General features: G+C 57.1%; 196 protein-coding genes, 1 tRNA gene and 2 pseudogenes (1 of these 199 cut by a window edge). 97 read left to right on the plus strand and 102 right to left on the minus strand.

Annotated features, from left to right (window positions below; all coding sequences use genetic code 11):
• Both Q1A51_RS19010 and Q1A51_RS19015 read left to right on the plus strand, forming a co-directional pair.
• The coding region (locus tag Q1A51_RS19010) for a Calx-beta domain-containing protein (RefSeq protein ID WP_299601179.1) at positions 1 to 1,671 on the plus strand (1,671 nt) is incomplete at its 5' end.
• 867 nt (positions 1,672 to 2,538) lie between these two features.
• Complete coding sequence (locus Q1A51_RS19015) at positions 2,539 to 6,702, plus strand: calcium-binding protein (protein WP_299601182.1); 4,164 nt, start codon at positions 2,539 to 2,541, stop codon at positions 6,700 to 6,702.
• Positions 6,703 to 7,127: 425 nt separating this feature from the next.
• Here the strand turns inward: Q1A51_RS19015 and Q1A51_RS19020 are convergent, their stop codons facing one another.
• Genes Q1A51_RS19020 through Q1A51_RS19060 form a run of 9 tightly spaced genes read right to left on the minus strand, consistent with a single transcriptional unit; the run spans position 7,128 to position 14,158 of the window.
• Positions 7,128 to 7,796 carry an NnrU family protein gene (locus Q1A51_RS19020; RefSeq protein WP_299601187.1) on the minus strand — a complete coding sequence of 223 codons (669 nt, stop codon included), beginning with the start codon at positions 7,794 to 7,796 and terminating at the stop codon, positions 7,128 to 7,130.
• Positions 7,793 to 8,962, minus strand: coding sequence for an NnrS family protein (locus Q1A51_RS19025; protein WP_299601190.1), 1,170 nt, complete (start codon positions 8,960 to 8,962; stop codon positions 7,793 to 7,795). The genes Q1A51_RS19020 and Q1A51_RS19025 overlap by 4 nt, the downstream gene beginning before the upstream one ends.
• 23 nt (positions 8,963 to 8,985) lie before the next feature.
• The gene (locus Q1A51_RS19030; RefSeq protein WP_299601193.1) at positions 8,986 to 9,240 is read right to left on the minus strand and encodes a DUF6522 family protein; all 255 of its coding nucleotides are present in this window, start codon (positions 9,238 to 9,240) and stop codon (positions 8,986 to 8,988) included.
• Positions 9,237 to 9,476, minus strand: coding sequence for an NnrT protein (locus tag Q1A51_RS19035; protein ID WP_299602794.1), 240 nt, complete (start codon positions 9,474 to 9,476; stop codon positions 9,237 to 9,239). Before Q1A51_RS19035 ends, Q1A51_RS19030 begins: the two co-directional genes overlap by 4 nt.
• Positions 9,473 to 9,655 carry a protein NnrT gene (locus Q1A51_RS19040; protein WP_299601196.1) on the minus strand — a complete coding sequence of 61 codons (183 nt, stop codon included), beginning with the start codon at positions 9,653 to 9,655 and terminating at the stop codon, positions 9,473 to 9,475. Before Q1A51_RS19040 ends, Q1A51_RS19035 begins: the two co-directional genes overlap by 4 nt.
• 1 nt (position 9,656) lies before the next feature.
• On the minus strand, positions 9,657 to 11,540 hold the full coding sequence (locus Q1A51_RS19045) for a VWA domain-containing protein (RefSeq protein WP_299601199.1): 1,884 nt from the start codon (positions 11,538 to 11,540) through the stop codon (positions 9,657 to 9,659).
• Between the two features lie 4 nt (positions 11,541 to 11,544).
• Positions 11,545 to 12,339 (minus strand): CbbQ/NirQ/NorQ/GpvN family protein, encoded by a 795-nt coding sequence (locus Q1A51_RS19050; protein ID WP_299601202.1) that lies wholly within the window; start codon positions 12,337 to 12,339, stop codon positions 11,545 to 11,547.
• 3 nt (positions 12,340 to 12,342) lie between these two features.
• Positions 12,343 to 13,692 carry a cbb3-type cytochrome c oxidase subunit I gene (locus Q1A51_RS19055; protein ID WP_299601205.1) on the minus strand — a complete coding sequence of 450 codons (1,350 nt, stop codon included), beginning with the start codon at positions 13,690 to 13,692 and terminating at the stop codon, positions 12,343 to 12,345.
• Positions 13,693 to 13,705: 13 nt separating this feature from the next.
• Positions 13,706 to 14,158, minus strand: a complete 453-nt coding sequence (locus Q1A51_RS19060) for a cytochrome c (protein ID WP_299601212.1) — start codon at positions 14,156 to 14,158, stop codon at positions 13,706 to 13,708.
• Between the two features lie 122 nt (positions 14,159 to 14,280).
• Between Q1A51_RS19060 and Q1A51_RS19065 the strand changes: the two genes are divergently transcribed.
• Positions 14,281 to 14,493, plus strand: a complete 213-nt coding sequence (locus tag Q1A51_RS19065) for a DUF1858 domain-containing protein (protein ID WP_299601215.1) — start codon at positions 14,281 to 14,283, stop codon at positions 14,491 to 14,493.
• Here the strand turns inward: Q1A51_RS19065 and Q1A51_RS19070 are convergent.
• A complete protein-coding gene (locus tag Q1A51_RS19070) occupies positions 14,480 to 15,193 on the minus strand; it encodes a Crp/Fnr family transcriptional regulator (RefSeq protein ID WP_299601217.1) in 714 nt (237 codons plus the stop codon). The two genes, Q1A51_RS19065 and Q1A51_RS19070, sit on opposite strands and share 14 nt — an antisense overlap.
• Positions 15,194 to 15,354: 161 nt before the next feature.
• Between Q1A51_RS19070 and Q1A51_RS19075 the strand changes: the two genes are divergently transcribed.
• The 3 genes from Q1A51_RS19075 to Q1A51_RS19085 all read left to right on the plus strand — a co-directional run bounded on the left by Q1A51_RS19075 (position 15,355) and on the right by Q1A51_RS19085 (position 17,822).
• Complete coding sequence (locus Q1A51_RS19075) at positions 15,355 to 15,786, plus strand: pseudoazurin (protein WP_299601223.1); 432 nt, start codon at positions 15,355 to 15,357, stop codon at positions 15,784 to 15,786.
• Positions 15,787 to 15,847: 61 nt separating this feature from the next.
• Positions 15,848 to 17,065, plus strand: coding sequence for a copper-containing nitrite reductase (gene nirK / locus Q1A51_RS19080; protein WP_299601231.1), 1,218 nt, complete (start codon positions 15,848 to 15,850; stop codon positions 17,063 to 17,065).
• A gap of 25 nt (positions 17,066 to 17,090) precedes the next feature.
• Positions 17,091 to 17,822, plus strand: coding sequence for an SUMF1/EgtB/PvdO family nonheme iron enzyme (locus tag Q1A51_RS19085; protein ID WP_299601235.1), 732 nt, complete (start codon positions 17,091 to 17,093; stop codon positions 17,820 to 17,822).
• A gap of 472 nt (positions 17,823 to 18,294) precedes the next feature.
• Here the strand turns inward: Q1A51_RS19085 and Q1A51_RS19090 are convergent, their stop codons facing one another.
• Entirely contained in the window at positions 18,295 to 18,849 is a 555-nt protein-coding gene (locus tag Q1A51_RS19090) for a hypothetical protein (protein ID WP_299601242.1), read from the minus strand.
• Between the two features lie 378 nt (positions 18,850 to 19,227).
• A complete protein-coding gene (locus Q1A51_RS24380; protein ID WP_366141813.1) occupies positions 19,228 to 19,758 on the minus strand; it encodes a DUF6428 family protein in 531 nt (176 codons plus the stop codon).
• Between the two features lie 74 nt (positions 19,759 to 19,832).
• On the opposite strand from Q1A51_RS24380, the gene Q1A51_RS19095 reads away from it, so the two are divergent.
• The 5 genes from Q1A51_RS19095 to Q1A51_RS19115 all read left to right on the plus strand — a co-directional run bounded on the left by Q1A51_RS19095 (position 19,833) and on the right by Q1A51_RS19115 (position 26,923).
• On the plus strand, positions 19,833 to 20,150 hold the full coding sequence (locus tag Q1A51_RS19095; protein WP_299601244.1) for a helix-turn-helix transcriptional regulator: 318 nt from the start codon (positions 19,833 to 19,835) through the stop codon (positions 20,148 to 20,150).
• Between the two features lie 560 nt (positions 20,151 to 20,710).
• Positions 20,711 to 21,322 carry a DUF5624 domain-containing protein gene (locus Q1A51_RS19100; RefSeq protein WP_299601248.1) on the plus strand — a complete coding sequence of 204 codons (612 nt, stop codon included), beginning with the start codon at positions 20,711 to 20,713 and terminating at the stop codon, positions 21,320 to 21,322.
• Positions 21,323 to 21,576: 254 nt separating this feature from the next.
• A complete protein-coding gene (locus Q1A51_RS19105) occupies positions 21,577 to 21,846 on the plus strand; it encodes a hypothetical protein (RefSeq protein WP_299601259.1) in 270 nt (89 codons plus the stop codon).
• A 1,065-nt stretch (positions 21,847 to 22,911) separates the two neighbouring features.
• A complete protein-coding gene (locus tag Q1A51_RS19110; RefSeq protein WP_299601262.1) occupies positions 22,912 to 26,433 on the plus strand; it encodes a M10 family metallopeptidase C-terminal domain-containing protein in 3,522 nt (1,173 codons plus the stop codon).
• Between the two features lie 88 nt (positions 26,434 to 26,521).
• Entirely contained in the window at positions 26,522 to 26,923 is a 402-nt protein-coding gene (locus tag Q1A51_RS19115) for a hypothetical protein (RefSeq protein ID WP_299601265.1), read from the plus strand.
• A gap of 409 nt (positions 26,924 to 27,332) precedes the next feature.
• Here Q1A51_RS19115 and Q1A51_RS19120 read toward each other — a convergent pair whose 3' ends face one another.
• The 3 genes from Q1A51_RS19120 to pncA all read right to left on the minus strand — a co-directional run bounded on the left by Q1A51_RS19120 (position 27,333) and on the right by pncA (position 32,526).
• A complete protein-coding gene (locus Q1A51_RS19120) occupies positions 27,333 to 30,182 on the minus strand; it encodes a calcium-binding protein (RefSeq protein WP_299601267.1) in 2,850 nt (949 codons plus the stop codon).
• A 395-nt stretch (positions 30,183 to 30,577) separates the two neighbouring features.
• The gene (pncB, locus tag Q1A51_RS19125) at positions 30,578 to 31,870 is read right to left on the minus strand and encodes a nicotinate phosphoribosyltransferase (protein ID WP_299601270.1); all 1,293 of its coding nucleotides are present in this window, start codon (positions 31,868 to 31,870) and stop codon (positions 30,578 to 30,580) included.
• Positions 31,871 to 31,929: 59 nt separating this feature from the next.
• The gene (pncA, locus tag Q1A51_RS19130; protein WP_299601273.1) at positions 31,930 to 32,526 is read right to left on the minus strand and encodes a bifunctional nicotinamidase/pyrazinamidase; all 597 of its coding nucleotides are present in this window, start codon (positions 32,524 to 32,526) and stop codon (positions 31,930 to 31,932) included.
• Positions 32,527 to 32,613: 87 nt separating this feature from the next.
• On the opposite strand from pncA, the gene Q1A51_RS19135 reads away from it, so the two are divergent.
• A complete protein-coding gene (locus tag Q1A51_RS19135) occupies positions 32,614 to 33,537 on the plus strand; it encodes a rhodanese-related sulfurtransferase (protein ID WP_299601276.1) in 924 nt (307 codons plus the stop codon).
• Positions 33,538 to 33,621: 84 nt separating this feature from the next.
• Here Q1A51_RS19135 and Q1A51_RS19140 read toward each other — a convergent pair whose 3' ends face one another.
• Complete coding sequence (locus tag Q1A51_RS19140; RefSeq protein ID WP_299601279.1) at positions 33,622 to 34,836, minus strand: MFS transporter; 1,215 nt, start codon at positions 34,834 to 34,836, stop codon at positions 33,622 to 33,624.
• Between the two features lie 131 nt (positions 34,837 to 34,967).
• On the opposite strand from Q1A51_RS19140, the gene Q1A51_RS19145 reads away from it, so the two are divergent.
• The 5 genes from Q1A51_RS19145 to Q1A51_RS19165 all read left to right on the plus strand — a co-directional run bounded on the left by Q1A51_RS19145 (position 34,968) and on the right by Q1A51_RS19165 (position 40,808).
• Positions 34,968 to 35,807, plus strand: a complete 840-nt coding sequence (locus Q1A51_RS19145; RefSeq protein WP_299601282.1) for a flagellar motor protein MotB — start codon at positions 34,968 to 34,970, stop codon at positions 35,805 to 35,807.
• Between the two features lie 98 nt (positions 35,808 to 35,905).
• On the plus strand, positions 35,906 to 37,207 hold the full coding sequence (locus tag Q1A51_RS19150; protein WP_299204343.1) for a flagellar hook protein FlgE: 1,302 nt from the start codon (positions 35,906 to 35,908) through the stop codon (positions 37,205 to 37,207).
• Positions 37,208 to 37,246: 39 nt separating this feature from the next.
• Positions 37,247 to 38,701: a flagellar hook-associated protein FlgK gene (gene flgK, locus Q1A51_RS19155; RefSeq protein ID WP_299601286.1), complete on the plus strand. Its 1,455-nt coding sequence runs from the start codon at positions 37,247 to 37,249 to the stop codon at positions 38,699 to 38,701.
• Between the two features lie 2 nt (positions 38,702 to 38,703).
• Positions 38,704 to 39,711, plus strand: a complete 1,008-nt coding sequence (locus Q1A51_RS19160; protein WP_299601289.1) for a flagellin — start codon at positions 38,704 to 38,706, stop codon at positions 39,709 to 39,711.
• Positions 39,708 to 40,808 carry a flagellar basal body P-ring protein FlgI gene (locus tag Q1A51_RS19165; RefSeq protein WP_299601292.1) on the plus strand — a complete coding sequence of 367 codons (1,101 nt, stop codon included), beginning with the start codon at positions 39,708 to 39,710 and terminating at the stop codon, positions 40,806 to 40,808. Before Q1A51_RS19160 ends, Q1A51_RS19165 begins: the two co-directional genes overlap by 4 nt.
• Positions 40,809 to 40,941: 133 nt before the next feature.
• Here the strand turns inward: Q1A51_RS19165 and Q1A51_RS19170 are convergent.
• The 4 genes and pseudogenes from Q1A51_RS19170 to Q1A51_RS19185 form a co-directional block, all read right to left on the minus strand.
• Positions 40,942 to 41,094, minus strand: a pseudogene (locus tag Q1A51_RS19170) (transposase); the annotation flags it as partial.
• 688 nt (positions 41,095 to 41,782) lie between these two features.
• The gene (locus Q1A51_RS19175) at positions 41,783 to 42,565 is read right to left on the minus strand and encodes a YdcF family protein (protein WP_299601294.1); all 783 of its coding nucleotides are present in this window, start codon (positions 42,563 to 42,565) and stop codon (positions 41,783 to 41,785) included.
• A 133-nt stretch (positions 42,566 to 42,698) separates the two neighbouring features.
• Positions 42,699 to 44,258, minus strand: a complete 1,560-nt coding sequence (gene xrtD, locus Q1A51_RS19180) for a VPLPA-CTERM-specific exosortase XrtD (RefSeq protein WP_299671479.1) — start codon at positions 44,256 to 44,258, stop codon at positions 42,699 to 42,701.
• A gap of 200 nt (positions 44,259 to 44,458) precedes the next feature.
• Positions 44,459 to 45,295, minus strand: coding sequence for a 2OG-Fe(II) oxygenase (locus tag Q1A51_RS19185; RefSeq protein ID WP_299601303.1), 837 nt, complete (start codon positions 45,293 to 45,295; stop codon positions 44,459 to 44,461).
• A 208-nt stretch (positions 45,296 to 45,503) separates the two neighbouring features.
• Between Q1A51_RS19185 and Q1A51_RS19190 the strand changes: the two genes are divergently transcribed.
• A complete protein-coding gene (locus Q1A51_RS19190; protein WP_299601306.1) occupies positions 45,504 to 46,427 on the plus strand; it encodes a glycosyltransferase family A protein in 924 nt (307 codons plus the stop codon).
• 216 nt (positions 46,428 to 46,643) lie between these two features.
• Here Q1A51_RS19190 and Q1A51_RS19195 read toward each other — a convergent pair whose 3' ends face one another.
• Both Q1A51_RS19195 and Q1A51_RS19200 read right to left on the minus strand, forming a co-directional pair.
• The gene (locus tag Q1A51_RS19195) at positions 46,644 to 47,615 is read right to left on the minus strand and encodes a glycosyltransferase family A protein (RefSeq protein ID WP_299601308.1); all 972 of its coding nucleotides are present in this window, start codon (positions 47,613 to 47,615) and stop codon (positions 46,644 to 46,646) included.
• The gene (locus Q1A51_RS19200; RefSeq protein ID WP_299601310.1) at positions 47,612 to 48,847 is read right to left on the minus strand and encodes a hypothetical protein; all 1,236 of its coding nucleotides are present in this window, start codon (positions 48,845 to 48,847) and stop codon (positions 47,612 to 47,614) included. The genes Q1A51_RS19195 and Q1A51_RS19200 overlap by 4 nt, the downstream gene beginning before the upstream one ends.
• Positions 48,848 to 49,452: 605 nt before the next feature.
• Here Q1A51_RS19200 and Q1A51_RS19205 point away from each other — a divergent pair.
• From Q1A51_RS19205 to Q1A51_RS19235, 7 genes are all read left to right on the plus strand, one after another.
• The gene (locus Q1A51_RS19205; protein ID WP_299601312.1) at positions 49,453 to 51,174 is read left to right on the plus strand and encodes a hypothetical protein; all 1,722 of its coding nucleotides are present in this window, start codon (positions 49,453 to 49,455) and stop codon (positions 51,172 to 51,174) included.
• A gap of 87 nt (positions 51,175 to 51,261) precedes the next feature.
• Complete coding sequence (locus tag Q1A51_RS19210; RefSeq protein ID WP_299601314.1) at positions 51,262 to 53,304, plus strand: hypothetical protein; 2,043 nt, start codon at positions 51,262 to 51,264, stop codon at positions 53,302 to 53,304.
• 240 nt (positions 53,305 to 53,544) lie between these two features.
• Entirely contained in the window at positions 53,545 to 59,988 is a 6,444-nt protein-coding gene (locus Q1A51_RS19215; protein WP_299601316.1) for a type I polyketide synthase, read from the plus strand.
• Positions 59,985 to 60,992 (plus strand): glycosyltransferase family 2 protein, encoded by a 1,008-nt coding sequence (locus Q1A51_RS19220; RefSeq protein WP_299601318.1) that lies wholly within the window; start codon positions 59,985 to 59,987, stop codon positions 60,990 to 60,992. The genes Q1A51_RS19215 and Q1A51_RS19220 overlap by 4 nt, the downstream gene beginning before the upstream one ends.
• Positions 60,993 to 61,006: 14 nt before the next feature.
• A complete protein-coding gene (locus tag Q1A51_RS19225) occupies positions 61,007 to 65,668 on the plus strand; it encodes a MupA/Atu3671 family FMN-dependent luciferase-like monooxygenase (RefSeq protein WP_299601320.1) in 4,662 nt (1,553 codons plus the stop codon).
• Positions 65,665 to 66,306, plus strand: a complete 642-nt coding sequence (locus Q1A51_RS19230) for a 4'-phosphopantetheinyl transferase superfamily protein (protein WP_299601322.1) — start codon at positions 65,665 to 65,667, stop codon at positions 66,304 to 66,306. Before Q1A51_RS19225 ends, Q1A51_RS19230 begins: the two co-directional genes overlap by 4 nt.
• Before the next feature lie 26 nt (positions 66,307 to 66,332).
• A complete protein-coding gene (locus Q1A51_RS19235; RefSeq protein ID WP_299601324.1) occupies positions 66,333 to 67,259 on the plus strand; it encodes a hypothetical protein in 927 nt (308 codons plus the stop codon).
• 1 nt (position 67,260) lies between these two features.
• Here the strand turns inward: Q1A51_RS19235 and Q1A51_RS19240 are convergent, their stop codons facing one another.
• Together Q1A51_RS19240 and Q1A51_RS19245 are read right to left on the minus strand one after the other, a co-directional pair.
• Positions 67,261 to 69,705: a tetratricopeptide repeat protein gene (locus Q1A51_RS19240; protein ID WP_299601326.1), complete on the minus strand. Its 2,445-nt coding sequence runs from the start codon at positions 69,703 to 69,705 to the stop codon at positions 67,261 to 67,263.
• A 140-nt stretch (positions 69,706 to 69,845) separates the two neighbouring features.
• Positions 69,846 to 70,631 carry a sugar transferase gene (locus tag Q1A51_RS19245; RefSeq protein WP_299204292.1) on the minus strand — a complete coding sequence of 262 codons (786 nt, stop codon included), beginning with the start codon at positions 70,629 to 70,631 and terminating at the stop codon, positions 69,846 to 69,848.
• A gap of 380 nt (positions 70,632 to 71,011) precedes the next feature.
• Here Q1A51_RS19245 and Q1A51_RS19250 point away from each other — a divergent pair, with 380 nt between their 5' ends.
• Together Q1A51_RS19250 and Q1A51_RS19255 are read left to right on the plus strand one after the other, a co-directional pair.
• The gene (locus tag Q1A51_RS19250; protein ID WP_299601329.1) at positions 71,012 to 72,085 is read left to right on the plus strand and encodes a glycosyltransferase family 2 protein; all 1,074 of its coding nucleotides are present in this window, start codon (positions 71,012 to 71,014) and stop codon (positions 72,083 to 72,085) included.
• Positions 72,082 to 73,173 (plus strand): hypothetical protein, encoded by a 1,092-nt coding sequence (locus Q1A51_RS19255; protein ID WP_299601331.1) that lies wholly within the window; start codon positions 72,082 to 72,084, stop codon positions 73,171 to 73,173. Before Q1A51_RS19250 ends, Q1A51_RS19255 begins: the two co-directional genes overlap by 4 nt.
• Here the strand turns inward: Q1A51_RS19255 and Q1A51_RS19260 are convergent.
• The 6 genes from Q1A51_RS19260 to Q1A51_RS19285 all read right to left on the minus strand — a co-directional run bounded on the left by Q1A51_RS19260 (position 73,170) and on the right by Q1A51_RS19285 (position 81,304).
• A complete protein-coding gene (locus Q1A51_RS19260; RefSeq protein ID WP_299204283.1) occupies positions 73,170 to 74,522 on the minus strand; it encodes an oligosaccharide flippase family protein in 1,353 nt (450 codons plus the stop codon). The genes Q1A51_RS19255 and Q1A51_RS19260 overlap by 4 nt on opposite strands.
• Positions 74,523 to 74,537: 15 nt before the next feature.
• A complete protein-coding gene (gene asnB, locus Q1A51_RS19265; protein WP_299601334.1) occupies positions 74,538 to 76,490 on the minus strand; it encodes an asparagine synthase (glutamine-hydrolyzing) in 1,953 nt (650 codons plus the stop codon).
• A gap of 64 nt (positions 76,491 to 76,554) precedes the next feature.
• Positions 76,555 to 77,388, minus strand: coding sequence for a CpsD/CapB family tyrosine-protein kinase (locus Q1A51_RS19270; RefSeq protein WP_299204277.1), 834 nt, complete (start codon positions 77,386 to 77,388; stop codon positions 76,555 to 76,557).
• 26 nt (positions 77,389 to 77,414) lie between these two features.
• Entirely contained in the window at positions 77,415 to 78,953 is a 1,539-nt protein-coding gene (locus Q1A51_RS19275; protein ID WP_299601337.1) for a hypothetical protein, read from the minus strand.
• Entirely contained in the window at positions 78,950 to 79,849 is a 900-nt protein-coding gene (locus Q1A51_RS19280; RefSeq protein ID WP_299601339.1) for an AAA family ATPase, read from the minus strand. Before Q1A51_RS19280 ends, Q1A51_RS19275 begins: the two co-directional genes overlap by 4 nt.
• A 159-nt stretch (positions 79,850 to 80,008) precedes the next feature.
• A complete protein-coding gene (locus Q1A51_RS19285; RefSeq protein WP_299601341.1) occupies positions 80,009 to 81,304 on the minus strand; it encodes a glycosyltransferase family 4 protein in 1,296 nt (431 codons plus the stop codon).
• A gap of 566 nt (positions 81,305 to 81,870) precedes the next feature.
• Between Q1A51_RS19285 and Q1A51_RS19290 the strand changes: the two genes are divergently transcribed.
• Positions 81,871 to 82,530, plus strand: a complete 660-nt coding sequence (locus tag Q1A51_RS19290; RefSeq protein WP_299601343.1) for a VPLPA-CTERM sorting domain-containing protein — start codon at positions 81,871 to 81,873, stop codon at positions 82,528 to 82,530.
• A 173-nt stretch (positions 82,531 to 82,703) separates the two neighbouring features.
• Here Q1A51_RS19290 and Q1A51_RS19295 read toward each other — a convergent pair whose 3' ends face one another.
• The 8 genes from Q1A51_RS19295 to Q1A51_RS19330 all read right to left on the minus strand — a co-directional run bounded on the left by Q1A51_RS19295 (position 82,704) and on the right by Q1A51_RS19330 (position 91,755).
• Entirely contained in the window at positions 82,704 to 83,582 is an 879-nt protein-coding gene (locus Q1A51_RS19295) for a glycosyltransferase (RefSeq protein ID WP_299601345.1), read from the minus strand.
• Positions 83,583 to 83,905: 323 nt separating this feature from the next.
• Positions 83,906 to 84,970 (minus strand): glycosyltransferase family 61 protein, encoded by a 1,065-nt coding sequence (locus Q1A51_RS19300; protein ID WP_299601347.1) that lies wholly within the window; start codon positions 84,968 to 84,970, stop codon positions 83,906 to 83,908.
• A complete protein-coding gene (locus Q1A51_RS19305; RefSeq protein ID WP_299601350.1) occupies positions 84,961 to 86,076 on the minus strand; it encodes a DegT/DnrJ/EryC1/StrS family aminotransferase in 1,116 nt (371 codons plus the stop codon). The genes Q1A51_RS19300 and Q1A51_RS19305 overlap by 10 nt, the downstream gene beginning before the upstream one ends.
• A gap of 503 nt (positions 86,077 to 86,579) precedes the next feature.
• Complete coding sequence (locus tag Q1A51_RS19310; protein WP_299601353.1) at positions 86,580 to 87,995, minus strand: mannose-1-phosphate guanylyltransferase/mannose-6-phosphate isomerase; 1,416 nt, start codon at positions 87,993 to 87,995, stop codon at positions 86,580 to 86,582.
• 70 nt (positions 87,996 to 88,065) lie between these two features.
• Complete coding sequence (locus Q1A51_RS19315; protein ID WP_299204251.1) at positions 88,066 to 88,938, minus strand: hypothetical protein; 873 nt, start codon at positions 88,936 to 88,938, stop codon at positions 88,066 to 88,068.
• A 51-nt stretch (positions 88,939 to 88,989) separates the two neighbouring features.
• Positions 88,990 to 89,772, minus strand: a complete 783-nt coding sequence (locus Q1A51_RS19320) for a WecB/TagA/CpsF family glycosyltransferase (protein ID WP_299601355.1) — start codon at positions 89,770 to 89,772, stop codon at positions 88,990 to 88,992.
• Between the two features lie 17 nt (positions 89,773 to 89,789).
• Entirely contained in the window at positions 89,790 to 90,659 is an 870-nt protein-coding gene (locus Q1A51_RS19325) for a hypothetical protein (RefSeq protein WP_299204245.1), read from the minus strand.
• Between the two features lie 4 nt (positions 90,660 to 90,663).
• Positions 90,664 to 91,755 carry a Gfo/Idh/MocA family oxidoreductase gene (locus Q1A51_RS19330; protein WP_299601358.1) on the minus strand — a complete coding sequence of 364 codons (1,092 nt, stop codon included), beginning with the start codon at positions 91,753 to 91,755 and terminating at the stop codon, positions 90,664 to 90,666.
• Positions 91,756 to 92,218: 463 nt separating this feature from the next.
• On the opposite strand from Q1A51_RS19330, the gene Q1A51_RS19335 reads away from it, so the two are divergent.
• The 4 genes from Q1A51_RS19335 to Q1A51_RS19350 all read left to right on the plus strand — a co-directional run bounded on the left by Q1A51_RS19335 (position 92,219) and on the right by Q1A51_RS19350 (position 98,754).
• Positions 92,219 to 92,824, plus strand: a complete 606-nt coding sequence (locus Q1A51_RS19335) for a polysaccharide biosynthesis/export family protein (RefSeq protein ID WP_299204239.1) — start codon at positions 92,219 to 92,221, stop codon at positions 92,822 to 92,824.
• The gene (locus tag Q1A51_RS19340) at positions 92,787 to 94,208 is read left to right on the plus strand and encodes a hypothetical protein (RefSeq protein WP_299601360.1); all 1,422 of its coding nucleotides are present in this window, start codon (positions 92,787 to 92,789) and stop codon (positions 94,206 to 94,208) included. The genes Q1A51_RS19335 and Q1A51_RS19340 overlap by 38 nt, the downstream gene beginning before the upstream one ends.
• 33 nt (positions 94,209 to 94,241) lie before the next feature.
• Complete coding sequence (locus Q1A51_RS19345) at positions 94,242 to 95,507, plus strand: glycosyltransferase family 4 protein (RefSeq protein ID WP_299601362.1); 1,266 nt, start codon at positions 94,242 to 94,244, stop codon at positions 95,505 to 95,507.
• A gap of 313 nt (positions 95,508 to 95,820) precedes the next feature.
• Complete coding sequence (locus tag Q1A51_RS19350) at positions 95,821 to 98,754, plus strand: hypothetical protein (protein WP_299601364.1); 2,934 nt, start codon at positions 95,821 to 95,823, stop codon at positions 98,752 to 98,754.
• 247 nt (positions 98,755 to 99,001) lie between these two features.
• Here the strand turns inward: Q1A51_RS19350 and Q1A51_RS19355 are convergent.
• The 5 genes and pseudogenes from Q1A51_RS19355 to fliF all read right to left on the minus strand — a co-directional run bounded on the left by Q1A51_RS19355 (position 99,002) and on the right by fliF (position 103,105).
• Positions 99,002 to 99,746 (minus strand): annotated as a pseudogene (locus tag Q1A51_RS19355) (IS5 family transposase).
• A gap of 127 nt (positions 99,747 to 99,873) precedes the next feature.
• A complete protein-coding gene (fliP, locus tag Q1A51_RS19360; protein WP_299601367.1) occupies positions 99,874 to 100,599 on the minus strand; it encodes a flagellar type III secretion system pore protein FliP in 726 nt (241 codons plus the stop codon).
• A gap of 4 nt (positions 100,600 to 100,603) precedes the next feature.
• Complete coding sequence (locus Q1A51_RS19365; RefSeq protein WP_299601369.1) at positions 100,604 to 100,897, minus strand: FliM/FliN family flagellar motor C-terminal domain-containing protein; 294 nt, start codon at positions 100,895 to 100,897, stop codon at positions 100,604 to 100,606.
• Positions 100,890 to 101,489, minus strand: a complete 600-nt coding sequence (locus Q1A51_RS19370) for a hypothetical protein (RefSeq protein WP_299601371.1) — start codon at positions 101,487 to 101,489, stop codon at positions 100,890 to 100,892. Before Q1A51_RS19370 ends, Q1A51_RS19365 begins: the two co-directional genes overlap by 8 nt.
• Positions 101,489 to 103,105, minus strand: a complete 1,617-nt coding sequence (gene fliF, locus Q1A51_RS19375; RefSeq protein WP_299601373.1) for a flagellar basal-body MS-ring/collar protein FliF — start codon at positions 103,103 to 103,105, stop codon at positions 101,489 to 101,491. Before fliF ends, Q1A51_RS19370 begins: the two co-directional genes overlap by 1 nt.
• A gap of 122 nt (positions 103,106 to 103,227) precedes the next feature.
• Here fliF and Q1A51_RS19380 point away from each other — a divergent pair, with 122 nt between their 5' ends.
• The 9 genes from Q1A51_RS19380 to Q1A51_RS19420 all read left to right on the plus strand — a co-directional run bounded on the left by Q1A51_RS19380 (position 103,228) and on the right by Q1A51_RS19420 (position 112,559).
• Entirely contained in the window at positions 103,228 to 103,716 is a 489-nt protein-coding gene (locus tag Q1A51_RS19380) for a flagellar basal body-associated FliL family protein (RefSeq protein ID WP_299601375.1), read from the plus strand.
• A gap of 10 nt (positions 103,717 to 103,726) precedes the next feature.
• Positions 103,727 to 104,098: a hypothetical protein gene (locus Q1A51_RS19385; RefSeq protein WP_299601377.1), complete on the plus strand. Its 372-nt coding sequence runs from the start codon at positions 103,727 to 103,729 to the stop codon at positions 104,096 to 104,098.
• A complete protein-coding gene (locus tag Q1A51_RS19390; RefSeq protein WP_299601380.1) occupies positions 104,095 to 104,697 on the plus strand; it encodes a hypothetical protein in 603 nt (200 codons plus the stop codon). Before Q1A51_RS19385 ends, Q1A51_RS19390 begins: the two co-directional genes overlap by 4 nt.
• 68 nt (positions 104,698 to 104,765) lie before the next feature.
• Positions 104,766 to 105,635, plus strand: a complete 870-nt coding sequence (motA, locus tag Q1A51_RS19395) for a flagellar motor stator protein MotA (protein ID WP_299204207.1) — start codon at positions 104,766 to 104,768, stop codon at positions 105,633 to 105,635.
• A complete protein-coding gene (locus Q1A51_RS19400; protein ID WP_299601383.1) occupies positions 105,632 to 107,902 on the plus strand; it encodes a hypothetical protein in 2,271 nt (756 codons plus the stop codon). The genes motA and Q1A51_RS19400 overlap by 4 nt, the downstream gene beginning before the upstream one ends.
• 286 nt (positions 107,903 to 108,188) lie before the next feature.
• A complete protein-coding gene (gene flhA / locus Q1A51_RS19405) occupies positions 108,189 to 110,270 on the plus strand; it encodes a flagellar biosynthesis protein FlhA (RefSeq protein WP_299601385.1) in 2,082 nt (693 codons plus the stop codon).
• Entirely contained in the window at positions 110,267 to 111,037 is a 771-nt protein-coding gene (locus tag Q1A51_RS19410) for a flagellar biosynthetic protein FliR (RefSeq protein WP_299204198.1), read from the plus strand. Before flhA ends, Q1A51_RS19410 begins: the two co-directional genes overlap by 4 nt.
• Complete coding sequence (locus tag Q1A51_RS19415) at positions 111,034 to 112,119, plus strand: flagellar type III secretion system protein FlhB (RefSeq protein WP_299601387.1); 1,086 nt, start codon at positions 111,034 to 111,036, stop codon at positions 112,117 to 112,119. Before Q1A51_RS19410 ends, Q1A51_RS19415 begins: the two co-directional genes overlap by 4 nt.
• Before the next feature lie 2 nt (positions 112,120 to 112,121).
• On the plus strand, positions 112,122 to 112,559 hold the full coding sequence (locus tag Q1A51_RS19420; protein ID WP_299601391.1) for a hypothetical protein: 438 nt from the start codon (positions 112,122 to 112,124) through the stop codon (positions 112,557 to 112,559).
• Here the strand turns inward: Q1A51_RS19420 and Q1A51_RS19425 are convergent.
• From Q1A51_RS19425 to Q1A51_RS19465, 9 genes are read right to left on the minus strand one after another with little or no spacing between them, the layout of a single operon-like run.
• Positions 112,528 to 113,010: a flagellar basal body-associated FliL family protein gene (locus tag Q1A51_RS19425; RefSeq protein WP_299601394.1), complete on the minus strand. Its 483-nt coding sequence runs from the start codon at positions 113,008 to 113,010 to the stop codon at positions 112,528 to 112,530. The genes Q1A51_RS19420 and Q1A51_RS19425 overlap by 32 nt on opposite strands.
• An 11-nt stretch (positions 113,011 to 113,021) precedes the next feature.
• Positions 113,022 to 113,732: a flagellar basal body L-ring protein FlgH gene (gene flgH / locus Q1A51_RS19430; RefSeq protein WP_299601396.1), complete on the minus strand. Its 711-nt coding sequence runs from the start codon at positions 113,730 to 113,732 to the stop codon at positions 113,022 to 113,024.
• Positions 113,733 to 113,770: 38 nt separating this feature from the next.
• Positions 113,771 to 114,187: a flagellar basal body P-ring formation chaperone FlgA gene (gene flgA / locus Q1A51_RS19435; RefSeq protein WP_299601398.1), complete on the minus strand. Its 417-nt coding sequence runs from the start codon at positions 114,185 to 114,187 to the stop codon at positions 113,771 to 113,773.
• Positions 114,184 to 114,969 carry a flagellar basal-body rod protein FlgG gene (flgG, locus tag Q1A51_RS19440; RefSeq protein ID WP_299204180.1) on the minus strand — a complete coding sequence of 262 codons (786 nt, stop codon included), beginning with the start codon at positions 114,967 to 114,969 and terminating at the stop codon, positions 114,184 to 114,186. The genes flgA and flgG overlap by 4 nt, the downstream gene beginning before the upstream one ends.
• A gap of 10 nt (positions 114,970 to 114,979) precedes the next feature.
• Positions 114,980 to 115,699 (minus strand): flagellar hook-basal body complex protein, encoded by a 720-nt coding sequence (locus Q1A51_RS19445; protein ID WP_299601401.1) that lies wholly within the window; start codon positions 115,697 to 115,699, stop codon positions 114,980 to 114,982.
• Between the two features lies 1 nt (position 115,700).
• On the minus strand, positions 115,701 to 115,970 hold the full coding sequence (locus tag Q1A51_RS19450) for a flagellar biosynthetic protein FliQ (RefSeq protein ID WP_299204174.1): 270 nt from the start codon (positions 115,968 to 115,970) through the stop codon (positions 115,701 to 115,703).
• Between the two features lies 1 nt (position 115,971).
• Positions 115,972 to 116,256 carry a flagellar hook-basal body complex protein FliE gene (gene fliE / locus Q1A51_RS19455; protein WP_299204171.1) on the minus strand — a complete coding sequence of 95 codons (285 nt, stop codon included), beginning with the start codon at positions 116,254 to 116,256 and terminating at the stop codon, positions 115,972 to 115,974.
• Positions 116,257 to 116,283: 27 nt separating this feature from the next.
• The gene (gene flgC / locus Q1A51_RS19460; RefSeq protein ID WP_299601404.1) at positions 116,284 to 116,676 is read right to left on the minus strand and encodes a flagellar basal body rod protein FlgC; all 393 of its coding nucleotides are present in this window, start codon (positions 116,674 to 116,676) and stop codon (positions 116,284 to 116,286) included.
• Positions 116,677 to 116,686: 10 nt separating this feature from the next.
• Complete coding sequence (locus Q1A51_RS19465; protein ID WP_299204165.1) at positions 116,687 to 117,079, minus strand: FlgB family protein; 393 nt, start codon at positions 117,077 to 117,079, stop codon at positions 116,687 to 116,689.
• A gap of 106 nt (positions 117,080 to 117,185) precedes the next feature.
• Here Q1A51_RS19465 and Q1A51_RS19470 point away from each other — a divergent pair, with 106 nt between their 5' ends.
• Positions 117,186 to 118,514, plus strand: a complete 1,329-nt coding sequence (locus Q1A51_RS19470) for a FliI/YscN family ATPase (RefSeq protein ID WP_366870288.1) — start codon at positions 117,186 to 117,188, stop codon at positions 118,512 to 118,514.
• A gap of 100 nt (positions 118,515 to 118,614) precedes the next feature.
• On the opposite strand, the gene Q1A51_RS19475 is transcribed toward Q1A51_RS19470, so the two are convergent.
• The 6 genes from Q1A51_RS19475 to Q1A51_RS19500 all read right to left on the minus strand — a co-directional run bounded on the left by Q1A51_RS19475 (position 118,615) and on the right by Q1A51_RS19500 (position 121,934).
• Complete coding sequence (locus tag Q1A51_RS19475) at positions 118,615 to 119,403, minus strand: DUF1217 domain-containing protein (RefSeq protein WP_299601407.1); 789 nt, start codon at positions 119,401 to 119,403, stop codon at positions 118,615 to 118,617.
• Between the two features lie 2 nt (positions 119,404 to 119,405).
• Complete coding sequence (flbT, locus tag Q1A51_RS19480; RefSeq protein ID WP_299204157.1) at positions 119,406 to 119,807, minus strand: flagellar biosynthesis repressor FlbT; 402 nt, start codon at positions 119,805 to 119,807, stop codon at positions 119,406 to 119,408.
• Positions 119,804 to 120,160, minus strand: coding sequence for a flagellar biosynthesis regulator FlaF (flaF, locus tag Q1A51_RS19485; RefSeq protein ID WP_299601409.1), 357 nt, complete (start codon positions 120,158 to 120,160; stop codon positions 119,804 to 119,806). Before flaF ends, flbT begins: the two co-directional genes overlap by 4 nt.
• Before the next feature lie 92 nt (positions 120,161 to 120,252).
• Entirely contained in the window at positions 120,253 to 121,095 is an 843-nt protein-coding gene (locus Q1A51_RS19490) for a flagellin (protein ID WP_299204379.1), read from the minus strand.
• Positions 121,096 to 121,303: 208 nt separating this feature from the next.
• Positions 121,304 to 121,663 (minus strand): flagellar biosynthesis protein FlgN, encoded by a 360-nt coding sequence (locus Q1A51_RS19495; protein WP_299601411.1) that lies wholly within the window; start codon positions 121,661 to 121,663, stop codon positions 121,304 to 121,306.
• The gene (locus Q1A51_RS19500; RefSeq protein WP_299204148.1) at positions 121,650 to 121,934 is read right to left on the minus strand and encodes a rod-binding protein; all 285 of its coding nucleotides are present in this window, start codon (positions 121,932 to 121,934) and stop codon (positions 121,650 to 121,652) included. Before Q1A51_RS19500 ends, Q1A51_RS19495 begins: the two co-directional genes overlap by 14 nt.
• A 114-nt stretch (positions 121,935 to 122,048) precedes the next feature.
• On the opposite strand from Q1A51_RS19500, the gene Q1A51_RS19505 reads away from it, so the two are divergent.
• Complete coding sequence (locus tag Q1A51_RS19505) at positions 122,049 to 123,587, plus strand: flagellar hook-length control protein FliK (RefSeq protein WP_299601413.1); 1,539 nt, start codon at positions 122,049 to 122,051, stop codon at positions 123,585 to 123,587.
• A gap of 2 nt (positions 123,588 to 123,589) precedes the next feature.
• Complete coding sequence (locus tag Q1A51_RS19510) at positions 123,590 to 124,255, plus strand: flagellar hook capping FlgD N-terminal domain-containing protein (protein WP_299601416.1); 666 nt, start codon at positions 123,590 to 123,592, stop codon at positions 124,253 to 124,255.
• Here the strand turns inward: Q1A51_RS19510 and Q1A51_RS19515 are convergent.
• From Q1A51_RS19515 to Q1A51_RS19535, 5 genes are read right to left on the minus strand one after another with little or no spacing between them, the layout of a single operon-like run.
• Positions 124,252 to 125,571 carry an FAD-binding oxidoreductase gene (locus Q1A51_RS19515; protein WP_299601419.1) on the minus strand — a complete coding sequence of 440 codons (1,320 nt, stop codon included), beginning with the start codon at positions 125,569 to 125,571 and terminating at the stop codon, positions 124,252 to 124,254. The two genes, Q1A51_RS19510 and Q1A51_RS19515, sit on opposite strands and share 4 nt — an antisense overlap.
• Positions 125,568 to 126,386, minus strand: a complete 819-nt coding sequence (locus Q1A51_RS19520) for an ABC transporter permease subunit (RefSeq protein ID WP_299601422.1) — start codon at positions 126,384 to 126,386, stop codon at positions 125,568 to 125,570. Before Q1A51_RS19520 ends, Q1A51_RS19515 begins: the two co-directional genes overlap by 4 nt.
• Complete coding sequence (locus tag Q1A51_RS19525; RefSeq protein WP_299204134.1) at positions 126,383 to 127,258, minus strand: ABC transporter permease subunit; 876 nt, start codon at positions 127,256 to 127,258, stop codon at positions 126,383 to 126,385. Before Q1A51_RS19525 ends, Q1A51_RS19520 begins: the two co-directional genes overlap by 4 nt.
• Positions 127,255 to 128,379 carry an ABC transporter ATP-binding protein gene (locus Q1A51_RS19530; protein WP_299601426.1) on the minus strand — a complete coding sequence of 375 codons (1,125 nt, stop codon included), beginning with the start codon at positions 128,377 to 128,379 and terminating at the stop codon, positions 127,255 to 127,257. The genes Q1A51_RS19525 and Q1A51_RS19530 overlap by 4 nt, the downstream gene beginning before the upstream one ends.
• A gap of 60 nt (positions 128,380 to 128,439) precedes the next feature.
• Positions 128,440 to 129,522: a polyamine ABC transporter substrate-binding protein gene (locus tag Q1A51_RS19535; protein WP_299601429.1), complete on the minus strand. Its 1,083-nt coding sequence runs from the start codon at positions 129,520 to 129,522 to the stop codon at positions 128,440 to 128,442.
• A gap of 150 nt (positions 129,523 to 129,672) precedes the next feature.
• Here Q1A51_RS19535 and Q1A51_RS19540 point away from each other — a divergent pair, with 150 nt between their 5' ends.
• The gene (locus tag Q1A51_RS19540; protein ID WP_299601432.1) at positions 129,673 to 131,070 is read left to right on the plus strand and encodes an aspartate aminotransferase family protein; all 1,398 of its coding nucleotides are present in this window, start codon (positions 129,673 to 129,675) and stop codon (positions 131,068 to 131,070) included.
• On the opposite strand, the gene Q1A51_RS19545 is transcribed toward Q1A51_RS19540, so the two are convergent.
• Positions 131,067 to 132,218, minus strand: coding sequence for a M24 family metallopeptidase (locus Q1A51_RS19545; RefSeq protein ID WP_299601434.1), 1,152 nt, complete (start codon positions 132,216 to 132,218; stop codon positions 131,067 to 131,069). The two genes, Q1A51_RS19540 and Q1A51_RS19545, sit on opposite strands and share 4 nt — an antisense overlap.
• Positions 132,219 to 132,409: 191 nt before the next feature.
• Between Q1A51_RS19545 and Q1A51_RS19550 the strand changes: the two genes are divergently transcribed.
• The 5 genes from Q1A51_RS19550 to Q1A51_RS19570 all read left to right on the plus strand — a co-directional run bounded on the left by Q1A51_RS19550 (position 132,410) and on the right by Q1A51_RS19570 (position 137,612).
• A complete protein-coding gene (locus Q1A51_RS19550) occupies positions 132,410 to 133,510 on the plus strand; it encodes an ABC transporter ATP-binding protein (RefSeq protein WP_299204119.1) in 1,101 nt (366 codons plus the stop codon).
• Between the two features lie 81 nt (positions 133,511 to 133,591).
• On the plus strand, positions 133,592 to 134,701 hold the full coding sequence (locus tag Q1A51_RS19555; RefSeq protein WP_299204116.1) for an extracellular solute-binding protein: 1,110 nt from the start codon (positions 133,592 to 133,594) through the stop codon (positions 134,699 to 134,701).
• Positions 134,702 to 134,792: 91 nt separating this feature from the next.
• Positions 134,793 to 135,080, plus strand: a complete 288-nt coding sequence (locus Q1A51_RS19560) for a DUF1330 domain-containing protein (RefSeq protein WP_299601437.1) — start codon at positions 134,793 to 134,795, stop codon at positions 135,078 to 135,080.
• Between the two features lie 3 nt (positions 135,081 to 135,083).
• Complete coding sequence (locus Q1A51_RS19565) at positions 135,084 to 136,721, plus strand: ABC transporter permease (protein ID WP_299601439.1); 1,638 nt, start codon at positions 135,084 to 135,086, stop codon at positions 136,719 to 136,721.
• Between the two features lie 6 nt (positions 136,722 to 136,727).
• Positions 136,728 to 137,612, plus strand: a complete 885-nt coding sequence (locus tag Q1A51_RS19570) for an ABC transporter permease (RefSeq protein ID WP_299204107.1) — start codon at positions 136,728 to 136,730, stop codon at positions 137,610 to 137,612.
• Between the two features lie 92 nt (positions 137,613 to 137,704).
• Here the strand turns inward: Q1A51_RS19570 and Q1A51_RS19575 are convergent, their stop codons facing one another.
• Both Q1A51_RS19575 and Q1A51_RS19580 read right to left on the minus strand, forming a co-directional pair.
• Positions 137,705 to 139,060 carry a lytic murein transglycosylase gene (locus tag Q1A51_RS19575; RefSeq protein WP_299601442.1) on the minus strand — a complete coding sequence of 452 codons (1,356 nt, stop codon included), beginning with the start codon at positions 139,058 to 139,060 and terminating at the stop codon, positions 137,705 to 137,707.
• Positions 139,061 to 139,128: 68 nt separating this feature from the next.
• Complete coding sequence (locus Q1A51_RS19580; RefSeq protein WP_299204102.1) at positions 139,129 to 139,848, minus strand: YafY family protein; 720 nt, start codon at positions 139,846 to 139,848, stop codon at positions 139,129 to 139,131.
• Positions 139,849 to 139,932: 84 nt separating this feature from the next.
• On the opposite strand from Q1A51_RS19580, the gene Q1A51_RS19585 reads away from it, so the two are divergent.
• Positions 139,933 to 140,625, plus strand: coding sequence for a glutathione S-transferase family protein (locus tag Q1A51_RS19585; RefSeq protein WP_299601445.1), 693 nt, complete (start codon positions 139,933 to 139,935; stop codon positions 140,623 to 140,625).
• Here the strand turns inward: Q1A51_RS19585 and rnr are convergent.
• From rnr to dapE, 4 genes are read right to left on the minus strand one after another with little or no spacing between them, the layout of a single operon-like run.
• Complete coding sequence (gene rnr, locus Q1A51_RS19590; RefSeq protein ID WP_299601448.1) at positions 140,622 to 142,877, minus strand: ribonuclease R; 2,256 nt, start codon at positions 142,875 to 142,877, stop codon at positions 140,622 to 140,624. The two genes, Q1A51_RS19585 and rnr, sit on opposite strands and share 4 nt — an antisense overlap.
• 31 nt (positions 142,878 to 142,908) lie before the next feature.
• A complete protein-coding gene (locus Q1A51_RS19595) occupies positions 142,909 to 143,478 on the minus strand; it encodes a TIGR04282 family arsenosugar biosynthesis glycosyltransferase (RefSeq protein WP_299601450.1) in 570 nt (189 codons plus the stop codon).
• Positions 143,475 to 143,897 (minus strand): GNAT family N-acetyltransferase, encoded by a 423-nt coding sequence (locus tag Q1A51_RS19600; protein WP_299601453.1) that lies wholly within the window; start codon positions 143,895 to 143,897, stop codon positions 143,475 to 143,477. Before Q1A51_RS19600 ends, Q1A51_RS19595 begins: the two co-directional genes overlap by 4 nt.
• On the minus strand, positions 143,894 to 145,039 hold the full coding sequence (gene dapE, locus Q1A51_RS19605) for a succinyl-diaminopimelate desuccinylase (RefSeq protein ID WP_299601455.1): 1,146 nt from the start codon (positions 145,037 to 145,039) through the stop codon (positions 143,894 to 143,896). Before dapE ends, Q1A51_RS19600 begins: the two co-directional genes overlap by 4 nt.
• A gap of 244 nt (positions 145,040 to 145,283) precedes the next feature.
• On the opposite strand from dapE, the gene Q1A51_RS19610 reads away from it, so the two are divergent.
• On the plus strand, positions 145,284 to 146,882 hold the full coding sequence (locus Q1A51_RS19610; protein ID WP_299601457.1) for a Hint domain-containing protein: 1,599 nt from the start codon (positions 145,284 to 145,286) through the stop codon (positions 146,880 to 146,882).
• On the plus strand, positions 146,879 to 147,958 hold the full coding sequence (locus Q1A51_RS19615; RefSeq protein ID WP_299601459.1) for a Hint domain-containing protein: 1,080 nt from the start codon (positions 146,879 to 146,881) through the stop codon (positions 147,956 to 147,958). The genes Q1A51_RS19610 and Q1A51_RS19615 overlap by 4 nt, the downstream gene beginning before the upstream one ends.
• Before the next feature lie 12 nt (positions 147,959 to 147,970).
• On the opposite strand, the gene Q1A51_RS19620 is transcribed toward Q1A51_RS19615, so the two are convergent.
• Positions 147,971 to 148,726: a class II aldolase and adducin N-terminal domain-containing protein gene (locus Q1A51_RS19620; protein ID WP_299601461.1), complete on the minus strand. Its 756-nt coding sequence runs from the start codon at positions 148,724 to 148,726 to the stop codon at positions 147,971 to 147,973.
• Positions 148,727 to 148,899: 173 nt separating this feature from the next.
• Here Q1A51_RS19620 and ade point away from each other — a divergent pair, with 173 nt between their 5' ends.
• The 3 genes from ade to Q1A51_RS19635 all read left to right on the plus strand — a co-directional run bounded on the left by ade (position 148,900) and on the right by Q1A51_RS19635 (position 152,577).
• Complete coding sequence (gene ade, locus Q1A51_RS19625) at positions 148,900 to 150,702, plus strand: adenine deaminase (protein WP_299601463.1); 1,803 nt, start codon at positions 148,900 to 148,902, stop codon at positions 150,700 to 150,702.
• On the plus strand, positions 150,699 to 152,159 hold the full coding sequence (locus Q1A51_RS19630) for an AMP nucleosidase (RefSeq protein WP_299204072.1): 1,461 nt from the start codon (positions 150,699 to 150,701) through the stop codon (positions 152,157 to 152,159). The genes ade and Q1A51_RS19630 overlap by 4 nt, the downstream gene beginning before the upstream one ends.
• 130 nt (positions 152,160 to 152,289) lie before the next feature.
• Entirely contained in the window at positions 152,290 to 152,577 is a 288-nt protein-coding gene (locus Q1A51_RS19635) for an HU family DNA-binding protein (RefSeq protein WP_039684873.1), read from the plus strand.
• Positions 152,578 to 152,624: 47 nt separating this feature from the next.
• On the opposite strand, the gene Q1A51_RS19640 is transcribed toward Q1A51_RS19635, so the two are convergent.
• Positions 152,625 to 153,992, minus strand: a complete 1,368-nt coding sequence (locus Q1A51_RS19640) for a DUF3179 domain-containing protein (protein ID WP_299601465.1) — start codon at positions 153,990 to 153,992, stop codon at positions 152,625 to 152,627.
• Positions 153,993 to 154,123: 131 nt separating this feature from the next.
• Between Q1A51_RS19640 and Q1A51_RS19645 the strand changes: the two genes are divergently transcribed.
• The 8 genes from Q1A51_RS19645 to Q1A51_RS19680 all read left to right on the plus strand — a co-directional run bounded on the left by Q1A51_RS19645 (position 154,124) and on the right by Q1A51_RS19680 (position 162,570).
• A complete protein-coding gene (locus Q1A51_RS19645) occupies positions 154,124 to 154,993 on the plus strand; it encodes a DMT family transporter (RefSeq protein ID WP_299601467.1) in 870 nt (289 codons plus the stop codon).
• Positions 154,994 to 155,063: 70 nt separating this feature from the next.
• The gene (locus Q1A51_RS19650; protein WP_299601469.1) at positions 155,064 to 155,462 is read left to right on the plus strand and encodes a thioredoxin family protein; all 399 of its coding nucleotides are present in this window, start codon (positions 155,064 to 155,066) and stop codon (positions 155,460 to 155,462) included.
• Positions 155,452 to 156,438 (plus strand): GlxA family transcriptional regulator, encoded by a 987-nt coding sequence (locus Q1A51_RS19655; protein ID WP_299601472.1) that lies wholly within the window; start codon positions 155,452 to 155,454, stop codon positions 156,436 to 156,438. Before Q1A51_RS19650 ends, Q1A51_RS19655 begins: the two co-directional genes overlap by 11 nt.
• Before the next feature lie 52 nt (positions 156,439 to 156,490).
• On the plus strand, positions 156,491 to 157,738 hold the full coding sequence (locus Q1A51_RS19660; protein ID WP_299601475.1) for a glycosyltransferase family 4 protein: 1,248 nt from the start codon (positions 156,491 to 156,493) through the stop codon (positions 157,736 to 157,738).
• Positions 157,739 to 157,741: 3 nt separating this feature from the next.
• Positions 157,742 to 158,512 carry an NAD(P)-dependent oxidoreductase gene (locus Q1A51_RS19665; RefSeq protein ID WP_299601477.1) on the plus strand — a complete coding sequence of 257 codons (771 nt, stop codon included), beginning with the start codon at positions 157,742 to 157,744 and terminating at the stop codon, positions 158,510 to 158,512.
• A complete protein-coding gene (locus tag Q1A51_RS19670; RefSeq protein WP_299601479.1) occupies positions 158,509 to 159,126 on the plus strand; it encodes a sugar transferase in 618 nt (205 codons plus the stop codon). Before Q1A51_RS19665 ends, Q1A51_RS19670 begins: the two co-directional genes overlap by 4 nt.
• A 194-nt stretch (positions 159,127 to 159,320) precedes the next feature.
• Positions 159,321 to 161,228: a nucleoside-diphosphate sugar epimerase/dehydratase gene (locus tag Q1A51_RS19675; protein ID WP_299204053.1), complete on the plus strand. Its 1,908-nt coding sequence runs from the start codon at positions 159,321 to 159,323 to the stop codon at positions 161,226 to 161,228.
• Between the two features lie 151 nt (positions 161,229 to 161,379).
• On the plus strand, positions 161,380 to 162,570 hold the full coding sequence (locus Q1A51_RS19680) for a capsule assembly Wzi family protein (protein WP_299671485.1): 1,191 nt from the start codon (positions 161,380 to 161,382) through the stop codon (positions 162,568 to 162,570).
• On the opposite strand, the gene Q1A51_RS19685 is transcribed toward Q1A51_RS19680, so the two are convergent.
• Positions 162,567 to 163,097 (minus strand): glutathione peroxidase, encoded by a 531-nt coding sequence (locus Q1A51_RS19685; protein WP_299601483.1) that lies wholly within the window; start codon positions 163,095 to 163,097, stop codon positions 162,567 to 162,569. The two genes, Q1A51_RS19680 and Q1A51_RS19685, sit on opposite strands and share 4 nt — an antisense overlap.
• Before the next feature lie 119 nt (positions 163,098 to 163,216).
• Here Q1A51_RS19685 and msrB point away from each other — a divergent pair, with 119 nt between their 5' ends.
• The gene (msrB, locus tag Q1A51_RS19690; protein ID WP_299601486.1) at positions 163,217 to 163,660 is read left to right on the plus strand and encodes a peptide-methionine (R)-S-oxide reductase MsrB; all 444 of its coding nucleotides are present in this window, start codon (positions 163,217 to 163,219) and stop codon (positions 163,658 to 163,660) included.
• The gene (gene msrA / locus Q1A51_RS19695) at positions 163,657 to 164,163 is read left to right on the plus strand and encodes a peptide-methionine (S)-S-oxide reductase MsrA (protein WP_299592215.1); all 507 of its coding nucleotides are present in this window, start codon (positions 163,657 to 163,659) and stop codon (positions 164,161 to 164,163) included. The genes msrB and msrA overlap by 4 nt, the downstream gene beginning before the upstream one ends.
• A 30-nt stretch (positions 164,164 to 164,193) precedes the next feature.
• Here msrA and Q1A51_RS19700 read toward each other — a convergent pair whose 3' ends face one another.
• From Q1A51_RS19700 to Q1A51_RS19720, 5 genes are read right to left on the minus strand one after another with little or no spacing between them, the layout of a single operon-like run.
• Entirely contained in the window at positions 164,194 to 166,182 is a 1,989-nt protein-coding gene (locus tag Q1A51_RS19700; RefSeq protein WP_299601489.1) for a hydantoinase/oxoprolinase family protein, read from the minus strand.
• Between the two features lie 26 nt (positions 166,183 to 166,208).
• A complete protein-coding gene (queG, locus tag Q1A51_RS19705; RefSeq protein WP_299601492.1) occupies positions 166,209 to 167,252 on the minus strand; it encodes a tRNA epoxyqueuosine(34) reductase QueG in 1,044 nt (347 codons plus the stop codon).
• A gap of 60 nt (positions 167,253 to 167,312) precedes the next feature.
• Positions 167,313 to 167,978 carry a glutathione S-transferase family protein gene (locus Q1A51_RS19710; protein ID WP_299601494.1) on the minus strand — a complete coding sequence of 222 codons (666 nt, stop codon included), beginning with the start codon at positions 167,976 to 167,978 and terminating at the stop codon, positions 167,313 to 167,315.
• A gap of 55 nt (positions 167,979 to 168,033) precedes the next feature.
• A complete protein-coding gene (gene mtgA, locus Q1A51_RS19715) occupies positions 168,034 to 168,759 on the minus strand; it encodes a monofunctional biosynthetic peptidoglycan transglycosylase (protein WP_299601497.1) in 726 nt (241 codons plus the stop codon).
• A gap of 36 nt (positions 168,760 to 168,795) precedes the next feature.
• Positions 168,796 to 169,446 carry an SGNH/GDSL hydrolase family protein gene (locus tag Q1A51_RS19720; RefSeq protein ID WP_299601499.1) on the minus strand — a complete coding sequence of 217 codons (651 nt, stop codon included), beginning with the start codon at positions 169,444 to 169,446 and terminating at the stop codon, positions 168,796 to 168,798.
• Between the two features lie 165 nt (positions 169,447 to 169,611).
• On the opposite strand from Q1A51_RS19720, the gene Q1A51_RS19725 reads away from it, so the two are divergent.
• The gene (locus Q1A51_RS19725) at positions 169,612 to 169,845 is read left to right on the plus strand and encodes a hypothetical protein (RefSeq protein ID WP_299601501.1); all 234 of its coding nucleotides are present in this window, start codon (positions 169,612 to 169,614) and stop codon (positions 169,843 to 169,845) included.
• Here Q1A51_RS19725 and gltB read toward each other — a convergent pair whose 3' ends face one another.
• The 4 genes from gltB to Q1A51_RS19745 form a co-directional block, all read right to left on the minus strand.
• On the minus strand, positions 169,846 to 174,375 hold the full coding sequence (gltB, locus tag Q1A51_RS19730; RefSeq protein WP_299601503.1) for a glutamate synthase large subunit: 4,530 nt from the start codon (positions 174,373 to 174,375) through the stop codon (positions 169,846 to 169,848).
• Positions 174,372 to 175,085 (minus strand): hypothetical protein, encoded by a 714-nt coding sequence (locus Q1A51_RS19735; protein ID WP_299203999.1) that lies wholly within the window; start codon positions 175,083 to 175,085, stop codon positions 174,372 to 174,374. The genes gltB and Q1A51_RS19735 overlap by 4 nt, the downstream gene beginning before the upstream one ends.
• Positions 175,082 to 175,534, minus strand: coding sequence for a GFA family protein (locus Q1A51_RS19740; RefSeq protein WP_299601505.1), 453 nt, complete (start codon positions 175,532 to 175,534; stop codon positions 175,082 to 175,084). The genes Q1A51_RS19735 and Q1A51_RS19740 overlap by 4 nt, the downstream gene beginning before the upstream one ends.
• A 195-nt stretch (positions 175,535 to 175,729) precedes the next feature.
• Positions 175,730 to 177,172 (minus strand): NAD(P)-dependent oxidoreductase, encoded by a 1,443-nt coding sequence (locus Q1A51_RS19745; RefSeq protein ID WP_299601507.1) that lies wholly within the window; start codon positions 177,170 to 177,172, stop codon positions 175,730 to 175,732.
• Between the two features lie 212 nt (positions 177,173 to 177,384).
• On the opposite strand from Q1A51_RS19745, the gene Q1A51_RS19750 reads away from it, so the two are divergent.
• The gene (locus Q1A51_RS19750) at positions 177,385 to 178,188 is read left to right on the plus strand and encodes an undecaprenyl-diphosphate phosphatase (protein WP_299601509.1); all 804 of its coding nucleotides are present in this window, start codon (positions 177,385 to 177,387) and stop codon (positions 178,186 to 178,188) included.
• On the opposite strand, the gene Q1A51_RS19755 is transcribed toward Q1A51_RS19750, so the two are convergent.
• Positions 178,185 to 179,165, minus strand: a complete 981-nt coding sequence (locus Q1A51_RS19755) for a complex I NDUFA9 subunit family protein (RefSeq protein ID WP_299601511.1) — start codon at positions 179,163 to 179,165, stop codon at positions 178,185 to 178,187. The two genes, Q1A51_RS19750 and Q1A51_RS19755, sit on opposite strands and share 4 nt — an antisense overlap.
• 202 nt (positions 179,166 to 179,367) lie before the next feature.
• On the opposite strand from Q1A51_RS19755, the gene Q1A51_RS19760 reads away from it, so the two are divergent.
• A tRNA-Leu gene (locus Q1A51_RS19760) sits at positions 179,368 to 179,454 on the plus strand.
• A 169-nt stretch (positions 179,455 to 179,623) separates the two neighbouring features.
• Here the strand turns inward: Q1A51_RS19760 and Q1A51_RS19765 are convergent.
• From Q1A51_RS19765 to Q1A51_RS19795, 7 genes are all read right to left on the minus strand, one after another.
• Positions 179,624 to 180,844, minus strand: coding sequence for a hypothetical protein (locus Q1A51_RS19765; protein ID WP_299601513.1), 1,221 nt, complete (start codon positions 180,842 to 180,844; stop codon positions 179,624 to 179,626).
• A 710-nt stretch (positions 180,845 to 181,554) separates the two neighbouring features.
• Entirely contained in the window at positions 181,555 to 182,076 is a 522-nt protein-coding gene (locus Q1A51_RS19770) for a hypothetical protein (RefSeq protein ID WP_299601515.1), read from the minus strand.
• Between the two features lie 71 nt (positions 182,077 to 182,147).
• Complete coding sequence (locus Q1A51_RS19775; protein ID WP_299601518.1) at positions 182,148 to 182,633, minus strand: hypothetical protein; 486 nt, start codon at positions 182,631 to 182,633, stop codon at positions 182,148 to 182,150.
• Between the two features lie 127 nt (positions 182,634 to 182,760).
• Positions 182,761 to 183,066: a hypothetical protein gene (locus Q1A51_RS19780; protein WP_299601521.1), complete on the minus strand. Its 306-nt coding sequence runs from the start codon at positions 183,064 to 183,066 to the stop codon at positions 182,761 to 182,763.
• Between the two features lie 112 nt (positions 183,067 to 183,178).
• A complete protein-coding gene (locus Q1A51_RS19785; protein ID WP_299601525.1) occupies positions 183,179 to 183,349 on the minus strand; it encodes a helix-turn-helix domain-containing protein in 171 nt (56 codons plus the stop codon).
• A gap of 96 nt (positions 183,350 to 183,445) precedes the next feature.
• On the minus strand, positions 183,446 to 184,288 hold the full coding sequence (locus tag Q1A51_RS19790) for a hypothetical protein (RefSeq protein WP_299601528.1): 843 nt from the start codon (positions 184,286 to 184,288) through the stop codon (positions 183,446 to 183,448).
• A complete protein-coding gene (locus Q1A51_RS19795; protein WP_299601532.1) occupies positions 184,285 to 185,475 on the minus strand; it encodes an integrase arm-type DNA-binding domain-containing protein in 1,191 nt (396 codons plus the stop codon). The genes Q1A51_RS19790 and Q1A51_RS19795 overlap by 4 nt, the downstream gene beginning before the upstream one ends.
• Positions 185,476 to 185,793: 318 nt before the next feature.
• On the opposite strand from Q1A51_RS19795, the gene Q1A51_RS19800 reads away from it, so the two are divergent.
• The 11 genes from Q1A51_RS19800 (at position 185,794) to Q1A51_RS19850 (ending at position 198,635) form a co-directional block, all read left to right on the plus strand.
• On the plus strand, positions 185,794 to 185,988 hold the full coding sequence (locus tag Q1A51_RS19800) for a hypothetical protein (protein ID WP_299601535.1): 195 nt from the start codon (positions 185,794 to 185,796) through the stop codon (positions 185,986 to 185,988).
• A 902-nt stretch (positions 185,989 to 186,890) separates the two neighbouring features.
• Complete coding sequence (locus Q1A51_RS19805) at positions 186,891 to 188,255, plus strand: arylsulfotransferase family protein (protein ID WP_299601538.1); 1,365 nt, start codon at positions 186,891 to 186,893, stop codon at positions 188,253 to 188,255.
• Positions 188,243 to 188,470, plus strand: coding sequence for a hypothetical protein (locus tag Q1A51_RS19810; protein ID WP_299601541.1), 228 nt, complete (start codon positions 188,243 to 188,245; stop codon positions 188,468 to 188,470). The genes Q1A51_RS19805 and Q1A51_RS19810 overlap by 13 nt, the downstream gene beginning before the upstream one ends.
• A complete protein-coding gene (locus tag Q1A51_RS19815; protein WP_299601545.1) occupies positions 188,467 to 188,850 on the plus strand; it encodes a hypothetical protein in 384 nt (127 codons plus the stop codon). The genes Q1A51_RS19810 and Q1A51_RS19815 overlap by 4 nt, the downstream gene beginning before the upstream one ends.
• Positions 188,851 to 188,863: 13 nt before the next feature.
• Positions 188,864 to 189,850 (plus strand): sulfotransferase, encoded by a 987-nt coding sequence (locus Q1A51_RS19820; RefSeq protein WP_299601548.1) that lies wholly within the window; start codon positions 188,864 to 188,866, stop codon positions 189,848 to 189,850.
• 1,230 nt (positions 189,851 to 191,080) lie between these two features.
• Positions 191,081 to 191,452 carry a hypothetical protein gene (locus Q1A51_RS19825; protein WP_299601551.1) on the plus strand — a complete coding sequence of 124 codons (372 nt, stop codon included), beginning with the start codon at positions 191,081 to 191,083 and terminating at the stop codon, positions 191,450 to 191,452.
• Between the two features lie 123 nt (positions 191,453 to 191,575).
• Positions 191,576 to 192,919, plus strand: coding sequence for a radical SAM protein (locus tag Q1A51_RS19830; RefSeq protein ID WP_299601554.1), 1,344 nt, complete (start codon positions 191,576 to 191,578; stop codon positions 192,917 to 192,919).
• Positions 192,909 to 194,096, plus strand: a complete 1,188-nt coding sequence (locus Q1A51_RS19835) for a TOMM precursor leader peptide-binding protein (RefSeq protein ID WP_299601557.1) — start codon at positions 192,909 to 192,911, stop codon at positions 194,094 to 194,096. Before Q1A51_RS19830 ends, Q1A51_RS19835 begins: the two co-directional genes overlap by 11 nt.
• Position 194,097: 1 nt before the next feature.
• Positions 194,098 to 195,423: a YcaO-like family protein gene (locus tag Q1A51_RS19840; protein WP_299601559.1), complete on the plus strand. Its 1,326-nt coding sequence runs from the start codon at positions 194,098 to 194,100 to the stop codon at positions 195,421 to 195,423.
• Positions 195,424 to 195,437: 14 nt separating this feature from the next.
• The gene (locus tag Q1A51_RS19845) at positions 195,438 to 196,286 is read left to right on the plus strand and encodes a SagB family peptide dehydrogenase (protein ID WP_299601562.1); all 849 of its coding nucleotides are present in this window, start codon (positions 195,438 to 195,440) and stop codon (positions 196,284 to 196,286) included.
• 15 nt (positions 196,287 to 196,301) lie between these two features.
• Positions 196,302 to 198,635, plus strand: a complete 2,334-nt coding sequence (locus Q1A51_RS19850) for a hypothetical protein (RefSeq protein ID WP_299601565.1) — start codon at positions 196,302 to 196,304, stop codon at positions 198,633 to 198,635.
• A gap of 401 nt (positions 198,636 to 199,036) precedes the next feature.
• On the opposite strand, the gene uraH is transcribed toward Q1A51_RS19850, so the two are convergent.
• Positions 199,037 to 199,396, minus strand: coding sequence for a hydroxyisourate hydrolase (gene uraH, locus Q1A51_RS19855; RefSeq protein ID WP_299203949.1), 360 nt, complete (start codon positions 199,394 to 199,396; stop codon positions 199,037 to 199,039).
• 62 nt (positions 199,397 to 199,458) lie between these two features.
• On the opposite strand from uraH, the gene puuE reads away from it, so the two are divergent.
• From puuE to Q1A51_RS19870, 3 genes are read left to right on the plus strand one after another with little or no spacing between them, the layout of a single operon-like run.
• A complete protein-coding gene (gene puuE / locus Q1A51_RS19860; RefSeq protein WP_299601567.1) occupies positions 199,459 to 200,880 on the plus strand; it encodes an allantoinase PuuE in 1,422 nt (473 codons plus the stop codon).
• Entirely contained in the window at positions 200,877 to 201,686 is an 810-nt protein-coding gene (locus Q1A51_RS19865; RefSeq protein WP_299601570.1) for a bifunctional allantoicase/(S)-ureidoglycine aminohydrolase, read from the plus strand. Before puuE ends, Q1A51_RS19865 begins: the two co-directional genes overlap by 4 nt.
• Positions 201,673 to 202,164, plus strand: coding sequence for an ureidoglycolate lyase (locus tag Q1A51_RS19870; protein ID WP_299601573.1), 492 nt, complete (start codon positions 201,673 to 201,675; stop codon positions 202,162 to 202,164). Before Q1A51_RS19865 ends, Q1A51_RS19870 begins: the two co-directional genes overlap by 14 nt.
• Positions 202,165 to 202,239: 75 nt before the next feature.
• Here Q1A51_RS19870 and Q1A51_RS19875 read toward each other — a convergent pair whose 3' ends face one another.
• Genes Q1A51_RS19875 through Q1A51_RS19885 form a run of 3 tightly spaced genes read right to left on the minus strand, consistent with a single transcriptional unit; the run spans position 202,240 to position 204,807 of the window.
• Positions 202,240 to 203,001, minus strand: a complete 762-nt coding sequence (locus Q1A51_RS19875) for an ABC transporter permease (RefSeq protein WP_299203937.1) — start codon at positions 202,999 to 203,001, stop codon at positions 202,240 to 202,242.
• A complete protein-coding gene (locus Q1A51_RS19880; RefSeq protein ID WP_299601575.1) occupies positions 202,998 to 203,780 on the minus strand; it encodes an ABC transporter ATP-binding protein in 783 nt (260 codons plus the stop codon). Before Q1A51_RS19880 ends, Q1A51_RS19875 begins: the two co-directional genes overlap by 4 nt.
• Positions 203,781 to 203,799: 19 nt before the next feature.
• Positions 203,800 to 204,807 carry an ABC transporter substrate-binding protein gene (locus tag Q1A51_RS19885; RefSeq protein ID WP_299601578.1) on the minus strand — a complete coding sequence of 336 codons (1,008 nt, stop codon included), beginning with the start codon at positions 204,805 to 204,807 and terminating at the stop codon, positions 203,800 to 203,802.
• 195 nt (positions 204,808 to 205,002) lie between these two features.
• On the opposite strand from Q1A51_RS19885, the gene Q1A51_RS19890 reads away from it, so the two are divergent.
• Positions 205,003 to 206,352 carry an aminotransferase class III-fold pyridoxal phosphate-dependent enzyme gene (locus Q1A51_RS19890; RefSeq protein WP_299601581.1) on the plus strand — a complete coding sequence of 450 codons (1,350 nt, stop codon included), beginning with the start codon at positions 205,003 to 205,005 and terminating at the stop codon, positions 206,350 to 206,352.
• 239 nt (positions 206,353 to 206,591) lie between these two features.
• On the opposite strand, the gene Q1A51_RS19895 is transcribed toward Q1A51_RS19890, so the two are convergent.
• Positions 206,592 to 207,482 carry a LysR substrate-binding domain-containing protein gene (locus Q1A51_RS19895; protein ID WP_299601583.1) on the minus strand — a complete coding sequence of 297 codons (891 nt, stop codon included), beginning with the start codon at positions 207,480 to 207,482 and terminating at the stop codon, positions 206,592 to 206,594.
• Positions 207,483 to 207,952: 470 nt separating this feature from the next.
• Between Q1A51_RS19895 and ectA the strand changes: the two genes are divergently transcribed.
• The 7 genes from ectA (at position 207,953) to Q1A51_RS19930 (ending at position 215,406) form a co-directional block, all read left to right on the plus strand.
• On the plus strand, positions 207,953 to 208,507 hold the full coding sequence (gene ectA, locus Q1A51_RS19900) for a diaminobutyrate acetyltransferase (RefSeq protein WP_299203925.1): 555 nt from the start codon (positions 207,953 to 207,955) through the stop codon (positions 208,505 to 208,507).
• Positions 208,504 to 210,231, plus strand: coding sequence for a hypothetical protein (locus Q1A51_RS19905; RefSeq protein WP_299601587.1), 1,728 nt, complete (start codon positions 208,504 to 208,506; stop codon positions 210,229 to 210,231). Before ectA ends, Q1A51_RS19905 begins: the two co-directional genes overlap by 4 nt.
• On the plus strand, positions 210,228 to 211,754 hold the full coding sequence (locus Q1A51_RS19910) for a class I adenylate-forming enzyme family protein (protein ID WP_299601589.1): 1,527 nt from the start codon (positions 210,228 to 210,230) through the stop codon (positions 211,752 to 211,754). The genes Q1A51_RS19905 and Q1A51_RS19910 overlap by 4 nt, the downstream gene beginning before the upstream one ends.
• The gene (locus tag Q1A51_RS19915) at positions 211,747 to 212,016 is read left to right on the plus strand and encodes an acyl carrier protein (RefSeq protein WP_299601591.1); all 270 of its coding nucleotides are present in this window, start codon (positions 211,747 to 211,749) and stop codon (positions 212,014 to 212,016) included. Before Q1A51_RS19910 ends, Q1A51_RS19915 begins: the two co-directional genes overlap by 8 nt.
• Positions 212,017 to 212,056: 40 nt before the next feature.
• Positions 212,057 to 212,461: an ectoine synthase gene (locus Q1A51_RS19920; protein WP_299203914.1), complete on the plus strand. Its 405-nt coding sequence runs from the start codon at positions 212,057 to 212,059 to the stop codon at positions 212,459 to 212,461.
• Between the two features lie 184 nt (positions 212,462 to 212,645).
• Positions 212,646 to 213,929 carry a diaminobutyrate--2-oxoglutarate transaminase gene (gene ectB, locus Q1A51_RS19925; protein ID WP_299601593.1) on the plus strand — a complete coding sequence of 428 codons (1,284 nt, stop codon included), beginning with the start codon at positions 212,646 to 212,648 and terminating at the stop codon, positions 213,927 to 213,929.
• A 58-nt stretch (positions 213,930 to 213,987) separates the two neighbouring features.
• Positions 213,988 to 215,406 (plus strand): aspartate kinase, encoded by a 1,419-nt coding sequence (locus Q1A51_RS19930; protein WP_299601595.1) that lies wholly within the window; start codon positions 213,988 to 213,990, stop codon positions 215,404 to 215,406.
• A 327-nt stretch (positions 215,407 to 215,733) separates the two neighbouring features.
• Here the strand turns inward: Q1A51_RS19930 and Q1A51_RS19935 are convergent, their stop codons facing one another.
• Positions 215,734 to 216,492 carry an ectoine utilization protein EutA gene (locus Q1A51_RS19935; protein WP_299601597.1) on the minus strand — a complete coding sequence of 253 codons (759 nt, stop codon included), beginning with the start codon at positions 216,490 to 216,492 and terminating at the stop codon, positions 215,734 to 215,736.
• Positions 216,493 to 216,594: 102 nt separating this feature from the next.
• On the minus strand, positions 216,595 to 217,836 hold the full coding sequence (locus Q1A51_RS19940) for an MFS transporter (protein WP_299601599.1): 1,242 nt from the start codon (positions 217,834 to 217,836) through the stop codon (positions 216,595 to 216,597).
• A gap of 223 nt (positions 217,837 to 218,059) precedes the next feature.
• Here Q1A51_RS19940 and Q1A51_RS19945 point away from each other — a divergent pair, with 223 nt between their 5' ends.
• The 4 genes from Q1A51_RS19945 (at position 218,060) to Q1A51_RS19960 (ending at position 223,308) form a co-directional block, all read left to right on the plus strand.
• A complete protein-coding gene (locus tag Q1A51_RS19945) occupies positions 218,060 to 218,938 on the plus strand; it encodes a LysR family transcriptional regulator (RefSeq protein ID WP_299601601.1) in 879 nt (292 codons plus the stop codon).
• A gap of 635 nt (positions 218,939 to 219,573) precedes the next feature.
• The gene (locus tag Q1A51_RS19950) at positions 219,574 to 220,962 is read left to right on the plus strand and encodes a cytochrome ubiquinol oxidase subunit I (protein ID WP_299601603.1); all 1,389 of its coding nucleotides are present in this window, start codon (positions 219,574 to 219,576) and stop codon (positions 220,960 to 220,962) included.
• 5 nt (positions 220,963 to 220,967) lie between these two features.
• Positions 220,968 to 221,978, plus strand: coding sequence for a cytochrome d ubiquinol oxidase subunit II (locus Q1A51_RS19955; RefSeq protein ID WP_299601604.1), 1,011 nt, complete (start codon positions 220,968 to 220,970; stop codon positions 221,976 to 221,978).
• A gap of 121 nt (positions 221,979 to 222,099) precedes the next feature.
• Entirely contained in the window at positions 222,100 to 223,308 is a 1,209-nt protein-coding gene (locus tag Q1A51_RS19960) for a urate hydroxylase PuuD (RefSeq protein WP_299601606.1), read from the plus strand.
• A 38-nt stretch (positions 223,309 to 223,346) separates the two neighbouring features.
• Here the strand turns inward: Q1A51_RS19960 and Q1A51_RS19965 are convergent, their stop codons facing one another.
• The 5 genes from Q1A51_RS19965 to Q1A51_RS19985 form a co-directional block, all read right to left on the minus strand.
• Positions 223,347 to 224,615, minus strand: a complete 1,269-nt coding sequence (locus Q1A51_RS19965; RefSeq protein WP_299601607.1) for an adenylate/guanylate cyclase domain-containing protein — start codon at positions 224,613 to 224,615, stop codon at positions 223,347 to 223,349.
• Positions 224,612 to 225,850: a DNA recombination protein RmuC gene (gene rmuC, locus Q1A51_RS19970; protein WP_299552075.1), complete on the minus strand. Its 1,239-nt coding sequence runs from the start codon at positions 225,848 to 225,850 to the stop codon at positions 224,612 to 224,614. Before rmuC ends, Q1A51_RS19965 begins: the two co-directional genes overlap by 4 nt.
• Positions 225,847 to 227,661, minus strand: a complete 1,815-nt coding sequence (gene mutL, locus Q1A51_RS19975; RefSeq protein WP_299601610.1) for a DNA mismatch repair endonuclease MutL — start codon at positions 227,659 to 227,661, stop codon at positions 225,847 to 225,849. Before mutL ends, rmuC begins: the two co-directional genes overlap by 4 nt.
• A gap of 121 nt (positions 227,662 to 227,782) precedes the next feature.
• The gene (locus Q1A51_RS19980) at positions 227,783 to 228,439 is read right to left on the minus strand and encodes a ChrR family anti-sigma-E factor (protein WP_299601612.1); all 657 of its coding nucleotides are present in this window, start codon (positions 228,437 to 228,439) and stop codon (positions 227,783 to 227,785) included.
• 5 nt (positions 228,440 to 228,444) lie between these two features.
• On the minus strand, positions 228,445 to 228,993 hold the full coding sequence (locus tag Q1A51_RS19985) for a sigma-70 family RNA polymerase sigma factor (protein ID WP_299203878.1): 549 nt from the start codon (positions 228,991 to 228,993) through the stop codon (positions 228,445 to 228,447).
• A gap of 206 nt (positions 228,994 to 229,199) precedes the next feature.
• On the opposite strand from Q1A51_RS19985, the gene Q1A51_RS19990 reads away from it, so the two are divergent.
• Positions 229,200 to 230,501 carry an FAD-dependent oxidoreductase gene (locus Q1A51_RS19990; RefSeq protein WP_299601616.1) on the plus strand — a complete coding sequence of 434 codons (1,302 nt, stop codon included), beginning with the start codon at positions 229,200 to 229,202 and terminating at the stop codon, positions 230,499 to 230,501.
• Positions 230,498 to 230,686: the 5' portion of a DUF1365 domain-containing protein gene (locus tag Q1A51_RS19995; RefSeq protein WP_299601619.1), read on the plus strand. Its footprint extends 573 nt past the window's final position; only the first 189 of its 762 coding nucleotides appear in the window; it begins with the start codon at positions 230,498 to 230,500; its stop codon lies beyond the right edge, outside the window. The genes Q1A51_RS19990 and Q1A51_RS19995 overlap by 4 nt, the downstream gene beginning before the upstream one ends.

Below are 230,686 nucleotides of genomic sequence, written 5' to 3' on the forward strand. Positions count from 1 at the left end.
CTGTCGGGCGGTGAACCGGTGCTGACGGCGACGGGTGTGATCCTCGACAGCGATGGCGGCCAGAACCTGGCCCTCTTCGTCTCCGACCCGCTGGTGTTCGAGACCGATACCGGCGGCCAGCAGGCCGTGTTCGAGATCCGCCTCTCCCAACCCTTCGACCAGAGCATCACGCTGAACTACAGCACCGCCGACGGCACCGCACTGGCTGGCGAAGACTATGTGGCCAACTCAGGCTCCGTCACCTTCGCCCCGGGCCAAACCGTCGCCTCCGTCGCCGTCGATATCCTCGGGGATCGCATCGATGAAGTCCTGGAAACCTTTTCACTGGTTTTTGACGACCTGCCGATCTTTCTTGCTGGCGAGGATCGAGCCGGCACCGGCACAATTCAAGATCGCCCGACAATAAATGGAAACGATGACAACAACACGTTGCTCGGAACAGAGATTTCCGAAGTAATCAACGGGTTCGCAGGAGATGACAGCCTGAGCGGGCTGGATGGAAACGATTTGCTGTTCGGCGACGATGGCAACGACACCCTGATCGGCGGCGACGGGAACGATACGCTGATCGGCGGAGCGGGCAATGACACGTTAGATCCGGATGCCGGTGATGACAGTATCGAAGGTGGCGGTGGGTTCGATCGGTTGGAAATCGATGCCAATGAGGCGGACTTGACTTTGGAAGCGCTCGACAACGAGCGAATTCAAATTACTGCCGATGGGATCGATACGATCTCGGGCATCGAGGAAATCGATCTTTTGGATACCGTTTTGACCTTCGAAGACTTGGTAGAAGATCTGGGCATAGTCGGGGTGAGCATAGGAGGCGCCGGCGCTTCCGCCATGCTTGACGGCACATTAACTGGCGACACAATCGCGGGCGGCGCCGGGAATGACACTGTCAACGGTGGAGCGGGCAACGACGTTCTAAATGGTGGCATTGGAGCCGACGAACTCAATGGTGGAACGGGCAATGACACTCTGTTGGGTTTAAACGGCTTTGACGTAATCAACGGCGGCGATGGCAATGACAGTCTGAACTCCGGTTTTGGCAACGACACGCTTGATGGCGGCGCGGGCGATGACACCCTAAATGGCGGGCTCGGCTTTGACAGTTTAGAAGGTGGAAGCGGGAATGACCTCCTGCTCGGTCTTAACGGTCGTGACACCCTGAGCGGTGGTTTAGGTAATGACAATCTAAACGGTGGGAACGGCAATGACCTGCTTGAGGGCGGCGCCGGTAACGACACGCTAAGCGGCGGTCTTGCCTTCGATACTTTAAATGGCGGCGATGGTGACGATCTGATCCGTGGGCTTAACGGCTTTGATGTTCTCAATGGCGATGCGGGCAACGATGATCTCGAGGGCAACGCCGGCAATGATACGCTTGATGGCGGCTCAGGTGACGACCTCTTACGCGGTGGTCAGGGGGCTGATGTCTTTGTGTTCGCGGACGGTGACGATGTCATCCGAGATTATTCACTGATAGTGGACAGCTTGCAAATTGATGCGGATCTTCTGGATGAGGTTATGCCCGTGGGCTCTGATCTGGCCAACTACGCGTCAGTTTTGGACGGGAATTTGGTGCTGGATTTCGGCGACGGCAACACCCTGACCTTGAACAATGTGACTAACGTCAACTTTCTTTTTGATGACGTGACATTCTTTTAGACCTTGGAGAGTAACGGTACGCGGCGGCGTATTCAGCACAACAATGCGCCGCGTTCATCAACGGTGAGTGTCCTAATAAGTGCTGTGGTCGAGTGTGATCCGGTCCAATTGGAGTTGCCGAATGCGATGTGCGGGTTACACGAGTATTTTTTGATCGGGGTTGCGTTTTGTTCAGTACCCTTTCCAGAGTGTTGGCTTGCTAGGTCGCGCAACGCGCCGGAAAATTTTATTTTTGGGAACGCGCAAGCGCAGCTTCAATAGGATGTGCATCAGGATTGGTTGTGCAGAGTTTGCGTTTGACCTGACGCCCGCCACTCAATTCCGCGTCGCCGGGGTTTTTCGTATACGTGCATGGCGTGGGCAGCGGGCTGGGAACCGTTTACTATGAATTGTATGCCAAGCTCGCACGCAAAGAGGCAAAGCCAGAATGGCGGCCATTGTTTGCGTCAACCGACACCCGCACTCAAGCAATGGGGTGTGAACTCTTTGCCGCCTGTCCAGCTCCCTTGCTGCGCCTCTGTTACGCTCGCGACTGAGAATCGCACAGGCTTATCTTCGATGGGAACAGGTAATTGGCGCCCATCAACGCGTCCCTTCCACCTTAAGAGGAACCAACGTCGTGCCGCAGAAATATTCCAATTTAAGTTGTTGAATTTAAATAAAATTTTTAATATATATCCGTTTCCTACAACCCAGTTGCTCTGTCTCAATTATTGACGATCTCGATCTCACCTCCAACCTGAACGTGAATAATTTTCAGGCTAGTCAAAAAAACTTTTTTTTGAAGTTTTGTTTTCCTACGATATCGCCAGTTTCGATAGCACATGATTTCAGTGCAAAAGCATATTAGATTTTGGGGAATTAAAAATGCCATTAACTCAGGAACAACTCGACGCTTTGTTTGCCGGTGATACGGTTGATTTTGGACTGCCTGCAGATCCTGGACCAGCAAGTGCCAATGGTATTTTCTTCCAGAACGTATCGTTCCAGACCGCTACGGGTGATGCGGACTCAACGGCGCAAGGGTTGGGATCACTGACCGTGCTCAACGACATTGGCAATTTTCAGCGTGACGACACAAGCTTTATCGCCCGTAACGCGACAGTTACAGTAGGCGACGATTTTGGAACGACGTCCGGCACCGACAGCATCCTGTCGATTTCGGGGCCAGCGACCACGCTGACGATGACCGGTCAGGCTGGCAACTCAACACGGTTCCGCATGGCAACTGAGCTTGGCGCAAGCACGTCCGCCACGGCCTTCATCAGTGATGGCGCGCAGGTTGTCATTGATAACCCGGATGCAACTTCGGGCCGCGGGTTACAGATTGGTGTGAACTTTGGGCCTTTCGATCTGGACGGATCACCGACCGCGGGTGGTCAAAGCGTGGACGCCACACTGGTGATAGAAGGCACCGACACCGAAGTATCAGTCCTCAATTCGGCAGGTGGTGATCGTGGATCGTTGGAAATTGGCACGATATCCCCCCCCGATGACGGGTTGACGGATACTACGACCAATCGCTCGGCCGAGGGGCTTGTGATTGTGCGAGATGGAGCCGAGGTGAACATCCGCCAATTCGTGGGTATCGCGGATACCGATGGTGTTGCGGGCGCTACAGCCGAGGGCGCGCTGATTGTTGAAGGGGCTGGAACAGTCTTCAACATTGGCACCGAGGCACGCACGGGTCAAAACGCGTTCATGCGCGTCGCGGAAGAAGGCGGAACAGGTTACTTTGTGCTCCGCGACGGAGCTGCATTCACCATGTTCCGCGGCGACGAGGACGAGTTTGGCGCAAACATCCAGTTCTCCGGCGGATCAGATCGCCCGGGCGGTAGTGCAACTGGCTTAATAACCGGTGCCGGTACCACACTTGTTGTCGAAAATGGCACGTTAGATATCGGCCAAAACACCGGTACGGCCAGCGTGACCATTTCGGATGGTGCTGATGTTGATGCGCGACGGATTGCAGTGGCACGAGGTGGCACCGCCGACTTGACTATCGAAGGTGCGGACACCGAGGTAGATTTGTCCAATGGGACCGAGGGCAACCTGGAAGTCGGCCACATAACCGACCAGGATCCTTCGGTGACCTCAGCCACGGGAACAATTACCATCCGCGATGGCGCCCAGGTGCGAGTCCGAGACTTCGTTGGTGTCGGTGATCTGGACGGTAGAGCCGGCGCTACTGCGGATGGGACGCTGATCGTGGAAGGTGTTGGCACTTCCGTCACGGTAGGGAGTGCGGATCGCACCGGCTTAAACGGCTTCATGCGGGTCGCAGAAGAAGGGGCAACAGGCAGCTTCGTGCTTCGCGATGGAGCTTCATTCACCTTGTTCCGTGGCGACGAGAATGAATTTGGTGCCGGAATCCAGTTCTCTGGGGCATCAGATCGCGCCGGTGGCGACGCGATGGGATTGATAACCGGCGCTGGTACGACACTTGTTGTCGAAAATGGCAGCATCGATGTCGGTCAAAATACAGGCACGGCAAGTGTAACCATCTCGGACGGGGCAGATGTTGATGCACGTAGGATTTCGGTGGGGCAAGGCGGAACGGCTGACCTGACCATCGAAGGCACAAACACTCGGGTAGATTTGTCCAACGGGACCGAGGGCAACCTGGAAGTGGGGCGCATCACCGACCAGGACATGTCGGTGACGTCGGCCTCAGGCACAGTCACAATCCGCGATGGCGCACAGGTGCAAGTACGCGAGTTTGTTGGTGTTGGTGACCTGAACGGCCGGACCGATGCAACCGCGGATGGGACGCTGATCGTTGAAGGTGCTGGCACTTCCGTGACAGTAGGCAGCGCAGATCGCACTGGTTCCAACGGCTTCATGCGTATCGGTGAAGGAGGGGCAGACGGTTCGTTCATTCTGCGGGACGGAGCGCAATTTCAGTTGTTTGCCGGAGACGAATTCGGCGGTGGCTTGCAGTTGTCAGGGAGCAGTTCAACGTCAAACGATGGAGGCATGGCAACGGCGCTTGTCACGGGTGCCGGGACCCGATTGGTGGCTGAACAAGATGCAATTTTTGTAGGCCGAAACGGCGGAACGTCGACGTTCACAATTTCTGATGGTGCCGTGGTAGATACGTTGTTCTTTATCTCGGGTCGACAAGGCGAGGGTCACACTATTGTCGAAGGTGAGGGAACGCAGCTCAACTTGTTCGGCGAACAAGTGGTAAATCCCGAGTTCGGTGCATTTCTGACAGTCGGTCGAGATACAGTCGGGACATTCACAGTGCGTGACGGAGCGGACGTTACGATTACCGGCGACGGCGGCGACTTTCCCGGATTTCAGGCCGGACGCAATGAAGGCTCAAACGGTGTCATCACGGTGACCGGAGCAGGCACCACCCTAACCATCGACGGAGCCGACAACGTGAACGTTGACGGCGGAGAAACTGGCTTCATGCGTGCCGGTCGTGATGCAGGTTCCGACGGTACGATCAATGTTCTGGACGGCGCCGTGGTTACAAATGATGCAGAAGGGCTGCTGATTGTTGCCGAGAACGACGGTGCAACGGGTCGTGTGACCGTCGATGGCGCGGGTAGTATCTTGGACTTTGGCGCAACCGCCAATTTCTCCCAAGATGCACCGCTTGCCCGGGGCAATGCCATCGTAACGGTTAGCAACGGCGGTGTGTTGCGCGGTGGCGTGGTCAACAACAACGGCATCCTTGATATCACAAGTGGTGGCATGTTCGAGGCGGACCTGGTTCAGGACAACATCCTGCGCAGCTCCACCGGGATCGAAGACATCACCATCAACGGAGATCTGACCGTTGCGACCGGCGGCTTCGATTTTGACTTTGATCTGTCAGGCGGGAGCCTCGTCCACGATACGTATACAGTGACGGGAACAGTTGACCTTCAGGGCCGCGTATTTGTTCTCGGCACCTCACTCGAGGCTCTGGCTGGCCTAAGCGCCGAACTTATCACCGGCACCAGCTTGACCGCAGACATTGGCTTCACGGTCCAGTTCATTGAATTTTCTGCCGCGGATATCACCGAAGTCGATCTGCCTGAATTAATTGCGGCCTCTGACGAAGCCGTTGACCTCGATTTCTCGACCACCGCAACCAGCCTGATTGTCGAATTTGGCGACATCGAGATTGTAGGCGACACAACCTCGACATCCGATGACATTACCGGTTCATTTGCGGGCGACTCGATCCTTTCCTTGGGTGGTAACGACCTTGTCGATGCAGGCCTGGGAGACGACACGCTGTCCGGCGGCGCTGGCAACGATACAGTGATCGGCGGCGGAGGCGACGACAGCGTGAATGGGGGTATTGGCGCGGACAGTCTGGATGGTGGGACCGGAAATGATACGCTTCTGGGCCTGAACGGCTTTGATGTCATCAATGGCGGTTTTGGCGACGACAGCCTGAACGCCGGCTTCGGCAATGACACCCTTGATGGCGGTGCAGGCAATGACACTTTGAACGGTGGTCTCGGCTTTGACAGTTTGAATGGTGGTGACGGCAACGACACCGTTCTGGGCCTGAATGGGCGCGATGTACTGGACGGGGGCGACGGCGATGACAGTCTGAATGGCGGCAACGGCAACGACACCCTGTTTGGCGGCACGGGTAATGATACGCTCAACGGCGGTTTGGCCTTTGACGAGTTGAACGGCGGAGAGGGCGATGACCTGCTTCGTGGTCTAAACGGTTTTGACGTGTTGAACGGGGATGCCGGAAACGATAACCTGGAAGGCAACGCGGGCAATGATACGCTTGACGGCGGACTTGGGGACGACCTGATGCGTGGTGGTCAAGGTGCGGATGTCTTCGTGTTCACAGATGGCAACGATGTGATCCGTGACTACTCGCTGATCGTCGACCGCCTGCAGATCGAGGCGGACCTTCTGGACGAAGAGACGCCGGTGGGCAGTGACCTCGCCAACTACGCGTCTGTTGTGGAGGGCAACCTTGTGCTCGACTTCGGCGAGGGCAACACGCTGACGTTCAACAACGTGACCAACGTAAATCTGCTATTTGACGATGTGACGTTCATATAAGGTGGATTGCAGTGCGTGGCCGAAGTGCACGCTCTGCACTCTGATGCTGGCAATGCGACGCTAATGTGTGAAGCTGGTCCCAAATTGCTTCTAGCAAGCCTTTTGCCGTCTTTCCGCGGGTTTCACCTTAAACTCAAAGCAAGTTTGCTATGATGAGTGCAAAATACAGGGTCAACGCAGAGAAATGGCAGCTCAACGTCAATGAGCTTATTTCATATGCCTTTTCAAAGCTGTGGCGATGGGCTGAGCACAACTCATTTTGCGCAATGCAACGCAACATTCAATCTACAATCTTGGGTCAACTGGCTCACCGGGACCACAATCCGCTGATTAAGCTGCCGTTTGTCTGAGTTATCCGCTAGTCGGGCATCTTGATCACGATTACTGGATAGAGCCGCACGACCACCAAGTGTGGCTCTACGTGGTCAGAATGCCGAAACGCCAATCACTACAGGATGCAAGCTCAGTAGCGTCACAAACGCAGCCAAACCTGCTGCAACCCGCAGCACCATGCCTGCCCAAGACACAGGTGCTTGGCAAATTGGAGCCGTCACGACCGCAGTGTTCAGAGCATCCCACTGATTTGCCCCCATCTCGCGCCGTTTGCGCCCATTGATTAGCGCGCGTCCTGCAACAGCAAAACTCCCCGACACACCAAACAAGAGCACATGTGCCAAATCGCCATTCGGTAGCATATGGAGTACGGCCCAAAGCGCCAGCGCCAGCAAGATGGGATGGCGGGTGATGCGAACGATGCCGGGCCGTGCGGGATCGAAACCGTTGTGCCGCGCGCCACCGAAGGAGAATGGATTGGGTCGCCCGATAGTGAACGCCAGGATCAGGCACACGGCCAACATGCCCAGATGCACCACATGGCGTTGCCAACCCATCTGTGGCCAAAGCTGGATGTAGGGCGCTTGCCCCGCGGACCAGATCAGCAAAGACAACACCGCAAGGGACAGAATTGAATAGGCGATGCCGAAGCCACGCAGTCCGATACGCGCAATGATCCGCGATTTGATGGCAGGCCGCACCGGAACGGAATGCGTCGCGAAAAACAGTGCGAAAACACCCGCATATACGGCCCAGCTCATCGTGCCTTCTCCGGTGTCCGGCGCAACAGTGACGGGCCATAGACGATGGCAAAGCCCACAAACGCAGCCAGCCACAAGACACCCGATGCATAGTTTAACTCAACTACTAACGACGTCAGAAAGCGTGTTAGGGCAGCGCCGAACACGCATAGATAGATCACGACCGTCGCACGTGACGCGGTCAGGCTCTGCCCTGTGTGACCCAGTGTAGCGCGGGTCATCACGGCAAGCGTCATGGATCCAATCGCCCCGGTCATCCACAGATGCTGCGCGCCCGCAGTGCTGGGATTGCCAAGGATTTGATCCATCCCAAGGGCAAAGGCCCCCAACGGGATGAACGCATATGACAGGTGAAGAACCCATACCAATGGCTCACCCAGCGTGTGATGCGGCTGCCAACGGGTTTGACGTGGCAGATGTAGCCCGCTCATGATCAAGAGCGCAATGCCTGTATGAAACTCAAATGGGTGCACAACCCACAAGACCAAGATGGGCAAGCTGGACAGCAAGACCAGTTTGTCAAACCTCTGCATTGGTGGTGCGGGTCGCGCAGGGTCTTCCCGATGGGCCAGCCAATTGCGGGTGAAGGACGGTATGATCCGCCCCCCGATAACGCCGATCATCATCACGGCCGTTGCGACGCCCAATCGCAGGCCCGTCCCTTGTGCCGCATAGACACCCTCCAGCGCCTCTAGGTGGAAGAGCGCATTGGCCATCGTAAACACGGCCAGCAGGGCTAAGACGATCAGGTTGCGCCAGTTTTTGCCTGCAATGATCTCTCGCAAGATCAACGCACCCAGCACCACCGGGAAAGCCAGATCGATGACAGGCGCGACCGCCGCCGGCAGAGCAGCGGAAAAAAGGATCGCGATCCGCCCTGCACCCCAGAGCGCAAAGAGCGCCGCCAGTGGCCTGCCGACCATCGGCAAGCGGCCCGTCCAATTTGGTACGGCCGTCAGCAGAAAGCCGGCCAGAATTGCACCAAGATAACCGAAGAGAAATTCGTGCGCATGCCAGCTGACCGGGTCGAAGCGTGTCGGCACGTCAATCATCCCGGACAAAGAAAAGAGCCACAGCACCATGGAGACGGCGACCCAAACCGCTCCGAAAAGAAAGAAGGGCCGGAAACCGAAACTGAACAACGCTGGCCCTCGCCATGCACGCATTTGTTCTGATGACGATTGTACCATCAATTGGTCTCCGTATTCGTACGGATCGTGCTGAGGACCGTGCCATCGTCGGCACAGGTCAACCGAACCCGCCTGCCGCCACAGTAGAACGTCAGGCGAAACCGGCCTGCATCTTCATCCTGCCCGATCTCGTACTTGCTTGTAATCTCACCCGCGCGCATCTTTTCCTGCACGTCCGCCGGCGCGATTTCTAACAGCTTGCCAAGGTCACGGGCGTCGATCACAGGTTGACCGTCGGTGATGTCGATCTTCATGTTGCCTCCGTCTTGTCAGCCACGTCCATCAGGTGGCGGATATGTCGCGCAAAGTACCAGGTTGCAGGACCGCCGACGACGCATCCAAGCATAATGGACCAACCGGTTGAGGCCACTGGCCCGCCAATCCAACTGAGGATCAACGACGCAAAGAACACGTTGACCCCGGCGGCCCCCGCTCCGAACGGATAGAGAGCCAATGCGATACGCAGCGTGGACCAGCGTTGCCGGGTCATCTGCGCGAAACGAGCCATTGAACCGCGACCATGGCCGCCAACAAGGTCACGCAGGCCAAAGCGTACCAGAATTCGGCGGTTGCCGACTGCGCCTGCGGGATCGGGCGATCAAATTCTTTGGCAATGCCGGTGGTGGCCAGGCTGCAGAACAGGGTGGTGAAGCCGATGAGGTGGCGCATGTCAGATCTCCTGTGTCAGTGTGCGATAGATATCGGGTAAGGCTCGGGGCAGGCGATTTGCATCCGGCAACAGCGTGAACCCCCCGCGCCCGAAGATGCGGGTGAACCAGTCCTGCCCGTCCTCGTCGATGATGATGCCGTACAGGCTCATGCCCGCGTTGCGGACCTCGCGCACCGCCATATGGCTGTCCTCAATCCCGTGTTGGCCTTCGTAATGGTCCAGATCGTTGGGCTTGCCATCGGTCAAAACGATCAGCAGCTTGCGTGCAGAGACCTCTTCAGCCAATTGCGCGGACACATGACGGATCGCGGCGCCAAGGCGCGTGTAGTGGTCGGGCTTCAACGCGCCGATATTGGCGGTGATCTCGGGCGACATGGCGTCGTCGAACCCCTTGCAGCGGTTCAGGAAAACACGATCACGGCGCAGCGATGAAAAACCCCAGATCCCCAGTCGGTCGCCCGCCGCGTCGATGCCGGTGGCCAGCGCGGCCATCGTGTGGCGTGCGACTTCGATCACGCTGGTGTCGCCAATGGCGGCCTCGGTGGATCTAGAATTGTCGATGAGGAAGGCGACGGACAAGTCGCGCTCAACTTTTCGCGCGGATTGCCAGATGCGATCCGATCCGCGCCCGGTGGCGCGCAGATCGGTTTGTGCGGTCAACAACGCGTCAAGATCCAGTTCCGAGCCGTCCACCTGGCGTGGTTGCAGGATGCGACGCGGGCGCATCGCCTCGAACTGGCGGCGCACATCACGCACCCGGCGCGCGTTGGGCATAAAGGCCGTGCCATTGGGTTGCGCCGGTGCATCCAGGACACGGCAGTGATTGGCCATGTAACTGCGAGAGCGGTGGTTCCATTCGGGATAGGTATGAATGCCAGACAGCGCCTCGTGATCCGCATCAGCAGGCGACAGATCGAGATGCAGGCGCAGACGGGTCGCGGCCTTGCGGTCGTGTTTGGTCAGGACAATCTCGTCCTGATCATCGGCTGCCTTTTGCGCGTTTTCGTCATTGTCGTCATCCACGCTGCGGTTGATGTTCATCGACTCGACCCATGACAGGATCGACTCGAACCGGTGCATGATAAAACTGTCGCTGCGGTTGTTTTGTTCATGCTCCTTGCGCGCGCCCAACTTGCGGCTGGTGTGTGCGGCAGTCGGTGGCGGTGCCACGGGATCTGCGCTGTCTTCGCTTGCGGGAACACCAGCACCAGGATGCGTAAAATGCAGCCAGATCGGAACCGGTGCAAAGGTCTGATATCCACGCAAAGCCAGGTCGACCTCAAGGGCGTGGGCGCTTGCACAGAGGTGATGGCAAATGGCGGTCTCAATCGCCTCCTCTTGCGCGGGGCGGATCACCTTCGGACGCAGCGCGAGACAGATTGTCGACATGCCGCGGTACGCCTCACGCAGACCCGGACAGGCAGCAAAAGCGGCACCAGCCGCAGCTGTGTTGGCTGTGATCTGTGCGCAATCATGCGCCGGGCCATCAACAGGCAATATCAAGTTTGTCGGATCGCTGTGTGCGGCCAGAGCGGTCAGCCAGAAATAGGTGGCGCGGTTGAGGTCCGCGTCAGGAAATACGGCGATCACGGGCGGCAAATTCAACCGCTCGCCGTCAAAGCTGGGCTTCCATTCGCGGTCCCGATCCGCGCCCAGCTTGCGACGCAACGGGCGGCGGTGTTGCATCAGTGTCGCGGGCGCTTCGCGCAGCTCTACCCCGGGCGCGCCGCCAAGCGCCCGGAACAGCACTGACAGGCTCGGCCGGACCGAGGCGAGCGTGACTGCCGCCTCGGGAAAGGTAACATCCGCGCCGATCCCCTTTGCCATATCGTGCCACAGGTTGCCGACCGTCTCTTCTGGCTCCATGAGGTCAAGAAGACGCATAGCGTTATCCGTAGATCGTACTGACAAGGTCACGCAGCGATTGCTGCACGTCGGGCTCATCGCTGAGTGGCTCAATCACTGCGGCTTCAAGCGCCTGATCCACCCCCATACCGCCCGCCATCAAGGTAGCCGCATAGATCAGCAAGCGGGTCGAGACACCTTCTTCCAGATCCATGCCCGACAGATTTCGGATGTGCCCCGCCAACCGAACGAGCGGTGCAACGCGCCCCGGTTCCAGCCGGCTTTCGCTGGCAACCACGGCGATTTCCGTTTCAGCCTTTGGGAAGTCGAAGCTAATCGACAAAAACCGTTGCCTTGTCGAGGGCTTCAATCGTTTCAGGACGTTCTGATAGCCCGGATTGTAGCTGGCCACGAGCATGAACCCCGCCGGTGCCACAAGCTCCTCGCCTGTACGGTCGATCATCAGGGTCCGTCGTGTGTCCGTCAGCGGGTGCAGCACCACGGTGACGTCCTTGCGCGCCTCCACCACCTCATCAAGGTAGCAAATGCCGCCCTCGCGCACCGCGCGGGTTAGCGGGCCGTCAACCCAGACGGTTTCCCCGCCCTTGAGCAAATACCGACCGATCAGGTCCGCCGCTGACAGATCATCATGGCAGGCGACGGTATAGAGCGGCCTACTCAGTTTCGCGGTCATGTGTTCTACAAATCGGGTTTTGCCGCAGCCGGTCGGCCCCTTCAGAAGAAGGGGCAAACCATTGTCATAGGCCGTCTCGAACAGGTCGCATTCGCGGCCCGTGGGCTGGTAGAACGGCAGGGTTGGTGTGGTTGCGATGTTCATGGCTCAATCTCCCGGAACAGGGTTGGCGGGGCCTGGCGTGATGATCTCGTCCTTCCGCACCACAAGCATCGAGTAGATGAAGAGCAGTGCACCCAGCACGACAGCTGCACCAGCACCGAACCGCGTCAGGTAGAAGATCGCGAGATCGTCCTGGACGGTCATGTAGTAATCGCCGATCACCCGCTGCATGTGCGTCTGGATTGTGCCTGCGAAGGTCAGCACGAAGGTCATGAAAGCCATGCCTCCGGTCATCAGCCAGAAGCTGCCCATATTGAGCACCTGGTTGTAGGGCTCCCGTCCCCGCAGCAGCGGCATCGCGTAGGTGAAAACCGCGAGGTTCAGCGCGACATAGGCCCCGTAGAAGGCGAGGTGCCCGTGCGCTGCGGTGATCTGCGTGCCGTGGCTGTAGAAGTTAACGCCGTGCAGAGTGTGCAGGAAACCCCAGACGCCCGCGCCGAAGAAGGCGACGGTGGACGACCCAAGCGACCACAGGAGAGCCGCCTTGTTAGGGTGGTTCTTCCGCCCCTTCCAGACCATCACAAACGCGAAGCTCATCATCAGAAAGAAGGGGATCACCTCAAAGGTTGAGAAGATGGAGCCGACCCACTGCCAGTACCCGGGCAGACCGATCCAGTAGAAGTGGTGCCCAGTGCCAAGGATACCGGAGAAGAGCGCAGTGGCGACGATGACGTATAGCCATTTTTCCACCACCTCGCGGTCGACACCCGTCAGCTTCAGCAGCAGGAATGCGAGGATTGCCGCCATGACCAATTCCCAGGTCGCCTCGACCCAGAGGTGCACGACGAACCACCAGTACATCTTGTCCAATGACAGATTGTCAGGATTGATAAAGGCAAAGATCCAAAGCAGCGACAGCAGCCACAACCCCATGAGCAGCACATTGGTGATCGCGGTCTTTTTGCCCGCAAGCACTGTCATCGAGATGTTCAACAGGAAGATCAATGCGGCGATGAGAATGCCGAACTTGACCCAAAGGGGCTGTTCGAGAAACTCGCGCCCGCCATGGATACCGACGAGATAGCTGCCGACAGCGCCAAGCGTTCCGACCAGCAAGATGATCAGCTGGATGTAAGCGAGTTTTGGAGACCAGATTTCACGCTCTGACTCCTCAGGGATCAGGAAGTAAGCCGCACCGAAGAAGCCCAGCAGCAGCCATACGATCAGCGCATTGGTATGAATCATGCGGATCACGTTGAAGGGCAGCACCTCGGACAAGAAGTTGGGCGAGACATAGATCCAACCCGCCAGCAGACCGCCCAGCACCTGGATGCCGAACAAAGCCATCGCAGCGAGGAAGTACCAGTACGCGACTTTTTGTGTTTCGTATTTCATGGTTTTCGCCTCCTTAACCGGCGTCGTTGGGCGGCCAGCCCTGCGTGTCTGTCTGGTCTGCCCAACGCAGAAATTCCGCGAGGCCGCGAATGTCTTTATCCGACAATTCGTAGCGCGGCATCTGACGGCGGCCTTCAATGCCGCTGGGCTGACCTTCGATCCAACCTTTGAGCGTTTCGAAGGCATCTTCAGGACTGTCTTGGACGCCCCAACGGGTCATCACATTGCCCACTTCAGGGGCAAAGTAGGCACCTTCGCCATGCAAGCTGTGACAGTTGATGCAGGAGTGTCTCTCCCAGACGTGCTTGCCGTGGATCACCTCTTCGCTCAGCTCCATACCGGCGGTCGAGACATCGACGACGTATTTATGGGAGTGGACGGTCATCCCCACGAACACCACGACGAAGAAGATCGAGCCCCCGTAGAAGATGTTGCGCGCCCGCGATTTGGTTAGAAATTCAGCCATGCGAAAGACCTCCTCAAGTTGGGATGCCTTTTGTCTAGCCAGTGTGAAGCCCGTGAAGTTTGCGCCAGCGCAACGTTTCGCGAAGTTTCAGTTCTACGGTCGCTTTATGAAAGGAGGACCGTATGCGCACGTCGAGGATAGACGACCCGGACTTGCCACTCGCCGACATCATGACACATTGGCCTCAGACAATCGCGGTTTTTACAAAGTACAAGATGCTCTGCGTCGGGTGTCTAGTCAGCCCATTCCATACATTGATTGACGCCTGCGCCGAGTATCATCTCGAAGAGGATGCATTCATGGCAGAGTTGAAAGCGGCCATTATGCCTGACTGAGTACCACCAGCGCATGAGAATCGCGCACCATGATCCGTTTGCGCTTGCTTTGCACAAGGCCCTCTTTCTCCCATCTGCTGAGCAAACGGCTCACGGTGTGTAACGTGGTGGCTGTCAACTCGGACAGATCTTGTCGTGTGATGGGAAAGTCGATCTCGATCCCTTCGGGTACTTTGCGGCCGGTTTGATGGATCAGTCTAAGAAGCGCATTCGCCACCCGCTGTTCGACCTGTTGCGTTGCCATTTCAACGATGCGGTTGTTCATCTCGCCTACGCGTTGCCCGAGGATCCTGTAGGTCTCGGTCGCAAATCCGTCATATTCAGATACGAACGTGTCCCACAGCCGTGTTGGCCAACTCAGAGCCAGTGACTCCGTCGCCGTCAACGCCGTCGCCGGATACGTGTCGCGCCCGATCGCCTTAGCAATTCCTATCAATTGACCTGCAGGGATATGGAGTGTTGTCACCTGTTCGCCGGTGGCCGTGATCCGCACCACGCGGACATACCCATCGAGAAGCATGTAGAAGCGTTCCGCCGGTCCGCCCTCTTCAAAGACCGCAATTCCGGTTTCATACCGTTGCGATGACGCTTGATCCAGAATTATACGGATCTGCCGCTTGTCCAGCTTTGAAAACGGCGGAAGGTGCGTCAGCAGGCTTTCATCCATCCGCGGCAGAGTTTTACGAGGTTGACCGTCCATCTTGATAGTCGTGCCACAATGGGCAAGTGGATGCCATGCACCCAAGTGAAAAGGTGTGGGTCGTTGTCTTCCGCGTCGTTCTTTGTGCCAGCGCAAAGTTCGGTCCGCGGCATCCGATAATATTCAGATCAACACAAAGGCTGATCTGAAAGGAAATGAAGATGATCCGCAAACTGACAATCGGTTTGGCACTTGCCGCACTGATGAGTGGCGCAGCATTCGCCGAAACAATCGAAGTACAGATGCTGAACAAGGGCTCCGAGGGTGAGCGCATGCTTTTCGAACCTGCTTTCGTTCAAGCGCAGCCGGGTGACACAATCAAATTCCTTGCCGCGGACAAGGGCCACAACGCCGAAGTCAACAAGGGCATGCTGCCCGACGGGGCCGAAGCCTTCAAAGGCAAGATCAACGAAGAGATCGAAGTCACGCTGGATGTCGAAGGTGTCTACGGCGTGATCTGCAAGCCGCATTTCGCCATGGGCATGGTGATGACCATCGCTGTTGGTGACGTGGACGCACCCGAGGATTTCCTCGAAGGCCGCGTGCCGCGCAAGGCCAAGGAACGCTTCGAAGCGCAGCTTGCAAATCTCTGAATACTGACGGCACCCCGGCGAGCCGCCTTAGCGCCTAAATCCAGCCCCCATGGAGGGAACCATGACCAAATTCATCAATCCAGGCCTTTTAAAGACCAGCCGTCGCAACGTCTTGCGCGGCAGTATGCTCGCAGGAGCTGCTGCCGTGACGGGGGCAGGTGCGATGGCAGCGACACACGCGCCAAAGATCAACAAGATCAACGCGACTTCGTCCATGATTTACAAAGCGGCGGGTGAGCAAGCGGCAGACAGCACAGCAGAGCCTGCAGACCTGTCCGGCTATACCCGCGTCAAGCAAGAGTTGGTCGCTCCACCCTTTGCGCCCGAACATGAACAGGTGGCAACAGGCGGCCCCAAGATCATCGAGATCACAATGGAGACCACCGAACGCTTGATGGTCGTTGATGAAGACACCGGGGCCGAGGTTTGGGCGCTGACCTACAATGGGTCGGTCCCCGGTCCGCTCATCATCTGCCATGAAGGCGATATGATCGAGCTGACCCTCCGCAATCCGGTCAACAGCATGATGGAGCATAACATCGACTTTCACGCCTCAACAGGCGCGCTTGGAGGCGGCGGTCTGACCCACGTCTATCCCGGCGAAGAGACCGTGCTGCGTTGGAAAGCGACCAAGCCTGGCTGCTTTACCTATCACTGCGCCCCCGGCGGCGCGATGATCCCCTATCACGTGACCCATGGCATGAATGGCGCCGTGATGGTGCTGCCGCGCGATGGCCTCAAGGACAAGGATGGCAATCCGCTCCAATATGACAAGATCGCGTATATCGGTGAGCAGGACTACTATTTGCCGATGGATGAAAATGGCGAGTATCGCAAATACGAGGCGGCAGGCGACGACTATGCCGACAGCCTTGAAGCGATGCGCGGCTTGATCCCGACGCATTCTGTGTTCAACGGCGCTGTTGGCGCCCTGACGGGCGAACATGCACTGACCGCAAATGTTGGTGAAACCGTCCTGATGATCCACAATCAGGCCAATCGGGACTCGCGTCCCCACCTGATCGGCGGCCATGGCACCTACGTCTGGGAAAGTTCGTTCACCGATGCGCCATTGCGAGACATGGAAACCTGGTTTGTGCGTGGCGGCAGTGCAGTGGCCGCGATGTACACTTTCGAACAACCAGGCGTGTATGCCTACTTGAACCACAACCTGATCGAAGGCGTCATGCTGGGTGCCACCGCACACTTTGTTGTGCAAGGCGAATGGGACAACAACTTGATGGAGCAAGTCGTGGCCCCACGGGAATTTACAACCTGAAAAGGCAGGAGAAAGGACCTGTGAGATGTTTGCCGTCATCACCCATAACAAAATGTCCCTTGGTTTGGTTGGCTTGGGTTTCGTGGCGGCCATCGCTTTTACCGGGGTCGCGCTCATGCAGCGCGACCTCGACCCTTCACTGCAGCCCGTCATGGCAAAGGGCGCAGTTGAGCTGCCGGATGGAGCAACCATTTTGGTGCAACAACACGAAGTAACCGTTGCAGAATGGAACGCTTGTACAGCGGACAACGGATGTTCTTTGACGCTACGCGTGCGCTCTGGCATGGACCCCGCCATAACCCCGGCTACCGGGCTGAGCTATGTCGACGTTCAGGAATACATTGCTTGGATCAACGCCCGTACCAGCCAAGACTACCGCCTGCCAACCGCTGACGAATGGAGCCTTATGGCTGCTCCCGTTCTGCCGGAAGAACCAGACCCGATCTTTACTGATCCCTCCCTTACCTGGGCCTCAACTTACCTGACCGACGGCACAACGCCGCGCGCACTCAAGACACAAGGCAGCTTTTCAATCTCACCCGAAGGCATCGCAGATCTTGATGGAAGCGTCTGGGAATGGACCAGTGACTGCTACGCCGACAGTGTTACCACAGACCGCTGCCCTGCCTTCTACGTCGGAGGCGAGCACGTTGCCGCCATGTCCTACCTCATCCGAGACCCGGCACGCGGCGGATGCGCCGCCGGCTCCCCGCCCGCGCATCTTGGGTTGCGATTGGTAACCAATGACCGCTTGTAAGACGTCGCAGGCCGTCTTGTTTTTGTCGAACGATCTTGGGCTTTTGACACCCTCGATCATCAAGGCAAGGGTTCGTTATGTAGCGTTAGCTGGATTTGTTTGGTTTTGCGCTCGGAGTCCGCGCAACATATGAGGATCGATTATCATCGAGAAGGCCCTATAGCCGACACTCGACAACCTCGAACCAGGTTATCCAAAGCGGTCGTTGAACCGAGATGCATCGCTCTGACTGAATAAAGATCAGCAACATAATATAGGGTTGGAAAATCAACTAGATCGTGTCCGGCTGGAACCCAAGTCGATGCAAATGGCCAGAATTGGACATTCCGAAGGCTCCTACCTTACCGCTGGTTTGCCGTGCCGCCTGAACACCTACATTCCGCAGACCGGATCGTGAGCCACGGAGCCACATCCATAGAACCGTTCTCGTCCCAAACCTCAAAATGGCCATTGGGCTACTATGGCCCTGCTCTCACCGAGGCCACAGTTCGAAGCGCAGCGCCTCTGGCGTGCTTTGGCCGCTGCCAATGATCCAGCGGCGGTTCGGGTCCAGGCCGGTGGGGAAGGACATCCGCGACAGCAGGTCGCCGACCCCAGTGCCTAGGCTGTCGCGGATCCGTTCCGCCGCCTGACTGGTGGAGGCTGCCCCGCCGGGGATCGGCTCGATCCCATCGACCGACGCGAGCTTCATGATCAGTGCCCCGCCCTCCACGCGCCACCAGCCCATCGGTACCGACCCGAAGAACCGAATGTCGGGCGGCGGATAGCCCCCCGTCGCCGGGTCGAAGAACCGCGCCTGCCCCTCGATGCCCAGGCCCGCGACATGGCGGAACCGCAGTGCCTCAAAGCGGGTCTTCTCCGGGAAATCGACCTCTCGGCTCTGGGCCAGCGTCGTTGCCAGAGCGGCGTCCAATTCCGCCCGCGTGACCTCGACGGATGGTCCCGGCGCATTTGATTGGCCGACGCAGCTCAGGATTACCGACAGACCGATCAGCGCAAGGACCGCCCCGATGATCTTCATTCGCATATTTCGGTCTCCCCCTGCCAGGCCTCCTGGCGCGCCGGCCCCGTCATCACAGGTTCCAAGATACGCATTCGCCGCCGAGCAGCCAAGTCGGCGGCCGAGGCGGGGTGCGGCCCACGGGCCCCAAGGGCGCGCTGCATCCCCCCCACCCATAAAAGGCCGTCATGGAGAGGCTTTGGGAGGTGTCAGAACAGGCGACTGGGTTCACTTGTGCGTTTTGAGCAACTATGGCTGGGCCCAACTTCAGGCCTGGCCCATTCCAGACATCCGCTGCAGAAGCGAAGTTCATCAGCGCCTATCAGCACCTGGAGGTCGGAAGCCGGGACTTTGCCGTCATTCTCCTGCTGGTCGCGAACGTCAGCTTTCGGCGAAATCAAGTCCCTATGCGCAACACGAACTCGCGTCCTCGCGCGGCTTCGTTGTAGAGCAACAGGAGGATGTTTTGGCTGAGGTCCCCTTGCTGTCGCAACACTGATCTGCGCCACCTTCTTGACGTCCGAATTTTTCAGCCGGCTTGCACACGGCGCGCGTATTGCCCAGCCTTATCAAGACACGGCTGCCACGACACTCGGGGCTACTCAGCGACATAAGCCGCAGGTCTGTGTTGTCGTGTCCAAACTCGACTTTCAGTGAAGCGTGCGCCAACTCTGGCATGGCTGAGAGACTTTTGGAGACAATTCCGTTGAACTTGCCAACGCTCATGTGTGTCTCACCTCGCCCGTCAAGAAGCTGCAATTTCGCTTCCTGCCAAGCCTCCTTGTTTCCACTGCAGTCGATCCCTTTCGAGGTGGAATGTCTGAGTTCGGTGACATGGTAACCGGGCGAAATTTCACCCTCTTGGGTTTCGAAAATCAGAGGATGCGAGGGGTCTTGAAGTTGAAGATCGTGCAAGAGACCTGACAGTGTTTTCATCCCAGCACCTTTTATTTCAATGATTCTTGAAATAATATACAGACTAACAATGATACTTCAAGAGGTATTGAAATATGATCGCAGAAGATGCGGCGACGCTGTTTGGAGTTCTCTCAAATTCGGACCGTCTGGATGTTATCCGGGCTTTGGTTGAGGCGGGACCAGACGGCATGAGCGCCGGTAACATCGCTCTCAAAATTGGGGCAAGCCCGTCGAGGACATCTTTCCACCTCAATGCATTGTCGGAGTCGGGCATTTTGCAGAAAGAGCGGCGGTCCCGGAACCTGAACTACCGCATCAACTTCAAGACAATTGGTGCCCTTATTAACTTCTTGATGGAGGACTGCTGTAAGGGAAGCGCTGAGCTACGGGACTGCTGCACAATGAGATGAGGGGCTGCCCAATGGCCCACGAAGTTCTCAACGCAGCCATTCGTGCAGCCCGCAGCACTTGGTGCTCTGGGCTCGGAGCCGTCATCGGAGGTCCTGCAGAATCTGTCCAGATTGTCAGCCTGGGATTGGCGTGAACGTCCCATGCCGGAGGTCTGTCGATGCCACGGCCTCTTCATCACCCAACGGTCCTGAAGCCTCATCGGCTGCTTGGATCTGCATAAAGCGCGGCGAAGAAGGTCGGACCAACTTTTGTTTCGTTCGAGCAGGGTCGAGAGTGTACTTTGACAACTACACCATGGTGCTCAGGAGCATATCGATGTGGAAATTCTCCCTGTTTGGATTGGTCACGGCAGTGTCCTTGGTGTTGACTCAGGCAATTGCGCGTGCGCAGTCCAGTGACCCGTGCCAAGCGGCACGATCCGTCGATACCAGCTTTGCGTGCCTGTTCAACATCTTCCTCCGCAGCAAGGGCAGCGCGGAAAATCCGAACATCGGGTGGGCCCTCAGTCAGGGGGGGCGACGCAGAACGGGCAGCGCCGATCTCGTCCACGGGCCCGTTGGTGACTGTCAACGGATTCGGTGTGTTCGCCTATGATGGATCGCCGGACACGGCGGGCAAGACGCTGGATTACGTGCTGACACGCAGCGATGCCGAAAGCGGTTTCGTGCAAATGACGGCGTTGTCCCATGTGGGCCCTGCAGCAGCCTACCTGGCTGCCCTCGGCGACTGGACCGATCCGGAAAATCCCAAGATCACCACCCAGACGCTGTTTCAGGCACTGATCGACAGGGTCGCAGTGGCCCGCGACGCACTTGCGGCAGACCCCGACTGGATCGATGCGATGGACGCGGTGAGTGGGCGGGACCACAAGGACGACATCAACCGCATGATGGATTACGGTCTGTGGATGTCGGAGGACTTCCTGACACGGGCCCAGAGCGGTGCATTCAATGGCTACACCAGCCAGACGGTCGCCGACGTTTTCTATGACGGCAATGATGCGGCCTATGCAATTCCGTTCAATAACGTCATGATCAGGACCTTCATGTTGGCGGCAATGAACAGCGTCGATCAGTTCCGCAAGATGGTCGCTGACAACCCGCAGATCGACTGGAAGAACGCCCGGGTTCTGGTTCAAATGCCGATTGGCACCAATTCCGCGGCGGCCTGACCATTCCAACAAACCAACTGGCGGCGGCCCTGCCCATCCTTTCCGACGGCGCGATCAAGGAAGAAAACATTCTGGTTACGCCCTACGCCAACGCACCATGCGCTGGTTTCGCTCTGATCGGTGGTTGTCCGGTCGATACCTTTACCGGCGATCAGCTCGACACCGAACTTTATACATATTACTCGCAGACGGCTTGGCTGGGCATTTACAATCGAACCCGCGTTGCTGCAGCGGCGTTTCCCAATGTGCCGGGTATGTGCGCGATTGTACCCGACACGATCACCTGCCAGACGCTGAAATACGACCGCCCGGGCGACTATCCCTTTACCGACGCCAGTGACATTGATGGCTTCATGATCCGGCTGAAAAACTCACTTCTCGAAGATACCGAGCTTTTGTCGAATGCGGTCGGCTTCTGGGTGCGTGGCGCGCTTGCGGCCAACGCGTGGGACACCAAGACGTTCAAGATCCCCGGTGTGAACACCGGCTTTCCAAAGGACGTGAGTGAGTATCCGAAAAGGTAACGCTATCTGTTACGCCTGATCTATTTTTTCGATGCTGCACTGGGCCGACGGCATCGAGGACCAATGTCCATTTTGGGGCTCTGAGCCGACCTCGGAGACAGCGCGGCATCATCCCTAACTAGAGATGATAAGGCAGAAGCTCGCGGCCCGTTTCAGCCATTCGTCATAGGTGCTTCATGCAGCAGCGCGACCCGTCATAAGAGACATTCGCTGCACAGAAACATCTGCTGTCCTGCGGCATAACCGCGAGGAGCCTCCGCTCGTGCGCTTCACAAGGCCAGCCCGGTTTTGGCATTAAAGATGGGACGGCAATTCTGTTCATACGCTCCAGTTGCCAAGCCAAATTTCGCCGATAGTGCGGCGATCCAGATTTCCAGTTGAACTCAATGCCCAAATCTCGAAAATACAAGCGTAGGTAGATTTTTCTCTACGCCAGAAACGCCGCATCAACTTTTGATGAAGGTGTCACGTTTTTCAGACAGCCCCTTTGCCATCGAAGTCAGCACACGCGAAGCCCGTTGATAACTGGCTTTGTCGAACCTGGACGGCCGTAACAGCTTTCGGTTGTTCTTCAAGGAGTCACTGAAGTTGCAATCTCCGAACCAAACGAGCGACCAGTGGCGGAGGAACGACCGGACGCCGGTCAATCCTTTTGACAAAGACCAAGACTGCGATGACCAAAATTTCGGTCGAGACCATCCCAGCTTTGACAGTGCTGCGTTTCGTCCAGGGACTGTAACGCGGCGATCCTTCCGGAATGAGATGTTGGGGGTCACCGGTCGCAAGAGAGGAAAGTGGACTATCGCAGCCTGGCGCGAAGTCAGTGGTCTTCTCTGAATCCACGCGCTGCTTCGATCGGCTGCCCTAAACGCAAGGAGTCTAACCATTTTGACGTGATCAACAAAGCATCTGAACGTCACTCTTTCTCCCCGGCGACCTGAACACACGACATGGGCGTCTTTACAAAAGGATAATCTGAAAATGTGCATGATGTGCGAACTGGGGTACGGCCCCGAACAAGAATCTTCTTTTGGAAAGATCGGTCTTCAAAAGACTGGGCTCCAGGTGAACTTGGGTGAAGCGGTCGCTCTTACAGCGATGATGCCCGATCTTGCGGCACTCGACGAAAACGCCGCGGCTCCTGTCGAGTCGGGCGACTCTACCGAATCCACAAACGCCGCCAACACGTCCGAGGCGCCAGGTTCGCCCGCCGATGAAGGGTCAGGCCAAACGTCGACCAACGTGCAAATCAACACCGACGATGCCAGTGAACCATGGTGGGTCAACGATCAGACACCAGACAACCCTTTTGGAAAAAGTGAAGATTACGAAGCCTATCTCGATTACCTCGGCGCACTGCCGCGCAGCCTGACACCAGAGATCGCCGCAGAACCGCTCCGGATCAACGTTTCCGAGCTCAGCAACCATCCCGATTATCAAGAAGCCGCCGTTGGCGCGCTCGAGATGTGGGCGTCGGTCACGCCATTCGAATTCGAAATCGTCTATGACACACCATACGACGAAGACACGGACTGGATGGAGATCGTCAGCCCGGAGATTGGCGAGCAAAGTGATGGCAGCGCCTTTTCTAGCAACCGGTACATCAGCGTCGGGCAGCGGTTCCACGACACCGAGCCCAATCTGACCGATATTGGCGGCTATGTCTTTGACACCTTCATTCACGAATTTGGCCATGAGTTCGGCCTGAACCACCCCGGCCTTTACAACTACAGCGGCCCCGGCGGCGTGCAGATCAACTATCTCAATAACGCCACCTGGACTTATGACCGGCAGCAATACAGCGTCATGTCCTATTTCGACGGGATCGATGTGGGCGAAGACACGCGCTGGTCCGCAGCGACCCCGCTGATGGGTGATATCGAAGCGGTCATCCGCAACTATTTCTCGACCGTCGACGAAGAAGGCGTGCGGACTTATCAGACAATCAATCTGAACACCGGCGATGATGTCTATGGGTTCAACAGCACGAAATACGGCTACGAACTCACCTCGTCGGGGATGCAGCGCGATATCGGCTTTGTCATCCACGACACCGGCGGCACCGATACGATGGACTTTTCCGGCTCGATCGCTGGCACGATCCTGGACATGCGCGCCGGGCAGTTTTCCAGCGTGAACGGCCATAACAACAACGTATCCATCTTTGCGGGCCACAATGAGGACGAGACCGAATACTACATCGAAAATGGGATCGGCAGCCAATATGACGACATTCTGATCGGGAATGACGGCGACAACGTGCTGGATGGCCGCGGTGGCGGTGACCGGATGGCCGGGGGCGGCGGTGACGACGTCTATTTCGTGGATTCCCTCGGCGACGTGGTGCGCGAAGAGTCGGATGGCGGCAACGACACCGTCATTGTGATGTCCAGAGATCTGGAAATCGGAAATATCGCAAATGTCGAAAACATCATCTACGTCGACGGCTCAATCGCCGAATTGGAAGAGGATGATGGTGACACACCTCCCACATCTGGCGACAACACGCTGACCAGCATCATATTCGGTGACGATACCGATGAGATGATCGACGGAGGTGCAGGCGACAATACTATCTTTGGGCTTGGCGGCGATGACATCATAATTGGCGGCACAGATTCTCTTGCCAGCCGCGACATCAACAACACCATCGACATTGAAGATCTCGAGGACCAGACCGAGAGCGATGACGGCAACGACGCCCTCTATGGCGGCGATGGCAACGACACCATTCTGGGTGGGCAGGGCGACGACCTTCTAGATGGTGGTGATGGTGACGACATGATGAGCGGCCAGGCCGGCGTCGATATCTTCAGGGGGGGCGCGGGCAGCGACACCGTTGATTACAGTCGCGAAAGCCCATTTCAGCTTATCGTCAATCTTGAAACCAACTTTGCAAATGGCGGCACCGCATCGGGCGACACGTTCTACAGCATTGAGGGCCTGATTGGATCCGATGATCGCATCGACCGCTTTATCGGGACGTCCGCGGCGAACCACTTCATCGGTCAGGGCGGCGGAGACGTTTTCAACGGCCGTGATGGCAACGACACGTTGGACGGCGGAAGAGACGGTGACATTCTGTACGGCGAAGGTGGCGATGACGTGATTATCGGCGGCGCCGGTCAGGACTATCTGGACGGTGGCGAAGGCATCGACACTGTCGTCTACAGAAACAGCTCAAGCGGCGTAACCGTCGACCTCGTCAATGGCATGGCAATGGGCGGCGATGCCACTGGACCTGTTCAGATCGTAGGCCGCGGTACAGCGATCGAGCACGACATCCTCGTCGGCTTTGAAAATGTGCAGGGCTCGTTTCACGATGACTGGCTAATTGGCGACGACCAGGTGAACGGGCTGTCTGCTGGCGCAGGCGACGACACGTTGACTGGTGGCGGCGGCGGCGATTTGCTGGATGGCGGTTCAGGCAGTGATACGGCAGACTATTCCGCTGCGACCAGCGGGGTCATGCTCAATCTGCGCCATGAAACATCCGAAGGAGATACCTATGTCTCAATCGAAAATCTGGCCGGGTCAGGCTTCGATGATCGACTTGTGGGGGACGCAGCCGCCAACGTTCTGACTGGACAGGGGGGAGATGACACGTTGCGTGGTGGTAATGGAGATGACACCTTGCTCGGCGATTTCGCATATCAGGGCGACGCGCTACCGACACCCGGAATGGGCACCGGCTACACCACGCTTGGACCGGATGCGACGAACAATTCAATAGCCACTGCATTCGACATTTCAGACAACTTTTCGCTGGTCGAAGACCCAAACATCTTCGACTCGACAACCGTGCTTCACACGACCGTCGAAGCCACGGGGAATGGCCAGGGCGGATACTACAGCATCGAACTTGCAGCCGGCACAATCCTGTCGATCGACGTCGATGGAATCGCCGATCCAAACGTGCACGACAGTTGGATTCGGCTCCTGGACAGCAATGGGGATATCGTTACCGAGAATGACGATGGCGGTGGCGACCCCGGCTCCACCTCTATCCGGGACTCAAGCACGGTTTACGTCGTTGAAGAAACCGGCACCTACTACATCCTGCAAGGCAGCTGGACGGCAGAGTCCACGGAAGGTGGCTGGACGGAAGCCGTCCCCGAAGGCTCGACATATACGCTCAACGTCTCGGTCGACTTCCCGCCAGCGCCTGCTGAACCAGGTGAGGCCGGTGCCGATGTACTGCTCGGAGGTCGAGGCAGCGACCTGCTGGATGGTGGGTTGGGGGCTGATACGCTCACTGGTGGAATGGGAGAGGATTCATTCCGCTTTTCCACAGAACTCGGGGAGGGCAATGTCGACCAGGTCAGGGACTTCGAAGCCAATGAGGATCTAATCCTTCTGGACAGTCTTATCTTCGAGGAATTGGGCGACGACGGCGCGCTGTCATTCAGAGCGTTCCACAGCAGTGCAATGGGTGTTGCCCGCGACAGCGATGACCGTATCATCTATAACACCGACAACGGTGCGTTGTCTTATGACGGTGATGGCTCGGGCGATGGTGACGCAATCCAGTTTGCGCAACTGAGTAGAAATCTGGACCTGTCGGCAGACAACTTCATTATCATCTGACGCGCTGTGGAAAGGGCGCTTTCAATGCGCCCTTTTCGGTTCCAGCACGCTCTGTGCAATCGAATTATCAGCTAAGGGAGATGCCGCAATGACACCCCAGATCAATCGCCGTACCTTGTCTGTCGGGATAGTGTTAACGGGTGTTGCCGTGGTTGCCGGAACAGTGGGAGCTCAATCTAGAGATATGCAGGGCGGCGTGACATATGAGGGTGGCAAGGTTATCCCAGAAGGCCAAATTGAGATCTTTCTGGAGGACCCTGCCAATCAGGCCAAGAAGCGGCTTGGGGACCAACAAATACGGGTCGAAAGCAACGGTAAGTCACGGCAGATCGTATTTTCCCTGACAAGGCCCGTAAGCTCTTCCGCTTCGCCAACCCTACGGGTCGTTGCGCATTTGGAGCGCGAAGACGGCTGGCTGCTTGCGCGCGGCAGTGCACAGGTCGAAGGTGGTGAACCCGTTACCATTACGCTGAACACGGTGATGTATTGAGTGACCGGGTTCCAGTGACACCGCTGTGCGAAGGTCAACATCTCGTCCATTCGTTGCGGCTTGTGACGCCTTGTAGCTGCGTGTACGCACGGAAAGTTCGTGACGGAAGAAACACACTTGAGTTCAGCAACTCTGCAGCTTGGAGATCCGTTTGCCCGAAAACGCGAGCGTTACCTTAGCAGTACATAACTCCCTTCGGATGATCCATAACCAAGCGATAAATGAGAGAGAATCCGCATTTTCATTGAAGCGGAAGGGTTGGCGATAGTGTACCCGATACCGATTGGCCTCGGTCAAAGCCATAATCAGTCTACCCCAAAGCAACTTTGCCATGGAGCATGCAGGACACCCGGTGAAGCCTGCGGTAGACGCAAACTCTCCACTCAGTACTTACGACCTGCAAGTCGCATTAGATAAACGTGACATCATCGAACAGTTGGACGACGTTTGTTACGTTGTTGATTGTCAGGGTGTTACCGTCGCCAAAATCGAACACGAGGTTTCCATTCACGACGCTGGAGTAGTTAGCCAGGTCACTTCCTTGCGGCGTCGCCTCATCTAGTAAGTTCGCTTCGATTTGGAGTGCATCAACAATCAAAGAGTAGTCGCGAACAATGTCGTTTCCGCTCTCAAATACGAAGACGTCAGCCCCCTGACCACCTCGAAGCCTGTCGTTCCCTTCACCACCGCTCAGAGTGTCATTGCCTGAATTACCGGACAAGTCATCGTTGCCAGTGCCTCCGAACAGAAGATCAAATCCATTCAGACCAGCGAGTGTATCGGCACCACTGCCACCGCTTAGCGTGTCGGCTCCGATGCCACCATTCAGCGCATCGTTGCCGTCGTCACCTTCGAGAAGGTCGTTACCGGCACCACCGACCAATGAGTCATTGTTTGCACCGCCGAACAGTGAATCAAAGCCCTCTTGACCAGACAATGTGTCATCACCTGCACCACCTGAAATACTGTCAAAGCCTAGGCCGCCGGTCAGGTTGTCATTCCCAGTTCCGCCCAGCAGAGTGTCATTGCCAGCGCCCGCGTTCAAAGTGTCATTGCCATTGCCACCAGAGAGCATGTCCGAACCGCTCTGACCAAACAGCACATCATTCCCATCGCCACCGCGCAACTCATCAGCGCCAACACCTCCGTCCATGTTGTCGAAGCCGTCGCCACCCTCCAAAATATCATCGCCGTCTCCGCCAATGAGAGTATCGTCTCCCAAATCACCCAAGAGTCGGTCGGCAAAGATTCCGTTTCCTCCGACGATATAGTCGTTTCCTGAACCGCCGTTCAGAATGTCAGCGCCCTCTCCGCCGTAGATTGCGTCGTCGCCGTCACCACCGTGGACAAAGTCGCGGCCATTTCCTGATCGAACCCAATCATTGCCACCGTTGGCAAATATCATGTCGTCCGTGGCTGCTTCCGCAATCAAGTTTTCAGAGGTCGCCGTGCCGTCGATGCGGGTTTCGTACATATCGAACTCCAGCCTTGCAATTTCGTAACTGGCGAGCACGACATCGGACAGAATGCCTAATGAATAATCTACTGTGGTGCTTGTTTGGGTTCTTGTGAGCGTGCCTGTTGGATTGAGAAAGTAGGGCACATTGTAAAGTTCGACATCCGTTCTGATCAAATCCTCCACGCCCTGATCTTCAACCCCGATAATCGACATCTCGACCGTGTCCGGGATCGCCATCAGAGCAAACAGGTCCAAGTCCAATGTCTGGTTGGCTTGCTGCAGAGAAGACAAGAAAAAGCGTGCGCTTGTGCCGCCATTTTCTTCGACAACGAACATGTGTGCGTCATGGCTCTCTTCGTGCCCTGCACCGCCACTTCCAAGTTCGACATATCGATGCCCTTGCAGCTCGGTGAGTTCACTTCCAAAGAATTGTCCAAAAACAGTAAGGCCAAGACCGTTTTCGAGCTGGGCTGCTCCAGGGTTCAATGCGAGCGAGGTCGAGCGATAGAGCGCAGACCAGAGCTGCGCCGAGTCTGCATCCACCGACAGAATGGAGGAGAAAATCTCTAACGCCGGCGCGATTTGCTTTAGGCCATACGCCACCTGCTGATTGTCGTTGCCTCCAAGATCCGTTACGTCAGACAAAGTTCGAGATAGGACATTCCACTCAGTGAAATGCAGCTCAATGTTCTGGCTCCCGGCAGCGTTCTGCCACACCGCCCGCAAGTCGTCATAAAATTCGATTCTATCGCCAATCGTGCCGAAGCTGTGGGAGACATCGCCGTACGCGCGACCAGGTTGAAAGTAGAAGTGACCTGCGACGCCGTCGATCAACTCCAACCCGCCAGCGTTCGAGAACGCGTCCAAAGCATTCGCGTTTCTCTCCAGCAATCCTGCTGTACCGCCAACACTGGAGCCGTCGATTGCATCACCCCGGATTTGGATCAATACATCTGGGACACCAAATCCATCGAACAGGTCAAAGCTGTTTAACACTGTGTCCAACGTACTGGCGACAGAGGCAGCTGCTTCTCCGTATTGTCGGGCGTTTGCAAAGAGCGTTCCCCAGTATTCGTTGCCAATTTCAAAGGAGGAAATGCGTACGCCATCCCCGTTTGCAATGCTGATTGCCATCGTCAGGTAGGCTTCGAGGTCCGCAAGCGCAGCCTCGAGCGCTGGGCCCGTCTTTAGAAGCCCGGCCTCATCAACAAGCGGATTGGTCGGGACAATAAATGCAATGTCGCGTCCTGACGAAGCTGCAAATTCCACCGCTTCCGCGAAGGATGTTTCGTTGGGCACATTTGTTTCTTGCAGATAGGTTTGCGCCGATTGTGATCCAGTGCCCATGTAGGATGTAAGCGGCTCACGCTCTTCCGGCGAAATAACTCTCAATTCTGCATTCTCGCCACCTGGCCACCGGATTGTGCCAGCATTCGTTGCTTCGGCAACTTCGTCAAAGACCTGCCAGTGGAAATTGTCTTCGGTCGATTCGAACTGTGACACGAGGTTCAGCCCAAAGTGATCGGCACGAATTTCAACTGAGATTTCGGCGTTTTGAAAATCAAAAGATAACATGGGTTGCTCTTCCATAACGATGATCTCAACCATCGCATTAGTGTTCCGTGGGTGGAGGAAAAACAAGGGCCGCGTGAAATTATTTAACCGCCAAGCAGATAGTACAACTGAGTTCGCCCCGAAGTTGGATGTTGGAGACGGTTTCAACGGTTTGAAAAATAACGAATAGTATTGTCTGATAAAGGTAGCGCTGAATAAGCTTAGCCCATTCCTGCTATTCCACATGCAGCAGGTTAATTTGCTGCTATTATGTAGGTCAACTCTCCAATATCATATATCTGAATTAAGGAATTTTCTGAAAGAGGCTAAGGCTGTGGGAAGTGGTTCAGAATATCTGTGGCGAGTATTAATTTCGCCATCCTAAATTTCTTTATAATAATGCGAGTTTCAGTAGTTTCTGCCGAACGTAGCGGTTCTGTTAGGCTTTTCCATTTGGTACTCGACTGGACTTCATGCCTTTTCAGGGGGCACGACTATGCCCAACCGGAGCGAAATGCCGGTAACACTCATTAGCACTGACGCAGCCGCGCAAGTCTGGCCGTTTTCCATCGTCGTGGCGAGTTGTGAAACGGTCATTGCGCGCTTGTCACAGTTCTCGGATTGGCGCGTTCGCGGCGCTCTTAAACCACAACCTCTACAGCCCGCTGCTCTCCTACCCCGAACACTCTCTTGTACCGTTCGATCTCGGCCTCTGGACCCATCGCCTTGTTGGGGTTGTCCGATAGCTTGACCGTCGGCCTGCCATTGGCCGACACCGCTTTGCACACCAGCGAAAAGGGCGCGAGGCGATCGTCCCGCGTCAGCCCCTTGAAATCGTTCGTCAGCATTGTGCCCCAGCCGAAGGACACTTTGACCCGGCCCGCGAATTGCTGGTGCAATTCGATGATCTTGTCTGCATCCAGCCCGTCCGAGAAAATGACCAGCTTTTCGCGGGGGTCTTCGCCCCGGTCCTGCCACCATTTGATCGCCACTTCGGCCCCCGTTGCGGGATCGCCGCTGTCGATGCGGATGCCCGTCCAGCCTGCGAGCCAGTCGGGGGCGTGGGCCAGAAACCCCTCGGTCCCATAGGTGTCGGGCAGGATGATCCGCAGGTTGCCGTCATGTTCGTCGTGCCAGTCGCTTAGAACGTCATAGGGGGCCTGCGCCAACTCCTCGTCGGTTTGTGCCAATGCGGAATAGACCATGGGCAGCTCGTGCGCGTTGGTGCCGATGGCCTCCAGATCGCGGTTCTTGGCGATCAGGCAGTTCGATGTGCCTGCGAATTGCGCGCCCAGCCCCTCGCCCATGGCCTGCACGCACCAGTCCTGCCATAGGAAGGAGTGCCGCCGTCGCGTGCCAAAATCGGCCACGCGCAACCCGTTATGGCCGCGCAAGCGTTCGATCTTTTCCCAGAGCTTGGTCATGGCGCGGGCATAGAGGACCTCGAGCTCGAACTTGCCCATTTCGTTCAGGACGGCCCGCCCGCGCAGCTCCATCAGAACCGCAAGCGCGGGGATTTCCCACAGCATGACCTCGGGCCAGGACCCTTCGAAGGTCAGCTCGTACTGATCCTCGCGCCGTTCGAGGTGGTAGGCGGGCAGGCGCAGTGCCTCGAACCAGTCCATGAATTCGGGCGTGAACATCTGGCGTTTGCCGTAGAACGTGTTGCCGCGCATCCACGTGCTTTCCCCGCGGCGCAGGGACAGCGACCGGATGTGGTCGAGTTGTTCGCGCAGCTCGCCCTCGTCGATCAGCTTGGCGAGGGGGACGTGTTTTGATCGGTTGATGAGGGAGAATGTCACTTGTGTATCCGGCTTGTTCCGGAACACCGACTGGCACATGAGCAGCTTGTAGAAATCCGTGTCGATGAGCGACCGCACGATCGGGTCGATCTTCCATTTGTGATTCCAAACACGGGTGGCGATGTCGACCATGGGCGCGCTTCCTTGGCTTTGGTGGCCTGTTGTGCCCCATTCCGGCGCACGGGGGCAAGTCAGGCGAGCGTGACGCCAGCCCCTGTCATGCCGGATTGTGCCGATGCCAGTGATCCATCCAGATCGATGGCGCGGCAGAGATCCGTCCGGACGGTCACATTGAACCCCAGTTTAGCCGCATCCACCGCCGAGAAGTTCACACAGAAGTCCGTGGCCAACCCCACCATGGTCAGGTCGGTGATCCCGCGTGTGCGCAGGTATCCTTCCAGCCCCGTCGGCGTTTCGTGGTCGTTTTCAAAGAAGGCCGAGTAGCTGTCAATGGCCGGGCGGTATCCCTTGCGCACGATCATGCTGGCACGGCCCGTGTTCAGGTCAGCGTGAAAGGCGGCACCCTCCGTTCCTTGAACACAGTGATCTGGCCACAGGACCTGCGGGCCGTAAGGCATGTCGATCATCTCGTACGGGGCTTTGCCATTATGGGATGATGCAAAGGAAGAATGTCCAGTCGGGTGCCAATCCTGTGTCAGAACAACCGCGTCATAGTCGGCCATCAGCGCATTGATACCCGCCACGATGTCATCTCCGCCGGGCACGGCCAGTGCGCCACCGGGGCAAAAGTCGTTCTGCACGTCAATCACGATCAGGGCGCGGGTCATGGATCAGCCTCCTTGCGTTGTCTGGCGACGTTGTGACACCCGCCCGCCCCCTTGCGCAAGGGCACACCCATCGCCTATTTCGCGGCCATGTACATCATTGCCGCCCTTTACCACTTCACCCGCTTCGATGATCCTGCCGCGATCAAGGGGCCGCTGGCCGCGCTGTGTTGCGGACAGGATGTGAAGGGCACGTTGCTGCTGGCGCCAGAGGGGATCAATGGCACCATTGCAGGACCGCGTGCGGGAATTGAAGCGGTTCTGGCCCACATCCGCGCCCTGCCTGGTTGCGCCGATCTGGAGTGGAAGGAAAGCACAAGCAAGACGCCCCCTTTCGGCAAGATGAAGGTGCGCCTGAAGCGCGAGATCGTGACTATGGGGCAACCCGATGTCGATCCGGCAGCCCGCGTCGGTCACTATGTCGATCCGGCTGACTGGAACGACCTGATCGGGCGCGAGGATGTGGCCGTCATCGACACCCGTAATGACTACGAGGTGGCCATTGGCACCTTTGACGGCGCTGTTGACCCGCATACCCGCAGCTTTGGTGAATTCCCTGCGTGGTGGGAAGAAAACAAGTATCGCTTTCACAACAAGAAGGTGGCGATGTTCTGCACAGGGGGCATTCGGTGCGAGAAATCGACCAACTACCTGCTGGGTCAGGGTGTGGAAGATGTGTTTCACCTCAAGGGTGGCATTCTGAAGTACCTCGAAGAGGTGCCCGCGCAGGACAGCACGTGGCAGGGCGAATGCTTTGTCTTTGATGGGCGCGTAAGCGTAGGGCACGGGCTTGAGGTGGGGCCGCATCAGCTGTGCCACGCCTGCCGCCGGCCCATTCTGCCCGCTGATCAAGCCCGTCCGGAATACGAGGCGGGCGTCAGCTGCCACCACTGCGTGGATGAGACCAGCGACGAGGACAAAGCCCGCTTTCGCGAACGCCAGAAACAGATCGAACTGGCCCGCATTCGGGGAGAGGATCACCTCAGCGGTCCCATGGTGCCTGACAAGGGCTGACGCGGGCGGACGACACGTCCGCCTTACCGGGTTAGCAGCCGAAGCGCAGCTGTGGCAGCGTAAGCGCCCCTATCGCACCGTAGGTCATGCTGTGCGCAGCATCCCTTGGGATCTGCTGCGGCTGAGCAGCCAGAGCATGATGACAATATTCAACCCGTTCCAGGCGATCCCGTTCCAGAATGCCATTTGGTAGCTGCCTGTCACATCGTAGACCCAGCCTGACATCCAACCGCCCAGAGCCATGCCAAGGATCGTTGCCATCATGACAAACCCGACCCGCGCGCCGGCCTCTCGCGCGGGCATGTATTCCCGCACGATCACCGCGTAACTGGGCACGATCCCACCCTGGCTGAGCCCGAAGATCAGGCTGACGACGTAGAGCGAGATAAGGGCATCCGACGGCAAGTACAAAAGCAATGCAATGCATTGCAGGACAGACCCTAGAAGCAGTGTTTTAACACCTCCCAACTGGTCTGCCAGCAAACCTGATACCAAGCGTGATCCAACCCCGCCCAACAGCATCAACGCCAGCATTTCAGCCCCCACCGCAGGCCCGTAGCCAAGATCAACGCAATAGCTGACGATGTGCACCTGCGGCATCGACATCGCGACGCAGCACCCCACTCCAGCAAGGCCGAGAAGCAAGCTTAGTGCCCGCGGCGACAGGCCGGATGAGACCGCATTCGCGCTCGATGCGGCTTCAGCCAATTGGTGGGCGCTGTCGGGGACCTGGCGGCGCAATGCAAAGGCCAGCGGGATGACAACGGCGAGCGTGGACATGGCCAGCACTCCATAGGCCGCGCGCCATCCCTGATCCTCAAGAATGTCCGCAAGCAGGATCGGCCAGATGGCGCCAGACAGGTAATTCCCGCTAGCCGCAATCGCCACGGCAATGCCGCGCCGTTTGAGGAACCAGTGCGAGATGTCGGCAATCAACGGACCAAACCCAACAGACGTTCCGAACCCGATCAGCAATTGCGCCATAGAAAGGCTCAGGATGGAGCCGCTGAGCGTCGCCAGCCCATACCCGCTCGCGATGGCGATGGCGCAGACAATAAGGACACGCGATACACCCCAGGTATCGACGGCCCGTCCGACAACAAAGTTGCCCACGGCAAATCCGATCATTGTCAGTGTATATGGAAGGCTTGCCGACGCCCGGCTGACGCCAAACTCGGCTTCGACGGCAGGCATGATGACGATTATGGCCCACATGCCCACATTGGCGACCATCGCAATCGCAAGGGTCAGCGCAAGGCGCAGCCATGCATACCGGCTATCATGCAAGGAAGAGGTCATGTCGCATCTGCGCACTGCCTGAGCGCCGGCACAAGACCATGGGCCGCAAATTGTCGACAATTCTATGTGTTAAGCCAGCCGTAACATGCTGCGTGATACGCCTCGGATCGGGTGAAAATGAGGTGTGGGAAATGAGCGCGCAAGCCAATGCGCGGCCAATCATCATCAAGAAAAAGAAGGTGTCAGGCGGCGGTGGTCACCATGGTGGCGCCTGGAAAGTGGCCTATGCGGACTTTGTGACCGCTATGATGGCCTTCTTCATGTTGATGTGGCTGCTGAATGCAACAACCGAAAAGCAACGCAAGGGGATCGCGGACTACTTTTCGCCGACGATTCCAATCAACCGCATTTCCGGCGGTGGGGATGGTGCGTTTGGCGGCGACAGCGTGTTTTCCGAGGTAACGCTGCCTCAGAACGGTACGGGCGCATCATCGAAGCGTCCAACTGAGTCCAAGCAGGCACGTGGCGACACCGGATCAGGTGATCAGGGTGACCTCACAGCGGCACAGGATGAAGCATTCGAGTCACTTGAGGCTCAACTGCTGGGCAAAGGCGGCGAAACGAAGGTCATGGACAATGACCTCAGACACATCGTGACTCGTCTGACCGATGAGGGCCTGGTGGTCGAGATATTCGCGCTTGAGGACACCCCGCTGTTCGAAGAAGGAACCGATATCCCAACGCCTTTGTTGCGGGATCTGTCCAGACTGATCACAGAAGCCGCCCGAGCGGTCGAAAACGATATTGCAGTTGAAGGGCATGTGCAGGCGCAACCTATTGTCATTGCAGAACGATCCACCTGGAAGATGTCCGTGGCGCGGGCGGATGCCATGCGTAGGCTTTTGAAACAAACAGGGGTGCCAGGCGAACGGATCGAACGAGTCACCGGGCACGCGGACCGCGAAGCCGCCGTCAAGAACCCGATGGCCGTTCGCAACAACCGGCTGGAGGTGATTTTCCTGAGGGAGTGATTGGCAGGAATAGCTTGGATTTTATCTGTTAGCCCTGCGTTAAGGCGGCCCGCCTATCTGTTGTCCAAATTCGGTCGGTACAGCAGAAAGGCGTGTCCATGACAATCTCTTCCTCGCTCAATGCAGGTGTTGCAGGGCTACAGGCAAACGCGACGCGGCTTGCGTCCATTTCAGACAATATCGCGAACTCTTCGACCTACGGGTACAAACGTGTTCAGACTGATTTTCAGTCGCTTGTCGTTTCGTCCAGCGGTGGAAGCTACTCCGCCGGGGGAGTTCGTGCCTCGACTTCGCGGCTGATCGATCAACGCGGGTCTCTGGTATCGACGTCGAATGCAACAGACCTTGCCGTGCGCGGACGGGGTATGCTGCCTGTCGCGCAAAGCAGCGATGTGAACGTGTCGAACGGCAATAGCCAGATGTTGCTGACCACAACCGGCTCGTTCCGCACTGATGCGCAGGGCTATCTGCGGTCTGATTCAGGGCTTGTTCTGCTTGGCTGGCCCGCTCTCGCCGATGGGACAGTGCCAACGTTCCCACGGGATACATCGGATGGGCTTCAGCCTGTGCAAATCAATGTGAACCAGTTTTCGGGCGAACCGACAACAGCGATGTCGCTTGGGGTAAATCTGCCTGCCACCGATACAGATGCAGGCTCGGTGGGGGAAGCACAGTACCTGTCCATCGAGTATTTCGACAACCTGGGCACTTCTGAAACCATCAACGTGAGTTTCACACCGACGGTTCCAGGCACGGGCACATCAAATGAATGGACGATGCAATTGACCGACTCAGCCCTGGGCGGGGCAGTGGTCGGAGAATACGTTCTGACGTTTGATGACAGCCGGACTGCTGGCGGCACATTGGCGTCAGTCACAACGACAAGCGGCGGAGCCTATGATCCGGCCACCGGCAATATCGTCATCAATGCCGAGGGTGGCCCCCTGGAAATCAATATTGGGCAATTGGGCGAAAGTGATGGCCTCACACAGCTGTCAGACAGCTTTGCACCGCTGTCGATCTCAAAGGACGGGTCTCCGGTGGGCAATATGACAAGTGTGGAAGTAGATGCGAACGGCTTTGTGACAGCCTTCTTTGACACCGGAATCAGCAGGACAATCTTTCAAATCCCGCTGGTCGACCTACCCAATCCGAACGGCATGGTGGCCCTGGATCAGCAGACATATCTGCCCTCCCCCGACAGCGGGAGCTTTTTCCTATGGGATGCAGGTGACGGGCCGACCGGGGATATCGTCTCTTATGCGCGCGAGGAATCCGCCGTTGATGTTGCTGGCGAGTTGACCGCCATGATCCAGACACAGCGGGCGTATTCGTCAAATGCCAAGGTCATCCAGACCGTGGACGAGATGTTGCAGGAAACCACCAATATCAAACGGTAATTTCGACAACCTAAGTGAACGAAGGCGGGAGTTGGCAACATGTCACTGACCAGTGCACTTTCCTCGGCCATGTCGGGCATCCGGGCGGTAAGCCGCGGCTCGGAAGTCGTATCGGGGAACATTGCGAACGCAAACACTGCGGGATATGTGCGTCGAACGCTCTCGGTTTCATCCGACAGCGGTGGCGGTGCTGTTGGCGTGCGGATCAACGGCATCACGCGGCATGTCGATCAGCAAATCATCAACGACCGACGGCTCGCCGAAGCGGAGACCGGCTATCGCATTGAGACGGCGGCGGCACTGACGCGGATCGAAGACTTGGTTGGAACACCGGACAATCCGGCGTCGCTCGCTGCGCGCATTTCTGATTTCGAACAAAGCTTGATCACGGCGAGCAGCAGGCCAGATGCCGCAGAACGTCTCACGGCGGCGGCTTTCGCGGCCAAGGACCTCGCCCAATCGATCAATTCGGTGGCGCAAGGCATTCAAGATGCACGCACCCAAGCCGATCACAGCATCAACACACAGGTCAAAAGACTGAATGACGCCCTCAAAGGCGTTGAGACGTTGAATGCCCGCATTGTGGCAAGCAATGTAAATGACATCGATCTGCCAGCCCTCGAGGATCAGCGCCAGCAATTCATTGATGAGATAAGCGAAATGGTCCCGGTTCGGACAATCCCGCGAGACCGAGGCGCAGTGTCACTATATTCTGTCGGCGGCGCGATACTGCTCGAAGGTCAGGCCGTTGAAGTTGGTTTTGAACCAGCCAAACTTGTCACACCATACGAGTCCATAGACGATGGAACGCTGTCGGGCCTGACACTCAACGGGATCTCAGTAAACACGTCTTCAGCAAATGGTCGTTTGCATGGTGGAACGTTGGGCGCACAATTCGAAATACGGGACGAAATTGCCCCGAAAGCCCAATTGCAGATCGATGCAGTTGCCCGCGATCTGATCGAACGCTTCGAAGACAGCACCGTTGATCCCACGCTCGGGGTCGGTGATGCGGGGCTGTTCACAGACGCGAACAACCCGATGGATCCAGCGGCCGACGTTGGTTTGGCCAGCCGCCTTTCTCTCAATGCGCTGGTCGATCCCGACCAGGGCGGCGAAACCTGGCGCATGCGCGACGGTTTGGGTGCAGCCACACCAGGCGAGGCCGGTGATGCGACACTCTTGATCGCACTAACCGATGCTCTGGAGACGACACGACCGCAAGCGTCCACTCAGTTTGGGTCGGCTCCGCTCAGTTTGAAGGACATCGTGGTCAGCATGTCATCCCAAATCGGGACTGAACGGCTCAGAGCAGATCGACAGATGTCATTCGCCTCTGCTCAATTCGCCGAGTTGCAGCAAGTTGAGCTGGCGGCAGGCGTCGACACAGATGTGGAGATTCAAAATCTGATGATCCTAGAGCAAGCCTATGCCGCAAACGCACGGGTCATCTCAACGGTCGACGAAATGTTCGACATGATTCTGAGGATTTGACAATGAACAGCTACGGATTGGGCGACCTCGCGCAGACATTTCTGTTGCAACGACGTGGTGCATCCATCAAGGCGGATATGGCCCGCTTGACTGAGGAACTGGCAAGTGGCCAAGTCAGCGACACCAAGTCGGTCCTTGCTGGAAATGTTGCCTACTTGTCGGATATAGAAAGCGATTTGCGCGGTCTTGCGGCTTACAAGGTGGCGGGAACAGAAGCCGCACAATTTGCGTCGTCAGTGCAAAGCGCGCTTGATCGCGTGGATTTTGGGGTTGGCCAGCTCAGCACAGCGCTTCTTGCAGTCGGAGCCAGCGCCAATGGACCGATATTGGAGCAAATGTCGACTGATGCAGAAAACGAGTTCAGAAGTCTCGTGTCGGTTCTTAACACATCCAGCGCAGGACGATCGATCTTTGCGGGCGCGGCAACGGATCAGTCGGCGCTGAACAGTGCTGACGTGATCCTTGCCGATCTACGGACCGCTATCGCAGGCAACACAACCGTGTCCGACATCGAAACAGCTGTTGACCAATGGTTTGATGATCCAGCCGGTTTTCGCGCCTCGGCATATACCGGCTCCGACGCCTCAATCGCGCCATTTCAATTGGCAGAAGATGAACAAATTTCGGTTGATTTGAAAGCGGATAACCAAGTGTTTCGCGACCTGTTCAAGGGGGTCGCTTTGGCAGCTGTGGCAGCTGATAGCGGCTTGGGGCTATCAGCCGGAAACCAGCGTGACCTGCTGGTAAGAGCTGGCATAAGCCTTTTGGAGGCGAAAGAGGCACTGACAGGGACCCAAAGCGGCGTTGGGGCTGCCGAAGCACGCATTGATACGGTCACGGCTCGGAATGCAGCCCGCGATACGTCACTGCAGCTCGCCAAAGGCGCACTTCTGGAAGCCGATCCCTACGAAACCGCAACCCAATTGGAGGCAGTCCAATTCCAGCTTCAAAGCTTGTACACGATCACCGCTCGTACATCCGACCTGTCACTGGTCAACTTCATCAGATGATACGGCCCCTTATCTGCATAATCGCATTGCTCGTCGGAGGCGTTGCAGCAGCAAGCCCTGTTCGGATCAAGGATTTGGTCGATTTCGATGGGGTGCGTGGCAATGATCTTGTGGGATACGGCCTTGTTGTTGGGCTGGACGGAACCGGAGACGGTCTCAGAAACGCGCCGTTTACCGAAGATATTATGACGAACATCCTTGAGCGTCTGGGCGTTAATGTCACTGGCGAGCAGTTTCGCCCCAAGAATGTTGCGGCGGTCATCGTGACTGGAACTTTGCCACCATTTGCGCGCAGCGGCAGCCAGATCGACATTACAGTATCGGCGATTGGCGACGCAAAAAGCCTGCTGGGTGGAACGTTGGTCATGACCCCGATGAACGCCGCAGATGGCGAGATTTACGCCGTTGCCCAGGGCACAATCATTGCGGGAGGCGCCGTTGCCGAAGGGGATGGCGCGCGTGTTACTCAAGGTGTGCCAACATCAGGCACCATTCCATCCGGAGCGCGTATTGAGCGGGAAATTGAATTTGAACTCAGAAACTTAACAGACATGCGGCTCGCCCTCCGCAACCCTGACTTCACAACAGCAGCGAGGATCGAGGATGCTATCAATGCCGTCTTCAGTCGACCTGTTGCAACCATGCTGGATTCGGGCACTGTTGCCTTGGACGTTCGTCAGACCCGCGCGAGGTCAGTCGCGCATGCACTTGGGCGAATTGAAAACATAGCGGTTGAACCGGAGCGCAGAGCTCGGGTCGTGGTCGACCAGCGCTCCGGAACAATCGTGATGGGTGACGAGGTGCGTATCTCCCGTGTTGCGGTGTCGCAGGGCAACCTGACATTGCGCGTTCAGGAACAGCCACTGGCCGTACAGCCGAACCCGTTTGCAGAAGGCGAAACTGTCGTCGTCCCCAGGACGACCGTGGATCTACAAGAAGAAGATGGCCCCGGCCTTGCCGAAGTTCCGGGGGGCACGTCCTTGTCAGAGGTGATAGCGGGCCTAAACGCACTTGGCGTTGCTCCTCGAGACATGATCGATATCCTAAAGAGCATAAAGGCGGCTGGAGCACTTCACGCTGAGTTTGTTGTCAGATAGTCCGTCGTGAAAATTATTAGCATTGTGGGATACAGAATGGCAGGAACGTGATGCAGATGGATTCGGCACTGACCTGGAGCTAGAGTCTCTCCCTGGTCGGCGTTACCGCCTGCATGGTTCTTAAATTCGGGCCTCACATCCAACGGATGATGGCAGCCGCGAGGGCGATTTTGGAGAGGAAGGCCTTGGGACAGCGGTTGTATCGAGTTGCAACCCGCCGCCAGTCTTTCAATCGGCCAAACATGATCTCGATACGATTGCGCCGCTTATACCTGCGCTTTGGGAAATAGAGCTCCAAATGCGTCATCTGCCCATCGATCAGCCAGACAAAGGCGTCCATATCACTGCCTGTTTTTTGACCGGTGGATCATGCCACAATGCCAAAATCAATGGAGCCTGACCCAATCAGTGGTGCTTTGAAAATGACAATGACATCAGAAAGGCTGCCAGTCCGCGGACATCGGTGTAAAGCCACACAAGAAAGCTAGATGCTGGGGCGGAGATCAAGATAAGTACTCTGATCCTTGATTAGTGAGCTGTCCTGCAGGCTTGCCCAGAAACTCTGTCGTGAGGGCGGAACCTGGGCAGTCTAATCCCGGACTGGTGGGATTTTTTTCGCGCTGCAGACATATTGTGACCAATGATCGTCATTTCAGAACGTGTTTGGATAGCGGTCAAGGACAGGTTGAGCAAATCAACTGCAGCAGCTGCGATGGCACTCGTGTTTGAGAAAGTACGTGCCGGAAAAGTCATATGCCCCTGCGTTTGTCTAAGCGTTATGGTTGAAAAGTCCGAAGCAGTAAAACCGTATATCAGACGCAGTTTCGTTGGACGGTTGGAGGGACTGGCTGCATGTGTCTGCGTCACAGCCAACGACAACAAAAGGCACTAGAACAGGAATACGGTGCTGAGATGATTTCGGCGAACCACTTCGGTAGGCAGAAGTTACTTTTGTCGCAAAAGATAGATGATGCTCAGGGTGATGGAAAAAAGGTATCGGTGTGCCCTTGATACCAGTAGAGAGCGAGGCCTCTCCATTCCTTGGACGCCAAGTCTGTCATCCGCAGCCCATCCGTCAAATGGTAAGTATAGAGCGGGTCAAATGGCGGGATCCAACGGAAGTCAACGGGGTAAGGTACAGGCTCCATGCCCATGTTTCGAAAGACGCCGATTACCCTGGGCATACGGTGGGCAGATGTTATGACCCACCACGTTTTCTTCCTATCTTCGCCGATCAAGGCTATGGCATTGCGCACCCTTTCAACCGTGTTGGTCGATGTGGCGTCGATGATGATCCTATCTTTGGTGACACCGAATTCTTGAAGAATACGTTGGATGCCGTAGGCGGGTCCCAATGGGGGAGGGAGAGGACTGCCCGAGGTGACAACGATACGCGCCTGCGGGTAGCGTTGTGCAAGCAATCCCACGATCGGGACAGCGTCCCCGTCTTCCTTCAATTCCAACAAAGCGCCGGTATGCTGGGCATGAACTTCGTTGATGCCGCTGCCTACAACCACGATGCCATCGGGGGCAGGGACCGTTTCGAGTGAAACAGGCGGAAAACGCGTCACTAGGGGCGCCATCAGCACTTCCCCGGCGGAACTGTAACCAAATATCAAAAGCCCGATCGTACCAAACGCGCCGCTTACCAAACCCAACCGTCGCCAGCGCATGACGATCAGGCACAGACCCAAAACAATGAACAGGATCAGGAAATTCGAAGGTGTCGTAACATAATCAACAATAGATCTAAGCATTGTGAGGCCTCAAAAAACTTCACGGCAACTTGAATCCTGCAAGAATGCACCGGTTGGATCAACCGGGGATCAGGTGCCGGTCGTTATGCCACGGAATGGTGCGCATAAGGTCTGTGAGACACGTGCGCAGGGACTATTCAACCGGCAGGAACCGCGGTAGGGCCGGGGTGAGATCGGCAACCAAGTCGTTCAATCGTGCAGCAGCGGTTGCGTCGCTTTCACCAGGATTGATCGGAGTTGTCAGCCTGACCAAGGCCCCGTCCGTGCGGCCGGTACGAATCCCATCCACCATCAACAAGTATTTTGCTTCGAAATCCCAAGCGATGCGCCGCCCCTTTTGTTCGAACCAGTAGTAGGCCATCATTCTGATTTCGCCCTTCTGGATGATTGCCTTGTTCAGCTCAAAAGGGGTGGGACTATTGAGTTCGGCGGCAATATCGGTGCGCTCCAGCCAAGCAATTTCCCAGCCGCCACCGGGTAGACAAATCTCGGGGCTGTGTACGCCACCTTTGGACTGATCGTTGTACCAGGCCATGAAAAGACCAATCCTGGGACCGGAGGAAGACCCTTTGTGAGCCAGATCAACCTGCAGATAGTCGTCTGCACGCAAAACCGCCTCAACGTCCGGTGTGAGAAACTGCTGTGGACCAACTTGCTGCCACTTCCCCAGGCTGCGGGGGAACAAGACAAAGCTGTCACGAGACACAGTGTAATCGCCGCGTTGGGGAAGCACCTGGAAGACAGCTATTGTCATCAATACTGCCAAAGAGGAGGCAATCAGCGCCGCAGATGGTTGCACCAACCGCAATCGCATTGCTTGGGTCAGCAGTCCGTCTGTGTCCAGATCCAATGCCTGAGGCAGGCTCATTTTTTGCCTTTGGAACATTAGCATCATCTTGGCGAGCAGGAAGAGCAGGACAATGCAGATTGCAAAAATAACCCACCCTTCGAAGAAGTGGGTAAATCCGTCCAACCAATCTGGCCCGTAAACGTTCACGACCACGCCGGCTAAGGCTATGCGCACCGAATTCATCAGCACTGTAATCGGTGCCGCAGAAATCAGGAGCACTGCCTTGTGCCACATCGGTCCGCGGTAAAGCACGGCGAAGATGTAGGAGAAGCTGAGGATTGGGAACAGGTAGTTCAAGCCTGAACAGGCCTCGGCCACGTGTAGTTTCATAATGCCAAGATCGATAATATTGCCATCGAGAAACACTGGCACGGACAACAGCTTGAGAAACCAAACCCCCAGCTCAGAAGAGATGAACTGCAACCAAGTGGTCATCTTGTAATAGAGCACGCCCGGCAGTGGGAGCATGTAGACCAAGTGCACAACAGGGGGCCAGAAATGTTTGCCCGTTGTCCAGCCAAAGCTGATCAGAAGGACACCACCAACCCACAGAATCAGGGCGTAAGCTACAATGTCATCGATATTGGCCAGCTTTCCCAAGCTGCCGAGGGCTACGGCAGCGAGGATGACCACCACACCGGGCCAACGGATACGCACCGCACCCGAGTTTTCTGGAACCGCCTTTAGTTGGCGCAAGAAAAGCAGGCCAGACAGTATCGGGATCAGTGGTCCGTGGCTGTATTCAGGCAGTTGCCACGCCGCCAGCAGCGCGCGCGTTCCGTCCCAAAAGAAGGCCATCGCCCCCAGGATTGTGACCAACAGCCAAAAAGTGCCCCAATGCATGAATCCGGTGCTTGGGTGCCTAGACGAAATGGTATCCGAGGAATGCATGCGCGTTCAAATCCAATCAAGACCCATCATATTCCCAACTGTCAATTGGGGGCGACCGTGCCTGCTCAACAGAGGTTTTGTCCCAACTTTGGGGTCATCTTACACAGTTTCTTCAAAGCCCAAGGTCTTCTGCCTGCGGGCAAGGAAGAGATTTAGAATCCAATGCGGCTCAGCGGTCCGGCCAGTTTGCGATACACGATAGGTGGCAGGATATCCTGCATCAGTGCTCGGCGCGCAACAAGCCTGTCCGCCTTGTCTTTGGAGCCGGGGCGAGGCTTGAAGAGCGTGGTGTGCTCCTTGCGTGTCGCATCCCATGTGGCGGTGTAGTAGTACAACGCAATGGATTGGCGCGCTTCGCCCTCGGGGTGGTTCACGGGTTCGGGATTGCCGTGGAATGTGTCGGACCCGGTCGAGAAACAGACCATCCGATTGAATTTCGGCACAAAGCTATTCATTTTGCGGGTCATTTCCTTGTCCCACACTTCGAACGAGCCGCCGTATTCCTCTTTCCAGTCCCTGTTGAGGTAGATCAGCACATTCAGTCGTCGCTCTACCTGCATCGGTCCGTGGAGGTTGAAATCGGCATGGATGTCCAGATGCCCACCATTGAGTGTTTTGTGAATACCTGCACCCATGAAATACGGGTCTGGGATAAGCCCCTTGATACCAGTCATCTGTTCCAGAAACAGGATGAATGGGCGCGAGTTGAACGCATAGAACAGGTTCTTTGTGTAAGCTGGCAGGCGCTCAGGAATATATGAGAACTTCAGGTTCTCCTGTGCGCGGCTGTACCCTTCTTCTGGTGCCGGGAGAGTTTCGAGCTCGTTGAGCACGTTCTCAAGAAGTGCTTCCGGCAAGAAGTTGTCGATGCAGGCGTGGTGATAGGGTTCTGCAGCCTGATAAATCTCTGCCTTAGCGGCGCCGGCGGCCTTGGCCGCATCGTTGTCGATCAAAAGTGTGTCGGGGTCGATGTTGTAGTAAGCGGTCATCGGTCCTGAGTTCCTTGGAAAAGCTATTCTGTTAAAAAATGGACGTTATCAGTCCCACCTATATCTTAGTGCGCTATCATTGTTGAGACATTTCGCAGGACACATTGGCGAAAAAGAGCCCCCGTTGCCAGTCAGCAACCCTTGCAGGGACAGGTATGAACGGGCAAGAACGCAGCCATAGATTAAATGATTTTGGGACCGATGAACCATGGTTGATCCTCGCGCTTACGTGTTGATTTCCCCATGTCGAAATGAGGCCGAGTATATGTGCCGCACGCTGGACAGCGTGGTGGCGCAGACTGTCAGGCCAACCTTGTGGGTGATTGTGGACGACGGATCTTCTGATGCGACGCCGCAGATTCTCGCAGATTATGCTGCGCGTCATGACTGGATTCGAGTGGTGCCAAAGCCCGATCGTGGCCAGCGTGCGGTCGGCCCAGGGGTAATAGAAGCATTTTACTACGGCTACGAAACGATCAATCCGCCTGACTTCTCTTACCTGTGCAAGCTGGATTTGGATCTGGATTTACCCCAAGGGTATTTCGAAGGTCTCATGGAGCGAATGGAAGCAGATCCGCGTATCGCCTCCTGTTCCGGCAAGGCCTATTTCGAGGATGAAAAGGGTAATATGGTGTCCGAGAACATATCGGATGACATGTCCCTTGGAATGACCAAGTTTTATCGCGTTTCTGCATTCGAGGCCCTTGGCGGTTTTGTGCGTGAGGTGATGTGGGACGGGATCGACTGCCACAAGGCGCGGATGATGGGCTGGAAAGCGGTCAGTTGGGATGTGCCCGAATTGCGCTTTAACCACCTGCGCCCCATGGGTTCGAGCCAGGCAGGCATTTTTACCGGTCGACGCCGACATGGGTTCGGGCAGTATTACATGGGTACGGGCCCCCTGTTTCTAACCGCGTCAGCCGTGAACAAGATGCGCCAAAAGCCCTATGTTCTTGGGGGGCTTGCAATTATCCAAGGTTATCTGGCTGCGTTGCTGCGCGGGGCGGAGCGCCACGGCGATCAAGAATTGCGTGCCTTCATCCGACGCTATCAGATGCGCGCTTTGATGATCGGCAAGACACGTGCAGTGGCCGAGATAGAAAAGGAACGTGCGGCGCTTTGGCCGGGGTAGGTTCGCGTTCTGCTCAGTCTGTAAGTCGGCTCTGACCTTTTGCGAGACGAAGATGCGTTTGGATCCGCCTCTACGCCGGCGGAGACATAGCGGTCATTTTCTTGACGCCTCGTTTGGAAATCATGCAGCTCTGATCATCGTAGTGAGGGGGCCAAGGCGTTGTTGGGTTCAATCGCAATGTTGGATCAGTGACTATTGACCGACCGCCGTTGAGCCTCATTTGTACTCGATCAAGCCTCGAGGGCGGCGGATCAAGCGTCGGGTGTGGTATTCCAGCACGCCCAATGCTTCGGGAAATTTCCCTGAGCTTAGCAGAAAGGCGCGCTCCCATGCCTCGGTTGTCCCGCCTTCGCGCAGCCCGAAGCGGATGGCGCGCGCGGGATAGACGCAAAAAAACAACAGGCCAGTTGGACCGATCACGAGGGCCAGAGCAAAGATCGACAGCGGTATACCAAATCCCCAGATCAAAGCCTTACGCGTTTCCGGGACGCAATGCCGCTCGGGGCGCGCACCGTGCAAGGCTGCGCCCTCGGCCCAAGCATGGCCAGCCCGTCGTGCGCGTGACCAGAACTGGCCAAACCGCGTCATTGCCGCATCATGTAACGTCATTTCGTGATCAATGCGTTGTATTGTCCAACCAGCGGCCCGAAGACGGACGCACATTTCCGGCTCTTCACCGGCTATGAGGCCAGGATTGTAGCCCTCAACGGCATCGAGGGCATCCATGCGCATCAGCGCATCGCCGCCGCAAGACCGCACCTGTCCCACGGGTACATCCCATTCCCAGTCGCAGAACCGGTTGTACATCGTCGCGTCGGGAAAGCGTTCGCGGCGGCGGCCGAAAACCACGCCAAGGCTTGGATCCTCATTGAGTGCAGCGGTGGCGGATGCGAGCCATCCTGGCTGCAACTCGCAATCGCCGTCCATGAATTGAACGAAGGTCGGTCGCGATCCACTGTTGCGTACACGGTCTAGTCCGGCGTTGCGTGCACGCGCGGCCGTGAAGGGGCGCGACATGTCGAGTGAGACCACTTCGGCGCCAACCGTGCTGGCAGCCTCTTGAGATCCGTCCGTCGAGCCGCTGTCGACATAGATCACGCGCTCGACCCCTTGCACCGAAGCCAAACCTCGGACCAGCCGTTCGCCTTCATTGCGCCCAATGATGATGGCAGCGATCGTTTGGGTCATGTGCGCCGCTCCACCCGTTTGCGCTGACGGGTGTAGATGCTGGCGGGGCCTGCAGGTTGTCCCGGGTCAGCTTGCGTTGCCGGGCGCCGCATCCCAAAACGCAAGGGCGGAGCCTCGCTTGTTTGTTCCTCTGTATCGCTGATACGCCCCATTTCCAGGCGTCCCCAAAGCGCGCCAGCCAATAGCCATTTGTCGGGTGTCATGCCAGAATTGGGAATGAGATCGATCATCCCGGCGGTCAACGCCAGCGCTATGAAGGCACTTTCCATCCCGATGCCATCACGGCGTGCGCGGAACCAGATTAAAAGAGCAGGTAGGCCCAGCAGGCCAAACTTAGAAAGATACCCGATCCAGCCACTTTCACCCATGACGATGATCCACTCACCGTCTGCTACGGTATCCTGGTCGGTCAACATCCAGCGTCCATAACCACCCCAACCAAAGAGCCGCCGTTCTTCGACCCGTTGCAGCAGCAATTCCTCGAAGTGGAAACGGAACCCAAGCGATGCAGCCCGTTCCGGATCAATAGCGGTGGCCTGAGCCAGCAGCCAATCCACCGGAACGATATGGGCGCCGCGTGCAATGGGATAGCTGAGCGCGATCAACCCGATCACTGCCGCGGCTAGTAGTTGTAGCCGCATTGGTAAGAAAAGCACGAGCGGAACAAGTAGAACTGCAATGACCAGAGCCCCGAGAGACTTGCTGAAAACCAAGATCACAAAGAGCATACATCCGGCCGCCAGAAACTTGGCGCGCGCCGCCCCCGTGTTGAGACGGGCGAGCCCGAACGTGGCGATCACCGCGACCACAAGAAAGATGCTGAGGTAAAGCCCGTGATGCATGAAAACCACCGGGCGATATCCGTCGCCACGCAGGTGTTGCAGCCAGGAATGCGGAAAGAAGCCGTAAACCATGTTGTTGAGCTGTGGCGACATGCGGAGCTCGAACAGAATCAGCGGAGTATAAATCAGGCCGGCAATGCAAAATCCCAAGAGCAGCATTCGATGCATTCTCGGGTGGGCGAGGAACTTGCGCGCGAGCAACAAGGGCAGGATTGTGTAAATCGCCCCTAGAATGATGGCCCCAGCATCGTAAATACGCAGACCTGGGCGAAACTGCCCATTGGAAAAGAAGGCGTCGGGATTCGTTAGAACCGTGAGAATGGATCCGATGATAAAGACACTGATCAGACCGATCACCAGCATTTGTTTTGGAAACCAGCCGGTCAGCATAGTGATGTCCTGCGGCTGACGGGATTGACTCAAGGCGCAAAACAGCAAAGCGCACAAAACCGGTATTGTAAGTTTGTCCAATGCACCGGCAGCTGGCAGGTCGATCCCGCCTTGTTCCGGTAAAAACAGATAGCCGCCGAGCACGCAGAAAATCAGGACAAATGCAGGTCCTCGTCCGCGCGTGGCTGCCCAAACGACCAGAGGCCAGCCGAGCAAGGCTACGACCGGAGGTATCACGATTTGTTATCCATTGGTTTTCAATTTCATGTCTGCCTCTGGCAGTCGCGAGTCTAATGATCGCATTGTATGCCACGTTTCTCTTTGAAAATTAAGCACAAACCACGGCGATAAAATGGCGCCGGTTATCAGGCCACACGCGGTGTTCGCAGGCAACGAACGCTGCCTTTACTGGCTTGAAAAGTGTTGGAGCAATTCTCTGGTTTGACGCGAATTTCGCTGTGCCTGTGGCCCCTGTTGGATTGGTCTCAGGCCGGTGGCGCGATGTTTTAAGCTCATGAGGAATCTTTGCCCATGCCTGACATTTTGACATTTGATTGGAACGCGCTTGAACGTGCGATGTCCCACCCGTTGAAGGCAATGTTCGGATGAGTGCTGGGGCAAATACATCCGGCCTGCGTGCCACCGCCAATGGCCAGATGGTACAGGATTTGGCCATCAGGTCCGAGATCGACAATATGGTTCCATTGCCGGTCAACATGGCTCGGATGACCATACAGGTGGAGGCACCCGCGCAATACGCTGGTCAGTACACAACTCAATCCAACGTGTTGGATACCCGCCCCACGCGTCTTGTGCGTCCGCAAATTGCCTATGACGAGGAAGCGGGTGCGCTTCATATGGTGGCACCTGGGCTTTGGGCTCACGATGATAGAATTGCTCCTCCCAACCTCACCTACCGGTGGCGACGAGACGGGAAGGGCATCAGCGGTGCTGTGGATACAACCTACGTCTTGCAGCCCGAGGATTATGGCCGCCCCATTCAATTGCGTGAGCGTGGCACAGACGCCAACGGTCGTCGCGCCCACCTGTCACTGGCAATCACCGTGCCCCCACCGTCCCCGTTCGAGGTTGTGCTTGAAGCCGATGGCACGTTGCGCATTGACGGCAATGACGGTCGTGCCTTTGAGGTGGAGCAGGCGAGCGACTATGCAGGGCGCTACAGCGTTTCTCCGGCAGCACTTGTAGCAGGCCCGGTTGTGTTGGTGCCGCCACAGCTTGCGGTGCCTGCGACTGCGGCGCCAGGCGAAGCATTGGCCATTACGCCTGCACTGTTTGCTTACGACCCGGAGCTGGGAGAGCCGGTGATCCGATATTCGGCTGGAGTGGATGCAAGTGACCCGGCCAACCCGGTCTATGTTGTGCAAACTGGGGATCAGGGCGAAGCTGTCACGATCACTGCGACGGCGGTTCAAGGGACCTTTGCCGCGGGCAGTGTGTCGAATGGTGTGAGCATTCCCGCTGCGCCGCCCCCGCCGGATCGGTTCGAGGTTGTGCTTGAAGCCGATGGTACGTTGCGCATTGACGGCAATGACGGTCGTGCCTTTGAGGTGGAGCAGGCGAGCGATGCCTATGTGGGGAGCTACAGGGTGTTGCCCAGTGAGCTTGAGGCTGGCCCCGTTGCGCTGGTGCCCCCGCAGCTAATTGTGTCTGACAGTGCTGTGCCGGGTGATGCCTTGGCCATCACGCCAGCGTTGTTTGCTTATGACCCAGACCTGGGAGAACCGGTGATCCGGTATTCAGCCGGGGTGGATGCAAGCGACCCAATCAGCCCATTCTACGTTATACAAGCTGGCGATCAGGGCGCAGCCGTCGTGATCACTGCGACGGCGGTTCAAGGTGCCCTTGCTACGAACAGTGTTTCGAACAGTGTGAACATCCCTGCCGCACCACCCGCTCCGGATTTGTTCGAAATTGTGCTTGAAGCCGACGGCACGTTGCGCATCGACGGCAATGACGGTCGCACCTTTCAAGTAGAGCAAGCCAGCGAAGCTTACGCCGGGACCTACAGGGTCTCTCCGGCGGAGCTGGAGGCAGGCCCTGTCGCGCTTGTACCGCCGCAGCTGGAGGTTCCCGCTGCTGCTGTGCCGGGTGATGTTTTAAACATCACGCCAGCATTGTTTGCCTACGACCCTGACCTGGGAGTGCCGGTGATCCGGTATTCAGCCGGGGTGGATGCAAGTGACCCAGACGTCCCCGTCTATGTCATCCAGTCGGGTGAGCAGGGCACAAACTTCAGCGTTGCCGTAACGGCTTCGCAGAGGGGGCTCGATACCGCAAGTCGCTCAAACGAGATCACGGTGCCCTAAGCGGGACCGAACCCTTTGGCTTTCTTGCACAATCCAAAAACAGATAGGAGTATTCCAATGCCATCCGTATGCTTTAAAGGATTTCCGATGGGCAGTGTCGTGTCCATTGATGGCGTGATGACAACATCATGGGGCCGAATGTCAGAAGGTGATTCAGTTTGGGACTTGGAGCCAACGCCGGGCGTTTCCGTGGAGATCAACGCTCGCCGCAGTAACCTGCAGGCAGCGCCCGAGGCTTTCCAGTTCGATCTGACGCTTTCCGGTTTCGACACAAATACGCTGAGCGATGATGCGGCCTATGATCCAAGTTATCATGACAAGTGTGTGTTTTGGGATTATGGCGACAGTTATCAATTCACGGCGCCCGAGCAGGTACAGCGCGGCAATCTTGACAGCCGTTGGAGTCGTGGGCCGCTGGGCGCGCACACATATCGCGATGCGGGTGAGTTCGTTGTACGAGTTGCTGTTATTGAACCGTCGTCGGGCAATGTAGGTTTTGGCATTTTTCGGATTGGCGGCACGTCGTCCGACACACCGCGCATTCGATCTGCGTCCGAGGTGTTTGAGGGCGCAGCCACGATGTTCGTCGACACCAATGGTGCGGCCGGTGGTTATCCCAATGCGCCCGCAGGAGCGGTGCGTTACGATAATGTCCAAGCGGCGATTGAGCAGATGCCCGGCGGCGCAGGCCCACGCCGTGTGATTTTGGAGCGTGGGCAGAACCACGTCATTACCGCGGCCCGCAACTTGGCGCTTTATAGCACCCCAAATGGCCCGACCAGCTTCCGCATTGAGGCCAACGCCGGTTCTGGAGCCAAGCCGATCCTATCGCTGGACAGCGGCCGCTTTGGAAACGGTTCCTTGTTGTTCAACGATGCATTGCGTGCTGGAACGGCGCGCAATGCGGAAGCTGACATTGTTTTTTCCGGTCTCGATTGCCGCGGATTGTGGGACAGCACCAGAGAGTCGGGCGCAGCGGTGACGTTTGCGTTGGCCGCAGGGGCGGGTTCCAGCTACACACTTTATGATGGTTGTGAGTTCTCGGGCTGGGCGATTGCCTATCAATCGGCCAACAGCGACCGGGAAACGATGTACACGATCAACGACACTGCGATTTCCGATTGGCAGGAATACGCGGTCTTTGACAGTTCCACACAAGTCTCAAGCGCCTATACCGGCGCGCGGCTGATGCAGCATGTCGATGCTTTGGGCGGTGGACCAAGAGTCTCGCCCCCGCGGCACAATACACAAGGTCCTGTCCGTTTCGGCGGTCCGAAGCGTGCTCATATTTGGGCAAGCGACGTGTTCTCGCGCAATGGGTGGTTCAGCCAAGGTTCTGTTTATGGTGTACAGCCGTGCATTCGGTTTGCAGACAGCGCATCGCGCGCCGGTGCACGACTTAACCTCGGGGCCAGCGTGTTGGAAAGTGCTGGACCGGTTGTGACCATGGCCAATGGCGATGGAAACAATCCGGATACTCATGTGAACGCCATGATCGACGGAAACATTCTGCTGGGCGGTTTCATGTCCACAGATTTGGCTGTCGTTTCATATGGTGGCAGTACCTGGCGCAACAACTTCCTGATCCAACCGGATGTGCAGCGTAACAACAGATCCATCGGTGGTTTCGGGATCAATGCCAACGTTATGTTTGTATTCCGTGATTCCGGGGCAGGGATTGCCGCGGGCAACCTGACAACGCCCAGCCTCGTCTACAACAATACGATGGTGAATTTACTGTCTGGTGGCAATCTGTTTGGAGGCACCGGGGAAACCCGAGCGCTGATCAACGAGAACGGTTTCACGATCACCTACGAAAACAATCTCTTGCACGAGCCGAACAGGAATGTGCCGCGGACCCTTTATGGTGCGGTCAATGTTTCGCCTCCGGATGGCACAATGACACCCGTCTTTGCATTCACACCCCGTTACAATGGATATCGCGACTTCGACAGCGTTACGACTTTGGACACGACATTTGCAACGCCAGCAGATAGTGGGCGCATCTGGGTTCCACAGGTCGGATCTCCAGCGCTTGGAGCGGCCATGGCTGAACCTAACTCAATGATTTCTTTTGCTGGGACACGCCGTCCCGAACTGCCATCGATTGGTGCGGCGGAAATCGAATAGGGCAGAACATTCCTGCCTAGGTAGAAAACTCAGAGGGCTCGCAAGAAACGGCGGGCCCTTCGGCTTTCAGAAACGCTCAGATTAGACATTTTTCCAACATCTGCCACACTCGTGCCGCATATCCAGTATTATTGGCTGGCTTCACCGCTTACCCTACTGGTATACCGATATTTATTTACGGCCCAGGGCGTTCTATGCTGGGCAAGGCATTTTGAATTTTTGTTAGGCAGGTGGATTTCAATGAGCCGTGCTGCACCGGATATCTCTGAAACGGATATTGCCATCGTGGGGCTTGCCGCGCATTTGCCGGGAGCAGACGGGGCAGAAGCCTATTGGGAAAACCTGCGCCAGGGCATTGAGTCGATCCGTCGCTATACGCGAGACGAGCTCGTGGATGCAGGCGAGGCGCCGCATCTGATCGAACGGCCCGACTACGTGCCCGCTGCAGCTCCTCTCGACAACTTCGAAACCTTTGACGCGGATTTCTTTGGTTTGTCCCCCAAGGAAGCGGCGATCATGGATCCCCAGCACCGCCAATTTCTCGAGGTTGCATGGGAGGCACTTGAGAATGCGGGACACCCGCCGTCTAAGGCCAAGGGGCCCATCGGGGTATACGCTGGCTGCGGCATGGGTAGCTATTTCTATTTCAACATCTGTTCCAACCGCGATCTGGTGGACGACGTGGGCATGTTCCTTTTGCGTCATACCGGCAACGACAAGGATTTTCTGGCCACTCGCGTCAGCCACATCTTCGACATGACCGGTCCCAGCGTGAATGTGCAGACTGCCTGTTCGACATCTTTGGTGGCGACGCATTACGCAACGCAGGCGTTGCTGAACGATGATTGCGACATGGCCATCGCGGGTGGTGTCACGATCGAACTGCCGCAGCATCGCGGTTACCTTTACAAGGAAGGCGAAGTCCTATCCCCCGACGGTCATTGCCACGCCTTTGATCATCGCGCGCAAGGGACGGTTTTTGGGTCAGGCGCTGGGGCAGTGGTGTTGCGGCGACTGAGCGATGCGATACGAGACGGTGATCACATTTACGCGGTGATCAAAGGGTCGGCCATTAACAATGATGGCGCCGCTAAGGCCGGTTACCTGGCCCCTTCGGTGGATGGTCAGGCCGAAGCCATCGCCGAGGCGCACCTGATGTCTGGTGTGACCGCGGACACGATTGACTACGTGGAATGCCATGGAACCGGCACTTATCTGGGCGATCCGATCGAAGTAGCCGCCCTGTCGCAAGCCTTCGAAGAGACAACGGACGAAAAAGGCTACTGTCGCATTGGATCGGTCAAGACGAATATCGGGCACCTCGATACAGCGGCAGGTGTGGCTAGCCTGATCAAGGCGTCGCTGTCGCTGCATCACAAACAGATTCCGCCGTCGCTCGGATATGAAAAGCCGAACCCTGCTATTGATTTTGAACACTCCCCCTTCCGGATCAATGACACGTTAAGCGATTGGGTCAGTCACAAGGGCCCGCGTCGAGCCGGGGTCAACTCTCTGGGTGTCGGTGGCACCAATGCGCATGTCGTGCTTGAGGAAGCGCCCAAGCGTGCGGCGTCTGAACCGTCGGACTGGCCGTTCCAGATGCTGCTTTTGTCGGCGCGGTCGAAGGCTGCACTAGATGGCAATGCGGCCAACCTCGCGGCACATTTGCGGTCCCATCCAGAGCAGAATCTGGCTGACGTTGCCTGGACTTTGAAAGAAGGGCGCCACGCCTTCGAACGCCGCCGCGTCGTGGTGGCTGAGACTCGTGAGGAGGCGGCGGAAACGTTGTTGGATGGAGACCCACGCAAGGTCTTTACCCATACGGCGTTGGATCGACCCGACACCGTGTTCATGTTCCCTGGCGGTGGCGCGCAATATGCCGGTATGGCCCGTGATCTTTACGAGACCGAACCTGTCTTTGCCGAATGGATGGACAAGGGCCTCGAAATCCTCGCGCCGAAGTTGGACTATGATATTCGCGCGCTCTGGTTGCCGGAAAAGGGACAGGAAGCCGACGCAGACGCAAGGCTGACGCAACCCTCGGTTCAGCTTCCATTGATCATGATCTGCGAATATGCGCTGGCCCAACTGTGGATGAGTTGGGGTGTTCAGCCAGCGGCCCTGGTCGGGCACTCCATGGGTGAAAATACTGCTGCGTGCGTGGCAGGTGTCATGCGTTTTGAGGACTGCATCGGTCTTGTGCACCTGCGTGGACGGTTGTTCGACACCGTGCCCGCTGGTGGCATGCTGTCGGTGGCATTGCCTGCCGATGCGCTACGTCCGCTTTTGGGAGACGATCTGGATCTTGGCGCTGTGAATGCGCCGAACCTGTCGGTGGCTACCGGACCCCAAGCAGCGCTGGACGTGTTGCAAGAGGCGTTGACTGCGCGCGACGTGGATTGTCAGCGAATCCCGATCGACATCGCTGCGCATTCGCGCATGCTCGAGCCCATTTTGAAGGAGTTTGGCGATTATCTGCGGTCCATTCCACTGAGTGTGCCGCAGATTCCCTTTACCTCGAACCGCTCGGGCCAGATGATCACTGATGCAGAAGCAACCGATCCCGAATACTGGGTGGGGCATCTGCGCGGGACTGTGCACTTTGCCGATTGCGTTGGCACTTTAGCCGAAAAGAACCGCATCTTTATTGAGGTGGGTCCGGGCAAAGCGCTGTCGTCGCTGGCTGGACAACACCCGAGTGTCGACGTCAATCAGGTGATTGGTTCGTTGCGCCACTCTGCCGACACCACATCCGATGACGCCTACTTCATGGCGATGCTGGGCCGGGTCTGGGCGCTTGGCGGTGACATTGACTGGGCGCAGGTTTGGGGAGAGGCCCGGCGTGTCAAACTGCCCTTGCCAACCTACGCTTTCCAGCGCGCGCCCTATTACATCGAACCCGCGCTGCCACAGACCGAAACCGTCAATACCTGGTTGATGCGCAACGACGACCCGGACAGCTGGGGGTGGAAACCGTCTTGGCGTCCCGACTACGCCCCTTGCGATGTGGACGTGACGGGCGACTTGTCCGACGTTCCGCCGCAGCGATGGCTGGTGTTTGCGGATGAGGCCGGGTTGTGCGACCGGGTCACGGATCGGTTGCGGACGGCAGGCCACGAGATCGTCACGGTGCGCGCAGGCGACACTTTCGCGCGGGTGGGTGAAGACGGATACATCCTGTCGCCGGAACGCGGGCGCGACAGCTATGACGCTTTGGTCCGGGATCTTGTTGCTCGGACGTTCCTGCCTGATCGGGTGCTGCATGGTTGGCTGGCAACCACCCGAGAGACCTTTCGACCGGGGTCGAGTTTTTTCCATCGTAATCTGGAGCAAGGCTTCTTCAGTCTGCTGTTTCTTGCGCAGGCTATGGGCGACGAGGGGTGGAGCCAGCCCCTACATATGGATGTGTTGAGCTCAGGTGCTGTGCAAGTGGCGAGTGAAGCGCTGAGCTACCCTGAAAAGGCAACGCTCAGCGGCCCGGCACGGGTCATGCCACGCGAATTCCCGCAAATCTCAGTGGCCTCGCTGGATCTGGACTTGCCGCAGGTCAAGGGACGTGCGCAAGCGGACATTGAGGCCTTTGTTCAACCTGTTCTCGAAGAAATCCTGTCACCGGCTGACAACCGCATGGCTGCGGTGCGCAGTGCCAAACGCTACTCCATGTCTTGGCGGCCACAAGCTCTGGCCACATGTGACGCGGGTTTGGATCGACTGACCAAAGGTGGCGTGGTTCTGGTAACTGGCGGTTTTGGCGGGATCGGTCTTACGCTGGCGCAGGAGCTGATCGAAACCGTGGGCGCACGCATCGTTCTGGTGTCGCGAGGCGGCCTGCCGCCGCGCGAGGACTGGGAAAAGGTGCTGGCCAACACTGCGCCGGGTGATGCATTGCCCCGCCGCATCCGTGCCGTTCAGGATCTTGAGGCGACCGGTGGCGACGTTCTGTGTCTTGCCTCCGATGTCTCCAATGTCGAGGACATGACCGCGTTACGCGCCGAAGTCGAAGCGAAGATGGGTCCGGTCTCTGGCATCATCCATGCCGCAGGTGTGATTGAGGATGGGCTGATCCAGACCAAGACCATGACCGAGGTCGAAGATGTCTTTGCACCCAAGTTGCACGGCACACGGGTGATCGAAGAGGTTTTCCCCGACGGTGATGTCGACTGGATGGTCCTGTTTTCCTCAAGCTCCACCGCGACAGCGCCGGCTGGTCAGGTCGATTACGTCGCCGCCAACGAATATCTTAATGCTTATGCCAAGGCCCGTGCGGGTGGCAAAACGCGGGTTCAAGCTATCGGTTGGGGTATCTGGGCCGACACCGGCATGGCTGCTGATGCGATGGCGGCCCGCACCGGTGCAGGGACCGAGGCACCCGTGCTGCCTGCGGACGTGCCACTTCTGGATCAAAAGACATTTGATCGGGCCGGTCACCGGATATTCACCGCTGAATACAGTGTGCATGATCGCTGGGTATTGGGTGATCACCGGACTGGGGCAGGGGATGCCTTGATGCCCGGCACGGGCTATCTTGATCTGGCAGCACAAGCCCTGCGGGCCCAAGGTGAAACCACCGCTTTCGAAATTCGGGACCTCTATTTCCTGCGCCCACTTGCTGTTGGGGATGCGGAGACTCGCGCGGTCACCCTGCGCCTGCCGCGCAGTGACACAGGCTATGACATGACCGTGGAAAGCGGTTCCGAAGGTGCTTCGGAGATGAACGCACAAGCGCATTTGTCCCTTTTGCCAATGCGGGCTCCAGCTCCGCTTGACGTAGCTGCCATTGCCGCCCGCTGTGCGACCCCGGTGCGTGCGCCCGAAGGCGGCGCGCTCAAGGGTGCCCAAGAGGCGCATCTGCAATTCGGCGATCGCTGGCGTGTTTTGCAATCCACGGCCTTGGGAACAGGAGAAGGGCTCGCAGAGCTGTCTTTGCCAACAGTCGCACAAGACGATCCTGCAGCTGGTTACCGTTTACATCCGGGCCTAATGGATCTGGCCACCGGTTGGGCCATGGATCTGATCGAGGGATACGATCCGATGGCCTATCTGTGGGTCCCGGTTTCCTATCGTTCGGTCAAGGTGTTCCGAGACTTGCCTGACCGTATCCTGTCCTGGGTGCGCAACGCAGGTGACAACAAGGCCACGGGTGAGATTGCCAACTTTGACGTGACTCTGGTCACGCCCGAAGGCGAGGTCTGTGTAGAGATCCAGGGCTTTTCCATCCGGCGGATGGAGACAAGTGTGGGTTTCGCCGCCACCGAGGATACACCTGCAACAACGGCTGGAGCGGAGGTGGTTCAACCTCTCTCACCCGCCGAGGAGCGTCTGCGCCACAACCTCGGACAGGGGATCCGCGCGGAGGAGGGGGCAATGTTGTTCCTGCGGGCTTTGGCCCTCAAAACGCCGCAAGTTGTCCTGTCATCGCTCGACATACCGGGCTTGATCGAACAAGCGGGTCAAGCTGACGACAGCAGCGCGGGCGGCGGACAAACCTTTGAACGACCCCAACTCGACAGTGAATACGTTGAACCAGAGGGGGCCATCGAAACCACTCTTGCCGGTTTCTGGGCCGAACTCTTGGGGGTTGATCAGATCGGGGCTGAGGACAGTTTCTTTGATCTTGGCGGCCACTCGCTGATTGCTGTCAGGCTGTTCGCCAAGATCCGCAAGACGTATTCCGTGGACTTTCCAATATCGGTCCTGTTCGAAGCACCGACTATCCGAAAGGTCGCGGCCCTAATCGCCGAGCGTGGGGGCGTCTCAGAAGACACCGCGTCCAGTGACGACAAGGCGACAGATGCCGAGGCACGGCCCGAGCGCCGCTTTACTCACCTCGTGCCGATGCATGCAGGCGAAGGGGGACCACGCACGCCGTTTTTCCTCGTTGCTGGCATGTTCGGCAATGTTCTTAACCTGCGCCACCTGGCGCATTTGCTAGGCTCGGACAGACCATTTTATGGCCTGCAGGCGCGTGGACTTTACGGCGACGAGGAACCCCACCGCACAATCGAAGCAGCAGCGGCAGACTACATTGCTGAGATGCGGCAAGTTCAGGAAAAGGGCCCTTACATGTTGGGCGGTTTCTCTGGTGGCGGCATTACTGCCTTCGAAATCGCGCGCCAATTGGAGGCGCAGGGCGAAGAGATCATTTCGGTGATCCTGCTCGATACACCGCTGCCTGTACGTCCACCCTTGTCACGGCGCGATAGGATCATGCTGAACTGGTTGAATCTGAAGGATGAAGGCGTGTCCTATGTCTCGACCTGGGCCAAGAACCGTATTGCTTGGGAGTTGCAAAAGCGCCGTGGCCAAGCGGAAGAAGCGACCGAAGAGGGTCAGCAGTTCCATGACGCGGCCATCGAAGCAGCGTTCCTTGAAAGTGTAGGCAAGTATCAAGTGACGTCGTGGGACGGCCCGCTAACGCTGTTCCGTCCTCCCCTTATGGCGCGGTGGGAGGTGGCACCGGGGCGGCTGGTGGATAAGGACCGGCACTATATGTTCCCCGACAACGACTGGACGCGTTATGTGCCAGGCGTGACGGTTCACGAGGTGCCCGGGGATCATGATTCCATGGTTCTGGAGCCAAACGTGCGTGTTCTCGCGGCGCGTATGAAAAAGGTATTGGAGGCGGCCGAGACCGATTGGGCCACCGCGCCGACACCACCAAATTTCCGGGAGGCAGCGGAATGAATGCGTCCGGGCCTACGGTTCTAACCGTTCTTTTGAACTACAAGACTCCCGACATGACGATAAAGGCGGCAAACTCCGCTCTTGCCGCCATGGACGGTATGGCGGGTGGTCTGGTCATTGTCGATAACGACAGTCAGGACGGGTCATTCGAAAAATTATCGGCGCATATCGCAAGTCAAGGCTGGGATGCTGAGGGCCGGGTCCGCGTGCTTCAGTCGGGCCGCAATGGAGGTTTTGGCGCAGGCAATAACGTGGGTATCCGCGCGCACCTCGCAGACGGGTCTGCTCCTGACTACGTCTATATTCTTAATTCCGACGCCTTCCCGGCCCCTGATGCTATTCGTGTCCTCCTGAACCACTTGGAATCCACACCCAAAGCGGGTTTTGCAGGCAGCTATATTCACGGACCAGAGGGCGATACGCATCTGACCAGCTTCCGCTTTCCATCCGTCGCCAGCGAATTCGAAGGGTCGATCCGTTTTGGCCCTGTGTCGCGGCTTTTGAAGAACTATAAGGTACCAGTCGAAACCCCGACCCAGACGCAAACCGTTGATTGGTTGGCTGGTGCGTCGATGATGATGCGGCAATCGGTGCTGGATCAGATCGGGCTTTTTGACGAAACCTTCTTTCTTTATTTTGAGGAAACAGACCTGTGTCTGCGGGCAGCGCGTGCGGGATACGCCACCGACTATGTGCCAGCCAGCATGGTTGCGCATATAGGATCAGCCTCTACCGGTATGAAGACATGGCAACGCGTGCCAGACTATTGGTTTGACAGCAGGTGGTACTATTTCTCCAAAAGCCATGGGCGGGCCTATGCGGTTCTGGCGACGCTTTTGCATGTGCTGGGTGGTGCGCTGCATACACTGCGCTGTGCAGTGACAGGCAAGGCGCGCTCTACGGCACCCGGTTTCCTGACGACGATGCTGCGCCATGATCTACGCGCGCTTTTTGCCGCCCCAACACCGGCACGCATTCCAACCAAGTCACAGTCTCAAGCATAGGGTTTGGTCCAATAATGTCTCAGTTTTCAGCAGTCCTGATTGGTCACGAAAGCCTTGTCATTCAATGCGGCGAGCTTTTGCGTGCAGATGGACACTCTATTGTAGCGATTGTCACACGTAATGCTGATGTGAAGGCTTGGGCTGCCGATGCAAATGTGCCGGTGCTGGCGCCCGGTGCCGACTTGGCAACACGGCTTGAGGGGCAGACCTTTGATTGGCTGTTGTCCATTGCCAATCTCGACATCATTCCCGATGCGGTCCTGTCCTTACCAAAGCGCGGGGCTGTGAACTTCCATGACGGTCCGCTGCCAAAATATGCAGGCCTTAACGCGCCGGTCTGGGCGGCACTGGCCGGAGAAACGAGCCATGGCATTTCCTGGCATCTGATCGAAGGTGGCGTGGATGAGGGTGACGTGCTGGCCAGTGCGTCGATCACGATCACGCCCGAAGATACAGCGCTGACGCTGAACACCAAATGCTACGGCGCAGCGATCGAAAGTTTTCCGTCGTTGATGGCTGAGCTGTCGAAACCCGAACCAGTTCGGCAGCCACAAGATCTGAGCCAGCGCAGTTATTTCGCGCGGGACGCACGCCCAATACCGACCTTGGATTTCACCCAACCTGCCGAGAATCTGGTGCGTTTTATTCGCGCGTTGGATCACGGCGACTATTGGAACCCGCTGACGTTGCCCTGTTTCGACGCGGGCGGACAGCGCCTGCTGGCCCGTACTGCGGTCGTTTCAGACGACCCGTCAGGTGCCGCGTCAGGAACGATCATTACTGCGGATGCCGACCAGCTTGTCGTCGCAACTGGACAGGGTGATCTGGTGTTGACCCGGGTCACCGATGTGCAAGGCAAGGTTGTTGCGCCAAGCGCGGTGACAAGCGCCGGTGCCCTGCTGCACAGCCCAACAGATGCGGAAAAGAGCAGTCTTGAGAAAGACTTGGCCGCATTGGCCAAGGCCGATCCAGCGTGGCGCAAGACGCTTGAGGATATCGCCTCTCTGGACCTTCCATTGATTGCCAAAGCCACTGGACCTGCGCAGGTGGTGACCCGACCGGTTGTGGTGCCAACCGGGATGACGCCGAAAGAGGTGCGCGCCGCCTTTGCCATCATGATGACTCGGATGACCGAAAATGCCTGCGTGGATTTGGCAGTGGCTATTTCGGGTCCTTCTCATGCGGCGGGATGGGTGCCAGTGTGGGTGACGTTGGACGACAGCATTGGCCGGATGACAGACAAGTTGGCCACGGATATCGAAGCGGCAAACGCGCGCGGTCCCTTTGCCGCTGACCTCGTTGCGCGCCTTCCGGGCAGTGACCCGGCCTTGCCCGCATTGGCCCTGTCTGATGATGTTGAGGCCGGACTTGTTGGTCCTGCGGCACTGACACTTGCAACCACGTCTGAAGGGGCCACTCTTCTGGCTGACGGAAATCGAGTTCAGGCCGCTGCAGTTGATCTGTATGCCGCGCGTCTGACCCATTTGTTGGAAAACCTAAGCGGCAGCGACAATGCCCGCACTCTATCGATCCTGCCGCCTGCCGAACGCGAGCTGACGGTTGAGACGTGGAACGCAACGGCCACGGATTTTGACCGTACCCAATGCGTACACCAGATTTTTGAGGCACAAGTTGTCCGTACGCCCACCGCAGAGGCACTCGCTTTTGAGGGCCACAGCCTCATCTATGAGGCGCTCAACACAGCAGCCAACCAGCTGGCGCACAAGCTGATCGCCATGGGCGTCCAGCCCGGAGTGATCGTGGGGTTGCACCTGCCACGATCAGCCGAATTGGTGATCGCGGCCCTCTCGATCATGAAGGCGGGAGGGGCGTATCTGCCCATGGACCCGGCCTTTCCTGCCGATCGCACAGCGCTTTATATCGAAGACAGTCAGGCCGGCGTGGTGATCACCAATGCCGAATTGGCGGCGGCGCTTCCAGACAGTGCCACTCAAGTCCTCGACATTGCCACGGACGTCGCAGATCAACCCGTAGCGAACCCTTCAAGCGGTGTCGCAAGTACCGACCTTGCCTACATGATCTACACTTCCGGTTCGACCGGTCGGCCCAAGGGCGTGATGGTCGAACATCGCAACGTGGCCAACTTCTTTGTTGGTATGGATGACCGGATCGACCACGCCACTGGGGGCGTGTGGCTGGCGGTTACGTCGTTGTCCTTTGACATCTCGGTGCTTGAGCTGTTCTGGACGCTTGGGCGCGGTTTCAAACTTGTGCTGTCGGGTGATGAAAGCCGCGCGCTCGTGGCCGGGGACGAAGCTGGCCCAGGTGGCGTGCCCGGCGGTATGGAATTCAGTCTGTATTATTGGGGCAACGACGACGGAAAGGGGCGCGACAAGTATCGATCGCTTCTGGAAGGCGCGAAGTTTGCTGATGAAAACGGTTTTGTAGCGGTCTGGACACCCGAGCGGCATTTCCATGCTTTTGGTGGGCCCTATCCCAACCCGTCGGTGACCGGCGCCGCAGTGGCCGGCATGACGCGCAATATCGGTGTGCGGGCGGGGTCTTGTGTCGCACCGTTGCATCATACCGCCCGGATTGCCGAGGAATGGGCGGTGATCGACAACCTAACCAACGGGCGTGCCGGACTGGCCATTGCCAGCGGCTGGCAACCGGATGACTTCGTGCTGCGTCCGGAAAATACGCCCCCTGAAAACAAGCCTGCCATGTTCCGCCAGATCGAGGACTTGCGCAAACTCTGGGCCGGCACGCCTGTGTCCTTCCCGCGCAAAGACGGCCAGATGCACGAAGTTGTCACCCAACCGCGCCCAATCTCGGATACGCCGGACCTGTGGGTTACGACTGCTGGCAATCCCGAGACATGGAAAGAAGCCGGGCGCAACGGGTGCCATGTGTTAACCCACCTCTTGGGGCAATCGGTGGACGAGGTTGGCGACAAGATCAAACTCTACCACGCGGCCTTGCGCGAGGCGGGTTATGATCCCGCGCAGTTCAAGGTGACGCTGATGCTACACAGCTTCCTTGCCGCCACCCGGGATCAAGCCCGCGAGATCGCGCGCGAACCGATGAAGGACTACCTGCGTTCGGCTGCAGGGTTGATCAAGCAATATGCCTGGGCCTTTCCAGCGTTTAAGAAACCCGAAGGGGTCGACAGTGCATTCCAATTGGACCTCGGTTCGCTGACCGACGAAGAGTTGGAAGGTATTCTCGATTTCGCTTTTGAACGGTATTTCAACGACAGCGGCCTGTTCGGCACTGTCGAAGATGCGCTTGCCCGGGTTGAACAGGTCAAAGGCATCGGTGTCACCGAAGTTGCTTGTCTTATTGACTACGGGATCGAAGTGGACACGCTTCTGGACGGGCTGACGCCGCTGGCGGAGGTGGTGCGCCGGGCAAATGCGGAGACCGCGCCGGCTGCTGACGATTTTTCGATTGCCGCGCAGATTGCGCGCCACAAGGTTACCCATCTGCAATGCACACCTTCAATGGCGCGCATGCTGGTAATGAACGACGCGGCAAGTGCCGCATTGCGCCCGGTCAAACACCTCATGCTCGGCGGCGAAGCCTTGCCCGGGGCGTTGGTGCGCGATTTGAATGCGCTGACCGAAGCGCATATTGAAAACATGTACGGGCCCACCGAAACCACGATCTGGTCGACCACGGGCCATGCATCCGCGGATGCAGGAGTAGCGGGCATCGGCACACCGATTGCCAACACGCAGGTCTATGTCCTTGATGACGCGATGGAACCACAGCCCATTGGCGTTGCCGGTGAGCTTTACATTGGTGGCGATGGCGTGACACGCGGCTACTGGCAACGTCCCGAACTCACGGCGGAACGCTTTGTCTCCGATCCGTTCCAAACCGATCCGGAAGCCCGGCTTTACCGTACCGGTGATCTCGCCCGTTGGCTGCCAGATGGAGAGCTAGATTTCCTGGGACGGGCCGATTTTCAGGTCAAACTACGCGGATACCGGATTGAGTTGGGCGAAATCGAGTCCGCTATCGACACATTGAATGGCGTGCGTCAGTCCGTTGCGCTGGTGCGCGAGGATATCCCTGGTGCGCAGCAGCTGGTGGCGTATCTGTTGGCTGATGGGTCGGTGAGCGAGGCGGGGCTTAAATCGGCGCTTTCAGACGTGCTGCCTGCCCACATGATCCCAAACCGTTTTGTTGTATTGGATGCTTTCCCACTCACACCCAACAAGAAGGTTGATCGAAAGGCGTTGCCTGTACCGGGTGCACCAGCGCGCCCCAAACCTGCTTCCGTTCCGCCCACTCAAACCAGCTCGCAAGCTGACGCACCTGCCGCGACCGCTGGATTTGATGGGGATATCACGATGGCGATCTCTGGAATCTGGAGCGCAATCCTTGGGGTTGGCGACATCACCGCGCGCGACAACTTCTTTGATCTTGGTGGTCACTCGATTCTGGCAGTACAGGCGCATCGGGAAATCAAGGCACAACTGGGCGTGGCGAGACTGTCCATAACCGACATCTTCCGTTTCCCGGTTCTCGGAGACCTCGCTCAAGCGGTCGAAGCCAAGATGAGCGCCACGCCAACTGCCCGGGCTGCGACCGCTGCAGAAGTCAGCGCACCTGCTACGGCCCCTGAAGTGGAAGCTGTGCCATCTGGGCGCGCAGATGCCATGGCTCAACGTCGGGCCATGCGCGCCCGGCGGCGTCGGGCGAGATGAGTGCGCTTGATGCACTATGTCAGCAAGTACAGGGATATGTTGGCCCGAACGTCGGCGTAGGTGTGGCGGATCCCAAGGGGTTGCCAGTTGGTTTTGACCCCGTTGAAGCCGTCGCGACCACACGCATGATCGACAAACGCCTGCGCGAGTTTTCAGCCGGGCGCTCAGCCGTGCGGCGCGCAATGCGGGCCATCGACTTGGCGCCCATGCCCGTACCCATGGCGCCGGACAGGTCACCTTGTTGGCCTGCGGGTGTTATTGGTTCCATCAGTCATTGCAGCAATGCCGCGATGGCCATGGTCGCAAGGAGTGGAAACATACGCGCGCTGGGCGTGGATATGGAAGAAGCCGAGCCGCTCGATACAGACCTGTGGGATACGGTCCTGACCCCGGCCGAACGGGACCGGACCGACAACGGGCTCACTGCCAAGCGCATCTTTTGCGCCAAGGAAGCTGTCTATAAGGCACAGTTTCCGATAACCAGGCAACTACTGGGCTTTGAGGACGTTGTTGTTACCCTGAAAGGCACTCAATTCACCGCTCGCATCAAGAGTGGAGGCGACGACTGGTCCGGGATCATCGTTGGTTCCAAGCTCCTGCCCAAAGAGTTGATCATTGGCATTGTGACTTTGCACTAAGGATTTTTCTTATGCTCAGAAGGATATTGCGCAAATCGACGGCCTCCTTGTTCCTGTTGCTGTCCGCCTGCGGGCTGGCTAGTCGCTGTGGCGCCCCCGATCCAGTGGATGAGGCGACGTTCAACGCGCTTTATGCCAGTCCGAACGATGTGCCCGATGCGCCGCTCAAGGTCTATCATCTGGGCCACAGTCTGGTTGGCCCTTACATGCCAGTTATGCTGCAGCAACTGGTAGGCACGGGCCATGACTATAACAGTCAATTGGGATGGGGATCTCCGCTGCAGCAGCACTGGGAGCCAGACGTTCCGATCAATGGCTTTGAAGAATCCAATGGCCCACCCGCCTATCGCGACGCGAAAGAGGCGATGGCATCAGGGGAGTATGACGCAGTTGTTCTGACGGAGGCGGTCGAAATTCGCGATACCATCAAGTACCATGACCCGCATGACTACCTGCGTAAGTGGGCGGTTGCGGCCTGGGACGGTAACCCTGATACCCGCGTGTATCTCTATGAAACCTGGCACACCCTTGATGACGCCGAAGGCTGGCTGGAGCGGCTTGACCTCGATCTTGAGCGCTATTGGGTAGGCAAAATCCTACGACCTGCCTTGGCCTACGAGGAGGTTAATAACCCCATTTACATCATCCCAGCGGGGCAAGTGATGGCGTCCTTTGTACGCAAGGTCGAAGCCGCGGGTGGTATCGGGGCCATCCGGGACCGCACTGATCTCTTTGATGACGACATTCACTTCAGTCACTTCGGTGGGTATCTGGTGGCGCTGACCCACTATGCGGTGCTTTACGGGCGGTCGCCTGTGGGTTTGCCACACAAGATGCGATTGCCCGACGGCAGCACTGCGGATGACCCGGGGCCAGAGGCTGCGAGGGTCATGCAGGAAACGGTTTGGGAGGTTGTGACGTCCTACCCGCCCAGTGGTGTAAGGCAGAACTAAGTTAGTCGCTCAGCGCTGGCAGTTGTTCAAGGCGCGCTGCTTCGTCCCTGGCTATTTTGAACTGCGGGCGTGGATCATTGTCATCGGCAAGCTCAAGCATTTGTTGATATTGCGCGATGGCGTCGGCCCGTCGATCCAACGCGCCGTAGACTTGCCCCAAGTGAAACTGCACGATTGGGTCTGATGGCAGAGCGGACGCCGCCAACTCCAAATAGGGTAGGGATTCTTCGAAGTTTCCTCGTCTGAAGGCAACCCAACCGTAGGTGTCTTGCATTGCTGGCACGTTCGTGTCGCGGAAACGCCGCGCCACGATCCACGCACGTTCAAAGCTGTCTTCATCGGTCTTGTGGGTTGCCAGGAGGCTTGCCAGATTGTTGGCCGCGATCAGATCGCCAGAGTTCCGCTCATAGATCCGTTCGTAATTTGTAATAGCACGGTCAATATCACCGGAAGCCTCAAACTCTGCCGCTTGAAACCAGAGAAGATCCCGATTGTCCGGATCAATCGCGAGCCCTTCCCGCAAGGTTTGGCTGGCTTCCGCATCTTTTTGTTGAAGGCGCTGGAAACGGTAAAGCTGGCTCCAGACCCGCATGCGGTTGGGATCTTCTTGTACGAGCGTGTTAAGCAGTGTTTCGGCAACATCCAGATTTCCGTTGGCTGCATGGGACGTTGCCAAGATGAACTGGAGTGACGGATTCTCGGGGTGTTTGGCGACCAGCTCCTTGGCTTGTTCCAACGCCTTTTCTGTCTGGTCCGAACTAAGCCGTGCTCGCAACAGAGTCATTTGAGTATTGAGAGCTGAATCCTCCCGGGTTGCCAACTCCTCCAAAAATCCAAGTGCTTGTTCCAGTCCTTCTCGGCTGCCCAAAAGCCGCGCCTGAAGCGCGTTGGCAACAACCAAAGTGCGTTCAGTTCCAATGCTGCGCAGTCGTTTGATCACTTGATCTGCGCGAGAGTAATCCTCGGACGCCAAATAGACTTCGCCCAAGAGGACCAGAAGATCTGCATTTGACCGATCGCGACGAAGAGCGGCGATCAACACTTCTTCCGCGGCCAGATAGCGCTCATCTGCGGCAAGCACGCGCGCATAGCGCAAAGTTGGCGCCGGGGCATTTTTGGAGGCATCCACCGCCAGAGCCAGAAAATCCCATGACAAATCACGATTACCTGCGCGGGCATAGGCCTCCGACATCAAGGTAAGTGCGGCCACGTCGTTCGGAGCTTTGTCCAGGGCCAGACGAAGGTCGGCGATCGCGGCATCGGTTGCATCGTTACCGATCAGCCAGGTTGCGCGCATCTTGAGCCCTTCAACATGGCGGCTATCGGATTCCAACACTTCATCGACCAAGCGTTTCGCATCCACCACATTACCCGTTTGGATCATCATTTGCGCTAGGGTGATCTTGATGTCGTTCGGTTGCGCGGATGGCGTGGCCTGATCAAGTAGAGCTTGCAGGTCGGCGATTGCCTTATCGTGCGCGCCCGCTTCAAAATCGAGCATTGCCAGTAGCATCTTTAATTTGCCGGGCTGGGGCGAAACTTCCAGCGCCGCGATCAGTTCCGCGTGGGCCGTTTCGGGGTCGCGCATGTCGCGCAAGAACCGCACAAGGCCAATAAACAGCGCTGGATCCTCTGCAGCAGGATCCGCAATTTCGCGAAAGAATGCCTCCGCCTTGTTGACCTGATTGCGCCTCACGTAGAAGCGGATCAGGTCTTTCTTGGGTCCATCATCATCGGCAAAGAGGGCTACCATGTTCCGCAGCTGGTCTTCTACCGCCGCATAGTCCTGTAGTTCGTTCAGCAGTCCAAGGCGTTGGGTGTAAAGTGTCCGGTTGTCCGGCTTACTCGCGATCATGCGATCCAACTGACCCAAGGCCCGATCCAGCTTCCTGTCGCGCATGTAGGCGTCAAAAAGGACCTGCTGTAGCACGTCGCTGTCAGGATTGTCTGCGGCAAGGCGTTCTGCTTTGTCTCGCAATGCATCCCGGGCCGGCCCATCGCGTGCCTGTAACGCCTCTTGGTAACTTAGGGCGAGGTCAATGATCTGGCTACGTGGAGCATCGGGGGCAAGGGCCACTGCTTGTGCAGCATGGCGCACGAATTCTTGCCAGTTGCGCGCCTCAAAAGCGATTTCGGCCAGAATGGTTCGCCCCTCGACATGGTCGGGCACCTGTTCGACCAGTCGCAGATAGTGGCCATAAGCAGCGCTCTTGTCGTTTTTGTCGAGCATGAGCTGCGCCATGGTTTCGCGCGCTTCAACATGGTTGGCCATCAGTTCGAACACGTTGCGCAGTTCTATAGCGGCCCGATCCAAGTCGCCTTGGTCGATCAATTCAAGCGCAGAGGCCAGATACTTTTCTGCGCGCTCCTCAGCAGTGTCGCAGGCCGCGAGAGACAGACACAGGCTTATGGCCAGAACAAAGTTGCGCGCGAGCAGAGGCCACATGGTGAAATCCCGAAACAACAGAAAAAAACTGGCCCGTCAGGCGGGCCATACTTGAACCAAGTATCGTTCTAATCGTTCGATCTGCCGTAGGCAATTCACACCTACGGCAGCACTTCGACGCAAATCATAGTCTGATCAGATCAATGGCCTGTTGCTTTGAGCACTACCGACACTGTCTTGGCCAGAACGTTCATATCGGTGCCGAATGACACTGCTCGTGCATACTTGTCATCGTACAGGGCACGGTCTGCAAAGTCACAGTCGTTGCGATCCGAAATCTGCCAGAAACCAGTAATGCCAGGCCGTAGCCAGTAGTAGGCAACACCAGGATACTGTGCCTTTTGGCATACCATCATTGGGCGGGGTCCAATGAGCGACATTGACCCGACGAAAACGTTCAATAGCTGCGGCAGCTCATCAAGAGATGTCTTGCGCAGGATGCGCCCCACCTTGGTAATCCGGGGGTCTTCCTTCAGCTTTTGCGTGCTTTCCCATTCTGCGCGAGCATCAGGGTTGGCAGCAAGATAGCTTTCCAGGCGTGCATCGGCGTCGATGGTCATGGTGCGGATCTTCCAGATGCGAAAGGTACGCCCATTCCGCCCAATACGCAGCTGTGAATAGAATGGTTTGCCACCGTCCATAGCCACCAAAGCAGCCATAACCAAAATGATTGGGACAACGATAGGAGCTGTAAGGACAACAAGGAAAAGGTCCAGGGAGCGCTTCGCATAGGAGTGGTAGAAACCACCGAGGCGAGACTTGTAGCGCCCCCTGAAGAAAACAGAGATTTCGTTCTGAAAATCGTGTGATTGAATGGTCATAAACAAGAGCCTTCCGGCTTGGTTAAAAACAGTCAGCCCAGTAAAAAAAGTCAGGCCTTTTTGAAAATTCGATGTTGTTTGTGACGGGAGCAGATGTGCCGACACGTAATGTGTTTACCATTTGTTAACCTGCCGCCAAAGTGAAATTAGCGTGAATCCGCCCAATAACGTGGTAAACGCTGAAAAGGTTTGTTGCTCGATCAGAAACCCTCAACTGATGATAGAATGGCTTCATCTTTTCCGGGTGAATTTCATAAAAATTTCAGAAATTTCCAATGTGGCAAGAGAATCAGTAGCGAATCAGTCCGCAAAGCGACACAGGAAAATCCTATGTAAGCAGCCGTACCGAAGCGTGTCTGAGATGTTCGGATATGCACCACTCAGTGAAATTTTGGCGATCAAACCAACATGCCGGTTGTGACGGCGCTATCTTGCTTATAGGCCTACGGGCATATTTCGAACATGTATCAAGGTGGATACGCATCTTGCCTTTTGTAAGCCGTGTAATTGACAAGCTGCGCTACGTTTATGCGCAACAAGCGAAAAAAGCACGGATCAAGCGAGCCTCCAAACTCCTTTCGGGTCCGCCATCGATCGTCTTGGGCGAGGCTGACGTGGCGATGGTCTGCTTGATCAGGAACGGTATGTATTATCTGGACACGCTGTTGTCCCACCATCGAAAGATAGGGGTTAAAAAGTTCCTGTTTATTGACAACGGTTCCGATGACGGCACCCGGGAAAGGTTAGCACAGGAACCTGGTGTTACCGTGATTTCAAACTTGCTACCGGTCGCGACATATGAATGTGACATGCGCGCCGAGATTGCACGAGAGGTCATCAGTGGCGGCTGGTTTCTTTTTCTGGACAGCGACGAACTGTTGGACCTTTCGCACGGAGAGGGACGCGACATCACTGAGTATACGGCTTACTGCAATGCGCACGACACGACATGTGTTATCGCACAGCGGTTGGACATGTATGCACCGGACCCATTGGCGGAAACCGAGTCCTGGAGTTATGAGGACTCTGTACGTCGCTTTGATCAGTTCAGCGAGTACGGGATTACCGAGTTTGAATACCACGACCGTGAAAACGTCGATGTCTGGTGGTTCCTAAGTTCGAATGATGTGACCAACCCAGCCATCAAGCTCAAGTTCGGGGGCATTCGGGGTGAGATATTTGGCGAAGACTGTGGCTTGACCATTCATCCATTGGTCAAGAACCTGCCAGGGATTGATCTGCGTCCGCATCCACACTTTGCCAGTCGTGTAACCTGCGCGGACTTTGCCGTTCTTGTACGCCACTACAAGTTTGCTGGACCTTTCCTAAGTCGAGAACGGCAGCAGGTTGCGCTTGGCACGTGGCAACATGGCGAAGGTGAGAAGCGCTTGAATGTCATTCAAGATTCCGACTTTTCCATCCGAAGCGTGGAAGATCAGCAGTATTCTGGTACGACAGACTTGGTTGCGAGCGGGTTTCTTGCCTGCTCGAAACGTTTCTTGTCACAGTTTCCGGCACCGGAGCCCGAGGCGCGAGACAAAGGTCAGGAACATAATTGAAAGTTCTGCTTTTTCTGATTTACGGCGATCAACGCGTCTATCATCTGGAATTGACGTACAGCATTCTTTCAGCCTGGCAGTACCTCAAGGACGACCCTGAAGACATCCGCATTGTATTGGCGGCAGATGAGGCGAACCAAAGGCCAGATCTACCGGTCGATGCCTTACTCTTGTCGCCTCAGATGATGGCGGACTGGAGTATGCGAGGCACCTATCACCATGCGATCAAGCTTCATGTGATGCACCATGCCTTGCAAAAGTATGCTGCCCCCGTCGCAATGATTGATAGCGATACCGTGTTCATGGGGCATCCCAAGCATTTGTTTGAACGCTTTGGACCTGAACGGGCCCTTATGCATGCTTGCGAAGGGCCGCTTGAAAACAGTGCCGAGTGGCCAGAATGGAAAGCCCTGATCCAAAACTGTGGGGGCTGCGTTACCGGACGACCCATATCGTCAAAAACGATAATGCATAACGCTGGGGTTTACGGACTGATGCCGGAACATGCCTCGTTGATGCAAACTGCGGTCGCGATTCTTGAAGACCTGCGCAAACATGGGTCGGTCTTTACAGCGGAACAACTGGCGGGTTCCGTTGCCCTCCATGACGTGTTGGAGATTGCTGAATGCAGGGATTTGATTGAACATTATTGGCACGGCCCGCGTGCTTACTTTCACTACCAGATGGGCCAGATGTTTCACGGTGTAAGGGAAGGGGGCGGTGTTGCTGATATGAACATGCGGCTCCCAACCTTGCAGCGGCACATCCCGAGTAGGCCTGCACATCAAGTTGGCGCGCGCCTGAAGCGATTGCAGCGCCGCGCACCGTCAGAGTACGAGTTCGCCTATCGTGCCTATCTTGGCGCGCGTTCGACCCGGTTGTCGGATCCGGAATTAGCGAATGTCTGGGCTTTGACCGCTTTGAACATGCTGACATGGGGCATGCCGGACGGGAAACTGTTGCTAAATACCATCGAAACGGACTTTGCCTTGTTCTCCCCGGCCCGACTACACGAACAGAACTGGATGACTGTGCCCTTGCAGAAACGGTGGGCGGCCTTTTGGGTGGAAGCTGAAAAAGGCCTTTAGAAAGCCCAGAGCACCTCGAGCCCGTCGCGATGGAACCACAGCATGAAGCTGGTTAGCCCAGCAGCGACCAACGCAAAAAACAGATCGTGCCAAGGGTCCCAAGCGCCGTGTTTGTAGGCAAGGCGCACCACCAGCGGATGCACAAGGATTTGGGACATCCACAAACCAATCAATGCACCTGGCAGTCCATAGTACTCCATCCCCAGGATGAACAACGCGACTTGGGTCGACGCCTTCGCCAACAGCAGAAAAAAGACACCGCGGGAGTCTCCGCGCCCCAGCGCGGCGAAGTCATAAGTCATCCCGATGAGGTAAGGCACGCCCATGCAAGCGATCGCAACCACTACACCACCTGCGGCCAAGAACCGATCATCATACAGGAAATCCACTACCCAGATGCCTAAGAATGCTGCCGTGAACTGCATTGAGAATACCGCTGCGGTCATCATGAAACGCATCTTGCGTACCTTGTTGAAGTTCTCGCGGGTCTCATGGGGCGGGCACTCACGATGGAGCGGGATCATCACTCGACTCATCACCATTGCCGCAAGCGCTTGGGGGAAGCTGGCGAGGAAGTATCCGATGTTGTAGATACCGAGGCTTTCCAAGGTCATGTATTTGCCGAGGATTGCCTTGTCTCCTTGCGTTAACAAGAAGCCGCAGAGCGTGCTTAGGAAAATCCACTTCCCGAAATGTATCAGGTCCCAAGCGGCTTCGGAATCCCAGCGCAACCGATTTGGTGCACCCGGTAGAAAGAGATGCATAATGCAAAGGCGAATGATCGCACCCGTGACACTGCCGATCACCAACGCCCAGATCGAACGCAGCGTCCACGCCAACAGTAGCATCACCAAGAGACTGAAAAACTGCGAGATGATGTCGAGAATCGTCATACGCCCGACCATCAGGTGGCGACTGGCGCTGTCGATCCGTGTCGGATTGAACCCAGCGATCAACAGGCTCAACCCGGCCACAGGCAGCATCATTGATAATCGGTCGTCTTCGTAGAACCATGCAGCCAACGGCCCCAATCCACAGCACACCAGCCACAGGATCCCCCCCCGGATCGCCTGAACCGTCCATGCGGTGTTCAGGAAATCTGGGTCGTCACCCTTGGGACTTTGTTGAATGGATGGTGCGATTCCAATGTCTGACAACATTGTCAGACCCACCAGGAAAACGGTGATGATCGCCATGAGCCCAAAGGCTTCGGGAAATAGAAGTCTTGTCAGAACGAGGTTTGACGCCAAGCGCAGAATTTGCGCGGAGCTGAAACCGATGAACGTCCAGCCAGTGCTGCGCAACAGCCGAGCGCGCAACCCGTCGCCTCCTAACACACGTTGAAACATTGCCCGCTGCCCCACCTAGTTGCCTGAAAGGCTGAACTCTTCAAGCCACGCTTGAAACATAAGTACGTTCCATAGCTGCAGACCCCAATTGTGACTGCCCTTTTGATGCTGGTCCCACATCTGACGGATCAATGCCGGTTGCAGAAAACCCTCGCGTTTCAGTCGGTCAGGCGTGATCAACGCTTCGGCCCAGTCGCGCAAACCACCGCGAAGCCAGAGGCCGATTGGCACTTCGAACCCCATCTTGGGCCGTTCAATCAAATCTTTGGGCACATGGCGATAAAGCACCTGACGCAAAAGCCACTTGGATTTGCCGTCGCGGATTTTCATATTCAATGGCAGCGGCCAGATGAACTCGGCCACCCGGTGATCCAGAAGAGGAGCCCGGCTTTCCAACGCCACCGACATTGTCGCGCGATCCACCTTGGTCAGGATGTCGTCCGGCATGTAGGCCAGCATGTCCAGCTGCATCATGCGTTCGATGTCGGTAAGATCCCCCCGCGGCGGCAGGTGGTCAGCCAAGATCGACGGAGGGTTATTACCATTGATCACGGCAGCTTCAGGGAAGCGCCAGACCGACACCATCTTGCGATGTAACTCATCGACATTCCGGCTGCGCGCATAGTTTGCAATGCGGTGCATGCGCTGGCCATTGGGTTCCTTGCCTTGCGGTGTAGGCCGGATCGGCTCCATCACTGTGTTCAGCAAACTGGCGGGCAGCGAACGGATGGTTGCAGCGCCGAGGCTGCGCAATGGCTGGGGCAGGGCTCGCAGAATTTTGAGAAATCCCGCGCCTTGGCGATAACGATCATAGCCGCCAAAAAGCTCATCCCCTCCATCCCCCGACAAAGCGACCGTTACATGTTCGCGGGCCAGTTTGGCCACCAAATGGGTGGGGATTTGTGAGCTGTCGGCGAAAGGTTCGTCATACATCGCAGGCAATGCCGGGATCACGTCGCGCAGATCGGTGTCGGCTACGTAAAGCTCGGTGTGGTGAGTGCCAAGGTGCTGGGCAATTGCCTTGGCAAACTCTGCCTCATTGTAGCGCGCTTCATGAAATCCGATGGAAAAGGTGTGCACGGGACGGTCTGATAAGTGCTGCATCAGGCCCACTATGGTCGAACTATCAATGCCACCCGACAGGAAGGCACCAAGCGGCACGTCAGACATCATCTGGTTGCCCACCGCGTCCAAGAGCAGGGCCTCAAGTTGGTCAATCGCCTCCTTGTCCGTCGGTACAGGCTCCTTGGGCATGGAGGCCGCTGAACCCCCGTCCCAATAAAACCAGCGCCGCGGATCCGGTTGCGCATTTGACAATGTCGCCATCTCGCCCGGCCGCAGCTTCTGCACTCCAGAATAGATGGTGAGATCTTCGGGAACATGGCCATGGCGCAGCATTGCCGTGAGTGCATCGCGGCGCACCTCGCCATGGAAAGCTGGATGGGCGCGCAGGGCCTTGAGTTCGGAGCCAAAGAGGAAAACACCCCCCTGCCAGCCGTAATACAGCGGTTTTTCCCCAAGCCGATCTCGGGCCAACGTCAAAGAGCGATCCTTGCGATCCCAAAGTGCGATGGCGAACATGCCTTCGGCGCGGGCCAACGTATCTTCGAGGCCCCATGCCGTGATACCTGCAAGCAATACCTCGGTATCTGAAGTGCCGCGCCAAGACGGAGCATGGCCCGCCTGTTCCAAGTCTCGCCTCAGGGCCGCGTGGTTGTAGATTTCACCATTGTAAACAATTTGGTATCGGTCACATGCAGATGCCATGGGCTGGTGTCCCGCCGGCGAAAGATCGACGATGGCCAATCGCAAATGACCAAGGCCAACGCCGGCTTCGGGGTCGATCCAAAGCCCTTGACTGTCCGGACCACGGTGGGAGATAGCGTCCATCATCGCCCGCAGGTGCGGTTCAGATCGCGCTTTGACTTCTGCCTGTCCGGAGAACAAAAACCCGGTAATGCCACACATAACGAATTTGAAACCTTAAAAATCTAAAAATGCTTGAGACCCGCGTAGACGGTCGCAGGACCCATTAATTGATGTCATTGGCAGACAGAGCGCTGCGGCGGCAACCATTCAATGCAACACCTAGAACATTGGTGTTGGCGGCAACCTCCATTTCACAACGATCCAAGTTACGAAAGCGGGTTTGCTCGGCACGGGCGACGATCAAGGCGCAATCAACATGCTGCAAAAAGGCCAAAGCCTTGTCCGATGACAGAGCAGAAGGCAGGTCAAAGACCATGATGTCGGGGGCGTATTCGCGTTGCACCTCATCGAGAAGATCAACGGTTCGATCCATCATCAGAAAGCGTGTGGGGTCTCGTTCGGGATGAGGCGATACGGAAACCGCCACATTCTCGGTCACGCGGACAGCCTGTTTGGCAAAATCCACATTCCTAATAATCACCTCTGGCAGGCCATATCGCATCTTGAGATCAAAGAATGAATGAACCTCGGGCGATCCGAGGTCGAAGTCAAAGAGCATTGAGCGCATGCTTGATTGTCGTCCCAACCCGAGCGCCAGATTGCATGCCAAAGTCGTCTTGCCGCTGTTAGGTTCCGGCGATGTAATGGCCAGCCGGGTCCAACCGTTCTGTTCCATCTGTAGGACGATCTTAGTTCGTAGAATATCAAAAGGTGTGGCATCGGATGTTGCTTCACGCGAAACGATGCGATGGCGACGCAGCACAGCGGGGGCCAAGTCCACGCGCTGCAGTTCCTCCCACGCCGGAGTGGGATCATCTGCGGAAGAGCCCTTGGGCACTTGCTGCCGCCGCGATGTGACGGGGGCTGCAGTGGCTGGGCCACCGGTCTTTTGACGGGCGGTGCGGGCCTTTGAGAGGGCTGCCTGAAGCTTTTCCATGTGATGCTACCCTCTACACTCTCTGCTCATGCCAGCCCCAACTGGGCCAGAACCCGGTTTGCAATGATTTCCAGAGGCACAAGTTCGGTATGCACGTAATACAGAGCGGCTGGTACGCCCACGATGACGGCCGCCAACACTGCCAACTGCACGCTGCGGCGACGCCAACGTTCCGCCCTGCTATCCAAATATGGAATGACTCCAATCGGCATGATCTGAAACCGCGCCTGTAGTTCTGCCGGGTGGCGCACCTTTTGATTGAGAATTTCAAGGAGCACGAAATACGCCAGTGCCAGCCCCATGCCAATGGCGGCACCCATAGCTGCAATCCGCTTGCGCGGAGGTCCAGAGGGTTCCTGCGGCACGCTCGCGCCCTCAATCAGGCTGATCCGTTGACCTTGGGCGTTAATCTCGATCCGTTCTGCCATGCGCGCCTGGTTCAGGTTTTCAAGAACAGTGTTGTATCGGGCACGTGCGCTTTGCAGATCCCGGTCCAGCCGTTCCAGGGTTATGGAATTGGTGGCAGTGGCCGCAATCGCGAGGGACAGCCGCTCAAGCTCGTCGTTGACCCGTGTGATTTCCAGGTCGATCTGTTCTATGCGCTGATCCATCTCGGCTAGGGTGATATCCAGAAAAGACAGCTCGGTGTCCTCAGCCTCTTCACCTTCTCGGGGCTGGGCCCCTGCGATGCTACGCTCAAGCTGTTCAATTTGCCCGCGCAGCTGGATAACTCTTGGGTTTGACTCTGAATAAATTGTCAGCGCCTCTGCCAACTGCACGTCCAATTCTTGCACGCGTAGTTCTTCGGGCGAAAGTGTTCGACGGGTATCATTGCCAAGCCGACCTGTAGCCTCGAATACAGCGATCATTTCGCTACGCTGTCCGACAATTGCAGCGCGGTCTTGCTCCAATCGGCCCACACGCTCTTGCAACGTGGATTGACGATCCTGCCGATAGAGCAGGTCGTCCGGCAACGCATTCACGTTCTGGTTCTTGAATTCGATGATGCGGTTGGATTGCGTGTCTATCTCGGCCGCAAGCCGTTCCGACTCTTGTTCAAAGAAGGACAACGTGTTTTCCGCGCGCTCGCGCCGGAACGAGCTGTTGGCCTCGAGAACCAATGTCACGTAGTCGTTTACAACGTTGGCAGCAGTTTGCCCGTCTGAGGCCTCGAACGTCAGCGACATCAGCGTGGCCTGACCCCGCCCGCCGCTGCGAAAGATACGAGTGCTGTCCCGCATGCCTTGCACAACTCTGTCGGGGGTCAACGCGCTCATGTTGTCAAACACCTGATACTTTTGCGCGATCTCGACTAGGTTGGCGCGGGTCATCAGCTGTTCTTGAATAAGCTGCAACTGTTCAGCTGCTTCGGTCTGAACCATCGAGACCACCATCTCATCCGGGATTTGCGGCGGATCAACTTGCAGGCGGGCGGTCGATTCAAAGGTAGGCGGCAACTGAAATGCCGTTACAACAGCAAGGCATGAGCAGACCAGAAACAGGGCCATCATAGCCGGCATCCGGCGCATCAACAGTGACCAATAAAAGCGCAGCGGAAGGTTCATTCCGCGGCCTCCCCCGGGAGACCATCAGGCACCACGGCGTATCTACTGCTGGACAAAAAAAACGGACGTCCCGGCGCCGTAAGGATAACACCGTCTGCCAAAAGTTCGTCTACCAAGCGCTCATCCACGACAGTCGTTTCCGCGCTAACGGCGTAAACAAGGGAAAGATCGCATATCTTGTTGATTTCTCTAGGTATTCCGCCGCTGACGCGATGTATCGCTGTCATAGCTGCGTCAGTAAACTCTTCGCCCGTGCCGCCGACATGCTGCAAACGCGAGCGTATGTAGCTGCAACTGGTGTCATGATCCATCGGCTCCAGATGATAGCTGACCGACACACGTTGTGCGAATTGACGCAACTCGGGCTGTGCAATGACCTCCCGCAACTCGGGTTGTCCCAGAAGAACTAGCTGTAAAAGCTCATCCTTGCCCGAGTTGATGTTTGTGAGCATTCGCAACTCTTCGAGTGTCTCTGGCGACAGGTTCTGAGCCTCATCAATGATGAGCAGAACCGATAATCCCGCCGCGTACTGAGCCAGCACAAAATCCACAAATTGTTGGAACAGCGCGACATAGTCAGCTTGCGGTTCTGCAGGCTGATCGAACGCGTTCAGCACCCAACGCAGCAGCTCGCCTCTGCCCCCTTGGGCGTTGGAAATCAAACCAACAACTACATCGCTATGAACTTGCGAGATAAGCGCTTGTAACAAAGTGGTTTTTCCCGCGCCCACTTCTCCGGTCAACACGGTGATCGGCGCTTGGGTCATCAGCCCATATTCCAAGACGGAAAAGGCACGTGTATGCCCCCGCGACCAGAAAATAAAATCGGGGTCGGGCAACAGCGTGAATGGACGCTCCCGAAACTGGAAATGTTTGAGGTACAAATCCGTTTTCAATGGTCTACCTAAATAAATCAGCCTTATGCGACCAGGAAATCATCTCGCGCAGGAGCGTCTTTGTATCACTTGGTCCGCTAGAATTACAGTGTCATGCGGTACATTTACGACAAGTGTGGCATAGAACTACGGCAAAACCGGGGCTTTGTCATGCAGGCATCACACGCTTTCCCGCGCGGCGAGTGGATCGGGCTTGTTTTTACGGTGGCCCAGTACCCAATCATAAACTTCGATGATCTGCTTGGCCTTGGCTGGCCAAGTAAAGTGCGTCAGGACCCGATCTTGCGCGGCTTGCCCCAATTTGGGCAGTACGGTCGGGTCAGCCGCAATGGCTTCAAGTTGATTTTGAAGCGCCGCAATCACAACGGGCCGGTCATCGATCGCCACCTTGAAACCTGTCCCCGTGATAACCAACTCGCCGGGCCCGCCATAGTCGATAACAACGGGAACAACACCCAGTGCCATGGCTTCCAGCACGACGCCACCACCAAATTCACGGATACTTGGGAAGGTTAGAAGATGGGCCTTGGCCGCAATATCCTGAACCGTTTTGTGGTCAATCCAGCCATGAAAGGTAACTGCATCAGCAACACCCAATCGATCCACCAGTGCACGCACCTCTGGCATCATTGGTCCATCGCCAATCATATCGAGTGTCATGCGCCCATCTTTCAATAGCGGCGCGGCCGCTTCGACAAGCATGTCGGTCCCTTTGCAAGGGTCCATGCGGGCAATGAAACAGGCCCGCAACGGCAGTGTTCCCGGTTGCTCTGCTGTCTGGTTGAAACGTGCCGGATCAATCGCATTTTCCGGCAGATGCACACATTTATGGTGATGGGTTGTCGGGATCTCCCTCAAGGTGGATTGAGAGCCGGTGATGATCGCCGAGGCACTCTTCAGCATTGCTCGGCGTCCTGGGACAAGCCGGTATGTCCAGCGAATATAAGACAACCAGTCCCGTTCGCGCCGTCGTTCACGCTGAAATCCCTTTGGCCAAGGGACGCCACCATTCAACGGACCTACGACAAAGGGCACGCCCGCCTTTGCACATTTTGGTGCCAGCGAACTGTTGGCTGATTGAGACAAGGGCGTGACACGGTGAACCACATCATACTTGCCCGCCATTATATCTTGCCCAAACTTCTGCCAAACCAAACGCTCAAAGTAAGGATATGTCACCGCTGCGATCGCCGTCGTTCCAGACCAGCCCAGCTTAATTTTTTCGGACAAGGCATACATCGGGCGCGCCAAAGCTTCGGTATCAATCGCGGTGAAATCGATACCTTCTTCCCAACCTGCGCGCACAATTGCATCCCGGTTGCGCACCTGGGTCACAAGATGAGCATCAACGGCGTCACGCAAAGCCGATGCAAGCGACCAGCCAACCAAAGGCACACTCGTCCATTCTGGATTGGCCGCTTCGGCAATCACTAAAACTCTGTGTTTGCGTTCCATCTCATACCCACCTTTTGAATGCTTGGGGAACGCACGGGCAGTGCAAGTCAAAAAACTCAATCCAAATACTTGGTTTTGGTGGCACAAATCGGATTGTACGACAAGAGGGCTGCGCAGATAGGCGAGCACGGGGGGGCGGAGGTGCAGGGCATGTGTTCGTCAATCGTGCATATCCTTCCAACGGAAGACGGTCTCAATCAGCGCATTTTCAGGGCTGCTCAGCTTCGTATCACCAACGGAGTAAACTGATTCGATTGGCCGAGGGCGTTCACAGAAGCTCTCAGAAACTCAATGCTTCGCTCACAACCGCGCGTAGCATTTAACAATCTCAGGTAGGAAATGCCGACGCTTCCCACACTTTTCGCCTCCGATGATTCAACCAAAAAGAGAAAAGTCACGCTTAATCAGCTATTTGTAAGATTGCGCATTAGATGCAAAGCATGTTAAGCATCGGTTAATAAGTCGGTTTGGACGACGTTAGAAGCGTCCAGTTTTTATGAAGTGGTACAGAAGTTATGATTTTTGACCTGAGTAACAGATTGAGCGCGTGTGTGTTTTCAGTCGCTTTGGCATTTGTTGGTTCCACCGCCGGTGCGACGACAATTAATTTCGACGTTAATGAGTATTACACGAGCGGAACCAATACCTACACAAGCACAGACGGCTCGGTCGACGTGGCGGTTGACGGCGTTCGCGTGAACCGATTTGGCACGATCACGAATACCGAAAACTACTGGACGTCCAGCTGGGATGGTCCCGGCGATAATGGCGGTCTCGGTGTTTATGATTGCCGCTGGGCGAACTCGTGTCTGGACAACAGCCAAATCGATGGCGCGGGCCCCGACGAATTCGCACTCCTCGATTTTGGTGACCTGATAGTCCAGATCACGTCCATCACGTTCTCGTTTTGGGACAACGACGATACGTTCGCTTACGGCGTATACGAAGACACGGCTGTCCCTTCGACACCTGTAGTGTACGAAGACAATCTGGGTGGAGGCGCTAACAACCCTTACACTTTCGCGTTCGGCGAAGGTGAGTTGGTAGGATCCATCATCGGCTTTGGCGTCGACAGCTGGAATGATAACTTCCGCCTGCAGAACATAACGTTTGATCTGGTATCGGCTGTGCCGTTGCCCGCTGGCGGTCTATTGATCCTGACCGGTTTGGGTGGTTTGGCACTTATGCGTCGGCGGCGCACCATCACGGCGATAGCCACGACCTGAACTGGGTAAAATTCGAAAGACTTTGGGCCAGCCTCCACGCTGGCCCTTTTCTTTTGTGTGCCAGTCTTTTTTGATGCTGTGACGCGCAGTGCCGACTCTGAGAATGCAAACTGTGTTTTCCTAGGTTTGCCACAATCTCTGCATTCGAGTGATGAACGCCTCTGTGAAGTTGGTCAGGATTTGGAAACGGTTTGCATCTCAGGTAAGGCGATTTGCATCAAGTGTCTGACGCGTTGAACTTCCGTTCTCTCAAAACAGTGTTCCAAAGCAAAATCACGAGAGAGCACTGCCATCTGCGCAACTTCATCCCGCGCTACGTGCAGCTCAGCAACCTTTTTGGCCAAGGCATCGCTGTCTTGCAGAGGAACGCTCCAACCTGCACCTGACTTGCGCAAAACACCTGCCCAGGCTTCATTGTCATAGCCGACGATGGGTGTGCCGCAGGACATGACCTCTGGGTAAGTGCTGGATGGATCCCCTTGCGGGTGGCAGCAAATGAACAAATCTGCTTCCTCGCGCAGGAATGGAACCCAACCCGTCCTGAAATCCATGGCGGGCCGTAGTCGTATGCTCGGATCACCCATGGCGGAGACTTCGTTTTGCAATGACTCTTGCAAAGGCCCGCTACCCACAATGTCCAGCGTGAAGGGGATGTTCAATTCGCGTAACGCACGGGCCACCTTGGGAAGGTCCTGGACACCTTTCATCGCGACAAGGCGTCCGCCGAACACCAGGCGCAAGGGATTACCCTCTTTAACCCGCTTCGCTTTGGCGGCCAGATCGTCCTCTGATATGACGTGGGCATTGCGCACACGGTTATCAAAGAAAAGATGGGCGTCTGGAACCAATGCTTTGTAGTGATCATAGGTGGGCGTTCCACTGCATTGCAGTCCCGCAGCGTAGTTGCGAAGTATGTGAACGCGCGTTTTTTCAGCCTGCCGAATCCATAGCTTGCGTCGCACCCGCAACACTGGGTTGGTTGTGGTTGCATCCACGATCTGCGCTTCTGTTTTGGGTGTGTATTCACTGGTGAAAACGATCGGCACCTGCATTTGGTGGCACAGTTCGGCGGTTTCAGCCTCCTGCGGCGCCAGGTGCGCCAACACAGCCGTTACGTTCTGTAGTCGGCGGACCAAATCCCCGGCCGCCGTCGGCCGTCGTTCCAGTGTTGGGGGCGAGACATTCAGATCAACTTCAACCAAATCCATCTCGGCATTCGGCGTTTTGTCCACGGTGATCAACGATGTTACTTTGCCGGGCCAGAGTTTTTCAAACTCTGCAACACCGTCCAGGTACTTTTGGGTGAGGAAGAGCGATCCATTCTCGTCCTCATGTGCGGCGAGGCTGGGCAGTAAGATCAATTCTGGTTGCGGGATCACGCGCATGGCACCAAGTCCAAAATGCGTTTCATCTCGTCAAGATTGACGGTGAATCCATCTTCTGCCGGATGTCCAACCACGAAGGCAAACCCAAGTTCCAGCCGGTCGGCAAACTCCTTGTAAGGCAGCGCAAATCGATCCGGTGGCTGGATAACCACAAGTGTTCCACTGTCTGCCAACGTATACATGGTATGGGCCAGATGACTTCCTTCAACGCCGATGATGACAGGCGCATTAAGCAAACGCTGCGCAATCTCTTCAGCAGTCAGTTTTACTGGTTCGACAATGTCAAAGCCCAACTTAGTGAGGAGCTGTTCCAAGGCGGCCTCATTCGCCACCACGCGCTGCTCTCCAGTTGCCCCACGCTTGAGATAGACCCCTGTGGGTGTGCTTCGGTCTGATCCCTTGAAATAGTCCTGCACCCTTCGGCGCAGTTCCCTATAGCGCGCTTCCTTTGAACTGTTCTGGGAAAAGTCCGAATATACTGTCAGTTCGCTGATCCGAGCTGCAGCTGTAAGAGGTGGTCTGGGTAGAGATAAAATCTTGCGGTAACCGGCCTCATGCTCATACGCGTTGGTGTTAACTGTAATGCCTGACGCGCCTTCGGGTGGCAAAAGGCCCAGGGGCAGTTCATCGCGTATGTAGCTGCCAAAATAGTGACTGCCGGCCCATTGCGACATCATGTGGGCCGACTTGAGTTTTTGGGCGTGACCAGCTTCGTTGGCAAACAGACGCTCTTCCCCAAACCCCGGTTGAGCCTTGGCTGCTCCGCAATAAAGAAAGGCACCGCGCAGGTCTACATCCTCGATCATGTATGCACGCGTTGCTGCATGTTCCGCTTGTCCGCCTTTGACGAGAAACCACTGTCTTTCCCAATCGCACCAGGGCGAGATCCCTGTGACCCGGTCCATTGACCCGTCAAGGTAAATGGCAGGCGGAACTTCTGCCGTTTCTGCCGGGCAGATTTCCCAGCTACGACTGGCTTGTGACAGCAAATCTTTCGCTTGGCGCGCCATTAGTCGCCTGATGCCCCATTTCAGATAGGGCGTATTCAGCCGCATGTGTTGCAAATGCAGGCAATGATCCTGTCCTGATCTGTCGGCGCCAAGTCAGGGTATAGCGGCAGGCACAGCACTTGTTCTGAAGCCTGTCGAGCGTTCTCCAACCCGTCGAGCGACACGTCAGAATACATCGGTAGATCTGCCAGTAAGGGATAAAAGTAGCGCCGTGCTTGGACGCCGATGTCTTGCAGTTTCTGATACAGGATATCCCGCGACATCGGGTACTGCTGCCCCACAAGGATGGGAAAGGAGTAGTAGTTTAGGCCGGCGCGATTGGGCGGACAAACGCAGGTAACGCCCGGAATCCCTGACATCTGATCCCAATACCTCTGCGAAACTCCTGCTCTTTTCTCAATGTCACTGGCCACGTAGGGCAATTGCGCCAAGCCGAGAGCGGCATGGAGCTCGCTCATTTTGGCATTGAGCCCCAATGCTTCAATTTGCGTTTCATCTACGATGCCATAGTTGCACAGTCGGTCGATCAACTGCTTGGTTTTGGCATCATGCGAGATGATGGCGCCACCTTCAAAGGTGCTGAAGACCTTGGTGGCATGAAAGCTGACGACTGAAAGATCGCCATGACGTAGCAAGCTACCGCCTTCGTCAACAGCGCCGAAGCAGTGCGCCCCGTCATACATCACGGGGATATTGTGGCGTGCCCCAATCTCGGCCAACGCTTCGACATCACAAGGGTTTGCATAGCAATGCACCGGGAAAATGGCGCGGGTGCGCGGGGTGATACGCCGTTCGACATCTTTGGGATCCAGATTCAGCGTTACAGGATCGATGTCGGCAAAGACCAGGTCGAAGCCGACCCAGCGGGCCGCATGTGCCGTTGCCACAAATGAAAAGGCCGGGGTAATAACCTCGCCTTGATCAATGCCCAAGCTACGCAGCGCAACCATGCAACCCAATGTGGCATTCGCCACAATGGAGACATGCGGCACATCCAGATAACGTTCGAGTTCGGTTTCAAAACGCTGCAGTAGGGGGCCGCGATTGGTCAAAAAGCGGCTGTCCCAAATCTCCTTCAAAAGATCCTCAATATCATCGCGCGGCGGTAAGGTTGGACGCGTGACATACAACGGGTCGTGAGGCACAATCATTCCTAATCACTACAACTTTAATCAATGCTCATAATAGTATAACTTTCCGAATTCGCGGGCGAGACAAATTTTTGTACCCGGACGGTTTGGGAGGTGCAGTTCATCAAATGTCATTCCGTGGCTCATTTTATCTGACTAGATGTGGCGCCACGCTTGCCGAGAATTGATCGCATGACGCCGCGGACTGTTGTTTTCAGGTGTGCCGCAGCCCAATTGAAACCTTCACATTCTGAGAAGCCTTCATTGTCGACGAAGCTCTACTGGACTTCCCGATGGTTTCCCACACTGAAGCCAAGGCCTTGAAACATATGTTGGGTGCTTGGTAGTGCGATTTATTGCACATCTACGCGCGTTCGTAGCCTACGACAGCCCCATTTATTGGATGTCGTACTGTACAAATAGCAAATTAGATTTGGCGCGGGAAGGTCCGCTTAGCTGAGCCTCGTAAGATTTGGATTATGCTATTCATGCGGCTTACGTCAGACGGCAAGCGCGTGGACGGCTCACCCACGCGCATAAACGTCTTCGTAACGGATGATATCGTCTTCCCCCAAGTAACTGCCTGTTTGCACCTCAATCAGCACCATAGGTACTTTGCCTGGGTTTTCCATACGGTGCTTGGCGCCAAGGGGAATGTAAACAGACTGGTTCTCGCTCACCAACTTGACGTCGTCATTGATTGTCACCTTGGCGGTTCCTTCGACGACAATCCAATGTTCGGACCGGTGATGGTGGCTTTGCAGGCTCAAGGCGGCGCCGGGATGGACATGGATGCGTTTGACTTGAAAGCGCTGGCCGATGACAAGGCTTTCGAACCAGCCCCAAGGGCGGTGGTCTTTTGGGAAAGTTGTCGCCTGTAAGGCTTGTTTCGCCTTCAAGGCAACCACGGCCTCCTTCACATCTTGGGCCCGGGATTTGTCGGCAACAAGTACCGCATCCGGCATTGCCACCGCGACGATGTTGTCGAGGCCGATGCCCACAAGTTCGAGCGTTTCGACTTCGGAGCGCAAAAGCGTGTCGCGGCATTCGATGGCGGTGGCGCCAGCCGATACGGCCACGCCGTCCGCATCAGGGCCGGTTTCGCGCCAGACAGCGTCCCAACCACCCAGGTCGGACCAACCAGCTTGAAACGGGACAACACTCAGATTGTCAGCGCGTTCCATGACGGCATAGTCGATCGAGATCTCCTCGGCCTTCGCCCAAGGCTCGGGTGCGAGGCGCAAAAAACCAAGATCAGGCAGCGCCATTTCACAGGCTGCGCGCACAGGCGCAATGAGCGAGGGTGCATGCGCTTCGAATGCGGCAATGATATCGGAGGCGCGAAACAGAAAAATCCCGCTGTTCCAAAGGTGCCGGCCGTCCGCCACCATTGCAGTCGCACGTTCGGTGTCAGGCTTTTCGACAAATCGGGTGAGCGACACCGGCGCGTCCCCCTCTGGAATTGAGGCCAACTCCAGATACCCGTACCCGGTCTCTGGATGTGTCGGAGTAATGCCAAAGGTCACCAGTTGCCCATTTTGCGCAGGACCTGAACCGATTTCTACAGCCTTGCGAAATGCATCCGCATCCGGAACAACATGGTCCGAAGGCGCCACCAACATCAACGCAGCTGGATCGTTTGCCGCCACATGGAAGGCCGCAGCCAGAATGGCGGGCGCGGTGTTGCGACCCTCGGGCTCAATTAAGATCGCGCCGGGGTCAATACCGATTTCGTGCAACTGCTCGGTCACGATAAAGCGAAAATCCGAGGCCGTGACCGCGATGGGTGCTGCAAATTTCGGGCCAGAAAGACGCCGAGCAGAGGCCTGAAACAAGGTCTCCTCACCCAGAATTGCAGCAAACTGCTTGGGATAAGACTTGCGGCTCAGCGGCCAAAGGCGCGTACCGGAGCCGCCGCAGAGTAATACAGGGGTAATCATGCTCTGTCCTCTGGAGTTGAGTACACTGGAAAAGACATCATGCAATTCCTTTCGCCAAAGCAGCTTTCCCTTAACCCGCCGCTTTCAACTTGAGCAGATCCTGCAGGTGTTCCTGCCGCTCGCCACCCACATAAGTATTGTAAGCGGGATGCTCGAACAGGTGTGCGTAGTAAATCTGGAACCGATAGGCCAAGTGATCAAAGCTCAGCAGGTTCTGGTTCCGATGAATTTTCACCGCATCCTGTTGCGCGTTGAATTCGTTGATCGCAAGGATCTGACCGTTGTGGGGCCCATACATCTCGGTTTCGGAGCCAAGCACGTCGTCAAAATACATGAACTGGCGCGGCAAAAAGGCGTCAGGATGTGACTTGATCTTGTCATACAGGCGGAAGCTCTCCCGGGTCGACGACCAGTAGTCGGTATCGTTGAAGATCGCACCGATCGGTGCTGGGTTATATTCCTCTATGAACCCGTCGATGCTGTCTCGGATGTTGCCCAACACCAGCTTTGCTTGCGGGACCCGCGCCTTGAGCGCTGGCACATCCATCCGGTACTGCGCGGCTGCGAACCAATAGGGCAAGTCGGCCTCGCCTTCGGGGTCTGGCATGCCTTCGCCAGTATCAAACCCATAGCAGTCGACCGTAACCCCGGTCATTTTTTTCACTTCTTCGGCGAATGCGCACATGTAGACCAAGCCGTTGCCGCCCGCGACGCCAAATTCGATCGCCGAAATTCGGTCGTGTCCCAGTCGCACGGCCAGCTCCGCCGCCTTGAGCATGCAGTAAGAATAGTGCGGCCGCTCCACGATCTGCATATCCATCTTGAACGCGGTCGAATACTTCATGAAACCGTCTGTTGCGCGCACCATGGCGCGGACCGGTAACGCCAGCAGGGAACGCTGGAATTCCGGAGATACCAAAAAGCTGCCAATAAGTTTCTTCATTACACTGTCCCAATGCTTTTCTTTAATGTGATGTGACCGGGTCTGTCGCTTCTATGTATTCTTGAACGGATCCCGGTAGCGTCCCAGCTTTTGCTTCAGGACCGCCCACAAGAAGGGCGGCTCGTGCACCACGTAGCGGTGAAAGCGGGCGCGGGGTTCCTTTAACAAGCGGTATAGCCATTCAAACCCCCATTCCGTGATCCAGACGGGCGGGCGGGCGAATGTGCCGCTTTCATAATCGATCGTGCCGCCAAGCGGCAGCCACAGTTTCACGCCGGGCATGCGATCACGATACTTCATTATGAATTTCTCCTGCCGCGCCCCAGCCAGACCCACCAAGCACACCGTGGCACCGCTGTCATTGATGGCGGCGATCATGCGGTCGATCTCTGCCGGATCCTCGTCAAAGGCAAAGGACGGGCTGTCAGTGCCCACGATCATCTCGCGTCCCACCTTTTCATTGACGTTCTTGGCGGCCAGCTCGGCAATGCCCGGTTTGCCGCCGCAGAGGAACACGGTCATCGACGGGTCATCGGCGTAGCGCGTGTAAAATTTCGGAAAATAGTCCGAGCCAGACACCCGCTCGCCAACGGGTGTGCCCAGCCATTTCGTTGCAAAATACATGATCTGACTGTCGCACGTAATCACGTCGAACTGATCCAGCAGATCATAGAATTCACGATCTTGCTGTAGCTTCATGATCATGTCCACATGCAAGGTCAGCATGACCCCCTCGCGAAACTGCTTGACCAGATCGTCCATGGAAACATCATGCACCCACGCATTCAGCATCGGTACGCGTTTCATCTGTCCAAGGCCCTGGTTTGTATCCATGCTGCGCCCGTCCGCCATCACACTGCCTCGCCCATGTACCGATCCACCAATTCTTTCGTGCCACGGATGTTACCAGCGGAAGATGCGCCAAAGACAATGCTTTCGACGCCAGGCAGTTCGGAAATCCAGTGGATCGCTTCATCTGCAGGGATTGCGCCAGACGCATAGACAGACATGGCCACCGCGCGCACCCGTCCCGATTTCAGAGCGTCGAGATAGGCGTCAAATCCCCCCGACATGCGAAAACCGATCTTGTTGATGTTGGAACATATGATCGGTTGTTCGATCCCTTCCTTTTCCAACGCATCCAAAAGGGCGGGCATGTTCATGGTGATGTAAGCCGGTTCCACCCCCCAGCTTTCCCGCACATGATCATCAAAAATCTTGAAGGCCCGGGTGAACCCCATTCCAAGCAGCAGATCGGTAAAAACGTTCTGGATAAAGACCACAGGAGCTTTCGTGCCCTCGAACATCTTCATTTCCATGTCGATCAGCACCTTCGAGATACCGTCAACCTCTTTCGTGGCGAGCGCCTTGCCACCTGCCAGTGCCGTGGACAGAAGACCGTCCTTGGGCATGAACTCTCGCAGGGCACCTACCATTCCATGCTCGGTCACTGCATTGGCGTATTTATGAGCGTAAGGCATGCAGGGATAGAACTGGAACTTGTCGTACTTCACCGGGTCCGCTTTGACCCGTGCTGCAACTTCTGCAATGCGGTCGTGGGTCGTGCACATGAACGTGTGGATGCCGGATTCATAGGCAGTGTCCAGCACTTCCATGATCGCGTCGGTCTTTTGAAACCGCATGGCCTGGGCACGGGCCTTTTCTTCGGACATGTGGTTGATGCCGAAAAACTGGTTGTCGCCAAACAAAAGCTTATCCATTGCGCTACCTCCCGAACCAGCTGCGTTTCTTCACCGCCTGAGGCGCAGCTGCGCGCGCTTCGCCCACGGGCATGCCGGTCTCGGAGTTTTCAATGATCATCGCCATGGTTTTGTCTGTTTGTGTGGCCGAAGCAAAATCATTTTCGCGCGCCACCGTTTCACCTGCCTGTATGGCGCCGACGAATTCATCAATCTGGGCAGAGTATTCTTCTCCGCGCAAATAGAACCAACGATCTTCAGTCAACTCGGTGGTGTATTTCACAGTCCAACCCGCGCCGTAGCCTTCCAGCCCATCTACGGGTTTACGCAGATAGGTCTGGCATTCCTGCCGATCCGCATACAGGCGCCCATTCGTGCCGATCAGACTGATCTTGGTGGACATTTTGCGATGACTTTCATCGGACCAATTCACCGACAGCTGTGCCGTCGGTCCGTCGTTCCAGCGCAGAGTTGAAAAGACCTCGTCGTCCGTTCCTTCTGAAAAAACCTGCCCAAGATGGGATCCGATCACCTGATCCGGTGTGCCGAAAAACCAGTTCAAAAGGTTCAGTGGATGAGCAGCGTAATCATAAAGGCACCCGCCACCTTCCGCTTTCTCGGTCCGCCATGTTGCCTTCTTCGAACGCAGGACAACCGGGCCATAGGCCTCTGCCAACACGTGGGTGATGCGACCGATGGCGCCCGCCTCGATCAAGCGCTTCATCTCGCCAAAGGCACCGACGTAGCGATAATGATAGCCCACTTGGGCAACGCGCCCCTTGTCCCTTGCCAAGTCTGTCAGGCGCTGGCTGTCCGCCCAATTCAGACAAAATGGTTTTTCACAGAAAACATGCAGACCCGTGTCCAATGCTGCCTTGGCCATAGGCGCGTGCAGGCGCGACGGCGTAGCAATCACCACCGCGTCCAGCGGCTCTTGCGCCAGCATGGCGTCAAAGTCCTTGTAGATGGGTGTTTGGATGTTCTTGCCAAGCACATCAACCATGAAGCCCGCCCCATCACAGGCAACCGACTCCACGTCCGGGTGTGCATTGACCATGGAAAAATGGCTCAGACCCATCTTACCCAGTCCAACAACGGCAACCTTGAGTTTTTTCAAAACCTTGCCTTATCTCTTTGTTCAAAATTCAAATAAAATATACGCATAAAATGGAGCGCTGTTGACTTAGTATACGTATCTGCCATTCGCACGGCCATGCAACTGTTATTGGTCAGTTTTATGGCCACAACATGAGCTTTGCGGGGCACCGCGCCGCGAAACCAGTCACCTTGTACGTTAAGTTCTTCCCTGAGAAGGGCGCCCCAGACAAGAACGATCCAGCAAGAGAAACCCTCGGACATGCGATATAGCATGTGTCGCGCGACTATCGCGTTGCAGCTTAAGACACCCGTTTCTGACCCCACAGCACTTTACAAAGCACCGGTTCAGGCCTGATCCAGCGTGTTAAATAGAGAACATATATCCAAGAAACTCCATTATTGAGAGCAAACATGCTTTTCAGAATGAGAATCTGGCCCTACGACATTGGGTAACGAGCATGGTCCGAACCGGGAACCAACCTGTGACGCGCATCATTTTATTCATTTCGCTGGCGCTGGCCATCGTATTTAGCACTTTGTCCGCGGCCGACGCGCAAAGCAACTATCGTGTGCGTACGGGCGATACGCTGGAAATTCAGGTGCTCGAGGATCCGAGCCTGGACAGATCAGTTCGGGTGCTGCCGGATGGCCGCTTCACATTCCCCTTTGCAGGAACCCTGCGCGCAGCGGGGCTGACCATCGCTCAGATTGAGCGCAATATTCGCATCGCTATCTCCAGTAACTTTGCGACCGAACCAAACGTTTTCGTATTTGTGGTACCGGAAGAGCGCGAGCCGCTCGAGCCACAGACGATCAACGTCTATCTACTGGGTGAGTTCAATACGCCGGGTTTGGCCGAAATGCCTCCCGGAACCACCATTTTGCAAGCGCTGTCCATGGGTGGCGGTATGACACGGTTCGCTGCTGTCAAACGCCTTCAATTGCGCCGCACAGATCATAAAACGGGCATCCAAACGGTCCGGAAAATCAACTACAAGGCCCTGGCCGAAGGGGCTGCATTGAGCAACGATATCGTGCTGAAGGACGGGGATGTTATTCTTGTACCAGAAAGGCGCTTGTTCGAATAACGCCCGCGAACAGGCTGACAGAGGCAAGGCACGATATTGGGCGCGCCTTGTAGGGACGGGTTCCATTGGTGTTTGTGCGCTGGCGTTTGCCGGCCAGGCCCAGGAGCTGCCTGAGAGCGCTCAACGTATTTTCCTCGATCTCCGCACTGGCTTGGAATGGTCCGACAATCCTGACCTGGGTGTCACCGGCGACAGCCGTCTGATCAACCGTACGCGTTTGGACTTCTCACTCGAGCGGCGCACATCAATCGATACGTTGACCTTGGGAGTCGGCGGCGATCTGGTTTTTGGCGACGACACGGACGAAACGTTGGAGAACTCGGACGCGCGGCTTCGTTGGGACCGGGATGTCGGACGGTCACGCATCGGGCTTGGCGTGACTTTGGAAAATGCGGAACTGGACAGCACAAGCTTTGCCACGGGCGAGAGCGCGGACAGCGTGGATTTTGACACTTTCGACGGCGGCAACCGCCGCAGTACCCGGTTCGACCTGGAAGGTGCATTTGGGATTGAGAGCCCGCTGGGCGCATCTTACCGTCTGTCGCAGACCAGCATAACCTATGAGGATACCGACGACCCCTCTCTTTTGGATGCAGATGTGACCGACCTTAGTTTCTCGGTTACGGCCGCCGTGGATCAGACGACAACTGTCGGTCTCATTGGCAGCTTTTCTGATTTTGATGAGAAAGGGGCAGGGGCCCTTGACACACAGTCTGTTCGATTGGGCGGTGAACTGCTCTCGGATATCACATCAACCCTTGCAGGACGCTTCGCGCTGGGATGGCAAGAGACTGAAGAATCCGGCACCACGACAACCCGTACTGACGGTGTCTTCGCCGAAGGGGAACTCACCTGGACCCGTCCCAATGGCACGGTCGGATTGGTTTTAGACAGCCCCATTGACGTCAATGGTCGACGCACGACTGTGCAATTTCAACGTACGCTCGAGCTGCCGCGCGGCGGCTTCGGCTATTCGATTGGCCTGTCTCGTGCCGACGAACTTGGCACCCGGCCTCTTTTTGGTTTGAACTGGGAATACCAGATGCCGCGCGCCACATTCACGGCCGACCTCTCTCAGACACCTACAACGACGCGAGACAACGTGGAAACGATCAACTCGGTGCTCAGTCTCAACCTGAACCAGCAGCTCACATCCCGAAGCAGTCTGGATGTGTTGTTTTCCCTCCGCGATGCTGATGAAGAAGGTGTCGGGGCAAGCGACACGCGCCGCGTCGGGCTTGATCTGACTTATCGACACGACTTGGCTCAGGACTGGGATTTAGTGGGGCAGTTTTCTACCGTTCGCATCATTGAGACAGGCAGTGCCGATCGCGACGCCAATACGCTCTTCCTGGGATTGGAAAAGCGGTTTGGTTGGAACTAGGCAGAGCGCATCGTGCCATTGAAGGATCACGCCATGGCATCGAAGGCCCTTGTCCTGCCCCGTATTGCATATCTGACCGGGCTTTATCCGCTCGTTTCACTAACTTTCATCGAGCGGGAAATCGCAGCCTTGCGGGACTTGGGCGCTGAAATTCATACGGTGTCCGTGCGCGAAACCGCGGAAAGCCAGCATAGCGGCGCAGAGGGGCGCGCAGCAGCAGCCTCGACTCACTACCTGCTGCGCGAGGCCAAGAACCCGTTGAAGCTTTTCCAAGCGCAACTGCGGCTCTTTAAAGAACCGGCGCGTTACTTTACTGCTTTGCGCACCGCGTGGCGCCTGCGCAATCCTGGCCTGAAGTCGATGCTCTACCAGGTGATCTATTTTCTGGAAGCAACGCTTATGGCTGATTTCGTTGACCGGAAGGGCATCGGCCATATCCACAGCCACTTTGCCACCAACGGCACCATGGTCGCCCTGCTGACCAAAGAGCTGACCGGCGTGCCCTACTCGTTCACCCTGCATGGTCCTGTTGACCTCTTTGAACCCGAAGGACTTAAGTTGGGTGCAAAGGCCGAGAATGCTGCGTTTGTCGCCGTGATCAGTCACTTTGCACGTTCGCAACTGATGCTGTTTGTTGATCAGACCCACTGGGACCGGTTCCGCATCATCCATTGCGGTGTGGATCCCACCCTCTATGCCGATGCTCCTGCCTTGCCACAGAACGCAGATGGGTGTCGTCTGCTTTTTGTTGGACGCCTTGATCCCGAAAAAGGGGTCCACGTGCTGTTCGAGGCGTTGGACGATCTGATGCCTACCCATACGGGTGTAACACTGACAATGGTGGGTGACGGTCAGGATCGGGCCAAACTGGAAGTCGCCGCAGCACGGTTCGGTGATCGTGTTCGCTTTACCGGTTATCTGGATCAGGCTGGCGTCGCACAGGCGCTTGCAGATCATGATGTACTGGTCTTGCCCAGTTTCTCCGAAGGTCTGCCCGTGATCCTGATGGAGGCCCTTGCAAGCGCACGCCCGGTGGTGACCACTCAAGTGGCCGGAGTTGGCGAGCTGGTCCGGCACGGGGAAACTGGACTTATCGCCCCTCCGGGAGACGTCCAGACCCTTCGCCGCCATTTAGAAACCATCATTGTCGACAGCGCTCTGCGCGCGCGTATGGGTGCAGCTGGCCCTTCCGTGATCGCTGCCGACTTCGACGTAGCACAAGAAGCAGCGCAGCTCGCCAACCTGATCGCAGGAAAGTTGGGCGAAAATCCGCGCCATACGGATACGGATTCGACCTGAATTGCGGCAGAATTCGGCCTTGAGGCCCACTAACTAGCAAAACCTCGCCGAAACTGTGCGACTTCATCCGTCGTGAGGCAACGTCGACTTGCCCGGACCATTCAGTGCCGTATTACAGCCACAATCTCGAACTAAAAAAAGCACGTTTGAGTAGTAACGGTTAACGTAGGGTCAGAGCAGTATCTGACAGAAAACAGCGCATCGCCGGCTGATGCCGACGCGGTGTGCAGGAAATCGGGGTTTGCCTTTGCAAGCCCCCGGGACACTTTTGCCGGTCGCTAAGGCACTGGCTTGGATACGAAAAGAGGCACCGATGCCGCTGACAGTTACAACGCAAACGACCGCTGAAATCTCTGGCGGCCGCACTACAACATTGCAACCAGAGAACTTCGACACAGCACAGTCGATTTCAATCATTGATAGTCCCGACCACGGTCGGCTGACGGTCAATCCAGACAATTCTCTGGCGCTGGTGATGACCGAAACGGATTACACCGGTTCCCTCGACTTTACTATCGAGGTGACCGATGCAAGTGGTGCAACCTCGCAGCAGACGATTTCGATGAATGTTGTGCAGGGCAGTCAAGCCGCCGGTTGGGCAACCGGCGCCAACCACTACATGCTGGAAACCGATGATGACAGTGAATTGGTCATCGAAACAGGCGACAACCACCGCGAAGTTTATGTCACCGGGTCATCCGACGCTCTGAGTATTGCCGACATTGCTTCTGCAGAAGGGCTGCAGACATGGCAGATCAACGCACAATGGCTGGCAGACAACCCTCAATACGGGTCGAGCGCGGATACGGCGTTGGACATGGATGCCGCCATGATGCTTTGGGGGGAACTGGTCGGCACAGGGTCCGAGCCATCGTCCAACTGGCTGCGTTTCGAGGCCGGGTATACCTATCAATCGCGCGGTGAAGACATCTCTACCCGCGGCATGCAGGGCGAAAGCCCGCTGCACCCTATCGTTATCACTTCCTATGGCGAAGGCGCGCAGCCGGTCATAGAGGGCGACATTTACTTTATCGCCAATGATTTCAGCAACATAGTCGTCCACGATCTGCACTTCGTGGATACTGTTCTGGTGGCTGGTCCTGGCGATCAAAGCAACAACGTGATCTTCGATTCCGTCACCGGCACCGAGGAAGGCGCGCTTGTTGTGCAGAATGTTGACAGCTTTACTCTGCGCGACTCCAACTTCTATAACCTGAACCCTGACGAACCGGTGCACGGTGGTACCTGGCACGCATTCGATGACCGGGTTCAAGGCATCTATGCCCAAGGTGGCGTCGGCCTTTTGATCGAAGGCACGCGCTTTACCGAGATTGGCTGGGAAGACGGCTACGCATACGACCGCAGTGCGGACTCTCCGCAAGCGCCCGGCATGTTCAGCCACGCCGTGTACGTTCAGAATGACAACCTTGATGTGACGTTCCGTGACAACATCATGGGTCAGGCCGCATCCTTTGGCGCTCAAATTCGAACCGGTGGCTTCGTCGAAGACAACCTGTTCTTTGACAACAATGCTATGCTCAATGTGCTCGGTGGGGGCGACGGTGGACCAATCGGGCACTACTCGCTCGTCCAAGGCAACGTGGTGACGGATGCAGGGTATCGCGACGCGGTAACGGCGGGTGCCTTGTCATTGGGGATCGACAATCAAGGATATCAAACGGCCCTGATCGGAAACATCGTGGCCCATTTGACCGATCCTGAAGCCCCTTGGGAACTCGACAGTCACTTCTACAACAACGGTGGGCTGAACAATCAGCGGGCTGCGTTCTTTGACGACACCGTCGTCTACAATTGGTTCAGTGGCGAAGACGTCCTGTATGACCGCGAAGAGTCTCATGAGCGAAACGTGGATGGCCTTGATCGAGATGTTCTGGATCAGACTACCATGAATAACTTGGCTCGCATGCTCCTCAACGACCCCAATGCGACCACCGATGACCTAGTACAATGGATCCAGGTCAACGAAGTCACCGCAGACGAACTCAATGCCTTTTTCCAGGCGGCCTTTGGTATTCTTCCGGACAACCGCGCCGACGCCCGCGAGGTGCGTTTTATCCCTGATGAACGAGGCGATGGTGTGCGTTGGGACAACCGCCTTAATTGGGACAGCGGCGACATCGCGGGAAGCGTTGCGGGCGACAGTGTAGATCTTGGCGGTAATCTCGTGATCTATGGCGGCACTCAAACCGTTTCTGCGCTCGACATGGGTGACAATGGTCGTCTTGAGGTTTCAAGCGGTCGGCTGACGGTCACCGGGCAGGCCACATCCGGTGCATCGGGTGCCGAGATTGACATTACCGCCGCCGGTCAAGTCTGGCTGGGAGGTTATTCAAGCCAAGGCGTCCTGAGCGTCACACAAGATGGCGGGCGATTTGCCAATACGGGTTTGGTTAGCGGCAATGTCGACCTTGTTATCGAAAGTGGCCAGGCAATCCTGAGTGCTGACGGCGGAATTTACACGGTTGGCGGGAGCGGTGAACTTGTGATCGATGGTGCGGACGCGTTGGTCGGCTTTGACGACGACGATGGCGATCTGGGTGTGATCCGCTTTGATGCGGGGGCTGATTTGACGATTGCCAGTGACGCATCGGGTCTGGGCCGTATCGCTGAATTCCGATCTGGCGCGTTTGGAGACAACCCAAATGTGACTTCCCGCATCGAATTGGGCGACCTGGACCTGACCGTGGATCTGACTCAAGCTTATATTGACAATGGCACGTACATGCTGATGAGCGCGGATGAGATTGTAGGCAGCTTGGGCAGCTTCGATGTGACAGGTCTGGGCGGACGCAGCGCCACTATCACGGTGGACTACAACACAGATGAAGTTTGGCTTGAGCTTGGTGCCGGGTCTGGCACGTCAATTAGAACAATCGGGCAAGACGATGCCCCCAACATTGTGATTGGTCTGGACAGCGACGGAGCTGATGAGAGCAATGGTGGTCGAGGCCTCGACACACGAGGCGAGGATGGTGGAGCAGACAGGTTTGTCTTCTTGCAAGAAGCAGGTGAAAAGGTCTCTGACGTCGAGATCAGCGACGAAAGATCCGTTATGGATGCCACAGAGACTGGCCTTGCGCCCGCCGGGGAAATGATTTTCTCAAGCGACAATGCGCCTGACGCGATTTCAGGCTCCTACAAGCAGGCTGTTTTTTCCGACATGTCTATGATCGAGATGCAGAAACAAGCGGGTGCGACTTGGGAGTGTCACGACGATTGGCATTGAACCCAAAGACGCTCCAAGCGTCTTGATAAAAGCCATGGGGCCGCGACACGAGAGTGTGCGGCCCGCCCCTTGCACTTGATACAGGCTACTTGGAGGCAGGCCGCCTTTCTTTGAAGTCCAACACACCCCCACGGCCCCTTGCAGTATTTGGTGCGCCGGTTTGCTAGAAGAATATGACGTCAAGAGTCCAACGAGCTAACTCTTCCAAAACGCATCAGGCTTGCAAAAAACCCCTTAAATTCGGGCCTCACACCCAACGGATGATGGTAGCCGCGAGGGTGATTTTGGAGAGGAAGGCCTTGGGACAGTGGTTGTATCGAGTTGAAACCCGCCGCCAGTCTTTCAATCGGCCAAACATGATCTCGATACGATTGCGTCGCTTATACCTTCGCTTGTCATATCGCGCAGTTTTGGCCCGAGAGTGTCGACCGGGGATGCAGGGACGTATGCCTTTGTCGTGCAGGGCCTCACGGAACCAGTCGGTGTCGCGGCCACGATCCCCAAGTAGCCAGTCTCGCTCGGTAAGCTGCTCAGCAATGCTCACGCACTGGTGTAGTCGCTGACCTGTCACGCCGTGACGAAGACGCTGATCCGGTGGCCATGACTGTCACAGACGGCATGGAGCTTCGTGTTCTTGCAGCCCTTGGTGCGCCCAATCAGGTGCCCACGCGCCCCTTTTGACGCCCATACTGGTCGCGGTGCGGTGTGTCGCAAGATAGGGTGCATCAATCATGATCGTTTTTTCCTCGCCGTGCTTGGCGGCCAAGCCTATCACGATCTGGGCAAAGACACCTTTCTCGCTCCAGCGCTTGTATAGGGTCTTGTGGCCCCACAGTCTTTAGGTGCATAGCGCAAACGTAAGCCATTGCGATCGTAAAGGATAATGCCGTTCAAGACAGGCTTGCCATCTACACGTGGTCTGCCATGGGCTTCGGGAAATAGAGTTCCAAACGCGCCATCTGCTTATCGATCAGCCAGAAAAGGTTGCCCATATCACCGCCCGCTTTTGGCCGGTGGATCATGCCGTAATGCCAAAATCAATGAAGTCTGATCATATTATTCAGTCAGGCTGAATGCCTATTTCACGTAAATGTTTTGAAGCAGCAATGGGGTTGGAAACTAGAAGTAGCTCCGGACTAGACTGCCAGCGATGAGCTCCCAACCATCTGCAATGACAAAAAACGCTAACTTGAAGGGCAAAGAGACAATCGCAGGAGGAACCATCATCATCCCCATACTCATCAGGACAGCTGCAGCAACGAGATCAATAATCAAAAATGGCAGGAAGATCAAAAAACCAATCTGAAATGCACGGGATATCTCCGACAGCAAAAAGCTCGGGATCAATACTGATAAAGGCGCGTCCGGTTCGAGGGCGACACCTTGCGTATCAGGTCGCAGATCGGACATTGCAGCAAACGTATCGGCATCAAGTCGAGCTGCCATAAATGCACGAAATGGTTCAAGCGTGCGCACAAATGCGACGCCAGGATCAATTTGTTCGTTCACCAGCGGTCCCAAACCATTTGCCCACGCTTCGGAAAAGACTGGCTCCATAATGAAATACGTCAGGAAGAGGGCCAGACTGACAATCAGCATATTTGGAGGGGATTGTTGCAGTCCAATCGCTTGGCGAAGGATGGATAAAACTGTCACCAGAAATGGAAAGCAGGTAACCATGATTGCGAGGCCCGGAGCAAGGCTCAAGACTGTGATCAAGGCAATCAGCTGCAGTGTCCTTGCACTCAGAGATGTATCGTCTCCAAGCGAGATGGAAACATCCTGCGCACCTGCAGCGACTGGAAAAAAAAGCAAAAGTAGGATGAGGAGGGCGCGCCCAACCATTCGTCTACAGGCCCGCACCAAGATCAAGTATTTCCGTCAGCCGTACAACCAACTGGCCTTCGTCGTCGCCGTCTGCTTCCTCCAGCGTGCCTCTCGCGATTAACTTGCTCCCGACAAATAAATCGACGGGGTCATCAACGCGCTTGTCAAGTGTGAGAACAGCGTTGGAGCCAAGCATCACCAAGTCGCGAACCAATGGGCGAGCCTGCCCGACAGATACTGTTATTTCAATCGGGACCGCTGTGAAGGGATTGTGCGTATCGGATGCAAGAGCTTTCTTTGAAGGAGTTTCAGCCATCTTTCACCTCGTTCGGATTGTTTTCAAAAAACGATGCAACTGCTGCAGAAATATCCGCGATGGCACGGTCCAAGTGCAGCTCTGCCTCGCTACGGTCCAGCCTCAAGATCACTTGGGTCGGTGCCAGCAACTTGTCCGTTGTCAGGACAAACGGCGTGGGAAGATCTTCCTGGAGTGCAGCACGGACAGCAGGCTCAGTTTCTGGCGCGACCGCAATCTCGATATTTCGATCCAAGCTTTTTCGTGCCAATGCCGACACTTCTTCGCGCACATGCGCGCCGAGGCTTGCATGTGCGATTTGAGGCAGCACAATGCCAACAACGCTACCCATAATTGCCTCAACTGACGCGTTAAACGTCGCGCGCAACTCGTGATATTCAAACGAAGCGTTCTGCAGGCTGTTAGCCAAACCGCTCGAAACGAATGAGCGTGTTTCAGTCTGGGCTGCTACTGCGTCCTCCCAACCCGCTTGGTAACCTTTTTCAAAGGCTTCAAGCTTTTGGTCCTCGATGTCTTCAATCGGGATGTCTTGCCGAGAATGCTGCGAGGACTGGATGTCCCCAAAGTCTTGGAACAGGTGCGACGCGGTCATTATGCGCGCTCCTCTTCGAGCCAGCTTCTCAGTATTTCGACTGTTTCTTCTTGGCGTTCACCAATCATCGATCGAAGGCGATCAACCGGATCTGCCTGTACATGCTCCACTGTTGTAGCGGCCGGTGCATGATCAAGTGAAGACAGATCTGGCAACTTGTCCGAAGCGCGGTCGATGCTGATGTCCCCGATAGAAGAGGCATCCAAAGAATTGGCGATCACCGGTGTATCCATGGTGTCTTCCGGCAAAGGTGCCGGCAAACTATCCGGCAGCGACGATGGCGCACGTGATAGAACGGGTCTGACGACAAAAAGCCCAAGTATTAGGGCTACAATGGCCAAGATTGTCATCTGAATTCCGGACATCACATCAATGTGGAAGTCGTCGAAAACTGATGTTTCCGCGACAGTACCTTGGGGCACAACTGATTGTAGTTCCATTGCCTTAATTGTGATGACATCGCCGCGGTCCTCATTAAAACCGACGGCGGAAGCGACTAGTTCGCGCAGCGCATTCAATTCATCTGCCGATCGCTGAGTTGTTTGAGTGCCGCCCTCTGCATCAGCAACTGTCTCGTTGACGAGCACGGCGACCGTGACACGCCGAATTGCACCGGCAGCTTTAACAATAGCTCGCTCGGTTTCGGAAACTTCGTAGTTGATGCGCTCGCGAGTTTCTGAGTTCTGTGATGACGCGCTGTCTCCTCCAGCGCCATCTCCATCCGGTAGATTGGAGGCAACAGTCACATCTCCTCCAGCGGCTTCGCTGGAGGTACTTGAACGTTCTTCAGTGTCCGTGCTGATCACCACACGTTCCTGCGGATCAAACCGGCGTTCCCGAATCTCTTCCGTTTCTGTGACGGTTTCGACACTGACCTCAACCACCGCGTTTCCCGGGCCAACGCGCGCCTCTAGCAACCGCTCCACACGCTCGCGAAGCATTTTTTCCTTGTCTTCTGAACCTGCAGCAGGTGCGGAATCGTCGCTTGCGCCAATCAAAGCACCGTTTGCATCAATCACGGCGACATCTTCCGCGGACAGCCCGGCCACGGCAGATGCAACCAGGAACCGAATTGCTTTGGCTTGCTGTGTCGTGAGCTGCCCACCGTTGGAGGTGATTGCGACGGAAGCTGTAGGCGTGACGCTGCGTTGAAACGGGTTGGATCCTGTTGAGGCGATATGAACACGCGCCATTCCCACGTGAGGGCTCGAGACAATTGTGCGCGCCAGCTCGCCTTCTTTCGCGCGCCAATATGCTGCATCAAACATTTGCGAGGTGGTGCCAAAGCCGGACAGATTATCCAGCAATTCATATCCACGGCTGTTGTTTGCCGGTAATCCTTCACTTGCCAGAGTGAGCCGAAGTTGATCCCGATCTTGCGCATCAACAAAAATGGATCCGCCGCGCACTTCAAATGGAATACCGCGTTGTTCAAGCGATCTCACCACTTCACCAGCTGCCCCATTCTCCAATCCGGCATACAGCAGAGTCATTGTAGGCGCCGTCACGATTCGTGACATCGCAAGTATTGCAAGGAACATTGCAACCGTCGCTGCGACGACAGTGATTTGGCGCTTGATATCCAGGCCCATCCAGACATTCAGTAACTGCTGCACGTTTGTCTCCGTCATGTCGCGCGTTCTGCTCGACTTTGAGACAGCAATGGCTGAACAGCCTTAACAATCGGTTAGTTGATCTGTGGCAAATCTGTTTTCGATCATTTTTGAGTAGGATCCAGATGACAGATGCAGCCGTCGATACTGATGAGGAAGTCAAGAAACCTTCGAAGATGCCTTTGATTATGGGTGTTGTTGCGCTGCTTCTCGGCGCTGGCGGCGGCTTCTTTGCAACATTCTCGGGTCTGATTTTAGCGCCCGAATCAAGTGTTCAGCCCGAATTGGACAAGTCATCGCCAGCAGATCTGCCTGACGTAGCGTTTGTCCCGGTTGAACCGATGGTAATATCACTGGCGCCCAACTCTCACAGCCGTCATCTGCGCTTCAGGGCGCAGTTGGAGGTACCATCACAATATGCGTCCGATGTCGAATCTCTGCTTCCGCGCGTTGTTGACGTTTTGAACGGCTATCTACGCGCGATTGAAACCGCGGACATAGAAAGCCCTGCGGCGCTAACCAGATTGCGTGCTCAAATGTTGCGACGCGTGCAGATTGTCGCCGGACCAGGGCGGGTCAACGACCTGCTCATAATGGAATTCGTATTAAGCTAATGGTGAATGAATGGATCTCGTAGCTGATATCTTGCTAGTAGCGGGCGCATTGGGTGCCGGGTTTTATTGCTTCGTTCTGGGCCGCCGACTTAAGCGGTTCAACGATCTTGAAAAAGGAGTGGGCGGCGCTGTAGCCGTCCTTTCCGCGCAGGTCGACGATCTGACAAGGACACTTGAGGCCGCACAAAAAACGGCCGCAGAATCCGCCGAAGCTCTGAGCGATACAACGCAGCGCGCTGCAGAAATAGCGCGGCGGCTCGAATTACAAATGGCTGCTCTGCACGACGTTCCCGGAACACAAGAACCCGAAAAAGTATCCAGTGCCCCGGTCGAGCCAAGTGAGCCAATCTTTACCCGCCGAACCGTGGGAGGAGGAAAATGAAAACCAAGAAAAAGTCTTACTTCTCCAACCGTGGTTCAATCACGCTGTTGGCTGCCTTGCTTGCAGGATCGGCCGTGATACGCATCGGCATAGGCGCCAATTCAGCGCTTGCCGAGGTAGACCCGGAAGATGGTTTCTCTCTTCCATTGGCCGCTCAACCCATGACCTCAGAACCGCTCGAAGGACGGGAAACGGACATCAAATCCCTGCTGGATGCATTGCGCGCGCGCGAGGCCAGAGTGAATGAACTTGAAGGTGAACTTGCGGCGCGTTCTAAGGCGTTGGATGTCGCACAAGTTGAGATCGAAAGGCGCCTTTTTGCATTGGAAAATGCGGAGCAACGGTTGCGTCAAACATTGTCTATCGCACAAACCGCCGCAGAAGATGATCTGTCAAAATTGACTGTAGTTTATGAAAATATGAAACCAAAAGAGGCAGCCGCATTGTTTGGAGCAATGGAACCAGCGTTTGCAGCCGGGTTTCTTGGACGCATGCGACCAGAGATAGCGGCAAAAGTAATGGCTGGGCTAACGCCAGAGTCCGCTTATTCGATTAGCGCAATCCTGGCGGGGCGAAATGCGCGTGCACCCAAAAACTGACTCTGCGTGAAGCTTTATTAACCGCAGTCTGCAATCGTCATGATCAAACGCATTGAGGGAATCGTGAAGTGATCGGGATTATTGGCATTGTAACCATCTTTGTGATGGTATTCGGTGGCTACTTGGCTGCCGGTGGGAAGATGGGAATTATTCTCAAGTCATTGCCGTTCGAGATGACAATGATCATCGGCGCGGCAGTAGGGGCCTTCCTAATCAGCAATTCTATGTCCGAGATCAAACACACTGTCAAAGACTTGGGAAAAGTATTCAAAGGTCCGAAATGGGCGCACGAGGACTACAAGGAATTACTCTGCCTGTTGTTTGAGTTGATCAGATTGGCACGCCAAAATCCGGTCGCAATCGAAGAGCACATTGAAGATCCAGAGGGTTCGTCCATCTTCTCTCGCTATCCCAAGATAGTAGCGGATGGGGAAGCGACGGCACTCATATGCGATACAATGCGCTCGGCATCCATGAACTACGATGACCCTCATCAGGTGGAAGAGGTACTTGAAAAGCGAATGGAGACAAACATGCACCATGCGCTCCATTCAAGCCACGCGTTGCAAACAGTGGCGGATGGTTTGCCTGCTCTCGGGATTGTTGCGGCGGTTCTCGGTGTGATCAAGACGATGGCATCTATTGATCAACCACCGGAAATACTGGGCAAGCTGATCGGTGGGGCGCTTGTTGGTACCTTCCTTGGTGTTTTTCTAGCATACGGTCTCGTGGGGCCGTTTGCAGCAAAAGTAAAAGCTGTTGTTGAAGAGGACAGCCATTTCTATCAGCTTATCCGCGAAGTGCTTGTGGCGAATCTACACAATCACGCAACCAACATCTGTATTGAGGTTGGGCGTCAGAATACGCCGTCGCACTGCCGACCCTCGTTTTCGGATCTGGAAGACGCATTGAAATCTGTAAAACAGAACGCGGCATGACGTTGACCTTCAGACTGTTTGTCTTGTTCACCTTAGTGGCTGGGACTGCCTACAGCGCGGAAATTCCAGTTCGCTCAGGTGCGCATGATACATTTGCCAGGCTTGTTCTGGACGTTCCCAAAGAAAAGAAGTGGTCGCTTGAAAAGACGGCTACGGGCATCACTGTCACAATTACTGGCCATACCGACGGTTTTGATATCTCTCGCGTATTTGATCGCATCGATCAGACTTACGTCAGCGCCGTTGATGGAGATGCAACGTCGCTTGACATAAAGTACGGATGCGAGTGTCAGGCAGAAGTCTTCCGCTCTGGCTCAATGCTCGTGGTTGATGTCAGCGCGCTTACAACTGGATCAACTGACAAAAACCAGAACATTGGGTTGTCCTCGTTGCAGTTCGTAGGTTCAACACAACTGCGGTTTACACCAGATCAACCTGGAAATGAGTTACCTGTCAGCAATCCACCTTCCGGTTTAGACGCACCCGTAGCTGAGGAAGCGCCAAACTTCCTGCTGAGTGAAGCACCTAGCACGATGGAGGTGAGCAGCCTCAAAAAAGCGCAGGAACAGCTCGCTAACAGGATTGGTTTTGCCGCGACCACGGGCATTCTGCGACCGAGCGATCTGAGTGTAACCGTGCCCCAACGACAACAACGTCCGCAGATCGACACAAGTATATTCAATTCGTCAATACAGGCGTTTGAAGAAGAACAAACTGGGCCGCCAAGCGGTAATCTACGCATAACATCGAGCAGCGATGTGCCAAATACAGAAGTCCGGGATACATCCACAACACTCGGCATGCAGTGCATCGACCCCGTAGAAGTGCGTGTTCAGGATTGGGGAGGCACGACTAGCTTTGCGACATCAATTTCCTTACTAAGAGGCGCCCTATTTTCCGAGTTTGACAAGATTGACAAGAAAGTTGCCGTTGAACTGGCGCGACTTTATCTTCATTTCGGTTTCGGTGCTGAGGCGAAGCAAGTGTTGTTAATGGACGCCGATTTGGCACCTGCAAACAGAGCACTCATCGATATTGCTGATGTCATGGAGTTTGGATCGGCGCAGGCGGAAAACTATCTTGGGAACTTCACCGATTGCGACTCGGACGTTGCACTATGGGCTATCCTGTCAGCCCAGAACTTGCGACCATCTTCATCCGTTGACAGCAGTGCTGCGCTTCTGGCGTTGAGCAGTTTACCAATACATTTGCGCAACTTCCTCGCGCCTGCGCTAAGCAGGAAGCTGCTGAAGTATGGCGATGAAGTTGCAGCGGCTGCGGCATTGCGCGGACTGGAGCGCACCTTGGAACCATTGCCCAGTGCCGCTGAACTGGCCAAGGCAGACATAGAACTAACCAGGGGGGACGTTGAAGCGGCACAAGGCAGGCTCGAAGCCATTGTTGCGTCTAATGATCAACAGTCCGCCGAAGCACTCATCCGATACGTGAACACTCAGCTAGACGCAGAAATTGAGATCAACGAAGACATCGCCACCTTGGTCGAAGCTTATGCAATCGAGATGCGCAATGACCCTCTCGGCGAGCAGTTACAAAGCACCCATGTATTGGCATTGGCAAAGTCTAACCAGTTTGATTCAGCCTTCGATGTTTTTCAGCTTATGCGGCCAAGTGGAAGCGTTTCAGATGCTGAAACGCTTTACTCCACACTACTTTTTCTTCTCGCCCAAAATGCCAACGATGCAACTTTTCTGAAGCACGCATTTCCCGCGATTGCCGAGCGAGGCAACGTCATGTCTACGAAAACCACAGATGCACTGGCTCAACGGTTGGCAAATCTTGGGTTTTTTGCAGAAGCTAACAAATTTCTTTCAACACAGACCGGCACACCTGTGACACGACAAAGAAAAGTATTGCTCGCCCAAATATCCCTGGGCCTGTCTCAGCCGCGTGCGGCCCTCGCACACCTCGGTGGGGTAGCGGGCGATTCCGCCGACAGCTTAAGAGCACAGGCGAACATCAATGCGGGTTATCACGACGCTGCATACAAGCTGTTCTCAGGTTTGGGAGACGAAGACGGGCGCACACGCGCTGCATGGCTTTCTGAGAACTGGCAACAATTTCTTGGATCAGATGACCCAGTCCTCGGCCCAATGGCTGAAGCAACCTCATCAAGGCTGGACATCTCAAATACTTCGACTGGTATGTTGAATCGGATGCAGGGGGCGCTGGAGGAAAGCGCAACCGCACGCCGCGCAATAGAGCAGTTGTTGGAGGCACACCCTACTCACGGCAGGTTGCAAAACTAGAAAACTTACAGAGTTTTTTAGTTACTAAATCTAAACGTGAATGGATTTAACTGAATCCGCTAGAGAATTGACAGAGGCGTATCACGGATGCAAGAAACTGCCTGCCGCGTCGTATCCACTGGCGAGTGTTGAGGACAAACATTGGCGTTAGACGAAACACTTCACTCACTTTCCTTTTAGTGAAGCTTTTGAGCTCATCTAGAGTAATAGCAATTCTTTTTCGTACCGTAATATCTTGGAAGCGAAATGATGACAAAAAATAGAAAAACAGAGAGTTTTTGATAGGATGAAGACTTCAGTATCGTCTGCTTTCAACCCAACTGTTTTGCTAGCGGTTGCACTTATGGCAATCATTGTCATGATGATCTTACCCATGCCAGCTTGGGTTCTGGATATCGGTTTGGCCACCTCTTTCGCACTCGCAATTCTGATTTTTACGATCACGCTTTTTATTGAGCGCCCATTGGATTTCTCATCTTTTCCCACAATCCTTTTGGCGTCCCTTATGCTTCGGCTATCCCTGAATGTTTCATCAACCAAGTTGATAATCGGTCAAGGACACACAGGCACACATGCTGCAGGCGAAGTTATCGAAGGCTTTGCGCAATTCATTATGGGCGGAAGTGTTTTTCTTGGTCTGGTTGTTTTCTGCGTTTTGCTAATCGTCAACTTCATGGTGATAACCAAGGGCGCAACCCGCATGGCGGAAGTTGGAGCGCGTTTCGCACTGGATGGTATGCCCGGCAAGCAGCTTGCCATCGACAGCGATATGTCGGCGGGGGCCATCGACCACCAGGAAGCAAAAGCACGGCGCGAACTTGAACAGGCAGAGACCACCTTCTTTGGATCTCTAGATGGTGCCTCCAAATTTGTTAAAGGCGATGCCGTTGCAGGTTTGTTGATCACACTTCTGAACTTGGTCGCTGGACTTGTGATGGGTGTCGCGGTGCATGGAATGCCACTTGGCCATGCATTTGAGACCTATGCCATTCTGACTGTTGGGGATGGCCTTGTTTCCCAGATTCCTGCCGTCGTGATTTCGATTGCGTCCGCGCTACTATTGGCCAGAGGAGGAGCAAAAGGTGCAACCGACCTGGCCGTCTTTGGCCAGCTAGGCCGACATCCCGCCGCATTGACGACCGTCGCTGTGCTGATGGCTTTGCTCGGTCTTGTGCCCGGCTTGCCAATCCTGCCATTTGTTGCCGGGGCAGGAGCCCTCGCTGCCGCTGCATTCTTGATCAAACGCAAAACAAGAGCAGCCGAGCTAATCACACCGGAGCCGGAAGACTCCGCAAACCCAATTCCTGAAAGAACCCTGGGCGACGTATTGGAACTGGACGACATTCACGTCGAGTTTGCCCCGGATCTTGTCAACATGGTGCTTGATCCAGGCACGGGATTGGATGCCCGAATTGCGAACATGCGCGTGCATGTTGCAACTGTATTTGGAGTCATTCTTCCCGAAATCCGGCTGACAGATAACGCGGGACTCCCGGCGGGCGGATATGTCCTCAGGATTCAGGGTGTCGAACAAGCGAGCGGCACAATTAAGCCAACAAAAGTCTTGGCGTTGGCTCTCGAAACATCCCACGATGTTCCGCAAGGGGAAGACACCACAGAACCAGTATATGGGGCTCCTGCCCGCTGGATCGCGACTGAGGACCAGGAAGTTGCTGCCATAGCTGGTGTTACTCTGGTCACACCGACCGAAATCCTGGCAACGCATCTTCTTGAGGTTATCAAACAAAACTTCAGCCGTTTGCTGACTCTGAAGTCCATACGGCGCTTGCTGGAAGAGATGAAAGCTGTGTCGGACCCGGCCAGAGCAGAAGCCAATCGCAAGATGCTCGACGCTCTGATTCCAGACAAAGTGCCTATGGACATCTTGCACGCCGTATTGCGACTTCTGCTGGACGAACAAGTATCGATCCGAAACCTGCCTTTGATCTTAGAAGCCGTTTCTGAAGCGCGCGCGCTCAATGCCCAGCCGGAGGCGATTTGTGAGCACGTTCGCCAACGCCTGGGCTTTCAGATTGTATCGGGCATTCGGCGGGATGACGGAACCCTTCCACTTGTTCAACTAGCTCCAGAATGGGAGGATACATTCTCCAACTACCAAGTAGATGCAGATCGAGGGCTGGACATTGCGCTGCCGCCTGAACTTTTTAATCGACTGGCGGAAAACGTATCTGAAAAACTGCAAGATGCCGGCGACCAAGGCATCTTCCCCGCGGTTGTGACAAACACCCGTCGGCGCCGGTTCTTGAAGACGATGATGCGCGCCAAGGGTATCAACAACCCCGTTCTGTCGTTCGAAGAAATAGGATTGGATGCGCGCCCAGCACTTGTTGGTGTTGTTGCCGCATGATCGCTGCAGCCGAAGCTATCTCACTGCTACAGACTCAGCTTTGGGTCGGCTTTGTAGTGCTGCTAAGAGTGGGTGCTACAGTTGCTTTGCTGCCAGGGTTTGGCGAACAGTCGGTTCCTGCCCGCATTAAGCTAGTCCTCGTCGTTGCGTTCACGTTGATCATCGCACCCGCTGTTCCGCAAGAGCCGCCAGCGTTTACGATCGAGAACCTTATGCTTCTATCCATGACCGAGACATTGTCCGGGGGAATCATTGGGCTTGGTGTTCGCCTCTTCATACTGGCCCTGCAAACCGCTGGCGCAATCGCGGCCCAATCTACGTCCCTATCCCAAATCATGGGCGGCGCCGCGATTGAACCGCTGCCGGCCATGGGACACGTACTCACAATTGGAGCCGTCGCGCTTGCCGTGATGGCTGGCCTACACGTCAAGGCGGCGCAGTTGCTCATTCATTCTTACGTTTTCCTGCCGATGGGGCTGTTTCTATCGCCGAATGATGTTGCGGATTGGGGGCTGTCACAGATCGCATACGCGTTCGAACTTGCCTTCTTGCTGGCAACGCCTTTCGTCATAATGTCTGTTTTGTATAACCTCGCGCTTGGCGTAATCAACAAGGCCATGCCGCAACTCATGGTTGCTTTTGTCGGCGCACCGCTCATTACACTGGGTGGTCTGTTCCTGCTCTTTCTGGCAGCACCCATAATGCTGTCTGTTTGGCTATCGGCTCTTGATCAATTCATGGCATCTCCGTTGGAGGTACGCAGATGAGCAATCAAGATGATGACAACGACAAGCCGTTCGACCCGACGCCGCAGAAATTGCTCGAAGCGCGAAAGAAAGGTGAGGTTGCGAAATCAACTGACTTGCAAACCGCGGCAGCATATGCCGGGCTCACATTGGCTCTTGTTGCGGTCGGCGCACAGAGTGTGACGTCTTTCGGTAGCAGCATGCAGGTCATATTGGATCAATCCGAAGACTTCGCCACCGTTCTGTTCAGCGGTGGGCAATCTGCGGTGATCGGGGGCATTCTGTTAAGTGCATCCGTCGCGCTTATGCCTATCTTTGTTGTGCCGGGACTCGCGGTCTTGGGTGCAATACTTGCCCAACGTGCATTTGTTGTCGCACCAACGAAACTGCAACCAAAGCTGTCTCGGATATCATTGATACAGAACGCTAAACAAAAATTCGGTCGAAGCGGGTTCTTTGAATTTGGCAAGAGCTTTGTAAAGCTACTCCTCTATTCAGGGTGCCTGGCCATGTTTCTCAACGCGCGGTTGCCAGACATGGTGAGTGCAATACAAACTTCGCCCGGCTTGGTCGTGTCTCTTCTAGCAGAAGTCTGCGTGGCTTTTTTGTTCCTGGTTGTTCTTATTTCAACGGCTTTGGGTGGGATTGATGCCGTTTGGCAGCACCATGAGCATATTCGCAAAAATCGGATGTCGAGAAAGGAGATCATGGATGAAACCAAGAACTCTGAGGGCGATCCGCATTTGAAACAAGAGCGGCGCACACGTGCCCAAGCCATTGCAACGCAGCAAATGATGGCAGATGTGCCACAGGCCGATGTGGTTATCGTCAACCCGACACACTACGCAGTCGTATTGAAGTGGTCGCGCGAAAGCGGAACGGCGCCCGTCTGTGTTGCAAAGGGTGTTGACGAGATTGCATTCCGCATTCGGGAAATTGCTCAAAGCAATGGCGTTCCAATACATAGTGACCCACCAACAGCGCGCACCTTGCATGCGGTTACATCTATTGGAGATGAAATTCATCCAGACCACTATGTAGCTGTCGCCGCAGCAATACGCTTCGCCGACAAGATGCGCCAGCACGTGCGCGACGGTCTGTGACAATGAACTGGTTCCGCCTCAAACAGATATCAGATTTAAAGTTTCAGCACAGCGAGCAGGCTGTTTCAAAACTCAGGGCGCGGGAGGCATCTCTGCGGTCGGAACTGGCAAGACTTCAAGGTCTCGCACACGAGACCCACTGCCAGCCTGCTTCAGATTCAGAACTGCGTGCCATAGGTGCAGATATCATTTGGCTGAAATGGTTAGAAAACAGCCGGCGAAGGTTGAACATTGAACTGGCCCAGGTGCTCGCACAAAAGGAAGAGCTTGTCGCGCAACACCGGAAGGCAAATGGGAAAAAGTTGGTCACTGACGCGCTGTCAGAGAAACAACAGCTCGATAGGCAGCGGCTGCGCAAAGCCCATGCATTGAACGAAGCCATAGAGACATCGTTAACTAGGTCAGTTTTCAGTAATCCTGACGAGCAATCTCAACAATGAGTACATCTGAGACCTGATCACCGATGTCTTTAATTGCGACTTCACGCAATGCACCGCGTATGACTGCCAAGTTGTTGGCGTCCGTGAAAGCGCCGTCAAATCCGCCAACATTCGCATGATCAAACAAAACTTGAAGGAAGGAATCTCTTAGCTTTGGCTCATGGGAATAGATTGCATCCTTTTGCCCGGCAGGTACTTCAAGACTAAGTGACATCACCACCAAAGCATGCACCGCGCCATCTCGCAGAACCGGCACAACAAATTGGTTGTTCATCTTGACGTATTCACGATCCGTCAAATCTCCGGCCTTATGAGCAGAATCTGACGACTTGGCAGGCTTTTCCATATCCACGGTTTCAGCAGGTTCAGGAACCGGTCTCAAAAAGACACCGGCACCCACACCGGCACCCGCTCCAACTGCAAGAAAAATCAATGGGAGTAGCTTTTTCACGCTGATCACTCCTAAAATGGCAGAACTGCGTCGAGGACCTGCTGACCAATCCTGGGTTGCTGGACATCAGTGATCTGACCGCGGCCACCATAGGACACACGTGCTTGCGCGATCTTGTCATAGGTGATTTCATTTTTGCGCGAGATGTCTTCCGGGCGAACGTAACCGGATACAAGAAGTTCACGCATCTCGAAATTGACACGCAATTCCTGGGAACCTGAAATTGACAAGACTCCGTTCGGCAGAACATCAACGACAGTCGCTGCCACGCGCAACGTCAACTTCTCCTTGCGTTTGACGGACCCATCACCGCTCGATCCGGACTTGGAGGTGATCGAGACAAGATCAGAAGACGACGCCCCTTCTGGCAACTTTTCGTCCAACCTCTGAGGCAGTCCGCCCAACTGCGGCACTTGCAGGCTTTCAGTACCGCTGCGAGACCGATCCGTCTCATTTGAGATTTCAGCTCGCTCGTCAATTTCAATCACAACTGTCATGATGTCGCCCTGCTGAACAGCGCGTCGGTCACCCAACAACGAAGATCGTTGTCCGCTCCAAAGTGAAGCGCGATCCGTGGGGCCAACCTCATCCACCGTAAGCGGCAGGCTGGCCGATACCATTGCCGAGTGCTCTCGTGTTTCCAACGGGTTCGAGAAGCTTGGGGGCTTGCCAAGGTGGTCACCGCGGCCACACGCAGACGCCAGACCACACAGAGCAACCATGGCGCATGTTTGTTTTATGTTTCTGATGGGTAACAAGTTCATCGAGTCACTTTCACTGAGCCGTCTTTTTGAACAAAACCGAACAACGTGGAACGGGAGGTCAAGTTCATAACGCGCACGCGATCACCGACGCCGCCACGCTCCAAAGCGCGTCCCTCGGTTGCAATCGACAAGCCGCCGGCATTGAAAAACAACGGCACAATTTGATTTCGGTCTACTACAGCCGGCGCACCGATTGCTTCGAACGGAATTGGTCGACCGGCATAGAGCGCTGTTCTTGCTTCTTGTCCGATGACATCAGCCATGTACTCGAACATCCCAGCTTGCACCTCGTCGCGAATTGTTAGATCCGCTGCGGTGATCAATGTTCCGGGCCGCAAGGTTCTGGTCGGTACAACTGTGTCGGCCGAAACTGAGGTAGCAATCAGGCAAGTTATGATCAGCGCTTGCTTCATCGGATTTGCGTCATCGCACCCATCATTTGATCGGCGGCTGAGATTACTTTTGAGTTCATCTCGTATCCGCGTTGCGCAGCAATCAAATCTGTAATCTCGCGAACCGCATCCACTGAGCTTTCTTCGAGATAGCCCTGGCGCAATGTCCCGAGACCATCAAGGCCCGGCGTCGTGACAACTGGCGGACCAGAGGCATCCGTTTCGGCAAACAGGTTGCTGCCAAGGGCCTCCAATCCTTTTGGATTGGAAAACCCAGTCAAATCAAATTGGCCAATTAGCTGCCCTGCGGCCGCATCCGCGAAATAGGCATAGACTTCGCCATCACCGTTGATCGAGATGCTGCGCGCATCCTCAGGAACCACAATTTCAGGCGCTACGGCATAGCCATCAGACGTTACGATAAGTCCTTCGCCAGTTCGTTTGAGTGCGCCGTCGCGAGTGTACGCTGTTTGTCCGGAGGGCAATGTAACTTCGAAATAACCATTACCATCGATGGCCAAATCAAGATCACCGCCGGTTGCAGCAAGCGAACCCTGTGCCAAATGCACTGACACTGCAGCTGGGCGAACCCCCAATCCCAGCTGGACACCCGTTGGCAAGACCGTTCCATCTGATGCGTTGATTGCACCCGGCCGTGTCATCTGTTGATAGTGCAAATCGGCAAATTCAGCGCGTCGCGCATTGTACCCCGTTGTGCTCATGTTCGCGAGGTTGTTGGATATTGTTTCCACCCGCATTTGCTGGGCCAACATACCCGTCGCAGCGATTTTGAGAGCGCGCATTGAAGTCTCCTTAGTTGGATTTCAACATGGCATCCATCGCACGACGGACCCGTTCATCTTCAGAATTGAGAAAGTCTTGACCCATCTCATAAGCCCGCTGGATTTCGATCATCCTTGCAAGTTGACCTATCGGATCGACGTTGGATTCTTCGACAAAACCTTGCAAAATTCGCGCGGTATCTGATGGTTCGAACCCCGCGTCAGAGCTGAACATAACCCCCCCCTCGCGGATGAGCGTTGTCCGATCTACGGGCTCAACAAGGCCGATCTGGCCCACGAATGCTCCATCTGCGCTGATCGATCCATCGGGAGACACCGAAAGCGCCCTTACCCCCGGAGGAACAAATACTGGGGCGCCGCCAGCGTCCAGAACCGCGTGACCATCAGGCGTAACCAAATCGCCTTGTCCATTCGGAGAGAAACTACCAGCCCGCGTAACGCGCTCACCTTCGGGTGTCTGGATCAGAAAGAAACCATCGCCCTCAATCGCGAAATCGTAAGTTCCACCAGTTTGGGTCAATGTACCCTGAACGAAAGATGTTTCTCGGACATTGCCGTGGCCCATCGATAGGGATGGTCCGCCTCGCATGCCTTGCACATACTCTGAAAAGACCAAACCTTCTTGGCGGTATCCGGTGGTTGCACTGTTTGCGATGTTGTTTGCAACGATCTGCATTTCACGCATCAACCCGGACTGGCGTGTAAGCGTTATGTAACCGGTGTTGTCCATATCAACCTCCGACAATCAGCGGGATAATCCGACTTTGAAAAAAGGAAACTAGGGTGTGGGTCATGAAACCCATCGACAACCAAAAGACGACAACAATTGCTGCGAGCTTGGGTACAAATGTGAGTGTCATTTCCTGAATGGATGTGAGTGCCTGCACCAAACCAATGGATACCCCGGCCACCAACGCGACCGTTAGTATCGGCATAGAAACCAAAACGGCAATCCACAGACCCTGACGCAATGTGTCGAAGAAGATGACTTCATTCAACATGTCAGACAGGCATCCTCAGGATTTCTTGATAGGCCTCGACAACCTTGTTTCGTACGGTGACAGCTGTTTCAACAGCAAGCTCGGTTTGGGCAAGGGCCTGCACCAGCGCATGTGGATCTGCCTGGCCGATCATTGCGTTCTTTGCGACCTGCTCGCCTTGTGCAAGTGTCTGCGCAAAGTCCATGGCCACCTTGCCGAAAACACTGCCGCCGGTGCCTTGACCAGGCTGCGTCGCCGGTCGAAGTGCCGTATAGTTCTGAGCTGCCGATAGTGCTGCGATTTCCATTCTGGATCTCCTTCAAGCTGCGCGCATTCAGCGGCGCAGTAGTTGCATCAAGCTGGACGACATTTGCCGCGTTTGTTCGAATATCTTCAGATTTGCCTCGTAGCTGCGCTGTGCTTCGCGCGCGTCGGCCAACTCGATCAACAGGTCTACATTCGACCCTTCATAGTGGCCCGTTTCATCTGCCATCGGATGTCCCGGATCATAAATACGCGCAAGCGGACGATCATCGAGCGACATACGCCCTACCTCGACATTGGCAACGCCTTGGTCGGCATCGAACTCTGTCCGAAACGGTATGGTCTTGCGCCTATAGCCTGGTGTGTCCGAGTTCGAGATATTTTCAGACAAGTGACGCAAACGAGATGCCTGAGCCTTTAGACCGCTGGCGGACACCGAGAGAGATTTTGCAAATTCGCTCATTGGAAGTTCCTTATTGGCGTCCCAAGCTAGAACGCAGAATGTTGAGAGCCGATTTGTAGATAGCCAGAGATCTGTCATGTTGCCGCTTTGCTTCGGTCGCGCGCAGCATTTCAGTTTCTAGCGAAACGGTGTTTCCATCTGGTGAGGCGAACGACTTATCTTGTTCTGTCGTTGCTTCGGCAGTGTTTGATGGACTGCCGTTCATATGAGAATGCCGCGTGGCGCGCTGCGAAAAAGCAGAACCTTCGCCCGGTCCATAGATATCCGTGAAACTTGGAAGGTCACGTGCAACGTAGCCAGGCGTATCGGCGTTTGCGACATTTTGCGCAATCACCGCCTGCCTTTGACCGGCATGTATCGCCATCGCTTGTGCCGACTCAAAAACGGCCAGATTTTGAAACATCGGGGCTTCTCCCTCGTGCAATTTCAATCAACGCTTAACTCTGATTCCCTAAGAAACTGTGTGCAAACATCAGGAGGATCCGATGCGCCAAGCCGTGCGATTGCAAATGTTGAAAGCCCAACTCGCAGACATTCAGGTCATGTATCCAATTGGCCGGATCAGTGCGGCACACGGAAGTGTCCTTACCGTGTCAGGCTTGAATGAACGTGCAAAGATTGGGGATCGCGTGTTGGTCTCGCGTCAGTCGGATGAACCCCTTTCGGCGGAGGTCGTGCAACTATCACAAGCAGCTGTAACTGTTATGCCAGACGGTCCCTTTGAGGGCATCGCACTCGGCGACCGTGTGACTATCGATACCCAAAGCAAGATTGCACCAAATGAAAGTTGGCTCGGTCGCATTCTTGATCCGGACGGCAACCCGCTTGATGGAAAACCTGTTAGCCGAGGATTGGCACCGCGTGCGCTAAAGAATGAGCCCCCAGCTGCAGCATCTCGGCGTGCGCTTGGACCCCGATTGGAAACGGGACATGTTGTATTCGACACAATGCTGCCGATTGTTCGCGGGCAGCGTATAGGTTTGTTTGCCGGTTCCGGTGTAGGAAAGTCGAGCCTGATGGGGCGATTGGCCCAACGCATGTCGGCAGATGTTGTCGTAATCGCAATGATCGGTGAGAGGGGCCGCGAAGTACGCCAGTTTGTTGATGATGTCCTTGGGCCTGAGGGATTGGCGCGCTCAGTTGTAGTTGCAGCGACATCCGATCAGTCCCCTTTGCTCAGACGCCGATGCGCTTGGACTGCTATGGCTGTTGCGGAGCATTTCCGCGATGAGGGAAAATCCGTTCTATTGCTCGCTGATTCGGTCACTCGTTTTGCAGAGGCACATCGCGAGGTTGCGGTTGCTGCGGGTGAAGCGCCAGTGTTGCGCGGTTTCCCTGCCTCCACCTCGCATCTAATCATGTCACTGTGCGAACGTGCTGGCCCAGGCGGACCAGATCAGGGCGACATAACTGCGGTGTTCAGCGTACTGGTTGCTGGTTCTGATATGGATGAACCAATAGCTGATATTCTGCGCGGCGTACTGGATGGGCATGTGGTATTGGATCGAGGAATTGCAGAGCGGGGGCACTTTCCAGCTATCGACGTTCTGCAATCTGTTTCGCGAAGCCTACCAGCGGCAGCTTCAAGAGCGGAGAACGAGACAATCGCACAGGTCCGAAAGCTCATGAGCGTCTACACGCAAAACCAAATGATGATCAGCGCCGGGCTCTACACACAGGGAGCGGATGCCGAAATAGATGGAGCACTGCAGGCATGGCCCCATCTAGACAAGGCGATGACATTGGTTCACAGCGAAGGATGTGCACATAGTTTCGATCAACTGAAGCTGGCGTTGCGCCGCGGCGGTAGCACCAACAACCGCAGTGCGTCCCGTTAATTGCTGCGCTTGACCATTGTATGACTGACGACCTTCACAAGTTCGACTGCCGCATCAATAATTCCAAAAGTACGTGCACGCAGCGAATGATCGAATCGGCTCAGGAGCTCAATAGAGTAAGGGCAATTGACGCGCCAGACGCTCCGCTTCCGATTTGGCCCAACTGCGAACGTGCTAGATATGTTGTGACCAAGCGATCGAGTGTTTCCGGGTCGGCAAAATCTGCAGGATCACTGACACCCAACACTCGTTCGGACCTGTCTTGAAACACAGATAATTGCTGGTCGATATCAATTTGCCCAAAAGCTTGGGGCAATCCTAAAGCGGTCTCAAAAAGAGTTCTTAGAGGCGGTTGTCCCATGATGCTGAACCACTTCGCTGCATCGGTTCCAGAGCCCTGAACTACGTCTGGAAGCGTCCGCTCAGCATAAAGCGCGATACGCATCGACTCATCTTGGTTGCCGGTTTCGACTTCGAAACTATTGGCCTGGAACTTCGCAATTATGTCATCAACAAAGCCTGGCTTTAACGCGCCCCTGATCTCTCCGGGGCCAAAGCCAAAAGCCTCCGAAAAGTCTCTGTAGCGACTATCCGAAAAGCGATTTGCCAATGCGTCATCTGCAGTGGTGCCATCGCTCAACATTTTTTGAATAAAGAAAGTATTGTTTATGTCGTCTGACAAGCCAAAGGCACCCATTGCCACGGTCAACAACTGACGATCTGATACCAATTCTTCTGCCGTACCGACGGATGCGATTTTTTCCGCAAAGTGATCAGTATCTCGTTTCAGCTCCGTTGACTGGCTGAATACAGAAAGCTGCTGATCATACGTTCGTTGTAGAAACTGCCACCCGGCCAAACCGGAAGAAATCAAAACTGGCTGGTACATGGTTAGTGGTTCGCTGCCAACAGACGCTCTTCACGGGGTAGAAGGGCGCGCAGTGCCTTAAGGCACTTGTAGTGATCATCGTGTACAAGAGCGTGCGACGCGATATCGAGATGTTTGCGGCTGTCAGAGTCGATAAATATCTGGCTCAACTCCTCGATGCTGCGCAACAACCATTGACGCGAGTCGGTCTTGTCACTGTCACCTGATAAAACGAGCTGAACAGCGTAGCACACACGCCGAACTGGAGTTGTCGCGTCTTGCGGGTGGATCGCGTCACGCAAACGCAAAATGTTCGCATCAGAAGAAACAATTGCCAACCGGCTTCTACGATCGCCATTTTCAATGACCGCTCCATTGATCAGTATGCGCTCTTTCGGACCAAGCTTTAGAATGAGACCACTCATTTTGAAGGTCCTTCCACTTTTAGACCACGCAAAACAGCCATATTTATTTCGAGTAAAGGCAACACTGATGCCTTTTTGCGCAATACTTTCTTGGTGTGATGGCGTGTAAATTCGGCCAAGTAGATGATCCGCGCTTTTAGATCTTCTGGCAGCGGATTTTCTTTATCCACAACATCAACGACAAGTGCCGTCCACAGCCTTTGATTGTCGTGCAATGCATGCGCGTAACTGGGGAAGTCTGATTTGGCCTTAATGGCCGTGTCGCGCAAACCTTGGGTTACACGGGCTATGATTTCATATTCCGCCCGTCGTCCGTTTTTGGTTGATACTGCATGTTCAGTATAGCCACGCATGGCCTGGAGGGTTGCATTCACACCATCGCCTTTCAGAGGTTCATGTCAGAAGAATGCCGGGGCGATGAACGTCAACGCCCCGGCTTGCCTGATTACCGGAACAACGACAGGATTGTCTGCGGTGCCTGGTTGGCGATCGAAAGCGATTGCACACCCAACTGCTGCTGAGTTTGCAGGGCTTGCAAACGCGCAGATGCTTCTTCCATATCCGCGTCGACAAGCGCGCCGATACCAGATTTCATCGCGTCCGTAAGTTTGCTAACAAAAGTATTCTGATCTTCGACCCGTTTCGCAGAAGCGCCCAGTTGAGCAGCTCCGTTGATCGCGGTTTGAAGGAACGCTTCCATTTCACCCAACGCAGTAGCGGCTGATGCCTGGTCTGTCACAGCCGTACGTCCGGCGATGTCCAGGTTGGCTTCGAAATCAACAGTTGCAACGTCGATAGTCGAAGCTGTCGGCGCGCCAGATCCAACACGGTCCAAAGACGACAGAATGGTGAGCTGAGTTCCGCCATTACCATCGGTGTCCGTCGCCAACAGATTTACGCCATTGAACTGTGACGCACCGATGATGGAAAGAATTTGCGCTTCTTTCTCCGCCATGTCGGCTTCGATTTTCGCGTAGTCAGCTGTTTCACTGTTGCCCGAAACAGTCAGTTCTTTCATCTCTTCAAGAACGTTTACAATTTGCTCAGCCCCAGCAGACGCAACTGCAACCGTTGACTCACCAACACTCAGAGAGTCCGAAATCGCGTTGAAACCAGCAACGTCCGATTCCATAACTTTGGAAATCGCCCAAATGGACGAGTTGTCTTTGGCAGACGCGACAGTTTTACCTGTCGAAATCTCGTTCTGCGTCATCGCCAGGTTTTTGTTGATACCCTTCAGGGTCTGCAGCGCAACCATTGCGCTGTTGTTCGTAAGAATGCTCGACATGTGCATTTCCTTTTGTCACGGCGCTTTGCGCCCTGGTTTACGTCCCGCCCCCCGATGGGACGGCCAAACTGCCGTTCTGACAAATGCACACCCCTCCACGGGGGTAATGCGCCACTTGTTGCCAAGTGCGCGATCACCATGACGGTGATTTGCCTAACGGATTCCTAAAGTCGGCAATCCGAAAAGGGCGGATTTGAACTAATCCTGCTCAAGCTCGTTTTTCCAATGCGCCGCAGGACTTTAGATTGACAGACGTGCGCTGCCCCCGCGCGTCATATGTGTCAAGCGACTCACGGACACGTCTGACCGCAGACAATCGTCGTGCTACAGATCGCACCCCATCTGCAGCCGATTCCAAAAGGTTCTGGTTCCGCTCGAGCTTGATCCGCAACGCAGTCGATACTTCGGCATTGGTTGCATCCCAACCTCCAAGCTGTTCAAGCAAACGCGTTTTCTGATCAAACAATCGGCCAACGTCATCAATGTTCCCGTTCAGAACAGCGGTTCTCTCGGCATCAAGCAGATCCTCGAGTTCTTCTAGTGCGATTTGAAACTCATCCCGTCTCATGGCTGCGCTCCTTAAGCGATTCAAACAGTGCCTCAGCCAGCCCTATGCCACCTGCTTCGACCATTTTTTCAGCTTGGGCTTGCACGAGGAATGATGAAAACTGATCTTCGCCCGCGCCGCCTCCGAACGCGTCACGGCTTTCTCCAAGCCCTGCCGACTTCAGCATTTCCGCAAGGAATGCTGCCTCAAGTTTTGCGGCAGCCGCACGCAAGGATGTGTCGTGGTGATCAGCAGATGACGGCAAACCAGTGTGTATAGAGGTTGTGATCATTGGCGTTCCTTAGAATTGGATGAATTTTCCCAACCCTTGCTGATCAGCGGTAAAGAACCAGTAACTATGGCTGGTCCAATGTGTGCGAAACGTGGAAGAATCCCGGAGAAATGCGTGCAACTCATCCAGACCATCAGTACGAGCCCAAAGACTGATCCGGCAGCGCCGACCCAACCAACGTTAGAACATATGGCAGGCACCTCTTTCGCGCTCGCGATGGGAGAAGACGCAAACGAGACCACCGAGCCGACGATCCCCGACATGATCGCTCAGGCCACTGATGAAGCCGCGCTGCAAGCTGAGAAACCTGATTTGGATGCGCTGCATTCCTCCGACTTTTCGAGCGAGGCAGATGGGCAACCAGTCAACCAGGACACCGAGGCGCAAGACACGCATAAGACATCCACCACGCTTCATGGCGAGCCAGGGCAAACACTTCATGCCGGCACAACACACGGTAATTCTGCACAACACACTGGGAATACGTCAGGGGAAGAACCCCATGCGCGTTCTAACCAACCCAAAAAGGCTTCACCTATATCGGCAATGATTCAGGGGTTGTCACAACCCAACCTGGCATCTGATGCGGCGGCCGTGGACAATCCCAAGGACGCTGAAAGCGAGGCGCACAATAAATCGGGTCGGCCCAAATCCGTTGTTCCGGCGACCGTAGCTGGGATGATCGGAACAGAACAACAAACAAAGCAAAACGCGATATCTCCGGAATCGACGCCGACAAATACGAGCATGCCGATTAACAGAATCTATGGGGTTGAGCCTTTGAAATCGCACAAAAACAGTCTTCACACTGAGTTGTCGCATGTCCCAAAATTTGACGGTGCGTCCGACAGAATCAAGTCAGCAGAGAAAGTGAACTTCACGGCACAGGCTGTCGCAAGCAGTCAAACTGGCGCCTCGTCACTTGTAGCGGCAACGCGATCGACACAAATGCAGGCGCCGCACGGGCTTCCAGAAAAATCCAATGAACCGATCATCGCGACTGTAAGATTCTCAGACCAGCATACCGCAACTTCACATACATCAGGAACCGGCGCATATGGCAGCCCATTGGTTCCTCAGAGCGTCGCAACGGGAACTCAACGGACACAAGCCGTCAACACAATCGTTCAAAACCTGTCGGAGCTGTCTGCGATCGGGATCGAATCCACGGACAAAGCTGATGAGCTGTCTTGGGAAACGCGCCCAATGAACGCGCCGAACACTGCCAAGACCACACCGCCAGCCCTACGCGCAGAGTTGCCTCAGCATCTCTCTAATACCATCGCGGAAGCATTCAAAAGGGCGCCTGATAAACCCATTGAAATTGCGCTCAACCCGGCGGAACTCGGTCGTGTTCGAATGATAATGTCAACGAGCGAAACCGGTATCACAGTGACCGTTGCAGCCGATCGTGGCGAAACGCTGGATCTGATGCGGCGCAATATCGACGATCTGGGCAAATCTCTGAACGATCTGGGTTTCGAGGATGTATCCTTTGCTTTTGATCAAGGGCAACAGAGTGCCGAACAGCAAGAACAGACAGGCAGCGATGACTCAGCTACGACTGACGAACCTCTTGCTGCACACCAAACGACAACTCCACTCGCACGTGTTTCGAACGCGGTGACAACTGGCATCGATATGAGGCTTTAAAAATGGATATCACACAAACACCTGCTCCCACACAGGCCACCAACAGTGCAATCGGCAACGCTGCGACCTCCAGTGTACTAAGCTCGGATTTTGAAGTGTTTCTCAAAATGCTTACCGCGCAAGCTGAGTACCAGGATCCGCTTGAACCCATCGATTCGTCCGAATACGCGGCACAGCTGGCGCAATTCTCAATGGTCGAACAGCAGGTCATGACGAATGATCTAATGCAAGAAATGCTTGCTGCACTGGGTGCCAATGACATGTCTGGCGCAGCCAATTGGATCGGAATGGAAGCGTTGGTACAAGGGCCGGTCAAATTTGAAGGATCGTCGATCACCATTGCTCCCAACCCGCCTGTCGCTGCGGATGCTGTGACACTGTTAGTAACAAACGAACAGGGCACCGAGGTGACCCGCCTCAGCCTACCGGTCAGCGCCGAACCATATATCTGGGATGGCCTGGACTCGGATGGAACGGCTCTTCCACATGGCGAGTACTCCTTCCAGGTCGAAAGCGTCGCAAATGGAGAGGTTCTGTTGACAGAACCAGCACTGGCTTACAATCGCGTGACCGAGGCGCGCATCGAAAATGGATCAACCCTGTTGGTGCTTGAAAGTGGATACATGGTACATGCCAATAATGTGACGGGGCTGCGAGAAGCGTCCTAGGGCAACGCGTCGCTTATTCTGAACCCGGTATAGACACTCGGCATGATGAGACGACGAAAGCGACCAAAGGGAAAGCGCGTGGCGGCAGTAGACATGACATCCGGGTAGTGATCTGGACGTTTGCCGCTTGCTAGAGCCGCCAGAACATGGCCAGCATACGTGCCCATTGCTACGCCATTGCCGTGATATGCAAACCCGGCCAGCACGCCTGACATTCCAGGTACTGCCCCTACAAACGGCACGCGATCTCGCGTCAAGCAGACAAGTCCCGACCATGCATGCGTGATGTCAACATCAGACCACGCCGGGAACATGGAATGAAAGTGACGCATCACGGAAGAACGCGCTGCTGTTTCTGCCTTGCGGCCCGAGAGCAACCCACCGCGCATTCCGAATAGAAACCGCCGATCCGGCATCAAACGGAAGTAATGGAGCAGGCTCCGCGTATCATACGCCATCTGATCGCTCGACCATCCCTGTCGCTGCAGGTCTTCATCGGTCAACGGGCGCGTTACGACAACAGTTGATTGAGCGGGCATGTAGCGTGCGGCCATCCAAGCTGGGACGTCTTCGCTCGAATAGCCATTGGTTGCGACGACTATCTGTTCAGCACAGACGGCACCGTTCGGAGTTTTGATTGCTCCGGACGTGATGCTCAGAGCCGGGCTGTTATCGTGGATCGCGACACCCAACTCGAGACACGCATCTATCAACCCATCAAGCAACTTCCGTGGGTTCAAGCCAAACCCAATCGGGATTGTAAGCGCACCGTGAAAGGGGCCAGACAAACCAGCTGAGGCCAAATCTGAAGGAGGCAGAATGTCGGCTTCGACCCCATAGTTTTCGTAAGCGGCACGTGCTTCCCCTTCGAAATTTTCAAAGGCGCGGGGCCTGTGGGCAAGACATGTTTCGCCGTGCGAATGCCGATCCACATCTATCGACAGATCGTCAATCAGCTGTTCAACCAGCTCAACAGCAACCCGCTCTGTGGTCCGCCACGCCCGCCTCGCTGAATAACCATATCGCTGATCCAATGTCGCATCCGAACGCATGCTGCCACCCAGGCAGCAAAATCCACCGTTGCGCCCTGACGCGCCCCAGCCGGCCGCGATTGCATCCAGAACAACAACCCGCGCACCGCGCCGTGCAAGATGCAACGCTGCAGAAAGGCCGGTGAAGCCAGCCCCGACAATGGCGACATCATATTTGGCATCACCCAACAACGCGGGTCGCGCCGTTGCTTGGGCCGTTTCATCCCACCAGCATCCATCCCTTGGTCCAGATGCGTAGGCATATTTTGAAAAAATGCGCCTCATGCAGCGCGAGCAGCCGCCTGTTCGTCCCGCTTTGCCCGCACTGCCGCCTGTTTTGATGCCAACGATGCTGCGATTACGCCGACCGTGACCAATCCAATAAGAATGGTGCTAAGGGCGTTGATCTCAGGGCTGACACCAAGCCGTACGGACGACCATATCTTCATCGGGAGGGTCGTGGCTGAAGGTCCTGATGTGAAGGAAGCGATGACCAGATCGTCAAGGCTGAGCGTGAAGGCCAGAAGCCAGCCAGAAATGACGGCAGGCGCGATGATCGGCAATGTCACGAGGCGAAAGGCATCCCAAGGTGACGCCCCAAGATCAAGCGCTGCTTCCTCAAGCGATCTGTCAAAACTCACCAAGCGCGAAGACACCACGACTGATACAAAGCACATCGAAAACGTTGTATGCGCCAGAACGATGGTCAAAACGCCCCGATCTAATCCAATCCCGATAAACAGCAGAAGCAGCGACAGACCGGTGATCACCTCGGGCATCACCAACGGCGCATATATCATGCCAGAAAACAGGGTACGCCCCCAAAATCGTCCGCCGCGCACAAGAACATACGCTGCCATCGTGCCCAGAACTGTGGCAATGGTCGACGAGATGACCGCAACGCGGAGCGTTACCCACGCCGCGTCCAGAAAAGCGTCGTTCGACAACAGCTCACCGTACCATTTGGTCGAAAACCCCGCCCAAACCGTGACCAGCTTTGACGCGTTGAAACTGTAGATCACGAGGATCAGCATCGGCACGTACAGAAACACAAACCCAAGCGTCAGCGACACGACATTGAAGGACGAAAGCCGGTTCATCCCTCGGCCTCCACCTGTTTCTGTTCGTTCCGCTGAAACAGAACGATGGGTATGATCAGGATCAGCAGGAGGATCACAGCAACCGCAGAAGCCACCGGCCAATCACGGTTTGAGAAGAACTCTTCGAACAGCACCTTCCCGATCATCAACGTGCCCGAACCACCCAAAAGCGATGGGATCACGAATTCGCCCAGCGCCGGAATAAAGACCAGGAAACACCCTGCAATGATCCCGTTGCGCGAAAGTGGAATCGTCACCAGCCAGAACGCCTTGATCCGCGAACATCCCAAATCCTCAGCCGCCTCGATCAGCGATCCGTCCAGACGGTCGAGCGCGGAATATATCGGCAGGATCATGAAAGGCAGATACGTATAAACGATCCCGATATAGACCGCAGTGTTGGTGTTCAGGATCGTCAGTGGCGCATCAATGATCCCAATCCACAACAGGAATTGGTTCAAAAAACCTTCGCCCGACAAGATACCGACCCATGCGTAGACGCGAATCAGAAACGACGTCCAAAACGGAAGGATCACCAGCATCAGTAGGGTTGGGCGCCACTGTTCTGGTGCGCGGGCCATGGCATAGGCCATGGGATAGCCCACTAGCAGCGTCAAAAGCATCGAAATCAACGCAATCTGAAGCGAACTGACATAGGCTTTCCAATACAAATCATCTTCGGTCAGAAAGATGAAATTCTCGAAATCCAGTTGCGACAGCATATTCCAGATGCCGTCTTTGGCGGTGGGCGTGTACGGCGGAATGGCCAGCGCAATATCCGACAATGATATTTTGAAGACCACCGCGAACGGGATCAGGAACAGCGCAAAAAGCCACGCATAGGGAACCGCTATGAGAACCGCACGCCTCATTTCGCCAAAAGCACCCCGGCGGTCTTGGTCCAACTCACCCAGACCGGGTCTTCCCACGTGAAATCTCTGCGCGAGATGCGGCGCGTGTTGGCCACCTGCGCCTTGATGATGTCACCCGTGGGCAACTCCACGTGATACGTGGACAGGTTCCCAAGATAGGCGATGTCCAGAACCTTGCCCTGCACAGCATTGTCGGCCTCAGGTTTGTCCCTGTGGATCGCTACCTTCTCGGGCCGGATTGCCAGATGGCATGCCTGACCATCAGAAAACGGGCGGGTGCTTGCGGCGACCACCGGTGTCTGTTGTGCGGCCCAGTTGACCTCGTAGGTTTCGTTTTCAATCGGCTTGGCTTGACCGCGGAGGATGTTCACATCCCCTATGAAATCCGCGACATAGACACTGTTCGGCGCTTCATAGATGCGCTCAGGCGTTGCGACCTGCATCACGCGCCCCTCGTCCATGACGGCCACGCGGCTGGCGACGGTCATCGCCTCTTCCTGATCGTGGGTGACAATAACGAAAGTCGTGCCCGTCTTTTCCTGAATGTCCATCAACTCGAACTGCGTCGCCTCGCGCAGTTTGGCATCAAGCGCACCAAGCGGTTCATCCAGCAAAAGCAGTTTGGGCGCCTTCGCCAGTGACCGGGCGAGCGCCACACGCTGGCGTTGCCCACCTGAAATCTGATGCGGTTTACGACGCGCAAACTTTTCAAGCCGCGTCAGCTTCAACATCTCTTCGACTCGTGCCGCAATAGCCGCCTTGTCATTGCTTTCGCGCCGTAGGCCGAACGCGATGTTGTCCCACACAGAAAGATGCGGAAACAGTGCATAGGACTGGAACATCATGTTCACGGCCCGTTTGTTAGCTGGCACACCGGCAATGTCCTGTCCCGCCAGTTCAATGGACCCGTCCGTCAAGTTTTCGAACCCCGCCAGCATCCGCATCATTGTCGTCTTGCCGCAGCCCGATGGGCCCAGCAGGGCAAAGAATTCACGTTCAAAGATGTCGAGGGTCAGATCATCGATGGCAATAAAATCACCAAAGCGCTTCGTGACATTGCGAAACCGGATCAACGGCTTCTCATTCGGGTCGTCCCAGGGGGCGAAAACAGTCTCTGCCAAGGGGAATTCCGTTCAAAAGGAAATGGGCGCGAGGAGATGCCTCGCGCCCGGAAGTCGGCCTTAAGTGCCAGACTTGATCTTGGTCCACATACGCGTGACTGTCCGCTGCACGCGGGCCGGATACGGTGTGGTGGTGTAAAGGTTCTCGAGCGTCGCCTCGTCCGGGTAGATTGCCGGATCACCAATCACGTCCTCAACCAAAAACTCTTGCGAGGCTGCGTTGCCGTTGGCGTAGTACACATAGTTCGAAGCTTGCGCCATGTTCTGCGCGTCCAGAATGAAGTTCAGGAACGCATGCGCACCCTCGGGGTTCGGCGCGTCGGCAGGGATTGCCATCTGGTCAAACCACATCAGAGCACCCTCGCTCGGCGCATTGTAGGCTACCTCAACCCCGTTCTCAGCTTCGGCAGCGCGGTCACGTGCCTGCAGGATGTCACCGGACCAACCGAAGGCGACACAGATGTCACCATTCGCCAGCGCGTTGATGTATTCCGAGTTGTGGAATTTCTGCACGTAAGGACGCACACCCATCAGGATTGGCTCGGCCTTGGCCAGAACATCCGGATCGTGGCTGTCGGGGTCTTCACCGATGTATTGCAGAGCCGCTGGAACCATCTCGGTCGGTGCATCCAGGAAATGCACGCCGCAAGCCTGCAGCTTTTCCATGTTCTCGGGCTTAAAGACCAAATCAAGCGATCCCAGCGGCGCATCTTCACCCAGGATTTCCTGAACTTTGCCAACATTCACGCCGATGCCGGTGGTGCCCCACATGTAGTTGATGGAATAAGCGTTGTCTGGATCATACTGCACAGTCCGCGCTTCGACCACGTCCCACAGGTTTTCGGCATTGGGCAGCTTGGAGGCATCCAGTTTCTGGAATGCCCCCGCACTAATCTGGCGCTGCAAGAAGGTGCCCGACGGCACGACGATGTCATAGCCAGAAGAGCCGGCCAGCATCTTCGTTTCCAAAACCTCGTTGCTGTCAAAGACGTCGTAAACCAGATCAAGCCCGGTCTCTTCTTCGAATTTCGTCAGCAGGTCTTCGTCGATGTAGTCAGACCAGTTGTAAACGCGCACTTCGTCTGCAAGCGCAGCGCCCGTCAGGGCAAAAGCTGCGACAGAACTCAGCAGTGTAGTTTTCATGGTGTACTCCCCGTATCACGCCCGGTGAGCCCGGGTCAGCGGTTATGAAATCAACTTTTGCTTCATGCGTCCAGCAAGATTGCAGATGGCGGATTGACGGCAGGCGCGCTGCCCATATTCTCGGCACGTTGTTCAACACCCGAGGTTTCCATGCCCGCCATCACAAACCACCTGCCCACGTCCGAGCTTCAGGCACTGGACGCAGCGCACCACATGCACCCTTTCACCGCAGGGGGCGAGTTGGCTGAAAAAGGCGCGCGGGTCATCACGCGGGCCAATGGCGTGTTCCTGCACGACAGCGAAGGGAACGAAATTCTTGATGGGATGGCTGGCCTTTGGTGTGTGAACATCGGCTATGGCCGTACGGAACTTGCAGATGTCGCCGCCCGCCAGATGCGCGAACTGCCCTATTACAACACCTTCTTCCAAACGACCCACGTGCCCGCCATTGCGCTGGCCCAGAAGATTGCCGAACTTGCTCCAGGCGATTTGAACCACGTCTTCTTTGCAGGATCTGGGTCCGAGGCAAACGATACCAACCTACGCATGGTCCGCACCTATTGGGCCATAAAGGGCAAATCTGACAAGCAGATCGTGATCAGCCGCAAGAATGCCTATCACGGCTCGTCCGTCGGATCGGGATCGCTGGGTGGCATGACGGCGATGCACGAACAGGGCGGCCTGCCCATCCCCGGCATCGTTCACATCAACCAGCCCAACTGGTGGTCCGAAGGCGGCGATATGAGCCCTGAGGATTTTGGTCTGTCGCGGGCACAAGAATTGGAAGCGGCAATTCTTGAACATGGCGAAGACAAGGTTGCCGCTTTTATCGCTGAACCCATCCAGGGTGCGGGCGGTGTCATCATCCCGCCCAGCACGTACTGGCCCGAAATACAGCGTATCTGCGACAAATACGAAATCCTGTTAATTGCAGACGAAGTGATCTGCGGTTTTGGTCGGACCGGTAACTGGTTCGGCTCACAAACCTTGGGGATTAAGCCGCATATCATGACGATCGCCAAGGGGCTTAGCTCGGGCTACCAACCCATCGGCGGGTCGGTGGTCTGTGACGAAGTGGCAGAGGTGATCGGGTCGGGCGAGTTCAATCACGGCTACACCTATTCCGGTCATCCGGTTGCCGCAGCGGTCGCCCTTGAAAACCTGCGTATCCTCGAGGAAGAAAATGTGCTCGACCATGTGCGCAATGTCGCAATGCCTGCGCTGCAGCAGATGTGGCATGGGCTGGCCGACCATCCGCTGGTTGGGGAAACCACGATCACCGGCATGATGGGATCGCTCGCGCTCACACCGGACAAGGATAGCCGCGCAAAGTTCGCAATGGATGCTGGCACTGCTGGGTTCATGTGTCGCGAACGGTGCTTTGCAAACAATCTGGTGATGCGCCATGTCTATGACCGAATGGTCATTTCACCACCCCTGATCATCTCACTGGATGAGATTGCAGAGATGGGTCGCCGGGCACGAACCGCGTTGGACGAGTGCTATGCGCAACTCGTAGACGGCGACATGCTAAAGCCCACCACCTAGTTCTTTACAATCATGCCCCTTGGCCGATCGCAGAAACATTCTGCGGGTCCACTTTCCGTGATCCGAATGCTTTCTGTGATGGCCAGGCCCCAGCCGTCCATCCACAGGCCTGGCATGAAGTGAAAGGTCATGTTCGGCTCAAGCACCGTGTCGTCCTCTGCCCGGAATGAAATGGTGCGTTCGCCCCAATCGGGCGGATAGCTCAATCCAATGGGATACCCGCAGCGCGCCGTGCGCTCGATCCCAACCTTCTTCAGCGCTCCATTCAAAGCCGCCGCTACGTCCCGCGCCTGATTGCCTGCACGGGCGGCATCAATTCCTGCCTCCAGCCCCTCAATCACTGCGGCTTCGGCGCGCTTCATCTCGTCCGGTGGGTGCCCAAGGAACACCGATCGACACAATGGCACATGATATCGACGGTAACACCCTGCAATCTCGAGTGTTGTCGCCTCTCCTGACCGAAACGGATCGCCATTCCATGTGAGATGTGGCGCGGCTGCATCTGCCCCCGATGGCACAAGCGGCACAATCGCTGGATAGTCTCCCCAGTCTCCGTCGACGCCCCGGATGGCATCCCGATATGCTTCCGCTACCACCTCATTCTTTGGGATGCCCGGAACGATACGTTGTGCCATACCGTCAACTACTGCTTCAGAAATGCGTGCCGCCTTGCGCATGAAAGCAATCTCGGCATCCGATTTTACAGCACGACACCAGTTCACGAGCGACGTGGCATCAACCAACTCAAGCCCTGCGGTTTCAAGCACCGCATATGCTTTGGCAGAGAAATAGTAGTTGTCCATCTCGACTCCAACACGACCAGAGAGACGGCTAGCAAGGTCTTCCATTGGGTGCCGGGTTGAGGTTTGAATGTAATGTTCGTCATATCCGACCGCGCCACCGTCGCCCATCCAAGTCGTACGCATCGCGCCCGCCACGTCCTGCAAACGACCCCACCAGATCGGATCGGCATCATGGGTCACGATCACACCCTGATGCACATAAAATGACCACCCATCATAACCCGTCAACCATCCCATGTTCGACGGGTCCGTGATCAACAGACAATCCAGATTGGCCTTTGCCATGGCTGTCCGGACCTGCATCAACCGCGCGTGATACTCCCCAATGTCAAATGCATATTCCATGATTCCCAGCCATTCCCTGTTTTGATGTCACGGGAACAATGCCCAAAAACGCACAACAGTGCAGTGATTCCGACCGGATTGCGCTACCAATCGTTGTTTTGCGTCATAGTTGGTTGCATTGCGCCATCCACCTCGGTTTAGTTTGCGTCAAAGCGGCGACACAAGATCGCCAAAAGAACGGGGAGCCAGATTTGGCCAACACTGCGACCGACCACGCGTTCGTCGAATTCGAGCGTGTGCAGAAGAGTTATGATGGCGAAATCCTCGTCGTCAAAGATCTCAACCTCTCAATGCCCAAGGGCGAGTTCCTGACGATGCTTGGGCCGTCAGGGTCGGGCAAGACGACCTGTCTGATGATGCTGGCCGGATTCGAGACAGCCACGCATGGCGAAATTAAGTTGGGCGGCAAACCGATCAACAACATCCCGCCGCACAAGCGTGGGATCGGTATGGTGTTCCAGAATTATGCGCTCTTCCCGCACATGACGGTGGCCGAAAATCTCAGCTTTCCGCTTGAGGTGCGCAAGATTGGCAAATCCGAGCGCGAAGAAAAGATAATGCGCGCGCTTGGCATGGTGCAGATGCAGGACTTTGCAGGTCGGCGCCCCGCGCAACTGTCCGGTGGTCAGCAGCAGAGGATCGCTTTGTCCCGTGCGCTGGTGTTCGAACCCGAGCTGGTGCTGATGGACGAACCGCTCGGTGCGCTCGACAAGCAACTACGCGAAACCCTGCAGTTCGAAATCACGCGGTTGGCGCACAATCTGGGAATCACGACCGTTTACGTGACCCACGACCAAACCGAAGCGTTGACCATGTCCGACCGCGTTGCCGTCTTCGACGACGGGCGCATTCAACAACTGGCCCCGCCAGATCAACTTTATGAAGAACCCGAAAACAGCTTCGTCGCGCAGTTCATCGGCGAAAACAACACGCTCATGGGCACCGTCAGCAAGATCGCAGGCGACCAGTGCGAAGTGACGCTGGACGATGGCGAGATCATTGACGCCAAGCCCGTCAATGTCACCGAAGTGGGTCAACGCACCCGCGTCTCCATTCGCCCTGAACGCGTCGAAATGAACAAGGAACGGCTCAGCCCTGACGCGCATACGCTGAAGGCCGAAGTGCTGGAATTCATCTATATGGGTGACATCTTCCGCACGCGCCTACGCGTCGCAGGGAACGACGATTTTGTCATCAAGACACGCAACGCCCCCGATCAGGTGCGCCTGACACCGGGTACTCAGATCGACATCGGGTGGTTGCCACAGGATTGCCGGGCGCTTGACGCCTGAGCAAAGAGAAGAAGGCCAGGGCGACGCCCGTGGTCCGGCCTTCGCACAATTCAAACGGGCGTTAACAATGGGAGTAAGTTCATGAAACTCACCAAGACCCTACTTGCCACAACTGCTTTGACGCTGGCGTCGGGCACGGCATTCGCCGACGGCCACATGGCCAGCGACATGACTCTTGTCAGCTGGGGCGGTGCATACCAGTCTAGCCAGCAAAACGCATATGTCGCGCCGTATCTGGAAATGAACGAAGGCGTCAGCGCCGTGTGGGACGAAAGCTCGGCCGAAGCCGTGGCGAAACTGCGCGCCATGAACGAAGCGGGCAGCGTCACATGGGACGTCGTTGACGTCGTGGCCGCAGACGCGATCCGCCTATGCGACGAAGGCCTGGCACTGGAAATCGATCCAGACGAAGATCTGGCAGCCGCCCCCGATGGCACATCGGCTGCGGACGACTTCGGTGACTTGTTGGTCAGCGACTGCTTCATCCCGCAGATCGTCTATTCGACCACGTTCGGCTATCGTACCGACCTGGTCGGCGATACAGCGCCCACAAGCGTTTGCGCCGTCTTCGACACGGAAGCGTACCCCGGCAAGCGGTCGCTGGAAAAGCGCCCGATCAACAACATGGAATGGGCACTGCTCTGCGACGGTGTGGCCAAGGATAACGTCTATGACGTGCTCGCGACCGAAGAAGGTCAGCAGCAGGCGCTCGACAAGCTGGCAACCATCAAGGACGACGTGATCTGGTGGTCCGCCGGTGCCGATACGCCCCAACTGCTGGCTGACGGCGAAGTGGTGATGGGTTCGACCTATAACGGTCGTCTGTTTGCAGCCATCGAAGAACAGAAGCAGCCGATTGGTATGCTGTGGGATGCGCAGGTATTCGACCTTGATGGTTGGATCATCCCAACGGGCCTAAGCCCCGAGCGCGAAGCACGTGCACGTGACTTCATCAAGTTCGCAACCGACACACAGCGTTTGGCAGACCAGGCCAAGTACATCTCGTACGGCCCTGCACGCGCGTCCTCGGCACCGCTGGTTGGTCAACACGCGGAATTGGGCATCGACATGGCACCACACATGCCAACCGACCCCAACAATGCGCAGAACACGTTCCTCTACAACTACGAGTTCTGGGCGGACTACCGCGACGACATCGACGCCAAATTCCAAGCTTGGCTGGCACAATAAGCCAAGGTTTGGCGGACGACACGTCCGCCTTACTGCACACCAATCGTAAGGCGGGGGTGTCCCCCGCCTTGCCCCACCAAAGGGGACGACCATGCCCAAAGGCTACATCATCGGCCATATCACTGTGAACGACCCTGAGGCGTACAAAGAATACGTCGAAAAGGACACGCCGATCCTGCTGTCACACGGAGCGGTCCCATTGGTGCGTGGCGGTGAAGCACAGTCGATGGAAGGGCCGGAGTTTTCCCGCCACGTCGTCTTTGAGTTCCCCACCTACGAGGCGGCATTGGCCGCCTATAACGACCCCGAATACCAAGAGGTCATGAAGATCCGCCACCGCACTGCGACATCAATGATTGTCGTTGCGAAAGGAGCCTGACCCATGGCCGAAATGATGCTTGCCGCCGACGGCACCCCGCTGAAACGCAGCCTCGCACGCGCCTTGCGCCGTCAGAAACTGCGGGCATTGGGGCTGATTGCGCCACTCCTGATCTTTGTCTTGATCACATTCATCGTGCCGATCGCGTCCATGCTGTTCCGCTCGGTCGAAAACCAGATCGTCGAAAACACACTTCCCATGACGGTCGAAGCATTAGCGGACTGGGACCCGAACGCTGGCAAAACGCCCAGCGAGGCCGTCTACGAAGCACTGTATTTTGACATGTTCCTCGCAGCCGAGGCCAAGCGCCACACAAGGCTCGGAACGCGTCTCAACTACGAACAGACCGGGGTCTCGTCCCTGTTCCGCCAATCCGGGCGCGCGCTCGATGACATTGGCAAGGAAACGCAAAAACCGCTCGAAAAGCTCAACAACGCTTGGAAAGACGGCGAAACATGGCACGGCATCTTCAATACCACAGACAACACCGACACTGCTCTGCTTGACCTGCAGCGCAAGCGTGTCGCGGCCCTCACAGGGTCACCAGCCAGTGATGAGGTCAACTTTGCACCGGACGCGACCCTGTCCAACCTGCTGCCCAGGACAACACGGGCCTACACGGCGTGGGCTGTTTACACAGCCACGCAGCAAGGCCGTGACCCTGCCACCCGCGACCCATGGGAAGCCGTGGCAACCGCCCTTGCGCTGGATCTCAGAACCGCTGACCTTTCGGCATATTCAGGACCGGGCGCTGACTTGCTGGCCGAGGCCCAGACTGCTGACCTGCCCGTTCCGGCGATGGCGACTGCCTTTGCAGACATGGATGAAGACTGGGCCGGAGCAACGGTCTGGAAGACAATTCAAACGCATTCCAGCACCTACACATCAGGTTATTTCCTCAACGCCGTCGACGCGCAGAAAACGCCTGATGGGGTCGCCTGGCAACCCGACGACAAACAGATCCTGCTGAAACTCTTCGGTCGTACAATCTGGATGTCACTGCTGATCACCTTCTCCTGCATCGCGCTGGGCTATCCCATCGCGTGGCTGCTCGCCAACCTGCCAATGCGACAGGCGAACCTGCTCCTGATCCTCGTTCTTTTGCCATTCTGGACCTCGCTCCTCGTGCGGACATCAGCCTGGAAAGTCATGCTGCAACAGCAAGGTGTGATCAACGATGTGCTGGTCTGGATCGGCCTTGTCGGTGACGGCGACCGCCTGATCATGATCAACAACCAGTTCGGCACCATCGTTGCCATGACGCACATCCTGCTACCGTTCATGATCCTGCCGATGTATTCGGTGATGCAAACCATCCCGCCCAGCTACCTGCGGGCCGCCAAATCACTGGGGGCCACCAACTGGACCGCGTTTTGGCGCGTCTACTTCCCGCAGTCTGTTCCAGGCATCGGCGCGGGTAGCATCCTCGTCTTCATCCTGTCGATCGGCTACTACATCACGCCGGAAATCGTGGGTGGGACCAAGGGTGTCTTCATCTCGAACCGGATCGCCTACCACATCTCGTCATCGCTGAACTGGGGCCTTGCCGCCGCGCTTGGAACCATCCTGCTGGCCGCCGTGCTGGTGCTCTATTGGGCTTACGACAAGATCGTGGGCATCGACAACGTCAAGCTGGGATAACAGACCATGGGCCTTCCTCCATACGCCACGCTGGGTCAGCGCATCTGGTACTACAGCTTCCGGGTCATTTGCGGGCTGATATTCTTCTTCCTGGTCGCACCCATCGTGGTGGTCATGCCCCTGTCGTTCAACGCACAGGACTTCTTTACCTTCACGCCCGAAATGCTCCGGCTTGATCCCGAAGGGTACTCGCTCAAACACTACCGCGACTTCTTCACCAACCCACAATGGCAGTTGGCCCTCAAGAACTCGCTGATCATCGCACCGCTGGCAACGATCATCTCGGTCAGCCTCGGAACGCTTGCCGCAATCGGCCTCAGCCAAAGCCATGTGCCGTTCAAAGGGACAATCATGGCCATCCTGATTTCGCCCATGATCGTGCCGCTGATCATCTCGGCCACAGGCATGTTCTTCTTCTACGCCCAGCTCGGCAACTGGCTCGAGGGCACGCTGGGCTTGGACAAAGGGTTCGTCGGCTATGTCAAAGTCGTGCTGGCCCACGCCGTGCTTGGCATCCCGTTCGTGATCATCACGGTCACCGCAACGCTGGTCGGCTTTGACCACTCCCTGACACGCGCAGCAGCCAACATGGGTGCAGGACCGGTCACAACCTTCTTCCGCGTACAGATGCCGCTGATCCTGCCCGGCGTCATATCGGGCGGCCTCTTTGCCTTCATCACCTCGTTCGATGAAGTCGTCGTGGTTCTGTTTGTGGGATCAGCCAGCCAGAAAACTCTGCCTTGGCAAATGTTCATCGGCCTGCGCGAACAGATCAGCCCAACAATCCTTGCAGTGGCGACGATCCTGGTCGTGATCTCCATCGCGCTGCTGACAACAGTTGAACTCCTTCGCCGCCGCAGCGAACGGTTGCGCGGGCTATCACCCGGCTAAGCCTTCTTCTGACCGGAAATACCACGGGGGAGCCCGAAGGGCGGGGGGCAGCGCCCCCACAAACAATGGCGCCGCCGCAGGCGCCCTTCGGATCACCGCAAGCGTTTCAGCAAGTTCAGTGACGCATATCCATCCGCAACCAATCCCTGTGACTGCTGAAACGTGCGCACCGCCTCCAAGGTCTTTGGCCCAATCCGGCCATCAACGCCCTGCGTACTGAAGCCCGCAGCTGTCAAACGACGCTGCATTTCCTTGCGCTCCGAAAAGGTCAAAGCACGATCCTCCAGAGGCCATTCCGCCTGGAACTTTTGCCCGCCGCCAATCCGATCGCTCAGATGCCCCACGCCAATGACATAAGCATCTGCCGCGTTGTACCGCTCGATCACCTCGAAATTCTTGAAGATCATGAAGGCGACACCCTGACTGCCTGCGGGCAACAGGATCGACGCAGAACCGTAGTCCGGAACCGGCTTACCATCGACACCGAAAACCCCAAGATTGGCCCATTGGGACGGCATGCGGGCCACCTTTCGGCTGGCTGTCGCATAGTCGAAGCTACTTGGCAGCTCCACCTCAACGCCCCAAGGCTGGCCCTTAATCCAGCCAAACCCGGCCAAGTAGGCTGCGGTCGACGCGAGCGCATCCGTGGGATTATCAGACCAGATATCACGCTTGCCATCGCCTGTGAAATCCACGGCGTGGTCAAGGTAAGACGTCGGCATAAACTGCGTGTGCCCCATCGCACCGGCCCAGGATCCGGTCATGTTACGGGGGCTGGTATCACCGCTTTGCAGGATCTTCAGGGCGGCAATCAACTGCCCCTCAAAGAATTCTCCCCGCCGTCCGTCATGGGCAAGTGTCGCAAGGCTTTGCACGACATCATTCGACCCGCGAATACTGCCGTAGCTGCTCTCAAGCCCCCAAACGGCGACAACCACCTCCTTGGCAACACCGTAACGCGCCTCGATGGCCTCCAACGCATCCTGATGCTCACGCAATGCCTGTTTGCCGTTGCGCACGCGCCGGTCGGACACGGCGCTGTCCAGATACTCCCAGATCGTCTTGGTAAACTCTGATTGGTTTCGATCCAGGCGGATTACGTCCGTATCATAACTCACCCCGTCAAAGGCCCGGTCAAAGGTCGCACCACTGATCCCTTGGGCCAGTGCACGCGACTTGAAATCCCTGATCCATCGCTGAAAATCCGCATTGGATTCTGATGCTTCCACGGGCGGTGGGGATGGTGCTTGCAGCGCGGCCGGGCGCAGCTGTGGACGCACAACCGTTAGGGTTGCCACATCAAGTGGTGACAGCGTTTGTGTCCGGGTAACCGTATCCACAACGGGCCGCTGTTCTGGCCTGATCGAAGACGGAATGGCTTGTGCCATTGCTGTGCCAGCAATGAAAATCGCGCTGCCTGCCGCGCTAAGGGTGACTGCCCACCGCATGTTTTGCCTCATAATCGCTTGTGCCGCGTTTTCCCTAATGTAGCGAAAATCGGCTGTCCGGCAAAGGCTCAGTCGAAATGGGCGCGGTCCTTCGCCACTTCGTGAACTTCTGCCCTGATACGCGCCAGGTGATCACGCAATAGCGAAACACGGTGCGGGCGAAAGCTTTTGTCCGTCACACACAGCTCATCCATACGGTCCAAACGGAAGACCCGAAAGTCCTCCCGCAGGTGACACCACGCCAGCAACACGTTGGTGTTTTCCATGTAGACGATGCCCAGCGGTTTGACTGTCCGCTCGGTTTGATCGCCTTTGGCATCCTGATAGGCAAAGTGCACGCTCACCTCGTCCCATGCTGCCTGTCGAAGCGTGCCAACATCAATGCGTGGCGGATCAGGCCGCCAATACCGCCGCGCATCAAGCACGGCATGTTTCAACCGGTGCGCCTGTTTCGGTGGCACGCGGGCCTGAATCTTTGCCAGCGCGGACGTCGCCGCCTTCGCAAGGGCGGGATCCGCAATCACCGCAACATCGCGCAACCCCAGAACCAACGCTTCCAACTCGTCATTCTCGAAACCAAGTGGGGGCAATGAGGCATCTTCGATCAGCGTAAAGCCAAACCCCGCCTCACCATCGATAACGGCGCCAAGGCCACGCAACTCGTCGATATCGCGATAAATCGTCCTCAGCGACACGTCCATTTCATGGGCAAGCGATTGCGCCGTGATAGGGGGCGTCAGTCGCCGCAAGGTCTGCATCAACTGAAAAAGGCGGTGTGTTCTGGTCATGCTTCATTCATATCACATGTGCTGCCAATTTCTGACAGTACGCCTCGATATCTCAAGCTCAGAATTCATTTTGAGGAGAGAAAGATGCTGACCCTTGTGACTTACCCTCCCGCCTTTGGCCAACCCAGCGGCAGCCCGTTCTGCGTCAAGGCGCTGTACCTTCTGAACCTGTCCGGGCTGCAGTGGCAGCGCAAAGACACCGCTGATCCGCGCAGTTGGCCCAAGGGCAAGCTGCCCGCCCTTTGGGTCGATGATGAGATCATCGGCGACAGCGACAATATCCGCGCCTGGCTGGAAGAGCACGGCGCACACTTTGACCAGGGGCTGAGCGATCTGGATCGTGCTACGTCACGCGCTTTCATCCGCATGGCCGAAGAGCACATGTACTTCCACGTTGTCATGGATCGTTGGGGGGACAAGGCCGTTTGGCCCTTGGTTAGAGACACATATTTTGCTGCAATCCCCGTTTTCCTGCGCAAATTCATCACGCGTGGCATCCGCCGCATGCTCTTGCGCGGCATGGATGCACAAGGTCTTGGCCGCTTGACCGCAGGCGAACGGCTTGAGCGGATCGAACCGGATCTGTTGGCCATCACCGATCGCCTGTGGCACGGCCCGTTCCTGTTCGGACCGAAACCCAGTGCGGCAGACGCCAGTGTCGCCGCCATGCTCGGCGCCATGGCCTCCACCCCCGGGGGGACGGCACTCTCACGCCGGGTGAAACAGGACGTGATGCTGGTCGACTACATGAAACGGGTCGAGGCGGCGCTGGGTTAGCGCCGCTTGCGGCTCACCTTGCGCTTGGCTTTGTCCGACCGGCGCTTGGCATTGGCAGGTTTGCGGCGCGGACTGCGACCTGCCGGGCTGCGCCGACCGCGTGGCAGGTCCTGTCCGTCCAGAGTGAGAAGCTCCAAAGCGATGCCGCCCGTCACAGGCACCGCTTCGGCCAGGCGCACGGTCGCGCGCTGCCCTAAACCGATGATCATGCCGGTGTCGGACCCCATCAGCGTGTTCGCCTCGCGGTCGAAATGGAAATACTCCGCACCAATGGACCGCATCGGTACAAGACCGTCCGCCCCGCTGTCATCCAGCTTCACGAAGATACCGAACTTGGCAATTCCGGCCACACGCCCTTCAAGCTCGTCTCCCACACGCTCACTCAGATACGCGGCAAGGTAACGATCCGTCGTGTCCCGCTCGGCCACCATCGACCGGCGTTCCGTGTCCGAGATGTGGGTGCCCGTCTTTTCCAGATTCTCGATGTCTTCCGGCGTCAGCCCATCCTTGCCCCAGCCATGCGCCGCAATCAGCGCCCGGTGCACGATCAGGTCCGCATAGCGCCGGATGGGCGACGTGAAATGCGCGTAGCTGCGCAGCGCGAGGCCAAAATGCCCAAAGTTCTGCGGGCTGTAATAGGCTTGCGTCATAGACCGCAGGGTCGATATGTTGATCAACTCCGCATCTTCCGTGTCTGCCGCCTGCGCCAGCAGCCGGTTCAGATGCGCGGTCTTCAGCACCTGTCCCTTGGCAAGGGTCAGCCCTGCCGCTTGCGCCGTTTCGCGCAAACTGTCCAACTTGTCCGGCGAAGGTTCTTCGTGATTTCGGAACAAGAGCGGTGTTTTCTTTGCAATCAACGTCTCAGCCGCGGCAACATTCGCCAGCACCATGAACTCTTCGATCAGACGGTGAGCATCCAGCCGGTCCTTGAAGGCTACCGACCGCACCGTGCCATCCTCGTCCAGAACGATCTGTCGCTCCGGCAGGTCCAACTCAAGCGGCTGACGGCGTTTGCGAGCCTCGACCAAAGCCGCATAAGCGGCATAGAGAGGCCGCAAAACAGGCTCTAACAAGGGCTTTGTGCGGTCATTCGGGTGCCCGTCGATGGCCGCCTGCACCTCCTCATAATGCAGCGACGCGGGTGAACGCATCAGGCCACGGTGAAAGCTATGCCCGATCTTTTCGCCATGCGCGTCGATCTGCATCCGCACCGCGATACAGGCGCGCGGCACACCCTCGTGCAGCGAACACAGGTCGCCCGACAACCGATCTGGCAGCATCGGCACAACCCGATCCGGGAAGTAGGTCGAGTTGCCACGCTTTCTCGCCTCCCGGTCCAACGCAGAACCGGGTGTGACATAAGCCGCAACATCGGCAATCGCCACCCAGACGACATGCCCACCTTCGTTCTTGGGATCGTCGTCGGCATGGGCATAGCACGCATCATCATGGTCGCGGGCATCGGATGGGTCGATGGTGATCAGTGGCATGTCCCGCAGATCTTCACGCCCCTTCAAGCCTTTGGGCTTTTGCGCATCGGCTTCGGCGATCACCGGATCAGGAAAGGCGTCAGGAATACCGTGTTCATGGATCGCAATCAGCGACACCGCCTTGGGCGCTGACGGATCGCCCAACCGTTCCACAATGCGTGCACGGGGCAGGCCAATCCGGTTTTTCGGCCCAGCCTGTTCGGCTTCGACCAACTCGCCATCCTTGGCACCGTGGGTCGCCCCCGCAGGCACTGACCATTCCTTGTCGCTGCCCTTGTCAACGGGCACGATACGTCCGCCCTCGGTTCCGGCCCGAAACACGCCCAATATGCGGCGCGGGTTGGTGCCAATACGGCGGATCAGACGCGCTTCGTAATTATGATCGCTGTCCTTGACCAATGTCAGACGGGCAAGAATGCGATCCCCGGGTCCAAGGGCTGGATCAGATGCGCGCGGCAGGACCAGGATCTTTGGTTCAACCCCTTCGCCCTGCCACTCCATCGGGCGGGCAAACAGATCACCGTCATCGTCCGGTTCCTCCACTTGCAGCACACTTACAGGCGGCAGGCGGTCCGGATCCTGATACGTCTTCTTGCGCTTTTCCAGATGTCCCTCGGCCTCCAGCTCTTTCAGCAGGCGTTTGAGGTCGATGCGCGCAGCACCTTTGATCCCGAACGCCTTGGCGATGTCACGCTTTGCAGTCAGGGTCGGATTGGCGGAAATCCAGTCCAGTATCTCGGATTTTGTGGGAATACGGCTCATGGGTTCGAGGTAGCACGCGCATACAGGGGCGTCATCGCAAATCGTCGACCCTGTCGACATCCGCCAGTGTGTCGACCAGCGCAACACGGGGCATACCCAGCGCTGCACGGCTGTCATCAAGCGCATGTTCTGTTGACCAGCGTACCCCGTTCAAAGCCGATTTCCCCAATTTAGAGCCTGCTTTGACCCCGATCAGCCAATACCCACCATCCGGCGCAGGCCCAAAGACTGCATCGTGGTTGCCCAGCGCCGCGAATGCCTTTGCAATACGCTTTCTGGTAATATCAGGGACGTCAGCCCCAATCACGCAGACCCGACCACCCGCTTGCTGCATCATTCGGATCATCCGGTCACCAAGGTTGCCCCTACCTTGCGGCCACCGCTCAAACCGTCCCGGCCAGACACGGCTGCCCATCCCCTCGTAATCAGGCGCAACAGCAAGCACCACGCGCCAGCGGGGGTCTTCAATCCGGCGCAAAAGCGCATGCACCTGATGACGAAACCACCACGCGGCCGACACCATCCCGATGTCCCCGCCCAGACGTGTTTTGACGCGGCCCGGTCTCGGCACTTTCAGCATGACGACCAGCGTGGGCCTCAAAGCGGCCTCTCCATGTCGCGGTGCGGTATACCGGCATCATCATAGATCGGGCCAAAGGCGGCAAATCCAAGCCGTTCATAGAATGTCAACGCGTGGGTTTGCGCGCCAAGCTTGGCCTTCGAAACACCGCCCTGTCGGCGGGCAACATCAAGACACGCCTGGATGATCGCCGCACCAAGGCCCGTGCCGCGCGCCTCTTTCAACACGCATACACGTCCAATCTTGGCGACGGAGCCCTGCACCAGAATGCGTGCGCACCCCATCGGCTTGCCCTCAACATGAGCCAATACATGCAATGCATGTTCATCCAGACCATCCACCTCTTCCGCCTCGCTCACACCTTGTTCTTCGATGAACACGGAGCGCCGCAACGCGTGACATGTGGTCAGATCGTCGGTCTGTTCGATCTGCCAAGTCACTTGAAATAGTCCTGCAAGATGCGGGTATAAATCGATTTCAACTGACGGATATGTGCCACCTCCACGTGTTCATCGACCTTGTGCATGGACTGACCAACCAGCCCGAACTCGACAACTGGGCAATGGTTTTTTACGAACCGCGCGTCCGAAGTCCCTCCAGATGTGCTGAGAACTGGTTTCACCCCGGTCTCAGCTTCGACTGCCGCGGCCACAAGGTCAGACAGGTGCCCCGGCGGGGTCAGGAAGCTTTCGCCAGACACTTTGACCGTCACGTCGATCTCAACGCCATAGGCGCTCGCCACTTCGTCCGCCTGCGCCTTCAACCACGCGGTCAGGCTGTCACCGGAATGGATATCATTGAAGCGGATGTTCACTGCCGCGCGGGCTTGCGCAGGAATTACGTTGGTGGCCAGGTTGCCGGTATCCACCGTGACCACGGCAAGGGTGGACGGGTCGAAGTGATCCGTACCCTGGTCCAGCTCGTGACTGGCCAACCGGTCCATAAGACGCATCAGCGGGGGCAGAGGATTATTGGCGCGATGCGGATACGCAGAGTGACCCTGCACACCAGTGACGGTGAACCAAGCGGTCATTGATCCACGCCGACCGATTTTCATCATTTCGCCCATCGTGTCGGGGCAGGTCGGCTCACCGACAAGGCAGACGTTCATTGCCTCGCCCTCTTCCTCCATATGCGCCAGCAGGGCGGTTGTCCCGTCGACGGCGTCTCCCTCCTCATCCCCTGTGATCGCCAAGATGATCGCGCCATCCGGCGGTATGCTCGTGACGAAATCGATGGCGGCGGCGGCGAAGGCGGCGACGCCCGACTTCATGTCCGTCGTGCCGCGACCGTACATGACACCATCGCGTTCTTCGGCACCAAAAGGGGGCATGGTCCAATCCTCGGCATTGCCGATCGGCACCACATCCGTGTGCCCGTTGAAACCAAAGGTCCGCGCATGGCCCTTGGCACCGAAACGGGCAAAGAGGTTGCGAATGCCGCCACGATCCGCCCATGCACATTCAAAACCAGCCGACGACAACAGGTCGTGCAGGATATCCAAAGCCCCCGCATCCATCGGTGTCACCGACGGGCAGCGCACAAGATCAGCGGTCAGAGCAACAGGATCAACAGGTTGCATGAATAAGCCCCTTTGCAAGCATGTGGCGAAAAGGACGCGTTGTGAACACCTTACGCCGTCCGGACAGTTAACAGCCCATAAATACCTGTGCTAGAGTGGTCGCAATAATATGACCCGAGGCAGGGCATCAGCAGTTCGGCCGCCAACGTGCGGCCACCCAAGTGCATAAAAAGGCACACAAGACGCGCGGATCAACCGCGTGCGCTGCGCTTGTTCTGTCCGCAACTATTGGGGTGGGGCAAACATGCCGGCAGCAGAGCTTCCGATTCAAACGGTGCGCGAAGGCGTTGACGCGTCCGATATGGCAGATGCCATCTTTGGCGACGGCGTTCAGGTGGTGTCAGCGTCGTATACCGGCGACCGGGACAGTGCCGGGATCTATACGAACGGTGACAGTGTGGCACCCGGGGTGACCCCAGGCGATACGGGTGTCATCCTGTCAACGGGCGAGGTTGAGGATTTTACCAACTCCTCCGGCCAGGAAAACCAATCGACCAACACGTCAACCAACACCTCCGGCCAAAACAACAACGGCCAGTTCAATGCGGCGGCAGGAGCGCGGACCTTCGACGCGTCCTATCTGGACGTCGATTTTATTCCGGACGGCAATCTGATGACGATGCAATTCGTTTTCAGCTCGGAAGAGTATCCCGAATTCCAGAACTCGATCTACCAGGACTTCGTGGGTGTCTGGGTCAACGGCGACCTTGTCGAAATGGAGGTCGGGGATGGGGATACAGATCCGGGCAACATCAACACCACCAACAACATCAACATGTTCGTCGACAACTCAAATGACGCATTCAATACTGAAATGGACGGGTTCACGATCACGCTGACCCTGACCATGGTCGTCAACCCGGACGTGGTAAATTCGATCCGGATTGGCATCGCTGATGTTGCGGACAGCCAGTTCGATTCCAACCTGCTGATTGCCGGGGACTCGGTTCAGACATCCTTGGTCGCCGTGGGCGATGACGTGAACGTCTACCCGGACGGGACAACTTCGTTCAACGTACTCGACAACGATGTGTCGCCCGTAGGCAGCACGTTGACGATCACCCATATCAACGGCCAGCCTGTCAGCTACGACTCCGTCACCGGGATTGGGACGACCATCACACTGCCAACAGGACAACAAGTCACGATTGGCCCGAATGGCGAACTGACCGTTGTTGGCGACGGCGACGAAGAAGACTTTAACTTCACGTATACCGTCACGGACGGCAACAACACGGACGTCGGCTTCGTCAATGCAACATCCGTCCCCTGTTTCGTGGCAGGCACTCTGATCTCGACGCCTGAGGGCGATGTTCCGGTCGAAAGCCTGCGCGAAGGTGATCCGGTTCTGACCCAAGACGATGGGCCACAGCCCTTGCGCTGGATTGGCACTCGCACCGTCGCTGCCCAAGATCAATACGCCCCGATCCTGATCCGCGCTGGCACATTCGGCCAACATGACGATGTCATGCTCTCTCCTCTGCACCGCGTGCTGATCCGCGACAGTCTGGCCGAACTTTTGTTTGGTGATCGCGAAGTTCTGGTGGCGGCGAAAGATCTGGTCAACGACCGCTCCGTCACCCGGCGTGAGGGCGGGACAGTCACCTATGTCCACCTGATGTTCGACAGACATCAGGTTGTGTTCTCGGGCGGGTTGGCAACCGAAAGCTTCCTGCCCGGACCGCAGACAACCAAGAGTTTCGAGCGGGAAATCGTGGAGGAGATTTGCAGCATCTTCCCTGAACTCGACCCTGAAACGGGCGAAGGCTACGGCCCAGCCGCCCGCCGTACTTTACGCGGATACGAAGCTGGGCTGTGGCGCAAGACGCGCGCTGCCGCATGACCTGGATCGGCGTCAACGATCACGAGGACGGTCGGTTTTCAAAAACCGGCCTTGGCAAAGACACGTCTATTACAAAGCTGGGGCCGATGCTCGAACGCGGCACGCTGATGTTCGAAACGCAGGTGGCTGGGCATGAACGGCCCCACGAACTACTCGGCATCGCACACCCCTTTCCCTGGCCGCGCGAGCTGTCGTTTCGTGCGATCCCGGGCGGCGGCATTGCCATGTTGCACCGGCACAATACCGATATCACGCATGCGGCCATCCGCTGGGCCAATGACGGGCGCACCCACACGCTGCGGGTCACCTACGCATGGAACGCACCCGAAGGGTGGGGGCGGCTGGCCCTGGAGCGGCCCGAAGGCAACCGCATCGTCAGCCGTCCCGTTCACATGCCCCGACCGTTCATGACTGACGATCTGCGCGATGTTGTGCTGGCTCATCCAGCTCGGACATTGTCACAAGAAGTGCTGTTTAGCGCACTCAGCGACGATATCCTGCCGATCGGCCCGATGCCATCACTTCACCCCGCAACACCCATTGCGACACCGGGCGGCTACCGCCCTGCCGAAGTCTTGCAACGCGGCGATACCGTAGTGACAGACAGCGGCGACATCGTTCCCATCCTGCACACGATACGCCACACCGTTCCCGCGCGCGGCAGCTTTGCCCCAGTGCGGCTGCGCGCACCCTATTTTGGCCTGCAGCGCGACATCGTCGTCGCACCTGAACAGCGACTTGTTCTGAAAGGGTCCGAGGTCGAATACATCTTTGGACAGGAAGCGGTCCTGGTGCCTGCTCGGCACCTCGTGAATGGGCACGCCGCGATCTGGAACACATGCGGTAGCACTACAGACTACGTTCAACTTATCCTGCCTGGGAATGAGTCTCTGATTGCGGCAGGCTGCGCAGTCGAAAGTCTGTATATCGGGCGTATTCGCCGTGATGCAGAGCGCTTGAATGAAAGTGTGCTGGCAGACGTCCCAAGCCGTCTGCTGCCCGAACATGCGCGGCCCATCCACCAAGTGCTCGGCCCGTTCGAGGCGATCACGCTGGTCGATCAGCGCGCAGCTTAAAAGGGACGGGGGTTAACTGGCATAATTTGATCCCTCTTCGTCCAGAATGGCCTTCAGCTCGGCCAGATGACGCAAATCCTGCTCGGGATAGTCCTCGATCTCTTGCGCCGTCTTCTCTGCCACGTCATCCGGGATCAGACGCAGCGGCTGCCCGGTTTGCAGCGCCAAAAGATAGGTCTGGCAGGCCCGCTCGAAATAGAACATCCGATTGAACGTTTCGGCCACTGTATCGCCAATCACCATGATCCCGTGATTGCCCATGACCATCACCTTCGTTTTGGGATCATCGAACAGCTTGGCACAGCGTTCACCCTCTTCCTCGAAGGCAAGGCCGCCATAATCCCCATCAACCACCACACGATTGTAAAACATGCACCCATTTTGATCGACGGGCGGCAACGTGCTGTCGGCCAAGGCCGCAAGAGCTGTGGCATAGGGCGAATGCACGTGCATGGCGCAGCGGGCATGGGCACAATGCCGGTGCATCCCGCCATGCAGCCCCCACGCTGTCGGATCGGGCGCGTCCGGCCCCTCCATACTGTCGGGATCGTTGGCATCCACAACAATCAGGTCTGACGCCTTGATGCGCGAAAAATGCATCTGGTTGGGGTTCATCAAAAACTTCGTCCCGTCGTCATTGATGGCGAGCGAGAAGTGGTTCGCCACCGCTTCATGCATGTTCAAACGCACGGTCCAGCGAAAGGCAGCAGCCAGGTCAACGCGCTCCTGCCAATTGTCCATGTTGGGGCGAATCTGTGCGACGGTCATGATACTTTCCCTTTGCCTGGATCAAAGCGTGCACGGCGGCACTGCTTCGATCAATACAAATCCCGCTCTGCTCGCGAAACCACGTCAGCCAAACCCCGCCTGCCGAAATGACAGTTTCACAACATCTGTGCGGTCCCCCTTGCACCTCCCCGCGAAACTTGATCATTTAGGACATGGAACATGACCTTTTCCCGTCCTGGCCCGATGTTGCCCCCGATCTTGTAAATGTCGCCGCTGGCCGTGCGCCTGCGGATACTGTCATTCGCGGTGGCATCTGGGTGAATGTGCACACGCGCGAGGCACTGCCAGACCATGACATCGCCATCAAACACGGGCGTATTGCCTGCGTCCTGCCGGACGCCAGCGCACAGATTGGACCCGAGACCGAGATCATCGAGGCAAATGGCCGCTACATGATCCCCGGACTGTGCGACGGACACATGCATATCGAATCCGGTATGCTCACCCCCGCAGAGTTTGCGGCGGCCGTCATTCCACACGGCACCACCACCATGTTCACCGACCCGCACGAGATCGCCAACGTGCTTGGCCTCGAAGGCGTGCGTCTGATGCATGACGAGGCGCTGATGCAGCCGGTGAACATCTGGACACAGATGCCCTCCTGCGCGCCCTCAGCGCCAGGGATGGAAACGACAGGGTACGAGATCAGCGCCGAGGATGTGGCTGAGGCCATGGCATGGCCGGGCATCATCGGTCTGGGCGAGATGATGAATTTCCCAGGCATGGCTGCCGCGGATTCACAAATGTTGGCGGAAGTCGCTGCAACCCAAAGGGCAGGCAAGACCGTAGGCGGACACTATGCATCGCCGGATTTAGGGTCTGATTTCGCCGCCTACGTGGCAGGCGGCCCCGCAGATGATCATGAAGGAACATGCGAGGCAGACGCCATCGCCCGGATGCGGCAAGGCATGCGGTCGATGATCCGTCTGGGCAGCGCGTGGTACGACGTGGAAACGCAGATCACCGCAATCACCCAAAAGGGCCTCGATCCCCGCAACATGATCCTGTGCACTGATGACAGCCACTCTGGCACGCTGGTGAATGAAGGGCACATGAACCGCGTTGTGCGGCACGCCATCGAATGTGGATGCGACCCAGTGGTCGCTTTGCAAATGGCAACGATCAACACGGCCACACACTTTGGGCTGGAGCGTGAAATCGGATCTCTGACGCCCGGACGCCGGGCGGATGTGATCCTGACATCTGACCTCAAGACACTGCCCATCGAACAGGTCATCGCGAGGGGCAAGACAGTCTCCATCAACGGCGAGTTGACGACTGAATGCCCGCATCTCGACTGGCCCACCAAGGCGCGGCAGACCGTGAACATGGGTGCGCCCAAGACGGCCACCGACTTCGAGATCGTAGCCCCAGAGGGCCGCAACTCCGTCACCGCAAACGTGATCGGCGTGATCGAAAATCAGGCGCCAACGAAAGCTCTGAAACGCGACATGCCTGTCAGCGACGGCAAGGTCGAAAGCCACGGCGACACCTGCCAGATCGCGCTGGTCGAACGGCACCAGGCGACCGGCGGCGTGACAAACGCGCTGGTGTCCGGCTTTAACTACCAGGGCAAAATGGCCATGGCCTCGACCGTGGCACATGACAGTCACCACATGATCGTCGTCGGCACAGACCGGGATCAGATGGCACTGGCCGCCAACAGGCTGGCCGAAGTGGGTGGCGGCATCACCATCTTCCACGATGGGGAAGAACTCGCGCTTGTCGAACTGCCCATTGCGGGCCTGATGTCAGACAGCCCCGCTCGCGACGTTGCCGCCAAAGCCGACAAGATGGTGCAGGCCATGGTTGATTGCGGCTGCACCCTGAACAACGCCTATATGCAGCACTCGCTGCTGGCGCTTGTCGTTATTCCTGAACTGCGCATCTCCGACCTGGGACTGGTCGATGTCCGCACGTTTGATTTCATTCCAGTCCTTGAGACAACAACATGAGAACACTTGAACAAGCTGGCCACGGCCACACCGAATTTCACGACGCCAAGGCTGCGGTGACCCATCTGCGCGAGTTGTACGAAGACGCGGTCGAATTCCTCAGCCAGCAGTTCCAGCACGCGATGGAGCATGGAGCACCCGAGGGGCGCGTGCGCGCCTACTACCCTGAAATCCGCTTTACCACGTCAAGCTACGCGCAGGTCGATACGCGTCTCAGCTTTGGGCATGTAGCAGACCCCGGCACCTACGCCACGACGGTCACGCGGCCGGACCTTTTCGAAAACTACCTGACACAACAAATCGGCCTGTTGATCACCAATCACGGGCAACCTGTCGAAATCGGTTACTCAAACACACCGATGCCCGTCCATTTCGCGGTGGCAAACGAACAGAACATAACCGTCCCGCAAGAAGGAGCAGCGGCCTTTCCCCTGCGCGACGTGTTTGACGTTCCGGATTTGACAAACACCAACGATGACATCGTCAACGGCACATACGAAGCCGCCGATGGCATTGGCCCGCTCGCCCCGTTCACGGCCCAGCGCATCGATTACTCGCTGGCACGGCTTACACACTACACCGCCACCGATGCACATCACTTCCAAAACCACGTTCTGTTTACGAACTACCAGTTCTACGTCTCGGAATTCGAGGCGTATGCGCGCGCGCAGATCGACGATCCCGACAGCGGGTACACGTCTTTCGTGTCGACAGGGAATGCCGAAATCACGGCAGGCGATCAAGAGCTGCCCACCAGCCCCAAGATGCCGCAGATGCCGACCTACCACCTCAAACGTGCCGACGGCTCTGGTATCACGCTGGTGAACATCGGTGTGGGGCCGTCCAACGCCAAAACGGCAACAGACCACATTGCCGTCCTGCGCCCCCACGCCTGGCTGATGGTCGGTCACTGTGCCGGTCTGCGCAATTCCCAGGCCCTGGGGGACTTCGTTCTGGCCCACGCCTACCTGCGCGAGGACAACGTGCTCGACACTGACCTGCCGCCATGGGTTCCCATCCCCGCGCTGGCCGAGATCCAGATCGCATTGGAAGAGGCCGTGGCCGAGACCACGCAACTCAAGGGCTACGAGCTGAAGCGCATCATGCGCACGGGCACCGTGGCGAGCTACGATGACCGCAACTGGGAACTGCGCGACCAGCATGGGCCGGTGCAGCGCTTGTCCCAATCCCGTGCCATCGCACTGGATATGGAAAGCGCAACGATTGCCGCCAACGGCTACCGCTTCCGCGTGCCCTACGGCACATTGCTCTGCGTGTCCGACAAGCCGCTGCATGGCGAATTGAAGCTGCCGGGCATGGCTTCGAACTTCTACAAAGAGCAGGTAGCACGCCATTTGATGATCGGAATCCGCGCGATGGAGCATCTGCGAACCATGCCTCTAGAGCGCATTCACAGCCGGAAATTGCGGTCTTTTGAGGAAACAGCCTTCCTTTAACGGCGAAAAACAGCGGAAAACCCCTTATTTTAGCTTGCCTTGAGCCACTATTCGTTGTGTGTTCGCACAACATTCCGTTATATTGCGGATCAGAGGCCCAAGTTGTCGGGCAGACGAAGGAGACCATGAAATGGCAAAACCAATGACAAAAACCCAACTCGTCGCCGCGCTGGCCGAAGAAATGGGGACAGACAAGAAATCCGCAGGCGGCGCGCTGGACGCGATCTGCGGGCTGATCACCAAGGAAGTTTCGGGCGGTGGCGCAGTCACTCTGCCGGGCGTTGGCAAAATCTATTGCCGCGAGCGTCCCGAGCGCATGGTGCGTAACCCTGCCACGGGTGAACAGTTCAAGAAAGAAGCGGACAAGGTCGTGAAAATGACCATCGCCAAAGCGCTGAAAGACAGCGTGAACGGCTAAGACCGCGTCTCTCGACGTATTCAGGGTCGCCCTCGGGCGGCCCTTTTTTATGGACTGTACACCGTGGCCGCGTCGCCCAGGTAGTTGTCCCACGCAAACCAATAGCTGATGTGCCCCGCGATCCGTTCCAACCGTGTCCCATCCGGGCCAAACAGCGCATCCTCGGTCACCCGCCACGCGGCCCCCGACTGATCTGCGATCTTTCCATCGGTTTGGCTGAACGTCCTGTCACCGCGTTCATAGGCTCGCACACTGCGCTTGCCGACATCTCCGATCAGCAACAGTGGCGTATCCGCAATCCCGTCATTGATGATCGGCTGCCCTTCAAACGCATTCAGCGGCCAGCCACGCGCAGCTCCGAATTGGCGCACGGCAAAGATATAGTCCTTTTGCGCGTGTTGCCGCTGATCGACCTGCGCCGGAAACATCAGGTCAGGTGACGCAAAGTAGTCATTATACACCACGCCAGAGCCGTAATCGCGGCGATGGCCGGTACTCAGGCTCAGCACCTTGGTCTTCGGGTTCGACGCTTTCCAACTGTCCCACGTGGTGATGACCACCGGGCGCTGCTGCAACTCGATCCCACTGTTCACAAGAGGCCCCACAACGGGCTTGCCGGTCCACTGGTTCCACAGCGAATGCGTCTCGCGGTCGAACATCAGCTTGTTCGACCGATAGAGGAACCCGGAAGATCCGAACACCAACGGCTTCGAGCGTCCCGGCACGTCCGTTTCAAACAGGATGCCCGAACCGCACAGGGTGCAATAGGCCAACGCCACCGGCACACCGCCAATCACCTCGTTGAACATCTCGTGCCAGCCCATGATCCGCAGCGGATAGGCCCGCACATCACCATTGATCGACACACCAAAGACCAGATCATCACCACGCATATAATCCGCATCGCCTGCCGCAATCAGCTCAGGATTATCGAGCGACGGGATACCGTCCTTGACCACACCGCCCCACGCAATTTCTTCCAGCCGAATGCGCATCTGATCGGGCTGGATATGCTCGGGCCGCAGGAACAGGTCGAAATTGTCATCGATCCGCAGCATGACCTCGCGTTTGTAGGTGGGGAAATCTTCGTGCGGTTTGACCTGCGGGTTCTGCTCCTGCCACAACATCCACTGGAACCAGTCGGTGAAGTAGTCCTCACCGGTGATCGCCGTCAGTGTTTCGGCAATCTGTGGGCCACGGGATCGGGAAAAGCGCAAGGATGTGATCAACGGGGCGGCCATGTCGGGTGACCCGCGCTCTTCGATCCACTTCAATGCGGCTTCGAATTCGGTGGTGGGGGCCGACAATGGCGCGCGCATGGCGTCCAAAGCACTGATGCCTTGCGACAGGGCGGCATGAGGCAACAACGCACTGGACAAGGTCAGGCCACCAAAGGTGCGGCGGGTCAGGGTCATGTCGGTCCTCCTCTGCTTTGCAGCCTGTGTGCACCGAAACGCGATCACATACATTGCAAAGGGCTGTGAACACCGCCTTGCATCCCACCCCGATTTCCCCGAACGTCCGCCCAAGACGAAAAGGGACGGTCATGGACATCCGCGCACTTCTGATGGGCCTGACCTTTGCCCTGATCTGGTCGTCTGCCTTCACCTCGGCGCGGATTATCGTGACGCACGCACCGCCCTTCGCGGCGTCGTCCTTACGCTTCTTCATTGCCGGGATCATCGGTGTCGCCGTGGCACGGATGATGGGGCAGACATGGAACCTGACCCGCGACCAGTGGCGCGCCACGCTGATCTTCGGCCTGTGCCAGAACGCGATCTATCTGGGCCTGAATTTCTATGCCATGCAGACGGTCGAGGCGTCGGTGGCGTCGATCATCGCCTCGACCATGCCACTGATGGTGGCCTTTGCCGGATGGGTCGTGTTTCGGGACAGGCTTCCCACGATGGGCATCGTCGGGCTGGTGCTCGGGATCACAGGCGTGATCCTGATCATGTCGGCGCGGCTGGATGCGGGCGTTGACCTCTTTGGCGTGGCGCTGTGCGTGATCGCCGCCGTTGCCTTGACCGTAGCAACCCTGTCGATGCGCACAATGTCGTCCGGGGGCAACCTGATGATGGTTGTCGGATTGCAGATGTTCGTGGGCGCCGTGGTGCTGGGCATCGCCTCCGCCATGATCGAAACGATCGAAGTGACACCGACACCGGCACTTTATGCCGCCTTTGCCTACACCGTTTTGGTTCCCGGTCTTGCCGCCACCTGGATCTGGTTCGCGCTTGTCGCCCGGATCGGGGCAACCAAGGCGGCCACCTTCCACTTCCTCAACCCCTTCTTCGGCGTTGCCATCGCCGCAGCGCTTTTGGGCGAACGCTTGGGTGCGCAAGATATCCTCGGTGTCGCCATCATCACGGTCGGTATTCTTGCGGTGCAATTGTCACGACAGACCAAAAGCTGAACACGACCACTTGCGCCTGCGCACACCCGCAATATTGTGTCCCGAGATTTCAGATTTCGGAGCCTTTTTGATGCGCCGCCGCACATTTCTTCTGTCTGCTACCGCCTGCGCCGTGCCATCGCTCGGCGCGGCCTATCCGGCGCAAACCTTCACACCTGCCATCTGGCGGGATCTACGCGGCACGGATCAAACGGTCGTGATGAATTTTCGGGCCAGCTGGTCCCTGACATGCCAGATCAAATCCGACCTGATCGCCGAGGCGCTGGCGGAAAACCCGGCGTACACCAACCTGACATTCGTTGACGTGGATTGGGATACGTTCGGCCCGTCCCAAATGACACAAAGGCTCAAGGTCAAACGCCGTTCCACCTTGCTTGTGATGAAGAACGGGGACGAAGTGGCCCGGCTTGTGAATGAACCCTATGCCCGCAAGGTCCGCGCACTTCTGGACGCCGCCCTTGCTGCCTGAGGCAACGCGCCCAAGGCGCTATGCCTTTCTGCTCATTCCCGGCTATTCCCAATTGGGCTTTGCCTGCGCGTTGGAGGCTCTGAGCCTTGCCAACCTGCACCCGTCAGGTCAGAGATTTTATACATGGCGCGTGATCGGAGAAACGGGCGATCCGGTGCCAGCCTACAACGGCATCACCACCGCCGTGGATGCCGCGCTGCCCGAACTTTCCCGTGACGAAACGCTTGTCGTCTGCGCCGGCAATCGGGCGGCCGAGGGCAGTACCAAACCCATCCTCAACTGGCTGCGCCGCGAGACACGCAAAGGCATGGACTTTGGCGCGCTGTCTTCCGGTACGTATACGCTGGCGCTGGCCGGTCTGTTGGCAGGCAAACAGGTGACCACCCATTGGGAATACCGCGACGCCCTGATCGAGCTTCTGCCCGACGTGATCATCGAAAACAGTCTCTATTCAAAGGACGGACGCATCTTCACCACCGCGGGCGGGGCGGCGTCGATGGACATGATGCTGGACCGGATCAAATCGGAATACGGTGTCGATCTTGCGACATGGGTGGCGGACCAGATGGTGTACACCGACCCGCGTGCCGCCAGTCACGGTCAACGCCTGTCACGCCGGGCGCGTCCGGACATGGCGCATGGCAAACTGGGCATGGCCCTGCAGATCATGGAAAACAACCTCGAAGACCCGCTGCGCCCGGACGAGATCGCCGACCTGATCGAACTCAGCACACGGCAGCTGGAAAGGGTGTTTGCCAAGCATCTGGGCATGTCCCCCAAACGCCACTACCTGCAACTGCGGCTGGAAAAGGCACGTGGGCTTTTACGCCAGACCAACCTGAGCGTCACGGACATTTGCGTGGCATGCGGGTTCCGATCGCTCTCGCATTTCTCCAAAAGCTATCGCGGCACCTTTGGCCTGAGCCCCGGACAGGAAAAACGTGGCACGGGATCGATGTGGCCGACACAGCCGTGATTGCGGCATCACGCAACGCGATGTATCCCACCCCAAAAGGAACGAGGGGCAGATGAAATTTCTGTTTGTGCATCAGAACATGCCGGGCCAGTACCGCGAGCTGATCCAATGGTTGGCGGCACAAGGCGGGCACCAGATAGTCTTTCTGACCCAACGCCAGAAAGCACCCCAATTCGAGGGCGTCCAAACGGTCGTCTACAAGTCGCACCATCAGGCCAAGGAAGACGCCTACGGCCTTTCCCGCACATGGGAAAACGCCTCCGGCAACGGCTTTGGCGCTGTCATTGCCCTGCGCCAGCTGGTGGACAAAGGGTTCACCCCGGACATCGTCATCGGTCATGTGGGGTGGGGCGAGATGTCGTTCTTTCGCGAAGTCCTGCCCGACACGCCGATGATCGGGTTTTTTGAATACTATTATTCAGCCCATGGTGGCCCGGTTGGCTTCGACCCCGAAAGTCCGGTCAGCGAACACGCGCCGTTCATCATGCACGGCCACAACGTGGTGCCACAGGTCAACCTGAACGTAGTCGACGTGGCGCACAGCCCGACCAATTGGCAACGCGACCGGTTTCCCAAACACTTTCATGACAAGATGTATGTGTGCCACGATGGCATTCGCACCGACAAGCTGAAGCCAAACAAGAAGGCGAAGGTCAGCCTTGGGCGGATTGGTCGGCCGCTAACGGCCAAGGATGAGATCGTGACATTCATGTCCCGCAATCTCGAAACCACGCGCGGCTACCACCAGTTCATGCGCGCCGTTCCCAAGATCCAAAGGGCACGACCCAACGCCCGCATCCTCGTAATAGGCGGCAATGATGCGTCCTATGGCAGCAAGAACAAGCACCCCGGTGGCTTGCGCGGCCAGATGGAGGCCGAGGTGGGGCACCTGATTGACTGGGACCGGCTCCATTTTCTGGGGCAAGTGCCATACGAAAGCTATCAAAGCATCATTCAGATCAGCGCGTGCCACATCTACCTGTCGATGCCGTTCGTGCTGTCGTGGTCCCTGCTGGAATGCATGTCGATGGAGGCAACGATTGTCGCCAGCGACGTCGCCCCGGTCCGCGAGGCTGTAGAACATGGCAAGACGGGCTTGCTCGTCGACTTCTTCGACCCCGATGCGATTGCCGCGCAAGTCGCAGACGTTCTGGAAAAGCCCCGCGACTACGCGCACCTGGGTTCTGCCGCGCGCCAGCATGTGATCGACACCTACGACTTTGAAACCATCTGCCTGCCGGAACACATCCGCCAGATCAACGCGCTGTTCCCGGCGGACAAACAGATCGCGACAGGGTAAGCCATGCGGATCGTGATGCTTGGCGCCGGCGGAAAACTGGGCCAATTGCTCGAACCACGGTGGCCGGGTGAAGCGGTTTGGACCACACGTTCCGATGTCGATATTGCCGACCCCAACACACTGACCCGCACGCTGAATGGGGCAGATGCGGTTTTTTGCCTTGCGGGGGTCACCCCCGGTTCCACAGCTTCGATGGAGTTGAACGCGACGCTGGCCCGGCAGACACTGGATGCCGCACAGGGTGCGCATGTCTTCCTGTTTTCATCCGCGGCTGTTTACGGCGCGTTGCAGGGGCCTCTCACCGAAGATGGACCAACATCACCGCAAAGCCCGTATGGCAAGTCCAAGCTCGAGATGGAGCGCCTGGCCGCCAAGCACCCAAACCCGAGCACATCGCTGCGGCTCGGCAATGTCGCCGGGGCGGACGCAATCCTTGGCGGTTGGAAACCCGACTTTCAGCTCGATCAGTTCTCCGATAACACAACTCCGGCCCGCAGCTATATAGGTCCGGGGAAACTGGCGCGGGTGTTGAACGCACTCACATGCGCGAACACCTTACCAAAAATCATGAACATCGCTGCGCCCAAAACGGTCAGTATGGGTGCCCTCCTGGACGCGGCTTCGCTCAAATGGACGCCACAACCGGCGACGGACCGCACGATTGCGAACGTGCATCTGGACACCAGCACGCTTGAACGGTTCACATCGTTTACGGACTCTGACAGCACAGCAGCAGGGATCGTCGCCGACTGGAAGCAAGGACCACGCAGATGACATGGCGCAAGCGTATCTTCGACCTGTTCTTTGCCAGTCTTCTGGTCATCATGCTTGGCCCGATCGTCCTGTACCTTGTATGGCTGGTTTGGCGGAAACAGGGTCGCCCGCTGTTCTATGTGGCGGAACGCATGAAGTCGCCCACAGAAAGTTTCGGACTGTGGAAATTCCGCACCATGACAATCGACAACAATGATCAGGGCGTTTCGGGCGGGCATAAGGAAGCGCGGATCACACCGCTGGGCGCCAAATTACGGGCCAAGCGGCTGGATGAATTTCCACAGCTGTGGAACATTCTGAAGGGCGATCTGTCCTTTGTTGGACCCCGCCCGCCACTGCGCGAATATGTCGAACGCTTCCCGGAACTATACGGTAAGGTATTGAAATCACGGCCAGGTGTGACAGGGCTGGCAACGATTCGTTTCCACAAGCACGAAGACAGGCTACTCGCGCGGTGCAGCACACCAGAAGAGACCGACAGCACCTATTGCCGCATTTGTGTGCCACGCAAGGCGCGGCTGGACCTCATCTATCAGAAGAATCAAAGCACCTGCTACGACTTTGACTTGGTCTTTCAAACGATTGGCAACTTGTTCTGCCGTCATCGCAGCTAGCGACCAATCCCTTATCGAATCACTTATTATGTGTAATTTGTGCCTGTGAACGGTTATTTAATGGGCATTTTTTGGCGCTTTTCCGCCGGCTATCGGCGGACTTTTCTGCACCTGCAAAATAGTTGCACAACTCTGACACGCATTCGTGTTAGCGCTTTTGGCAGCTTGGAAAGGCGACCGACCAAGGGGGCATCATGCTGAATCTGCTGAAGCTGCTTTCGCGCACGCAGAAACGAAATATTTTGATCGTCATTGATGCGATCCTGATTCCCGCTGCTCTCGTTTTTGCGTTCAGCCTCAACCTTTCCGGGCACACAGCGATCGCGAGCTTTCAAGCCTACTTGCCGATACTACCATATATGCTGATCGTGACCGTTGGCCTGTCGCTGTGGCTGGGCATTTGTTCGACAACCCTGAATGAATATGAAGCCGCATCGATCGGACGGACGGGGGTGTTCGCCGCACTCATGACGATGATGTCGATTCTACTGACGACGGCGGCCAACATGCCTCTTCCCCTGTCGACGCAAATCACGTTCGGCATCTCGTTCTTTGTCTTCTCCATCGTAAGCCGCGCGATCCTCTTGCAAGTCGTATTGGCCATCTACCGCAATGGATCCAACAGGTGTCGTGTCCTGATTTACGGCGCTGGCACGACCGGTATGCAACTGGTGTCCGCCCTACGCAGTCACGAATTCATCGAGCCTGTCGCCTTTGTTGACGACAGCCAGGCTCTGCAGGGTGTGAATGTATTGCGGTTGCCAGTCTACAGCCCCGTTCGCATTGCAGAGATTGTCGCGGAGAAGAAAATCGACCGCGTGCTGCTTGCCATTCCATCGCAAAGCCATCCCAAACAAATGCAGATCGCGAGACGCCTGCAGAAAATGGGGCTGGAGGTGCAAACACTGCCGTCGTTCTCCCAACTGATCGGGGAAGAGGCGCTGATCGAAAAGCTTACTCCGATCAATCCAAGGAATTTCCTTGGTCGCGACGAAGTCATGACAGCGCAGGATGGGGGTGACGAAGCCTATGCCGACCGGCGCGTTCTGATCTCTGGTGCCGGTGGTTCCATTGGCTCGGAACTCAGTCGTCAGGTTCTGGAATACCGTCCGCAAAAAATCGTTCTATACGAACTGAGTGAACTTGCACTCTATCAGATCCATCAGGAACTGACCCAACTCGCCGAAGGCAGCGACATCGAAATTGTTCCGCTTTTGGGGTCTGTTACCGATGCGCGGCAAGTGCGCGCTGTGTTGAAGGATCATGATATTCAGGTTGTGCTGCACGCAGCCGCCTACAAGCACGTTCCTCTTGTCGAATTCAATCCGCTCGCCGGCTTGGCCAACAACGCTTTGGGCACGCAAACCCTGGTCACCGAGGCCGCCAGCGCAGGTGTTGAGCGGTTCATGTTGATTTCGTCGGACAAGGCGGTGCGTCCCACAAACATGATGGGGGCATCCAAACGCCTGGCCGAGCTGGTGGTGCAAGACATTGCCCAACGCATCGCAACACCAAACGGTCTGAAATTCTCGATTGTGCGTTTTGGCAATGTGCTGGGCTCGTCCGGATCTGTTGTCCCGCTGTTTCAGGAACAGTTGCGGCGCGGCGGGCCCCTGACCGTCACACACCGAGACGTTTCGCGCTATTTCATGACCGTGCACGAAGCCGTGAACCTCGTGCTGCGCGCCGCGTCTATGGCCAAGGGCGGTGAAGTATTCGTGTTGGATATGGGCAAGCCCGTACGCATCGAACAACTGGCCCGTCAGGTGATCGAAAGCGCCGGGTTCACTGTGCGGGATGCCCAATACCCGGATGGCGATATCGAAATCGAGTTCACCGGTCTGCGCCCAGGCGAAAAGATGACCGAAGAACTGACGCTCAGCGGCACTCAGGTCGGCACCGGACACAAAAAGATCTTCTCCACGGTCGAAGACTGCCTGAGCGAAATCGAAGTTGCCTCAGCCATGAGGTCGCTGCGCCAAGCGCTTGCTGCAAGCGACGAAGACGAGGCCCGCAGCGTTGTAAAGCGTTGGGTGGAAGGATTTGGGCAGAAACAAGCACATGCAGAAAAAGGCATAGAGCTTGCGCAACCCATCCAGTAAAACCTTGTAAAGCAAGGCTGACGCCTGCCATGACATTACAAGAATGCAATACTGGAAAGCTCTTAGACTTCTGGTTCAATTCAAAGGCCTGACCGTGATATATTTTACGAGACACAGTGAAAACGCTTTCGCCCTCGGGCTTGTTATCGCCATGGCCGTGGGTGGTTCGGCCCAGGCGGACACCACGACCACCTTAAGGTTCGGCGCCATCTCGGATGATTTCCTTGGTCGAACCGAGCAGTATGGCATTCTCGCATTTGACGGTGTCTCGATCTCGACCAGCACACGCGTTGGGCGGTTGGCATTCGATTTGACGCTGGGTGACACCTTCGAAAACGAAGCTGTCGACAGTGTGCTTATCTTCGGTGACGTGGGCTACAGGTTTGGAAATGACAATTGGCAAGTTGGTGTCGGGCAGTTCGAACGACACTGGTCGCCGTCCGAATACACGTCGTTGATACTGTCTCGAAATGCGCCTGCCTTCCCGTCTGTCTACATCCGCAAGGAAGAGGCGCGCACCTCGGATGTCCCGGTTCTGCGGTGGATAGGGCCCTGGAACGGTGAAGTCTTTATCGGTCAAACCGACGATGCGAACCAACCCGACAACGCATTGATACTTGGTATGCGTCTTGGGTTCGAGCCTATCCGCGACCTCGAAATTGAGCTTGTGCGCGTGGCCCAATACGGTGGCGCAGGCCAGCCAGATGGCTTTGATACGTTCCTTGACGTACTGGTAGGCAACTCGAATGAGGGCGACAGCGCCCCGGCCAATCAGATTGCCGGTGTCGGCGCCTCTTATCGCTTTGGTCCCGAGACGTTCAGCAACCGCATCTACGGCCAGGCCGTGGGTGAAGACGAGGCAGGCGGATTGCCCTCATGCTTCTTCTTTCTGTACGGACTGGAAAACAAGTCACGGCTCTTCAACGCCGATACCACGATAACGCTCGAACATGTCGACACCACCGTGGACTTCAGTACGGCTGGCTTTTGCGGGCCAAACACGGCCTATAACAACGACGTCTATTCCTATCGGAACGAAGGTGTGGTGATGGGGGCTGCGATCGGGTCGGAAAGTCGCTCAACCAGCCTGCGTGGCAAGCATGAATTCGACACATGGGCCTTGGACTGGAACGTGGGCAAGTTCACCATCAACGATGCGTCAAACCCAAATCATAGCCTCAGCAGCACCCGCGAAACCGGTACGGTTGTTTCGGTCGGTGCAAGCACTGAGGTTTGGGGTGGCACGTTGCAAGGGATCGTCGCGCACCAGTCATTTGATCTGGACACCGCTGAACAAGATAGCGGTGTGCGCATCGGCGTGAATTTCAGCAGGTCGTTCTAAAATTCCGCCTGCACCAGCGCGGCCTCAACCGCGCTGCGCACCGGGCGCGACATGGGTGCAGTCCGTGCGCCCCATGTTTCGACAATGCGGCCATCCGCTCCAATCAGCACCTTGTTGAAATTCCAGCGCGGCACGAACCCTGCAGTCTCGCGGAACCCCTCGTATAGCGGATGCGCGTTTGCGCCCTTGATCGTCAAGATATCCGTCATCGGCATGTCGAGGCCAAAGGCCATTTCGCAGAACTCCCGCACTTCCTCGGCACTGTCCAACTCCTGGCGGAAGTCATCGGACGGCACTGCCAGCACGACCAGCCCGCGCTCGCGATACGTGTCGTAAAGGGTCTGCAGCGCTTCGTACTGCCCGGTATAGGCACATTGCGATGCGGTGTTGACCACCAGAACCGGCCGCCCCTCCCAGTCAGACATCTCGATCATGCCGCCATCAATCGATGTCAGTTGCACGTCGCGCACATCCGCATGGGCCGCTTGTGCGAGACCAATAAAAAGACAAACAAGAAATGCACGCATGTGATCGCTCCTTCTCTTGCGGTCACGTCTTAGTTAGGGCGCGGGCGCTGGCTGTCATGCTCTTCCAATTTCCTTCAATCGCACCAAGTATAAGGCAACGCTGAACGGATAGGCTGATCATGACCACCTACATCAAGAATCCCGACGTCATCGCGACACTCTCGCCCGAGGAATACCATGTCACACAGGAAAGCGGCACGGAACGCCCCGGCACGGGCAAGCTGCTAAGCAATAAAGAACCGGGCATCTATGTCGACATCGTCTCGGGTGAGCCCCTCTTTGCATCCTCCGACAAGTACGAAAGCGGCTGCGGCTGGCCCTCGTTCACCAAACCCATCGACAACGTGACAGAACACCAGGACGCCAGCCTCGGCATGATCCGGACGGAAGTCCGCAGCAAACACGGCGACAGCCACCTCGGTCACGTCTTTCCCGACGGCCCCCGCGACCGCGGCGGCCTGCGCTATTGCATCAACTCGGCCTCCCTGCGCTTTGTGCACCGTGACGATATGGAGGCCGAAGGCTATGGTGCCTACCTGAACCAAGTGGAGGATGTGGCATGAACGACCAACGCGCAGTACTGGCAGGCGGCTGTTTCTGGGGCATGCAGGACCTGATCCGCAAGAAACCGGGGGTCAAGGCGACCCGCGTCGGCTACACCGGCGGGGACGTCCCCAATGCAACCTACCGCAACCACGGCACCCACGCCGAAGGGATCGAGATCATCTATGACCCCTCGGTCATCACCTTCCGCGATCTGCTCGAGCTTTTCTTCCAGATCCACGACCCAACCACGCTGAACCGGCAAGGCAACGATGTGGGCCTCAGCTATCGCTCGGCCATCTACTACGTGGATGACGCCCAAAAGCAGGTGGCACTGGATACCATCGCGGATGTGGAAGCCTCCGGCATCTGGCCCGGCAAAGTGGTGACAGAGGTCGAACCGGTGGGCGATTTCTGGGAAGCCGAACCCGAACATCAGGACTACCTCGAACGCATCCCGAACGGCTATACGTGCCATTTCGTACGCCCCGACTGGGTTCTGCCCAAACGGGCCGCTGAATAGAGGCAATGGCGGGCATCGCGCCCGCCCTTTTCACAGGGCGATACCCGGTCGCCCTGTCGCCTCTGCAACCAACACAGCCTCGACAAACACCTCGCGCGCCTCCGCCTGCGCCGTGCGAATGTCCCGCGCGACATGCAGCTCGACATCAGATGCCCCCGCAGCAAGCGCCGAAGCACGCGCGTCTTCCACCAAAACAGTCTCTAACCGGGCTAAAGCAGGCTCTGAGGCTGCAAAATCCTCGGGCCCTGACAGCAAATGCACGCGAAACAGACCCTCGGACGGAGAGGTGACCGTTCCCGTCCGCCGCACAGTCACACGGCCCACAACAGCGCCAATCGCATTGGCAACACCCCCATCCTCGGGCAACTGCATGTCACAGCCCAGACGCGCGCCCACCGCAGGGTAATATGCCCGTGCCGACGCACCCAACCCCACAACAGACACGTCCAGACCAGTGGACACACGCACCAAACCTTTTGCCCCCGAAAGACCGCGTTGCATCAACGAATGGGTTGCCAGCGCCTCGTCCAGTCCATCCTCGGCCAATGCCGCCTCAAGCAGCGCAACGCTGGTCTGATATGTCAGCCGATCGACAACCATCTCCGCCACTTGCTCCGCCGTTTCAGCAAGCCGCTCTCCGGCACCAGTGCGACGTCGTCCAAACAGGGCGCAGGCCAAGCGCGCGGCCTCGGCATCCCACACGCTCAAACCACCCAGCACATGGCTGGCATCCGATGGGGTGAGACCCGCCACCTGCACCAACCCACGTCCCACAAGGCGCTTGAGCGCGCCATGCTCCATCCGTGTGCGCAACACTGCGCCCAGACCATGCACGCGCTCGCCAATACGGGCCAACAGGTCCGCATCCCGCGCAGCCAAACCGTCCGCCTGCACACCCGGCACTGCCCTTACGAAACGGCCGTCATGCTCACCAGGCGTGGTATTCCGCATCTGCAGCTGAAGCACCGGCAGCACGGCCTCAGGCGCTTCCTGCGCCAACAAGGACACCGGCAACACCCGGCGCGGTCCAAGGGTCACGCCACCGCGCAAACCCTCCGTGACAAAATGTACCTCGCTGTCCCCACCAAGCCCGGTCGTGCGCATCGCCACGGCCTCGACCATGGTGCGGTGAGGTCCCACACGCGCACCATCCGGATCAATCACGGGCCGACCACCCCGCAGTACGGCCACATCCGTGGTCGTGCCCCCGATGTCACTGACCAGCGCATGATCCACCCCGGTCAGCCAGCGCGCGCCAACGATGGACGCTGCAGGACCGCTCAGGATCGTCTCGATGGGCCGCGCCCGCGCCTGCGTGGAGGACATCAACGCCCCGTCCCCTCGCACAACCATCATCGGCGCGCGTATCCCAATGGTGCGCAGTTCCGCCTCAGCCCGTCCGATCAACGCATCAATCATGCCAATCAGCCGCGCATTCAGAACAGCCGTCAACGCGCGCTTGGGCCCACCCAGCTTCGCGGACAATTGGTGCGAGGCGGACACGGGCAACCGCGTCACATCACGTACCAGCTCCATGGCACGCACTTCATGCGCAGGGTTGCGCGTGGCAAATTGCCCAGCCACGGCAAACCCACTCACATCGCTTTTATGTTTCTCTAAAAGGGTCAAAAGGTCCGCTTCATCCAGCGGCACAGCCTCCGACCCGTCGTGCTTGTGCCCCCCTGCCAGAACACAAACGGGATCACCGCCCAGCGCATCGGCCAGGCCCTGTGTCTCCAGATCCCGTTCGCGAAAGCCGATGAGGATCAGCGCAACACGCCCACCCTGTCCTTCGACCAACGCGTTGGTGGCGAGGGTCGTGGACAGGGACGCCATTCCAACCTCCGCCGGATCAACGCGGGCCTCTTTCAACACTGCACGCACAGCGCGCCCGACACCCACCGCCAGATCATGGCGTGTGGTCAACGCCTTGGCGCGGGCCAGAACCCGCTCCTCATCCTGCATCAGAACCGCGTCGGTATAGGTGCCGCCCGTATCCACACCCAGCAAAATTGCCATGCTCATTCCCCGTTTTTTGCGCAGCCCTACAGCGCCTGCTTACGACGCGTCGCGCTCAATTGCGTCACCGCCCAACGGGCTGCGTCCGCCACCGCCGCATCCGGATCGTTCACAAGGGCCTGCACAGCAGGCAAGAGGTCCGCCGCACCCGAATTTCCGATGGCATAGGCCACGTTGCGGACAAACCGATCCCGCCCGATCCGCTTGATGGGCGACCCCGAAAACCGGGCCCGAAATCCTGCGTCGTCAAGGGTGGCCAGCTCAGCAAGAGGCGGCTGCCCCACAGCGCCTAAATAGCGCATGTCGCTGGCAGCAACGGCAAACTTGTTCCACGGGCAGACCGCCAGACAATCGTCACAACCATAAATCCGGTTGCCCAGACCGGGGCGCAGCTCTTCGTCCACCGGCCCCTTGTGCTCGATCGTCAGGTACGAAATGCAGCGCCGCGCATCCAGCTGATAGGGTGCCGGAAAGGCGTTCGTCGGACAGATATCCAAACAGGCGCGGCACGATCCACAATGATCGATCTCGGGCGCGTCGGGTTCCAGTTCCAACGTCGTGAAGACAGACCCTATAAAGGCCCAATTGCCCCAATCCCGGCTCACAAGATTGGTGTGTTTGCCCTGCCACCCAAGGCCCGCTGCCTGCCCCAAAGCCTTCTCCGGCACGGGTGCAGTGTCTACAAAGACCTTAATCTCGCCGCCGGCTGTCTCGATCAACCAGCGGCCCAGACGCTTGAGGCGCTTCTTCACGATGTCATGATAGTCCCGCCCCTGCGCATAGACGGACACGGCCCCCACCTCAGGTCGGTCCAGCACCGCCAGAGGATCATGCTCCGGTGCATAGCTCTCAGCCAACATGATCACAGACCGCGCCTCGGGCCACAACGCCGCCGGATTGCCGCGCCAATGCATCCGCTCGGCCATCCACCCCATCTGCCCGTGCCGCCCAGCCTCAACAAAGGTCTGTAGCCGTCCCGGCACGTCGGGCACAGCATCTGGGCGACAGACCCGCGCCATTACGAACCCGTCGTCCAGAGCACGCCTTATGACCCGTTCTTTCAGGTCCATCTCTTCCCTGTTTCAAAAAAATCCCGGGGTCTGGGGCAGCGCCCCAGTCCGACGCCGCATTCAGAAATCCAGATCATTGTAATGCCGCGGCGGCGGGAACCCCGGCACCTGATCGGCCAGGATACTCCGAAAGGCAGGGCGCGACTTGATCTTGGCATACCAATCCTTGACCACCTCCGAACGGTTCCAATCCACATCAGAGATATAGTCTAAAGACGACAGATGCGCAGCCGCGGCAAAATCGGCCAGTGTCATGTTGTCCCCCGCCAACCAGCGACGGTGATCCAGCAGCCACGTCATGTAGTCGAGGTGATACTTGATCGCCTTCGCCCCATCCTTGACGTTGCGGCTGTCGGGAAAACCCTGGCCCATCACCTTCTTGTTCACCCGCTCATAAAGCAGCTTCGACGTCACCTCGTTGTGGAACTTGTCGTCGAACCAGCCCACCAACCGGCGGACCTCCAGCTTCGCCACCGGGTCAGAGGGCAGCAGAGATGGTTCCGGGCGCGTCTCCTCGATGTATTCACAGATGGCGGCGCTCTCGCTCATCATCACGCCGTCCAGACGCAGCACCGGCACCTTGGCCGCAGGGTTGCGGCGCAGAAAGTCCGGGTCAGCCTCCCAATACCGCTCCTCGACCAGCTCAACCTCGATCTTCTTCTCGGCAAGGCTCAGACGCACCTTGCGGCAGAACGGGGACAGGGGAACGTGAAACAGGCGGGCCATGGTCAATCCGGTTTGGTCAAACGTTTGGCATCCATGCACGGCTGGCCCATGATTTTCAACTCTGGAAACAGTCTGCCCGCCCATCCGCGCGGATCGTGGCCGCTCCGCTCAGGATCTGCGATGTCCGCTTGCGCACGAAGGGCGAAGGCTGACTGGCAGACCGTCCCTTCGGGTTCGGCAAGATTGCGGCCAGACGGGCCGCCTGGACATTTGATAATGCGTCGGGGGCGACACCGAAGTAATGGCGCGATGCCGCCTCGACGCCAAAGACACCCTCATCAAACTCCGCCACGTTCAGATAGACCTCGAGAATGCGGTGTTTGGACCACAGCGCCTCGACCAGAGGGGTCATCGCCGCTTCCATCACCTTCCGCACCCAGGACCGACCATGCCACAGGTACACATTCTTCACGACCTGCTGGCTGATCGTGGACGCGCCCCGGCTGCTGCCCTCGTCAATGGCACGGCGAATGGCCACTACGTCCAGACCCCAATGCAAACAGAAATTGGCGTCCTCGGCGGCGACGGCCGCGCGCGCCATGATTGGCGCAATCTCCTCCATTGGCACCCATTCGTGGTCCACACCGCCCAAACGGCGGGACTCCTGCATCATGTACAGGGTCGTGGGAGGGTTGATCACGGACCAAAGCAACGCCGCCACAACGGCCACCAGAAACACCACGCTCACGCCGCGCAATGTCCACCGCAACAGCCAGCGGCCCGGTCGAAACCGACGCTTCGCCTTGGTTTTTGATGCACGTCTACTGCTCTTTCTTGCCATGCGCCCAGCTATAGGGCGCAGAACATCGCAAGTGAACTATCGCGTCAGAGATTGGGCAAGATAGGTGCCAATACGACGCGCTCCTGACGGGGAAGGGTGGATGCCGTCAAAGGCATAAAGCCGACGCTCCGACGGGTCCATCACGTCCTCACTATCGACAAAGCGGAGGCCCGGGGTAGCGGCAGCCAACCGGGCAAGGCGGGCATCGTATTCTACCAGGTAGGGCCGGCAGCCCGTGAACTGCCCGGACCTGGCACTGGCGTAGTACCCCATCCAGATCACCTGCGTCCCAGTTTGACGCAACTGGGCCAGAAAGGCGGGCACCTCGCCCGTCAGGTCGGGCGCGATCAACCCGTCCAGAACAGCATCACAGGCCTGACACCTGCAATCGCTCAGGAAATCATTGGCCCCACCATTGATCAGGATCACATCCCACGCACCGCTTCGAAACTGCGCACGCACATCGAACCCCGCAGCACGGCCCAAGGACGAGTCATTGGAAAACCGCGCGCCCGCCACGGCATCATTCTCGACCCGTGCATCCAGCAGATCCCCCATGACGGACGGAATGTCCCGGCCAGTCCACTTGTGCCACGCCAAGATACTGTCGCCGATGGCCAGAACCCGCAACGGCTCCGCAGATGCAGCACCGGCCAGCATCCAAAAAACAAGAACAAGCAATCGCATAGGTGTAAGATATGGCAGGCGCGTGCGAAGACCAGACCGCAACACTCTGTTCACCAATTCATCAAAAATTAAACTTAATTACAAAGTGTTAATCACTAAGACGCGTTAACGATGTCTGCTATTTTTGCCGTGGTGGAGGCGTTCAAACCCGCACGGAGTTAGGAGATGATCGAACCAACAACCGGGGTCCAACCGGGGACCATTGCGCACCAATACCGCGTGCTCAACGCAGCCGACGCAGCACGTGTCTGGGTGTTGAAATGGTCTGGTGATGCGAACCACGTCATCGCAAACAAGCTGGGGACAATGCCCACGCGTGTCGCGGACATCCTTGCGGAAAACACGCATTTGGGCAGCAAGGAACAGGCGACCAGGATGGTCGCCCGCTCCGAAAGCTGACTATTCCGCCGGAATGGCCGCGGTTTCTTCGCTGATCGGATGCGCAAGCTTGTTCAGCATCTCTTTCGGACAAATCTGAAGGAAATTGTGTTGCTCGACATCCCAGTGCTGAAGGAGGGTGGCCGCCTTGGCACTCCCCGTCTCTTCCAGATGGCGCTCCAGCAAACCTTCCAGCTGCGCCTTCCAATGGTCCACGGTCACGGGGCAGGTCACTAGCGTTTCCATGTTCATAAGCGCTTGGGCTTTGCCTTCCGGATCATAAAGATAGGCCATGCCGCCGGTCATGCCCGCGCCAAAGTTGGCCCCGATCTCACCCAGAATGACGGCCACACCGCCAGTCATGTATTCACACCCGTTCGATCCACAGCCCTCGATCACCACCTTCGCGCCCGAGTTGCGCACGGCAAACCGTTCGCCCGCGCGACCTGCGGCAAACAGGTAGCCGTCGGTTGCACCGTACAGCACTGTGTTGCCAATGATCGTATTGTCGGCGGCGACAATGGGGGATGCCATGGGCGGACGCACCACGATGGTGCCGCCCGACAGACCCTTGCCCACATAGTCATTTGCATCGCCTGACACTTCCAGCTTCAGTCCCGGCGCGGCAAAGGCGCCCAAGGACTGACCCGCCGACCCGTTCAGTTTCACGGTCAGATGGTCGGGTTGCAGCGTATTGCGCATCCCGAACTTGCGCACGATGTGGCTGCTGGTGCGGGTGCCCACGGTCCGGTGCGTATTCTGCACCGCATATTGCAGCTGCATCTTCTCACCATCCTCAAGGAACCGCGCCGCATCGCGCACAATCTGCGCGTCCAGCGTATCCGGCACCGCATTGCGGTCCTTGTCGCGGTTGTAAACGATGTCCGCCGCCCCATCGACCGAGATCAGCATGGGGTTCAGGTCCAGATCATCCAGATGGGCCGATCCGCGCGACACCTGTGCCAGAAGGTCCGCCCGGCCAATCACCTCATCCAGCGACCGCGCACCAATCTCGGCCAGCAGCTCGCGCACTTCCTGCGCATAGAAAGTGATCAGGTTCACGACCTTGTCCGCATTGCCGGTGAATTTCTCACGCAGGGATTCATCCTGCGTGCAAACACCAACAGGGCAGGTGTTCGACTGGCACTGACGCACCATGATGCAGCCCATGGCGATCAGGGCCGCGGTGCCGATGCCATACTCCTCGGCCCCCAACATCGCTGCCATGACAATGTCACGGCCTGTACGCAGACCACCATCGGTCCGCAGGGTGATCCGGTCGCGCAGGTTGTTCATCGCAAGTACTTGGTGGGCTTCGGTCAGGCCCATTTCCCAAGGCAGACCGGCATATTTGATCGAGGTCGCAGGCGATGCGCCCGTGCCACCATTGTGACCGGAAATCAGGATCACGTCGGCTTTCGCCTTCGCCACACCGGCGGCAATCGTGCCCACGCCCGAAGACGCCACCAGCTTCACCGTCACCTTGCAGCGCGGGTTGATCTGCTTGAGGTCATAGATCAGCTGCGCCAGATCTTCGATCGAATAGATGTCGTGGTGCGGCGGGGGTGAAATCAGGGTCACGCCCTTGGTCGAGTGCCGCAGCCGCGCGATCAGATCAGTGACCTTCATGCCGGGCAACTGCCCGCCTTCACCGGGCTTGGCGCCCTGCGCCACCTTGATCTCCAGTTCTTCGCACTGGTTCAGGTACTCGGCGGTCACGCCAAAGCGGCCAGACGCCACCTGCTTGATCTTGGCGCTGGGGTTGTCGCCATTTGGCTCGGGGTGGAAGTGGGCCGGATCCTCACCGCCCTCACCACTATCCGACTTCGCGCCAATCCGGTTCATCGCCACGTTCAGGGTCTTGTGCGCCTCCGGGCTCAGCGCGCCCAAGCTCATCCCAGGCGTGACAAAGCGTTTGCGGATCGAGGTGATGCTTTCCACCTCTTCCAGCGGCACTGGCTTGCCCAGCGGTTTGATGTCCATCAGGTCGCGCAGATGGATCGGTGGGTTCGACCGCATCTTGGCCGAATACTGTTGCCACATCTGGTAGGACGCCCGGTTGCAGGCCATCTGCATCATGTGCATCGACGTGGCTTCCCACGCGTGGGTCTCACCCGACTGCCGCGCCTTGTAGAAACCGCCAATGGGCAGCACGTTGGTGCCGGTCCAGCCCTGCGCGTGGACCTCTTCCACTTTGGACTGGATGCCGGTCACACCGATGCCCGAGATGCGGCTCGTCATGCCGGGGAAGAACTCGGCACACATGGCACGGGACAGGCCCACGGCCTCAAAATTCAGGCCCCCACGGTAGGACGACACGACGCTGATCCCCATCTTCGCCATGATCTTGAGCAGCCCCTGATCAATGGCATTGCGATACCGCGCCACAGCCTCGGTCAGGGTGCCATCCAGCAGGTTCCGGTCAATGCGGTCGGCCAGTGAATCCTCGGCCAGATAAGCGTTCACGACGGTTGCACCACAACCAATCAGCACGGCAAAGTAATGTGGGTCGATGCATTCAGCACTCCGCACATTGAGCGAACAGAAGGTCCGCAAGCCTTGCCGCGTCAGATGCGAATGCACGGCAGACGTCGCCAGGATCATCGGCATCGCCACCTTGTCGGCATCCGAATGCTGATCGGTCAGCACGATATGCCCGGCACCAGACCGCACAGCGTCCTCGGCTTCGGCCCGGATACGGGTCAACCCCGCGCTCAGGGCGCCTTGTCCGGGCTCAAATGTACAGTCAATCTCGACCAGATCGGCATTCAGCTGCGTAATCAGCTCATCCCACTGCGCATTTCCCACGAACGGGCTGTCTAGCGTGATGATTTCGGTCTGCGCACTGCTTTCATCCAGCACGTTCTTGAGGTTCCCGAACCGCGTCTTCAGGCTCATCACCCGATACTCGCGTAAACTATCAATCGGTGGGTTTGTCACCTGAGAGAAGTTCTGCCGGAAGAAATGCGACAGCGGGCGGTACTTCTTGGACAACACGGCCGACGGCGTATCATCCCCCATAGACGCCAACGCCTCTTTCCCATCCTCGGCCATGGGGGCAAGGATGCTTTCCAACTCTTCAATCGAATAGCCAGCCGCAATCTGACGGCGGCGCAACGCCTCACCCTCAAACAACGCCCTCTCGGTCACACCGGACAGCGCGGATTCAAGATCGGTGATCTTGCCCACCCACTCACCAAAGGGCTGCGAGGCCGCCAGCTGGTCCTTGATCTCGGTGTCGTGGAACAGCTTGCCCTCGACCATATCAATGGCCAGCAACTGGCCCGGGCCCAGCGCACCCTTCTCAACCACACCAGCCTCTTCCAACGGCACCATCCCGGTCTCGGACCCGGCAATGACCATCCCGTCATTGGTCACGACATAGCGCATGGGGCGCAACCCGTTCCGGTCCAGCCCGGCACAGACCCAACGGCCATCGGTCATCGCCAAGGCGGCCGGGCCGTCCCACGGCTCCATCACCGAGTTGCAGTAGGAATACATGTCGCGCCACGCCTGCGGCAACTCGACGGCCTGTTTCGACCACGATTCAGGCACCAGCATGGTCTTGGCCATCGGCGCATTGCGGCCCGCACGCACCAGCATCTCGAAAACGGCATCCAACGCGGCCGAGTCACTCGACCCGCTGGCCACGATGGGCTTGATGTCTTCGGCCATCTCGCCAAAGGCACCCGAAGCCATGCGGATCTCGTGAGATTTCATCCAGTTCAGGTTGCCCTTCAGGGTGTTGATCTCACCATTGTGGGCCAACATGCGGAACGGCTGCGCCAGCCACCACTGCGGGAAGGTGTTGGTGGAATAGCGCTGGTGATAAATGGCAAAGGCGCTCTCGAACCGCTCGTCCATCAGGTCGGGATAGAACTCGGCCACCTGCTCGGCCAGCATCATGCCCTTGTAGATGATCGACCGGCACGACATCGACGCAATGTACAATTCAGGCACCTGCGCAGCGGCAGCGGCCTTCTCGATCCGACGACGAATGACGTAAAGCTCGCGCTCGAACGTCTCTTCGTCCACACCCTTGGAATTCGAGATCAGAATTTGCTCGATCTCCGGGCGGGTCGCGTTCGCCTTCTCACCCAGGCATGAGATATCGACCGGCACATGGCGCCAGCCGTAAATGTAGTAGCCCATGCGCAGCACTTCGGTTTCCACGATGGTCCGGCAGGTTTCCTGCGCGCCAAAGTCAGTGCGGGGCAGAAACACCTGACCCACGGCCACCATTTGATCGCGATTGGGGGTGTGGCCCGTACGCTCGATCTGGTCGTAAAAGAACGCCTCGGGGATCTGCACGTGAATGCCCGCGCCGTCGCCGGTCTTGCCATCGGCATCCACAGCGCCACGGTGCCAAATGGCTTTCAGCGCCTTGATCCCGTTTTCAACAACAGCCCGGCTTTTGGTGCCATCCACGGACACAACCAGACCCACACCGCAAGACGAATGCTCCTCGGCCTCGGAATACAGACCATTCTCGGCCATAAACATGCGCTTGGCTTCTTCGCGGCGAACCCAGTCAGCATCATATTTGGTCATTGGTCGGTTCCTTTCTTCGGGCTTGCGTAACGCGCCAGCGTCGGCTCGCACTCATATAGCGGCGTTTTGGTGAAGAACCCGGGCTCGCCGGGATACACAAAATCAATCGGTGAATTGTCCCAAGAGATGGGCTCGTCAGTGTCGGTCCGCGTGTAGTTGCCACTGATGAAACGGCGCAAACGCGGGATGATGTATTCGTTGCCTTCAAGTTCAAAGACGGTGCCGTCGGCCAACTCGCTGCGCATGGAAAACTGCGTTTTTAAAAGCGTTTCGCCATCAATCACAACCTCACCCGGCAGAATGCGGTCGAAGCCGACATAGCGGTTCAGCCCGTCCGGTCCCTGCTGCTGAAAATCAAGGCTATCGACGCCTGTCTCCAGCAATTCGGTCATGTTGGCCGGATCGGCGGGCGGCTCAACCAGGACGAACCGGCGCATCGGAAACATCTCATAGCTTTCGACCCACTGGGTTTCATAGTCTATCTTGCCCAGATTGCTTGGCCCATCCACGTCAAAGGTGATGCCCCATTGTTCACCCTGGGCATCCGCCTCGCAGGTATACAGATGCGTCACCTCGCACCCACGGCTCTGGATCGTCAAAACCTCGGTACATCCCGCAGGCGGATAGAACCGCGATCCATCCTGCTGTGCCAAGGCCGGAACGGCACTGGCAATCGCCAAGGCAACGCTGATGCTTGCACACAGTTTCATGATGCACCCACGTCCGGGTTGATGGCGACAACATCGTTGCGCGTCAGCCGCTTTTGACCATTGTCCTCCAGACGCAGACCGGCTGGCATATGATCAACAAAGATCTCGTGGCTCAGCGTGAACTCGTCCGGGTCGTCAAAGATGCCAAGCGGCAGATCGGTACCACCAAACCATTTGCCCGGCTTCGTTTGACGGAAATACAGGTTGGTCCCGCACTCCCGGCACCAGGCCCGTTCGGCCCAATCACTGGTGGCACGGGTCGCAATGTGTTCGGATCCAGTCCAGGTCAGATCATCGGTCTTCACGCTGACCTCAAACAACGCCGATCCGGTCCAGCGGCGGCAGGACGGGCAATGGCAGATGCTAAAAGTGGTCGGCACATTGCGCGCAGCAAAGCGGACCGCCCCACACAGGCAGCCTCCGGTCGCTTTGTCCAACATGTCGTTCATCTTCAGACGTCCTTAACCTTCTGGGTCATTCGGGTCAGCGATGCTGTCCTGTTGCCTTCATCTTTCGTTCAGGTTTCGGCCCCATCCCAAACTTCGCGGTTTGAGCCGACAAATGTGCAGTTTTCCAAAATCGCTGGAAAACGGCGTGTTTTCAGGGATACCAAACTTCGCAGTTTCGATCCGAAACTACGCGATTTACTCTGCCGCGATCACCTCGGTTGCCGCGTTGAACTGTTCAAGGATCGCGTCGGCACAGTCCCGACCATCCCGGATCGCCCACACCACCAGCGAAGCACCCCGCACGATATCACCCACGGCATAGACACCGTCGACGGCGGTTTTGCCTGTGGTGAATTGCGCCTTGATCGTGCCCCAGCGGGTGATGTCCAAACCGTCCGTGTTCCAAAGCGTTGGCAGGTCCTCAGGCTCAAAGCCCAGCGCCTTGATGACAATATCTGCCTCTTCGACATAGTCGGCACCTTCGATCAACTCGGGCGCTTGGCGACCCGTGGCATCAGGGGCACCCAGACGCATCTTTTGCACCATGACTCCGGCCACCTTTTCCCCGTCGGTGGTAAAGCCCTTGGGCGCGCTCAACCATTCGAAAACGACGCCTTCTTCTTCGGCGTTCTGCACTTCGCGTTGCGAGCCGGGCATGTTCGCGCGGTCGCGACGATACAGGCATTTCACGCTCGTTGCACCCTGCCGGATCGACGTCCGCACACAGTCCATTGCAGTGTCGCCACCACCAATGACAACCACCCGCTTGCCTTCGGCATTCAGGCGACCATTGTCAAAGTCGGCTACATCATCGCCAAAGCTCTTGCGGTTCGATGCAGTCAGGAAATCAATCGCCTTCTCGATACCGGCTGATTCACCGTTAGGCATTGAAAGATCACGGCTTTTGTACACACCTGTGGCGATGATGACGGCGTCATGTTCTGCACGGATGTCATCGAAAGCGATGTCTTCGCCCACGTTGCAATTCAGTTTGAAGGTCACGCCACCCAGCTCAAGCTGCTCGTTGCGGCGCATGACCACGTCCTTCTCCAACTTGAAGCCGGGGATGCCATAGGTCAGCAAACCGCCAGCGCGATCATAGCGGTCATAGACGGTGACTTGCACACCGGCGCGGCGCAGCACGTCCGCTGCGGCCAACCCGCCGGGACCCGCCCCGATGATGCCAACAGATTCGGCCCGTTCCGTGCTCGGCTTGATGGGCAGAACCCAGCCTTCTTCCCAGGCGGTATCCGTGATGTATTTCTCAACCGACCCAATGGTGACGGTGCCGTGGCCGGACTGTTCAATCACGCAATTGCCTTCGCACAGACGGTCCTGCGGGCAGATGCGGCCACAGATCTCCGGGAAGGTATTGGTCGCCTGGCTCACCTCATAGGCTTCACGCAAGCGCCCCTCGGCGGTCAGCTTCAGCCAGTCAGGGATATTGTTGTGCAACGGACAATGCGACTGGCAATAGGGCACCCCACATTGCGAACAGCGCGATGCCTGCTCCTTCGCCTTCGCATCTGCATACTCGGCATAAATTTCCCGAAAATCCTCACGACGCACCTCAGCCCCACGCTTCTCAGGCATGTCCCGTTCGATCTTCACGAATTTCAGCATCGGTTGTTCAGCCAAGACATATCCTCCAACAAGCGGTCTGCGCCGTTTATGATATAGCGAAGAGAATTAAAAGTCAGTATTGCTGACTTTATTTCAGATTTCTCGTGAAATCGCGGCGTCAGTTTGGGAGATTTGACGCAATATATATCCGTGCCGGACCTATATTCCTGCTTTACGTTCAGAATCAAAGGCTTGTAACGTCACTGTATCACAGGACCAGGCGCAAGATGACTCTTTTTCAACTTCTGATGGTGGCCATCATTCAAGGCATCACCGAATTCTTGCCGGTGTCATCGTCTGGACACCTGATCTTGTTGCCAACGCTGACCGGAACACCAGATCAGGGACTCGCCATCGATGTTGCAGTGCATGTCGGCACGTTGCTCGCGGTTATCCTGTACTTCTGGTCCGATGTACGAACCGCTGCACATGGTTTGACACGGCTCGCACAGCGCAAGGTCGACACCCAGGGCGCATTCCTGGCCCTGTGCCTGATCACGGCAACGATTCCAGCACTGGTAGTTGGCCTTGCCATCAAAGTGACCGGGTTGGACGAAGCCATGCGCAACGCAGCGGTGATCGGATGGACCATGCTGATCTTTGGTCTTGTCCTTTACTGGGCCGACAAACGCGGCCCGACCGATCGCACAGCAGAACGATGGACCATCAAGCACGCGGGCTTGATGGGCCTTGCACAATGCCTGGCGCTGATCCCCGGCACGTCCCGGTCGGGGATCACCATCACCGCCGCACGCGCCCTTGGATACGAGCGAGAAGGGGCAGCCAAACTGTCCATGCTCATGTCGATCCCTGTTATCATCGCGTCAGGTGCGGTGTTGAGTATTGATGTCGTCAGCGATGCAAATTGGGCCGTGATGCGCGACGCGACTATCGCAGCCGCGTTTGCCTTTGTCGCAGCCCTCGCAGCCCTCGTTCTGATGATGCGGTTGCTGCGCAGTGTCAGCTTCACACCGTATGTGATCTACCGCGTCATCCTGGGAATTGGGTTGTTGATCTGGGCCTACAGTTAGACGCGGAGGTTCCGCGCGCTTTCCTTGATCGCATCGTACTGGCCAGACGGGCGGAAGCGCCAGAGATAGTCTGGCAGCACCGAGCTCATCGCAATCGGATCAATCCCGAGATCCTCGAAACCTTTGGCGCCATCGGACACCACGTTGTCATTGCGCAGGTTGCGCACCTGATCGCGCGTGATCTGCGCCGGGACCAGTCCGAGCGTCAGCGCGCTCAGTGTGTCAAAGCCGAACCCCATTGTGGATGCAGCCCAAAATGGAATGTTCACAACGGCACGGCGGCGACGGATCACCTCGAGCATCAAAGTCATTAGTGCCCGGAATGTGCGCACGTCCGGGCCGCCAAGCTCATACACACCGGCAGGGACATCGGTTGTCAGCGCACGTTCGGCAGCTTTGGCAACATCATCAACATAGACAGGCTGGAACCTTGTGTCCGCACCGACGACAGGCAGGATCGGGCCCAAACGGGACATGGATGCGAACCGGTTAAAGAACTGGTCCTCCGGCCCGAAGATGATGGAGGGGCGCAAAATCACCGCCTCGGGCATATACTGCAGTACAGCTGCCTCGCCTTCGGCCTTGGTGCGGGCGTAGTCGCTGGTGCTTTCGGCATCCGCACCGATCGCAGAGACGTGGATCATCTTTTCGACGCCTTGCTCAGCTGCGATGCGCGCAATCCGCTCCGCCCCTTCCGCCTGCACGGCATCAAAAGTGTTCTTGCCCTGTTTGGCGAGGATACCAACGCAATTTACAACGGCATCGGCGCCCATCATCACCTGCGCAACAGACGCATCGTCGCGGATGTTGCACAGGACAGGCTCAACCTGTCCCACAACACCATAGGGTTTGACAAAGATCGCCTCATTCGGACGGCGCACGGCGACACGCACACGCCAACCTGCCTTGGCCATCCGTCTTGCGATGTACCGCCCTACAAAACCGGATCCGCCATAGATCGTGACCAGCTGGGACATGTCTTGCTCCTCGCGCACAGGTTCGCAACGGGTCTATCTGCCGCTTGGCGTGCAGACAAGACGCCAAATTGGCACGGCAAAGGCTGGATTTGAGGTTTTTTCAAAGCCGTCGCTCGGAAGACCCGCGCCATGGCCTGATGATCATGCAGAATCGGATTGACACCCCCAAGCACCACGCTTAAACGACGCTCCACCAACCCGTGCCCAGATGGCGGAATTGGTAGACGCGCTAGCTTCAGGTGCTAGTGTCCGTATGGACGTGGAGGTTCGAGTCCTCTTCTGGGCACCAAAAAATCAGATTAAACTATTGATTTATTTGCGCAATTTGGGGTGGCTCGCCTTGCCATACACCCAATTGTCCACCTTTGGCATACTGGCTGACATGAAGACCGACCGCTTCAGCAAAGCTCAATCATTTGGGATACAGCGTGTTTGAAGTCTAAAAAATTCAGCGGAACTCAAGGTCCAGGGTCGAAAGGAAGTGACGTCCAGTTCATGTATTCCTGCACGCCGAGGACGGTTAGGCTGCCAGTTGTGACCAGCAGGATTAGCAGCACGACATGATAAGGTATTGAAAAAAGCAGCCTGAAAAAGTCAAACCACGCCCGACCGCCAAAAATTCTAGAACGGTAAATTATCCCTACGTTCGCCAAGAAGACTACGAACACGACGGAAGCGCTTATGTCTATGATGTGTGCGTTCAGCCAGTCTGCAAATTTTGCAACCAAGATTTCCTGATCAGTTGCGCCAATCGCGTCCGGAGTTCTGTAAAAGGGAGACAAGAACGCCAAGAGCAGAGCAGAGACGGGAATAATCCTGTTAAAAAACGCCGCTGATAGTTTGCCCTTCTGTTTTTCTTCAAACTCCGCTCTTGCTAGCCCAGCGTCTAGAGATTCTATGGTGGCTTCGCGGAGGTACTGTGGTAAGCCAATTTCCCGCTCGGCTGCGCCGCAGTGCTTTTCGGCAAACGCACGTGCGTACGCGAGTACACCTTTCGCGTCCACAAATGCAGAAGGGGACCTAGATCGCTTCTGTTGAATCACCCAACGAAACAATGAGTAGAGAGTCTCCCGCTTCCAATGAGTGTCGCCTTCCGATGACGGAACGACGTCAAGAATCGTGTCTGAGGTCGGAGCGTGATGTTGATGAACGTGGCAAACGTCGCGAATAAAGAAGAATATTTGAGATGCGACATCCTGAGCTTCCGCTTCAGATAGATTGTTCAAGCTGATTTCAACTTTTCCGTCTCGACTCAGCTCGATTGCAGACAGCCCGCAGCCGGGATGCGAGCTGCGCTCGGCCACAATATTTGCAACTTCATCGAACTTCGCGTCAAACTGATCACCGGCGATAAACTTATAATCGGCGAGCTGCTCCAGCGTTCTTTCAATTTTTGCGTATTCCGCCAAGGATAGCTCGACACAAGGTCCTGAAAGCAGATTGTACTGCTCGTCTTTAAGCGACTTCCCGAACAGTACATAAACGGTATATCCATCTCTCCGCAAAAAACGGTTCAGTAGATCACCGACGCGGTTAAACGGCGCGTCAGTTGTTCTCCGTGTTTGCGAAACGACGACGTACCTTATGCTATCTTCAGCACGCGATAGCTTGAAATTTCGTTTTGGGTTCCGGCCTTGGCCAACAATTGCAAAGGACAGGTTACCGGTAATAGTCGGCACCCAACCACAGAATGTCTTCACTACTAGATTACCAACTTCTCCACGTACTCATCTGACAGCTTCCCTTGTCTGCGCCAATGGCTAGTCGCCTTGTCCCAAACTTTGCCCTTCGAAACGCGTGGATCTCGTAGGCCATCTCGGTCCGTCTCAACTTCACCCTTCAATACTTGTCGCGTGGAGCCTGATAGCGCGGACGCTTCTTTCCATCTATCCCGCCCGATGTGCAAAACAGTGGATAAGACACCTATTGAAATCCCGGCGGCGGTTACAACCAACGCCAAACGTGCGATATCGAATAAAATAGCCAATTTGTGCTCCAACCCCCCCACAAGCGACGGTTTATCGCATGTGAACAGTGATTCGGAAAGCGCGCACTGTGTCAATATATATGTTCGAACAACAGCAATTTTTACTACATATTGTGCTCAAAAGTATATCTGGCGGAACCAATGGCGAACACACAACTACGCTAGAGTAGAGATACCGACCTAGACAACTTCATAGACATTTTTCTTATTTTTATGAACTGCTTAGCGCGCAAACCGTGACGATAGCTCGGGTGTTCTGGACCTGGTGGGTGGCCCCCGCCTGCGCCATGCATCCGACAGACTGACCAGCCGCGAACCGCAGGATTTTTGCATAGAAAGCCAGTGCGCTTGGCTCGGGCGGTGCATCGCTTCGCCGCATGCGCCCTTTGCATGGGGTTATTGTCACTTTTCATCGCGAACCCTCCCCCGGTGTGACACGTCCCCAACAATGGCCTGCCCACCGTCATGTACGTCTACACGCTCGACCCTAACCACCTGTTGCGCCTTGGAGCGATGTTTCTTTAGTGCGTCCATCTGGGCAATGTAGGTGCGGCTGAGGCGACTTACTGACCGTTCAAGGGATTCGCGAACGTCGCAAGACGTCTGATACGTCATCCGTTCAGAAAGCGTGGTCATCGCGACATGTGTCGCCGTCATCTGTGCAACCAGCATCGCCTCCAATGCGTCACGTGGTTCAACCTCCGCAAACATGGCGGAGGCGAAATTAGCATGTGTTTCTGCTGCTTTGCCCAGCGCGGCAACAGCGGTCGTGTAGACTCCCGTTGCGGCTTCTCGGGTCTGCATCCCCATCAGGTCTTGCACCACCCACCCGGAAGGAATGTCAGCTTCAAAGTCGTTACCTTCACCCTTGGTCAAATTCGGGTATGTGCGCAGGCTAGGTGTGGTTTTCGGTTCGTTGCTCATGTTCCCTACCCATGGCTAGATGTAGATATGTCCTGTTTTCTGTGCGTCGGTGGCATTGGATAAATTCGATCTCACGTCACAATTTTAAGGACGGGTTCGGCGCGCTGGGCGCCTTTTTCGTTCGAAGTGTCACAGTCATTGTGACGGGGATGCACGGATTTTGTGCAGGGCTTTTGTTTTGCTCGCCATGCGGTGAAGGATTTAATCGCCGGTTTGCCATCGATAGTCGGCAATTCCTCAAGTGCCCAATGTGCCGCCATTCCTACGCCAGAGGGACCGAGGTGCGGGCCTTGTGTCATGGTGATGAAGCCGCGTGCCTCCAGTTCAGTGAACCAAGAGCCAACCGTGTTGCGATGCACATTCAGCGCCTTGCACGCTTCCCTGTGGCTCAAGATGATGTGCCCATTGTTGCGTCCGTTATAGCGCCGTTTCAGTTCAATGTAGAGCGCACGCGGGCCGGGTTTCAGGGTCGCCCAGGCTTCGGTTGCCTGTAGGTATTCAGGAAGCTGGACGTGACGCCCAGCCCCCCTCTTTCGTTTGTGGTAGGTCCGGGCCATTACCTGCGCTCACCCTGATAATTAAGCTCGCCCAGCGCTCTGAGAATTGCACCTCGCACACCGAATTGGTGGTGGATTTTTCGCTCGAATAGTTCGCGTGGTGTTGGTCGTTTGGGGGCTTGATCCGTCATGCCAAAGCCTCCCCGACGCGGTCGACACATGCCCTCAGGACGTACCGGGCGTGAGTGCCTTTGAAAGGACCGTCATGGGGTTCTGTGACGGTTTCGATGGGTACGCCAAGGCAACGCAGGTTGTGAACGTATCCGCTCCAACGTGGGCCGGGTATGTCGATGGGCGTGCACCCCCGAGGGCCAGCCGCGATAAGCGCCTCAAGCGCCCAACGGTCACGCCCTGACACTGAAATGAGCAATGCTCCTGAATCGTTGAGGTGGATGGTGAACAGGGCTGTGCCCCAGTCTTTCTTGTCAGCCATGAAAGGCTCCTTGCTTGATCTGCAAGAGCGCTGGGCGTATCTAATGGGCATACTTTCCACGGTATATTCCCGCTCGATCCGCCTTGCGCTTGTGCAGAGGGTCGAGCGGGTCTTAGCCCGCATGTGCCGCGATTGCGGCGTCGATATCGGCTTCGGCCCAGTAGAGCCGTCCGCCAATTTTTATGGGCTTGGGCAAGCGGCCCATATCTACGTCGCGGTAGATTGTCGTGCGGCCACGACCGCCCAGTTTTGCTTGTAGGTCTGAAAAGGTTAGATATTGCATCAGCCTGTCTCAAGGTACAGCGACGGGCACTCCGACGCTTTCTGGTGCACAATGTGCCGGATGCTGCGTCACCTTTCGCCCGCTATTCCGTTGACCTTAAATGGGTAATGACAAGCCAATGCGCTGAGCAGCTTTTCGGAATTGTACTTCGTATTCTCGGAATGGGTCAGCTCGATATTCATCCGGTGGCACTGGCGCTAGAGCGTTTCTATTGGGCGGTAGTGGCTTAAAGTGAACGGTTCTAAGAACATAATTTTCTGACAATAAATCAACGGGTAAGGTTGGTTTTCTGCAAATTGAATCGGCTCGGGGAAAATTGACTGTCACGCCATGTCCCAACATCGCGGCAGCGGCAATAACTGCTCCACACTCAGGGGGTGGTGATTGTTTAAGCCTTGTTTTTGTAGCGCCAAGGTGAAGGCCGTATGCTGCCGATACCTTCTTTGCAATGCCTGCAAGTAAGGTATCGCGGTGATGAAGCGTCTTTTTCTTTTTTTTGCGTTTTGGGTCTTTCAAACCGGTGGCGAGTTCTGCTGCAAACCTTTCGGCTCCCTCTGGCATTCGAAAGCCCATCTCAACGTTCTTCGCTAGACAGAACCGTACCTGTCTTGCCGCCCTCAAGCTTCCCAAAAACAGTTTTCGCCATTCATCAACGGAGATATTCGACGCGTGGTAGCCAACAAGTTTTGCATCCTCGCTTTCATACCCAACATATTGGTGCACCGGCCTTAAATGCTCAAAAACGTTCATCAATGCCTGATCCATGTACGGGATATACACCTCACCGTCCTTTATCCACGTCCCGGCTACAGTGACCGCGTAAGCCAACGCCAATTCTAAACGGTTCGCGGGTGTGAAGTATGTCGGAGCCGGTTGGTTCACCGTGCTGACATCTGTGGAAAGTGTGCCTAAGTAGTTGGCGAGTGCATTCCCACTCATAGGACTACGACCTTCGGGTTTTTCTCATGTTCGACTAGACTGCCCGACCAACGCTCCATCAACGATTGTCTCTGTTCGAAATAGTCCGTGCGTCTGTAGCTGCGCTCGACTGCACTGCCTGTTAGATGACCCAGTGCGGTTTCCGCAACTTCATGCGGCGCTTTAGTGGCTTCAGCCACCCAGTCCCGAAAACTCGACCGGAAACCATGCGGGCGTTCGACCATGCCACGTCGCTCCATGAATTTGCTCATGGTCATGTCGGAAATCACACCCTTGCGCACACCGGGAAATAAAAAGCCGTTGCGAGCGAACGGGGTGGCCTCTGAAACGACACGCCGCGCTTCTTGTGACAGTGGCACCCGAAAGTCGGAAGTGGCTCCAACGCGGCCTTTCATAGCGTCTGCCGGGATGGTCCAGATATCCCCAGCAATCTGGTCTAGGTGCATGTGCCTCAGGGGGTAGCTGCGAACTGCCGTAAGGATCAGCATGCGCAAAGCATTTTCCGTAATCGACCCACTGTCCAACGATTGATAAAACGCTGGAACGTCGCGCCAATTGAGAGCTGGAATGTTTTGCGCTTTGTGGCGTTGTTTCCCGAGAAGCGCCTTCGCCTTTTCAGTAGCCTGTAGATCAACGTCTAAGCCCAATGCCGCTGCGTGCCGCATAACGATGCTTAATCGGTTCATCGCCTTGCGCGCCGTATCGGCCTTGTCATGCCAGATGGGTGCAAGCGTGTCGCGGATGTCTCGCTGATCGATCAGCGAGACCGGTGTTTTTCCCAGCTTCGGCAGCACGTGCAGTTCCAGAGGCGAAAACCAGCGCCCTGCTTTGCCGTCGCGCTTTAAGTCTGCCTTGCGGCTTTCAAAGGCATCTAACGCGATGTCGCGCAGAATGTGCAGGTTGCGCTCTGCTTTGCGCCGTTCGCGCTCACGTTCCTTTATGGCGTCCTTGCCATCGCGCACCACACCGCGCCATTTCTCAGCCTCTTGTCGCGCTGCTTTTAGGGTAACGGACGGATAGGGGCCTAGTCCCATCTCGTGTCGCCGCCCGAAACTTGTGTATCTGAGGAACCATTGCGAGCCGCCGTCCGTCCGCTTGTGAAACCACAGCCCGCCACCATCCGCATACTTGCCCGGTTCCTTACTATTGAGTTCCGCATTCGTCAGCTTGTGAATGGGCCGTGCCATCTTCGTCCACCTTTTTAACCACCTTCTACATATGGGGTGCGGTGGTGCAAGATGGAACAGGGTGGGACGTTAAATCATTGTTTTTCCTGCATACAGGAAAGCGGTGAGCTAGGTTGGTGCATCAAGAAACAGGTTTACTATGCCTCTTCTGGGCACCATATACACCACCTCTCCAATTTTGTCTTAAATGCTTGGCCATTCACCGTATTGGCATGTCCGCCAAAATGTCCGCCAGCAAATTGAAAACATCCACACCCCCTTTTGGGCGGGTCGTCCCGAGCCTTAACCGCGCTGGGACCGATACTGCCGCCGAAGCAAGTGCGGCGTTCCGCTGGTGCCGGATGGACACCCGGCCAGCAGGCGCGCGGTTCCCCTCCACCTACGGCAGCACCCCCCACGCTGGAAACCTTCCTGCGTCGGAATAAGCCCAGCCAGCCCGGTCCGGGCCAGACGGAAGGTATCCCGCACATGGATGACGATGAGATCGCGCGCAGGATCACCGTGCTTGAGTAACGGCACGCGCACCTGTCTGATCCGCGCTGATCCATCCTGTTTGGGATCTGGCGTGCGTATACGGCCACCCGAACCAAATGACCGACTTGCTGATAATCCGCGACCCAAGAATACCCCAGAGAAACTGTACAGAAAGTAATATCCCGCTACTTCGCAATCGGCACACGCCTTAGAAAACCACCATACCAAGCGCCTTTGGCAGAACTGATCTTAGAAGCCAACACTAGCGTAACCCGCAGCATCGGTGGCTAAGGACTCGCAGTTAGGTTTCACCGCCACCCGAGCCACTCTCTACTATTAAGAGGCTTGGTCGAAGCTTGGCACCGCGGTATCCTTCCCCAAAAAGAAAATCACGGAGGCGGGACAAATGGCCGAAAAATTCAATTGGCGGGCAATACCTTCGGCTTTTTGTTCGGCTTAGCCGGTACCATTCAAGTTGGGCGCGTCGCTCCAGTCGCAACAGCCATCCAGGATGACCTGTAAATCGACCTGTTCCCAGCAGGAGCTACTGTCGCTAAACCCATTCGACGTCCCAAGCTTGTGGAGTGTTTTTCCTGGACGCGAAATACCGTTCAAAAACCATGCATTGAATTGCGCTGGCGGCAAAACGTGACGCGTCCATACAAGAGGTTATAGAATTGGTTTGCTGCCAATGTAATTAGTCAGTTCGAAGCCGACGCTTTCGCTTAGCTCGGCCTGTGGCAAACCACTGAGAGTAACGTACCCTTGGGCAGCCGTAATAGAAAGTGACCGCATGACGCGTCGTCATTTTGACACAGAACCACCTTGTAAACCCCAATATTTCTTTGGAACCCTAGACCACAGATGGAGCGTACTTTAATCGAAACGCTCAGGCGAATGGGTGAAAGTTAATGACATGTGCTTAGTGAGGTTTTAGCCATATGGAGCGCGTTCTTTTTGGTAATGTGAAAGCCTGGCTGGTTTTGTTTTTGGCAATTTTGGGTCTGTTTGGATCCGTAATGTTGTCGTCATTGGTGCTGTACAGAGTAGAAGGTGGGCAGCGGCTGCCACTAGCTACTACCGCAGCCTTGAACATTGCCCGCTTCCCCCACACTGTTGTTCAGCTAGCACGGGGCGAGCTCAAGCGCGACAACCACGTCGTTCCGGATCGTTTTCCCGACGAACCGACCGGTTTTTCCATCCTTGAGGAGAGCATTGGCGACCCTCAATACCTTTTGGTTTCGCGCTATGACGGAAACATTGGCCGTAGCGTCGTGGAACTTTTACGCGAAGGCGAGGCGGACGTCTTGCACCGTTGGGTTTTCGACAATGCCGAAGACATGTCCTTTGAAAGTGAAGCGCCATTCATCAGTACGCCGATTGCGTCCCAGTCCCACACAATGCGCACTGTTCATCCCTGGCTTGGTGACGATGGCGGTCTATTCGTAAAGGTGCATTTCGGTGCCATGTATCGTGTTGGCGCATGCTCGGACATAGAATGGGTCAACTCCGACTTCATGTTCCATCACGCCCTGGAACAAGATGCGTACGGGAACTTCTGGAGCGTTGGCTCTGGACAAATGACCCCGGAAGTCGCCGATCTTGGGTTTAACGCAGACTTCGTAGACAATCGGGCTATTCAGCTTTCGCCTCAGGGTGAGGTGCTTTACGATCGCTCTGTCATGGAGATTATCATCAACGCGGGTCTTTTGAACCTCGTGAATGACTATGACGCATATCAGATCGACCCGATCCACCTAAACGATGTGCAGCCCGTCTTTGAAGATGGCCAGCTTTCGCGGCGCGGAGACATATATTTAAGCCTGAGCCATTTAAACATGTTGATGCTATATCGCCCGGCGACGAACGAGCTTGTTTGGTGGACACAGGACTACATGATGCAACAACATGATGTTGATATCATTGCGCCGGATGTAGTGCAGATTTTTGACAACAGGAAACGAACCGGTCCGCAGGGTTCCATGACAATCAGCACCAACGAGATTGTGCGCTATCATCTGCCCGAACGAGAGGGCGATCCCGTATTTGCGGAGCCGATGCGGGAGACCAATGTGCGCACTCTCAATCAGGGTCTTGCTGATCAGCTTCCCGGTAACGGGATCATGATGGAAGACACAAATGCAGGCCGTCTGATCAAGTTCAGTGAAACAGGGAAGCCACAGTGGACCTATTTGAACAGATCTGACGATGGTCGTGTTTGGACCCTAAACTGGTCACGTTATATTTCGGCGGCGACGGCAGAGTCCGCACTTGAGCAGTTGAAGGAAGCACAATGCAATATCTGATTGGAGTGGCAGCCGCTGTTTTCTTGACAGCTGCTACACCAGCCATGGCCTATATCGGACCAGGGATGGGGGCAGGGGCGGTCGCGGTCGTTTTCGGTGTGATTGGCAGTATTTTCCTGGCGATTTTCGCGGTGTTGTACTACCCGATTAAGCGGACGTTAAAAAACAGACGCGCGCCTCAGGACACCAGTAACTCTCAAACACCTGATAAATGATTCTGCCCACAATTCTCTTGGCCTTGGCAACGATCCTGGCGGTTGAGGTTGCACTGCGTGTGCCGCTGGACAAAGCCTTGCCGCGTGCAATCCAGAGCAGCAAACGGGCCGTGCAGATCATCGGCGCACGCCATATATCTGACCACTGGAAGGAAAAGGCCTTGCCTGTGTATGCTATGCGCATATTCGGCGCGTCTATGCTGCTGTTTGTGATGCTCATGGCGATTTTGATGCCCTTTGTGATCACTGACATGATCGGGCGTCTTTTTGATATCCACGTTATGGACCGTCTCTTGACGGTCTGGGGAACGATGGCGTCGATGGCCTTGGGACTTTTCTGGCTTTTCCTGCGCAATCGTGTGCGTCGTGGCGAACTATAGCGCCCTAGAACGCATGCTCCATCGCCTCGCACTGGGCAGCAACGTCATGGGTGAGATGCAGTTTGATCTCGAGTGCGGGATCGAGAAACCGAAACCTTTTGCTGGCGGCCAGCATGTCTTTGTCACGGGCCTTGCAAGAGCTGGGACCACGGTCCTGATGCGATCGATTTATGGCAGCGAAGCCTTTGGCACTCTAACCTACCGCGATATGCCATTCGTCATGGCACCAAATCTGTGGGCACGCCTGCACCGCCGATCTTCGCGAGACATTGAAATTAGCGAGCGTGCCCATGGCGATGGTATTTTGGTGAATGCCGACAGTCCTGAAGCGTTCGAAGAAGTATTTTGGCGTATCTTTTTGGGCCATCGCTACCTAAACGACAAAACCAGAGGTCTGGTTCCACATGAGGTTCCATCAGAGGTCTCTGAGAATTTTCGGAAATACGTCCAGCTGATACTCAAGAGGTCTGGGACGACGCGTTACCTTTCCAAAAACAACAACAACATTTTGCGCATTGCGGCGTTATTGGACATTTTTCCAGATGCCAGGATTTTGGTGCCCTTTCGCCGCCCACTGCCTCACGCACAATCTCTTCTCGCGCAGCATCAAAGGTTTTGTGAGGATGGAGACCGCTTCACACGGGCATACATGACGTGGCTCGCGCATCATGAGTTTGGACCAGGGCATCGCCCGTTTGTGTTTTCTGATCAACCTCATAGCGAAGCGCCGCCAACAGAGCTCCTCTATTGGTTGGAGATTTGGGGCGCAGTTTACGGGTATCTGGTCAAGATGTACCAATCTCACCCGCGCGTGCATTTTGTTTGTTACGAACAAATGTGTCACGCCCCACAAGGATGGGCTTCTTTGTCTGATTTGCTGGATCTTCCGGCTGGCAGTCAGTCACATTTCGCTGTGAAAGAGACGTCAACGCCCGCAGCCGCGCCAAAGGAGTTTGAAGCGATTTACCGCAATATGACCTCACTTACTCACTTAGGTTAAACAACCCGTACCAGTGGACCCCACAAGCGCGTGCTCTTTTTGTCCTCAGGTCGGATGGCGGTACGAATCTGGTCGGTTTCCTCGGCAAACCGCCTCCATTTGCTGAAACCGTTTGGTCCGGCCGCTCTAGCGTGGTCTTAGGGTTCCCGATTACGCTGCTAAGGCCGCGTAACGCCATGGCATGAGTTCATCGAGAAGTGTGATTTTGTGGTTGGCGATCAGGGCGAGAACCCAAGTGAGCCAGCCCCACGAGATAGGAGATGCCACGCCCGGCGCTCTGAGTGCCGATTTGGAGTTGGCGACCTACGCGTTGGGTCTCTACGGCAGGTTGGGCCGTCGCGCTGCGTGCGGCCAATTGTTCAGCTACAGTTGCCATTTTCGTGTCTCGCTGTTCTCAACCAGTAACTTGGGAGTCCGTGCTAGCAAGGCAGGAAAATACGCTGGTAGAAAGATCACATGGATCGATGATTCAAGCAAATTGGATTCGTGCCGGTACACGAGCACAAATAAATAAGCGTTTTGGGCGGCGCCCATGAGGTGATAGCTTGTCTGCTAAACAGACAACATACTGCCTAGTGTAGTTGCCTGCGAGCTAATGGTTTACACTGAAGATCCCTGCGGCCGCTCACTGCAAACGCACCAATGACCGGGTTGCGGGACCTAGCCGACTTTTGTTAGGGCGACTATTACTTGCGCAGAAAGCTATCGCGCTTGCAGCAAAGCCGTTTCGGCGGCGCCGCAGATTTCTCTATACCAGTCGTTCAATCGCGCCGAGCCCGACTGATTTCAATACTAACCTTCGTCGCGGCCTAGTCCTACAACCGAGGAGCGGGACGGACCTGCCGGTCGTGTCCGCTATTTGAATATCTTCTTTTCTAGAGCGTCCGGCTTTAAACCTGCCTCCCAGGAGATTCCCCGTGGTTTTGATTTGTGATTCATCCTTCACAGGAGGATTGACCATGTCTGCGCCTCTGCCTTCAGCTCTTCGGGCTGGTTTTCAGTGATTGATCGAGGAAGGTCGCACGGCAGCTTTGCGATCGAAGCTCTCGCCTGACCTCGGCGCACGTTAGTGCCTTGCAATCCGCTCGTTCGGGTTGGGGATGCCAACTGCCAAATATCTGAGGACATCTTGCAAATGTTTGATTTCGGACCGGTAACAGTGTATAACTCTAGGTAGTGTTTTTCTGTCAGTGATATTCATAATGATAATTCTAGCGGGAGGAACTTCTCATGGTCGAAAGACAACAAGGCGGCATGTATCCGATGGACGCCTCCATCACCGAGATGGGGCTGGACAAGATCGAAATCGGAATGCTGACCGAAAAGGCGCGCAAGCTTACCAAGCGCGATCTCGTGGTGTTGCGCGAAACGGCCAAGGAATTTCGAGCCCAGGGCGAAGACAAGGTCGTCGAGGTTTTCGATCAGCGCACTAAGCTCGATCTGCGCGTAGGCGATCTGTCGTCGGTCGCGCATGCGTTCGACGATCTGCAGGACCGGCTGAACGCGACACCCCAACTGGCCGCCGCCGCAGCCTGCTGCTGCTGCACCTGCTGCCCGTGCTGCAGCTGCACCGCCAGCGTCGTGATCGAGGCGACGCATTAGCGACGAGCGCAGTGCGCGTTTCCCGGCAAGATCGGCGCCGAAAGCGTCGGGCCTGACCGGTCGACAGGGCTTTGGATCAGCGGACATCCCGTCGGGATCACGGAGTTGGGGGTGTGTGCCGCCATGAAAGTGCTGCTCGTTCAACCGGACCTGCCCAGCGAGCTTATCGGCTGGGGGGATTTGGGCGCGATAGCGGAGCCGCTTGCGCTTGGCTATCTTTCGGCGGCCGCGAAACTCGATGGGCACGCGCCCCGGTTGCTGGATTTGCGCCTGCATCCCGGCACCCTGCGCGAAACGCTCGAGACGTATCGCCCGGATGTCGTGGGCGTGACCGGCTATTCCATGCATGTGCTGCGCAATCTGGCAATATGTCGCGAGGTCCGATCGGCCCTGCCCGATGCGATCACGGTCGCTGGGGGCCACCATGCGACACTGCTGGCCGAGGATTTTTTCGAGCCGGAAATAGATTTCGTGGTCGAGGGCGAAGGGACCGGACCCTTCCGGGCGATCCTTTCGGCGCTCTCGCGGTCCGAGCGGGGGCCTCGGATCGCGGCGGTCTGGACCCGCGCCGCCGACAATACCTTCGCGTTCGGTGGCCCCGCACCGACATTTGCCATCGACGACATCCCCACTCCCGACCGCGAGATCGCGCAGGCTGATCGGGGCTCATATTACATCGACTGGATGCGACCGATCGCCCTCATGCGCAACTCGGTCGGGTGTCCGTTCCGCTGTTCGTTCTGCTCGCTCTGGAAGATCATGGATGGCCATTACCACAAGCGCAGCATTGAGCAGGTGGTCGACGAACTGGCGGCGATCGAAGAGGAGTATGTCTTTCTCGTTGATGACGAGGCCTTTATCGATACGAAACACATGCTGCAGCTGGCCCGCGCCATCAAGGCTGCCGGTATCCGCAAGAAGTACTTCACCTATTGTCGGATCGACACGCTGATCCGGTTCCGCGATATGCTCGCGGAATGGCACGAGTTGGGGCTGGAACGATTGTTCATCGGCATCGAATCGGTCAGCGACGACGAATTGTCGACCTTCAACAAGCGGTTGCGCGTCGCCCAGGTCGAGGAAGGATTGCGCGTAGCGCGCGAGATCGGGATCAGCGTCTTTGCCGGCTTTATTGTGAATCCGGATTTCACCGAGCGCTCCTTCAGCCGCCTGGTCCGGTTCATCGAGCACAACAAGATCGATTATCCCTCCTTCACCATCCTGACTCCGCTGCCCGGCACCGAGGCCCTGAAAACCTTCGACGCGGTAACCGAGCTGCAGCCCAACGGCCGCCCCAACTGGGAACTGTTCGACCTTCAACATCCGGTCACCGAAACGCGCCTGCCGAAAGAGCAGTTCATGCGGCATTACCGCGACCTGCAAAAGACATTCGCCGCCTCGCTAGGCGAACACCGCGACATCAGAGCCATGATCAAATCAAGAACGGAACCACGCCATGCAGTATGATCACATGCCCGATCCATCGGACAGCGCCGCCTACCGGTCCCTTCCCGCCCAGATTATCGAGATCGATGGCGGCGTCATCGTCGTGCGTGGTTGTACCGAGATCAAGGTAATGGGTGATGGGGCCATCGACGCGGTGCGGCATGTCTGGTCACACGCCGCCGAGGTGCCGGCGAGCATCGCCGAGATCGCCGCCGCCGCGTCCGAACCGGATCGCGAGGGGATCACCCAGCTTGCCCGCAAGCTGATTGAGCGCCGGATTCTTGTAGCCGCCGAGGATGTGGGCGAAACGGATGCGCCACAGGGCGAAACGAGCATGGAGATCTTCCTGTGGCATTTCGGCCTGACCGAGGCCGAAGCGGCCAGTCGGATCGACGAAAAGCGGATCGCTGTAATTGGCGTGAACTCCGTATCGCGGCGACTGTGCGAAGCGCTGCAGGCCGCCGGTATCGCCAACGTGACAGTGGTCGATTTCGCTCTGCTGAGAAACCAGCGTCTGTTCGGGTCGGGCGATGCGCCCGATCTGACCGCGTGGCCAGCCACGGGCCCCGGCCCGATCGCCTATCACAAATGGCTGGACGACAACGATCCGAAGGGGCTGGACTGCCTGATTGTCACATCGGACTTCGGCGCGGCCTCGGTGCTGCGCGACTGGAATGCGTTCTGCGTCGAAAACCGCATCGCGATGCTGCCGATCATGCTGCGCAAGCTGATGGGTTATATCGGTCCCATGGTCATCCCGGGCGAGACTGCCTGCTATCATTGCCTTCAGTCGCGCGAAAATTCGCATATCGACGATTTCGACATGGTGCGCAAAAGCGAGACGCATGCGCCGCAACTTCAAGGCCTGTCGGGGTTCTTCCCCTCGATGGGTTCGATCCTGGGCGATCTGGCGGCGATGGAGTTGTTCAAGTTCTACACCGGCGCGATCCCATCGCGGGCAGCCGGCTCTCTGGTCGAAGTGAACCTGCTGGGCCCGTCCCTTGCGTCGCGCCGCGTATTGCGCGTCCCCCGCTGTCCCACATGCGCCGCGGCGGTCCTGCGCCCGTCCGCCAGCCTCGAACGGGCCGATTTCATCCCCGGGCCGCAGTTCTATGAAGGTGCCGATGCGCCGGACTCGGGCCTGCTGACCCCCGAGGAGAAATTCGGCGGCAAGACCGTCGAGAAGGAGGCGCTGTGACATGAGCGCGGCATTCGCAAGGCTGTCCGGAATCACCGCTGACCTCGTCGATTGGAAGACCGGCATCATCGGGCACGTCGCCGAGATGCCACCACTGCCCGGGGCGCCGGATTTCTTCCATTACTTTTCCAATGCCTGCAACACCAGCGCATTTTCGGAATTCGAGAATTTCAACAATGCCGGCGGCGCCTCGGCCTCGCGCGAGGTGGCGCTGGCCAAAGCGGTGGGCGAGGCGGTGGAACGCTACAGCTCGGCCATCTACGAGGTCGAGGATCTGCCGCTTCACAGCTATGACGAGGCCCCATTCGACTGTGTCGCGCCCGAGACGTGGGCGCTTTACAGTGACGCGCAATACGAGGCGCCGGGCTTTCAATGGGCGCCCTTCATGCGCACGACCCCGGTGCGCTGGACCGGTGCGCTAAACCCTTTGACGGGCGCGCGCATCCATGTGCCTGCCTCGATGGTCTATATGCCCTATTACTACCATCTGGCCGCCGGCGACACGCCGATCGTGCAGCCGATCTCGACCGGCATGGCCTGCCACTGCACGCCGGCCGAGGCGGCGGTATCGGGCGTCTGCGAGGTGATCGAACGCGATGCGCTGATGATCACCTGGCAAGCGATGATCGCCCCGCCGCAGATCGCCGTCGAAACCCTGAGCGATGCCAATTACGACCTTGTCAGCAGGTTCGAGCGGACCGGCTCGCGCGTCACCCTGTTGGACATCACTATGGATGTGGGCGTGCCGTCGGTGCTTTCCGTGCTCTCCTCCGAGGCGCCCGACCTGCCGGCGCGCGTCTTCGCGGCGTCAAGCTCGCTTTCCGCTGAGGAGGCCATACGCAAGGCGCTAGAAGAGCTGGCGCATACCCGCCGCTATTGCCACACAATCAAGTCGTGGATGCCGCGCATCGTACCGAACCCGCCCAGCCACGACAATGTGATCGACCAGCTGACGCATCTGAATTTCTGGACCGATCAGGCGAACGCGCATCTGGCCGATTTCATCTTCCGCTCGCCCGTCCGGCGCGACTTCGACGAGATGGCCGAACTCTCCACCGGCGACGCCTCGGGCGATCTGGAACGGCTGTGTTGCATGGTGGCCGATACCGATCACGAGGCCCTGCTGATCGACCTGACAAGCGACGACGTGCGCGAGCTTGGCCTGACTGTGGTGCGCGCGCTGATCCCTGGATATCACCCGCTGTTCATGTCCTACGGCAACCGCTCGCTCGGCAGCCGTCGGCTATGGACGGTACCGCAGACGCTTGGCCACAAAGGCGTTGCGCCCGAAACCGGCGACAACCCCGCGCCGCATATGTATCCCTGACAGGAGAGACGGGAATGAATGACGAAACCTGGTCGAACGCTCTCTTCCCCGATGCCCCCTCGGACGAGGATTACGTCTGGGAACTGTTTCACGAAAACTCAAAAACCGGCCGCTACGGGCATTACGTGCCGGATGACCGCGTCGCGTCGCGCATGATCCGTATGACCGATAGCCTGAGCTACGAGGGCTACCCGGTGGTTGATCTGCCCGATCCCGGGGAGGGGTTCGATGTTCCGCTGGGCGAGGCGCTTGTCGGCCGGGTCTCGCCCAAGGGGCTGGAGCCGGTCGCGCTGCCGCTCGCGCAATTGTCCTCGATCCTCTATGCGGGCTACGGCGTGACTCGCATGAACGATACGACCGATTTCCTGCGACCGTTCCGCACTGTGCCTTCGGGCGGCGCGCTCTACCCGCTCGAAATCTACCTGACCGGCAAGCATGTCGACGGCTTGAAGGCGGGACTGTACCATTTCTCGCCGCCGAAACACCGGCTGCACCAGTTGCGGACGGGCGATCTTGCGCCCGAACTGTCGCAGGGGCTGGTCGAGTTTCAGGCTGATCTGGCTTTCGACGCGTCGGTGATCCTGATCGTGACCGCGCTTTTCGAGCGATCCACCTTCAAGTACGGCGCGCGCGGTTATCGCTTCGCGCTGATGGAGGCGGGCCATTTTGCACAGAACATTAATCTGGCAGCCACAGCCCTGAACTTGGGCTGTTGTAACCTCGGCGGCTTCTATGATCGCAAGGTCGACGCGTTCCTGGGGCTCGATGGGCTGCATCAATCGACGGTCTACATGATCGCGATCGGCGGCCAGACCGGCCAGCACGAGACACCGCATCGTTTCACGCGAGAGGGCCGCACATGACGGCCGTTTAGGAAAATGGCGGTTTTCGAGGACATGATGCAGGCCAACGCACTGCAGGGTAAAGACCCCGCAATACGTCGGCGCATCACCCGCGCCTCGCTTGCCCCCCTTGCCGGGATCGAAGCCGCCTCACTTGCGGGTATACGCAGCGCCCTGGCCACCGCCGATTTGTCGGGCGATCCCAGCCACTGGCTGGCCGCCGATCTGAGCCTTGGAAGTTGGGCCTGTCATCATCTGGGCAACACACTGCGCGTGCAGCTTGGCCAGACCGCCGCAACCGAGGGTGTCGCGACGGAAGCCCAAGGCCCGGGGCGGGAACAGCGCGACGGGATGAGCAGCGCCGCCCTGATCGGCGAACTTGTGGATGCCGAGAGCCGGGGCAATACCGGCATCATCGCCGCGCTCGACCACGCGCAAGTGATCGCGGCGGCGCTTGCGGCGGGCCCGCCAAGATCGGTGCTGGTGATCGCCCCGCGTTTCGACATCGGCTGGCGTCAAGACGATATCGCCTGCCTGCGCTTTCTGGCCTTCGCCCTGTGGGCTACGCCGGCCCGGCTGATCCTGGTTGCGGCGGACCGGCACGAGGCGGGGCTTCCGGACGATTTCGATATCCGCTGGAGCACGGCACAGGATGCCCCGCAAACGCAAACTGAGCCGCCGCCGCTGGCAGCTTTGATGCCCTCGGTCATTTCCGCCGGGCTTAGCGCGCGTCTCGGGGTCGGTGAAATCGCGCGCGAATATATCGCGCGCCTTACCGACGGCTCCACCCTGATCGACCCGGCGCTCAGGGCCCGCCCCTCGGCGCGGCTGCGGCATCTCTTCGACCGGCTGGGCGCGATCCAGGGGCTGGATCCAGCGCTGAAAGCCTTCGCGCAACTGAATGGCAGCGGCTATCATGCCGATCCGGTCTTTCTGGTCCGGCAGGCCTGGCACTCCTTCACCATCGGCGGCCACGAGATCGCGCTGGACCTGATGGCGCATGCCGTGGCCTGCGCCCCCGATACCGCCACCCGGGGCCGGTTTCTATACGAGCTTCAGGGCATGCGCATCGCGCTCCAGAAATTCGATGAAGCGCGCATGGCCCCCGCCCCCGATCCGTCCTTGCCGTCTGAAACCCGCGCCGGCATCATCCTGACCCGCGGATGGGGCGCCGCGCTCAGCGGGCATCCGCAAGAGGGCCGCGAACATCTAGCGACGGCGTTGGCCATGCTGCGGGGCGATATCGGCGACGATAGCCATTTTCTCTATTTCAAGAACATCTACGCCCTCAGCCTCGTGCGCACCGGCGCCTGGGACGCGGCGCTCGGGCTCGAAAAAGAAATCGAAGCTTCGCTCGATGCGTCCGAGGTGGAAACCGGTCGCCGCGACTGGCCGATGACCTATGTGAATTCGCTCAATCAGGCGCGGCTCTACAAATACCACAAGGATTTCGACCGGTCGTTCGCCTACTACCAGCGCGGTTTCGCGACGACCCTGGGCGCGCGCTCAGAAAGCGATGCAGTCTATGCCAATTTCTGTCTTGCCAAGCTGCATGCCCAGCACGGGCAGGATCACGCGGCCTTCCTGTGCTGGTTCCGCACCGCGCTGCACTGGGTGGCGGCCGATATTCCCGAAGCGCTGGCCATGCGCGTCGCCGCCGGTATTCTGGCGCGCCGGACCGGCCCCTATGAACCGGTCGCCGACCGGATCTCGGAGGTCATTGGAGAGGAACTTTCCGCCGCGGCGCGCCGGATTGGCCTCGCGCCCGGCGCCGACCCGCCGGAGATGGTCTTTTGCCGTCAGCCCACGCCGAACGAGGCCGGGACGGGTCTCCTCATCGGCGCGGCGGGCTGGGCGGCGATCCTCATGCCCGATACCGGGATGGGCCCCGCGGTCTCCACGCCTCCGCATGACCGGCTGCGCCGCTTGCTCTCGGGGCTGATCCGGCGGGCGGCGCCGCAGGCCACCCTGCCTGCGCGATGCCTTGCCATGCTGCCCTGCGAGGGAACCGGCGAAATGCCCTTGAGCCGCGATGACGCGTGGCTGAGCGCCGCACGATACGGTGTGCGCAAACTGATCTACGACGCGCACGAGATGACGCTGACGCCCGACGAGCAGGCAGACCTCCTCTCCCGGCGGCACGTCAGGCACGGGTTCGGCGTAAGCACCTGGGCGCAGAAGTCCGACAAGGTTGTGCATGTCACGTTCAAGCGCAACCTGCGCGCGCTCACACTACGGGGGCTCGAGGCCGGGATTTTCGCGCAGGCGGCAAGCCCCGTGCCCCACGCCCAGCTCGCGACCGATAGATGCCGGGTCGAGGCGATCGACAGACTGGAACGGGCAGGGCTCCTCGCCAGCATGGCCCCCTGAACGGCCCCGCCGGGCTGTTTTTCCGCTCCACCGCCTCTGGAAAATTCCCCCGTCACCGCCGCACCTTCGGACACACGGATCCACACAGCCCAAGGTGCCGCGTGGCCGACACGACGAAGATCGCCTGAGCGAAGACATCATCGAGCTTGCTAGGCAATGGGAAATTCGAGTTCAGCATTTCCAACTGTCTAAAGGCGCTTCGCAAATGAACGCGGTCGTTCTGATGGAGCGCAGCGAATGTCCACTTCCCGCCCGAGATGTTTTTCGCCGCAGACGCAAAGTGTACAAAGCGGTCGTTCGAGCCAAGAGCATCAACGGCAGGTTGCCCGCAAAGCCGAAACCCATTCATCGAATCTAAGTCGTTTTCAAATCTCAGATTTTGAACCAGCTCAGCGCAGCACTCAACTGCCGCGATAGGTCGAGTATCCGTAAGGGGAAAGCAGGAGAGGGACGTGGTAGTGCGCCTCGTCATCTGTGATGCCGAACCGGATCGGCACCTGGTCGAGGAACTTGACCTCGTCCGTGCTCAGCCTGTGCTGATCGAGGTAATCTCCGCAAAAGAAGATCAGCTCGTAGTGCCCCTGTTTGACCTTGCCCTGCGGTAGGATCGGGCTGTCGGTACGGCCATCGGCATTTGTCACGGCCTCGGTGATCTTTTTGTGGTTGTTTCCCGACACGCGGTAGAGCGCGATTTTGATCCCCGGGGCAGGCATGCCGCGCGCGGTGTCGAGGACATGGGTGGTGAGGTATCCGGCTGCCATTGCATCCTGCCTTGTTTGGTCGCAGATTGGCGACATCTCATCTTGATTGTCTGGGGAAGTCCATGGCCGAGTTGCCACCGCGGTATCCGCGCGATTTTCATGGCCACGGGGCCGATAGACCGGATGCGGCGTGGCCGGGTGGCGCGCGCATCGCCGTGTCCTTTGTTCTGAACTACGAGGAAGGGGGCGAGAATTGCGTGCTGCATGGTGATGCGGCCTCTGAGGCGTTCCTGTCCGAGATCGTGGGCGCAGCACCCTGGCCCGGGCAGCGGCATTGGAACATGGAGTCCATTTACGACTACGGCGCGCGTGCCGGCTTCTGGCGGTTGCATCGGCTGTTCACCGAAGCGCGTGTGCCGGTGACCGTCTATGGCGTGGCGACGGCTCTGGCCCGTTCGCCTGCGCAGGTTGAGGCGATGCAGCAGGCCAATTGGGAGATCGCGTCGCACGGTCTGAAATGGATCGACTACAAGGATCATTCGGTCGAGGACGAGGCGGCGGACATGGACGCGGCTATTGCACTGCATACCGAAGTGACGGGAGAGCGTCCGCGCGGTTGGTATACGGGCCGTTGTTCGGTGAACACGGTGTGGCTGGCGGCAGAGCGGGACATGGACTGGATCAGCGACACCTATGATGATGATCTGCCCTATTGGGTTCGGATCGGTGCCCGCGACCAGTTGATCCTTCCCTACACGCTTGATTGCAACGACATGCGCTTTGCCACGCCGCAGGGGTTCAATGCGGGCGATCAGTTTTTTGCCTATCTGCGGGATACGTTTGATGCGCTCTATGCCGAGGGGGCGGCGGGGCGGCCTGCGATGATGTCTGTGGGTCTGCATTGCCGTTTGATCGGACGGCCCGGTCGGGTCCAGGCGCTGCGCCGGTTTATCGAATACGTGCAGGGGCATGAGGGTGTGTGGTGCGCACGCCGGCAGGATATTGCGGCGCATTGGGCCGAGGTTCATCCGCCCCAGCCTGAGCGTGGGTGGATTCATCTGGATCGCGCCGCTTTTGTTGAAACATTTGGCGGCGTGTTCGAGCATTCGCCCTGGATTGCCGAAGGGGTTTATGCGCTCGAACTAGCGCCAGCCCACGACACCCCGCAGGGGCTGCACAATGCGTTGTGCCGGGTGTTTCGCGCGGCGTCCGAGGACAAGCGACTGGACGTCTTGCGTGCGCACCCCGATCTGGCGGGCAAGCTGGCTGCGGCCAAACGTTTGACTGCTGAGAGTACCCAGGAACAGGCAAGTGCGGGTCTGGATGCGCTGACAGATGAGGAACGGGCGGCGTTCCAGCGGCTCAATGCCAGCTACACCGAAAAACACGGTTTTCCCTTCATCATCGCGGTCAAGGATCACGACAAGGCGGGCATATTGCGCGCCTTTGAACGGCGGATTGGCAATGAAACCGGTGTCGAGATGGCCGAGGCCTGTCGTCAGGTTGAACGCATCGCCCGGTTACGGTTGGAGGCGATGGAATGACCTATGCCTTTCCCCCCGGCGGTTTGCCTAGTCAGAACGAAAACCCCGAAAGCACGGCCATCTTTACAGAGGCCTATGCGGTCATCCCCGCCTCGGTTCAGCGGGACATCGTCACGTCCTTTCTGCCGGGATGGGACGGCACGCGGGCCTGGATCCTTGCGCGGCCCCTCAGCGGGTTTGCAGAGACCTTTGCGCAATACGCTGTTGAGCTGTCGCCCGAGGGGGGCAGCAATGATCCCGAGCCGGACGTGGACGCCCAGGCTGTGCTGTTTGTGGCGCATGGCCATGCGCACCTGACCGTGGGGGCAGATCTGCACGAGCTGCACCCAGGCAGTTTCGCCTACATCCCGGCTGGTGCGCCATGGACGTTGTGGAACCGGTCGGATCAGGCTTGTGGCCTGCATTGGATCCGCAAGAAATACGTGGTGGGTGCTGGTCTGAGTCCCCCCGATGTGGTGGTGACCCATGATCAGGATGTGCCCGCCGCTCCGATGCCCGATTGCGGACACCTGTGGGCGACGCAACGCTTCATTGATCCACTTGACCTTCGATACGACTGCCACGTGAACATCGTGAATTTCCAGCCCGGCGGGCGTATCCCCTTTGCCGAGACACATGTGATGGAACATGGGCTTTATGTGTTGGAGGGGACGGCGGAGTACCTGCTAAATAAGGATTGGGTGAGTGTAGGCCCCGGGGATTTCATGTGGCTGCGCGCCTTTTGCCCGCAGGCTTGCATTGCGACTGGCGATGGGCCGTTTCGTTACCTGCTCTACAAGGATGTGAACAGGCATGTCCCGCTTTGAGATCAAGGCGCAGCCGCTAACAACGGAGGCATTCGGACCTTTTGGTGATGTGCTGGATTGCGCAGGCGACCCCGACAAGATCATTAATGCAGGACTATGCGGGCGCTATCATGATCTTGCGCAATTGGATTTCGGTGATGGGCGTGCTGGTGTGAGCCTGTTCAAGGCTGAACCACGCAGCCTGCCCTATACGCTTGACCTGCTGGAACGGCACCCGCAAGGGTCGCAGTGCTTTGTACCGATGTCGGAACACCCGTTTCTGGTGATCGTAGCCCCGGATGAAGGCGGAAAGCCGGGCACCCCACAAGCCTTTCTCACGGTGCCGGGACAAGCGATCAACTTGCATCGCGGGACCTGGCATGGCGTCCTCACGCCATTGCACGCACCGGGCCTGTTTGCCGTGATTGACCGGATCGGAGACGGTGCCAACCTCGAAGAAGTGCACCTCAATCCGTCCTATACTGTTTCTTCTGGCTGAAAATACCGCGGGGGAGTCCGAAGGACGGGGGCAGCGCCCCCTCCAAAATGTCGTGCGCGTCAGCGCTCCCCAGGATCAGGTCGGGTTGCGCTCGGCCCAGCCGGCGAACACCTTTTCCAAGGCGACAACGACGTAATACAGAACGATGCCCATCAGCGCCAATGCGATCAGAACGGCGAACATCAGCGGGTAGTCCGCGCTGATCTTGCCGCTGTCGAACAGATGGCCCAAGCCACGGCCGTGGGGTTCCACGATCTCCATCAGGTTGGTGCCGATGAAGGCCAGCGTGACGGCCACTTTCAGCGCGCCGAAAAACTCCGGCAGGGTTTTTGGCAGGGCGATTTTCCAGAAGATCGTGAACTTTGAGGCCCCGAGTGAGGCGAGGATGTCGCGGTATTCTGGCTCGAGCGTCGACAGGCCGATACTGACCGACACTGCAATGGGGAAGAAGGAAATCAGGAAGGCGATCAGGATCGTGTTCATGTCGTGCTGGCCCACGAACATCAGCGCGATGATCGGCACAACGGTGGCCTTGGGGATTGCATTGAAGCCGACCAGCAGGGGGTACAGCGCGTCGCGCATCGTTTTGGACAGGCCCATGATCATGCCGAGGAACACGCCGAAGACCACAGACAAAAGCAGGCCCACAACGGTGCGCCACAGCGTGTCCCAGCCGTATTCGAGGAACAAGCCGCGGAACTTCCAGAAGGCTGGCCAGATGTCTGACGGGGACGCCATTTTGTAGTTGGGCCAGCCGTTAACCCAGACAAGCCATTCCCAGAAGAGCCCGAAAATGATCAAGGCGGCGAGCGGTACGCCGATCTGGCGGAGGGTCATGCGGCGTCCCTCCCTTGGGCGATGCGGATTTGCTGGCGCAGGATGTTTAGCGCCTCGGCACTTTCGGGGGTGTAGAGCATTTCGATGTCGCGCTCGCCTGTCAGGTGGACGTCCATGACGTACTGGGTCTTGGCTGGGCGACCAGACAGGACGATGACCTGATCGGCGAGGAAGATGCTTTCGCGCAGGTCGTGGGTGATCAGGACTCCGGTAAAGGGTTCCTCGGCCTTGACGTTGTGCATGGTCTGCCAGAGATCCTCGCGGGTGAAGGCATCAAGCGCGCCGAAGGGTTCGTCGAGGATTAGCACTTCGGGCTTGTGCACGATGGAGCGGCAGAGCGAGGCGCGTTGGCGCATCCCGCCGGACAGCTCTGACGGGCGTTTGTCTTCGAAACCGGACAAGCCCACGAGATCGAGAAGGTGCCGCGCGCGGTCCTCCTGTTCGCGTTTGGACATACCGGTCGAGACGATTTCAAGCGGCAGCATGACGTTTTGCAGGATGGTCCGCCATTCCAGCAAAACAGGGTTCTGAAAGGCCATGCCGACGGTGGACTTGGGACCTTTGACCAGATCGCCGTGTAGCCAGACCTCGCCCTCGTCCGGCTTCATCAGCCCGGCGACCAGCCGCGTCAGGGTGGACTTGCCGCAGCCTGAGGGGCCGACGACAGCGGCAAAGCCGCCTTCGGGCACGGACAGTTCCAGCCCGTCCAGCACAGGCAACGGGCCAGAGGGTGTTTTGTAGGCGTGGCGCACGCCCTTGATGTCGATGAGATTGCTCATAGGGGCGTGCGCCTGTGTTTTAGTTGAGTTTCCGTGCGTCTGCGGCGGGCAGGTACGCGTCGGTGAAGTAGAGGCTGGCGTCTGGCGCGTTCTGGAACTCGTAGGTTTCAGCCAATTGGCCAAGCGCTGTTTCCATGCGCGCGGCATCCACGCCACCCATGCCATTCGAGGCTACATTCTCGGTCAACACGTTGGCGTCGATGGCCAGTTGCAGCCGGCGCGTTTCAAGTGCTGCGTCGGCTGCAGGGTTGCGGTCGATCAGGCTTTCGATGGCCTTGGCCGGATCGGCGATGGCGTCTTTCCACCCCGCCGCAACGGCGGTCAGGAAGCCGGTGACAATCTCCGGGTTAGCAGTGGCAAAGTCGGTGTTGACGATGATCGCGTTGCCATAAAGCTCAAGCCCGTAATCGGCCATCAGGATGGTCGAGATATCCTCCTCTGGCACGCCGAGGCGCACGAGGTTCAGGAAGGACGAGAAGCTGAACCCGGTGACCGCAGCTACGTTGCCCTCGGCCAGCATCGGTTCGCGTGTGGGGAAGCCCACGGGCTCAACGGTGATCTTGTCCACATCGAGGCTGTTTGCGGTGGCAAAGGCGGGGAACTGTGCCCATGCGCCATCGGGGGGCGGGGCACCAAGCACTTTGCCTTCAAGGTCCTTGGGTTCGGAGACGCCCAGCGACTTGCGCCCAACAATGGCGAAGGGTGGCTTGTCATAGACCATCATGACGGCGGTCACGGGCGCGCCGGGGTTCTGGTCGAGGAATTTCACCAAGCTGTTGATGTCGGCGAAGCCCATGGGGAAGGCGCCAGAAGCCACTTTCGGGATCGCGTCAAGCGAGCCTTGGCCTGCCGAGATTTCAACAATCAGGTCGGCAGCACCAAAGTGGCCATTGTCGATGGCGGCGAAATAGGGGGCGGCGGGCCCTTCAAATTTCCAGTCGAGCGCGAAGGGCACTTGCGTTTCGGCCATGGCGGCACCCGCCAGTGTGGCGGTCGCAGCAAAGGCGGCGAGGGTACGTTTGAGCATAGGTTTCTCCCAGGTGATGACCGCGTGACGTTAGGGGGTGCTGTTCCGGGACGGAACGGGTGGCCCCGTGCCACGTCGTTTTCTCTGGGCCGGGACTGTGCGGTGTGCTGAAAAATTATGCAAATGCTTTCGATGTGCATTGTGCGGGCGTTCGGTTCGTGGCCTTCTGGTGGTGAACCCAGAGGGAGGCCCGAGATGAAAGACGACAATTTCCTGCGCGCCAACAACGCACGTCATATGTGGCATCCAATGGGCCACCCGGGCGAGGCGATGACCGATGCGCCCACCATCATCATCGGTGCCGAAGGGTCGGTGATCGAAGATATTGACGGGCACAAGACGGTCGATGCGGTAGGGGGTCTGTGGTGTGTGAACCTTGGTTATTCCAACAACGCGGTGAAAGACGCGATTGCCAAGCAGCTTTATGATCTGCCCTACTATTCCGCCTTCTTCGGTACGTCGAACCCGACGGCGATTGAGGCGTCTTATGCCGTGCGTTCGTTTTTCGAGGAAGATGGCATGGCGCGGGTGTTCTTTACCTCGGGCGGGTCCGATTCCGTTGAGACCTGTTTGCGCCTTGCGCGCCAGTATCACCGGATCAAGGGCGAGCCGGGGCGCACCAAGTTCCTGTCACTGAAGAAGGGCTATCACGGCACGCATTTTGGCGGCGCGTCGGTCAACGGGAACAACCGGTTTCGCATCGCCTATGAGCCGCTGATGCCTGGCTGTTTCCACCTGCCATCGCCTTATCCCTATCGCAATCCGTTTGAGGAGACGGATCCGGCGCTGCTGGCCCAGAATGTTGCTGCGGCGATGGAGGATGAGATCCAGTTTCAGGGGCCGGGCAGCATTGCCGCCTTTATAATGGAGCCCATTCAAGGGGCGGGTGGGGTCATTGTCCCGCACGAAACCTTCATGCCGCTGATGCGCGAGATTTGCGACCGGCACGGCATTTTGATGATCGCGGACGAGGTGATCACGGGCTTTGGCCGGACGGGCGATTGGAGCGGGTCACGCCATTGGGGTGTGCAGCCTGACATGATGAGCTGCGCCAAGGGCATCACCTCGGGCTATTTCCCTGTTGGTGCCGCGCTGATGAGCGAGGCGGTGGCCGAGGTGTTCGAGAAGGCGGATGCTGATGGTGCGATCTTTCATGGCTACACCTATTCGGCGCATCCCGTAGGGGCTGCTGCGGTGACGGCTTGTCTGGAGGAAACCCTGCGCCTTGATACCAAGGCCAATGCGGGGCCGCGCGGCACGCAGTTGTACGAGGGCTGTGTGGCTTTGATGGCGAAACATGACATCGTCGGGGATGTCCGGGGTGGGCACGGGTTGATGACGGGTGTGGAGTTGGTCAGTGATCGGGCGGCCAAGACAGCACTGGATGCCGAGGCGACCAAGCGCATCCACAAGGCCACCTACGATGCCGGTGCGATGGTGCGGATCGGGGGCAACAATATCATGATGTCACCGCCGCTGGTCGTGACCGAGGATGAGATTGCCCGAGTGCTGAGCGCATTGGACGCCGGACTGGCGGCGGTTTGATCGGCCTTGGTCTACTAGGGTTCTTGCGGTGCCGCGAAGGTCGGGAATGAGCCCAACCTATAAAGTTGACTTTCCCGTTGCGTGCGCACGCAGCGCGGAATGTGCTGCAGGGGTGTAAGAGTGCGCGTCGCCATGCAACAGGCAAGGAAACCGGCCATCGGAAGTGATCGCCGCGACGTAGGCCGAGCCAACTTGCAAGCAGGTGACGGTCTGATGCCGATATTCCGTTAACTCATCACCTAGTCTTTCACACTGCCTTGTTCGCTCAACCAATTGTATAGCAAATCCGCACTTCCGGAAGATTTAGAAGATTTGGCTCGGACCAGATGGTACTGGAAACCGCTGTTGCGAAAGCTGTGATTATCAAGAGCCTTTACCAAGCGGCCAGCCTGCAGTTCGGCATCGGAATTCGCTTGACTGACCAGCGCAATACCCAGACCAGAAACTGCTGCATCAATTGACATCATCTCGTTGGAAAATTTATGCCCTTTATGCAGGTCTATCTTTTTATTCGTTACTCCGGCCGCTTTTGCCAACATATCCCACCCAGGTACTAAATCCGGGCTTCCACGCCAATCCGTATGCAGAAGGGGAAATTTATCCAGTTCAGAGAAATCGTTTAAGCCACCATGCCTTTCGAGTAACTCTGGACTCGCCACTATATGGTACACGCCGTCAATCAATGTCCTGACTTCAAGATCAGGGTAGTCACCGTTACCATAGCGAATGCCTATGTCAGCTTGGCCCTGGCAAATGTCCACGAGTTCATCGGTAGCGTTAAGGCGAATTTCAAGTTTTGGGTATTTTTCGTTGAAAGTTTCTAGCCGCGGGACAAGCCACTTCATACAGAACGAAAGCGGCGCCGTAATTGTAAGCCAGTTTCGCCCCATATCGCCTTTGATCACATCACAGGCTTCTGTGAATTTTTCCAATGCCTTCGACATCAATGGAGCGGCCAGTTTTCCAACACGCGTTAATTTCAATGACCGGGTTTGCCGCACAAACAGCTTGATATCGTAATAGTCCTCAAGAGACTTGACATGTTGGCTTACAGCTGCAGGTGTGACATTCAGCTCATCTGCAGCTTTTTTAAAGCTGGAGTGACGCGCCGCTGCCTCAAACGCTTTCAACCAATTCAGTGGTGGTAGGGAAATCAAAAAGCACCTCTACACTCGCATTAGTTGAACTGACGCATGACTTAGAAATCATAGTTTGTGCTACAAGCCTCCTTTGGATCATTCTTGGTGTCAACAAGTCAGCCGCTTCATCCGGCAGATTCCCGCCAGAAAAAGAGTTGGTAAAATCAAGGATGTTCCCCCGGCGACGCTTGTAATCAATGGGTTCAGCTCATTTCCCTTCGCCTGAAGTCATAGGGGTGTGAGCATACGGGCGGCCGATTTCGCTGCAGAAGCGTTCGTCATGCTCGCTCGTCTCCAGACGGCAGCGCTTGTCGAAAAAGTTGACTGGCGCGCCGACGTGATGAGGCCCGATTTCACGGTCAACGTTCGCCGCAGCGTCCATCGCCAAAGGCTCTCGTACCACCTGTCTCTACTTGCCCTGACCTTGGTCGGATGTAGAGGCCCACAGAAAGGGAACAGACGTGAGTATTGTCAGATTTCAAAGTCCAAACTTGGTTCACGCCCCGAGCATCATCGAACTGGTCAACGAAACTCCCTCGCTGGACTCGAACAGTGAATATGCATATGCGCTTTGGTGCACGCATTTTGCGGAACAGTCCGTTGTCGCATTGCGCGACGATGAAGTAATCGGATTTCTAACAGGTTTTCGATCTCCGGGCCGGCCTGACACTTACTTTCTGTGGCAGACGGCGACCAAGCCTCGGCACGGCGTTGCCGGACTTGGCGTGGACATGATCGATTACGCGGTTCGGCGCGAGATAAAACGCGGGGCCAGCCGGATAGAAGCGTCGGTCGATGACCAGAACAAGGCGATCCGGCTTCTTATGAAATCCCTCGCCAAGCGCCTCAAGGGCCGAATTGAGGAAGAGTTGCTGTTCCCCGGCTCGCTTCTTGCTGGCCAGCGCGATGCCCATCATGATGAAACGTTGATGCGGATTTGTCTGGTCCATCCGACAGATAACGACCGTGCGTGCACGACTGCCTGCGGTCAAGCTGCAGAGGAGGCGATGGTATGATCCCCCAGGCGTTTGATACACTCCGTGTTCATCAACAAAGCGGAGCGTGGCAGCCCGATCTGCGTTTGGCGGAACGGGTGTCCCAAGAATTCGGCACGCCTGCATTTGTCTACAACGCCAACTATCTGCGCAGTAACTTCAACGCGTTACGTCAGAAACTGTCCCCGGCGATCGATCTTCTCTATTCACTCAAGGCCAATCCGAACGCTGCAATTGTGGACTGCCTGCGATCCTGCGGGGCAGGTGCCGAAGTGTCTTCCCGTGCGGAGTTGCACACTGCAATCCGGGTGGGGATTGATCCCAAGAACATCATTTTCGTGGGACCCGCAAAGTGCGAGGATGAAATCGCTGACAGTATTCGGTTCGGGATTTTTGCGATTGTCGCGGAGTCCGCGCAAGAACTGGATGAAATCCAACGGCAGGCCGAGGCTTCTGGCACCAAGCAGGCCGTGAATGTCATGCTTCGCGTCAACCCGGATTTCAAAACAAGCGGGTCCGGCCTGACGATGAGCGGCAAGCCCCGCCAATTTGGCATCGATGTCGAGCAGGTGCCCGACCTACGCGAGCAACTGGATATGCTCAGTCTCGTCCGTGTGATCGGATTTCATGTCTACATGGGAACACGATACCTCGATGCGGAGCCGATTATTGAGAACACCGAGAACATTCTGAGTTTGGCAGAACGCCTTGCTGGAGATCTTGGTATCGAGATCGAAGCTGTGGATGTCGGTGGTGGTTTTGGCGTCCCTTACTTTGATAACGAAAAGATGCTGGACGTGCCGAAGCTGGCCAAGGGCGTCAACGCTGCAGTCGCGCAGTTCCGCAGGTCCCATCCCGATACTCGTGTGATCATCGAGCTTGGTCGCTATCTGTCGGCGGGGTCCGGGGCCCTTCTCACTTCGGTCCGCTATGTAAAGGAGTCACGCGGAGAAACCTTTGCCATCGCCGATGGAGGCACAAACCTGCATATGGCGGCGGTTGGGTTGGGCGGTTTCGCCAAAAGATCCTTCCCGATTGTGAACCTGTCGCGCAACTCCTCCGGGTCGCCCCAGGAAACCACGCTCACCGGGCCACTTTGCACGCCAAGTGATACAATGGCGCGTAAAACCAACCTTGGTGAGGTTACGGAAGGGGACATTATCGGTGTGCTTTGCTCCGGGGCATACGGCCCAAGTGCATCGCCCACTGGCTTTCTGAGCCACGGTTATCCCAACGAGGTTTTGGTCGATGGAGATGACCTGCACCTGGTGCGCGCGGCAGACAGTGTCAACGACATCATATCAGCCTACCGGCTGCCGGGTGACCTCCCGTTTCCGGGCGACCAAAATGAATTCACAATCTCGGTACGCCTGTCGGCTTCTGACGCCCACTATGGCGGCGGTATCGTCGATGGCGCGCACATATTGGGGCTCTTCGGGGACGCAGTGACCGGGCTTGCCGCATTACAGGATGGCGACGAAAGCCTGCTGCAAAGCTGGGATAAAGTGGAGTTCCAACGCCCAGCACGGCCCGGAGACTTCATAACCGTGCGCGCACGAATGACCCGGAAAAAACGCCTTCGTCGCTACGTCGAAGTCGAGGCGCTGAGGACGGTCCGTGCCTTGGATACTGCAAAATCCACGGTCGAACCCGTTTACCCCCCAGAACGCATTGCTATGGCGACGGGTCTCATCGTTGTTCCGATGCCAAACCGCCGGTCCAAATCAGAAGAGGTGATACAATGACTTTGCTCCATCAACGTCTCGATCGTGCGGCCGCTGCTGGCCCACGGACTCCGGTCATACAGTATCGCGATCAGGTCCTGACTTTGTCCCAGCTGCAAACCTGTGCGCGCTCGCTCGCGCGATGGCTGTCGGATGCAGGCGTATCGCAGGGCGATCGGGTAATAGTGCAGGCGGAAAACGAGCCCATGACAGCGGCGCTGATTTACGCGATCAGTGCGATTGGCGGATGCTTCATCCCGGTTCACCCCACGACCCCGACCAAGCAGTTCGCTTACATCAAAGAAAACTCGGGGGGCGTCATGGTGCTCTCGGCAAAAGCCGGGAAGTGGTCGGCAGATGTCGGTGGTCTTCACATCAACGTGCCAAACCTGAACGATTTATTGCACGCCAGCACAGGCAAGTTACCTCTTTCCACGTTCAATCCAAGGATCATCCCCGAAGACCTCGCCTGCATGATCTACACGTCCGGATCGACGGGACGCCCCAAGGGAGTGACATGCCTTCACCGCCAAATGGTGTTCGCGGTGGGCGCTATAGCCGATGCTTTGGATTATGCGACCGGTGATGTGATATTCTGTTCTTTGCCGCTGTCCTTCGATTACGGCCTGTATCAGCTCTTTCTCGCGGTCGAGTGTGGTGCGATGCTTCGATTGGAAAGCCCGGAGATTGGCGGTTTGGGCCTGTTCCGAGCGCTCAAGAAAAGCCGTGCAAACGTGCTGCCTGCCGTGCCTGCGATGATTGAAGCGCTGGCGGTCATGGGCAAACGCAAACCTGGAGAGCTACCGGCTCTGCGCCTGGTTACGAATACCGGTGCGGCCCCGTCGCCGACATCCATCAAGACTTTGCGCAGTGCCTTTCCCAACCTTGGGTTCCAGCTCATGTATGGATTGACGGAATGCAAGCGTGTGAGCATCACGCCGGTGGATGGCGACATTCTCAAGCCGGGTACATGTGGTCGCCCGCTCCGCGGGACGCGCGTCGAGGTGGTCAACGCAAGCGGGACGGTCCTGCCACCTGATGAAATTGGCGAGTTCGTCATATCTGGCCCAAACGTAATGGCGGGCTATTGGAATTCCGAAGAGCTGACCAACAAGACCTACCAGACGCAGCATGCAACAATGCGCCGCCTTCACAGCGGCGACTATGGGTGGATGGACGAGGACGGCTATTTATACTGCCAAGGCCGAAGGGACGATATCTTCAAGATACGCGGCTTCCGCGTCAGCTGCTCTGAAATCGAAGCGGCATGTTCTGAAGCACCCGTTGTCCGTCATGCGGTAATGGTGCCGCCAGCGCCAGGTCGTCCCTCGACGCTTTTCATCTGTGCATCAGATTCTGAGTTTGATCTTTTGGGCTTTCTTGATGACCGGCTGGAGCCGCACAAGATACCGGATCGCATTCGGCTTATCGATAATATGCCGCGCACGGCAAACAACAAGTTTGACCGACGGGCCCTTATCGAAAGTCTCCAAACCGAAATGAAACTGGCACCTACCCAAAAGCAGGAGATGACCCATGCTTGACAACCCCTATACACACAACGAGGCGCGCGACGATCTGCGCAAGGCACTCGCCGCCGTTCTCGAAGAATCGATCCCGCCCTTATCCGACGAGATGAACCTGTTCCGCGAGTTTCGGCTGGATTCCATGAGCATGCTTGAGACGTTGATGGAGCTGGAAGACATGCTGGGGTTCAACGTGGATCCCGAGGAATTGGACATCAAGGACTTCGAGACCGTGGCTGGCTATTCCGGCTTTCTGGTCGCCATCAAGGCAGCGGTTTGAGCCGCGCCATTACCTTTTGTCTACTGGAGGAGAAACTCGTATGATTATCAGATCGCTCAACAGCATCACGGACACGGAACGCGACGTCAAAGGAGCCCTTGGCACCTGGCGCAGCAAACGCCTGATTCTGGCGGATGACAGTGTCGGCTTCTCGCTGCACGAAACAACAGTCTATCCCGGAACCGAAACCGATCTCTGGTATAAGCATCATGTCGAAGCGGTGCTGTGTGTCGAGGGCGAGTGCGAACTAACCAATCGTGACACGGGCGAGGTCTTCATGATCAGACCGGGAGACATGTATCTATTGGACAAGCATGATCAGCACACTTTGCGGCCGGTCACCAAGTTTCGCGCCATCTGTGTGTTCAACCCACCGGTTACCGGACGGGAGGATCACGATCAGGATGGCGCGTATCCGCCGCCGTTGAAAGTCGCTGCAGAATAGGCGTCGGCAGCGAGGTCGGTCCCGGGGCAGCGCGGTATCCCTCCGCCTGACCCGACGATCCTGGGGACAGTTGCAGTAACGTCCTGACCCCCAAAAAAGGCATCAGACAACGGTGCGTCTGGGCTCCGGCGCGACTGGTCGCGCCGCCTGTTGGCCTGCGCACGCATTGCAATTGGAGAGCAAAATGACCACGCAACACAGTTCTGAATCTGTCTTCACGCGTCGTGAGTCCCAAGCGCGAAGCTATTGCCGGACATTCGACAAGGTTTTCGCGTCTGCCCAAGGGTCGGAAATGGTGGACAGTGAAGGCCATCGGTACATCGACTTCTTGGCGGGATGTTCCTCGCTGAACTACGGGCACAACGATCCCGATATGAAAGCGGCGCTCGTCGAACATCTTTGTAATGATGGGATTGCGCATGGGCTCGACTTGCAAACAAGCACCAAGGCCGACTTCATTCAAGCGTTCGAAACTCACATTCTAAGGCCACGCCAATTGGATCACCGATTGATGTTCACGGGCCCAACCGGCGCCAATGCCGTTGAGGCGGCGTTGAAAATCGCACGCAAGGCGACCGGGCGGACGAATGTGGTCGCATTTACGAATGCGTTTCATGGTGTCACCGTCGGAGCGCTCGCCGCGACAGGCAACGCATATCACCGTGGCGGCGGGGGCATGCCTCTGGGCAATGTCACACGTATGCCATTCGATGGCTATGCTGCTGGGGTAGACAGTGTTGGTCTGCTTCGACAGATGCTTGGCGATGCATCGTCCGGCCTGGATGCACCGGCGGCCTTCCTTCTGGAAACGGTTCAGGGAGAAGGCGGACTTAACGTATCAAGCAAGAGTTGGCTGGTTGATATCGCGGCTCTGGCGAAAAAGGCCGGTGCGTTGTTGATCGTCGATGACATTCAAGCCGGATGCGGCAGGACGGGTGGATTTTTCTCGTTTGAGCGCGCTGGCATAACGCCCGACATTGTAACGCTCGCCAAATCGATCTCGGGATTTGGTCTTCCCATGGGCTTGGTTCTTGTCCGGCCGGAGCACGATGTTCTGGGGCCAGCGGAACATAACGGGACGTTCCGTGGCAATACCCATGCGTTCATTACGGCACGCATCGCGATTGAGAAGTTCTGGCGCGATGACCGCTTTGAATTGGATATCCGCCGCCGGGCACAGATTGTCGAACGGGGCCTTGAAACGGTCGCTGAAATGGTCCCGGGCGCCCGGCTCAAGGGGCGGGGGATGATGAGGGGGGTTGATGTCGGCTCAAGCAAACTTGCGGCCACAATCTGTCGTCATGCGTTCCAAGAGGGCCTGATCATAGAAACTTCGGGCCCCAATGATGAAGTGGTAAAGGTTCTGGCCCCGCTGACGACGCCAGACAAAGTGCTGGAGGCCGGGCTAGCGATTTTAATCGATGCCACACAGAACGTGATCACCGAAAACCTACTTGCGGCTGAGTGAGCGCACCAGCCAGCAAGATGCATCCCAAGGAAACCCTATCAGAGACGGCAGAACAAACATGACCCATATCGTCGAAAAGATCGGCGGCACGTCGATGTCGCGCCTGAATGAAATTTGTCATACGCTCTTTATCCGGAACGGTACCCCACAATACGGTCGCTACTTTGTGGTGTCGGCATTTGGTGGTATCACGAACCTCCTACTTGAGCATAAAAAGTCCGGCCAGCCGGGGGTTTATATGCAATTGGCGCTCAATTCCGATGATCGTGGATGGCGGTACGCACTCTCCAAAACATCTAATGCCATGATTGCGGCGCATAAGGCTGTCTTGTCACATCCGGACGACATCGAGGATGCCACCGCGTTTATTCAGAACCGGATTCAGGAGACACAAAACTGTCTGAGCGACTTGAAGCGATTGTGCTCCTATGGTGGTTTCCGGCTCGAGCAACAACTCTCCCGTGTTCGGGAGATGCTGGCTGGGCTTGGTGAGATGCATTCGGCCTACTCGGCCACGCTGTTCTTGCGTCGCCATGGGGTGCATGCGCGATTTGTCGATCTCTCTGGTTGGCGCGGCAAGGCGGATTTGAAACTTGATGACCGGATCCGAAACGGCATCCAGGGCATTGATCCAAATTGCGAAATGCCCATCATCACAGGCTATGCACAATGCCAGAATGGACTGATGCGCGAGTTTGACCGCGGGTACTCGGAAGTCACCTTTTCAAGGTTGGCAGCCATAGTACGCGCTAAGGAAGCTGTCATCCGCAAAGAGTACCATCTGTCATCGGCCGACCCGCTCCTCATTGGTCCGAGCAAGGCCCGCAAGATCGGCCATACCAGTTATGATCTAGCGGATCAGATGGCAAATTTGGGGATGGAGGCCATACACCCCTCAGCCGCAAGGACCTTACGTCGGGCCAAGGTTCCCTTGCGGGTCACCAATGTTTTTGAACCAGACGATCCAGGCACCCTGATCAATGACATAGACGCCGAAACGCCAGCCGTTGAAATGATCGCCGGACTGGATGTCGTCGCGCTGGAAGTCTTTGAACAGGACGAGGTCGACATAAACCTCCTTGATGTGGCGATACTGAATGCCATCGGCGACCATGGCCTTCGGATCGTATCGAAAACGATCAATGCCAATACGATCACGCATTACATAGACGCCACGCCGGGTGACATTGAACGTGCCGCGGGAGAACTGGCGGTGCTCTATCCCAACGCGCAGATTTCGACGAGCAAATTTGTACTGATTTCAGTTCTGGGGCGTGACCTGGAAGGGTTGTCGGTTCCAGCGCGGTCGCTGCAGGCTCTTGCTCAGTCCAGCATCACGCCGGTTTGTGTTCTACAAGGATCTCGCTGCGTGGAAACGCAGCTTATCCTCGCGGCCGGTAGTCTCGAGACGGGTATCCGAAGCCTGCACGCAGAATTCAAAGAGGACGTCACCAACGAGACCACAATTGCCGCCTAGATGGTGATGTGCCGAGCCGTTGCTTACGCTTGGAACGCTACCAGTGCACCATCGACGCCATCCCCCCGAGCCCGCGCCTGCACCGCGCGGGCTTTCAGCATTGGCGGGGTGTGAAAGATTGCATGTCAGGCTTCGATCCAACCCCAGGTCACACCTGTGCGGGCACAGCGGATCTACAACTATACGCAGTCGGCAAACGCGCACTGGGCGCCAGTTTCTGAGGCGCACAACTGAAATGGCCCACACAGTGTTTTCCACCATGCGGGCCGTCCCGTCTTGACCAGATATTTCAGGAGTAAATAGGCGGAGGAGGGGAGGTTCCTTCCGTCAAATCTGGCGCTCAAACAGGCTTCCATATCCTTGAGGGTTGTAGTCTTGCAGCCCGGCCAGACGGCACATCGCCCACGCGCTCGCCTGATTGGACGTGACGACGGGCTTCTTCAGTTCAGCCTCGATTTCCGCAATCGTGCCAACCGCTGGAAGAGCTGTACAGGACAAGAAGATCGCCTCGGCCTCGGGACAGTCCACACTGCGTGCGGCGCGCACGATCGAGTCGTGCTTGACCCGCGCCATGTCCCGATCATCCTCGAGCCCAAAGCAAGCGGCGTTGACCACATCCAACCCGTTTTCTTCGAAATAAGTGATCATCGGTTCGGTCGTCTCAACCAGATACGGCGTCAACAGTGCAACCTTACGCACGCCGAGTGCAGAGAACGCCATCAGGGCGGCATGGGTCGGAGTTACCACGGCGGTGTTTGGATGGGCAGCTTGCACCGCAGAGGTGATGGCGGCATCCCCAAGTTCGACAGAGGCTGACGTGCATCCGTAGCAGATCGCGCCGAACGCCTCTCCTGGCACCAGAAGTTCGGCCGCCGATGCTATTCTTGGCCCCATCTTCCGTAGATTTTCCGGGGTCGTCGGGTTCTCGAAAGCAACCCGCGTGATATGTAACGTGGAACCGGCTTCGGGTAACATCCGGGTAAAATCCCGCTCTGTCGTCAGATCCGTCGACAGGGCAACCAACCCAAAGCGTGTCATGCCTTCTGTCGAGGCCAACTCGGCGGTGTGCTCTACAAGAGATACCATTATTCCCTCCTTTTGGGTTTGATGTGGATGTCAGGTGTAAGCGTGGTGTTCAGATGGGTATCGCGTCATGGATGTTGGTTTCCCTCCGGGCGCACAGGGGCGTCAGGCGGGGTAGGGCTGTTTTCGAACACGGCTGAAGCTTGAAACGGTTGCGGCGAGAATGCAGAAGGCTCCGCCGATCATCCACATCAGGTCATAGGTGCCGAGCTGGCTCCGAATGATGCCGCCGGTCAGTGCCATAAAACCTGCGCCAATCTGGTGACCGGCCGATATCCAGGAAAAGATAACGGGTCCATTGTCGCCAAAGGCGCGATTGCACAGCAAGACCACAGGCGGCACCGTTGCGACATCAAGGATGCCGAACACGATGCCAAAAGTCGCAATCATCGGGTCAAATTCGCTTGTGATGATAAGCGGCAACCAAAAGAGTGTCAGCCCCCGGCCGAAGAAAATGAAGGCCAGTATCGCCCGGGCGGAAAAACGATCCGACAGCCAACCGGATGCAGTGGTCCCCACGACATTGAATATCCCGACCAGCGCCAGAACGATTGAGGCGGACGTGGCATCCAGACCAATATCGCCGCAAAAGGCGGTAAAGTGGCTCCAAAGCAGGCCATTTGTCGTCGCACCACACAGAAAGAAGACTGCCAGAAGCGCCCAGAATGCAGGGTGTCTCAAGGCTATGATCAGTGGCTCCACGACAATCTGAACCGTGGTGTTCAAGCTCACGGCGCCTGCTGGTTTGCTGTGTGGCGTGTACTTCAGATTCAGCAACAGAGCGACCAGCGCGATCGAGCCCGCCCCAAGCAGCGGCGCACGCCATCCCCACACATCCGAGACCTCTGCCCAGAAGGGCAACAGCAGGAACTGTCCCAACACCGACGCTGCGGTCAGCACGCCCGAGATGAGACCGATATTCCTTGAGAAATACGTCGTCGCAATCAGTGCGGCATAAGACATAGTGAACGCACCAACGGCGGCTCCGATGAAGACCCCCCAAACGACATTGAAAAGCAGCAAGTTCGGGATCATGCAGAGAAGGCTGGAGGCGATTAACACGCCGAGCGAGCATACGGAAACCCGCCGCACTCCGTATGTTTTCATAAGTGCGACGGCAAAAGGCGAAAACAGGCCATAAAGGGCCATGTTGACGGCAATGCCAATGCTAATGCTCGTGGCGTCCCACTCGATACCGGACGCAATGAACTTCGTGGCCAAGAGACCTGCGAGCGTCGTATAGGTACCAGCAGCAATAACCGAGAAAATTGCGACGGATAAAAAGCCGAAGTTAATCGTCTGACCCATGTGCTGGCTCTTCTCTTTCATCGCTCCAATCTCTGTCATCGATCTAAGTCCTCTTTCGATTAGTCAGCGACGGTTCGGGTCCATCGGCCCATGATCTCCTGGTCATGCTCCACGCTGTCTCTCCCACTTGATCCGAAGCGCGCCGGTTATGGCCACGGTAAGCAACACTCTGCTTTCTGCGGTCTTGCAGACTCTGGGTACAAAGATAGAATGTTCTCCAGTGATCGTACATTCCAAAAAAATGAGAGATGGGATTGCAAATATGAACAACCGTTTGAATTGGGATGACCTGAAAGTCACTCTTACAGTTGCGCGATCCGGCTCACTTTCGGCGGCGGCCCGTGAGCTTGGCGTAAGTCATGCGACGATTTATCGGAAAGTCATCGATGTTGAGGAACGCCTGGGAACGAAGTTGTTTGATCGCACAAGAACAGGCTACACGCCGACACTTGCTGGTGAGGCAATGCTGGACGGTGCGCATGAAATGGAAGCATATGTCTTTGAGATTGAAAGAAAGCTCACCGGGCAAGAGTTAACGCCCTCAGGAAAGGTTCGCATTACAACAACTGACAGCCTGTTGTTCGGTCCATTGTCTGAGATCGTTGCCAATCTTCACCATACGTTACCTCAAATCCAGTTGGAGGTTGTGATCTCCAACAATCTTTTGAGGATTTCGCGGAGGGAGGCTGACATTGCCATCCGACCATCATCAATAAACCCCGAGCAACTTGTCGGCCGAACGGTAGGTAGGATCCAGCAGGCAATTTATGGGGCGCATGCCTGTTTCGGTGACACGGCTGGGCAGGTCGACTACGCCGACATGCCGTGGATTGCTGCAGATGAAAGTATGTCTTACAGCCTTTTGGACGATTGGATGGAGGCTGAGGGCCTGAATTCCAAAGTGACTCAGCGATACAATACAGTACTTGGTATGTTTTCTGCTGCCAGGAATGGAGGGGGCCTGTGTGCGCTGCCATGTTATCTGGCCGAAGGTGAAAAAAGGCTGGTCAGGATCGGAGAGTATGTGCCCGCCTTAACAACAGACTTGTGGTTGCTGACCCACAAGGATCTGCAACAAACGGCGCGCATAAAGGCTGTGCTGGAGCATCTGTCTAAGGAATTGAGGGCCATTTTCAAATAGGCGGCGCTGGTCAATCTAGGCATCTGTTACAGCCATCGATGCTATTAAACATTCCTTCAAGCAAACCAGATCGGTCAATTCATTAGAACGCTGTTTGGAGCAGTTCGACGCCTGAGCCAGTCGCAATCTGAAATCCGTTGCAATACTACCCGGCTAGATAAGCCATCTTTCAGGACGTAGAAAATGCGGCGGTCCCGAGTGGAAGCGATCACTTGCGGAAAGTGTTGGCTGTGACCGAGAACAGCGATCTATTCGAACGAACCCCACACGTGCCGCCAGAACCCATCATCCGTCCGGGTCAAAAGCTTGCGAGTCCCGCAGTGAGCTGTCAAATGCAATGACCTGAAGCCGACATTGACGCATTCGCAGTGACTTGGCGCTTTGTTCCGCGTCTTGTTGTTCGATCAGGGTCGCAGCGAAAAGGCGGCGTCGCTCCGCATAGCGGGCACTGTCCTGTCCCATCAGCCCCGCTAGCATCCAACCCGCATCAGGCTGACGCTGACGTCGCAAATAGGGGCAAGTCTGTGTGACAAAACGCGCAGGCGCACCCTGTCGCACCCCCGCTGATCTGTTGCGAGCAGTTTCTATATTAGGTCAAGACCAAACACGTAACCGTTTTCAAGCGGAGACTTCGCATGGACACCCTCATGCTTTCCCGAATTCAATTCGGGGCCAATATTTCATTCCACATCCTGTTCCCGACGATCACGATTGCCCTGGGCTGGGTGCTTTTGTTCTTCAAGCTGCGCTTCAACGCGACGGGCAATGCGCGCTGGATGGAGGCCTACCGGTTCTGGGTCAAAGTCTTTGCCCTGAGCTTTGCCATGGGCGTTGTGTCGGGCATCACCATGTCGTTCCAATTCGGAACCAACTGGCCCGGCTTCATGGAAACGGTGGGCAACATCGCAGGACCGCTTCTGGCCTATGAGGTGATGACCGCCTTTTTCCTCGAGGCCGTGTTTCTGGGCATCATGCTGTTCGGCTTTTCCCGTGTGCCTGGGTGGTTGCACACTCTGGCGACGTTCTTAGTGGCCTTTGGCACCACCATGTCGGCCTTCTGGATCCTTGTGCTGAACAGCTGGATGCACACGCCCCAAGGATTCGAGGTGCGCGAGGGCGTTGCCCATGCCACCAGCTGGTTCGAGATAATATTCAACCCATCCATGCCTTATCGCCTGTCCCACATGCTGCTGGCGTCGGGCCTGACCGTCGCATTCCTGATCGCGGGGTTGAGCGCCTTCCGCTGGCTGCTCGGTGACCGAAGCAAGAGTGTGCAGGTGACTATGAAAACCGGTGTCTACATGGGTGCTTTACTGATCCCGCTTCAGATTTTCATGGGCGATATGCATGGCCTGAACACGTTGGAACACCAGCCGCAGAAGGTTGCGGCGATGGAAGGGAACTGGGACACCCAATCACATGTGCCGCTCTTGCTGTTTGCCCTTCTGGACGAGGAAGCCCGCGAGAACCGCATGGAAGTGGCCATTCCCAACATGGCCTCCATTATCCTCAAGCACAAAGCCGAAGGCGTGGTGCCCGGTCTGAACGACTTTGTCACCGAAGAGGGTGAGGTGATGCACCCGCCTGTTGCCCCTGTTTTCTGGTCCTTCCGCATTATGGTCGGCACGGGCTTTGCCATGCTGTTCCTGAGCTGGGGCGCCGCCATCCTCATGCTGCGCAAACGGCGCGGACCGGAGGGCGTGCCGAAGCTTATGATGCTTGCCATGGTGCCGATGGCCTTTTCCGGCTGGGTGGCGACCTTGGCAGGCTGGTACACGACCGAGATCGGGCGTCAGCCTTGGCTGGTGCAAGGCGTGCTGACTACCGAAATGGCGGTGGCGGATGTGCCTGCACCTTTCGTGGGCACGACGCTGGGCGCGTATCTGTCGATCTATGCGCTGCTGCTGTCCGCCTATATCGGCGTGCTCTTCTTCCTGGCGCGCAAGGCGGTGGACGGTGATGTCCCGCGGCCCCGCACCCCGTTGTCTGGTCACGCGGTCACCCGCGAAATTCCTGCGGAGTAGGATAGATGGAACTTTTTGGCGATCCGGCGGTCTGGCTGCCTTTCACCTTTGCCGCGCTCATGGGCGTGTCGATCCTGATTTATGTGGTCCTTGATGGTTTCGATCTGGGCGTCGGCGTGTTGTTCCCCTTTGCGACGGATGAGGAAAAGGACATGATGGTGGCGTCCATCGGTCCGTTCTGGGATGCCAACGAAACATGGCTGGTGCTGGCCATTGGCCTTCTGCTTGTGGCCTTCCCGACGGCCCACGGCACGATCCTGACGGCGCTGTACCTGCCTGTTGCGATCATGCTGATCGGGTTGATCCTGCGCGGCGTGGCCTTTGAATTCCGGGTCAAGGCGCCCACCCCGCACAAGGCCACTTGGAACTGGCTGTTCTTCATCGGCTCGTTGATGACGTCGCTCAGCCAGGGCTTCATGCTGGGCAAATACGTGATGGGGCTGGAAAGCACGCTGGGCACCTGGGCCTTTGCGATGATCACGGCGGTGTTCCTGACCGTTGCCTATTCCATGATCGGTGCCTGCTGGCTGATCATCAAGACCGAAGGCATCCTGCAGGGCAAGGCGGTGGACTGGGCCAAGGGCGGCATCTGGGGATTGGTCTTGGGTCTGGGGGCCGTATCGCTTGCCACACCGCTGGTCAGCGCACGGATTTTTGACAAGTGGTTCACCTACCCTGAAATCCTGCTGCTCGCTCCGCTGCCCATCCTGTCGGCCGTGATGGTGATGATGCTGTGGCGGTCGTTGCAGCGTTTGCCCAACGCGACCGATGCGGGTTCGAAAGGGCCGTTTGCATGTGCCATCACCCTGTTCATTCTGGCCTTCAGCGGCCTCGCCTATTCCTTCTACCCCTACGTGGTTCCTGAAAAGCTGACGATCTATGAAGCGGCGAGCGCGCCCGAGAGCCTGATGATCATCCTCGTTGGCGCCATTGTCGTCATTCCCATGATCGGGGGATACACGGCGCTGGCCTATTGGGTGTTCAAGGGCAAGGCGTCGGAACTGCGCTACGACTAGGCTTTCTTCTGGCCAAAGATACCTCGGGGAAGGCCGAGGGCCTGGAGCAGAGCCCCAGCCCCCCCTTTCGTATCTCGCGCGCCCTGTCTAGTTTGGCGTTCGGGAACGAAAGGACGCCGACATGTATGACTTCGCCGCCATGGGCGCGTGGCTGGAATTTGCGGTGCGCTGGTTGCATGTGATCACGGCCATCGCATGGATCGGATCGTCCTTCTATTTCATTGCGCTGGACTTGGGCCTGCACCGCGACCGCAACCTAAAAAGCGGGGCGGATGGCGAAGAATGGCAGGTCCATGGTGGCGGGTTCTATCACATCCAGAAATACCTGGTTGCGCCCGACAATATGCCCGATGGGCTGATCTGGCATAAGTGGCAAAGCTACTGGACCTGGATCAGCGGGTTCATCCTTCTGGTGTTGGTTTACTATCTGGGGGCCGAGTTCTATCTGATCGATCCCAACGTGATGGAGCTTGCCACCTGGCAGGCGGTGGGCTTGTCGCTGGTGTCTCTGGCCGCCGGTTGGGTGATCTACAACACGCTTTGCAAGGCCTTTGTGAACGCGGACCAGACAGTGCTGATGGTGGCGCTGTTTGGTGTGTTGGTCGCGATGGCGTGGTTCTATAGCCAAGTGTTCACCGGGCGTGCCGCGCTGCTGCATCTGGGGGCGTTTACCGCCACGATCATGTCAGGCAACGTGTTCTTCATCATCATCCCGAACCAGAAGATCGTGGTGGCCGACCTGATGGCGGGGCGCACGCCCGACGCGATCTATGGAAAGATCGCCAAACAGCGCTCGACCCACAACAACTACCTGACCTTGCCTGTCATCTTCCTGATGCTGAGCAATCACTACCCGTTGGCCTTTGCCAGTGAGTGGAACTGGGTGATCGCGTCGCTTGTCTTCCTGATGGGTGTCACGATCCGGCACTGGTTCAACACACATCACGCGCGCAAGGGCAATCCGCATTGGACCTGGGGTGTGACGGTGATCCTGTTCATCCTGATCGCGTGGCTGAGCGTTGCGCCATCAGATGAGCGCGAGGCGGCAGTGGTGACACGCTTTGCACAAGCCGAAGGATTCTCGGATGTGCACAACATCGTGCTGGGTCGGTGCAGCATGTGCCATGCGGCAGAACCCGGCTGGCCCGGGTTACACTGGGCACCCAAGGGGGTCGTGCTGGAAACCGAAGCGGACCTGACGCGCAATGCGCGGGCCGTTTACCTGCAATCAGGCGTCAGCCACGCGATGCCACCGGCCAATCTGAGCTACATGGAAGATGAGGAACGGGCGGTCATCGTGGCGTGGTATCGTGCTGCGATCGACGGTTAAGGCGGAGGTGTCCTCCGCCCCATTTTAGGCGCTGATCCTCACCGTAAGGCGGACGTGTCGTCCGCCGCTGCCGCCGCCATCCCCCAGGCCGAGATCGTTTCCTGCCGTCCGGGCAACACCAACGATGGAAAGGCTTGCCAGCCCGGGCCTACGTTCTCCAACCCGTTCATGACCGCGTCCGAGATCAGCAGTGTCACGCCTTGTGTCTTTGTTGCCGTTTCGAGCCGGGCGGCGACATTCACGGCGTCGCCCAGAACGGTGTACTCCAACCGACCCTCATCCCCGACGACACCCACAAACACTTCGCCCAGATGAATGCCGATCCCCAAACGCACATCGTTGATATGCTCAAGGAGGTCATGGGCGAAGGCGACCGCGCAGGTGGCGGCGTCACCATGACTGTCGTCAAAGACGACCATCGCGCCGTCGCCGACGAACTTGTCCACGATGCCACCCGTCGCGTCTGCCGACTTCGAAATGCGGGCCCGGTAGCGCCCCAGAAAGGCGGACAGGTCGGGCGCGCTCATGTTTTCGGCCATGGAGGTGAACCCACGGATATCCACAAAGAGAATAGCCATCCGCTGCTGATGGCCTTCGCGCATGGCCTCGATCCCGCGGGCTGAAAGCTGGTCATTCAGTTCGGACGGTAGAAAACGGGTCAGCTGCCCACGCGCCTCTGCCTCGTCAATCGAGCGACGCAGCAGCGCGCGGATCCGCATCGACGCAAAGACAAGCACCATCGCCGCCAATGAGATCATGACGATACGCACAAAGTTTGGTGGCCACCCAAAAAGAAAGATCAATCCCGCCCGTGCCTCGGCCTCGGTCGCCAGAAAGGGGATGGTCAGGATGGCGGCAAAGCCTGCGATCAACACCAGTGACATGCTGGCCAGAAGCGCCGGGTTAAACCGGAGCGCGCCACAGGCCAACACGACGGGGATCAGCCAGATGGTTGGAAAGGCCGCAACAAACTGCCCCGATAGCCCCATGTTGGACAGGCTCAGCCACGAACCCAACAGGATGAACACACAGTCGATTAGGGCGGACGGCCACGCCATCCAGGCGCGGAACTGGCCCGTACGGATCACGAAGATGATGACAAGGCCAAGGGCGAAATAGCTCGCCATGGTCATCGCGGCATACACAAGCTGCGATTCCAAAGCCTCGGATTCTGGTAGCCCTGTGAACCAAACAGTTACGAACAGAACGACAGCAAGGGACGTTGACATAATCATGCGCAGGATGCCGATGAACCATTCGGCCTGCGCTTCGGCTTCGAAGAAAATGCGTTGCGCCTGTGGGGTCATTCCGCGGCAGGTGGGCGGCTGTTCAGCGCGAGCGTGCCTTGGTCATCCAGCTCTTCAAAGTCGAAATTGTCGAGGCGATGGGCGCGTTTGCCAGCCTTCTCTGCGCTGATCTTGATATCCTCGATATCTTTCGAGGCCTGGGAAAAGTGTCGGTCCAGATTGCCAACCCGCGTGCCAAGCCGGTCCACGTCAGTCACCAGCATCGACAATTCCTTGCGGATCGCCCCCGCCTGTTCGCGCATCCGCGCATCCTTGAGGATCGCGCGCATCGTATTCAGCGTGGCCATGCAGGTGGTGGGCGACACGATCCAAACGCGCTTGTCGAACCCTTCGCGCACCAGATCGGGGAAGTTAGCGTGCAACTCGGCATAGACCGCTTCGGACGGCAGGAACATAAGTGCGCCGTCCGCCGTTTCCCCTTCGATGATGTACTTGTCCGAGATATCAGCGATGTGCTTTTTCACGGCCGTTTTCATGGATGCCACGGCCTGTTTTAACTCATGGTCCGTCTCGGCGCGGCGCAATGCCTCGTAGGCTTCCAACGGAAACTTTGAATCGATGACAATCGGCCCAGGCGGGTTCGGCAGATGCACCATACAGTCGGCTCGCTTGCCGTTGGACAGGGTGGGCTGCCACGCATAGCTGTCCTTTGGCAGGGCTTTTCCCACGATGTCGCGCAGCTGGATCTCGCCAAAGGCGCCGCGCGTCTGTTTGTTCGACAGGATGTCCTGCAGGCTAAGTACATCGCCGGACAGCTTGGTGATGTTGTCCTGCGCCTTGTCGATGGCGGCGAGGCGTTCCTGCAATTGCGTCAGGCTGGTGGTGGTCTGCTTGGAGGAGCCGTGCAGGGATTCCTTCATGCGTTCCTGCATGTCCGTCATTGCGCGCTGGCTGCGCATCGCGTTGTCCGCAAGCCGTTCCTGCATCTGCTGCTGCACCGCGCTCAACCGCTGTTCGACGGTTTGCGCCAATTGTGCCTGTCCGTTGGTGGCCGTGTCCGACACGGTTTGGATCGAGGCGCGCAAGCCCTCTTGCCCCTGCGCCAGCCCCTGCACATGTTGGCCGAGATACCCCATTTGCTGGGCGAGCGGCGCTGTGGCACGGGCTGAACGACCGGCGGCCCGTAGCGCCATGATCAGAAGGATCATGATCACCAACAGGGTCGCGGCCCCGATCATGGCCACCATCACCAGCGGATCGCTGGTGTCCAATGTCGTATCGCCAATCTGGATCATGTGCGCCCAAACAATCGTTCAATGTCTGCCAGCTTCAACTCTACATAAGTGGGCCGCCCGTGATTGCACTGGCCGGAATGCGGCGTGGCCTCCATTTCACGAAGCAGGGCGTTCATCTCTTCGGCACGCATCCGGCGGCCCGATCGGATCGACCCGTGACAGGCCACGCGGGACAGGATCGCCTCGACCTTTGCCTGAACGGATTGCGATGATCCGAGATCGGCCAACTCATCCAGAATGTCGTGGATCATCGCCTTGGCATCGACCTCACCCAGGATGGCGGGTGTCTCCCGCACCGCAACGGCATCCCCACCAAAGGCTTCGATGCCGAGGCCAAAGCGGGCCAGATCATCTGCAATCTCCAACAGCCGAGCGCAATCGCCGGTCGACAGGCTCACGATCTCGGGGATCAGCAATGCCTGCGCGGCGACACCGTTCTCGGCCATCTGGGTCTTCAGTTTTTCATAGACCAGGCGTTCGTGGGCGGCGTGCTGGTCAACGATCACCATGCCGGTGGCCGTCTGTGCCACGATATAGTTCTCATGCACTTGCCCTCGTGCGACGCCAAGGGGGAGGTCGCTTGGATCGGTCTCCGGCTCGGGCATTGGTGCAGGTTCAACCACCTGCGCGCTATAATCTTGCGCCATCTCGGCAAAGCCGGTTTCGATTGGCACACGTGGCCCGAGGCTGGGCCGGTCCATCTGGTAAACGCGCGGCTCGGTTGGCTCTGGGCGCATGGCCCCCAATGTCGCTCCCGCCACGGTGGTCGAGGCGCGGTGACCAGCATTTGCCAGCGCGTGACGGAGGCCGGACACGATCAACCCGCGCGCGGTTCCGGGATCGCGAAAGCGCACCTCGGATTTGGCCGGGTGTACGTTGACGTCCACAAGCTGCGGATCGCAGTCGATGAACAAGGCCGCCGCCGGGTGCCGGTCACGGCTGAGGAAGTCGAAATAGGCGGCCCGCAGCGCGCCTGTCAGAAGTTTGTCCTTCACGGGGCGCCCGTTCACATACAGGAACTGGGTCACCGCCGCACCGCGGGAGTAGGTGGGCAAGGCCGCATAGCCGGTTAGGTGCAGACCGTCCCGCTCTGTATCAATCGGGATGGCGTTGTCCGTGAAATCTTGACCAAGTGTGTCGCGCAAACGTCCCTTGAGCGCATCCATCACGTCACCGGTCTGTGCCTCGACCTTGAAGACGGTGCGGGGGTCGTTTGACACATCGCGCAGCTCGAACCGCACATAGGGTTCGGCCATAGCCAGACGCTTGATGACATCCGTGATCGCCTGCGCCTCGGCCCGGTCGGTGCGAAGGAATTTCAGACGCGCGGGCGTGGCAAAGAACAGATCGCGCAGGGTGATGACCGTGCCTGCGTTCAATGCTGCCGGTTTGACGGCGCTGGCCGTTCCCCCAGCGACGCTGATCTCGGCTGCGTCCGCGCCTGGCACACGGCTGGTGATGGTCAGGCGGCCCACGGCGCCCAGACTTGGCAGTGCCTCGCCCCGGAAGCCAAAGGTGTGGATATTGAGCAGATCACTGCCGTCAATCTTGGACGTCGCATGGCGGCTGAGGGCGAGCGGCAGATCCTCTGCCGCGATACCGCAGCCGTCGTCTGTCACCCGGATCAGTGTCTTGCCGCCGTCGGCGATATCGACCGAAATGCGCTTGGCCCCGGCATCAATGGCGTTTTCGACCAGCTCCTTGACCGCTGAGGCGGGTCGTTCCACCACTTCACCCGCCGCGATACGGTTGATCGCTGCATCGCCCAATTGTCGGATCACGGGACGTATATTGGGGGTGTGGGTGTTCATGCCACAAAACTTAGCATGCGACCCGGCGATTCGACCATGGCCGTTTTGGCGGACGACACGTCCACCTTACAAAAGGGTCTTGGTGCGCAGAAGGGGCGGAGGAGACCTCCGCCTTACACGGTCAGATCCTTGCGAAACGTTGGGCAATCTTTGGAAGCAGGCCCTGGAAGCGCAATGGCGCGTCGGTGACAGCCAGACAAATGCAATCCTCGTGGATATCGGCCACTGGCGTGTGATGTAAGTCACTGTCAGCCACTTCGACATCGCCGCGGGCGAAATAGTCGTCGTCGTCCTGGAATGCGCCTTGCAGGACCATCGTCATCTCGATCCCGTGGTGACCGTGATCGGGCATGGCAGCGCCAGCAGGTATGTAGAGAAGCCGCGCCGAAGCGTCCTTGGACGTTGGCAGAATGGCTTGCTTTACACCCATGCCGACCGCACGCCACTTGATGCTGTCGATACCGCCGCCGGCGTAATCCTGCAGCGGTTGCGGCAGCACCGCGTCTTGAGGGTGCTGGGTGCAAATCTCTTCTGGGGCACCGCCTGCGATCAAGGCCATTGTCGCGGCGAAACTTCCTGGGGCGAGCGCCATGTCGTGGTCTGGTGCTTCCTCAAGCACGGCCCCGCCGACAGCGTCGTAACTTTCCACTCGCGCGCGGCACTCGTCGCACAGAGATACGTGCGTCGCCACCATTAGGTTGAACGCCTCTGGCAGCGTCCCGGCTGCATAGCCCATCAGGATCTCGTCCGTCAGGTGATGTGTGATCTTTTGTTCCATATCCGTCACTTCATCGCGTGGCGCAGTCTTTCCAACGCCAATCTAATCCTAGATTTGATCGTGCCCAGGGGCAGACCGGTTTGAGCAGCGATTTCACTGTGGGACAGGTCCCCAAAATACGCCTTTTGTATCAGTTCCCGCTGGGCTTCCGGCAATTCTGCGATTGCCTGACCCAACTGTTCACTTTCCTGCTGCATGGCCATCACATCGGCCTGATCAGGTTCTTCTTCGGGGCCCCATGCCAGGTCTTCGGGCTCGGGGCGGCGCTGCTTGCGCAGCACGTCAATCTTTCGATTCCGCGCGATGGTGAATATCCAGGTCGCCACCGAGGCCCGCGCGGGGTCAAACATGTGCGCTTTGTGCCAGCAGGTCGCCATGACCTCTTGCGCGCATTCTTCTGCGAGCGACGCATCCGCGCCTGACTTCATCAGGAACCCTTTGACCCGTGGGGCAAAGTGGGCGAACAGCGCGGCGAAGGCCGCCTGATCCCTGTCGTCACGAATCCGGACCATGTGGCTGACCCACTGCATCCGTTTTCCATCGCTCTCTTGCATGAGTGCCGGTCCTGTTACCGCCCTCGGAAAGACCCCGACGGCGGACTGCGCATCTATTTCAGACGTGTCTAAACCCGCAAACATATTCCGTCTACGCGACACAAGGCGTCTCGGATCAAAAATAAATGTCTGGTTTTTGTACATCCGTTTGCGTCATCCCTCCGTAAACAGATCAAACCTTGGAACGTACGGGACAAAAACGACTTATGCCATTTGAACACGCCATGACCGCCCCGAAACGCATTGCCGTGATTGGAGGCGGGATTTCAGGAATGGGGGCAGCACATACGCTTGCGTGCGACCACAACGTGACCCTGTTCGAGGCGGAGCCACGTCTGGGCGGCCATGCCCGTACAATCATGGCTGGCAAGCGGGGCGATCAACCGGTCGATACCGGTTTCCTGGTATTCAACTATGCGAACTATCCAAACATGGCGCAGTTGTTTGATGAACTGGACGTGCCGGTCGTCAAATCCAGCATGAGCTTTGGTGCATCCATCGACGGCGGGCGGCTGGAGTATGGCTTGGCCAGCCTGGGCGCCGTGTTCGCGCAACGCCGCAACGCACTGAACCCCAAATTCCTTGGCATGTTCCGTGACATAATGCGCTTCAACAAGAATGCCTTGCGCGTCGCGAACGAGGATCGCACACGCACCATTGCCCAGTTCCTTGATGTCATGGGAACGGGGGACTGGTTCCGGGACTATTACCTGTTACCGCTCAGCGGCGCGATCTGGTCCACGCCGGTCGAAAAGATCATGGATTTCCCGGCGCATGCCATGATCCAGTTCTTTGAGAACCATGCCCTGCTGCATCACTCGGGCCAGCACCAATGGTACACCGTTGACGGTGGATCGGTTGAATATGTGCGTCGCATCGAAGCTGCAATGCTGGGCAACGGTGTCGACATCCGGTTTGGGGCGCCTGTCCAATCCGTCCGCCGCACGGCGAGTGGTGCGCAGGTCAAGGCTTGGGGTGGCGAGTGGGAGATGTTTGACGACGTGGTCTTTGCCACGCATTCCGATGACAGCTTGTCGCTGCTGGCCGATCCAACGGTTGAGGAACAGGCCGCTTTGGGAGCGGTGAAGTACCAACCCAATGACGTTGTGTTGCACTGTGATGCGGCCATCATGCCGCAGCATTCTCAGGTCTGGTCCAGCTGGGTGTATACAGAGGACAAGAACGTCCATTCGGATCGCATCGACCTGACGTATTGGATCAACTCGCTGCAACCGATCCCGATGGACGACATGCATTTCGTCACACTGAATACAAAGCGTACGATCCGCGAAGAGTTGATCTATGACCAGACCGTGTTGCGCCACCCGGTCTATGATCTGGCCGCACTTGCTGCGCAGGATCAGGTGCGTGCAATGAACGGGGCCAACAACACGTGGTATTGCGGTGCCTGGATGCGCCACGGGTTCCACGAGGACGGGCTGACGGCAGGGCTTGATGTGGCCCGCGCCCTGCTGCGCGCACCGCAGATGCAGGTGGCTGCGGAATGACGGCCACGGTCGATCATATCGCAGGCGTGACCTTTCACGGGCGCAAGGGAGGCATCGAAAACGCCTTCCGCTACAGCGTGGACTACATGCTGCTGGATGCCGAGGCGGACTTGCGTGTCCCGCGCTTGTTCGGGCGCAATCGGCGTGGGCTAATGGCGCTTGATGACAAGGATCATGGCGGTGCG

This window comes from uncultured Tateyamaria sp. (assembly GCF_947496075.1).
GTDB lineage: Bacteria > Pseudomonadota > Alphaproteobacteria > Rhodobacterales > Rhodobacteraceae > Tateyamaria.

What these genes read in the sequence shown, in the direction of transcription:
- Q1A51_RS19015 (WP_299601182.1), top strand. Translation starts at nt 2,539, where the DNA reads ATGCCATTAACTCAGGAACAACTCGACGCTTTGTTTGCCGGTGATACG.
- Q1A51_RS19020 (WP_299601187.1), bottom strand. Translation starts at nt 7,796, where the DNA reads ATGAGCTGGGCCGTATATGCGGGTGTTTTCGCACTGTTTTTCGCGACG.
- Q1A51_RS19025 (WP_299601190.1), bottom strand. Translation starts at nt 8,962, where the DNA reads ATGCGTGCATGGCGAGGGCCAGCGTTGTTCAGTTTCGGTTTCCGGCCC.
- Q1A51_RS19030 (WP_299601193.1), bottom strand. Translation starts at nt 9,240, where the DNA reads ATGAAGATCGACATCACCGACGGTCAACCTGTGATCGACGCCCGTGAC.
- Q1A51_RS19035 (WP_299602794.1), bottom strand. Translation starts at nt 9,476, where the DNA reads ATGACCCGGCAACGCTGGTCCACGCTGCGTATCGCATTGGCTCTCTAT.
- Q1A51_RS19040 (WP_299601196.1), bottom strand. Translation starts at nt 9,655, where the DNA reads ATGCGCCACCTCATCGGCTTCACCACCCTGTTCTGCAGCCTGGCCACC.
- Q1A51_RS19045 (WP_299601199.1), bottom strand. Translation starts at nt 11,540, where the DNA reads ATGCGTCTTCTTGACCTCATGGAGCCAGAAGAGACGGTCGGCAACCTG.
- Q1A51_RS19050 (WP_299601202.1), bottom strand. Translation starts at nt 12,339, where the DNA reads ATGAACATCGCAACCACACCAACCCTGCCGTTCTACCAGCCCACGGGC.
- Q1A51_RS19055 (WP_299601205.1), bottom strand. Translation starts at nt 13,692, where the DNA reads ATGAAATACGAAACACAAAAAGTCGCGTACTGGTACTTCCTCGCTGCG.
- Q1A51_RS19060 (WP_299601212.1), bottom strand. Translation starts at nt 14,158, where the DNA reads ATGGCTGAATTTCTAACCAAATCGCGGGCGCGCAACATCTTCTACGGG.
- Q1A51_RS19065 (WP_299601215.1), top strand. Translation starts at nt 14,281, where the DNA reads ATGCGCACGTCGAGGATAGACGACCCGGACTTGCCACTCGCCGACATC.
- Q1A51_RS19070 (WP_299601217.1), bottom strand. Translation starts at nt 15,193, where the DNA reads ATGGACGGTCAACCTCGTAAAACTCTGCCGCGGATGGATGAAAGCCTG.
- Q1A51_RS19075 (WP_299601223.1), top strand. Translation starts at nt 15,355, where the DNA reads ATGATCCGCAAACTGACAATCGGTTTGGCACTTGCCGCACTGATGAGT.
- nirK (WP_299601231.1), top strand. Translation starts at nt 15,848, where the DNA reads ATGACCAAATTCATCAATCCAGGCCTTTTAAAGACCAGCCGTCGCAAC.
- Q1A51_RS19085 (WP_299601235.1), top strand. Translation starts at nt 17,091, where the DNA reads ATGTTTGCCGTCATCACCCATAACAAAATGTCCCTTGGTTTGGTTGGC.
- Q1A51_RS19090 (WP_299601242.1), bottom strand. Translation starts at nt 18,849, where the DNA reads ATGCGAATGAAGATCATCGGGGCGGTCCTTGCGCTGATCGGTCTGTCG.
- Q1A51_RS24380 (WP_366141813.1), bottom strand. Translation starts at nt 19,758, where the DNA reads ATGAAAACACTGTCAGGTCTCTTGCACGATCTTCAACTTCAAGACCCC.
- Q1A51_RS19095 (WP_299601244.1), top strand. Translation starts at nt 19,833, where the DNA reads ATGATCGCAGAAGATGCGGCGACGCTGTTTGGAGTTCTCTCAAATTCG.
- Q1A51_RS19105 (WP_299601259.1), top strand. Translation starts at nt 21,577, where the DNA reads ATGTGCGCGATTGTACCCGACACGATCACCTGCCAGACGCTGAAATAC.
- Q1A51_RS19115 (WP_299601265.1), top strand. Translation starts at nt 26,522, where the DNA reads ATGACACCCCAGATCAATCGCCGTACCTTGTCTGTCGGGATAGTGTTA.
- Q1A51_RS19120 (WP_299601267.1), bottom strand. Translation starts at nt 30,182, where the DNA reads ATGTGGAATAGCAGGAATGGGCTAAGCTTATTCAGCGCTACCTTTATC.
- pncB (WP_299601270.1), bottom strand. Translation starts at nt 31,870, where the DNA reads ATGGTCGACATCGCCACCCGTGTTTGGAATCACAAATGGAAGATCGAC.
- pncA (WP_299601273.1), bottom strand. Translation starts at nt 32,526, where the DNA reads ATGACCCGCGCCCTGATCGTGATTGACGTGCAGAACGACTTTTGCCCC.
- Q1A51_RS19135 (WP_299601276.1), top strand. Translation starts at nt 32,614, where the DNA reads ATGTACATCATTGCCGCCCTTTACCACTTCACCCGCTTCGATGATCCT.
- Q1A51_RS19140 (WP_299601279.1), bottom strand. Translation starts at nt 34,836, where the DNA reads ATGACCTCTTCCTTGCATGATAGCCGGTATGCATGGCTGCGCCTTGCG.
- Q1A51_RS19145 (WP_299601282.1), top strand. Translation starts at nt 34,968, where the DNA reads ATGAGCGCGCAAGCCAATGCGCGGCCAATCATCATCAAGAAAAAGAAG.
- Q1A51_RS19150 (WP_299204343.1), top strand. Translation starts at nt 35,906, where the DNA reads ATGACAATCTCTTCCTCGCTCAATGCAGGTGTTGCAGGGCTACAGGCA.
- flgK (WP_299601286.1), top strand. Translation starts at nt 37,247, where the DNA reads ATGTCACTGACCAGTGCACTTTCCTCGGCCATGTCGGGCATCCGGGCG.
- Q1A51_RS19160 (WP_299601289.1), top strand. Translation starts at nt 38,704, where the DNA reads ATGAACAGCTACGGATTGGGCGACCTCGCGCAGACATTTCTGTTGCAA.
- Q1A51_RS19165 (WP_299601292.1), top strand. Translation starts at nt 39,708, where the DNA reads ATGATACGGCCCCTTATCTGCATAATCGCATTGCTCGTCGGAGGCGTT.
- Q1A51_RS19175 (WP_299601294.1), bottom strand. Translation starts at nt 42,565, where the DNA reads ATGCTTAGATCTATTGTTGATTATGTTACGACACCTTCGAATTTCCTG.
- xrtD (WP_299671479.1), bottom strand. Translation starts at nt 44,258, where the DNA reads ATGCATTGGGGCACTTTTTGGCTGTTGGTCACAATCCTGGGGGCGATG.
- Q1A51_RS19185 (WP_299601303.1), bottom strand. Translation starts at nt 45,295, where the DNA reads ATGACCGCTTACTACAACATCGACCCCGACACACTTTTGATCGACAAC.
- Q1A51_RS19190 (WP_299601306.1), top strand. Translation starts at nt 45,504, where the DNA reads ATGGTTGATCCTCGCGCTTACGTGTTGATTTCCCCATGTCGAAATGAG.
- Q1A51_RS19195 (WP_299601308.1), bottom strand. Translation starts at nt 47,615, where the DNA reads ATGACCCAAACGATCGCTGCCATCATCATTGGGCGCAATGAAGGCGAA.
- Q1A51_RS19200 (WP_299601310.1), bottom strand. Translation starts at nt 48,847, where the DNA reads ATGCTGACCGGCTGGTTTCCAAAACAAATGCTGGTGATCGGTCTGATC.
- Q1A51_RS19205 (WP_299601312.1), top strand. Translation starts at nt 49,453, where the DNA reads ATGAGTGCTGGGGCAAATACATCCGGCCTGCGTGCCACCGCCAATGGC.
- Q1A51_RS19210 (WP_299601314.1), top strand. Translation starts at nt 51,262, where the DNA reads ATGGGCAGTGTCGTGTCCATTGATGGCGTGATGACAACATCATGGGGC.
- Q1A51_RS19215 (WP_299601316.1), top strand. Translation starts at nt 53,545, where the DNA reads ATGAGCCGTGCTGCACCGGATATCTCTGAAACGGATATTGCCATCGTG.
- Q1A51_RS19220 (WP_299601318.1), top strand. Translation starts at nt 59,985, where the DNA reads ATGAATGCGTCCGGGCCTACGGTTCTAACCGTTCTTTTGAACTACAAG.
- Q1A51_RS19225 (WP_299601320.1), top strand. Translation starts at nt 61,007, where the DNA reads ATGTCTCAGTTTTCAGCAGTCCTGATTGGTCACGAAAGCCTTGTCATT.
- Q1A51_RS19230 (WP_299601322.1), top strand. Translation starts at nt 65,665, where the DNA reads ATGAGTGCGCTTGATGCACTATGTCAGCAAGTACAGGGATATGTTGGC.
- Q1A51_RS19240 (WP_299601326.1), bottom strand. Translation starts at nt 69,705, where the DNA reads ATGTGGCCTCTGCTCGCGCGCAACTTTGTTCTGGCCATAAGCCTGTGT.
- Q1A51_RS19260 (WP_299204283.1), bottom strand. Translation starts at nt 74,522, where the DNA reads ATGTTTCAACGTGTGTTAGGAGGCGACGGGTTGCGCGCTCGGCTGTTG.
- asnB (WP_299601334.1), bottom strand. Translation starts at nt 76,490, where the DNA reads ATGTGTGGCATTACCGGGTTTTTGTTCTCCGGACAGGCAGAAGTCAAA.
- Q1A51_RS19270 (WP_299204277.1), bottom strand. Translation starts at nt 77,388, where the DNA reads ATGGAAAAGCTTCAGGCAGCCCTCTCAAAGGCCCGCACCGCCCGTCAA.
- Q1A51_RS19275 (WP_299601337.1), bottom strand. Translation starts at nt 78,953, where the DNA reads ATGAACCTTCCGCTGCGCTTTTATTGGTCACTGTTGATGCGCCGGATG.
- Q1A51_RS19285 (WP_299601341.1), bottom strand. Translation starts at nt 81,304, where the DNA reads ATGGAACGCAAACACAGAGTTTTAGTGATTGCCGAAGCGGCCAATCCA.
- Q1A51_RS19295 (WP_299601345.1), bottom strand. Translation starts at nt 83,582, where the DNA reads ATGCAGGTGCCGATCGTTTTCACCAGTGAATACACACCCAAAACAGAA.
- Q1A51_RS19300 (WP_299601347.1), bottom strand. Translation starts at nt 84,970, where the DNA reads ATGCGGCTGAATACGCCCTATCTGAAATGGGGCATCAGGCGACTAATG.
- Q1A51_RS19305 (WP_299601350.1), bottom strand. Translation starts at nt 86,076, where the DNA reads ATGATTGTGCCTCACGACCCGTTGTATGTCACGCGTCCAACCTTACCG.
- Q1A51_RS19310 (WP_299601353.1), bottom strand. Translation starts at nt 87,995, where the DNA reads ATGATTACCCCTGTATTACTCTGCGGCGGCTCCGGTACGCGCCTTTGG.
- Q1A51_RS19315 (WP_299204251.1), bottom strand. Translation starts at nt 88,938, where the DNA reads ATGAAGAAACTTATTGGCAGCTTTTTGGTATCTCCGGAATTCCAGCGT.
- Q1A51_RS19320 (WP_299601355.1), bottom strand. Translation starts at nt 89,772, where the DNA reads ATGGATACAAACCAGGGCCTTGGACAGATGAAACGCGTACCGATGCTG.
- Q1A51_RS19325 (WP_299204245.1), bottom strand. Translation starts at nt 90,659, where the DNA reads ATGGATAAGCTTTTGTTTGGCGACAACCAGTTTTTCGGCATCAACCAC.
- Q1A51_RS19340 (WP_299601360.1), top strand. Translation starts at nt 92,787, where the DNA reads ATGTTATTCTTGTACCAGAAAGGCGCTTGTTCGAATAACGCCCGCGAA.
- Q1A51_RS19345 (WP_299601362.1), top strand. Translation starts at nt 94,242, where the DNA reads ATGGCATCGAAGGCCCTTGTCCTGCCCCGTATTGCATATCTGACCGGG.
- Q1A51_RS19350 (WP_299601364.1), top strand. Translation starts at nt 95,821, where the DNA reads ATGCCGCTGACAGTTACAACGCAAACGACCGCTGAAATCTCTGGCGGC.
- fliP (WP_299601367.1), bottom strand. Translation starts at nt 100,599, where the DNA reads ATGGTTGGGCGCGCCCTCCTCATCCTACTTTTGCTTTTTTTTCCAGTC.
- Q1A51_RS19365 (WP_299601369.1), bottom strand. Translation starts at nt 100,897, where the DNA reads ATGGCTGAAACTCCTTCAAAGAAAGCTCTTGCATCCGATACGCACAAT.
- Q1A51_RS19370 (WP_299601371.1), bottom strand. Translation starts at nt 101,489, where the DNA reads ATGACCGCGTCGCACCTGTTCCAAGACTTTGGGGACATCCAGTCCTCG.
- Q1A51_RS19380 (WP_299601375.1), top strand. Translation starts at nt 103,228, where the DNA reads ATGACAGATGCAGCCGTCGATACTGATGAGGAAGTCAAGAAACCTTCG.
- Q1A51_RS19385 (WP_299601377.1), top strand. Translation starts at nt 103,727, where the DNA reads ATGGATCTCGTAGCTGATATCTTGCTAGTAGCGGGCGCATTGGGTGCC.
- Q1A51_RS19390 (WP_299601380.1), top strand. Translation starts at nt 104,095, where the DNA reads ATGAAAACCAAGAAAAAGTCTTACTTCTCCAACCGTGGTTCAATCACG.
- Q1A51_RS19400 (WP_299601383.1), top strand. Translation starts at nt 105,632, where the DNA reads ATGACGTTGACCTTCAGACTGTTTGTCTTGTTCACCTTAGTGGCTGGG.
- flhA (WP_299601385.1), top strand. Translation starts at nt 108,189, where the DNA reads ATGAAGACTTCAGTATCGTCTGCTTTCAACCCAACTGTTTTGCTAGCG.
- Q1A51_RS19410 (WP_299204198.1), top strand. Translation starts at nt 110,267, where the DNA reads ATGATCGCTGCAGCCGAAGCTATCTCACTGCTACAGACTCAGCTTTGG.
- Q1A51_RS19415 (WP_299601387.1), top strand. Translation starts at nt 111,034, where the DNA reads ATGAGCAATCAAGATGATGACAACGACAAGCCGTTCGACCCGACGCCG.
- Q1A51_RS19420 (WP_299601391.1), top strand. Translation starts at nt 112,122, where the DNA reads ATGAACTGGTTCCGCCTCAAACAGATATCAGATTTAAAGTTTCAGCAC.
- flgH (WP_299601396.1), bottom strand. Translation starts at nt 113,732, where the DNA reads ATGGTTGCTCTGTGTGGTCTGGCGTCTGCGTGTGGCCGCGGTGACCAC.
- flgA (WP_299601398.1), bottom strand. Translation starts at nt 114,187, where the DNA reads ATGAAGCAAGCGCTGATCATAACTTGCCTGATTGCTACCTCAGTTTCG.
- flgG (WP_299204180.1), bottom strand. Translation starts at nt 114,969, where the DNA reads ATGCGCGCTCTCAAAATCGCTGCGACGGGTATGTTGGCCCAGCAAATG.
- Q1A51_RS19445 (WP_299601401.1), bottom strand. Translation starts at nt 115,699, where the DNA reads ATGGACAACACCGGTTACATAACGCTTACACGCCAGTCCGGGTTGATG.
- Q1A51_RS19450 (WP_299204174.1), bottom strand. Translation starts at nt 115,970, where the DNA reads ATGTTGAATGAAGTCATCTTCTTCGACACATTGCGTCAGGGTCTGTGG.
- fliE (WP_299204171.1), bottom strand. Translation starts at nt 116,256, where the DNA reads ATGGAAATCGCAGCACTATCGGCAGCTCAGAACTATACGGCACTTCGA.
- flgC (WP_299601404.1), bottom strand. Translation starts at nt 116,676, where the DNA reads ATGAGCGAATTTGCAAAATCTCTCTCGGTGTCCGCCAGCGGTCTAAAG.
- Q1A51_RS19465 (WP_299204165.1), bottom strand. Translation starts at nt 117,079, where the DNA reads ATGTTTCAAAATCTGGCCGTTTTTGAGTCGGCACAAGCGATGGCGATA.
- Q1A51_RS19470 (WP_366870288.1), top strand. Translation starts at nt 117,186, where the DNA reads ATGTTGAAAGCCCAACTCGCAGACATTCAGGTCATGTATCCAATTGGC.
- Q1A51_RS19475 (WP_299601407.1), bottom strand. Translation starts at nt 119,403, where the DNA reads ATGTACCAGCCAGTTTTGATTTCTTCCGGTTTGGCCGGGTGGCAGTTT.
- flbT (WP_299204157.1), bottom strand. Translation starts at nt 119,807, where the DNA reads ATGAGTGGTCTCATTCTAAAGCTTGGTCCGAAAGAGCGCATACTGATC.
- flaF (WP_299601409.1), bottom strand. Translation starts at nt 120,160, where the DNA reads ATGCGTGGCTATACTGAACATGCAGTATCAACCAAAAACGGACGACGG.
- Q1A51_RS19490 (WP_299204379.1), bottom strand. Translation starts at nt 121,095, where the DNA reads ATGTCGAGCATTCTTACGAACAACAGCGCAATGGTTGCGCTGCAGACC.
- Q1A51_RS19495 (WP_299601411.1), bottom strand. Translation starts at nt 121,663, where the DNA reads ATGAGACGGGATGAGTTTCAAATCGCACTAGAAGAACTCGAGGATCTG.
- Q1A51_RS19500 (WP_299204148.1), bottom strand. Translation starts at nt 121,934, where the DNA reads ATGATCACAACCTCTATACACACTGGTTTGCCGTCATCTGCTGATCAC.
- Q1A51_RS19510 (WP_299601416.1), top strand. Translation starts at nt 123,590, where the DNA reads ATGGATATCACACAAACACCTGCTCCCACACAGGCCACCAACAGTGCA.
- Q1A51_RS19515 (WP_299601419.1), bottom strand. Translation starts at nt 125,571, where the DNA reads ATGAGGCGCATTTTTTCAAAATATGCCTACGCATCTGGACCAAGGGAT.
- Q1A51_RS19520 (WP_299601422.1), bottom strand. Translation starts at nt 126,386, where the DNA reads ATGAACCGGCTTTCGTCCTTCAATGTCGTGTCGCTGACGCTTGGGTTT.
- Q1A51_RS19525 (WP_299204134.1), bottom strand. Translation starts at nt 127,258, where the DNA reads ATGAGGCGTGCGGTTCTCATAGCGGTTCCCTATGCGTGGCTTTTTGCG.
- Q1A51_RS19535 (WP_299601429.1), bottom strand. Translation starts at nt 129,522, where the DNA reads ATGAAAACTACACTGCTGAGTTCTGTCGCAGCTTTTGCCCTGACGGGC.
- Q1A51_RS19540 (WP_299601432.1), top strand. Translation starts at nt 129,673, where the DNA reads ATGCCCGCCATCACAAACCACCTGCCCACGTCCGAGCTTCAGGCACTG.
- Q1A51_RS19545 (WP_299601434.1), bottom strand. Translation starts at nt 132,218, where the DNA reads ATGGAATATGCATTTGACATTGGGGAGTATCACGCGCGGTTGATGCAG.
- Q1A51_RS19555 (WP_299204116.1), top strand. Translation starts at nt 133,592, where the DNA reads ATGAAACTCACCAAGACCCTACTTGCCACAACTGCTTTGACGCTGGCG.
- Q1A51_RS19560 (WP_299601437.1), top strand. Translation starts at nt 134,793, where the DNA reads ATGCCCAAAGGCTACATCATCGGCCATATCACTGTGAACGACCCTGAG.
- Q1A51_RS19565 (WP_299601439.1), top strand. Translation starts at nt 135,084, where the DNA reads ATGGCCGAAATGATGCTTGCCGCCGACGGCACCCCGCTGAAACGCAGC.
- Q1A51_RS19570 (WP_299204107.1), top strand. Translation starts at nt 136,728, where the DNA reads ATGGGCCTTCCTCCATACGCCACGCTGGGTCAGCGCATCTGGTACTAC.
- Q1A51_RS19575 (WP_299601442.1), bottom strand. Translation starts at nt 139,060, where the DNA reads ATGCGGTGGGCAGTCACCCTTAGCGCGGCAGGCAGCGCGATTTTCATT.
- Q1A51_RS19580 (WP_299204102.1), bottom strand. Translation starts at nt 139,848, where the DNA reads ATGACCAGAACACACCGCCTTTTTCAGTTGATGCAGACCTTGCGGCGA.
- Q1A51_RS19585 (WP_299601445.1), top strand. Translation starts at nt 139,933, where the DNA reads ATGCTGACCCTTGTGACTTACCCTCCCGCCTTTGGCCAACCCAGCGGC.
- rnr (WP_299601448.1), bottom strand. Translation starts at nt 142,877, where the DNA reads ATGAGCCGTATTCCCACAAAATCCGAGATACTGGACTGGATTTCCGCC.
- dapE (WP_299601455.1), bottom strand. Translation starts at nt 145,039, where the DNA reads ATGCAACCTGTTGATCCTGTTGCTCTGACCGCTGATCTTGTGCGCTGC.
- Q1A51_RS19610 (WP_299601457.1), top strand. Translation starts at nt 145,284, where the DNA reads ATGCCGGCAGCAGAGCTTCCGATTCAAACGGTGCGCGAAGGCGTTGAC.
- Q1A51_RS19615 (WP_299601459.1), top strand. Translation starts at nt 146,879, where the DNA reads ATGACCTGGATCGGCGTCAACGATCACGAGGACGGTCGGTTTTCAAAA.
- Q1A51_RS19620 (WP_299601461.1), bottom strand. Translation starts at nt 148,726, where the DNA reads ATGACCGTCGCACAGATTCGCCCCAACATGGACAATTGGCAGGAGCGC.
- ade (WP_299601463.1), top strand. Translation starts at nt 148,900, where the DNA reads ATGGAACATGACCTTTTCCCGTCCTGGCCCGATGTTGCCCCCGATCTT.
- Q1A51_RS19630 (WP_299204072.1), top strand. Translation starts at nt 150,699, where the DNA reads ATGAGAACACTTGAACAAGCTGGCCACGGCCACACCGAATTTCACGAC.
- Q1A51_RS19635 (WP_039684873.1), top strand. Translation starts at nt 152,290, where the DNA reads ATGGCAAAACCAATGACAAAAACCCAACTCGTCGCCGCGCTGGCCGAA.
- Q1A51_RS19640 (WP_299601465.1), bottom strand. Translation starts at nt 153,992, where the DNA reads ATGACCCTGACCCGCCGCACCTTTGGTGGCCTGACCTTGTCCAGTGCG.
- Q1A51_RS19645 (WP_299601467.1), top strand. Translation starts at nt 154,124, where the DNA reads ATGGACATCCGCGCACTTCTGATGGGCCTGACCTTTGCCCTGATCTGG.
- Q1A51_RS19650 (WP_299601469.1), top strand. Translation starts at nt 155,064, where the DNA reads ATGCGCCGCCGCACATTTCTTCTGTCTGCTACCGCCTGCGCCGTGCCA.
- Q1A51_RS19660 (WP_299601475.1), top strand. Translation starts at nt 156,491, where the DNA reads ATGAAATTTCTGTTTGTGCATCAGAACATGCCGGGCCAGTACCGCGAG.
- Q1A51_RS19665 (WP_299601477.1), top strand. Translation starts at nt 157,742, where the DNA reads ATGCGGATCGTGATGCTTGGCGCCGGCGGAAAACTGGGCCAATTGCTC.
- Q1A51_RS19670 (WP_299601479.1), top strand. Translation starts at nt 158,509, where the DNA reads ATGACATGGCGCAAGCGTATCTTCGACCTGTTCTTTGCCAGTCTTCTG.
- Q1A51_RS19675 (WP_299204053.1), top strand. Translation starts at nt 159,321, where the DNA reads ATGCTGAATCTGCTGAAGCTGCTTTCGCGCACGCAGAAACGAAATATT.
- Q1A51_RS19680 (WP_299671485.1), top strand. Translation starts at nt 161,380, where the DNA reads ATGGCCGTGGGTGGTTCGGCCCAGGCGGACACCACGACCACCTTAAGG.
- Q1A51_RS19685 (WP_299601483.1), bottom strand. Translation starts at nt 163,097, where the DNA reads ATGCGTGCATTTCTTGTTTGTCTTTTTATTGGTCTCGCACAAGCGGCC.
- msrB (WP_299601486.1), top strand. Translation starts at nt 163,217, where the DNA reads ATGACCACCTACATCAAGAATCCCGACGTCATCGCGACACTCTCGCCC.
- msrA (WP_299592215.1), top strand. Translation starts at nt 163,657, where the DNA reads ATGAACGACCAACGCGCAGTACTGGCAGGCGGCTGTTTCTGGGGCATG.
- Q1A51_RS19700 (WP_299601489.1), bottom strand. Translation starts at nt 166,182, where the DNA reads ATGGCAATTTTGCTGGGTGTGGATACGGGCGGCACCTATACCGACGCG.
- queG (WP_299601492.1), bottom strand. Translation starts at nt 167,252, where the DNA reads ATGGACCTGAAAGAACGGGTCATAAGGCGTGCTCTGGACGACGGGTTC.
- Q1A51_RS19710 (WP_299601494.1), bottom strand. Translation starts at nt 167,978, where the DNA reads ATGGCCCGCCTGTTTCACGTTCCCCTGTCCCCGTTCTGCCGCAAGGTG.
- mtgA (WP_299601497.1), bottom strand. Translation starts at nt 168,759, where the DNA reads ATGGCAAGAAAGAGCAGTAGACGTGCATCAAAAACCAAGGCGAAGCGT.
- Q1A51_RS19720 (WP_299601499.1), bottom strand. Translation starts at nt 169,446, where the DNA reads ATGCGATTGCTTGTTCTTGTTTTTTGGATGCTGGCCGGTGCTGCATCT.
- Q1A51_RS19725 (WP_299601501.1), top strand. Translation starts at nt 169,612, where the DNA reads ATGATCGAACCAACAACCGGGGTCCAACCGGGGACCATTGCGCACCAA.
- gltB (WP_299601503.1), bottom strand. Translation starts at nt 174,375, where the DNA reads ATGACCAAATATGATGCTGACTGGGTTCGCCGCGAAGAAGCCAAGCGC.
- Q1A51_RS19735 (WP_299203999.1), bottom strand. Translation starts at nt 175,085, where the DNA reads ATGAAACTGTGTGCAAGCATCAGCGTTGCCTTGGCGATTGCCAGTGCC.
- Q1A51_RS19740 (WP_299601505.1), bottom strand. Translation starts at nt 175,534, where the DNA reads ATGAACGACATGTTGGACAAAGCGACCGGAGGCTGCCTGTGTGGGGCG.
- Q1A51_RS19750 (WP_299601509.1), top strand. Translation starts at nt 177,385, where the DNA reads ATGACTCTTTTTCAACTTCTGATGGTGGCCATCATTCAAGGCATCACC.
- Q1A51_RS19755 (WP_299601511.1), bottom strand. Translation starts at nt 179,165, where the DNA reads ATGTCCCAGCTGGTCACGATCTATGGCGGATCCGGTTTTGTAGGGCGG.
- Q1A51_RS19770 (WP_299601515.1), bottom strand. Translation starts at nt 182,076, where the DNA reads ATGAGCAACGAACCGAAAACCACACCTAGCCTGCGCACATACCCGAAT.
- Q1A51_RS19775 (WP_299601518.1), bottom strand. Translation starts at nt 182,633, where the DNA reads ATGGCCCGGACCTACCACAAACGAAAGAGGGGGGCTGGGCGTCACGTC.
- Q1A51_RS19780 (WP_299601521.1), bottom strand. Translation starts at nt 183,066, where the DNA reads ATGGCTGACAAGAAAGACTGGGGCACAGCCCTGTTCACCATCCACCTC.
- Q1A51_RS19785 (WP_299601525.1), bottom strand. Translation starts at nt 183,349, where the DNA reads ATGCAATATCTAACCTTTTCAGACCTACAAGCAAAACTGGGCGGTCGT.
- Q1A51_RS19790 (WP_299601528.1), bottom strand. Translation starts at nt 184,288, where the DNA reads ATGAGTGGGAATGCACTCGCCAACTACTTAGGCACACTTTCCACAGAT.
- Q1A51_RS19795 (WP_299601532.1), bottom strand. Translation starts at nt 185,475, where the DNA reads ATGGCACGGCCCATTCACAAGCTGACGAATGCGGAACTCAATAGTAAG.
- Q1A51_RS19805 (WP_299601538.1), top strand. Translation starts at nt 186,891, where the DNA reads ATGGAGCGCGTTCTTTTTGGTAATGTGAAAGCCTGGCTGGTTTTGTTT.
- Q1A51_RS19810 (WP_299601541.1), top strand. Translation starts at nt 188,243, where the DNA reads ATGCAATATCTGATTGGAGTGGCAGCCGCTGTTTTCTTGACAGCTGCT.
- Q1A51_RS19815 (WP_299601545.1), top strand. Translation starts at nt 188,467, where the DNA reads ATGATTCTGCCCACAATTCTCTTGGCCTTGGCAACGATCCTGGCGGTT.
- Q1A51_RS19820 (WP_299601548.1), top strand. Translation starts at nt 188,864, where the DNA reads ATGCTCCATCGCCTCGCACTGGGCAGCAACGTCATGGGTGAGATGCAG.
- Q1A51_RS19825 (WP_299601551.1), top strand. Translation starts at nt 191,081, where the DNA reads ATGGTCGAAAGACAACAAGGCGGCATGTATCCGATGGACGCCTCCATC.
- Q1A51_RS19830 (WP_299601554.1), top strand. Translation starts at nt 191,576, where the DNA reads ATGAAAGTGCTGCTCGTTCAACCGGACCTGCCCAGCGAGCTTATCGGC.
- Q1A51_RS19835 (WP_299601557.1), top strand. Translation starts at nt 192,909, where the DNA reads ATGCAGTATGATCACATGCCCGATCCATCGGACAGCGCCGCCTACCGG.
- Q1A51_RS19840 (WP_299601559.1), top strand. Translation starts at nt 194,098, where the DNA reads ATGAGCGCGGCATTCGCAAGGCTGTCCGGAATCACCGCTGACCTCGTC.
- Q1A51_RS19845 (WP_299601562.1), top strand. Translation starts at nt 195,438, where the DNA reads ATGAATGACGAAACCTGGTCGAACGCTCTCTTCCCCGATGCCCCCTCG.
- Q1A51_RS19850 (WP_299601565.1), top strand. Translation starts at nt 196,302, where the DNA reads ATGGCGGTTTTCGAGGACATGATGCAGGCCAACGCACTGCAGGGTAAA.
- uraH (WP_299203949.1), bottom strand. Translation starts at nt 199,396, where the DNA reads ATGGCAGCCGGATACCTCACCACCCATGTCCTCGACACCGCGCGCGGC.
- puuE (WP_299601567.1), top strand. Translation starts at nt 199,459, where the DNA reads ATGGCCGAGTTGCCACCGCGGTATCCGCGCGATTTTCATGGCCACGGG.
- Q1A51_RS19865 (WP_299601570.1), top strand. Translation starts at nt 200,877, where the DNA reads ATGACCTATGCCTTTCCCCCCGGCGGTTTGCCTAGTCAGAACGAAAAC.
- Q1A51_RS19870 (WP_299601573.1), top strand. Translation starts at nt 201,673, where the DNA reads ATGTCCCGCTTTGAGATCAAGGCGCAGCCGCTAACAACGGAGGCATTC.
- Q1A51_RS19875 (WP_299203937.1), bottom strand. Translation starts at nt 203,001, where the DNA reads ATGACCCTCCGCCAGATCGGCGTACCGCTCGCCGCCTTGATCATTTTC.
- Q1A51_RS19880 (WP_299601575.1), bottom strand. Translation starts at nt 203,780, where the DNA reads ATGAGCAATCTCATCGACATCAAGGGCGTGCGCCACGCCTACAAAACA.
- Q1A51_RS19885 (WP_299601578.1), bottom strand. Translation starts at nt 204,807, where the DNA reads ATGCTCAAACGTACCCTCGCCGCCTTTGCTGCGACCGCCACACTGGCG.
- Q1A51_RS19890 (WP_299601581.1), top strand. Translation starts at nt 205,003, where the DNA reads ATGAAAGACGACAATTTCCTGCGCGCCAACAACGCACGTCATATGTGG.
- Q1A51_RS19905 (WP_299601587.1), top strand. Translation starts at nt 208,504, where the DNA reads ATGATCCCCCAGGCGTTTGATACACTCCGTGTTCATCAACAAAGCGGA.
- Q1A51_RS19910 (WP_299601589.1), top strand. Translation starts at nt 210,228, where the DNA reads ATGACTTTGCTCCATCAACGTCTCGATCGTGCGGCCGCTGCTGGCCCA.
- Q1A51_RS19915 (WP_299601591.1), top strand. Translation starts at nt 211,747, where the DNA reads ATGCTTGACAACCCCTATACACACAACGAGGCGCGCGACGATCTGCGC.
- Q1A51_RS19920 (WP_299203914.1), top strand. Translation starts at nt 212,057, where the DNA reads ATGATTATCAGATCGCTCAACAGCATCACGGACACGGAACGCGACGTC.
- ectB (WP_299601593.1), top strand. Translation starts at nt 212,646, where the DNA reads ATGACCACGCAACACAGTTCTGAATCTGTCTTCACGCGTCGTGAGTCC.
- Q1A51_RS19930 (WP_299601595.1), top strand. Translation starts at nt 213,988, where the DNA reads ATGACCCATATCGTCGAAAAGATCGGCGGCACGTCGATGTCGCGCCTG.
- Q1A51_RS19935 (WP_299601597.1), bottom strand. Translation starts at nt 216,492, where the DNA reads ATGGTATCTCTTGTAGAGCACACCGCCGAGTTGGCCTCGACAGAAGGC.
- Q1A51_RS19940 (WP_299601599.1), bottom strand. Translation starts at nt 217,836, where the DNA reads ATGACAGAGATTGGAGCGATGAAAGAGAAGAGCCAGCACATGGGTCAG.
- Q1A51_RS19945 (WP_299601601.1), top strand. Translation starts at nt 218,060, where the DNA reads ATGAACAACCGTTTGAATTGGGATGACCTGAAAGTCACTCTTACAGTT.
- Q1A51_RS19950 (WP_299601603.1), top strand. Translation starts at nt 219,574, where the DNA reads ATGGACACCCTCATGCTTTCCCGAATTCAATTCGGGGCCAATATTTCA.
- Q1A51_RS19955 (WP_299601604.1), top strand. Translation starts at nt 220,968, where the DNA reads ATGGAACTTTTTGGCGATCCGGCGGTCTGGCTGCCTTTCACCTTTGCC.
- Q1A51_RS19960 (WP_299601606.1), top strand. Translation starts at nt 222,100, where the DNA reads ATGTATGACTTCGCCGCCATGGGCGCGTGGCTGGAATTTGCGGTGCGC.
- Q1A51_RS19965 (WP_299601607.1), bottom strand. Translation starts at nt 224,615, where the DNA reads ATGACCCCACAGGCGCAACGCATTTTCTTCGAAGCCGAAGCGCAGGCC.
- rmuC (WP_299552075.1), bottom strand. Translation starts at nt 225,850, where the DNA reads ATGATCCAGATTGGCGATACGACATTGGACACCAGCGATCCGCTGGTG.
- mutL (WP_299601610.1), bottom strand. Translation starts at nt 227,661, where the DNA reads ATGAACACCCACACCCCCAATATACGTCCCGTGATCCGACAATTGGGC.
- Q1A51_RS19980 (WP_299601612.1), bottom strand. Translation starts at nt 228,439, where the DNA reads ATGGAACAAAAGATCACACATCACCTGACGGACGAGATCCTGATGGGC.
- Q1A51_RS19985 (WP_299203878.1), bottom strand. Translation starts at nt 228,993, where the DNA reads ATGCAAGAGAGCGATGGAAAACGGATGCAGTGGGTCAGCCACATGGTC.
- Q1A51_RS19990 (WP_299601616.1), top strand. Translation starts at nt 229,200, where the DNA reads ATGCCATTTGAACACGCCATGACCGCCCCGAAACGCATTGCCGTGATT.